This window comes from Micromonospora sp. L5 (assembly GCF_000177655.2).
GTDB classification, from domain to species: Bacteria; Actinomycetota; Actinomycetes; order Mycobacteriales; family Micromonosporaceae; genus Micromonospora; species Micromonospora aurantiaca.
The window spans coordinates 4,837,355-5,068,040 of the sequence record NC_014815.1 but is presented as its reverse complement, the minus strand read 5'-3'; the positions used below and the strand labels follow the sequence as shown (position 1 = coordinate 5,068,040).

General features: G+C 73.8%; 168 protein-coding genes and 1 pseudogene (2 of these 169 cut by a window edge). 94 read left to right on the top strand and 75 right to left on the bottom strand.

The features are described 5' to 3' along the window. Positions 1-150, bottom strand: the 5' end (the start) of a protein-coding gene (locus ML5_RS23355) for a glycosyltransferase (RefSeq protein ID WP_013476420.1). Its footprint begins 1,011 nt before the window's first position; the window shows 150 of its 1,161 coding nt (coding positions 1-150); it begins with the start codon at positions 148-150; its stop codon lies beyond the left edge, outside the window. Positions 151-221: 71 nt separating this feature from the next. Between ML5_RS23355 and ML5_RS23350 the strand changes: the two genes are divergently transcribed. Next, positions 222-1,160 carry a 3-oxoacyl-[acyl-carrier-protein] synthase III C-terminal domain-containing protein gene (locus tag ML5_RS23350; protein ID WP_013476419.1) on the top strand — a complete coding sequence of 313 codons (939 nt, stop codon included), beginning with the start codon at positions 222-224 and terminating at the stop codon, positions 1,158-1,160. A 5-nt stretch (positions 1,161-1,165) separates the two neighbouring features. Continuing rightward, the gene (locus tag ML5_RS23345; protein WP_232236585.1) at positions 1,166-2,134 is read left to right on the top strand and encodes a 2-hydroxy-acid oxidase; all 969 of its coding nucleotides are present in this window, start codon (positions 1,166-1,168) and stop codon (positions 2,132-2,134) included. Here the strand turns inward: ML5_RS23345 and ML5_RS23340 are convergent. From ML5_RS23340 to ML5_RS23315, 6 genes are all read right to left on the bottom strand, one after another. Then, complete coding sequence (locus ML5_RS23340) at positions 2,039-3,064, bottom strand: aminotransferase class I/II-fold pyridoxal phosphate-dependent enzyme (protein WP_236619276.1); 1,026 nt, start codon at positions 3,062-3,064, stop codon at positions 2,039-2,041. The genes ML5_RS23345 and ML5_RS23340 overlap by 96 nt on opposite strands. Further along, entirely contained in the window at positions 3,064-4,338 is a 1,275-nt protein-coding gene (locus ML5_RS23335) for an NAD(P)/FAD-dependent oxidoreductase (RefSeq protein WP_013286862.1), read from the bottom strand. The genes ML5_RS23340 and ML5_RS23335 overlap by 1 nt, the downstream gene beginning before the upstream one ends. Continuing rightward, positions 4,335-6,035 (bottom strand): prenyltransferase/squalene oxidase repeat-containing protein, encoded by a 1,701-nt coding sequence (locus ML5_RS23330; protein WP_013286863.1) that lies wholly within the window; start codon positions 6,033-6,035, stop codon positions 4,335-4,337. The genes ML5_RS23335 and ML5_RS23330 overlap by 4 nt, the downstream gene beginning before the upstream one ends. Next, positions 6,032-7,066, bottom strand: a complete 1,035-nt coding sequence (locus ML5_RS23325; RefSeq protein ID WP_013476416.1) for a UbiA family prenyltransferase — start codon at positions 7,064-7,066, stop codon at positions 6,032-6,034. Before ML5_RS23325 ends, ML5_RS23330 begins: the two co-directional genes overlap by 4 nt. Next, positions 7,063-8,082 carry a polyprenyl synthetase family protein gene (locus ML5_RS23320; protein ID WP_013476415.1) on the bottom strand — a complete coding sequence of 340 codons (1,020 nt, stop codon included), beginning with the start codon at positions 8,080-8,082 and terminating at the stop codon, positions 7,063-7,065. The genes ML5_RS23325 and ML5_RS23320 overlap by 4 nt, the downstream gene beginning before the upstream one ends. A gap of 252 nt (positions 8,083-8,334) precedes the next feature. Beyond that, positions 8,335-9,360 carry a methyltransferase gene (locus ML5_RS23315; protein WP_013476414.1) on the bottom strand — a complete coding sequence of 342 codons (1,026 nt, stop codon included), beginning with the start codon at positions 9,358-9,360 and terminating at the stop codon, positions 8,335-8,337. Positions 9,361-9,521: 161 nt separating this feature from the next. Here ML5_RS23315 and ML5_RS23310 point away from each other — a divergent pair, with 161 nt between their 5' ends. Beyond that, positions 9,522-10,385, top strand: a complete 864-nt coding sequence (locus ML5_RS23310; RefSeq protein WP_013476413.1) for a TauD/TfdA family dioxygenase — start codon at positions 9,522-9,524, stop codon at positions 10,383-10,385. A 7-nt stretch (positions 10,386-10,392) separates the two neighbouring features. On the opposite strand, the gene ML5_RS23305 is transcribed toward ML5_RS23310, so the two are convergent. Further along, complete coding sequence (locus ML5_RS23305) at positions 10,393-11,604, bottom strand: cytochrome P450 (protein ID WP_013286868.1); 1,212 nt, start codon at positions 11,602-11,604, stop codon at positions 10,393-10,395. A gap of 157 nt (positions 11,605-11,761) precedes the next feature. Here ML5_RS23305 and ML5_RS23300 point away from each other — a divergent pair, with 157 nt between their 5' ends. Both ML5_RS23300 and ML5_RS23295 read left to right on the top strand, forming a co-directional pair. Beyond that, positions 11,762-12,925 carry a nucleotide disphospho-sugar-binding domain-containing protein gene (locus ML5_RS23300; RefSeq protein ID WP_013476412.1) on the top strand — a complete coding sequence of 388 codons (1,164 nt, stop codon included), beginning with the start codon at positions 11,762-11,764 and terminating at the stop codon, positions 12,923-12,925. 10 nt (positions 12,926-12,935) lie between these two features. Beyond that, positions 12,936-14,138, top strand: coding sequence for a cytochrome P450 (locus ML5_RS23295; protein WP_013286870.1), 1,203 nt, complete (start codon positions 12,936-12,938; stop codon positions 14,136-14,138). Between the two features lie 4 nt (positions 14,139-14,142). On the opposite strand, the gene ML5_RS23290 is transcribed toward ML5_RS23295, so the two are convergent. Beyond that, positions 14,143-15,552, bottom strand: a complete 1,410-nt coding sequence (locus ML5_RS23290) for a condensation domain-containing protein (protein WP_013476411.1) — start codon at positions 15,550-15,552, stop codon at positions 14,143-14,145. Positions 15,553-15,617: 65 nt separating this feature from the next. On the opposite strand from ML5_RS23290, the gene ML5_RS23285 reads away from it, so the two are divergent. The 3 genes from ML5_RS23285 to ML5_RS23275 all read left to right on the top strand — a co-directional run bounded on the left by ML5_RS23285 (position 15,618) and on the right by ML5_RS23275 (position 17,992). After that, positions 15,618-16,298, top strand: coding sequence for a 4'-phosphopantetheinyl transferase superfamily protein (locus tag ML5_RS23285; protein WP_013476410.1), 681 nt, complete (start codon positions 15,618-15,620; stop codon positions 16,296-16,298). Between the two features lie 86 nt (positions 16,299-16,384). Then, positions 16,385-16,666 carry a phosphopantetheine-binding protein gene (locus ML5_RS23280; protein ID WP_013286873.1) on the top strand — a complete coding sequence of 94 codons (282 nt, stop codon included), beginning with the start codon at positions 16,385-16,387 and terminating at the stop codon, positions 16,664-16,666. A 12-nt stretch (positions 16,667-16,678) separates the two neighbouring features. Beyond that, positions 16,679-17,992, top strand: coding sequence for a glycosyltransferase family 2 protein (locus tag ML5_RS23275; protein ID WP_013476409.1), 1,314 nt, complete (start codon positions 16,679-16,681; stop codon positions 17,990-17,992). Positions 17,993-18,022: 30 nt separating this feature from the next. On the opposite strand, the gene ML5_RS23270 is transcribed toward ML5_RS23275, so the two are convergent. From ML5_RS23270 to ML5_RS23255, 4 genes are all read right to left on the bottom strand, one after another. Beyond that, positions 18,023-19,261, bottom strand: a complete 1,239-nt coding sequence (locus ML5_RS23270; protein WP_013476408.1) for a beta-ketoacyl synthase — start codon at positions 19,259-19,261, stop codon at positions 18,023-18,025. Between the two features lie 65 nt (positions 19,262-19,326). Then, a complete protein-coding gene (locus ML5_RS23265; protein ID WP_013286876.1) occupies positions 19,327-19,587 on the bottom strand; it encodes an acyl carrier protein in 261 nt (86 codons plus the stop codon). A gap of 96 nt (positions 19,588-19,683) precedes the next feature. Continuing rightward, positions 19,684-20,937, bottom strand: coding sequence for a cytochrome P450 (locus tag ML5_RS23260; protein ID WP_013476407.1), 1,254 nt, complete (start codon positions 20,935-20,937; stop codon positions 19,684-19,686). Continuing rightward, a complete protein-coding gene (locus ML5_RS23255) occupies positions 20,928-21,890 on the bottom strand; it encodes a PaaX family transcriptional regulator C-terminal domain-containing protein (protein WP_013476406.1) in 963 nt (320 codons plus the stop codon). The genes ML5_RS23260 and ML5_RS23255 overlap by 10 nt, the downstream gene beginning before the upstream one ends. Before the next feature lie 237 nt (positions 21,891-22,127). Here ML5_RS23255 and ML5_RS23250 point away from each other — a divergent pair, with 237 nt between their 5' ends. The 25 genes from ML5_RS23250 to ML5_RS23130 all read left to right on the top strand — a co-directional run bounded on the left by ML5_RS23250 (position 22,128) and on the right by ML5_RS23130 (position 46,021). Next, positions 22,128-23,495, top strand: a complete 1,368-nt coding sequence (locus ML5_RS23250) for a PHB depolymerase family esterase (RefSeq protein ID WP_013476405.1) — start codon at positions 22,128-22,130, stop codon at positions 23,493-23,495. A 145-nt stretch (positions 23,496-23,640) separates the two neighbouring features. Further along, positions 23,641-24,021 (top strand): helix-turn-helix transcriptional regulator, encoded by a 381-nt coding sequence (locus tag ML5_RS23245; RefSeq protein WP_174361719.1) that lies wholly within the window; start codon positions 23,641-23,643, stop codon positions 24,019-24,021. Next, positions 23,975-24,442, top strand: coding sequence for an SRPBCC domain-containing protein (locus ML5_RS23240; protein ID WP_013476404.1), 468 nt, complete (start codon positions 23,975-23,977; stop codon positions 24,440-24,442). The genes ML5_RS23245 and ML5_RS23240 overlap by 47 nt, the downstream gene beginning before the upstream one ends. Further along, positions 24,435-24,860, top strand: coding sequence for a DUF6069 family protein (locus ML5_RS23235; protein ID WP_013476403.1), 426 nt, complete (start codon positions 24,435-24,437; stop codon positions 24,858-24,860). Before ML5_RS23240 ends, ML5_RS23235 begins: the two co-directional genes overlap by 8 nt. Before the next feature lie 144 nt (positions 24,861-25,004). Next, the gene (locus ML5_RS23230; protein ID WP_013476402.1) at positions 25,005-26,135 is read left to right on the top strand and encodes an ABC transporter permease; all 1,131 of its coding nucleotides are present in this window, start codon (positions 25,005-25,007) and stop codon (positions 26,133-26,135) included. Next, positions 26,132-26,857, top strand: a complete 726-nt coding sequence (locus tag ML5_RS23225) for an ABC transporter ATP-binding protein (protein ID WP_013476401.1) — start codon at positions 26,132-26,134, stop codon at positions 26,855-26,857. The genes ML5_RS23230 and ML5_RS23225 overlap by 4 nt, the downstream gene beginning before the upstream one ends. Positions 26,858-26,919: 62 nt before the next feature. After that, the gene (locus ML5_RS23220; RefSeq protein WP_013286885.1) at positions 26,920-27,504 is read left to right on the top strand and encodes a TetR/AcrR family transcriptional regulator; all 585 of its coding nucleotides are present in this window, start codon (positions 26,920-26,922) and stop codon (positions 27,502-27,504) included. A 478-nt stretch (positions 27,505-27,982) separates the two neighbouring features. Then, positions 27,983-30,010, top strand: a complete 2,028-nt coding sequence (locus ML5_RS23215) for an FAD-dependent oxidoreductase (protein WP_013476400.1) — start codon at positions 27,983-27,985, stop codon at positions 30,008-30,010. A 64-nt stretch (positions 30,011-30,074) separates the two neighbouring features. Continuing rightward, positions 30,075-31,151 (top strand): class I SAM-dependent methyltransferase, encoded by a 1,077-nt coding sequence (locus tag ML5_RS23210; protein ID WP_013476399.1) that lies wholly within the window; start codon positions 30,075-30,077, stop codon positions 31,149-31,151. Further along, the gene (locus tag ML5_RS23205; RefSeq protein ID WP_013286888.1) at positions 31,151-31,462 is read left to right on the top strand and encodes a hypothetical protein; all 312 of its coding nucleotides are present in this window, start codon (positions 31,151-31,153) and stop codon (positions 31,460-31,462) included. The genes ML5_RS23210 and ML5_RS23205 overlap by 1 nt, the downstream gene beginning before the upstream one ends. Then, entirely contained in the window at positions 31,462-31,848 is a 387-nt protein-coding gene (locus ML5_RS23200) for a nuclear transport factor 2 family protein (protein WP_013286889.1), read from the top strand. Before ML5_RS23205 ends, ML5_RS23200 begins: the two co-directional genes overlap by 1 nt. 99 nt (positions 31,849-31,947) lie before the next feature. Next, a complete protein-coding gene (locus ML5_RS23195) occupies positions 31,948-33,060 on the top strand; it encodes an ABC transporter substrate-binding protein (RefSeq protein WP_013286890.1) in 1,113 nt (370 codons plus the stop codon). A 25-nt stretch (positions 33,061-33,085) separates the two neighbouring features. Beyond that, a complete protein-coding gene (locus ML5_RS23190; RefSeq protein ID WP_013476398.1) occupies positions 33,086-33,916 on the top strand; it encodes an ABC transporter ATP-binding protein in 831 nt (276 codons plus the stop codon). 12 nt (positions 33,917-33,928) lie between these two features. Further along, entirely contained in the window at positions 33,929-34,789 is an 861-nt protein-coding gene (locus ML5_RS23185) for an ABC transporter permease (RefSeq protein WP_013286892.1), read from the top strand. Positions 34,790-34,889: 100 nt separating this feature from the next. Next, positions 34,890-35,636 carry an SDR family NAD(P)-dependent oxidoreductase gene (locus tag ML5_RS23180; protein WP_013286893.1) on the top strand — a complete coding sequence of 249 codons (747 nt, stop codon included), beginning with the start codon at positions 34,890-34,892 and terminating at the stop codon, positions 35,634-35,636. Between the two features lie 35 nt (positions 35,637-35,671). Then, positions 35,672-37,036 (top strand): M20/M25/M40 family metallo-hydrolase, encoded by a 1,365-nt coding sequence (locus tag ML5_RS23175; RefSeq protein ID WP_013476397.1) that lies wholly within the window; start codon positions 35,672-35,674, stop codon positions 37,034-37,036. Next, a complete protein-coding gene (locus ML5_RS23170) occupies positions 37,033-37,860 on the top strand; it encodes an alpha/beta fold hydrolase (RefSeq protein WP_013476396.1) in 828 nt (275 codons plus the stop codon). Before ML5_RS23175 ends, ML5_RS23170 begins: the two co-directional genes overlap by 4 nt. Then, positions 37,857-38,321: an Ohr family peroxiredoxin gene (locus ML5_RS23165; RefSeq protein ID WP_013286896.1), complete on the top strand. Its 465-nt coding sequence runs from the start codon at positions 37,857-37,859 to the stop codon at positions 38,319-38,321. The genes ML5_RS23170 and ML5_RS23165 overlap by 4 nt, the downstream gene beginning before the upstream one ends. Next, positions 38,308-39,297 carry an EamA family transporter gene (locus tag ML5_RS23160; RefSeq protein ID WP_013476395.1) on the top strand — a complete coding sequence of 330 codons (990 nt, stop codon included), beginning with the start codon at positions 38,308-38,310 and terminating at the stop codon, positions 39,295-39,297. The genes ML5_RS23165 and ML5_RS23160 overlap by 14 nt, the downstream gene beginning before the upstream one ends. Before the next feature lie 45 nt (positions 39,298-39,342). Beyond that, positions 39,343-40,200: an IclR family transcriptional regulator gene (locus ML5_RS23155; RefSeq protein WP_013286898.1), complete on the top strand. Its 858-nt coding sequence runs from the start codon at positions 39,343-39,345 to the stop codon at positions 40,198-40,200. Then, positions 40,193-41,392 (top strand): CaiB/BaiF CoA-transferase family protein, encoded by a 1,200-nt coding sequence (locus ML5_RS23150; protein WP_013476394.1) that lies wholly within the window; start codon positions 40,193-40,195, stop codon positions 41,390-41,392. The genes ML5_RS23155 and ML5_RS23150 overlap by 8 nt, the downstream gene beginning before the upstream one ends. Before the next feature lie 31 nt (positions 41,393-41,423). Continuing rightward, positions 41,424-42,263, top strand: coding sequence for a cyclase family protein (locus tag ML5_RS23145; RefSeq protein WP_013476393.1), 840 nt, complete (start codon positions 41,424-41,426; stop codon positions 42,261-42,263). Continuing rightward, a complete protein-coding gene (locus tag ML5_RS23140; protein WP_013476392.1) occupies positions 42,256-43,662 on the top strand; it encodes an MmgE/PrpD family protein in 1,407 nt (468 codons plus the stop codon). The genes ML5_RS23145 and ML5_RS23140 overlap by 8 nt, the downstream gene beginning before the upstream one ends. Before the next feature lie 22 nt (positions 43,663-43,684). Then, positions 43,685-45,148 carry a dihydroorotase family protein gene (locus ML5_RS23135; RefSeq protein WP_013476391.1) on the top strand — a complete coding sequence of 488 codons (1,464 nt, stop codon included), beginning with the start codon at positions 43,685-43,687 and terminating at the stop codon, positions 45,146-45,148. A gap of 12 nt (positions 45,149-45,160) precedes the next feature. Beyond that, entirely contained in the window at positions 45,161-46,021 is an 861-nt protein-coding gene (locus ML5_RS23130) for a CoA ester lyase (RefSeq protein ID WP_013476390.1), read from the top strand. Between the two features lie 58 nt (positions 46,022-46,079). Here ML5_RS23130 and ML5_RS23125 read toward each other — a convergent pair whose 3' ends face one another. From ML5_RS23125 to ML5_RS23110, 4 genes are read right to left on the bottom strand one after another with little or no spacing between them, the layout of a single operon-like run. Further along, positions 46,080-46,715: a GntR family transcriptional regulator gene (locus ML5_RS23125; protein ID WP_013286904.1), complete on the bottom strand. Its 636-nt coding sequence runs from the start codon at positions 46,713-46,715 to the stop codon at positions 46,080-46,082. A 29-nt stretch (positions 46,716-46,744) separates the two neighbouring features. Further along, on the bottom strand, positions 46,745-47,494 hold the full coding sequence (locus ML5_RS23120; RefSeq protein WP_013286905.1) for an SDR family NAD(P)-dependent oxidoreductase: 750 nt from the start codon (positions 47,492-47,494) through the stop codon (positions 46,745-46,747). Then, entirely contained in the window at positions 47,491-48,645 is a 1,155-nt protein-coding gene (locus tag ML5_RS23115; protein WP_013476389.1) for a CaiB/BaiF CoA-transferase family protein, read from the bottom strand. Before ML5_RS23115 ends, ML5_RS23120 begins: the two co-directional genes overlap by 4 nt. Beyond that, positions 48,642-49,373 (bottom strand): hydroxymethylglutaryl-CoA lyase, encoded by a 732-nt coding sequence (locus tag ML5_RS23110; protein ID WP_225319489.1) that lies wholly within the window; start codon positions 49,371-49,373, stop codon positions 48,642-48,644. Before ML5_RS23110 ends, ML5_RS23115 begins: the two co-directional genes overlap by 4 nt. Positions 49,374-49,421: 48 nt before the next feature. Between ML5_RS23110 and ML5_RS23105 the strand changes: the two genes are divergently transcribed. From ML5_RS23105 to ML5_RS23070, 8 genes are read left to right on the top strand one after another with little or no spacing between them, the layout of a single operon-like run. Further along, positions 49,422-50,756, top strand: a complete 1,335-nt coding sequence (locus tag ML5_RS23105; RefSeq protein ID WP_013476387.1) for a phenylacetate--CoA ligase family protein — start codon at positions 49,422-49,424, stop codon at positions 50,754-50,756. Then, complete coding sequence (locus ML5_RS23100; protein ID WP_013476386.1) at positions 50,756-51,922, top strand: thiolase family protein; 1,167 nt, start codon at positions 50,756-50,758, stop codon at positions 51,920-51,922. Before ML5_RS23105 ends, ML5_RS23100 begins: the two co-directional genes overlap by 1 nt. Further along, positions 51,919-53,322 (top strand): 3-hydroxyacyl-CoA dehydrogenase NAD-binding domain-containing protein, encoded by a 1,404-nt coding sequence (locus ML5_RS23095; protein WP_013476385.1) that lies wholly within the window; start codon positions 51,919-51,921, stop codon positions 53,320-53,322. The genes ML5_RS23100 and ML5_RS23095 overlap by 4 nt, the downstream gene beginning before the upstream one ends. Next, positions 53,319-54,149 (top strand): SDR family oxidoreductase, encoded by an 831-nt coding sequence (locus tag ML5_RS23090; protein WP_013476384.1) that lies wholly within the window; start codon positions 53,319-53,321, stop codon positions 54,147-54,149. Before ML5_RS23095 ends, ML5_RS23090 begins: the two co-directional genes overlap by 4 nt. Further along, positions 54,146-54,940, top strand: coding sequence for a CoA transferase subunit A (locus tag ML5_RS23085; RefSeq protein WP_013476383.1), 795 nt, complete (start codon positions 54,146-54,148; stop codon positions 54,938-54,940). Before ML5_RS23090 ends, ML5_RS23085 begins: the two co-directional genes overlap by 4 nt. Beyond that, positions 54,937-55,665, top strand: coding sequence for a co-chaperone HscB (locus ML5_RS23080; protein ID WP_013476382.1), 729 nt, complete (start codon positions 54,937-54,939; stop codon positions 55,663-55,665). The genes ML5_RS23085 and ML5_RS23080 overlap by 4 nt, the downstream gene beginning before the upstream one ends. After that, positions 55,662-57,776 carry an acyl-CoA dehydrogenase family protein gene (locus ML5_RS23075; RefSeq protein ID WP_013476381.1) on the top strand — a complete coding sequence of 705 codons (2,115 nt, stop codon included), beginning with the start codon at positions 55,662-55,664 and terminating at the stop codon, positions 57,774-57,776. The genes ML5_RS23080 and ML5_RS23075 overlap by 4 nt, the downstream gene beginning before the upstream one ends. Further along, entirely contained in the window at positions 57,773-58,522 is a 750-nt protein-coding gene (locus tag ML5_RS23070; RefSeq protein WP_013476380.1) for an enoyl-CoA hydratase, read from the top strand. Before ML5_RS23075 ends, ML5_RS23070 begins: the two co-directional genes overlap by 4 nt. 70 nt (positions 58,523-58,592) lie before the next feature. On the opposite strand, the gene ML5_RS23065 is transcribed toward ML5_RS23070, so the two are convergent. The 7 genes from ML5_RS23065 to ML5_RS23035 all read right to left on the bottom strand — a co-directional run bounded on the left by ML5_RS23065 (position 58,593) and on the right by ML5_RS23035 (position 67,165). Then, entirely contained in the window at positions 58,593-59,492 is a 900-nt protein-coding gene (locus ML5_RS23065) for an ROK family protein (RefSeq protein ID WP_013476379.1), read from the bottom strand. A 95-nt stretch (positions 59,493-59,587) separates the two neighbouring features. Beyond that, a complete protein-coding gene (locus tag ML5_RS23060) occupies positions 59,588-61,042 on the bottom strand; it encodes an argininosuccinate lyase (RefSeq protein ID WP_013476378.1) in 1,455 nt (484 codons plus the stop codon). A gap of 41 nt (positions 61,043-61,083) precedes the next feature. Further along, complete coding sequence (locus ML5_RS23055) at positions 61,084-61,905, bottom strand: creatininase family protein (protein ID WP_013476377.1); 822 nt, start codon at positions 61,903-61,905, stop codon at positions 61,084-61,086. Continuing rightward, on the bottom strand, positions 61,893-63,641 hold the full coding sequence (locus ML5_RS23050; protein WP_013476376.1) for an iron ABC transporter permease: 1,749 nt from the start codon (positions 63,639-63,641) through the stop codon (positions 61,893-61,895). The genes ML5_RS23055 and ML5_RS23050 overlap by 13 nt, the downstream gene beginning before the upstream one ends. Continuing rightward, positions 63,638-64,711 (bottom strand): ABC transporter ATP-binding protein, encoded by a 1,074-nt coding sequence (locus ML5_RS23045; RefSeq protein ID WP_013476375.1) that lies wholly within the window; start codon positions 64,709-64,711, stop codon positions 63,638-63,640. Before ML5_RS23045 ends, ML5_RS23050 begins: the two co-directional genes overlap by 4 nt. Before the next feature lie 61 nt (positions 64,712-64,772). Further along, entirely contained in the window at positions 64,773-65,825 is a 1,053-nt protein-coding gene (locus tag ML5_RS23040; RefSeq protein WP_013286936.1) for an extracellular solute-binding protein, read from the bottom strand. Between the two features lie 257 nt (positions 65,826-66,082). Further along, entirely contained in the window at positions 66,083-67,165 is a 1,083-nt protein-coding gene (locus ML5_RS23035; RefSeq protein WP_232236582.1) for an ROK family transcriptional regulator, read from the bottom strand. A 590-nt stretch (positions 67,166-67,755) separates the two neighbouring features. On the opposite strand from ML5_RS23035, the gene ML5_RS23030 reads away from it, so the two are divergent. Beyond that, the gene (locus tag ML5_RS23030) at positions 67,756-70,476 is read left to right on the top strand and encodes a sugar-binding protein (RefSeq protein WP_013286938.1); all 2,721 of its coding nucleotides are present in this window, start codon (positions 67,756-67,758) and stop codon (positions 70,474-70,476) included. A 74-nt stretch (positions 70,477-70,550) separates the two neighbouring features. Here the strand turns inward: ML5_RS23030 and ML5_RS23025 are convergent, their stop codons facing one another. After that, positions 70,551-71,150: a VanZ family protein gene (locus tag ML5_RS23025; RefSeq protein ID WP_013286939.1), complete on the bottom strand. Its 600-nt coding sequence runs from the start codon at positions 71,148-71,150 to the stop codon at positions 70,551-70,553. A 596-nt stretch (positions 71,151-71,746) separates the two neighbouring features. Between ML5_RS23025 and ML5_RS23020 the strand changes: the two genes are divergently transcribed. From ML5_RS23020 to ML5_RS22990, 7 genes are all read left to right on the top strand, one after another. After that, entirely contained in the window at positions 71,747-72,043 is a 297-nt protein-coding gene (locus tag ML5_RS23020) for a DUF1540 domain-containing protein (protein WP_013286940.1), read from the top strand. 153 nt (positions 72,044-72,196) lie between these two features. Next, complete coding sequence (locus ML5_RS23015) at positions 72,197-72,988, top strand: DUF2470 domain-containing protein (RefSeq protein WP_013476374.1); 792 nt, start codon at positions 72,197-72,199, stop codon at positions 72,986-72,988. Positions 72,989-73,153: 165 nt separating this feature from the next. Continuing rightward, positions 73,154-73,537: a helix-turn-helix transcriptional regulator gene (locus ML5_RS23010; protein ID WP_013476373.1), complete on the top strand. Its 384-nt coding sequence runs from the start codon at positions 73,154-73,156 to the stop codon at positions 73,535-73,537. A gap of 93 nt (positions 73,538-73,630) precedes the next feature. Continuing rightward, positions 73,631-74,317: a helix-turn-helix domain-containing protein gene (locus ML5_RS23005; protein WP_013476372.1), complete on the top strand. Its 687-nt coding sequence runs from the start codon at positions 73,631-73,633 to the stop codon at positions 74,315-74,317. A 70-nt stretch (positions 74,318-74,387) separates the two neighbouring features. Further along, entirely contained in the window at positions 74,388-75,473 is a 1,086-nt protein-coding gene (gene arsB / locus ML5_RS23000; RefSeq protein ID WP_013476371.1) for an ACR3 family arsenite efflux transporter, read from the top strand. A 58-nt stretch (positions 75,474-75,531) separates the two neighbouring features. After that, positions 75,532-75,939: an arsenate reductase ArsC gene (locus ML5_RS22995; protein ID WP_013476370.1), complete on the top strand. Its 408-nt coding sequence runs from the start codon at positions 75,532-75,534 to the stop codon at positions 75,937-75,939. A 60-nt stretch (positions 75,940-75,999) separates the two neighbouring features. Next, positions 76,000-76,362, top strand: coding sequence for a helix-turn-helix transcriptional regulator (locus ML5_RS22990; protein WP_013286946.1), 363 nt, complete (start codon positions 76,000-76,002; stop codon positions 76,360-76,362). Positions 76,363-76,424: 62 nt separating this feature from the next. Here the strand turns inward: ML5_RS22990 and ML5_RS22985 are convergent, their stop codons facing one another. After that, positions 76,425-77,732 carry an FAD-binding oxidoreductase gene (locus ML5_RS22985; RefSeq protein ID WP_236619275.1) on the bottom strand — a complete coding sequence of 436 codons (1,308 nt, stop codon included), beginning with the start codon at positions 77,730-77,732 and terminating at the stop codon, positions 76,425-76,427. Between the two features lie 46 nt (positions 77,733-77,778). On the opposite strand from ML5_RS22985, the gene ML5_RS22980 reads away from it, so the two are divergent. Together ML5_RS22980 and ML5_RS22975 are read left to right on the top strand one after the other, a co-directional pair. Continuing rightward, complete coding sequence (locus ML5_RS22980; protein WP_013476368.1) at positions 77,779-79,251, top strand: PLP-dependent aminotransferase family protein; 1,473 nt, start codon at positions 77,779-77,781, stop codon at positions 79,249-79,251. Between the two features lie 29 nt (positions 79,252-79,280). Then, entirely contained in the window at positions 79,281-79,955 is a 675-nt protein-coding gene (locus ML5_RS22975) for a pyridoxamine 5'-phosphate oxidase family protein (protein ID WP_013476367.1), read from the top strand. A gap of 23 nt (positions 79,956-79,978) precedes the next feature. Here ML5_RS22975 and ML5_RS22970 read toward each other — a convergent pair whose 3' ends face one another. Continuing rightward, on the bottom strand, positions 79,979-80,887 hold the full coding sequence (locus tag ML5_RS22970) for a helix-turn-helix domain-containing protein (protein WP_221488056.1): 909 nt from the start codon (positions 80,885-80,887) through the stop codon (positions 79,979-79,981). Positions 80,888-81,202: 315 nt separating this feature from the next. On the opposite strand from ML5_RS22970, the gene ML5_RS22965 reads away from it, so the two are divergent. From ML5_RS22965 to ML5_RS22940, 6 genes are read left to right on the top strand one after another with little or no spacing between them, the layout of a single operon-like run. Next, complete coding sequence (locus ML5_RS22965) at positions 81,203-81,583, top strand: cupin domain-containing protein (protein ID WP_013286951.1); 381 nt, start codon at positions 81,203-81,205, stop codon at positions 81,581-81,583. Beyond that, a complete protein-coding gene (locus tag ML5_RS22960) occupies positions 81,576-82,943 on the top strand; it encodes a class I tRNA ligase family protein (protein ID WP_013476366.1) in 1,368 nt (455 codons plus the stop codon). Before ML5_RS22965 ends, ML5_RS22960 begins: the two co-directional genes overlap by 8 nt. Next, positions 82,936-83,979 carry an FAD-binding oxidoreductase gene (locus ML5_RS22955; RefSeq protein ID WP_013476365.1) on the top strand — a complete coding sequence of 348 codons (1,044 nt, stop codon included), beginning with the start codon at positions 82,936-82,938 and terminating at the stop codon, positions 83,977-83,979. Before ML5_RS22960 ends, ML5_RS22955 begins: the two co-directional genes overlap by 8 nt. Beyond that, positions 83,979-85,238, top strand: coding sequence for a lysine N(6)-hydroxylase/L-ornithine N(5)-oxygenase family protein (locus ML5_RS22950; RefSeq protein ID WP_013476364.1), 1,260 nt, complete (start codon positions 83,979-83,981; stop codon positions 85,236-85,238). The genes ML5_RS22955 and ML5_RS22950 overlap by 1 nt, the downstream gene beginning before the upstream one ends. Continuing rightward, positions 85,229-85,618: a hypothetical protein gene (locus ML5_RS22945; protein WP_013476363.1), complete on the top strand. Its 390-nt coding sequence runs from the start codon at positions 85,229-85,231 to the stop codon at positions 85,616-85,618. The genes ML5_RS22950 and ML5_RS22945 overlap by 10 nt, the downstream gene beginning before the upstream one ends. Next, positions 85,611-86,312 (top strand): LysE family translocator, encoded by a 702-nt coding sequence (locus ML5_RS22940; RefSeq protein WP_013476362.1) that lies wholly within the window; start codon positions 85,611-85,613, stop codon positions 86,310-86,312. Before ML5_RS22945 ends, ML5_RS22940 begins: the two co-directional genes overlap by 8 nt. A gap of 59 nt (positions 86,313-86,371) precedes the next feature. Here the strand turns inward: ML5_RS22940 and ML5_RS22935 are convergent, their stop codons facing one another. Genes ML5_RS22935 through ML5_RS22925 form a run of 3 tightly spaced genes read right to left on the bottom strand, consistent with a single transcriptional unit; the run spans position 86,372 to position 91,438 of the window. Next, positions 86,372-87,895 carry a methyltransferase gene (locus tag ML5_RS22935; RefSeq protein WP_013476361.1) on the bottom strand — a complete coding sequence of 508 codons (1,524 nt, stop codon included), beginning with the start codon at positions 87,893-87,895 and terminating at the stop codon, positions 86,372-86,374. Positions 87,896-87,929: 34 nt separating this feature from the next. Next, the gene (locus ML5_RS22930; protein WP_013476360.1) at positions 87,930-89,720 is read right to left on the bottom strand and encodes an ABC transporter ATP-binding protein; all 1,791 of its coding nucleotides are present in this window, start codon (positions 89,718-89,720) and stop codon (positions 87,930-87,932) included. Continuing rightward, the gene (locus tag ML5_RS22925) at positions 89,717-91,438 is read right to left on the bottom strand and encodes an ABC transporter ATP-binding protein (RefSeq protein WP_013476359.1); all 1,722 of its coding nucleotides are present in this window, start codon (positions 91,436-91,438) and stop codon (positions 89,717-89,719) included. The genes ML5_RS22930 and ML5_RS22925 overlap by 4 nt, the downstream gene beginning before the upstream one ends. Before the next feature lie 170 nt (positions 91,439-91,608). Here ML5_RS22925 and ML5_RS22920 point away from each other — a divergent pair, with 170 nt between their 5' ends. From ML5_RS22920 to ML5_RS33315, 3 genes are all read left to right on the top strand, one after another. Then, the gene (locus ML5_RS22920; RefSeq protein ID WP_013476358.1) at positions 91,609-93,600 is read left to right on the top strand and encodes an acyl-CoA dehydrogenase; all 1,992 of its coding nucleotides are present in this window, start codon (positions 91,609-91,611) and stop codon (positions 93,598-93,600) included. 219 nt (positions 93,601-93,819) lie between these two features. Next, the gene (locus ML5_RS22915) at positions 93,820-95,070 is read left to right on the top strand and encodes a cellulose-binding domain-containing protein (RefSeq protein WP_013476357.1); all 1,251 of its coding nucleotides are present in this window, start codon (positions 93,820-93,822) and stop codon (positions 95,068-95,070) included. Positions 95,071-95,083: 13 nt separating this feature from the next. Further along, the gene (locus ML5_RS33315) at positions 95,084-96,163 is read left to right on the top strand and encodes a cellulose-binding domain-containing protein (RefSeq protein WP_013476356.1); all 1,080 of its coding nucleotides are present in this window, start codon (positions 95,084-95,086) and stop codon (positions 96,161-96,163) included. Here the strand turns inward: ML5_RS33315 and ML5_RS22905 are convergent. Continuing rightward, on the bottom strand, positions 96,105-97,205 hold the full coding sequence (locus tag ML5_RS22905) for a LacI family DNA-binding transcriptional regulator (RefSeq protein WP_013476355.1): 1,101 nt from the start codon (positions 97,203-97,205) through the stop codon (positions 96,105-96,107). The genes ML5_RS33315 and ML5_RS22905 overlap by 59 nt on opposite strands. 505 nt (positions 97,206-97,710) lie before the next feature. On the opposite strand from ML5_RS22905, the gene ML5_RS22900 reads away from it, so the two are divergent. From ML5_RS22900 to ML5_RS22890, 3 genes are all read left to right on the top strand, one after another. Beyond that, positions 97,711-101,040, top strand: coding sequence for a discoidin domain-containing protein (locus ML5_RS22900; protein WP_013476354.1), 3,330 nt, complete (start codon positions 97,711-97,713; stop codon positions 101,038-101,040). 72 nt (positions 101,041-101,112) lie between these two features. Then, positions 101,113-102,636 carry a family 43 glycosylhydrolase gene (locus ML5_RS22895; protein ID WP_013476353.1) on the top strand — a complete coding sequence of 508 codons (1,524 nt, stop codon included), beginning with the start codon at positions 101,113-101,115 and terminating at the stop codon, positions 102,634-102,636. Between the two features lie 16 nt (positions 102,637-102,652). Continuing rightward, entirely contained in the window at positions 102,653-103,693 is a 1,041-nt protein-coding gene (locus ML5_RS22890; protein WP_013286966.1) for a LacI family DNA-binding transcriptional regulator, read from the top strand. 1 nt (position 103,694) lies between these two features. Here ML5_RS22890 and ML5_RS22885 read toward each other — a convergent pair whose 3' ends face one another. From ML5_RS22885 to ML5_RS22860, 6 genes are all read right to left on the bottom strand, one after another. Continuing rightward, entirely contained in the window at positions 103,695-105,617 is a 1,923-nt protein-coding gene (locus ML5_RS22885) for a glycoside hydrolase family 127 protein (RefSeq protein ID WP_236619274.1), read from the bottom strand. Further along, positions 105,614-106,531: a carbohydrate ABC transporter permease gene (locus ML5_RS22880; protein WP_013476351.1), complete on the bottom strand. Its 918-nt coding sequence runs from the start codon at positions 106,529-106,531 to the stop codon at positions 105,614-105,616. Before ML5_RS22880 ends, ML5_RS22885 begins: the two co-directional genes overlap by 4 nt. 3 nt (positions 106,532-106,534) lie before the next feature. After that, positions 106,535-107,452 (bottom strand): carbohydrate ABC transporter permease, encoded by a 918-nt coding sequence (locus ML5_RS22875; protein ID WP_013476350.1) that lies wholly within the window; start codon positions 107,450-107,452, stop codon positions 106,535-106,537. Between the two features lie 27 nt (positions 107,453-107,479). Beyond that, the gene (locus ML5_RS22870) at positions 107,480-108,775 is read right to left on the bottom strand and encodes a sugar ABC transporter substrate-binding protein (RefSeq protein ID WP_013476349.1); all 1,296 of its coding nucleotides are present in this window, start codon (positions 108,773-108,775) and stop codon (positions 107,480-107,482) included. Positions 108,776-108,998: 223 nt separating this feature from the next. Continuing rightward, complete coding sequence (locus ML5_RS22865; protein WP_013476348.1) at positions 108,999-109,817, bottom strand: hypothetical protein; 819 nt, start codon at positions 109,815-109,817, stop codon at positions 108,999-109,001. A 64-nt stretch (positions 109,818-109,881) separates the two neighbouring features. After that, complete coding sequence (locus tag ML5_RS22860) at positions 109,882-110,226, bottom strand: hypothetical protein (RefSeq protein WP_013286972.1); 345 nt, start codon at positions 110,224-110,226, stop codon at positions 109,882-109,884. Between the two features lie 295 nt (positions 110,227-110,521). Between ML5_RS22860 and ML5_RS22855 the strand changes: the two are divergent. The 3 genes and pseudogenes from ML5_RS22855 (at position 110,522) to ML5_RS22845 (ending at position 116,265) form a co-directional block, all read left to right on the top strand. Then, positions 110,522-111,735: pseudogene (locus ML5_RS22855) on the top strand (cellulose binding domain-containing protein). Between the two features lie 289 nt (positions 111,736-112,024). After that, positions 112,025-114,217 (top strand): BTAD domain-containing putative transcriptional regulator, encoded by a 2,193-nt coding sequence (locus ML5_RS22850; RefSeq protein WP_013476346.1) that lies wholly within the window; start codon positions 112,025-112,027, stop codon positions 114,215-114,217. Then, positions 114,214-116,265, top strand: a complete 2,052-nt coding sequence (locus ML5_RS22845; RefSeq protein WP_013476345.1) for a BREX system ATP-binding domain-containing protein — start codon at positions 114,214-114,216, stop codon at positions 116,263-116,265. The genes ML5_RS22850 and ML5_RS22845 overlap by 4 nt, the downstream gene beginning before the upstream one ends. A 28-nt stretch (positions 116,266-116,293) precedes the next feature. Here ML5_RS22845 and ML5_RS22840 read toward each other — a convergent pair whose 3' ends face one another. From ML5_RS22840 to ML5_RS22780, 13 genes are all read right to left on the bottom strand, one after another. Further along, positions 116,294-118,774, bottom strand: coding sequence for a hypothetical protein (locus ML5_RS22840; RefSeq protein WP_013476344.1), 2,481 nt, complete (start codon positions 118,772-118,774; stop codon positions 116,294-116,296). Between the two features lies 1 nt (position 118,775). Next, a complete protein-coding gene (locus tag ML5_RS22835) occupies positions 118,776-119,411 on the bottom strand; it encodes a response regulator transcription factor (protein WP_030268292.1) in 636 nt (211 codons plus the stop codon). Between the two features lie 119 nt (positions 119,412-119,530). Continuing rightward, positions 119,531-119,830, bottom strand: coding sequence for a YbaB/EbfC family nucleoid-associated protein (locus ML5_RS22830; protein WP_369752305.1), 300 nt, complete (start codon positions 119,828-119,830; stop codon positions 119,531-119,533). A gap of 50 nt (positions 119,831-119,880) precedes the next feature. Continuing rightward, on the bottom strand, positions 119,881-123,168 hold the full coding sequence (locus tag ML5_RS22825; RefSeq protein WP_041784253.1) for a right-handed parallel beta-helix repeat-containing protein: 3,288 nt from the start codon (positions 123,166-123,168) through the stop codon (positions 119,881-119,883). Positions 123,169-123,172: 4 nt separating this feature from the next. Then, entirely contained in the window at positions 123,173-126,208 is a 3,036-nt protein-coding gene (locus ML5_RS22820) for a hypothetical protein (RefSeq protein WP_013476341.1), read from the bottom strand. Between the two features lie 7 nt (positions 126,209-126,215). Beyond that, entirely contained in the window at positions 126,216-127,571 is a 1,356-nt protein-coding gene (gene eccB / locus ML5_RS22815; RefSeq protein ID WP_013476340.1) for a type VII secretion protein EccB, read from the bottom strand. 6 nt (positions 127,572-127,577) lie between these two features. Continuing rightward, positions 127,578-128,987 (bottom strand): type VII secretion integral membrane protein EccD, encoded by a 1,410-nt coding sequence (gene eccD / locus ML5_RS22810; protein WP_013286982.1) that lies wholly within the window; start codon positions 128,985-128,987, stop codon positions 127,578-127,580. A 13-nt stretch (positions 128,988-129,000) separates the two neighbouring features. Next, on the bottom strand, positions 129,001-132,960 hold the full coding sequence (eccCa, locus tag ML5_RS22805) for a type VII secretion protein EccCa (RefSeq protein WP_013476339.1): 3,960 nt from the start codon (positions 132,958-132,960) through the stop codon (positions 129,001-129,003). Continuing rightward, positions 132,957-133,355 (bottom strand): hypothetical protein, encoded by a 399-nt coding sequence (locus ML5_RS22800; RefSeq protein WP_013476338.1) that lies wholly within the window; start codon positions 133,353-133,355, stop codon positions 132,957-132,959. Before ML5_RS22800 ends, eccCa begins: the two co-directional genes overlap by 4 nt. 2 nt (positions 133,356-133,357) lie before the next feature. Continuing rightward, positions 133,358-136,735: a hypothetical protein gene (locus ML5_RS22795; protein ID WP_013476337.1), complete on the bottom strand. Its 3,378-nt coding sequence runs from the start codon at positions 136,733-136,735 to the stop codon at positions 133,358-133,360. A 42-nt stretch (positions 136,736-136,777) separates the two neighbouring features. Continuing rightward, positions 136,778-137,626 (bottom strand): hypothetical protein, encoded by an 849-nt coding sequence (locus tag ML5_RS22790; protein ID WP_225319862.1) that lies wholly within the window; start codon positions 137,624-137,626, stop codon positions 136,778-136,780. Positions 137,627-137,749: 123 nt separating this feature from the next. Next, positions 137,750-138,052 carry a WXG100 family type VII secretion target gene (locus tag ML5_RS22785; protein WP_013286988.1) on the bottom strand — a complete coding sequence of 101 codons (303 nt, stop codon included), beginning with the start codon at positions 138,050-138,052 and terminating at the stop codon, positions 137,750-137,752. 37 nt (positions 138,053-138,089) lie between these two features. Then, positions 138,090-138,410 (bottom strand): WXG100 family type VII secretion target, encoded by a 321-nt coding sequence (locus ML5_RS22780; RefSeq protein WP_013286989.1) that lies wholly within the window; start codon positions 138,408-138,410, stop codon positions 138,090-138,092. A 252-nt stretch (positions 138,411-138,662) separates the two neighbouring features. On the opposite strand from ML5_RS22780, the gene ML5_RS22775 reads away from it, so the two are divergent. The 9 genes from ML5_RS22775 (at position 138,663) to ML5_RS22735 (ending at position 164,135) form a co-directional block, all read left to right on the top strand. Next, a complete protein-coding gene (locus tag ML5_RS22775) occupies positions 138,663-139,073 on the top strand; it encodes a YbaB/EbfC family nucleoid-associated protein (RefSeq protein WP_013286990.1) in 411 nt (136 codons plus the stop codon). Beyond that, on the top strand, positions 139,070-139,963 hold the full coding sequence (locus tag ML5_RS22770; protein ID WP_013476336.1) for a WXG100 family type VII secretion target: 894 nt from the start codon (positions 139,070-139,072) through the stop codon (positions 139,961-139,963). The genes ML5_RS22775 and ML5_RS22770 overlap by 4 nt, the downstream gene beginning before the upstream one ends. Before the next feature lie 25 nt (positions 139,964-139,988). After that, on the top strand, positions 139,989-159,935 hold the full coding sequence (locus ML5_RS22765) for a DUF6531 domain-containing protein (RefSeq protein WP_013476335.1): 19,947 nt from the start codon (positions 139,989-139,991) through the stop codon (positions 159,933-159,935). Between the two features lie 78 nt (positions 159,936-160,013). After that, complete coding sequence (locus ML5_RS22760) at positions 160,014-160,337, top strand: YrhB family protein (protein ID WP_013286993.1); 324 nt, start codon at positions 160,014-160,016, stop codon at positions 160,335-160,337. 62 nt (positions 160,338-160,399) lie between these two features. Further along, a complete protein-coding gene (locus tag ML5_RS22755) occupies positions 160,400-160,765 on the top strand; it encodes a type VII secretion system-associated protein (RefSeq protein ID WP_013476334.1) in 366 nt (121 codons plus the stop codon). Beyond that, positions 160,762-161,262 (top strand): type VII secretion system-associated protein, encoded by a 501-nt coding sequence (locus ML5_RS22750; protein WP_013476333.1) that lies wholly within the window; start codon positions 160,762-160,764, stop codon positions 161,260-161,262. The genes ML5_RS22755 and ML5_RS22750 overlap by 4 nt, the downstream gene beginning before the upstream one ends. Beyond that, positions 161,259-162,179, top strand: a complete 921-nt coding sequence (locus ML5_RS22745) for a hypothetical protein (RefSeq protein WP_013476332.1) — start codon at positions 161,259-161,261, stop codon at positions 162,177-162,179. Before ML5_RS22750 ends, ML5_RS22745 begins: the two co-directional genes overlap by 4 nt. A 127-nt stretch (positions 162,180-162,306) precedes the next feature. Next, positions 162,307-163,239 (top strand): hypothetical protein, encoded by a 933-nt coding sequence (locus ML5_RS22740; protein ID WP_013476331.1) that lies wholly within the window; start codon positions 162,307-162,309, stop codon positions 163,237-163,239. Beyond that, on the top strand, positions 163,236-164,135 hold the full coding sequence (locus ML5_RS22735; protein ID WP_013286998.1) for a GlcNAc-transferase family protein: 900 nt from the start codon (positions 163,236-163,238) through the stop codon (positions 164,133-164,135). Before ML5_RS22740 ends, ML5_RS22735 begins: the two co-directional genes overlap by 4 nt. On the opposite strand, the gene ML5_RS22730 is transcribed toward ML5_RS22735, so the two are convergent. Beyond that, positions 164,136-166,133, bottom strand: a complete 1,998-nt coding sequence (locus tag ML5_RS22730; protein WP_013476330.1) for a S8 family serine peptidase — start codon at positions 166,131-166,133, stop codon at positions 164,136-164,138. A 998-nt stretch (positions 166,134-167,131) separates the two neighbouring features. On the opposite strand from ML5_RS22730, the gene ML5_RS22725 reads away from it, so the two are divergent. From ML5_RS22725 to ML5_RS22670, 12 genes are read left to right on the top strand one after another with little or no spacing between them, the layout of a single operon-like run. Further along, complete coding sequence (locus tag ML5_RS22725) at positions 167,132-167,407, top strand: acyl carrier protein (protein WP_013476329.1); 276 nt, start codon at positions 167,132-167,134, stop codon at positions 167,405-167,407. A gap of 3 nt (positions 167,408-167,410) precedes the next feature. After that, a complete protein-coding gene (locus ML5_RS22720) occupies positions 167,411-168,286 on the top strand; it encodes a hypothetical protein (protein WP_013476328.1) in 876 nt (291 codons plus the stop codon). Next, entirely contained in the window at positions 168,283-168,969 is a 687-nt protein-coding gene (locus ML5_RS22715; protein ID WP_013476327.1) for a hypothetical protein, read from the top strand. The genes ML5_RS22720 and ML5_RS22715 overlap by 4 nt, the downstream gene beginning before the upstream one ends. Next, positions 168,957-170,048: an acyl-CoA dehydrogenase family protein gene (locus ML5_RS22710; RefSeq protein ID WP_013476326.1), complete on the top strand. Its 1,092-nt coding sequence runs from the start codon at positions 168,957-168,959 to the stop codon at positions 170,046-170,048. Before ML5_RS22715 ends, ML5_RS22710 begins: the two co-directional genes overlap by 13 nt. Further along, positions 170,045-171,406, top strand: coding sequence for an MATE family efflux transporter (locus ML5_RS22705; RefSeq protein WP_013476325.1), 1,362 nt, complete (start codon positions 170,045-170,047; stop codon positions 171,404-171,406). The genes ML5_RS22710 and ML5_RS22705 overlap by 4 nt, the downstream gene beginning before the upstream one ends. A 10-nt stretch (positions 171,407-171,416) precedes the next feature. Next, positions 171,417-172,955 (top strand): class I adenylate-forming enzyme family protein, encoded by a 1,539-nt coding sequence (locus ML5_RS22700; protein ID WP_013476324.1) that lies wholly within the window; start codon positions 171,417-171,419, stop codon positions 172,953-172,955. Then, on the top strand, positions 172,949-173,890 hold the full coding sequence (locus ML5_RS22695) for a ketoacyl-ACP synthase III family protein (protein ID WP_013287006.1): 942 nt from the start codon (positions 172,949-172,951) through the stop codon (positions 173,888-173,890). The genes ML5_RS22700 and ML5_RS22695 overlap by 7 nt, the downstream gene beginning before the upstream one ends. Beyond that, positions 173,887-175,392: an AMP-binding protein gene (locus ML5_RS22690; protein ID WP_013476323.1), complete on the top strand. Its 1,506-nt coding sequence runs from the start codon at positions 173,887-173,889 to the stop codon at positions 175,390-175,392. The genes ML5_RS22695 and ML5_RS22690 overlap by 4 nt, the downstream gene beginning before the upstream one ends. After that, entirely contained in the window at positions 175,389-176,366 is a 978-nt protein-coding gene (locus ML5_RS22685; RefSeq protein ID WP_013476322.1) for a transglutaminase domain-containing protein, read from the top strand. The genes ML5_RS22690 and ML5_RS22685 overlap by 4 nt, the downstream gene beginning before the upstream one ends. After that, positions 176,353-177,279, top strand: coding sequence for a 3-oxoacyl-[acyl-carrier-protein] synthase III C-terminal domain-containing protein (locus ML5_RS22680; RefSeq protein WP_013476321.1), 927 nt, complete (start codon positions 176,353-176,355; stop codon positions 177,277-177,279). Before ML5_RS22685 ends, ML5_RS22680 begins: the two co-directional genes overlap by 14 nt. Positions 177,280-177,296: 17 nt before the next feature. Further along, positions 177,297-178,538, top strand: a complete 1,242-nt coding sequence (locus tag ML5_RS22675) for an acetyl-CoA carboxylase biotin carboxylase subunit family protein (protein ID WP_013476320.1) — start codon at positions 177,297-177,299, stop codon at positions 178,536-178,538. Beyond that, positions 178,538-179,692 carry a pyridoxal-dependent decarboxylase, exosortase A system-associated gene (locus tag ML5_RS22670; RefSeq protein WP_013476319.1) on the top strand — a complete coding sequence of 385 codons (1,155 nt, stop codon included), beginning with the start codon at positions 178,538-178,540 and terminating at the stop codon, positions 179,690-179,692. The genes ML5_RS22675 and ML5_RS22670 overlap by 1 nt, the downstream gene beginning before the upstream one ends. A 127-nt stretch (positions 179,693-179,819) precedes the next feature. Here ML5_RS22670 and ML5_RS22665 read toward each other — a convergent pair whose 3' ends face one another. The 6 genes from ML5_RS22665 to ML5_RS22640 all read right to left on the bottom strand — a co-directional run bounded on the left by ML5_RS22665 (position 179,820) and on the right by ML5_RS22640 (position 194,385). Further along, positions 179,820-181,853 carry a hypothetical protein gene (locus tag ML5_RS22665; RefSeq protein ID WP_013476318.1) on the bottom strand — a complete coding sequence of 678 codons (2,034 nt, stop codon included), beginning with the start codon at positions 181,851-181,853 and terminating at the stop codon, positions 179,820-179,822. Between the two features lie 165 nt (positions 181,854-182,018). Then, a complete protein-coding gene (locus ML5_RS22660) occupies positions 182,019-186,275 on the bottom strand; it encodes a VCBS repeat-containing protein (protein ID WP_049800119.1) in 4,257 nt (1,418 codons plus the stop codon). Between the two features lie 416 nt (positions 186,276-186,691). Further along, positions 186,692-188,416, bottom strand: coding sequence for a bifunctional 3-(3-hydroxy-phenyl)propionate/3-hydroxycinnamic acid hydroxylase (locus tag ML5_RS22655; RefSeq protein ID WP_236619273.1), 1,725 nt, complete (start codon positions 188,414-188,416; stop codon positions 186,692-186,694). A 121-nt stretch (positions 188,417-188,537) separates the two neighbouring features. Continuing rightward, on the bottom strand, positions 188,538-191,636 hold the full coding sequence (locus tag ML5_RS22650) for a BTAD domain-containing putative transcriptional regulator (protein WP_236619272.1): 3,099 nt from the start codon (positions 191,634-191,636) through the stop codon (positions 188,538-188,540). A 64-nt stretch (positions 191,637-191,700) separates the two neighbouring features. Continuing rightward, positions 191,701-193,635 carry a KedN5 family methylcobalamin-dependent radical SAM C-methyltransferase gene (locus tag ML5_RS22645; protein WP_013476314.1) on the bottom strand — a complete coding sequence of 645 codons (1,935 nt, stop codon included), beginning with the start codon at positions 193,633-193,635 and terminating at the stop codon, positions 191,701-191,703. A 12-nt stretch (positions 193,636-193,647) separates the two neighbouring features. Continuing rightward, the gene (locus tag ML5_RS22640) at positions 193,648-194,385 is read right to left on the bottom strand and encodes a class I SAM-dependent methyltransferase (protein ID WP_013287017.1); all 738 of its coding nucleotides are present in this window, start codon (positions 194,383-194,385) and stop codon (positions 193,648-193,650) included. A gap of 289 nt (positions 194,386-194,674) precedes the next feature. Here ML5_RS22640 and ML5_RS22635 point away from each other — a divergent pair, with 289 nt between their 5' ends. Together ML5_RS22635 and ML5_RS22630 are read left to right on the top strand one after the other, a co-directional pair. Next, entirely contained in the window at positions 194,675-195,040 is a 366-nt protein-coding gene (locus tag ML5_RS22635; RefSeq protein WP_013287018.1) for a VOC family protein, read from the top strand. Positions 195,041-195,068: 28 nt separating this feature from the next. Further along, on the top strand, positions 195,069-195,479 hold the full coding sequence (locus tag ML5_RS22630; RefSeq protein ID WP_013287019.1) for a DUF3224 domain-containing protein: 411 nt from the start codon (positions 195,069-195,071) through the stop codon (positions 195,477-195,479). 64 nt (positions 195,480-195,543) lie between these two features. Here the strand turns inward: ML5_RS22630 and ML5_RS22625 are convergent, their stop codons facing one another. From ML5_RS22625 to fabD, 11 genes are all read right to left on the bottom strand, one after another. Continuing rightward, positions 195,544-197,100 (bottom strand): ABC transporter ATP-binding protein, encoded by a 1,557-nt coding sequence (locus tag ML5_RS22625; protein ID WP_013476313.1) that lies wholly within the window; start codon positions 197,098-197,100, stop codon positions 195,544-195,546. Next, a complete protein-coding gene (locus tag ML5_RS22620; RefSeq protein ID WP_013287021.1) occupies positions 197,097-197,888 on the bottom strand; it encodes an ABC transporter permease in 792 nt (263 codons plus the stop codon). Before ML5_RS22620 ends, ML5_RS22625 begins: the two co-directional genes overlap by 4 nt. After that, positions 197,885-198,841, bottom strand: a complete 957-nt coding sequence (locus ML5_RS22615; protein WP_013287022.1) for an ABC transporter permease — start codon at positions 198,839-198,841, stop codon at positions 197,885-197,887. The genes ML5_RS22620 and ML5_RS22615 overlap by 4 nt, the downstream gene beginning before the upstream one ends. Beyond that, a complete protein-coding gene (locus ML5_RS22610) occupies positions 198,838-200,397 on the bottom strand; it encodes an ABC transporter substrate-binding protein (RefSeq protein WP_013476312.1) in 1,560 nt (519 codons plus the stop codon). The genes ML5_RS22615 and ML5_RS22610 overlap by 4 nt, the downstream gene beginning before the upstream one ends. 104 nt (positions 200,398-200,501) lie before the next feature. Then, a complete protein-coding gene (locus ML5_RS22605) occupies positions 200,502-201,686 on the bottom strand; it encodes an NAD(P)/FAD-dependent oxidoreductase (protein ID WP_013287024.1) in 1,185 nt (394 codons plus the stop codon). Between the two features lie 6 nt (positions 201,687-201,692). Then, on the bottom strand, positions 201,693-202,931 hold the full coding sequence (locus ML5_RS22600) for a beta-ketoacyl synthase N-terminal-like domain-containing protein (protein WP_013476311.1): 1,239 nt from the start codon (positions 202,929-202,931) through the stop codon (positions 201,693-201,695). Further along, positions 202,928-203,158: a phosphopantetheine-binding protein gene (locus tag ML5_RS22595; RefSeq protein WP_013287026.1), complete on the bottom strand. Its 231-nt coding sequence runs from the start codon at positions 203,156-203,158 to the stop codon at positions 202,928-202,930. Before ML5_RS22595 ends, ML5_RS22600 begins: the two co-directional genes overlap by 4 nt. Continuing rightward, on the bottom strand, positions 203,155-204,120 hold the full coding sequence (locus ML5_RS22590; RefSeq protein WP_013476310.1) for a chlorinating enzyme: 966 nt from the start codon (positions 204,118-204,120) through the stop codon (positions 203,155-203,157). The genes ML5_RS22595 and ML5_RS22590 overlap by 4 nt, the downstream gene beginning before the upstream one ends. Before the next feature lies 1 nt (position 204,121). Beyond that, positions 204,122-205,987 (bottom strand): non-ribosomal peptide synthetase, encoded by a 1,866-nt coding sequence (locus tag ML5_RS22585; protein WP_013476309.1) that lies wholly within the window; start codon positions 205,985-205,987, stop codon positions 204,122-204,124. A 3-nt stretch (positions 205,988-205,990) separates the two neighbouring features. Continuing rightward, positions 205,991-206,932 (bottom strand): DUF6039 family protein, encoded by a 942-nt coding sequence (locus ML5_RS22580; RefSeq protein ID WP_013476308.1) that lies wholly within the window; start codon positions 206,930-206,932, stop codon positions 205,991-205,993. 45 nt (positions 206,933-206,977) lie between these two features. Further along, a complete protein-coding gene (gene fabD / locus ML5_RS22575; protein ID WP_225319474.1) occupies positions 206,978-209,227 on the bottom strand; it encodes an ACP S-malonyltransferase in 2,250 nt (749 codons plus the stop codon). Between the two features lie 111 nt (positions 209,228-209,338). On the opposite strand from fabD, the gene ML5_RS22570 reads away from it, so the two are divergent. Both ML5_RS22570 and ML5_RS22565 read left to right on the top strand, forming a co-directional pair. Beyond that, the gene (locus ML5_RS22570) at positions 209,339-215,863 is read left to right on the top strand and encodes a non-ribosomal peptide synthetase (RefSeq protein WP_013476306.1); all 6,525 of its coding nucleotides are present in this window, start codon (positions 209,339-209,341) and stop codon (positions 215,861-215,863) included. Continuing rightward, entirely contained in the window at positions 215,860-216,600 is a 741-nt protein-coding gene (locus ML5_RS22565; protein ID WP_013287032.1) for a thioesterase II family protein, read from the top strand. Before ML5_RS22570 ends, ML5_RS22565 begins: the two co-directional genes overlap by 4 nt. An 86-nt stretch (positions 216,601-216,686) precedes the next feature. Here the strand turns inward: ML5_RS22565 and bioA are convergent, their stop codons facing one another. Further along, a complete protein-coding gene (bioA, locus tag ML5_RS22560) occupies positions 216,687-218,048 on the bottom strand; it encodes an adenosylmethionine--8-amino-7-oxononanoate transaminase (RefSeq protein WP_013287033.1) in 1,362 nt (453 codons plus the stop codon). Between the two features lie 195 nt (positions 218,049-218,243). On the opposite strand from bioA, the gene ML5_RS22555 reads away from it, so the two are divergent. The 3 genes from ML5_RS22555 (at position 218,244) to ML5_RS22545 (ending at position 221,347) form a co-directional block, all read left to right on the top strand. Continuing rightward, positions 218,244-219,482 carry a cytochrome P450 gene (locus ML5_RS22555; RefSeq protein ID WP_013476305.1) on the top strand — a complete coding sequence of 413 codons (1,239 nt, stop codon included), beginning with the start codon at positions 218,244-218,246 and terminating at the stop codon, positions 219,480-219,482. Positions 219,483-219,566: 84 nt separating this feature from the next. Next, positions 219,567-220,550, top strand: coding sequence for a daunorubicin resistance protein DrrA family ABC transporter ATP-binding protein (locus ML5_RS22550; RefSeq protein ID WP_013476304.1), 984 nt, complete (start codon positions 219,567-219,569; stop codon positions 220,548-220,550). Next, on the top strand, positions 220,547-221,347 hold the full coding sequence (locus ML5_RS22545) for an ABC transporter permease (RefSeq protein WP_013476303.1): 801 nt from the start codon (positions 220,547-220,549) through the stop codon (positions 221,345-221,347). Before ML5_RS22550 ends, ML5_RS22545 begins: the two co-directional genes overlap by 4 nt. A 70-nt stretch (positions 221,348-221,417) precedes the next feature. Here ML5_RS22545 and ML5_RS22540 read toward each other — a convergent pair whose 3' ends face one another. The 6 genes from ML5_RS22540 to ML5_RS22515 form a co-directional block, all read right to left on the bottom strand. Further along, positions 221,418-222,674 carry a hypothetical protein gene (locus tag ML5_RS22540; protein ID WP_013476302.1) on the bottom strand — a complete coding sequence of 419 codons (1,257 nt, stop codon included), beginning with the start codon at positions 222,672-222,674 and terminating at the stop codon, positions 221,418-221,420. A gap of 179 nt (positions 222,675-222,853) precedes the next feature. Continuing rightward, positions 222,854-224,047, bottom strand: coding sequence for an alpha/beta fold hydrolase (locus tag ML5_RS22535; RefSeq protein ID WP_013476301.1), 1,194 nt, complete (start codon positions 224,045-224,047; stop codon positions 222,854-222,856). Then, positions 224,044-225,279 (bottom strand): hydroxymethylglutaryl-CoA synthase family protein, encoded by a 1,236-nt coding sequence (locus ML5_RS22530; RefSeq protein ID WP_013476300.1) that lies wholly within the window; start codon positions 225,277-225,279, stop codon positions 224,044-224,046. The genes ML5_RS22535 and ML5_RS22530 overlap by 4 nt, the downstream gene beginning before the upstream one ends. Beyond that, positions 225,276-225,524: an acyl carrier protein gene (locus ML5_RS22525; RefSeq protein WP_013476299.1), complete on the bottom strand. Its 249-nt coding sequence runs from the start codon at positions 225,522-225,524 to the stop codon at positions 225,276-225,278. The genes ML5_RS22530 and ML5_RS22525 overlap by 4 nt, the downstream gene beginning before the upstream one ends. After that, positions 225,521-226,456 carry an LnmK family bifunctional acyltransferase/decarboxylase gene (locus tag ML5_RS22520; RefSeq protein ID WP_013476298.1) on the bottom strand — a complete coding sequence of 312 codons (936 nt, stop codon included), beginning with the start codon at positions 226,454-226,456 and terminating at the stop codon, positions 225,521-225,523. The genes ML5_RS22525 and ML5_RS22520 overlap by 4 nt, the downstream gene beginning before the upstream one ends. Beyond that, positions 226,453-230,686: the 3' end of an SDR family NAD(P)-dependent oxidoreductase gene (locus ML5_RS22515; RefSeq protein WP_013476297.1), read on the bottom strand. 16,064 nt of this gene lie beyond the right edge of the window; the window shows 4,234 of its 20,298 coding nt (coding positions 16,065-20,298); its start codon lies off the right edge, out of view; it ends in the stop codon at positions 226,453-226,455. The genes ML5_RS22520 and ML5_RS22515 overlap by 4 nt, the downstream gene beginning before the upstream one ends.

Below are 230,686 nucleotides of genomic sequence, written 5' to 3'. Positions count from 1 at the left end.
CGTGGCGTCCGGGCCGACCAGCGGACGCAGGTCGCTGCGCGGCCCGACCCAGGCCACCTCGTGCCCGGCCGCCTCCAGTTGCTGGGCGATGGCGACCGGGGCGTGCAGATGGGACTCCACCGGCAGCACGACGAAGAGGAAGCGAGCCACGTCGATATGATCGCACGCGCGTTGACATCCATCGGCGTCACTGATCTGATCCGTGGCGTGACGGTACGCGTATGACGGCGATCGACGCCGTCTCGGTGTTCCTGCCGCAGCGCCGGGTGCCGGTCGAGAGCCTGGCCGCGCCGCTGGGCCTGACCGACATGCAGGTCCGCCTGTTCCGCCGCTTCCACGGCCTGACCGAGGTCCGTCGCGACCCCGGGCTGTCCCTGACCGACCTGCTGCTGCACGCGGCGGCCGGCCTCACCGCGCTTCCCGCGCTACGGCAGCGCGTGCGGTTCGTGGTGTACGGGCGGGCGTTCCCGGTGGTCACCCCCTATCCGGTCAACCCGCTGCACGAGGTGTGCCGCACGCTCGGGCTGGGCCACGCACTCGCGTTCACGCTCACCCAGCAGTCCTGCGCCAGCGCGCTGGCCGCGATCGACGTGGCCGGGCGGCTGCTCGCGTCCGAACCGGACACGCCCGACGGCCCGCCGCTCGCGCTGGTGCTCACCGGGGAGAAGGCGTTCACCCGCGACGCCCAGTTCATCCCCGAGACGTCGGTGTTCAGCGAGGGCTCCTCGGCCTGCCTGCTCAGCGCCGGAGGCGGCCGGGACCGGCTCCTCGCGTACGCCTGCCACCAGCGGGGCGAGTTCGACGTGGCCGGCGGCGAGTCCCCGGCACGGTTCCAGCGGGCGTACCGGCCGGCGCTGGCCGAGGTGATCGGCCGCGCGCTGGACCGGGCCGGGACGGCGCTGTCCGAGCTGCGGCTGGTGCTGCCGCACAACGTCAACCTGATGACCTGGAAGCGGCTGTGCCGGCTGATCGGGCTGCCGCTGGACCGGGTGCTGCTGGACAACGTGACCGAGACCGGGCACGTGTTCTGCGCCGACGCGTTCGTGAACTACCGCACCGCCCAGGAGCGCGACCTGCTCCGGCCGGGTGACCGCTACCTGGTCGCGGCGGTGGGCGCCGGGGACGGCGCGACGTTCGCCGCCATGGTGTTCGAGCACTGACCGGCGTGCGGGAGGCCACCTTGGACGACGGGCTGCGCCTGCTGCGGGCCGCGCGGCACACGGTCACCGGCCCCGCCGCGCTGCTCGGCGATCCCGTGCTGCGCGAGCGCAGCGCCGGCTACCTGGCGGACCTGACCCGGCCGTACGGACTGCAAGTGCCGAACGGTCTGTTCGACGCGCCGTCGGAGGCGCTGGGCCAGTCGTACGGGGAGATGGCCGCCGAGCTGATCCCGGCGCTCGTGCCCCCGGACGAGCCGGTGGACCTGCTGGTGCTGGCGTTCGCCGTGCACGACGTGCTGCCCGGGCGGGCCACCGCGGCGTACCTCAGTCACGTGTGCCCGGGCACGCCGATGTCGTTCGCGCTCTGCGACCAGGGTTCGGCGGCGGCTTTCACCGGGCTGCGGATCGCCCGCGAGTACGGGTGCCGCCGTGCCCTGCTGCTCACCGTCGAGCAGGCGGTCCTGCCGTACGACACGGCGGTGCCCGTACCGGCGCGCCACCGGGCCGTGGCCATGCTCTACGGCACCGCCGCCGACGACACCGCCCGGAGCGGCGGGGCGCGGGTGACAGGGCTGCGCCAGCGCGCCGACGTCGGCCCCGGCGACGTCGCGGCGCTCGCGGCGGCCGAGGTGCGCGAGCTGACGGCCGGGCGTACCGATGTCGCGGTCGTGCTCGGCGCCGACCTCGCGGCCGTGTGGCCCGGCCCCGGCGGCGGCGCGGTGACCACCGGTCCACCGAGGCAGCCGTCCACCGGGGTCTGGTGGGCGCTGCTGGACCGTCTCGCCGGGGACGCGGCGCGGCCCCGGCCGGTGGTGGTGGCCGACTACGAGCCCGGCCTGGGCTACCTGAGCGTGGCCGCGCTGGAGCCGGCGGACCGGTCAGAGCCCGTCGGCGAGCGCGGCGCGGACGAACGCGCACAGCCGCTCGTTCGCCTCCGGGGCGCCGACGGTGATCCGGACCCCGGCGCCTGGTAGCGCCATCACCAGGATGCCCGCCTCCCGGGCCCGCTCGGCGAACGGCACGGCCCGCTCCCCCAGCGGCAGCCACACGAAGTTGGCCTCGCTGGGCGCCACGGTGAGCCCGAGGCCGCGCAGCGCGCCGATCAGGCCGGTACGCGCCGCCACCAGGTCGGTGCACCGCCGGGTCAGTTCGGCACCCACCTCCGGCGTCAGGCTCGCCACCGCCGCCGCCTGGGCGAGCGCGGAGGGGAAGAACACCGCCCCGGTGAGCGCGGCGGCCCGGGTGAGCCGGGGCGGCACCACGGCGTACCCGACGCGCAGCGCGGCGAGCCCGTACGCCTTGGAGAACGTGCGCAGCACGCAGACGTTGTCGTACGCGCGGTACAGGTCCATCCCGTCCGGCGAGCGCGGGTCGGTGACGAACTCGCGGTACGCCTCGTCCACGATCACCGGCACGTTGGCCGGGACGCGGTCGAGGAACGCCTCGACGTCGTCGCGGCGCAGCGCCGTACCGGTCGGGTTGTTGGGGTTGCACAGCAGCACGCACCGGGTCCGGTCGGTGACCGCGTCCGCCATGGCCGGCAGGTCGTGGTCGTACCCGCGCATCGGGACCGGCACGGCGCGGGCGCCGGCGTTGCCGATGATCAGCGGGTAGCCCTCGAACGACAGGGCGGGGTGGACGACGTCCGGGCGTGGTCCGAGGGACTGCACGAGGTGCTGGCACAGTCCGGCCGAGCCGGGGCCGACGAGGATCGCCTCGGGGCCCACGCCGAGCCGCGCCGACAGCGCCGCGACGAGCGCCGACGACGTGCGGTCCGGATAGCGCTGGAGCGTCGCGGCGGCGCCCTCGACCACCCGCCGGATCCCCGGCAGCGGCGGGTAGGGCGTCTCGTTCATGGACAGGTCGGCCGGGGGTTGCGTCCCGACGGCGGTGGCAGGCGTCATCATCGCTCACTTTCCGACGGGACCGGTGGGGACGGGGTGTGCGCGTGCCGGTCGGCCAGCAGCCCCAGTTGGTAGAGCCGGTCGACGGCCGACAGCGGCCGGACGTCGGTGCCGGAGAGGTTGCCGGCGGTGAGCCCGAGCAGCCGGGGGTTGGCGGCGGTACGGCGCATCATCCGCGCGCCGAGCAGCTTCGGCAGCCCGGACACGGCGGTGATCATGCGGGAGGCGTTGTGGCTGACGGTCGCGACGTGGTCGAGCCGGGGCCGCCGGGCCGCCTCGAAGGCCCGCAGCGCCCGGTCCACGGCGGCCGGTTCCGGCGCGCCGCCCTCGGCGGCCAGGCAGGCGGCGAGCGTCTCGGCGTCACCGAGGGAGCTGTTGACGCCCTGCGCCGCCATCGGGTGCACCGCGTGGGCGGCCTCACCGGCGAGCGCGAGCCCCGGTGCGGCCAGGCGCGCGCTGCGCAGCCGGTAGACCGCGAGCAACTGGCGCCGGTGCAGGCTCGCGCGCACGGCCGGTTCCAGCGGGCTGATCGCCGGGACGGCGGCGAGCAGCCGTCCGCACCACGCGTCCAGGTCCACGCGGCCCCGGAACTCGTCCGGTGTGACCTGCACATAGAGGCGGCACCGCCCGCCCGGCAGCGGGTAGACCAGGCAGAGTCCCCGGGCGGTGCGGTAGGCGGACACCTCGTCGGCCACCTCGGCGCTGTCCACGTCGAAGGCGACCAGGCCGTGCGGGTACTCCCGGCGCTCCACGCCGATCCCGGCCGCGCGGCGCAGCGGCGAGGACATGCCGTCGGCCGCGACCACCAGCGACGCCTCGATGTCCCGCTCGGCGCCGTCCGCGACGACCCGGACGCCGTCGATCCGCCCGTCGTGATCGCGCCGGACGCCTGTCACCCGCACACCCCACCGGACCTCCACGCCGGCCGGCAGCCGGTCGGTCAGCACCGCGCGCAGGTCGCCGTAGTCGGCGCAGAGGATCTGCCGGTACGCCCCGGGCAGGCCCGCGTAGTCCAGGCAGAGCAGCGGCTCGCCGTGCGCGTCGCGGATGGCCAGCCGCCCGACCGGGCGCGCGCCGGTGGCCCGCAGGGCGTCCAGCGCGCCCCAGGAGTCGAGGATGCGGACCGTCTCGGGCTGGAGGATCTCGCCCTTGGCGATCGACGCGGGAGCGCGCTGCCGGTCGAGCACGAGCACCCGCAGGCCGAGCGCGCCGAGCGCGTGCGCGCAGGCCAGCCCGGCCGCGCCGGCGCCGGCCACCACCACGTCGGCGGTCATCGGGCCATCGCGCCCGGTGCGGCGCCGGACCGCGTGGCGGCGGCCCGGCGGTACTCGCCGAGCGTCCGCAGCGCGAGCGCCTGGGTGATCACCGCGTTCGGGTACCGCATGTGGTGGCGGATGTAGTTGCACACCCGGGCGGCGGGCCAGGCGCCGTCCGGTCCGGCGGCGGCCACCAGCCAGGCGACGCCCCGGTCCACCGCGTCGGCGGCGTCCGGATCGCCGGTCGCGAGCAGGCCCTGCACCGCCCAGGACGTCTCCTCCACAGTGCCGCCGGTGCCGTCGCCCGGGCCCCACGAGCCGTCGGGCAGCTGGGTGTCGCGCAGCCACCGGGCTGCGCGGCGCACCACCTCGTGCCGGGCGTGCCCGACCCGGGACAGCGCGGCGACCACCACCGCGGTGCCGGAGGTGTGGTCGCGGTACCAGAGGTTCTCGAACGTGCCGTCGGGCGCGGCCCGGGTGAGCAGCCAGGCCGCCGCGCGGGCGATCGCCGGATGGTCGTCCGGATGCCCGGCGTCGTGCAGCGCGAGGATCGCCTGACTGGTGATGGCCGGGCAGGGTCCGTCGTTGGGGAGCCGGGTGTCGCGGACCCACAGGCTCCACGAGCCGCGGCTGTCCTGGCGGCCGACGAGCCACGCCAGTCCCTGGCGCAGCACCGGGTCGGTGCCGGCACCGGGGAGTCCGGCGAGCGCGGAGAGGATCTCGGCCGACTCCAGCGTGACCGGCCAGCCCCGGGCGTTCGAGTAGCTCCACCCGCCCGGCGGCACGTCAAGCACCTCGAACGCCTCCGTCTTGCGGGCGGCGTGGAGGAACTCCCGGGTGGCGTGCAGCCGGGGATCGTCGGCGTAGCCGGCCGCGATCAGCCCGGTCGCCGCGTACCCGGACCGGGTGAGGTCCAGGTTGCTGACCGCGTCCCAGGATCCGTCGGGGCGTACCGCCCGGCGCAGCCAGCCGACGACGGCGCGGGCGATGTCGGGCGCCTCGCCGCTGCGGGCCAGACCGAGCAGGACGAGCGCGGCCGGCCACGGGTCCTCGCTGAGCGCTCCGGTGCGGCCCTCGTGGTCGTGGATGGACCGCAGCAGCCGTACCGCCGCCGGACGGGCGCGGCGCAGCGTGGCCCGGCGCAGCCGGCCCGCGGGCAGCATGTCGGCCTGCATCAGGGCCAGCCCGACGAACGGCGCGGTACGGAACGACAGGCGCTGCCGGCGTACCCGGTCGAACAGGACGATCTCCAGCGGCAGCCGGCGCAGCGGGCCGGCCTCGGCTGTCATCCCGGCCATGGTGAGCAGTTGCCGGCACAGCAGCGAGATCGCCGGATCGGTGATGGTGTCGACGCCGCCGAGCGCGGCCAGCCGGGCGCGGCCAGCCGCAATCGCGTCGGCACTGTCAGCCGGTGCGCTCAGCGCCAGCGCGGCGACCGCCACGGCGGTGGGTACGACGGCGGTGCCGGCGCCCACGACGCCACCCCAGCCGCCGTCGTCGTGCTGCGCGCGGCGCAGCCAGGCGGTTCCGGCGTCGACCAGGTCGGCGCAGCCGGACGGGTCGGCGGCGTGCAGCGCAGCGACAGCCCCCGCGGTGCCGAGCACCGAGGCGGGTGGGTCGTCGCTGAAGGCGCCGTCGGGGCGGCGGCGACGGAACAGCGCCTCGGCGCCAGCGGTGAGGGCCTTCCCGACGGCCTCGGCGGTCACAGCGGTCATGGCGCGTCCTCCAGAGGCAGTCGACTGTGGGTGGCGAGGGTCAGGCCCGCGACCGGCGGGCCGAGTTCGTGCCGGACGCGCATGCCGCGCTGCGCCAGCCAGGTCAGCAGCACCATCGGCAGCGCGAGCGCGAGCTGCACGGCGACGCCGAGGCCGAGCCCGACCGCCGCCGAGGCCAGCACGACCCGCTCGACGACCAGGACCGAGTGGGCGCGCAGCGCCACCAGGACGGGCATCCCGTCGCGGCGCGCCACCAGCGGAGCCAGCGCGGCGACGCCGGTGACCAGGACGACGAGCACAGTGGCCAGGTACGCCATCCGTGTGCCCGGCTCGGCCAGCAGCCCGGCGGTCACGGCGGCGCCGATCGTGACGGCGTAGAGCGCCACCACGGTCCGTACGGCCGCCGGCACGCCCCGCCCCACCGGCAGCGTGCGGTAGCCGCCGGCACGGTCGCCGTCGATGTCGCGCAGCGCGCCGACCAGGTTGGACATGGCGTCGTGCGACCAGAACGCGACGGCGAGCGCGAGCAGCACCGGCACCGCCCAGTCCCGGTCCGGCGCGATCCCGGCGGCGAGCGCGCCGTAGCCGAGCGCGACCGCACCGAGCGCGCCGCGGACCAGGTTGCCGGCGATCCCCCGGGCCTTGAACCACCTGCTGTACGCGACGATGCCGCACGCGGCCAGCAGCGCCGCCACTGTGGTGCCCCATCCGCCGAGTACGGCCAGGACGCCGAGTGCGGCGAAGCAGGCGCTGCCGCACCACAGTGCCGTGCCCGCGCGCAGCCGGCTGGACGGGATCGGCCGGTGCGGCTTGCTGCCGGCGTCGAGGTCCCGGTCGAAGTAGTCGCCGAGATAGTGGCCGCCCAGCCAGCCGGCGGTGGGCGCGGCCCAGGCCGACAGCAGCAGCCACGGATCGTGGCCACCGGCCACTGCGGCGCCGGCCAGGCCGACGAGCCCGACGTACCAGAGGGTGTAGGGCCGCCAGGTCTCCACGTGGGCCCGCAGTGCTCGCACGGCGCCGGCCGTGCTCACGCCATCTCGCTCGTCATCCAGGCCGCGATGCCGGTGAGCACGTCCGCGCTCGCGGACGGGGTGAGCGCTGCCAGCTCGGCGCGGGCCCGCTCGGCGTGCTCCACCATCAGCCGCCGGGCGCCGTCGACAGCGCCCACCTCGCGGAGCAGGGCGGTGACCCACTCGACGTCGCCGGGACCGGCGCCACGGCGGTGCAGCACCGCCAGCAGTTCCACCCGTGCCGCGTCGCTGATCGCGTCGTACGCCAGCAGCAACGGCAGCGTGGGGCGGCCGTTGTTGAGGTCGCTCGTCGCGGGCTTGCCGGTCTGCTCCGGGGTGGACAGGTAGGACAGCAGGTCGTCGCGGATCTGGAACGCGGTGCCGACGTGCTCGCCGTAGCGGGCCAGCGCGGAGGCCACCAGCGGGTCGGCGCCGCCGAGCAACGCGCCGATGTGGCACACGGCGCGGAACAGCGAGCCGGTCTTGAGCCGGATCATCTCCGGGTACCAGCGGGCGCCCGCGTCCAGGTCGCCGACGAGCCGCGCCTCCAGCGCCTGGCCCCGGCACAGGTCCTGGCCCGCCTCGGCGAGCGCGGTGACGGCGGAGACGACCGACGCCGCGGGGACGGCCCGGCCGCTCTCCACCATCGCCTGGAAGGCGTGGAAGATGAGGTGGTCCCCGGCCACGATGGCGCCGGGGATGCTGTACGCGACCGGGACCGCCGGGCGGCCACGGCGCAGCGTGTCGGCGTCGATGATGTCGTCGTGCACGAGCGTCGCGACGTGCAGGTATTCGGTGCCGAGCGCGGCGGCGAGGACGTCCCGTGGTGATCCGCCCACCGCCTCGGCGGCGTGCAGCGTCATCATCGGGCGGAGCATCTTGCCCGCCGGCAGCAGCGCGTAGCGCACGATCGCGTCGAGCTGGTCGGGCGTCTCCGGCCACCGCCGGCCGAGTTCGGCGCGCAGCAGCCGCCCCGATTCGCTGCGGGCCAGGTCGTCGATGAAGGGCGGATATCGCGTGGAGCCAGCAACCGTCATGACGCGTCGACCCTTTCGCCAGGGATCGGCTAGTCGCCACGCGAGACGTTACCGGTAGGTCCTCCCCGGAACAACCATTGATAAACGCGCATGGACATGGGTGGCCGCAAATGTCGCGACAGCATTCTTCAGCACATTGACCGATGCGCAGAGAAATCCGCCGTTTGACCCACGGCCGCCATCTCGATGCATATACGTCAATGTTCGGGCGCACGGGACGGCACCGGACAGGTTCGGCTCCCCCGGGCCCGCTCAGGCGCCGGCGGCGAACTCCATGAGCGTCAGCCCGTCGGTGCCGTGGTAGGTGCGCCGGGGCGCCAGGCCCGCGGCGGCGGCGAGCGCGGCGAACTCGGGCAACCCGCGCTCCCGGCCGCCGACGAGGACCAGCATCCGCAGGTCGTACGGGGACAGGTGCGGCACGTGCGGCACCGTCGGCAGCACCTCGATGACGAGCACCCTGCCGGTGGTCCCGGCCGCCTCGGCGCAGCGCCGCAGGATCGCGGTGGCGTGGGCGTCGCTCCAGTCGGTGAGCGCGCGGGAGACCACGTACACGTCGGCGCCGGGCGGCAGCGGGGCGAAGAAGTCCCCCACCACGGTCTCGGCCCGGTCGGCGAGGCCGCATGCGGCGAACGTCGCGGCGGCGGTGGCCACCGGCTCGTCGCGGTCGACGAGCGTGCCCCGCAGGTGCGGATGGGCGCCCAGCACCTCCCGCAACAGCCCGCCCGCACCCCCGGCCACGTCGACCACGTGCTTCGCCTCGTGCCAGGGGTAGAGCGCCGCGACCTCCGGGGCGGTGAACCGCTGCTGGCTGAGCATCAGCGCGTCGAAGTAGGCCCGGTGGTCCGGGTGGGCGTCGAGGTCGGCCCAGAAGTCGCGCCCGTGCACCTCCCGGTAGCCGGGCCCGCCGGTGCGGATCGCGTGCGGCAGGCCGGTCCAGGCCAGGTCCATCCGCGCGCCGAGCCCGCCGAGGTCCAGGTAGGCGCCGTGGCCGCCGCCGTCGCGGTCGCAGAGCAGCTCGCCGACGTCGGTGAGGCCGAACACGTCCGGCGACACCTCGACGAACACGCCCCGGTGCACGAGGTAGCGCAGCAGGCGGCCCAGCGCGGCGGCGTCCGCGCCGCAGGCGTCGGCCAGCTCACCCAGACCGGTGACGCCCGCGGCGATCCGGTCCGGCACGCGCAGCGTCACCGCCGTGCGGACCGCGAACGGGGTGGCCAGGTCGGTGAGCCGGTCGAGCCGCTCCCCCGCGTCACCCTCGATCTGGGCATCGATCGACACCGGCGCCTCCTCCCGCGTCGCGGGCCGGCACCGCCGCCCCCGCCGGTGCGCATGCTTCCAGGCGTACGGCGGGTGAGTCAACGACGACGGCTGGTGAGGACATTCATGGACGTGGAACAATTCGCGGACCAGCCGAGGCGCGCAGACCGGAGGGATCATCGATGACCACATCCATCGCGGCCGAGGTCCGGCTCGTCTCCGGCGCGCTGGGCGCCGAGGTCCACGGCATCGACCTGAACACGCTCACCGACGAGGGTTTCGCGCTGATCCACGACCTGCTGCTCAAGCACCAGGTGGTCTTCCTCGCCGGTCAGACCGGGCTGACGCCGCAGGCGCACGTCGCGTTCGGCCGTCGCTTCGGCGAGGTGGAGCTGCACCCGTACCTGCCCCGGCTGGACGGGCACCCGGAGATCGTCGTCATCGACTCCGCCGACGGCGGCAAGGTCGACGTCTGGCACACCGACATGACGTTCCACCAGAGCCCGCCGATCGCCTCGGTCCTGCACCTGATCCAGTTGCCCGAGGTCGGCGGCGACACCATGTGGACCAACCAGTACCGGGTCTACGAGGCGCTCTCCGCGCCGATGCGGGACCTGCTCGACGGGCTGACCGCCATCCACGTCATCCGGATCGGCACCGAGTTCACCAGCCGCGCCGAACACCCGGTGGTCCGGGTGCACCCGGAGACCGGGCGCCGCTCGCTGTACGTCAACCGGCTGTTCACCTCGCACATCCCGCAGCTGACCCGCAACGAGAGCGACGCGCTGCTGGAGCACCTGTTCACCTTCTCCGAGAGTCCCCAGTTCACCTGCCGCTACCGGTGGCGGACCGGGGACGTCGCGGTGTGGGACAACCGGGTCACCCAGCACTACGCCGTGAACGACTACGACGGGCTGCGGCGCGGGCAGCGGATCACCGTGCTCGGCGACCACCCGACCGGGAACGAGCCCCGGTGGGAGCACTACGTCCCGGCACCCGGCGAACGCTACTGGCCGGGCCGGGTCAACGCGGTGGAGAGCTACTGACCGCCGGTCACCAGGTGACCGGGAAGGAGGCGATGCCGCCGTTCATCCGGTCGTGCCGCCACGGGATCTCCGCCAGCGGCACGGCCGGAGACAGCGCCGGCATCCGGGTCAGCAGCGCCCCGAGCGACAGCTCCACCTGCATCCGGCCCAGCGCCGTGCCGAGGCAGAAGTGCGGCCCGAAGCCGAAGGTCAGATGCGGCACACCGGGCCGGCGGTCGATGTCGAAGACGTTCGGCTCGGGGAAGAACCGGGGGTCGCGGTTGCCGGCCCACGGGATCGCCATCACGCAGTCGCCGGCCCTCATCCCGACCCCGCCGAGGACCAGGTCCTCGCGGACCACCTGTACCCGGAACATGGCGCTCACCGACGTGTAGCGCAGGATCTCGTCGGTGGCCGCGGCGAGCTTGCCCGGCGCGGCCCGCAGCTTCGCCAGCTGCTCCGGGTGCTGGAACAACGCGCGCAGGCCCGCGCTCGTCGAATTGATCTCCAGCCCGCCGAGCAGCACCCCCATGGCCAGCTCGACCAGTTCGGCGTCGACCAGCTCGTGCGCGCCGCCGCCGCGGACCCAGGCCGAGAGCAGGTCGTCGCCGGGCTCGGCCCGCTTGCGCGCCAGCTGCCCGGCCAGGTAGTCACGCAGCTCGGCCTGCGCGGTCACGGCGGCGGCCGAGCCGTACGCGGTGACCGAGTTCAGCCCCTCGATCCAGGCGTAGAACCGGGGCCGGTCGGCGGCCGGGACGCCGAGCACGTCGCACACCACGAGCACCGGCAGCGGCGCCACCAGTCCGGCCACCACGTCGGCCGGGCGCGGACCGGCCAGCATGGCGTCGACCAGCTCGTCCACCAGCCGCTGCACCCGGGGCCGGAACGTCCCGATGCGCCGGGCGGTGAACGCGCGGCCGGCCACCCGCCGCACCACGGCGTGCGCCGGACCGTCCATGTTCAACTCACGGGGGCCGCCGCCGTCCGGTGTCGCCGTCGCGCCCAGCGGCAGCCGGGAGAAGCGGGGATCGGCCAGGACGGTGCAGCAGTCCTCGTAGCCGAGCACCAGCCAGGCCGCCCGCCCGTCGGGCAGCCGCACCCGGCTGACCGGCTCGGCGACGACCATCTCCAGCAGCTCGGCGGGAAGGTCTCCGGTGAACGGTTCGAACGGATAGGAACGCAGCCCGGAATTGACTGTCACCGGGCCACCGGGCAGCTGATCGCGGTCCACGTCCGACATCGGCTAAGAGTCCAGCATCGGTTAGTCCGGCGTCAATATCCGTCGCATGCGTCCGCGGCCTTCCGCGTACCGGTGCCGATCCCCTAGCATCGGTTCTCCAGGGCTGCCGTTTCGCCGCGCGGATTGGTGGGATTTGACTGCGCCGCTGCGAATTCTGATGTCGACGTGGGGCTGGCGGTCGCATTTCTACAGCCTGGTCCCGCTCGGCTGGGCGTTGCAGGCCGCCGGTCACGAGGTGCGGGTGGCGAGTCACCCGTCGCTGGCCGCCACGATCAGCGCGGCCGGGCTCGCCGCCGTACCGCTGGGCGCGGACGTCGACTTCGCCGAGGCGTTCGCCGGCCGGATCGGCACGGTGGCCCCGCTCGCCGGTTCCGCGCCGGCCGGCGCGGTCGTGCCGGCGATCACCGCCGACGGCGGGGTGGTCCGGTTCGCCGACGCCGTCCTCGACGACCTGGTCTCCTTCGGCCGGTCCTGGCGGCCGGACCTGGTCCTCTGGGAGCCGTTCAACCTGGCCGCGCCGGTGGCCGCCGCCGCGCTGGGCGTGCCGGGCGTGCTGAACCTGTGGGGGCCGGACTCCTCGACCACACTGCGCCTGGACCCGGATCAGGTGGTCGGGCCGCTGGCCGCCCGGTTCGGGTTGCGCGCCGCCGACGTGCCGCTGGACGGCGTCCTGACGCTCGATCCGGTGCCGCCGCCCATGCAGGTGCCGACGGCGCGCCCCGGCCGTCCGGTGCGGTTCGTGCCGTACAACGGTCCGGCCGTGGTGCCGGACTGGCTGCGCCGCCCGGCGGGCCGGCCCCGGGTGTGCGTCACGGCGGGCACCATGATGGCCGCCGCCGGGTTGCACGACCGGTTCGACCTGGGCGGGGTGATCCGGGCGGTGGCCGGGCTCGACGTGGAGGTCGTCGTGGTGGTCGAACCGCGTCAGCACGAGGGGCTGGGCCCGCTGCCGGCCCGGGTCCGCCTGGTCGACGGGCCGCTGGCCGTACGGCTGGTGCTGCCGACCTGCGCCGCGCTCGTGCAGCAGGGCGGGGCCGGCACCACCATGACCGCGCTCGCCTACGGCGTGCCGCAGCTCGTCCTGCCGCAGGTCAGTGACCAGCACTTCAACGCGGAACGGCTGGCCGCCACCGGCGCCGGCACCTCGCTGACGGGTGAGCAGGCCACCGCCGACGCGGTCCGGGAACTCGTCGGCGAACTGGTCGGTGACGGGCCCCGGCGACGGGCCGCGACGTCGATGCGTGACCGGGTCCACGCCATGCCCGCCCCCGCGGATCTGGTGCCGGCGCTTGCCGCCCTGGCCCGGGGCGGCCCGATCTGAGGAGTCGCAGATGACGCAGGAGCCACCGGCCATCCCGTACCCGCTCGCGCCGGCTCCGACGATCTACCACCCGTCGCCGGACTACACCCGGATGCGGGAGACGTGCCCGGTGGCCCGGGTCGAGCTGCCCGACGGGGCGTGCGCGTACCTGGCCACCCGGCACGCCGACGTGCGCCGGGTCTTCACCGACCAGCGGTTCAGCCGGGCCGCCGCGGCCGGCCCGAACCGCCCGACCCGGGAACTCGGCTCACTCGCCGAGGACTCGCTGATCGGGATGGATCCGCCCCGGCACACCACGATGCGCCGGGCCGTCTCGCACGCGTTCACCGTCCGCCGGGTGGAGGAGCTGCGCCCGCGGGTCGCGGCGCTCGTCGACCGGATGATCGACGAGCTGGAGGCCGCGGGTCCGCCGGCCGACCTGATCACGCACCTCTCCGGTCCCCTGCCGATCTCCGTGATCAGCACGCTGTTCGGCATCCCGGAGCGGGACCGGGAGCGGGTACGCCAGTGGTCGGACGCTCTCGTCGGCGACTGGGACGCCGATCCGGACGCGCCCCGGGCCGCGCTGGAGGCGTTCCGCGAGCTGATCGACGAGCGGCGCCGCGAGCCCGGCGACGACCTGATGAGTGCGCTCATCTCGGTCTGGGACGACCATGACGACCTGACCGAACGGGAGCTGGTGTCGGTCACCGCCGGGATCTTCGTGGGCGGGCACGAGACCACCACCAACCAGCTCAACCTGTTCCTGCTGGTCCTGGCCCGCCATCCGGAGCAGCTGGCCGGGCTGCGCGGCGACGATCCGGTGGCGGTGGCCCGGGCGGTCGAGGAGCTGTCCCGCTTCATCCAGCTCGGCGACAACGGGGTGTTGCTGCCCCGGGTCACGACCGAGGAGGTGGAGCTGGGCGGCGTACGCCTGCCGGCCGGCGCCGCGGTGCTGCCGGCGATCGCGTCGGCCAACCGGGACGCCACTGTGTTCCCGGGCGCGGACACGCTCGACCTGACCCGCGTGCACAATCCGCACCTGGCGTTCGGCGCCGGTCCGCACCACTGCCTGGGCGCGGCGCTGGCGCGGATGGAGTTGCAGGAGGCGCTGGGCGCGCTGCTGCGGCGGCTGCCAGGGCTGCGGCTCGCTGTCGACGAGGCGGAGCTGCGGTTCCGGCCCGGGCTGGTGGTGCGCAGCCTGGAGTCGCTGCCGGTGACCTGGGACCGGTGACCGGTCAGCCGCCCGCCGACCCGGGGACGACCCGGGTCGGCGCGGCGGGATCGAGCGCCGCCTCCACCGCCACCTCCTCCACGCCGCGCAGCAGCCGTTCCGCCTGCTCCTCGGTGAAGCAGCCGAAGTCGAAGATGACCTGGAGGTGAACCGTCTCCGGCTGGTCCTCGACGGTGATGAAGACCTGCTCGGGCAGGTGGTCCAGCGGGCCGTCCCAGACCAGGAACGTCTCGTCGGCCCGGCGGCGGATCCGCTCGGCGGTCACCGGGTCGTCGTGCAGCCCGCCGTCGGCCGCCTGCCGGGTGGTCACCCGCCGGTCGTTGATCCGGCAGCTGATCCGGGCCGGGTACCCGCGTTCGGCATCCAGCCGGTCCGAGACCTCGGCGAGCTGCGCCGGGTCGTAGTAGGCGTACTTCCCGGCGGAGACCGCGGCCCGGCGGGCGCGCGCCACCACCTCGTCCACAGTGGTGTCCGCGGTGTCGACGCGCAGCACGCCGTTCTGGCTGAGCGGAGCGATGGCCTCGGCGAAGCCCGGCCGGAACCGGTTGCCGACGATGAGCTTCGCGGTGAGCGGGCTGACGCCGGTGGCCCGGCCGATCGCGACCGCGATGACCGCGAGCAGCACACGCGAGGTGTCCGTGCGGGTCCGCGCCGCGATGGCCCGCACCGCCAGGTACGCGGCAGGCGAGCTGAACCGGCCGTGCCAGTACCGGTGGCCCCGGCGCCCACCGGCCTTCGGCTCACCGAACGTCAGCGGCGGGACGTCCCGCAGATGCTCGGCCCAGTGGCGCACGGCCCGGTCACTGAGCCGGCGCAGCGGCGGCGTCTCCTCCCGCCGCCCCAGGTCGAGGATCTGCACGGTACGCGGGTCGGCGACCCGGCGGACCGGCCGGCCGGCCAGGCCGAGGTCGGCCAGGATCAGGGACGTGGCGGTGCCGTCCACCACGAGGTGGTCGATCGTCAGCACCCGGTGCACCAGCGCGCCGCGGTGCCGGATCACCGCCATCCTCACCGACCAGTCCCGGTAGAGGTCGTAGTGGCTCAGCAGGCGGGCGTGGCCCAGGTCGTAGGCGAACGCGGCCACGTCGGCCGGGTCCGCGTCGTCGGGTACGTCCACCACGTCCAGGACCGTCTCGCCGCTCGCCGACACGACCTGGCACGGACCGCCGTCGTCGCCGGCGCCGAGCCGCATCCGCAGCGCCGGGTGCCGGGCCATCAGCGCGGCGAACTCGGCCGCCACCTGCTCGATCGTGACACCCGCGGGCATCGGGTGGGCGCCGCTGACGTTGTGCGTCCAGCCGGTCTCCCGCATGTCCTGCATGATGGCCTTCTGCCCCCAGGTCAGGGGCGCGGTGCCGGCGCCCGGCCCGGCGAACGCCACGGGAACCTGGGCCTGGACCGTCTGCGCGAACACCCGCTCATCAGAGCAACGCACATCGGTGTGTGTCAACGTGACGGCGCACGGTTACGCTGCCGTCCATGCGGGACGCCGTCCGGGTCTGGATCGTCCCGGTGGCGGTGCCGGCGGACGAGCTGGCCCGGTACCGGGCGGTGCTCGACGCGGACGAGCGGGACCGGGCCGCGCGGCTCGGCGCCGGGGCGCTGCGGGACCGGTTCACAGTGGCGCACGGCGCGCTGCGCGTCCTGGCCGGGCGGGCTGCCTGCGCGCCACCGGCGGCCCTGACCTGGCGCCGCGGCCGGTACGGCAAACCGGCGCTGACCGGCCCGTGGAGCGGCCTGCACACGAGCCTGTCGTACTCCGGCGACCTGGTGGCGGTCGCGCTCAGCGAGGGCCGCCCGGTCGGGGTGGACATCCAGCACGTCGCGCCGGGCGGTGACCCGGTTTCGGCGTCCGCGCGCTTCTTCGACCCGCGGGAGGCTCGGCACGTCGCCGCCGGACCGGACCCGGCCGGCCGGGCGCTGCGGTTCACCCGGCTGTGGGCGCGCAAGGAGGCGGCGGTCAAGGCGGCCGGGGGCCGGCTGTGGCCCAACCTCGCCGTGCCGGTGCACCGGGCCGACGTGGTCGAGTGCGTCGAGCCGGCCGGCCCGCACCGGCTCGCCGACCTGCGCACACCCGCCGGGTACGCGGTGGCGGTCGCGCTCGCCGGCGACCGGCGGTACGCCGTCGAGTGCCACACCGGCCTCGGTCACGATCGGTGACGATCGCCGTACCCGTTGACACCCGCCGATGTCCCCTGCTCTGATGACTCCATGCCGACGCGCATGATCGACTCGCGGGACGCCCGGTGCTAGAACACGACGCGCCGGCCGACGCGCCGCCCCGTGACCAGGTCGTCGACCGCCTGACCGTCCTGCTGACCCGCATGCTCCGGCCGGACACGCCGGTCACCGAGCAGACCCAGCTGATGGACGACCTCGGCCTCAGCTCCTCGCTCGGCCTGGAGCTGCTGCTGTCGCTGGAGGACGAGCTGGAGATCCAGATCGACGTCGAGGAACTCGACGAGGATCGGATGGCCACGCTCGGCGACCTGGCCGACTACATCACCGCCAACTCCACCCCGCGCTGAGCAGGCCGAGACGTGGACCGGCCCGGCCTGAGCGTGGTGGTGCCCGCGCACGAGAACGGCTCCGCACTCGACGCGACGCTGCGGTCGCTGACCCGGCAGACGCTGCCGCCCGGCGACTTCGAGGTGATCGTCGGCGACGACGGCTCGGCCGTGGCGCTCGGCCCGGTGGTGGACGCCTACCGGGACCGGCTGCGGATCGACTACGTCCGCAGCGAGCGGAACCGCGGCCGCAGCGCCAACCGCAACGCGGCGGCGGCCCGGGCCCGCGCGGACACGCTGATGTTCCTCGACGCCGACACGGTGGCGCATCCCGGGCTGCTGGAGCGGCACCGCGACTTCCACGCCGGTCGTGCCGGCCGGCCCGGGGTGCTGCTCGGGCAGCGGTACGACCTGGACTGGGCCGGCGCGGACGCGCTGCGCCGGGGCGAACCGGTCGCCCCGGCGATGCTCGACGCCGAGCGTGGCGACCCGCGGCTGGAGGACATCGCCCTCCCGCAGCGGACGGACGACTTCCCGAGCGCGCCCTGGGTGCTGGGCCTGACCCACAACGCCTCGGTGGACCACGAGTCGTTCCGGCGGGTCGGCGGCTTCGACGAGGCGATGGTCAAGTGGGGCTTCGAGGACCTCGACTTCTTCTACCGGGTGTTCCACCTGCACGGCGCGCCGCCGGAGCTGTTCCGGCTGGACGTCGACGCGCTCTCCTACCACCTGCCGCACTTCCGCAAGACGTCGAACGGGCTCGCCTCGATGGACAACATGAAGTACCTGCTGCGCAAGCACCTGCGCTACGACGTCGAGGTGCTGTACGGGCTCAACACGTTCGGCCGGCACCTGGGCCGGATCCGGCTCTACGGCCAGGCCATCGAGGCGTATCGGGCCGGTGGGCTGGGCCGGCCGGACGTCCTGCCCGCGTCGCTGCGCGAGGAGCTGACGGCGAGCGCGGCGCTGATCGTCGGCAACGGCGTGTCCACGCTGGACCTGGGCGCCGGGTCGCACACGTTCGACCACGACGCGCCGGTCGGCGAGACGAACTCCCACCTGCTCGGCACCGTGCTCCAGCAGTTCAAGGCCGGCGCGCTGGACCTGATCGTCAACGTCGACATGTGGCGGTGCCTGCTGCCCGAGGACCTGCCCGCGTTCCTCACCCGGGGGCTGCTCAAGGCCGACCGGATCGAACTGGTCGCCACCCGGACCGGCCCGGACCAGCGCGCCCTGCTTCCGGTGCCGCTGGTCGCCGACCTCGACTACGTGGCCGACATGCTGCGCCCGCACTTCACCGTCGCCGTCGCCGCGTACGACACCGCCACGGTGATCACGCTCCGCTGAGGTACCCGGCCGGGCAAGGGGCCGCGCCGCTCAGGCGGGCCGGGCCAGGACGAGGCTGACGTTGTGCCCGCCGAAGCCGAACGAGTTGGACAGCACCGCGTCCACCGCCGTGGCGCGTGCCCGCCCGCGGATGTGGTCGACCTCGCCGTCGCGCTCCGGGTCGTCCAGATTGTGCGTGGGCGGCAGCAGGCCGCGACGCAGCGCCTCGACCGCGACGGCCGCCTCGATCACGCCGGAGACGCCGAGCATGTGCCCGGTCACGCCCTTGGTCGAACTCAGCGGCGGCGGGGCGGCGCCGTACACCTCGGCGAGCGCGGCCAGCTCGGCGGCGTCCCCGGCCCGGGTGCTGGTGCCGTGCGCGTTGACGTACCCGATGTCGCCGGGCACCAGCCCTGAGTCGCGGACGGCCATCCGCATGCACCGGGCCGCGCCCGCGCCGTCGGGGCGCGGCGTGGTCGGGTGGTGGGCGTCGTTCGTGGCGCCCCAGCCGAGCACGTCGGCGTGCCGGTGGGCGCCGCGCGCGGCGGCGTGCGCGGCGCGTTCCAGGACGAACACCCCGGCGCCCTCGCCGAGGACGAGCCCGTTGCGGCGGCGGTCGAAGGGGCGGCTCGCGGCGGCCGGGTCGGCCCAGCCGCGGGCCAGCGCGCGGGCGTTGCCGAACGCGTCGGCGAACGTCGGGAACAGCGGCGCCTCGGCGCATCCGGCGAGCACCACGTCCGCCTCGCCGGCGCGCAGGATGCGCAGCGCCTCCCCGATCGACTGCGCCCCGGCCGCACACGCCGTGCCGATCGACGAGGTGTAGCCGTGGATGCCGAACTTGATCGCGATGCGGGCCGCGCCCATGTTCGGCAGTGTCCCGGGCAGCATGTACGGGCTGACCCCGAACCGGCCCCGCCCGGCGCGGGCGAGCACCTGTTCCTCCAGCGTGGACAGACCGCCGACGCCGGAGACGACGACCGCCACCCGGTACGGATCGACGTCCTGGCCGATCCGCAGTCCGGCGTCGGCGAGCGCGTCCTCGGCGGCACGCAGCACCATCACGATCGACCGGTCCACGACGCGTGACTCCGGGCCGGGCAGCACGCTCGCCGGGTCGATCGCCGGGGCGAACGCGGCGACGTCGACGACGCCGTGCAGCGGATGGCCGGCCGGGGGCCGGGTGAGCCCGGACCGGCCGTCGCAGACCGCGTCGAACACCTCGGCGGCGGTCGCGCCGACCGGGCTGACCAGTCCGATCCCGGTGACGGTGACCGGTTCGCGCACGCTCACCGGAACCGCTGCGCCGACGTGGGCGCCGGGACGCCGCGCGGCCGGGTGCCGTGCCCCGACATCGGTCAGTGCGCCGAGGCCGGTGCGATGCGTGCCGCCACCGTCCGGCTGAACTCGCCGACGGTCATCATGGCGAGATCCTCCGCCTCGTCGTCGTCGAAGGCGACCCCGAACCGGTCCTCCACACGTACCGCCAGCTCGGCCAGGCCGAGGGAGTCCACGTCGAGCCCGGCGGGACCGAAGACGGTGTCGTCGTCGACGTCGGAGACGTCGTACTTCATCTCGGTGAGTGCGGCGAGGAGGAACGCGCGGATCTCGTCGGTCATGCCCGGTGTTTCCCTTCCACGGTGTCCTGGCGGCGCACTCGACCTGCTCGACGGAACCTGTGAGGCGCGGAGCGGACACTCCGCATAGCATCGACCTTACTCGATCGGATTGGTTTGGCAAGATATCCGGTCGGTCAGCCGTACCGGAAGCCGGTCGTACCCGCGCAGCATCAGCGCGCGGCGCGGCCCGGGTTCGGCGGCCAGCGCCGGGAAGCGGTCCAGCAGGCGGGGCAGGACCAGCCGTCCCTCGGTCCGGGCCAGCGTCGCCCCGAAGCAGTAGTGCGGCCCGGCGCTGAACGCCAGGTGCCGGTTGTCCGTGCGGGACGGGTCGAACCGGTCCGGGTCGGGGAAGCGGCGCGGATCCCGGTTCGCGGCACCGGTCAGCACCACCACCGTCCGGCCCGCCGCCACCGGCAGGCCGGCGACCTCGGTGTCCTCGGCGGCGTACCGGACCGCGAAGTGCACAGGCGGCTCGTACCGCAGGATCTCCTCGACGTACGACGCGGCCAGCGACGGATCGGCGCGCAGCGCGTCCCGCGCGTCCGGCCGCTCGGTGAGCAGCACCAGCCCGTTGCCGAGCAGGTTCGCGGTGGTCCGGAACCCGGCGTTGTACATGATGATCAGGTTGGCCAGCAGCTCGTCGGCGCTCAGCCGGCCGGGCTCGTCGTCCAGGCCGCGCAGCAGCGCCGAGACGAAGTCGTCGCGCGGCGCCGCCCGGCGCGCGGCGACCAGGTCGGTGAAGTACGCGGTCAGCTCCGCCGCCGCCACGTTGGCGGCCCGGACCTCGCGCATGGACCGGCGGCCGATCTCCAGCACCGCGTCGAACGCGCGGACCCGGGACGGGAACCACTCCCGGTCCGCCTCCGGCACGCCCAGCAGCTCGCCGATGATGTCACTGGGCAGCCGGAGCGCGAAGCGGGCCATGAAGTCGACCGGCCGGCCGTCCGCGCCCTCGGCGGCGAGCCCGTCGAGCAGGCCGTCGGCGATGCGCCCGATGGCCGGCTCCAGCGCGGCGACCCGGCGCGGGGTGAGGGCCTGGGAGAACAGGTGCCGGACCCGCAGGTGGTCGCCCTCGGCGGCGTTGAGCATCGACGACTGGAGGATCCGGATGACCTGGTGCTCGCGCCAGCGCACCCCGGCCCGGTCCAGGTAGTCGGCGCCGAGCACCCGGAAGACGGGGTCGCGCAGCACCTTGTTGACCGCGTCATATCCGTGCACGACGAGCGCGTGCGGGTCGGCGGGCCGCAGCGCGACCGCCTCTCCCGCCTCGTGCAGCCGGGCGTAGAACGGGTACGGGTCGCGCCGTACCTCGTCGCCGAGCAGCTCGTCGAGGGAGATGGTCACGCGCATGGCCGCTCCTCGCGTACGCCCGCGAGCATGTCGGCGGTGGTGTGCGCCCGGATGCCGGGCGGCACCGGGTCGGCGAACCGGGCGACGACCGCCCGGACGTGGGCTTCGGCGGCCCCGGCCAGGCCGTCGTAGACGGCCGCGAACAGGTCCCGGGCCGCCCGGCGCGGCCATCCGGCGGGCAGCAGTTCCAGTGGCAGCCGCGGGTCGAGCGTGGGAAACCGCCGGTACGTGTCCATCACCTCGGTACGCGCCCGCACGGCGGCGGCGCCGTCGACGGAGCCGAGCCGCGACACCAGCGGCGTCCACCGCCGTAGGAACGCCTCATAGTGCCCGCTGATCGCGTCGACGTCCCAGGCGTCCACGGGGGCGCGCTGGCCGATCGCGTCCAGCGCGTCCTGCCGTCCCCGGAACACCGTGACCGCACCGAGGGCGAGCTGGGCCAGCCGGGCGCACGCGGGCCCGGCCAGCTCGTACGGCGAGATCCACAGCCCGTCGTAGAGCGGCGCGAAGCCGAGCCAGCGCAGCTGGCCGCGCAGGGCCCGGCGCTGCGTGCCGTGGTCCTGCGGCAGCGAGAAGGCGACGATCGTCCAGCATCCGTCCCACGCCTGCGTCTCGGCGGTGGAGGCGGTGATCCAGTTCCCGCCGGCGGACAGGTCGGCGGCGGCGGCGCGGCTGAGCCGGTAGAAGCTGTTGCGGCCCTGCCGGCTGCCCTCCAGCACACCGCGGCGGGCCAGCCGGCTGATCGCGGTACGCGCGCCGGCGCTGGTCACGCCGGCCTCGCCGAGCAGCGCGACGATCGCCGCGGACGGCAGCGCGGCGCGGGTACGCAGCGTGTAGTCGGTCAGGAGCGTCACCGCGACGCTCTGCGGCGAGGTGCCGGCCTGCCGCCGGGGCAGCCGCGGCGCCGGTCCCTCGTCCGGGTAGATCTCCTCGATGTCGAACGGGCTTGCCACACGCGCTCCGGGCTCGGCTCAGGGACGGTGCACCGACTGTAGACGAACGCCGCCGCAGCTCATCGGAGCATGTCGATTGACACTTCGCCGTCCGGCCGGAACACTATGTGCCACACGACGGAGCCGGGCCGGGCGAACCACGTCAGTGGGTGAGGCGCGACACCGCGGCGGCCCGGGTCGCCGGCGCGGGGCGCATCCGCCCGACCCCGCCCGCACAGGGCGATCGAAGGAGTCTCCGTGAGAATCAGAGCCAAGATGGTGGTGGCCCTGGCCGCGTCGCTGGCGGCGGCCGGCCTGGTGATCCCCGCCGTCCAACCCGCGTACGCGGCGTCGCTGACCGAGGTGACCAGCTTCGGCGACAACCCCGGCCGGATGCGCATGCACGTCTACGTCCCGGACGCCCGCCCGGCCCGGCCGGCCACTGTGGTGGCCATGCACGGCTGCGGCGGTTCCGGCCCCGGCTTCTACTCCGGCAGCGAGTTCGCCGGCCTGGCCGACCGGTACGGCTTCATCGTCATCTACCCCAGCGCGACCCAGCAGGCCGGCTTCGGCAACTGCTTCGACACCTGGTCCGACGCGGCCAAGCGGCGCGGCGGCGGCAGCGACCCGGTGTCACTCATCTCGATGGTCCGCTACGTCCAGCAGCAGTACGGCGCAGACCCGGACCGGGTCTACGCCACCGGCAGCTCGTCCGGCGGCATGATGACCAACCACATGCTGGCGCTCTACCCGGACGTCTTCAAGGCCGGCGCGGCGTTCATGGGCGTGCCGTTCAACTGCTTCGCCGGCGCCGCCGACTATCCGCCCGGATCCAGCCAGTGCACCGGCGGGAACATGGACCGCACCCCGCAGCAGTGGGGTGACGCGGTCCGCCAGGCGTACCCCGGCTACACCGGTCCCCGTCCCCGGGTGCAGTTGTGGCACGGCACCAACGACACGCTGGTGCCGTACTCGCTGCTCCAGGAGACGATCGAGCAGTGGACGAACGTGTTCGGCCTCAGCCAGACGCCCACGTCCACCGACACGCCGCAGTCCGGCTGGAACCGGCGGCGCTACGCCGACGGCACCGGCACCGTGCAGGTCGAGGCGTACAGCATCCAGGGCGCCGGGCACAGCCTGCCCTCGGCCGGCATGGCCGCGGCCGCGGTGGCGTTCTTCGGCCTGACCACCACGCCGGGCCCGACCACGCCCCCGCCGGGCCCGACCACGCCTCCGCCCGGCCCGACCACACCTCCGCCGGGCCCGACCACGCCTCCGCCCGGCCCGACCACGCCCCCGCCCGGCACCGGCGCCTGCTCGGTGAGCATCGAGCTGAACGCCTGGAACAACGGGCTGACCGAGAACATCACCATCAGCAACACCGGTTCGGCCGCGGTGAACGGCTGGTCGCTGACGTTCACGCTGCCCGGCGGCCAGACCATCACCTCGGGCTGGAACGCCTCCTACTCCCCCGCCTCGGGTCAGGTGACCGCGCGCAACCTCGCGTACAACGCGGTCATCCCGGCTCGCGGCTCGACCACCATCGGCTTCCAGGCCACGCACACCGGCAACACCGCCCGGCCCGGCTCGTTCAGCCTCAACGGCGCACCCTGCACGCTCGCCTGACCGGCACCGCACACTCCGGCGTTTCTTCCCACGGCGCCGGGGACGGCCCCGCGACCCGAGAGGTCGCGGGGCCGTTTCACGCGTACGCCACGCCCACCTCGGCATAACGTTGAACCAAATGGTTCAGTGTCGTACGGTGAACCTCGTGGTTCAGCAAGAGACGCTCGACCGGGTTTTCGCCAGCCTGGCCGACCCCACCCGACGCGACATCCTGATCCGGCTCGGCGCGGGCCCGGCCACCATCAGCGAGCTCACCGAGCCCACCGGGATGAGCCTCACCGGCATGCGCAAGCACGTCCGGGCGCTGGAGGACGCGGGCCTCGTGGTGACGCGCAAGGTCGGCCGGTCCCGGCAGTGCCGGCTCAGCGAGGCGCCGCTGGACTCGGCCATGGCCTGGATCGCCTTCTACCGACGTCTCTGGGCCCGTCGCCTCGACGGCCTCGACGCCTACCTCACACTCACCACGGAGGACCGCGACCATGACGCTCCACATGCGAGTGACACGACACCTTCCGGGCACCCCTGACGAGGTGTTCGACGCCTACACTGACGCCGGCAAACAGAAGATCTGGTTCGGCATCCTCGACGAGCAGCCCGGCATCGTGGAGATCGACGTCGACCTGCGGGTCGGCGGGAAGCAGACCGCCGTCTGGGGCCCCTCCCCCGACATGCTGTTCCGCGAGACGCAGACGTTCCTGGAGATCGACCGCCCGCACCGGCTGGTCACCGAGTCGACTGGTACCGGCCCGGACGGCACGACCATGACCACGCGCATCGAGGTCACCTTCGAGGCGAAGGACGGCGGCACGCTGATGACCGTGGTGCAGAGCGGCTTCCCGACCCCGCAGCTGCGCGACTTCTTCGTCGGCGAGGTCTGGACCGGGGCGTTCGCCCGCATCGAGGCGTACCTGATCCGAGAGCACGCAGAGGAGACCTCCCGTGGCTGACCTGTCCCGCACCGCCGTCGTCGCGCTCGCCACCGCCGTCGCGGTGGTCGTCAACCTGATCGTGTACGCGATCGGCCGGGCGGCCGGCGGCAGCTTCCTGTTCACCGCCGACGGCCGGCGGGTCGAGGTCGACGCGGTGACCGTCGCGGGCTTCAGCGCGCTGCCGCTGGCGCTCGGGCTCACCGCCGTCGCCCTGCTGGCGTCCCGGTTCGCCTGGGTGGTCCGGGCGGCGCTGATCATCGGCCCGGCGCTCGCGGTACTCACGATCGCCACCATGACGCTGCCCGCGGACCTGGACACCACCAGCAAGATCACGCTCGCGGCGTGCCACCTCACGCTCGCCCCGATCATCGTCGTCGCGGTGACCGCCCTCGGCCGGCGCGCGCGCCGCGCCACCGCGGGCCCGGTCGCCGCCTGACGCCGGGCACGGGGCGCCGCCCGCCGGACCGGCCCGCGCCGTCACGGAGTGTGGTCGGGTAGACAGCCGCCGCCGGCCCTTTTTGCCGACACCGTGTTGTTAACATGACGACATGGTGTCGACAAGTTTGAGAGGTGGCGGCTGATGTTCCTGGCCATTCGTGAGCTGGGGTTCGCGCGGCTGCGATTCGCCCTGATGGGGGCCGTGATCGCGCTGATCTCGGTGCTGATGGTGATGCTGTCCGGCCTGTCCGTCGGGCTGGTCCGGGACGGCGTCTCCGGCCTGCAGAACCTGCCGGTCACCTCGTTCGCCTTCGCCCACGGCGTGCAGCACGACTCGGCGTTCTCGCGCAGCGTGGTGGACGCCTCGGCGGTGGACACCTGGCGCGACCAGCCGGGCGTGGCCGAGGCGACCCCGTTCGGCAACACGCTCGTCAACGGGCGGACCGACGGTGGCACCGAGGTCGACCTCGCGCTGTTCGGCGTCGAGACCGGCTCGTTCCTGTCCCCCGCCGTCAGCGAGGGCGACCGGCTCGGCCCGGCGGACGGGATCGTGGTGAGCCCCACCGCCATCGACGCGGGCCTGCGCGTCGGCGACACCGTGACTGTGGACCGGCTGGGCACGCGGCTGCGCGTCGTCGGCGTCACCGAGCAGCAGGACACCTTCGGCCACGTCGACGTGGCGTACGTGCCGCTGGCGACGTGGCAGGCGGTCAAGTCCGGCACCCCGGCCGGCGCGCAGGTGCCGGCGCAGGCGACCCAGGAGATCACCGCCGTCGCGGTCCGCGCGACCGGCGGCGGCTCGGTGGACCTGGCCGCGGGCGACAAGGCCGCGGGCACAGAGAGCCTGACGCTCGACGAGTCGTACGGCGCCTCGCCCGGCTACACCGCCGAGACGACCACGCTCCAGTTGATCCAGGGCTTCCTCTACGCCATCTCGGCGCTCGTGGCCGGCGCGTTCTTCGCGGTCTGGGCGATCCAGCGCAAGCAGGAGGTCGCCGTGCTGCGGGCGCTGGGCGCCTCGACCGGCTGGGTGCTGCGCGACGCGCTCACCCAGGCACTGATCCTGCTGGCCCTCGCCATCGCCGTCGGCATGGGGATCGGCCTCGGCCTCGGCGCGCTGATCTCCGGCGGCAACGTTCCGTTCGCGCTGCATCCGCAGAGCATCGCCGCCGCCGCGGCCGGCCTGCTCGTGCTCGGCCTGGTCGGCGCGGCAGCCGCCGTCGTACGCCTCACCTCCATCGACCCGGCGACCGCCCTGGGAGGCAACCGATGAGCAGCCGGACCACACCGTCCCCCTCGACGCCGGGCACCGCTGGAGCCGGCCTCGGCCTGGTCATGCGCGGCGTCCACCTGCGGCACGGCGACGGCGCGGAGACCGTGCACGCGCTGGACGACGTCGACCTGACCGTCGCGCCCGGTGAGCTGGCCGCGATCGTCGGACCGTCCGGCGCGGGCAAATCCAGCCTGCTCGCCGTGGCCGGCGGGCTGGCCCGCCCCGATCAGGGCACCGTCACGGTGGCCGGGCACGACATGACCGTGTCCAGCCGCCGGGCGCGCACCGAGCTGCGCCGCCGGCACGTGGGGTTCGTGTTCCAGTCGGGCAACCTGCTGCCCGCGCTGACCGCCGCCGACCAGCTGCGCCTGCCGCTGCGGCTGGGCGGGCGACGGGAACGGTCCGGACGCGACCCGCTGGAGATGCTCGCGCACGTCGGCCTGGCCGGTAAGGCCGACCGCCGGCCGCACCAGCTCTCCGGCGGCGAGCGCCAGCGCGTCGGCATCGCCCGGGCGCTGATGACCGAGCCGTCGGTGCTGCTGGTGGACGAGCCGACGGCGGCGCTGGACCGGGCCCGCAGCCACGACATCGTCCAGCTGCTCGCCCAGGAGGCGCGGGAGCGCTCGGTGGCCGTCGTGATGGTCACTCACGATCACGACGTGCTGCAATACTGTGACACCATCTACGAGATGATCGACGGCAAGCTCGCCACGAGCAGCTGACCGCGACGAGCAGGGAGCGACGCGGACCGGACACGGGCGGCGGGAGACACGGGGAGGTCGCTGTGCCGAAGATCCAAGCCTCTACCGTCGCGGAACACCGGGCCGCGCAGCGGGCGGCGTTGCTCGACGCCGCCCGCGCCCTGCTCTCCGAGCACCCGGAGCAGATCCCGAGCCTGGCCGACGTGGCCCGGCACGCCGGGCTGGCCCGCTCCAGCGCGTACTCGTACTTCAAGTCCCGCACCGACATGTTCGACGTGCTGGTCGCCGACACGTTCCCCCGGTGGTCGGCCTTCGTCGAGAAGCAGATGGCCGAGGCCCGCACGCCGGGGGCGAGGATCCTGGCGTACGTCGAGGCCAACCTGCAACTGGTTGCCCGGGGCGACCACGCGCTGGCCCGGGCACTGGCGTCGGCGGGCAACAGCGAGGTGCTGGCGACCTCCAGCCGGCTGCTGCACGACAGCCTCGAGGCGCCGTTGCGCGCCGCGCTCACCGAACACGGGGCGAGCGATCCGGACCGGATGGCGGAGCTCGTCCAGTCGGTCGTCTACGCCCTGAGCCGCATGATCGAGAACGGTCTCGGCCTTCCGGCGGCCAGGGGCCTCGCCCGCGAGCTGCTCACGCCGTACCTGCGCCCGGACGCCGGCTGACCACCCGCCCCTGAGATCCGGCGGCGTCCGGGCACCACCACACCTGCTGAACAACGACGGCCCGGGTCGTCGCCGGCAGCCGCACCACGCGTGCGCGCACGGGCGACGACCCGGGCCGACGCATGTCCGGACCCGGCACCCGGGGACGCGCCGGCGCTGCCGGCGGGCGTCCGCCGACGCGGGCCGGAGCGGCCGTCCGAACGATCGGCACGGGCCTCCGACCGGCGATGGGCGGCCGGCACCGTCGTCCGAGCAGGAGGAACCGAACGATCGACCGCCGCATCGACGGTCGTCATCGGTCAGCGTTCCGCCTAGTGGAACAGCAGCTCAGAGGCGGTACGGGGAACTAAGTTACTGATCAGTAGCCCGTTGACGGCATGTGAACCCGGCCCTACCGTTCCACTCAATCGAACGGCGTACGGTTCATCCGAACGCTCTCGGCCTCGCCGAGTGCGGCCCGAAACAGGAAGTCCGAGGCATGCCTGACGACAAGCTTCTCGCTCTTCTCTCCCCCACCCGGCTCGGGCGTCTCACACTGCGGAACCGGGTCTTCGTCCCCGGCCACACCACCAACTTCGGACTGAACAATGTGCCCACCCGCCGCCACGTCGCGTACCACGCGGAGCGGGCGCGCGGCGGCGCCGGCCTGATCATCACCGAGGCGATCCGTGTGCACCCCACGAGCGCGGGCCGCAGCATCAGCCTCGGCAGCTTCGACGACTCGTCGATCCCGGCGTACGCGGCGGTGACCGAGGCCGTGCACGAGCACGGGGCCCGCATGTTCGCCCAGATCATGCACGCCGGACGGCAGGCCAACGGCGACGCGACGCGTACCGCCGCCTGGTCCTCGTCGCCGGTGCCGTGGGCGGCCGGCTCGCACGTGCCGCACGCGATGGGACGCCGGGACATCGCGGTCGTCGTCGAGGCGTTCGCCGCCGCCGCGCGACGGATGCGCGAGGCCGGCTTCGACGGCCTGGAGGTGCACGCCGGCCACGGCCACCTGCTCCAGCAGTTCCTCTCGCCGCACACGAACACCCGCGACGACGCATACGGCGGCAGCCTCGACAACCGGATGCGCCTGACCCGCGAGGTGCTGACCGCGGTTCTCGCCGCCGCACCCGAGCTGCCCGTCGGGCTGCGGGTCAGCGCCGACGAGTTCCTGCCCGGCGGCCTCGACCCGGCCGCGGTGCTGGAGATCGTCGGGAAGCTGCGCGCCGAGTTCCCCCTCGCCTACGTGCACGTGAGCCACTCCGCCTACCACGGCAGCTGGTCGCTCGCGACGCAGATGGCGGACATGAGCTTCGGTCACGCCCCGTTCCGGCACCACGCGGCGCTGTTCAAGCAGGAGTTCCCGGACCTGCCGGTGCTCGCGGTGTGCCGGCTGGACAGCCTGCCGGAGGCGGCCGAACTCGTCGCCGCCGGCGAGGCCGACCTGGTCGGCCTGGCCCGCCCGCACATCGCCGACCCGCACCTGGTCCGCAAGGCCGAGCAGGGCCGCCAGCACGAGGTACGCGCCTGCCTGGCCTGCAACCAGGGCTGCATCGGCCGGCTGGAGACCAGCCTGCCCATCTCCTGCGTGGTGAACCCGGAGGTCGGCGCCGAGCGGGAGTGGGCCGACGCCTGGCCGGAGCTGCCCGGACCGTCCGGCGCGCGGGACGTCCTGGTCGTCGGCGGCGGTCCGGCCGGCCTGGAGGCGGCGCTCTCCGCGCACCGGGCCGGGCACCGGGTGACAGTTGTCGAGGCACGCGACCGGCTCGGCGGGCAGGTCGAGGTGGCCGCGCGCGTACCCGGCCGGGAGCGGCTCGGTCTGCTCACCCGCGACCTGGCCCGCGACGTGGCTGCCGCCGGCATCCCGGTCCGGCTCGGCCACCGCGCCGGCGTCGAGGACGTGCTGTCCGGCGGCTACCAGGACGTCGTCCTCGCCACCGGCTCCCGGCCCGCCCGCCGCGACCTGCCCGGCGGCCCGCCGGTGGTCGACATCTGGCAGGCCGTCGACCACCTGGCCGACCCCGGCTACCGGCCGGACGGCGCCGTCGTCGTGCTCGACGACGAGGGCACCTGGTCGGCGGCGTCGGTGGCGGAGGCGTTCGCCCGGCGGGGCGCCCGCGTCCACCTCGTCTCCCCCACCGCCACGGTGAGCGCCAAGATCACCACGTACTCCCGGCTGGCGCTGCTCAAGCGCTTCGCGGACCTGGGGATCGCGGTCCACCCGATGCGGACCGCCCGTGCGGCGGGCGCCGGCGCGGTGGCGCTCGGCGGCCCGCTCGCCGGCGGCGAGACGATCGTCGAAGGCGTCACCACAGTCGTCGACGGCGGCTCGGCGCAGGCCGCGGACGAGTTGTACCGGCAGCTCGACGCGCTGCCCGACGGCCCCCGCGTCCACGTCGTCGGCGACGCGAACGCTCCCCGCACCGCCTTCGAGGCCGTCTACGAGGGACGCATGGCCGGCGCGTTCCTCGGCGCCTTCGACACCGCGGCCGCCGAACGCGTGCGGTACGCCCACTGACCCGTCCACCCCGGTCGCGGTGCACCGCGGGCCGGACCTCCCCCACCTGCAGAGGAGACAAGGCATGTTCGATGTCGAGGAGCGCCTCACCCTGGATGAGCGTTCCGCCGTGGACTTCGTCCTCGGCCTGCGCAAGCGCTGGGCGGACACCGTCTACCCGGCGCTGCGCGAGGAGTACGGCGCCACCGGGGCGTCGGCCACCACCGTCGCCGACGCCGGTCAGGTGCTGCGCGGTCTCCCGCTCTACCCGTGGTTCAGCCACCTGGAGCGGGTGCAGCAGAAGATGCTGTGGAAGGCCGCCGGCGACGCGGTGCTCAGCCGCCGCGAGGAGCTGACCGGCCAGCTCACCTCGCTGCCCGAGCAGCCGAAGGGCTCGCTGGAGCTGAACCCCGACCTGGAACTGCCCGACTGGTACACCGACTACGACATCCACATCCAGCCCGGCAGCTTCTTCTCCGACGACATGTCGGCCTACGTGTACGAGTTCGGCGCGCGCATCGTCATGCTGCGCGACAACGACGGCTACAAGTTCCACACGCTGTTCGCCCAGACCGCGCTGCCCGAGCTGCCCGCGGCGACCCGGATCGTCGACATCGGGTGCGGTTTCGGCAAGAGCACCCGCCCGCTGCCCGCCAAGTACCCGACCGCGCAGGTGATCGGCGTGGACCTGGCCGCGCCCGGTCTGCGCCTGGCCCACGCCGAGGCCGAGGCGACCGGAGTCGCGATCGACTACCGGCAGGCCGACGGCCGGGCCACCGGCATCGAGGCGGACAGCTGCGACGTGGTCACCGGCACGATGGTGCTGCACGAGATGCCCGCCACCGCGATCCGGGAGACGATCGTGGAGGCCGCGCGCCTGCTCAAGCCGGGCGGATCGCTGCGCTTCCTGGAGTTCATGCTCACCGGCGACCCGCTGCGCGACGCCACCGTCTACGAGCACGCCGAGCGCAACAACGAGCCGTTCTTCCACGACCTGTTCGGCTCGGACCTGATCGAGGTCTGCACCGAGGCCGGTCTGACCGACGTGTCGTGGACCCCGTTCGACGAGCGCCGCAACGGCGTCCAGCCGCAGGGCTGGGGCGACCGTCCCGAGTGGCACTTCCCCTGGGCCGTACTGGCCGCGACCAAGCCGGAGGCGTGATGAGCACCGAGTTCGACTACTTCGGGGACCCCAAGGTCGGCAAGCTGCTCGACCTGGTGCTGCAGCTCTCCACCGAGCTGCACGTGACCCGCCAGCGGGTACGCGTCGTCGAGGCGCTGCTGACCCGCTCCGGCGCGCTCACCGCGGGCGCCGTCGACGGCTTCGTCTCCACCGAGGAGGAGCAGAAGGTCCTCGACCGCGAGCGGGACGAGCTGCTGGCCCGCCTCATGCGCATCCTCACCGAGCACGGCCCCGCGGAGCACCCGCTGCGGGACCAGTGGGAGGCGGCGCTGAGCGAGAAGACCGGCTGATGAGCACACCGGACGCGCCCGGCCTGATCGACAGCTACCTGCAGCTGTGCGAGGACCGCGAACTCGACGAAGCGGGGCGCTTTCTCGCGGAGCGGGCGCGGTTGGTCTTCCCGGGCGGCCGGGAGTACTCGTCGCTGCGGGAGATGGCGGCCGCGTCGACCGGAACCTACCGGTGGGTGCGCAAGCACCGGGACCGCTACCTGGTGGGTGAGGCCGACGGGCGGGTCACCGTGACCTCGCTCGGGCGGCTGTACGGGGAATGGCTCGACGGCACTCCGTTTGAGGACATCCGCTACGCGGACGTCTTCGTGCTCGACGGCGGACTGATCGTCGAGCAGCACGTCTACAACGATCTGGCACTGGTCGCGCAGCAGCGCGACGCCTGACGGACAACGGTCGCGCAGCAGCGCGACGCCTGATTCCCCCACCTCCGCCGCTCCGGCGGCGGAGGTGGTCTCCCCCGACTCATGACGAGGTGTGTGCATATGAAACGAAAGTGGGCTCTGCTCCCGGCGGCGCTGGCCGCCGCGCTGGTCCTGTCCGCGTGCGGCGGCGGCTCCGACGACGACGGCGCCGGCGGCGAGGGCAAGGAGGCGAAGCTGACCATGGCCATCGCCTCGGCCGTGATCGGCCCGAAGGAGGAGGTGGCCGTCTACGCGGTCGCCAAGGAACTCGGCTACTTCGCCGAGGAGAAGCTGACCGTCGAGACGATCAACGCCGACGGCTCGGTCGCCGCCCTCCAGGCGGTCGCGTCCGGCAGCGGCGACATCACCCCCGCCGACGCCGGCTCGGCGCTCGGCGCGGCGGAGAAGAACGTGCCGATCAAGGCGATCGGCGGCCTGGTGCAGAACTGGCCGTGGGTGATGGCTGTGAAGCCGGACTCTCCGCTCACCGGCGGCGCCGACCTGCGCGGCAAGAAGATCGGCGTGATCAGCCTGGCCTCCGGCTCGGCCCCGTACGCCCGCGCCTACGTCAAGGCCGCCGGCCTGGACCCGACCAAGGACGTCGAGCTTCTGCCGGTGGGCGTGGGCGCGCAGGCCGCCGCCGCGCTCAACGACGGCAAGGTCGACATGCTGGCGCTCTACACCCAGGCGTACGCGGTCATCGAGAACGCCGGTACCGAGCTGAAGTACCTGACCAACCCGGACGTGTTCTCCGGCATCCGGTCGCTGACCTTCAGCGTCGGCGCCCGTGACTTCGACGCCAAGAAGGACTCGTACGAGCGGTTCCTGCGCGCGGCGTACAAGGCGATGCTCTTCTCGGCGAAGAACCCCGAGGCCGCCATGAAGATCGGCTACAAGGTCTTCCCGCAGATCCTCGCCGGCAAGTCCGCCGACGAGCGCCTCAAGGCGGACACCGAGAGCCTGACCGCCTGGCTGAAGACGGCCACCCCGGCCAGCGGCGACCCGGAGCAGTTCGGCGACTGGGGCGCGATCAGCGACGAGGAGTGGGCGAAGACCCAGGCGTACACCAAGGAGGCCGGGCAGATCACCGGCGAGGTCGACCTCAAGAAGCTGTGGGATCCGAGCCTGCTCTCCGGCGCCAACAACTTCGACAAGGCCGCGGTGCTGAGCAAGGCCGCGAACTACACCGCCTAGGCAGCGGACAGCGGAAGGGATTTCGATGGCCATCAAGGCGACGGCCCGCCGGGCGCAGACGCAGGCTCCGGCATCGGTGTCGGAAGACTCCTGGATCGAGATCGACGGGCTGGACAAGGAGTACCGGCCCCGGAAGTCGACACCGACCCAGGCGTTGAGCGACATCAACCTGACGGTACGTCGCGGCGAGTTCATCTCGGTCGTGGGACCGTCCGGGTGCGGCAAGACCACTTTGCTGAAGATCCTCGCCGGGCTCAGCCCGAAGACCGGCGGCGCGGTACGGATCGCCGGGCGGGACGTGACGAAGCCCCTTCCCGAGGTCGGGATGGTGTTCCAGGCACCGACGCTGCTGCCGTGGCGCACCATCTTCGACAACGTGATGGTGCCGGCGGAGATCCAGAAGCTGGATCCCCGCCGGCACCGGGAACGCGCCCAGCAACTGCTCGAGATGGTCGGTCTCAACGGCTTCGAGCAGAAGTATCCGCACGAGCTCAGCGGCGGCATGCAGCAGCGGGCCGGCATCTGCCGGGCGCTGGTGCACGACCCGGCGGTACTGCTGATGGACGAGCCGTTCGGCGCGCTCGACGCGATGACCCGCGAGTACATGAACGTGGAGCTGCTGCGCATCTGGCAGGAGAGCAACCAGACGATCGTGCTGGTCACGCACTCCATCCCGGAGGCGGTCTTCCTCTCCGACCGGGTGGTCGTGCTCAGCCCCCGGCCGGGCCGGATCGCGGAGGTCATGGACATCGACCTGGAGCGGCCGCGTGACCTCGGCGTCATGTCGTCCGACCGGGCCGGGGTCTACGTGGAGCGGATCCGCCGACACTTCAACGCCGCCGGCGTTATCGACTGACGAGGGACAGCCATGGCAACAAGCAACCTGGTCCGCGAGCCGGCCCAGCCACCGGCGCCGTCCGCCCGGCCCGCCAAGCCCGCCCGGCGCAAGTTCGACCTCCGCGAGAAGCCCCAGCTCTGGCTGGTCCCGACGGTCTTCGTCGTGGTCGTGCTGGCCTGGGAGTACGGCGTCCAGCTCATCGGCGTCGACGAGTACGTCCTGCCGCTGCCGTCGAGCGTGGTCGAGTCGCTGTGGCAGCAGCTCGGCGACGACCAGTTCTGGGGTCACTTCTGGGTGACCACCCAGGAGGCGCTGCTCGGGTTCGTGATCGGTGTCGGGGCCGCGCTGGTCCTCGGCACGTTCATCTCCCAGATCAAGATCGTCGAAGCCACCCTGATGCCGTACATCGTGGCCTTCCAGACCGTCCCGAAGGTCGCCCTGGCCCCGCTGTTCGTGGTCTGGTTCGGTTTCGGCCTGACCAGCAAGGTGGTCATGGCCGCGGTGATCTCGTTCTTCCCGATGCTCGTCAACGTCATCGAGGGCCTGCGGGCGGCCGACGCCGACAAGATCCAGATGCTGACGGTGTTCGGCGCGAGCAAGACCCAGATCTTCCGGATGGTCCGGCTGCCCAGCGCGCTGCCGTTCATCTTCGCCGGCCTGGACATCGGCATCGTCTTCGCCATCCTCGGCGCGGTCGTGGGCGAGTTCATCGGCGCCAAGGAGGGCCTGGGCTACCTGCTGCTGCAGACCAACTACAACTTCGACATCGCCGGCATGTTCGCCGTCCTGGTGGTGCTGTCGGTGATGGGTCTGGTGGCGCACTTCGTGATCCGGCTGCTGCAGAAGCGGCTGGCCTTCTGGGCCGAGGACACGAAGGTGATCGGCGCGTGACGACAGCTGACGGGACCGTCGTCACGCGTGCGGAGCACCGGCCGGGCGTGGTTCACGCCCGCCCGGCCGGTGGCCAGACCGGAAAGGCAGGACACGAGACATGAACACCGACCCGAACCGGTTCGACGGACGGGTGGCAGTGGTGACCGGGGCGGCCCGCGGCATCGGCGCCCGGATCGCCACGACGCTGGCACAGCGCGGCGCGACGGTGGCGCAGGCCGACCTGCTCGACGACTGGGCGGAGGCCGAGCTGACCGGCGGCGCGCACACCCGGCACCGGGTGGACGTCCGGTCGGCCGCCTCCTGCACGCAGCTGGTGGCCGAGGTCCTGGACGCCCACGGCCGCCTGGACCTGCTCGTCAACAACGCCGGGATCGTCCGGCGCGGACCGGCGGCGACGATGTCCGAGGAGGACTTCACCACCGTCCTGGACGTCAACCTGACCGGCACGTTCCGGATGAGCCAGGCCGCGTACCCGGCGCTGCGGCGCAGCGGCGGCGCGGTGGTGAACATCGGCTCCACGAACGGGCACGTCGCGGTGCTGAACACGCTCGGGTACTGCGTCAGCAAGGCCGGCGTGATGCACATGGCACGCGTGCTGGCGCTGGAGTGGGCGCCGGACCGGATCCGGGTCAACGCCGTCGGACCCACCATCGTGCCCACCGACATGACCTCCGACGTCCGCGGCGACGAGGCGTACCTGGCCGACAAGATGGCGTCGATCCCGCTGGGCCGGATGGCGCAGCCGCAGGACGTCGCCAACGCGGTCGCCTACCTGCTCAGTGACGCCGCCGCCATGACCACCGGGCAGACGATCTTCGTCGACGGCGGCGTCACCATCCACTGACTTCCCCCTCCCCGACCCCTTCTGTGAGGACCACCATGCCCAAACCGGATACCGCGGCCGCGCTTGCGGCCGTCGACGCGCACTTCGACGAGTTCGTCGAGGAGCTCCAGCAGCTGTGCCGCATCCGCAGCCGCCGCCAAGAGCCGGAGCAGATGGAGGCCACCGCCGAGTTCATCGCCGGGTCGGTCCGCCGCTGGGGCGGCGAAGCCGAGATCATCCCGTGGGAGCAGTCGTACCCGTACGTGCTGGCCGAGGTGCCGGGCGAGGGCGACAAGGCGCTGCTGCACTTCACCCACTACGACGTGGAGGTCGAGCCGGCCGGTGACGACGCCGACTGGATCAGCCCGCCGTACGCGGCGGAGATCCACGACGGCCGGTTGTACGCCCGGGGCGTGGCCGACGACAAGGGCGTCGTCATGTCCCGCATCCACGCGGCGGCGGCCTGGAAGCTGGCCGGGCTGACCCCGCCGGTGACCAACCGGATCATCTTCGAGGGCAAGAAGTGGCTGCACAGCCCGGGTCTCGGCTCGTTCGTCGAGGCGCACGCCGACCGGCTCGCCAGCGACGCGGCGCTGTGGGAGAACTCCTGGCTCGACGGCGAGGACCGGCTGCTGCTCAAGCTCGCCGAGAAGGGCGTGCTCTACCTGCGCCTCACCGCGCAGACCCTGCCGCGCGACCTCACCAGCCAGAACACCGCGCTGCTGCCGGCTGCCACGGCCCGGCTGGCCGCCGCCCTGGCGCAGTTGCAGCGGCCCGACGGCACCGTGACGATCCCCGGTTTCGCCGACGACGCCCGGCCGCCGACCGACGAGGAGCGGGCGCTGCTGGAGAAGGTGGCGTTCGACGGGGACTTCCTGCGCAAGCGGGCCCAGGTCGACCGGTTCACCGGTGACCTGGACGACCAGGGCGCCGCGGTCGCCATCCGTACCGTGCCGACGCTCACCGTCGCCGGTTTCGCCGGCGGCGACATGCGCGACGACGTGACGCTCGGCATCCCGTCGACCGCCTCGGCGAAGCTGGAGATCCGGCTGGTGCCGGGCCAGGACCCGGACCGGGTGCTCGGCTGCATCCGCGACCACCTGGCCGCGACCGGCTTCGGTGACCTGCGCATCGAGGTGATGGCGACCAGCCGGCCCAACCTCACCGACCACCGCGACCCGTTCGTCGCGCTGGTCGCCGACGCGGCCCGCCGGGTGTACGGGACCGAGCCGGTGATCGAGCCGTACACGCAGTGGATCGGCAACCAGGGCGTGATCGCCGACCGGCCGATCGTCGGCGTCGGCGTGTCCCGCGCCGACTCCGGTGTGGACGGCCCGAACGAGAACATCCGGCTGGACGACTACAAGGCCGGCATCAAGCACGTCATCGAGGTCATGGCGGCGCTGGCGGTGGCCGAGTGACCCGGGCCCGCGGCGTGGCCCGCCGCGCCTACGTCGACGTGCCGTGGGGTCAGGTGCACTACCGGCACGGCGGCGACGCCGACGCCCCGGTGCTGCTGATCCTGCACCAGTCCCCGCTCTCCTCGGCCACCTACGACGCGGTGATCGAGCCGCTGGCCCGCCGCGGCCTGCGGGTGATCGCCCCGGACACGCCGGGGTTCGGCATGTCCGACGCGCCACCGCGCCCGTGGTCCATCCCGGAGTACGCGGCCGGGGTGTGGCAGTTCGCCGACGCCCTCGGGCTGTCCCGGGTACACCTGCTCGGGCAGCACACCGGCGCGATCGTCGGCGCGGAGGCGCTGATGTCGGCGCCGGAGCGGGTGCACCGGCTGATTCTCCAGGGCATCCCGCTCTACGACGAGCAGGAGCGGGCGGAGAAGAAGCGGTCGTACGCGCCCGGCTACGTGCCGGACCGCGACGGCGGGCACCTGAAGGTGATCTGGGACCGGGTGTACGGCCTGTACCCGCGCCTGACCCCGGAGGAGGCGGACCGGCAGGTCACCGAGTACCTGCTGACCGGACCGGACTACGCGACCGCGTACCGGGCGGTGTTCGACCACCACGTCGACACCGCCGCCCTGGACGCGCTGCCCATCGTGCTGCTGCACGGCGCCGACGACCTGCTGGACCGGATGACGCCGCAGGTGCGGGCCGCGCTGCCCGGCGCCGAGCTGGTCACCATCCCCGGCGGCACCGACTTCGTGGCCGACGAGCAGCCGGAGGCGTTCGCCGACGCGGTCGCCGCGCGGGTGCACGCCGACCTCGGGCGGGAGGTGGCGGCATGAGCGCCGGCACCCCGGTGACCGAGGCGAAGGTCGTACCGGCGAACACTGTCTACACCGCCACAGTCGAGGTCTCCGGCGGTCGCGGCGGCAGCGCCCGGTCGCTGACCGGGTCGCTGCGGGTCGACCTGACCCGCCCCGCCCAGCGGGGTCCGGACGCGCCTGGCACCGACCCGGAGGAGCTGTTTGCGGCCGGCTACGCGGCCTGCTTCGACAGCGCGCTCGCGGTCGCCGCCCGGCAGGCCGGCGTGCGGCCCGGTCCGACGACCGTCACCGCCTCGGTCTCCCTCGGGCAGACCGACGACGGCCGGTACGCGATCGCCGTGGTGCTGGACGTGTCCGCGCCGCAGTGCCCGCAGGCCGACCTGGAGCGCGCGGTGGAGCTGGCCGACCGGATGTGTCCCTACTCGAACGCCCTGCGGGGCAATACCGCGGTGGCGATCCGGGTCGATGGCCACCGCTGACCTGACCCGGCCCGCAGCGGTCCGCCACCCGGCGGATCCGCAGCGGCCCGCCGGCCCGATGGCCCTGGCCGTCGGGCTCGGCGCGGTCTACCTGATCTGGGGCTCGACCTACCTGGGCAACCGGGTGGCCCTGGACAGCATCCCGCCGCTGGTCGCCACCTCGGCCCGGTTCCTGGCCGCCGCGCTGCTGCTGTTCGCGGTGGCGGCGCTGCGCCGGGGACCGGCCGGGCTGCTGCTGCCCCGGCGGCAGTGGGGCGGGGTGGGCGCCAGCGGGCTGCTGATGGTCGGTGCGGGCAGCGCGCTGCTCGCCCTGGGCCAGCAGTACGTGCCGACCGGGCTGACGTCGCTGGTGGTGGCCGGCATGCCGCTGTGGGTGCTGGTGTTGCGGCTGGTGGTCGGTCCGCGGCCGTCGGCGCTGGCGGCGGTGGGCGTACTGGGCGGGGTGGCCGGGCTGGCGCTGCTGTTCTCGGTGCCGACGAAGGGATGGCACCTCGGCGGGATGCTGCTGCTGGTGGTCTCCACGATGGTCTGGGCGCTGGGCTCGACGCTGTCGCAGCGGCTGCACATGCCGGCCGACCATCTGGTCGGCACCGGCTGGCAGATGCTCGTCGGCGGCGTCGCGGTGGCGGTGGCGAGCGTGGTCAGCGGTGAGCTGGGACGGTTCGACCCGGCCGGCGTGACCGGCCGGTCCTGGCTGGCGTGGACCTACCTGATGCTGGTGTGCACAGTGGTCGGCTTCAGCGTCTACACGTGGTTGCTGCGCAACGCGCCGATCCAGCTCGCGTCCACCTACGCGTACGTCAACCCGGTGGTGGCGGTCCTGCTCGGCATGATGGTGCTGGATGAATCGTTGTCCGGACGACAGGTGCTCGCCGGTGCCGTGGTGCTCGCCTCGGTGGCGCTCGTCATCGCGCGGGAGCGACCCCGGCAGGCCGACGGCTTCCCGCCCGGGAAGACCCCCGTCGCACCCGCCTGACGCCCGGCGACCCCACGCACGTACGTCGACAGTGGAGGAACAGAGATGATCACGACAGCGGTCGTCGAGAGCACCGCCGGCCGGACCCGTTCCGGTCTGGGCCGCGCCCTCGACATCGTCAACATCATCGCCGAACGGGCACCGGAGACCCTCGGCGTGTCGACGATCGCGCGGGAACTGGGTCTGCCGAAGGCGGTCGCGCACCGCATCCTCAAGGAGCTGGTGGCCGACAACTTCCTCACCTTCAACGAGGAGACCAAGCGGTACCGGCTCGGCACCGGCGCGCTCGCGGTGGGCCTGGCTGCGCTGCGCGCGCTGGACGTGCCGGACATCGCGCGCCGCTACCTGGTCCGGCTGGTGCGCGACACCGGCGAGACCGCCACGCTGTCGGTGCGGCAGGGCTGGTCACGCGTCTACATCGACCAGGTGCTGTCGCCGCACGAGGTCCGGATGTCGGTTTCCCTGGGCACCAGCCACGCGCTGCACTCCGGGTCGTCGTCGAAGGCGATCCTGGCGGCGCTGCCGGACGCGGAGGTCGACGACTACCTCGGCCACCACCCGCTGGACGCGGTCACCCCGGCCACCATCACCTCCACCGCCAAGCTGCGGGCCGACCTGGCCCGGATCCGGCGTCAGGGGTACGCGGTGAGCATGGGCGAGCGGCAGAACGGCGCGGGAAGTGTGGCCGCGGCGGTGCGCTACGCGACCGGGCAGGTGTTCGGCTCGATCTCGCTGTGCGGGCCGCAGAACCGGTTCACCCCGGAGGTGTGCGCCGCGCACGGGGCGCTGGTCGCCGCGGCGGCGGCGGAGATCTCCGCCGAACTGGGTTTCCGGCCGCCGGCGCAGCGTGTCGCCGGGCGGACGGGTCAGGAACAGAACTGGGGAGGTGGAACAGGTGAGTGACGGACCGCTGACGGGCCTGCGGGTGCTTGACGTCTCGACGATCCTCGCCGGGCCGCTGTGCTGTCAGATCCTCGGCGACTACGGCGCCGACGTGATCAAGATCGAGCACCCGACCATGGGTGACAGCATGCGCGGCCACGGCAAGGCCAAGGACGGCCATCCCCTGTGGTGGAAGGAGATCTCCCGCAACAAGCGGCTGGTCGGGCTGAACCTGTCCGCGCCGGAGGGCGCGGCGCTGCTGCTGCGGCTGGCCGAGCGGGCCGACGTGCTGGTGGAGAACTTCCGGCCGGGCACGCTGGAGCGCTGGGGTGTCGGCCCGGAGGAGCTGCACCGGGTCAACCCCGGTCTGGTGATCGCCCGGATCACCGGCTTCGGGCAGTCCGGCCCGTACGCCTCCCGCGCCGGGTTCGGCACGCTGGCCGAGGCGATGAGCGGGTTCGCCCACCTGACCGGCACCGCGGACGGCCCGCCCACGCTGCCCGCGTTCGGGCTGGCCGACAGCATCTGCGGCATCGCCACCTCGTCGGCGGTGATGATGGCGCTGTGGCACCGGGAGCGCTCCGGCGGCCGGGGCCAGGTCGTCGACATGAGCCTGCTGGAGCCGATCATGACCGCTGTCGGTCCCGGCCCCACCGTCTACGACCAGCTCGGCGTGGTGGAGCAGCGGCAGGGCAACCGCTCGACGAACAACGCGCCGCGCAACACGTACCAGACCAAGGACGGGTCGTGGGTGGCCATCTCCACCAGCGCCCAGGCCATCGCCGAGCGGGTGCTGCGGCTGGTGGGCCACCCCGAGGTGATCGACGAGCCGTGGTTCCGTACCGGCGTCGGGCGGGTGGCGCACGCGGACCTGCTCGACGAGTACGTGGGGTCGTGGATCGCCGAGCGGACCCGCGACGAGGTGGCCGCGGCGTTCGCCGAGGCCGGTGCCGCTGTCGCCCCGGTCTACAGCGCCAAGGACATCGTCGAGGACCCGCACGTCCGGGCCACCGAGATGATCACCACGGTCGACGATCCCGACCTCGGCCCGATGCGGATGCACAACGTCATGTGGCGGATGTCGGAGACGCCGGGCCGGATCCGGTTCACCGGACGCTCCCCCGGCGCCGACACCGACGCCCTGCTCGTCGAGGAACTCGGCTGCGACCCGGCCGAGATCGCCGACCTGAAAGCCCGTGGCGTCGTCGCCTGACGACGCCGACAGCCGAAACGCGAGGAACCCCGTGGGCACCACAGCCAGAACCGCCGACCGCCTGCTCGACGCCGTGCAGGCCGGTGTCACGATCTACGACCTGGGCCGGCGGCTGACCGTCGGCATGCCGCAGTCACCGAACCACCCGGCGTTCGGGCTCACCCTGCCGCGCCGCCACGGCGACATGGTGCGCGCCGACGGCGGCTCCGCCGCCAACGACCTGCTGGTGATGGGCACGCACGTCGGCACGCACGTCGACGCGCTCGCGCACGTCTCCCAGGACGGCCGGCTGCACGGCGGCGCCGACGCCGCCGACGCGCAGGTCGGCGGCCGGTTCGACGAGCTGGGCGTGCACACCGTCGCGCCGATGGTCCGCCGGGGCGTGCTGCTGGACGTGCCCGCCGCGCTGGGCGTGGAGGCCTGCGAGCCCGGCTACGAGATCACCCCCGCCGACCTGGACGCCGCGGTGTCCCGGCAGGGCACGCCGGTGGGCCCGGGTGACGTCGTGCTCATCCGCAGCGGGTGGGGCCGGCTGTTCGACCACGAGGACCGCGGCGTGTACGTCGGAAAGGACTCCGGCGTGCCGGGGGTCGGCGCGGACGGCGCGACGTGGCTGGCGCAGCGGCAGGTGCACGCCGCCGGCGCGGACACCATCGCCTTCGAGTGCCTGCCGCCGGGCAAGGGCCACAGCTCGCTGCCGGCCCACCGGATCCTGCTGGTCGAGCACGGCGTCTACCTGATCGAGACGATGGCGCTGGAGGAACTGGCCCGCGACGAGGTGCACGAGTTCACATTCGTCATGGCGCCGCTGCCGCTGTACGGCGCCACCGGCTCCCCGGTGCGCCCGCTGGCGGTGATCAGCCGTGGCTGAGCCGACCCTGGGCCGCCACCTGGCCACCTTCGCCGCCGACACCGCCGCCGAGACGCTGCCCGACGAGGTCGTCGCGAGCGTCCGGGCCCGCGTCCTGGACGTGCTCGGCCTCTGCGTGGCGGCCCGGCCGCTGCCGACCAGCCAGGCGGCCCTCGCCTACGTCGAGGAGCAGGGCGGCCGTGGCCAGGCCACTGTCGTCGGCCTGGACGAGAAGGCGCCGGCCGCGCTGGCCGCGTTCGCCAACGGCGTGCTGGCGCACTCGCTCGACTACGACGACACGCACCTGCCGTCGGTGCTGCACCCGAGCGCGTCGGTGGTGCCGGCCGCGCTGGCCGCCGCCGAGGCGTCCGGGGCGTCCGGGCGGGAGACGGTCGCGGCCATCGCCGTCGGCCTGGAGGTGTGCGTCCGGCTCGGCATGGCCGGTTACGACCCGGCCGCCGGCAACTCCGTCTTCTTCGAGCACGGGCAGCACGCCACCTCGATCTGCGGCACGCTCGGCGGCGCGGTGGCGGCGGCCCGGCTGCTGAAGCTGGACGCCGACGGCGCGCTCGACGCGCTCGGCGTGTCCGCCTCGATGGCCGCCGGTCTGATCGAGTCCAACCGCAACGGCGGCACCGTCAAGCGGATCCACTGCGGCTGGGCGGCGCACGCGGCGGTGAGCGCCGCGCAGCTGGCCCGGCACGGCGTGACCGGCCCGCCGACGGTGCTGGAGGGACGCTTCGGCTTCTTCCAGGCGTTCCTGCGCGGCGAGTTCGACGGCGACGAGATCGTCCGCGGGCTCGGCACCGACTGGGCGGTGCCGGGCATCTTCTTCAAGCCGTATCCGGCGAACCACTTCACCCACGCCGCCATCGACGCGGCGATCGCGTTGCGCGAGCGCGGGTTGCCGCTGGACGAGATCGAGTCGATCACGCTCGGCGTGCCGACGCCGACGGTGCGCACCATCGGCCAGCCCATCGAGCGCAAGCGGGCGCCGCAGACCGGCTACGAGGCGCAGTTCAGCGGCCCGTACGCGGTGGTCGCCGGCCTGATCGGCGGCGGCGGTCTCGGCGTGGACCTCGCCGACTTCACCGACGCCCTGGCGCACGACCCGCAGCGGCGGGCGCTGATGGCGCTGGTCGACGTGGTGGGCGACGAGCGGTGCGACGCGATCTTCCCGCACCAGTTCCCGGCCGTGCTGCGGGTGGTCACCCGCGACGGGCGGGAGTGGGTGCAGGAGGTGCTCGCCAACCGGGGCGGGCCGCAGCGTCCGCTCAGCGACGCCGAACTGGCGGTCAAGTTCCGCACCAACGCCGCCGCCCTGCCGGAGGCGACCGCCGACCGCATCACCGAGGAGGTCCACCGGCTGGACCGGGCCCCCGACGTCCACGGCCTGATGGGCCTGATCAACCGCCGCTGAACCGAGCACGAGGAGCAACACCATGAGCACCTACGACCTGCTGCTGACGAACGTCCGCGTGGTCCGGCACGACCGGCCCGAACCCGAGCTGATGGACATCGGCGTCACCGACGGACGGATCAGCCGCGTCGCCCCGCAGATCGACCGGGCGGAGGCCGCCCAGGTCGTCGACGGCGGCGGCCGGCTCGCCTTCCCCGGCGTGGTGGACGCGCACCAGCACTGGGGCATCTACAACCCGCTGAGCGAGGACGCCGTCTCGGAGAGCCGCGCCTCGGTGCAGGGCGGCGTCACCACGGCGCTGAACTACATGCGCACCGGGCAGTACTACCTCAACCGGGGCGGCCGGTACGCCGACTTCTTCCCCGAGGTGCTGTCCGCGACCGAGGGCCGCTCCTACATCGACTACGGCTTCCACCTGGCGCCGATGTCGCGGGAGCACATCGGCGAGGTGCCGTCCCTGGTCGAGGAGCACGGCGTCACCTCGTTCAAGATCTTCATGTTCTACGGCAGCCACGGCCTGCACGGCCGGTCCACCGACCAGAACTCGTTCCTGATGATCCCGGAGGGCGAGCGGTACGACTACGCCCACTTCGAGTTCGTGATGCGGGGCGTCCAGGCGGCCCGGGAGCGTTTCCCCGAGCTGGCCGACGAGATCTCGCTGTCGCTGCACTGCGAGACCGCCGAGATCATGAGCGCGTACACCAAGCAGGTCGAGCAGGACGGCACGCTGCGCGGGCTGGAGGCGTACCACGCCTCGCGGCCGCCGCACTCCGAGGGACTGGCCGTGTCGATCGCGTCGTACCTGGCGCACGAGACCGGTCTGCCGAAGATCAACCTGCTGCACCTGACCTCGGAGAAGGCTGTCGACGCGGCGCTGCGGATGGCGCGGGCGTTCCCGCACATCGACTTCCGCCGCGAGGTGACCATCGGCCACCTGGTCGCCGACATCGACACCGCGCACGGCCTGGGCGGCAAGGTCAACCCGCCGCTGCGCCCGCGCGCCGACGTCGAGGCGCTCTGGGGGTACGTCCTGGACGGCAAGATCGACTGGGTGGTCAGCGACCACGCCTGCTGCAAGGACGAGGTCAAGTTCGGTGAGCCGCGCGACGACATCTTCGTCGCCAAGTCCGGCTTCGGCGGCGCCGAGTACCTGCTGCCCGGCCTGGTCACCGAGGGCAACCGGCGTGGCCTGTCGTACCAGCGGGTGGCGGAGCTGACCTCGTGGAACCCGGCCCAGCGCTTCGGCCTGCGCAACAAGGGCGCGCTGCTGCAGGGGTACGACGCCGACATCTGCCTGGTCGACCCGGACTCGACCTGGACGGTGCACGCCGAGGACTCCGAGTCGACGCAGGAGTACACGCCGTTCGAGGGCTTCGAGCTGACCGCACGGGTCACCGACACCTTCGTCCGCGGGCAGCACGTGCTCGTCGACGGCAAGGTGACCGGCGAGCCGGCCGGCCGCTACCTCGCCCGCCCGCAGCGGTAGGGGGAACGACTGATGGCGGCGGTGGCGCGCAGTTACCTGTACGTGCCGGGCGACCGGGCGGACCTGCTGGACAAGGCGGCCGGGCGCGGCGCGGACGCGCTCGTGCTCGACCTGGAGGACGCGGTCACGCCGGCCCGCAAGGCGCAGGCCCGGGAGACGGTCGCCGGGTACCTGGGCGCCGCCGCGGCGGCCGGCCCCGAGCTGTGGGTGCGGATCAACAGCGACCAGGTCGAGGCGGACGTCGAGGTGCTCTCCCCCGCCGCGGCCGGGGTCTGGGTACCGAAGGCCGAGCCGGACCTGCTCGCCGAGGTCGACGCGGCGCTGACCCGGGTGCAGCGGCGGCTCGGCCCGGACGCCCCGGCGTTCCGGGTGGTGGCGCTGATCGAGACCGCCCGGGGCGTGCTCACCGCGCCGCAGGTGGCCGCCGCAGCGCGGGTGCTGCGGCTCGGCCTCGGCGAGGCGGACCTCGCCGGTGAGCTGGGGTTGCAGCCCGGGCCGGAGCGGGCGGAGTTCGCGCCGATCCGCTCCCAGGTCGTGGTCGCGTCGGCGGCGGCCGGCATCACCCCGCCGGTGGGACCGGTGGAGACGACGCTGCGCGACCCGGAGCGGCTGAAGCAGACCACCCGGGCGCTGCTGCGGCAGGGCTTCCGGGCGCGCAGCGCCATCCACCCCGGGCAGATCGCGACGGTCAACGAGGTGTTCACCCCCACCGAGGCCGAGGTGGCCTCGGCGCGGGCCGTGCTGGAGGCGCTGGAGCGGGCCGAACGCGGCGGCTCCGGGGTGGCCACCGACGCCGGCGGGCGGCTGCTGGACCGGGCGGTGGTACGGGCCGCCGCCGAGGTGGTACGCCGCGCCGAGGCATCCGCCGGGTGACACGTGACGCCGGGCCGGGGACCGTCGACGGGTACGACGTGTCCCGGCCCGGCGTGGGTCAGGGCGTGCCGAGCGTGGCGCGGGCGGCCAGGATGTGCGCCCGCATCACCGAGCCGGCCCAGGCCCGGTCGCGCGCCTCGAACGCGTCGATCAGCTCCCGGTGGTGCGACATGCTGCGCGCCATCGCCGCCTCGTCGTACCGGCGGAACGTGCGGTTCACCAGCGGCGTCTGCACCACCGCCCCGAGCAGCGCGCTCAACCGGCGGTTCCGCCCGGCGCCCAGGATGATCTCGTGGAACTGCGCGTTGCAGACCGCGATCCGGTCCGCCCGGTCCCGCCGCTGACCGGCCGCGTAGCCCTCCATCTCGGCGCACAGCTCGCGCAGCCGGGCGATCTCCTCCGGCGTGATCCGGGTCGCGGCCAGCTCGGCGCCGTACCCCTCCAGCAGGGCGCGCAGCTCGAAGATCTCCTCCAGGTCCTGCTCGCGCCAGGCCGGGACGGTGGCGCCCCGGTTGGCCTCCCAGTCCACCAGGCCCTCGGCGTGCAGCCGGCGCAGCGCCTCCCGTACCGGGGTGCGGCTCACCCCCACCGCGGCGGCGAGATCCTCCTCGGAGAGCTTCTTCCCCGGCTCGTACGCCCCACCGAGGATGCGCGTCTTGATCGACTCGTACGCCGACTGCGTGGCCCGGCCCATGCGTCCCCCTCTGTTCACCGATGGTGAACCTACATCGACGCGGTGGAACCGCCGTTGACGGCGTACTCCGAGCCGGTCACCTGCCGGGACCGGTCCCCGGCCAGGAAGAGCACCACCTCGGCGACGTCCTCCGGCTCGTTCATCCGGCCCAGCGGCAGCCGGCGCAGCTCGTGCACGACGTGGTCGGCGGCGGCGGAGACGTCGATGCCGAGCCGGAGCGCGACCGACTCCAGGTAGGCGTCCATGGTCGCGGTCCGGGTCGGGCCGGGCGCGACGGTGTTCACCCGTACGCCCCGGGAGCCGTACTCCAGGGCCAGGCCCTTGGCGAGGCTGAGCAGCGCGGCCTTGCTGACCGCGTAGTCGAGCATGTGCGGCTTGGGGTGCCGCGCCGCCTCGGAGCCGATGGTGACCACGCTGCCGCCGCCCCGCTCGACCATGAGCGGCACGAGCGCGCGGCACAGGCGCACGCAGGACATCACGTTCACGTCCCAGGTGCGCTGCCAGGCGGCGTCGTCGATGTCGGTGAACGCGTCCCGGTACGGCGCGAGCGCCACGTTGTTGACGAGCACGTCCGCGCCGCCGTACCGGCTGGTCACCTCCCGCACGACGGCGGCGACGCCGGCCGGGGTGCCCAGGTCGGCGGTCACCGGGACGCCCACGCACGCGGAGACGTCCAGATCGGCGGAGACCACCTCGGCGCCCTCGTCGGCCAGCCGGCGGGCCACGGCGAGCCCGATCCCCGATCCGGCGCCGGTGACGACGGCGACCCTGCCCCTCATCCGCTTCTCCCCTCGGTACCGCCGGCGAGCACCTCGTCGGTGTGCTCGCCGAGCGTCGGTGCGAGCCGGCCGGCCGGCAACGGCGAGCCCGACATGACGATCGGCGAGGCGACGCTGCGCAGCCGCCCGGCCACCGGATGCTCGACGATCGACACCAGGCCGGACCCGGCCTCTTCCTCCTCGCGGAGGATCTCCTCATAGCCGGCCAGCGGCGCGCACGGCACGTCGATCGCGGACAGCTCCGCCAGCCACTCGGCCGTGGTACGCCCGAGCAGCACCTCGGCGACCACCCGGTAGAGCCCGTCGGCGTTGGCGATCCGCTTGCCGACGGTGTCGTAGTCGGGGTGGCGCAGCAGGTCGGCGCGCCCGACCAGGGTGAGGAACCGCTCCCACTGCCGGCCGGTGTAGATCAGCACGCACAGGTGCCCGTCGGCGGTGGCGTACGGACGGCGGTTCGGCGCGGCGGTACGCGGGTAGAGCGGCGGCCCGGTGGGCGGGTCGAACGTCCAGCCGTCGAGCTGTTCGAGCAGGCCGAAGGCGACCATCGTGTCGTACATCGGCACCTCGACGCGCTGCCCCTCGCCGGTGGCGTCGCGGTGCCGCAGCGCGGCGAGCACGGCGGTGGACGCGGTGAGCCCGGTGATCTTGTCGGCGAGCGGCGTGACGACGTACCCGGGCTGGTCCTGGTTGACGCTCTGGAGCCGGGCGATGCCGGAGGCGCCCTGGATCACGTCGTCGTAGGCGGGCCGGTCGGCGTGCCGGCCGGTGCCCCGGAAGCCCGGGATCGCGCAGTAGACGATCGCCGGGTGCAGCGCGCGTACGTCGTCGTAGGTGAGCGCGAGCCGGGCCGCGGCGGCCGGGCGCATGTTGTGCACCAGCACGTCCACCGTCGGCACCAGCCGGTCGAACGCGGCCCGGTCGGCGGGCGCCTTGAGGTCCAGCAGGACGCTCTTCTTGCCCCGGTTCATGTTGAGGAACACCGCCGCCATGCCGGGGGTGCGGGCGGCGCCGAGCTGGCGGGCGATGTCGCCGCCCGGCGGCTCCACCTTGATCACCTCGGCGCCCAGGTCGGCCAGCATCAGCGTGCAGTACGGGCCTGAGAACGTGCTGGTCAGGTCCAGCACCCGCAGTCCGGTCAGCGGCCCGGTCACGGGAAGCCACCGGCCCGGCTCAGCATGCCCGGCAGCTCGGCGCCGAACACCTCGCCCAGCCACCTGGCGTTCCCGATCGCCGCCTCCTGCGACACCCCGGTGGCTGTCCCGGAGCGTTCCAACGCGTACACCACGTCCTCGGTGGCCACGTTGCCGGTGGCGGCCGGCGCGAACGGGCAGCCGCCGATGCCGCCGACGCTGGCGTCGATCGCCCGCGCCCCGGCCCCGACGGCGGCCAGGACGTTCGCCAGGCCCAGGTTGCGGGTGTTGTGGAAGTGCCCGCGCAGGCTCGCCCCGATGCGCTCGCGTACGGCGGTGAACAGGCGCTCCACCTGGGACGGCACGGCCACGCCGATGGTGTCGGCGAGCGCCACCTCGTCGGGCGCCACCGATGCCAGGTCGTCGACGACGCGCAGCACGCGCTCCGGCGGCGTCTCCCCCTCGAACGGGCAGCCGAACGCGGCACCGACCGTGACCGACGCGCGCAGCCCCTGCTCGCGGGCGCGGGGCAGCAGCCGCCGTACCTGCGCCACCGCCTCGGCGGTGGTCGTGCCCTGGTTGCGCCGGCAGAACGTGTCGGTGGCGACGACCACGAAGTTGACCTCGGTGACACCGGCGGCGACGGCCCGGTCCAGGCCGCGGCCGTTCATCACCAGGCCGATCGAGGCCAGGCCCGGCTCGTCGCGGACCAGTGCCGCCAGCGCGTCGGCGTCGGCGAGCTTCGGCACCCTCGCCGGGTTGACGAAGCTCGTCGGCGGGCTGCGCCGGAGCCCGCGATGACCGGGCCGTTCTCCGAGCGCCACTGGCACGAGGCCGAGACGTGGCCGCGCGAGCGGCTGGCCGCGTACCAGCTCACCCGCCTGAAGGCGCAACTGTCCTACGTGTACGCCGCCAGCGACTTCTACCGCACCCGGTGGGACGCGCTCGGCTTCCACCCGGGCGACGTCCGGGAACTGGCCGACCTGCGCCGCCTGCCGCTGGTCGGCAAGGCCGACTACGTGGCCGACCTGGCCGCCCACCCGCCGTGGGGCAGCGCCGTCGCCGCGCCGGTCGCGGACCGCCGCCGCGTGCACTTCTCCTCCGGCACCACCTCGAACCCGACCCCGGTGCTGTGGACCGCGCACGACCTGGACCGCTGGGCCGACCTGTACGCGCGGGCCGCGTACAGCCAGGGCGTCCGGGACACCGACGTGTACCAGTGCCTGTTCAGCTACGCCTGGTTCGTCGGCGGGCTCGGCGCGACAGCCGGCTACCAGCGCATCGGCGTGACGCTGCTGCCCGCCGGGTCCGGCGACACCCAGCGACAGATCGACACGATCTTCCGGTACGGCACCACAGCCGTCGGCGGCACGCCGTCGTTCATGCTGCACCTGGCCGAGACCGCGGAACGCGCCGGCACACCGCTGCGCGACTCACCGGTGCGGCGGATCCAGGTCGGCGGCGAACCCGGCGCCGGGGTGCCGGCCACCCGCGCGCACATCGAGCAGCGCTGGGGCGCCAAGTGCTTCGACGGGTACGGCAGCCTGGAGTTCCAGCCGATCGCCTGGGAGTGCGAGGAACAGGCCGGCGGCCACCTGGCCGAGGACTTCGCGTACGCCGAGGTGCTCGACCCGTACACCCACGAGCCGGTGCCCGACGGCGCACCCGGCCTGCTGGTGCTCACCCACCTGGACAAGCGGGCGAGCCCGCTGGTGCGGTGGGCCACCGGCGACGTGGTGGTCCGCGACAGCACCGCCTGCCCGTGCGGGCGCACGCTCGCCCGGCTGCCGGGCGGCGTCGTCGGCCGGGCCGACGACATGCTCGTGGTACGCGGGGTGAACCTGTTCCCGTCCGCCGTCGAGCAGGTCGTCCGGGCCACGCCCGGCGCCTGCGGCGAATACCTCATCGTCCTCGACGACGACGTCACCGACCCGGCGACCGGCTACCTCACCGGCATCAAGCTGCGCGTCGAGGTGACCGGCGACGGCCAGCGGGTGGCCCGCGAGCTGGCGCACGCCGTGCGCGCCGAGCTGACGGTGCGCGCGGTGGTGGAGACCGTCCCCGAGGGCACGCTGCCGCGCAGCACCCACAAGAGCAAGCGCGTCGTACGCGCCGACCGGAAGGTTCCGTGATGGACAGGCAAGCGTTCCTGGTCGGCGCCGTGCGTACCCCGCACGGCCGGTACGGCGGCGCGCTGCGCGACGTGCGGGTGGTGCGTCTGGGCGGGCTCGCCGGTGCCGAGGCGCTGGAGCGGGCCGGGGTGCCCGCCGAGGCGGTGGACGAGACGGTGGTCGCCAACTGCCGCCAGGCGGGCAACGGCCCGAACCCGGGACGGCAGATCTCGCTGGCGGCGGGCGTGCCGGTGCCGACGCCCGCGCAGACCATCAACATGGCCTGCGCCTCCGGCCTCAAGGCGGTGCAGCTCGCGCACCGGTCGGTGCGGTCCGGCGAGGCCGACGTGGCACTGGCGGTGGCCGCGGAGAGCATGAGCACGATGCCGTACCTGGCGCCGTACACGCTGCGCTGGGACGGTGTGCGCCGCGGCGACGTCCTGCTCCAGGACGGCTGGCGCGACGGCGGCACCGACCCGATCTGCGGCCTGAGCATGGGCGAGACCGCGGAGAAGGTCGCCCGCGAGTTCGGCGTGTCCCGCGCCGACCAGGACGCCTGGTCGGCGCGCAGCCACCAGCGGCTGGCCCGGGCCTGGGAGTCCGGCGCGATGGCGCAGGAGATCCTGCCGCTGGACGAGCTGGACCGCGACGAGACGGTACGCCCCGACACCACACCGGAACGGCTCGCCCGGCTGCGCCCGTCGTTCACCGACGGCGGCACGGTCACCGCGGGCAACGCCAGCCAGATGGCCGACGGCGCCGCCGCTGTCGTGGTGGCCGGCGGCGAGGCGGTACGGCGGTACGGGCTGACCCCGCTGGGCCGGATCGTCGGGTTCGCGGCCGTCGGCGTGGACCCGACGATGATGGGCGTCGGACCGGCCGAGGCCATTCCGCTGGCCCTGCACCGGGCCGGGCTGACCGTCGCCGACGTCGACCTGTTCGAGATCAACGAGGCGTTCGGCGCGCAGATCGTGCAGAACGTGCGCGCGCTGGGCCTGGACGAGGAGCGGGTGAACGTCAACGGCGGCGGGATCGCCCTCGGCCACCCGACCGGACAGAGCGGCGCCCGGCTGATCGTCTCGCTGCTGCACGAGCTGGCCCGCCGCGACGGCCGGTACGGCGTGGCGAGCCTCTGCGTCGGCGGCGGACAGGGCATCGCCGCCGTGATCGAGCGGGTGACCCGGTGATCGCCGTCGTGGTCGGCCTCGGGCCGATGGGCCGGGGCATCGCGCAGGTCCTCGCCGGGGCGGGGCACACCGTACGGGTCGTCGACGCCACCGCCGAGCTGGGCCGTGCCGGCCTGGAGCGGATCCGCGCCGACGGTGCCACCGGCGACCTCGGCGCCGCCGCCGACGTCGAGACCGCGCTCGCCGGCGCGGACGTGCTGATCGAGGCGATCGTGGAGGACATGGCCGCCAAGCGCGACCTGCTCGCCCGGGTCGCCGCCGCGGGCGGGCCGGACCTGCTCGTCGCCTCCAACACCTCGTCGCTGAGCGTCAACGAGATGGGCCGCGCGTTCGGCGCCCCGGAACGCCTGCTCGGGCTGCACTTCTTCAACCCGCCCACCCGGATGCGCCTGGTGGAGGTGATCGTCGGCGCGGCCACCGGCGAGGCGACGGTCCGGCGGGCGCTGGCGCTCGTGGAGTCGCTCGGCAAGACCGCTGTGGTGTGCCGGGACTCGCCGAACTTCATCGTCAACCGGGTCTGCCGGCCGCTGTACTACGAGGCGCAACTCCTCCTCGCGCAGGGCGTCGAGGCGGCGGTGGTGGACGCGGTCGCCCGGGGCGCGCTCGGGCACCCGATGGGTCCGCTGCAACTGCTCGACTTCACCGGGCTGCACACCCACCTGGCCTCGTCGGAGACCGCGCTGCGCGAGTTCGGCGACCCCCGCTACCGGCCCATCCCCCAGGTGCGTGGCCTGGTCCGGGCCGGTCTGACCGGCAAGGCCGCCGGCCGCGGCTTCTACGACTACGCCACCGAGCCGCCGCGCGACGCCAACGCCCGGGTGGTCCGGCGGCCCGGGGCGCCGAACGGTCCGGCGGCCCGCGTGGTGAGCCTCGGCGCGCCGACCCCGCAGCGGGTGGCGGAGCTGGCCCGGCTGGCGGCCCGGCAGAACGTGGTGCTGGACAGCTCCGACGCCGGCTGGGCCGAGGTGCTGCCCGCCGACGTCGGCTGGATCCGGCTGCACCGGCGCGCCGACGACGCCGTGTTCGCCGAGGTCGTCGAGGACCCGGTCGCGGGCGTCGCCGTCCCCGGCTTCGTCAACCGGCTGCTGGATCACCTCGGCGCGTCGTCGGTGCGGGTGCCGGCGCTGCCCGGCCTGGTCGGCGATCGGCTCGCCCACTGTCTGGTGAACGAGGCGGCCACTGTGGTCGAGGAGGGCACCGCCACCGCGGACGACGTGGACGTGGCGTTGCGCCTGGCGATGAACCATCCGCGCGGGCCGTTCGAGACGCTGCGGGCCGCCGGGGCGGGGACCGTGTACGAGGCCCTGCGGTCGATGGCCGACGCGTTCGGCGACCCCCGCTACCGGCCGGCGCAACTGCTGCGGCGGCAGGCGATCGGTGAGGCTAGGGCCGCCCGGTGACGCGGGGGGACGACACCGGCGTGGCCGTGCTGCGCGCGGGTGTGCTCGCCGGGCGGCACGCGGTGGTCACCGGCGCCGGCAGCGGCATCGGCCGGGCGGTCGCGATACGCCTGGCCGAGCTGGGCGCCCACGTCACCGGGCTGGGCCGGCACGCCGACACGCTCGCCGCCACCGGCGAGGCGATCACCGGCGAGGCGGCCACCGGGGGCGGCCGCTACACGTACGCGGTCTGCGACGTCCGCGACCACGACCGCGCCGCAGCCACCCTCGCCGAGGCAGGCGACGCGCACGGCATCGACCTGCTGGTGAACAACGCCGGCGGGCAGTTCTTCGCCCCGGCCACGCGGATCTCGGCGCGCGGCTGGGCCGCAGTCGTCGACCTGAACCTCACCAGTGTCTTCCACCTCACCACCGCCGCGTACCCGTACCTGCGGCGCACCCGCGGCGCGGTGGCGAACATGTCGCTGTCAGGGGTGGAACGCGGCGGGCAGGGCATGGCGCACGCCGTCGCGGCCCGCGCCGGCGTGCTCGGGCTGACCCGCACGCTGGCCCTGGAGTGGGCCGCCGACGGCATCCGGCTCAACTGCCTCGGACCGGGCACGGTGCTCACCGCCGCGCTCGACGCCGAGGCCGACCGGCACGTCCGGGACAACCTGGTGGACCGGGCCACGCCGCTGCGCCGCCCGACCCGCGCCGAGGAGGTCGCCGAGCTGGTGGCGTTCCTGGCCGGCCCGGCCGCCGCCATGATGACCGGCCAGCTCATCCAGCTCGACGGCGGCGCACACCTGGGACCGGGGCTGCACATGCTGGCGGAGGCGTACCGGTGAGCCGCGCCCTCGCCGACGTCGTGGCCGAGCACGTACGCCCCGGCCGACGGATCTACCTGGGCAACTTCGGCGCGCAACTGTTCGCCGTGGGCCACGAGATGATCCGGCAGCGGATCCGGGACGTGGACGTGGTGATCGCCTCCGGCGGGCTGCTGATGGACCAGTTGCTCGGCGCCGGGGTGCTGCGGTCGGCCACGTACGGCCACTGCTGGAGCCCGGTCGGCCCGGCGCCCGCCTGGAACTTCCGGCGCGCCGCGCAGGACGGCGACACCCGCGTCACGCTGCACGAGCTGAGCCTCGGGCTGCTCACCGCAGCGCTCACCGCGGGCGCCTGGCGGGTGCCGTTCATGCCGGTGCCGGACCTGCCCGGCACCGGCTACCTGGACGAGGACTGGAGCCGGGGGCGGCTGTCCTCGGTCGACTCGGCGTTCGGGCCGGCCCGGGTGGTCCGCGCCGAGCGGCCCGACGTGGCGTTCGTCCACGTGGACCTGGCCGACGCCGACGGCAACGGGGTGATCCGCGGCCCGCTCGGTGAGGTGCTCGTGGCCGCCCAGGCGGCCCGGCGCACCGTGCTCGTCGCCGAGCAGGTCACCGACGCCGAGACGGTACGCGCCACCGGGATCAGCATTCCCGGGCTGCTCGTCGACGCGGTGGTCGAGTCACCCGGCGCGGTGCACCCCGACGGCGCGGTCGGCCGGTACCCGCGTGACGTCGAGGCGTACCAACGGTATGCCCGCCGCTCGGCCACCGCCGACGGCTTCCGGCGGTGGCTGGCCGAGGAGGTGCTGTGACCACAGCGGACTTCCTGGTCCGGGCGGCGCGGGAGTTCCGGCGCGGCGGCTGGGTGTTCACCGGCTTCCACTGGCCGGTGCTCGCCGGCCACTGCGCGTACGCGCTGCCCGGCGAACCGTTCAGCCAGGTCTTCGAGGCCGGCGCCAGCGCGCACCGGCCCGGCGCGGACGTGCCGACCAGCACCACCGACTACCCGGCGTACGCCGGCGGGTTCGGCTGGCTGGGCGGCACCGCCGACGTGCTCCTGGCGATGGGCCACCGGTTCGACCGGGTGGTGCTCGACGCCGGCAACGTCGACCTGCGCGGCCGGATCAACTCGTCGTACCTGGGCCCCCGGGAGCGGCCCACGGTGCGGCTGCCCGGCGGCGGGGGCGCCGCCGACATCGCGGCGGCGGCACGGGAACTGGTGCTGCTGCACGGCGCACGGGATCCACGCCGGATCGTGTGCGCGGTCGAGCACGTGACCGCCGCGCCCGCCCCGGACGCGCTGGTGCGGCTGCACACCCGGTGGGGCGTGGTGCGGCTCGGCGCCGATCCGCGGCTGGAGGAGGTCACCGCGGACGGCGAGGTGCTGCGTGCCCACCTGGCCGCGCTCGGCGTACCCGTCGACGGCGCGGCGCCCCGGCCGCCGGTCACCGCGGCCGAACGCGCCGCGGCCGTCGGCGTGCTGCGGCGCGCCGCCGTACGGGGCTACTCAGTGGCGAAGGGAACGGACAGAGGATGACTGACGACGATCTCGATGAGCTGCGCCGGCAGGTACGGAAGCTGGTCGGTGAGTGGCGTGACGGCGACCGGTTCCGGCCGGTGTGCGACGCGTGGCTGCGCTCGTACGACACGGAGTTCAGCCGCGCGCTGGCGGACCGGGGCTGGATCGGCCTGACCTGGCCGCGCGAGTACGGCGGGCAGGCCCGCTCGAACCGGGCCCGGCTGGTGGTCACCGAGGAACTGTTGCGCGCCGGGGCGCCGGTGGCCGCGCACTGGATCGCGGACCGGCAGATCGGCCCGGCCGTCCTGCGGTACGGCTCCCCCGCGCTGCGCGAGCGGTACCTGCCGGCGATCGCCGCCGGTGCGGTGACGTTCTGCCTCGGCATGAGCGAGACCGAGTCCGGCAGCGACCTCGCCTCGGTGCGCACCACCGCCCGCCCGGACGGCGACGGCTGGCGGCTCACCGGCGGCAAGATCTGGACCAGTCACGCCCACCGGTCCACGCACGCGTACGTGCTGTGCCGCACCGGCACCGGCGGCGACCGGCACGAGGGCCTGACCGAGCTGATCGTGGACATGTCCGCGCCCGGCGTCACCGTCCGGCCGATCGTCGACCTGCGCGGCGAGCACCACTTCAACGAGGTCGTCTTCGACGACGTGCGGGTGCCCGGCGACCACGTGCTGGGCACCGCCGGCAACGGCTGGACGCAGGTCACCGAGCAGTTGTCCTTCGAGCGCGGCGGGATGGAGCGGGTGCTCAGCACGTACCCGCTGCTGGCCGCCACCGTCGACGCGTGCGCCGCGCGGCGGGACGCGGACGCCCCGCTGGGCGAGGCGCTGGCCCGGCTGGCCGGGCTGCGCGGCCTGGCCTGGCGCATCGCCGGTGAGCTGGACGCCGGGCAGGCCCCGGTGCACGCCGCGGCGGTGCTGAAGGACCTGGGCACCGAGTTCGAGGCCGACGTCAACGAGATCGCGCGTACCGTGCTCGACGTCGAGCCCGACCCCGACGGCGACGGACCGGCCGGGCTGCTCGCCCAGGGGCTGCTGGCCGCGCCGGGTTTCTCGATCCGCGGCGGCACCACCGAGGTGCTGCGCACCATCATCGCCAAGGGCGCCGCCCGCGCGCCCCGGCGCGGCGGCGACGAGCTGCGGGAGCTGACCGACGACGTGCTCGGCGGTCACGGCGGCGACCCGGACGGCCTGCCCACGCTCTGGTCCACAGTGCACGGGCTGGGCTGGACCGGGGTGTCGGTGCCGGAGGACGCGGGCGGCTCGGGCGGCACGCTCGCCGACCTGGCCGCGCTCGTGCGCGGGCTGGGTCGCCACGGTGTCTCCCTGCCGCTGGCCGGGACCGTGCTGGCCGCCCGGCAGCTCGCCGCCGCCGGTCGCGGCCTGCCCGAGGGCGTCGCCACCGTGGTCGCCGACGACGGGCTCGCGGTGGCCGGCGGGCGGCTGCGCGGCACGGCTGCCCGCGTGCCGTGGGCCGCCGCCGCGCGGACACTGCTGGTGTACGCGGGCGACGAGGCGTTCGTGGTGCCCGCCGACCACCCCGGCGTGCGGGTCACGCCCGGCCGCAACCTGGCCGCCGAGCCGCGCGACGACGTCGTGTTCGACGTGCCGGTCACCGGCGACACGCGGCTCACCGGCGTCGCGCCCGCCGGGGCGGTACGCGCCGAGGCGGCGTTGCTGACCGCCGCCGCGCTCACCGGCGCGCTGGAGACGGCTGTGGAGCACACCCGGCAGCACGTGACCACACGGGAGCAGTTCGGCCGGCCGCTGCTGGCGTTCCAGGCGGTCGGGCAGACCCTGGCCCGGATGACCGCGCACACGCTGCTCGCCGGCACCGCGCTGGACGCCGCGCTGGCCGGGCCGGACCCGCTGCGGGTCGCCGCCGCGCGGGTGCTCACCGGCCGGGCCGCGACGATCGTGGCGCGCGGCGCGCACCAGCTGCACGGGGCGATGGGCGTCACCCGTGAGCACCCGCTGCACCTGTCCACCCGCAGGCTCTGGTCCTGGCGGGACGAGAACGGCACCCAGCAGTTCTGGGCCGCCACGCTCGGCGCGGCGCTGGTGCCGCGCGGCAGCGCGGGCGTCTGGTCCTGGCTGACCGATCAGGAGGCTGAGTCATGAGCAAAGTGGAACTGCACAACGCGGACGGGCGCTGGACGCTCACGCTGAACGACCCGGACCGGCGCAACGCCATCGACGCGGAGATGCGCGACGCGCTCGGCGACGCGATCGCCGAAGTGGCGGCCGACCGGCACGCCCGCACGCTCGTGGTCACCGGCGCGGGCACGGCGTTCTGCGCCGGCGCCGACCTGCCCGCCATGTTCGGCGAGCCCGGCCGGAGCGTCGCGGAGATCCGCGCCGACCTGCACCGCGTCTACGACAGCTTCCTGCGGGTACGGGCGCTGCCGATCCCGACGATCGCCGCGGTGCAGGGACCGGCGGTGGGCGCCGGGCTGAACCTGGCGCTCGCGTGCGACACCCGGATCGTCGGGCCGAAGGCGAAGCTGATCGCCTCGTTCACGAAGCTCGGCCTGCACCCCGGCGGGGGCTGCACCTGGTTCCTCACCCGGGCGCTCGGCCCGGAACGCGCCCTGCAACTGCTGCTCGACGGCGGGAGCGTGGACGGCCCCGAGGCGGTACGCGTCGGGCTCGCCGCGACGCTCGCCGACAACCCGCTGGCGGCCGCGCACGAGCGCGCCGAACGGTGGGCGGCGCTGGACCCGGCGCTGGCCCGGGACATCAAGACATCGGTACGCACCGCGGAGACGGCCGGTTTCGCCGCCGCGCTGGAGTTCGAGTCGTGGGCCCAGGCGTCCTCCGCGACCGGGCCGGCGATCCAGGAGGCGGTGGCCGCGTTCCGCAGGTGACCCGTCCGCCGCGGGACCGGGCGGGGCGCCGCTGTGCGCCCCGCCCGGCGGCGTCACGCCGCCGCTCCGGTCAGACCACGGCGGGCTGTGCCTCGGTGGCCATGACGAGCGCGCCGAGCAGCGCGGCGTCCTGCGCGAAGTCCGACAGCACGATCTCCGGCGGGTACGGCAGCGTGTGGGTGAGCCGCTCGGTCAGCAGCTCCCGCACCAGGTCGTTGCCGGCGACGCTGCCGACCAGCACGATCCGCTGCGGGTCGAGCAGCAGGCAGCACGTGACCAGCTGGCGGGCCAGTTCGTCGACGCGCAGGCGGAGCTGCTCCCGTACCGGGCCGGGCTGCTCCGCTGCCGCGCACAGGCCGGCCGCCCGGCCGTCCACGCCGAGGCGCTGCGCCAGCTCGTCCAGGGCCCGGCCGGAGAACGTCGCCTCCAGCATCGGTTCCAGGCGGGGCGGCCAGCTGAGGTCGGTCAGTCCGTAGGCGATCTCGCCGGCCGCGCCGTGGCGGCCCGGCAGCACCTCGCCGTTGACCGTCACCGCGGCGGCCACCCCGGTCCCGAGCCCGACAACGAGCCCCGGATCGGCGTCGCGCAGGGCCCCGAGCCGCAGCTCGGCGTAGGCCGCCGCCTTCAGGTCGTTCGTCACCCGCACGTGCGCGAGGTTCAGGTGGGCGCGGACCGCCTCGGCCAGCCGCAACTGTTCCCAGCCGGGGACGTTCGGCGCCAGTTCGATGCCGTCGTCGTGGACGACGCCGGGCGAGGCGATGCCGGCCGCGACGATCGTGCCGCCGGTCTGCTCGGCGAGTTCGCACGCCCGGTCCAGCGCCCGGGTGAGGGCCTGCTGCGCGCCCCGCTCGGCGATCGTGGGCAGGCGCTCGGAGACGAGCAGCCTGCCGTCGGTGTCGCCCACGCCGATCGCCATCTTGGTGCCGCCGAAGTCGATGCCGAGCAGGCGCGGATTTGCCGGTCGTTCCATGGTGATGTCAGATCGCCCTTCGGGCCGTCGGTCCAGATCACGTGGTCGCCGCGACACGACGTCCGCGACCACGGCCAGCTGCGGCTGCCGCCCCGTCACAGGCCTACCCTCGCCGCGACCGCCTCGGCGAGAGCCGCGTCGGCACGGGTCAGCCGCTCGCGCAACGCCTGCGCCCGCTCCTGCACCGCGTCGAGCATTGTAGACAGTCGTCCGACCTGGTCCCGGACGGCCGCCTCGCCGGGACCGTCGGCCTGGGCGCGGCGCAGCACGAGTTCCGGGCGGACCGCGGCGGCCAGCAGGTCCCGTACCGCGGCGTCGCCGAGCGCCAGACCGAGGTCGGCGGCGGTGGACCGGACCAGGTCCTCGGTCCAGGTCGCCGGGGCGCCGCCGCGGACCAGCCGGCCGAGCAGCGAGTGGGCGCCGCGGAACGGCACGCCGTGGCGGGCCAGCGCGTCGGCTGCCGCGGTGGTGGTGGCGCCGGAGGCGACGATCTCCTCGCCGGACGGCGGGCGCTGCGGGTCCAGCTTCTCGATCAGGCCACCGAGCAGCGAGAAGAACCGGTACGCCCGGTCGTCGCCGTCCCAGAGCCGGGACTGCACGTCGGTGGTGGCGTTGTTCGAGTCCTCCCACCAGGCGGCGCCGACGTTGTTGAGCACGCTCGCCGCGTCGGCAGCGGCGGCGCCGGCCATCGAGACGAGGTGTTCCAGCACCACCGGGTTGCGCTTCTGCGGCATGATGCTGCTGCCCTGGGTGAACTCGCCGGGCGTGACCACCCAGCCCCAGCTCAGCCAGTCCATCAGGGTGCGGGCCAGCCGGGCGCCGGTGGCGAGCGCCTGCGCGTTGAGCGTGGCGACCCGGACCAGGTGGTCGGCGCCGGCCACCGCCTCGTACGAGTTGACGATGAGCTGGTCGAAGCCGAGCAGGTCGGCCAGGCGGCGGGGCGAGATGTCCAGGTCGGTGCCGGCGAAGGCGCAGGAGCCCAGCGGCGAGCGGTTCATCTCGTCCAGCAGGCCGGCGTACGCGGCGGCCTCGCCGGCGAGCGCCTCGGCGTAGCCGGCGAAGACGTGCCCGATGCTGGTCGGCTGGGCCGGGCGGCGGTGCGTGTAGCCGGTGATCACCACGTCGGCGTGCCGGTCCGCGCGGTCCAGCACGGTACGGCCGGTCGCCAGCAGCGCGTCGAGCACCTGGAGCAGCTGGTCGCGCAGCACCATCCGGAAGACGCCGGCGTCGAGGTCGTTGCGGCTGCGCGCGAGCTGCACGCTCAGCTGCGACACCTCGATGCCGGCCGCGGCGGCGAGGCGCTTCTCCAGCGTGTAGTAGACGTCCTCGACGCTGCCGTCGTACTCCAGTTCCTCCGGCCGGTCCCCGGCGAGGGCGACCAGGCCGCGCAGCATCGTCGCGGCGGCGTCGTCGGAGATCAGCCCCTGCTCGGCGAGCATGACGACGTGGGCCTTGCTGGCCGTGACCATCGCCGGGTAGAGGTGGGCGACGTGGTGGTCGAACACGACGCGGAGGTGGTGCTGTTGGTAGACGGTCAGTGACGGGCTCATGGAGGCCTCCCGAGGTGGTGCGTGGTCCTGGGGCGTAACTGTCATCCGGCCGGCTGGTCCGGCCGGTCGGCGCCGGGCGGTCCCGGCAGCGGCGCGGCGAGCCACGCCCCGACCAGCTCGCGCAGGCGGGTGCCGGCGGTGGCGCGGATCCGGCCGCCGGCCTCCTCGCCTGCCAGCGAGACGTGGCCCGACCAGCCCTGCCAGGGGTCGGGGCGCGACTCCACCAGCACGTACGGGTACGGGGTGGGCAGCTTCGGCTTGGGCGGCAGGTCCGGCGCCGCGTCCAGGCGTACCGCGGCCGGGTCGAAGCCGAGCACGGCGGAACTCTCGTACGCGCCGCCGTGCCCCCGGGCCGGCAGCTCACCGAACATCTCGGTGGTCTCGTCCGGGCCGACCAGCTGGAACCAGTTCACCAGCATCATGCTGGCCCGGTGCCGCCCGGACACCCACTCCATCGCCGCGCGGACGGTGGACATGTTGGCGTCGTGCCCGTTGACCACGAGCACCCGGGTGAAGCCCGCCTCGACGATGCCGGCGAGCACGTCGGCGAGGTAGCCGACGGCGATCTCCGGCCGCAGCGCCACAGTGCCCGGCCACGGCCGGGTCTGGCCCGGGCAGGCGGCGTACGGCGTGGCCGGGAACAGCACCGCCCGGGCGGACCCGGTGGCCAGTTCCCCGGCGAAGCCCTCGGCCAGGATCAGGTCGGTACCGATCGGCAGGTGCGGACCGTGCCACTCGACCGCGCCGACCGGCAGCACCGCCAGGTCGGCCGCCTCGGTCACGGCGGCGAACGCGTGCCCGGGTACCCGGGTGACCGGAAGCAGCCCTCCCCCGGTCCGCCACCGCTCGATCAGTTCGTCCACTGCTCGGCCCTCCGGGTCGCGGTGCGGCTGCTCTCCAGCCGTCCGGAGAACCACATCACCACGAAGATGAGCAGCACCTGGAGCATGCCGTAGGCGGCCGCGGTGCCCAGCTCGAAGCTGTACATGCGGTTGTTGATGGCGACCGAGATCGGGACCGTCGACGAGGTGTAGATGAGCACCGAGGCGACGAACTCGCCGACGCCGTGCACGAACGCCAGCAGCGCGCCGGCCAGCACACCGGGCAGCATCAGCCGCACGGTGATCGTGTAGAACGCGCGCAGCCAGGAGGCGCCCAGGTTACGCGCGGCGTCCTCCAGCGACGGGTCGATCAGGGCCAGCGTCGCGGAGCTGGACCGGAACACGATCGGCAGGAACCGCACGAAGTAGGCCAGCGGCAGGATCCAGAACGTGCCGACCAGCACCTGCCCGAAGCTGAACGCGTTGCCGGTGCTGAACGCCGAGATCAGGTTGATCGCCACGACCGTGCCGGGCAGTGCCCAGGCGATCATCACGGCCACGTCGAGCAGGCCGCGCCCGACGAACTTCAGCCGCCGCACCGCGTACGCGATCAGCACGCCGATCACCACGCAGCCCACGACCGCGATGAGGCTCATCTGCACCGAGTTGAGGATCGGCTGGAACGCCTTGGGGTCGGTGAAGATGGTGACGAAGTTCTCGAATGTGTACGTCGGCGGCAGCACCTCGGTGGTCCAGGACCGGTCCTCGGAGAACGCGACGAGCGCGATCGCGCCGACCGGGGCGAGCAGGACCAGCGTGGCCAGCACCGAGGCGAGCGGCGCGAGCCAGCGGCCGACCGGGTTGGTGATCTCCCGCCGGACCGCCGAGACGCCCTTGGACTGCGACTGGTAGTTGCGCCGCCCCTCGTACCAGCGCATGCCCAGCAGGAAGATGATCGAGACGATGCCGAGCACTGAGGCGTACGCCGAGGCCATCGGCAGGTCGCCGTTGGTGCGGTTGATGTAGATCTGCATCGTCATGGTCTGACTGACGTTGAACAGCAGTGGCGCGGTGTAGGACGCCAGCGACGTCATGAAGACCAGCAGCGACGCCGAGATCAGCGCCGGGGTGAGCATCGGCAGCAGGACGGTGCGCCACACGCGTACCCGGCCCGCGCCGAGGTTGTACGCCGCCTCCTCGACCGACGGGTCCATCCCGGCCAGCGCCGCGGAGGCGGCCAGGAAGAAGAACGGGTACATGGTGAACGTGTGCACCACCAGCACACCGGCGATCCCGTCGAAGGCCAGGACCGGCTTCTCGGTGCCGAGCAGCGCCTGAAGGCCGCGCGGCACGATGCCGATGTTGCTGTAGAGCAGCTGGAAGGACACGGCGCCGATCAGCGGCGGCAGGGCCGCCGGCACCAGGATGAACGCCTCGATGAGCCGCCGGCCGCGGAAGTGGAACCGCTTGAGCAGGAACGCCATCGCCACGCCGACGACGCCGCAGAGCAGCACGCTCGCGGCCGAGATGAACAGCGAGGTGAACAGCGACTCGCGGGCCACCCCGGAGGAGGAGAGGAACTGGAGGTAGTTGTCGGTGCCGTTGGCGCTGACGCTCTCCCGGAAGGTGGCGAACATCGGCTGGACGACGAAGCCCCACAGCACCAGGACCAGCGGCAGCACCAGCAGGTAGGGGAACCATCGGGAGTTCGCCCCGCCGGCCAGGCGCCGGCCGAGGGCCGCCGCCCAGCCGGGGGCGGTCGGGGTCGCAGCGGTCACGGCTTGACCACCCAGAGCCGCTCGGGTGCGAGCCGCAGGCCCACGACGTCGCCGAGCTGGATGCCGGCGGGCGCGTCGACCAGTGCGGCCATCACCTCGTCACCGTCGACGTCGACTGTGACGTGGGTGGCCATGCCGGTGAACTCGACGTGGCTGACCCGGCCGCGCATGGCCGCGGTGTCGTCGTCGCCGCCGACCGCGATGTGCTCGGGGCGGGCGGAGACCAGTGCGGTGTCGCCCTCGGTGAGCCCGTGTCCGGCGGGAGCGCCTACCTCGATCGTGGCGCCACCGGGCAGGCGTACCTGGACGCGCTGCTCCGCCGCGCCGGTCACCGGCAGGCTCAGCACGTTGCTGCGTCCGATGAACCGGGCCACGAACGCGTTCGCGGGCTGGTAGTAGACCTCGTGCGGGGTGCCGACCTGCTGGACCCGGCCGGACTCCATGACGGCGATCCGGTCCGACATCGCCATCGCCTCGGCCTGGTCGTGCGTGACGTAGATCGAGGTGGTGCCGCTCTCCCGCTGGATGCGCCGGATCTCGGCACGGGTCTCCTCGCGCAGCTTCGCGTCGAGGTTCGACAGCGGTTCGTCGAGCAGCATGGTGCGGGGACGGATCACCAGTGCCCGCGCCAGCGCGACGCGCTGCTGCTGGCCGCCGGAGAGCGCGTCGATGCGCCGGTCGCCGTAGCCGACGAGGTGCACCTGTTCGAGCGCCTCGGTGACCCGCCGGGCCTGCTCGGCGCGGGAGACGCGGCGGACCTTGAGCCCGTACGCCACGTTCTGCGCCACTGTCATGTGCGGGAACAGCGCGTAGTTCTGGAACACCATGCCGGTGTCCCGCTTGTTCGGCGTCCAGTGGGTGACGTCGTCGTCGCCGAAGTGGATGTGACCGGACGTCGGGAAGTAGAAGCCGGCCACCATGCGCAGCGTCGTCGTCTTGCCGCAGCCGCTCGGCCCGAGCAGCGTGAAGAACTCGCCGGCTCCGATGGTGACGGTGACGTCATCGACCGCCGCGGAGTCGCTCGACTTGGCGAAGCGCTTACTGACCGCCGTCAGTCGGACATCGATCATTTCGTGGGTCCTTCCAGGACGAAGCCGGGCCGTGCCGGAGCACGGCCCGGTTCCGAGCGTCTTAGCCCTTGCCCTTGATCTGGGCGTTCCAGTGGGTGATCCAGGCGGTCTCGTTCTTGCCGATCACGTTCCAGTCGACGTTCATCGGCTTGAGGTCGAGCTTGGTCAGCCACTCGGGCTTCTCGGCGATGTCGACAGCGGGGATCTGGAAGTAGTCCTTGGCCAGGCTGGCCCGCAGCGAGTCGTCGAACAGGAACTCGAGGAACTTCTTCGCGCCCTCGCTGTTGCCGCCCTTGACCGCGGCCACGCCGTCGACGAGCACCGGCGCGCCGGAGGCCGGCATGACGTAGCCGAACGGCATCTTCTCGTTGGCCTGGAGCAGGATGTCCTGGAGGTTCCAGGCGCTCACCACGCCCTGCTCACGCGACATCTTCAGGTAGAGGTCGCTGGGGTTGGCCGCGTACTCGACGGTGTTGGCGTCGAGCTTGCGCAGCCAGTCGTAGCCGGGCTGCGGGTTGGACCCGTCGGCCGTGAAGCGCTGGATCATCGAGGCGTAGATCGAGCGCATGGTGCCGGAGGCGGCCACGTCCCGGATGATGATCTTGTCTTTCCACTTCGGGTCGACCAGGTCGTCCCAGTCCTTCGGCGCGGTCTCCGGGGTCAGCGCCTTGTTGTTGTACATGATGACCTCGGGCAGCAGGATCTCGCCGAACCAGCGGCCCTCGGCGTCCTTGTACCGCGCGTCGATCTTCGAGGCGAACGACGGCTGCCAGGACTCCAGCAGGCCCTCGGACGCGCCGGCGGCGAGGCCCTGCTGGGTGCCGCCCCACCAGACCGACGCCTGCGGGTTGGCCTTCTCGGCGCGGACCCGCTCCAGCACCTCCTGGGCGCCCATGTTGAGCACCTCGACCTTGCCCTTGTACTCGGGGTTCTTGGTCGTGAACTGCTCGACGACGTAGTCGGTGACCGACTTGTCGCGGGCACTGTAGATGACGACCTTCTCGGCCGACGCGGAGCCGGAGGAGCCGGTGTCCTTGTCGTCGTCGCTGCTGCCGCACGCGCTGACGGCCAGCAGCGCGCTGAACGCGACGGCCAGGGCCAAACGACGTTTCATTGGTACCTCCATTTTGCGGGGGAACTATCGGGAGCGGGGAAAGACGGTGTGCGATCCCGACCCGGGGCGCCGGCGGGTTCGCCGGTTCCCCGGGACGGGGTCGAAGGTCCGCGGATCGCGCCCGGACCGGGGCGCGCCGCATCGCGCCGCGACCGGTCGTCCGGGATACGGACGCGGTCGCCGCGACGGTGACGGTGACGGTGGGGTGGGTGTCGGGGTCGGGGTCGGGGGCGTCGGGGGCCGGGGTCAGGTGGTGGTCAGGGAAGCGAGGGTCGGGGCACCGCGGCCGAGAGCGCGTAGCTGATCGCTCCGTGCAGCACTGCCTGGTCGCCGAGGGTGGCCCGGCGTACCTCGGTGGGAGCCGGGGTCCGGGCGGAGACGAGGGTCTGCAGCTGGTCGAGGGCCGCGTCGTCGAGTTCCGCCGCGGCGCCGCTGAGCAGCACCAGCCCCGGATCGACGACGCAGGCGCAGGAGAGGATGAGCCCGGCCCAGGCGCCGAGGACCTCGTCGAGGTACTCGCGGGCGGGCGCCGAGGTCGCGGCGAGCCCGCTCAGCTCCCGTACCGGTGACTCGGGCCGGCGGCCCGGGTTGAGCGCGACGACCCGCTCCGCGATGGCGTTGACCGACCACCGGGCCTCGAACTCGCCGACGCCGCTGTAGCGGCGCTCGGTCGCGCCGCCCAGCGGCAGGAAGCCGACCTCGCCGGCGGCTCCGCTGGCGCCGCGGCGGACCTTGCCGTCGAGCACGAGGCCGGCGCCGATGCCGTCGGCCACGTGGATCAGCAGCAGGTTCGCCACGTCCGCGCCGGCGCCGGCCACGCACTCACCGGCGGCCATGAGGTTGACGTCGTTGTCGACGACCACGGGTACGCCGAGCCGCCGTTGCACGGATTCGCCGATCGGCCACGCCTCGACCAGTCCGACCGACGGCGCGAGGCGTACCGCACCGTTGCTGGACACGCCGGGCACCGCGATGGCGACGCCGCGGAGCGAGGGCAGGTTGTCGCCGACCAGGTCGAGGACGAACTCGCAGACGGTCTCCACCACGTTCGCGCCGAGCCGCGCGACGCGGTGCGCGATGACCGCGCCCTCACTGTCGGCGATCTCGCAGCTGATCCGCGGCGGCTCCAGCGACACCGCCGCGACGAGCTCGGCGCGGGGGTTGAACTCGAGCATCTCCCGGGGCCGGCCGGTGGTGGGCGCGCCGGGACCGCGTTCGATGAGGTAACCCTCGGCGACGAGTTCCCGCACGAGCGCGGTCACGGTCGCCGCCGAGAGGCCGGTCATCTCGGCCAGGTCCACGCGGGACAGCCGCCGGGCCTGCCGGGCGGCCAAGATCACCGAGAGACGCTTGATCTCACGGGACCGCTCACGGCTGACCGGACTGGTCGGGGCTTTGTCAGACACACTTTCTTCCTAGTGAGAAAAAATTCTGGCGTCAAGTAACGAGATGATCTCGGTCCGCCGACCAGGGAAAATTCTGCGGCCGACAAGCCGGTCGCGCCGGGGCCAGCCCGACATGTCGCGCAAAACCGAGCCCTGTGGTCCACATTGGGGTGCCAAACCTGGACAAAGACTGCCCGCACGTCACGGCCGACCTCCGGGTGATCGCCCTGAGCAGGGGCGATCGTTTATTCGGATAAGAAAGAAAGTCGTCCGGAGCTATTGACGACGCCTTCGCAAGATCCCTAGGTTACGGCCCGAAGGCCTTCCGGTGGACCGACGTCGCCACCGTGCGTACCGCTCACGCCGTGACGGTGCGCGAGCACCACCATCCCGTTATCGAGCACCACGACCCCCGAGGACCTCACGGTCCTCTGTGGACAGCTGTCTGCAACACGGCCCGGCACGAGCCACCGTGTCAGCCGGCCCGTGCCGGGCCGACCGTCCCCAGCCGCAGCACTCTCGCTTCGAGACGAAGAGGTATGCCCATGAGATGGCGCACCAGCGCGGCGATCGCCATGTGCGGTCTGCTGTCGTTGGGCCTGGCCACTCCGGCCCAGGCCAACCCCCAGCAAGCATCACCGAAGCCCCAGGCCAAGAAGTCCGACAAGCCGGTCGACCTGGACATCATGTTCATCGGCGCCCACCCGGACGACGAGGCCGGCCAGCTCGGCATGCTCGGATACTGGAACGAGTATCACGGCATGAAGGCCGGCGTCATCACCACCACCCGCGGCGAGGGCGGCGGCAACGCCACCGGTCTCGAGGAGGGCCCGGAGCTCGGCATCCTGCGGGAGGCCGAGGAGCGCAAGGCCGTCGGCTGGGCCGGCGTCGAGCACATCTACAACCTGGACGCGCTGGACTTCTGGTACACCGCCAGCGCTCCCCTGACCGAGGAGGTCTGGGGCCACCAGGAGACGCTGTCCCGGATCGTGCGGGTCCTGCGGACCACCAAGCCCGAGGTCATCCTCACGATGAACCCCTCGGCCACGCAGGGCAACCACGGCAACCACCAGAAGGCGGCCATGCTGGCCGTGGAGGCCTTCTACGCGGCTGCCGACCCGAAGGCGTTCCCGGAGCAGATCAAGAAGGAGGGCCTCCAGCCCTGGCGGGCCTCCCGCATCTTCCAGACCGGCGGCAGCGGCACCACCGGCACCAACGGCCCCGCCTGCGAGACCACCTTCACGCCGGCCGAGGCCAGCAACGTCGTCTTCGGCACCTGGCAGGGCTACGAGTCGGCGCGCCACGACGGCAACCGGTGGAACACGGTCCAGACCTGGGCCCGCCGGGAGTACGTGTCGCAGGGCTGGGGCAACAGCTCCTTCCCGACGACCGACCCCGACGCCATCGGCTGCAACCGGCTGACGCTGATCGACACCCGCACCCCGTACCCGGACCCGAACGTGGGCGCCGGCACCGGTGCGCTCCAGGGCGCCACCCTGCGCGCCCAGGGCGGCCTGCCGCTGGGCACCGAGGTCCACGTGCGTCCGCGCACCTGGGAGGCCGTCGCGGGCCAGCCCATCAAGGTGGACACCGTCCTGTACGCCGAGAAGGCCGTCCCGGGGGCCAAGGTCACCCTGAACGTGCCGGCCGGCTGGACGGTCACCGGCAACGGCAACGTGGGCACGCTGACCCCGCGCAAGGAGGTCGTGAAGACCTTCACGGTCACCCCGCCCGCGCAGGTCGAGGTGGGCACCCGCTTCAAGATCGACGCCACGCTGACCAGCAAGAAGGACGGCAGCGGCACCAGCAGCGCCCGGGTTCAGGGCACCGCGCCGGTGCGCGGCACCCTGGAGCCGCTGGAGGAGATCGCCGACTTCCGCGCGTGGACCGTGCGGAACAAGACCCAGCAGCTCGACGCGCTCATCGAGTCCCTGCTGAACATCCCCAGCGGCGGCACCCGCAGCGTCAAGGTCAACCTGACCAACCACGGCACCCGGGTCGAGTCCGGCGCGGTCAAGCTGAACGTCCCCGCCGGTTTCTCGGTGGCCGAGCAGCAGGTGCCGTACAGCGGGCTCCGGCCGGGCGCCAGCACCTCGGTGACGTTCACAGTCACCAACACCGACACGTCGCTGCCGACGGCCAACCGGGCGCCGGACAACGGCGCCTACCGGGTGCAGATCGAGACCAGCTACACCGGCGGCAGCGCAAACGAGCCCGGTGCGTTCAACCTGGTCCCGGTCACCACGATCCCGAAGGCCGCCAGCGCGCCGACCGTCGACGGACACGCCCACGACAACGAGTACACCGGCGAGGTCATCGACATCTCCACCCGCTGGGAGGGCACCGCCGCCCCGGCGTCGGACATCTCCGGCACCGCCCAGCTGACCCACACCGACGACGCCCTGTACGCCGTCTTCACCATCACCGACGACGTGCTCGGCACCGTCCTGCCGCCGGAGGACTGCAAGCGTCCGCGGCGTAACGACAACATCGAGTTCGGCATCGACCCGCGCGGCAACTCGGCGAACACCTCCACGGTGTTCAACATGGCGCTCTTCCCGGCCACGAAGGACCCGGCCAACGGGAACCCGCCGTGCTTCGCCCGGGAGCGGGACAACCACCAGGGCGGCCCGGAGACCGCGCCTGGCGTGGAGATCGCCTCCGTGGTGACCAGCAGCCCCTACACGGGTTACCGGATCGAGGTCAAGATCCCGTTCAGCGTGCTGCCGGACGCCGTCGACCCGAACCGCATGGGCCTGAACATCCTGGTCAACGACTCGGACACGCAGGACCTGTCCGCGCAGACCCGGGTCGGCTGGTCGACCTGGAGCGGCGTACGGGCCGACCCGTGGCGCTGGGGCAACGCGACGCTGCCGGCCCTGGCGGCGAAGCCGTCGGCGCCGAAGGCGCCGATCATGCCGGACACCGCGGCGCAGAGCGTGGACTCGCCGCAGACCCTCCTGCAGTCCGTCTCGGACGGGGTGGCGCCGGGCGGTTACGCCAAGCTGCCGGACGGCACCGTGAAGATCAAGAAGGTCACCCGCACCGCGAGCAAGGTGTCCGTCCAGCTCCAGGTGAAGAAGGCGGGCACCGCCCGCGCCTTCCTCTGGGACGGCACCCGGGTCGTGGCGGAGACCACCGCCGCTCTGCGCAAGGACGGCACGCTCGTCCTGCCGCTGAGCGGGTCGCTCCCGGCCGGCACCTCGCTGCTCGTCTCGTACGAGCACGGCGGCGCCACCACCGCTCTGGCGAAGAAGATCTGCTGAGCGGACGTTGATCGCGTCGACCTGACGCACACGATGGGCCGGGCCGGCAGGCCCGGCCCATCGTGCCGTCCGCGTCACCCGGGCCGTGCCCCGCTCAGCGGGCCGGTGCCGGGACCGGTGGTGGCGGGTGACACCTCAGCCGGCCGGCGCCACCAGCGGCGCGACGCCAGCGCGGCCAGCCCGGCGCCGGCGGTGTTGAGCAGGACGTCGTCCACGGAGGAGACGCGGTCCAGCCGCAGGACGTACTGCGCGACCTCGACCAGGACCGAGCAGCCGGCCGCGAGCGCCAGGATCCGCGGCACCGACGCCAGCGCCGCGAACCGCAGCGGGCCGAGGAACCCGAGCGCCGCGAACACCAGCAGGTTGCCGACGATCTGGACCGTCACCGTCAGCGGCCCGCTCGCGAGGACGGTGAGCAGGTCCCGAAGCGGCACCAGGCTCACCCGGCCGGGAACCACGCCGGCCCCGTCCCCCGGCAGCATGATCATCCAGACCCACGGCACGGTCCCGTAGACGATGCCCACCTCGGCCAGCGACCTCCGCCACGCCGGCCCCGCCCCGCCGCGCCGTCGGGCCAGGACCCACACCGCGAGCGCAGCCGCCGGCAACGCGGCCACGGTGAGGAGCACGACCCCGTTGATCGTGCCGAACCAGCCGTGCCACCCCTCGATCACGCCGCCTCCACCCGTCCCGCCCCGGATCCGCCGCACCCGCACCGGGCCCGTGCGGTCCGCTCAGGGTGCCACGCCCGCGCCGACAGGTGACCCCGGCCCGGACATCGCGTATGCGGAGCCCGCGCTTCCTGCCACCGGATTCGCATTCCGCCGCCCGGCCGGTCCCGAATCCCTGCCGATCCGCTGATTTCCCGGCCGGCATTTCGGCGCGACCCGAAGGGCGCGGCCGTTCCGTCCTCACCGGCGTTCCGCGCTCGCCCATTCCACCACCGAGGCGCAGCCTCCGTCCGGGGCGACAGTGGCGTTCCCGCAGATGAACCTGGTCGGACGGGCGGAAATTGCACGCCGGCATTCGCCGTACCGGTGGGTGAAGAAAGACTCGCCTAACCAAGGTTAGCCTTATCTTCGTCGTTCGGTATTCGGCGTGGAAACGGCTCCTTCCGGCCGCCAACCCCGCATTCCGTTGTTAAGGTGAGCATGATCCTCACTGACGGCCGACGGGTTTGAGGACCGGCCGCACGGCAAATACCAGATGGCATTCGAGCACCACGAGGCCGGCCGTTCGCTTCCGCCGGCCCGCATGACTTGGAGGCACCATGAAGACCCTGTTGCAGTCTCCGCCGGTACGTGAATGCGCCGCCACCGCGTGCAGCTTCAACGACAACGGCTGCCACGCTCCCGCGATCACCGTGGCGGCGTCCGCCGACGCGGCCTCCTGCGCGACGTTCGTCGAGTCGTCGCTCAGCGGCGGGATCGCGGAGGTCACCGGCGCGGTGGGCGCGTGCGCGCGGGCCGAGTGCGTGTTCAACACCAACCTGGCCTGCACCGCCGAGTCGATCACCGTCGGTCCGGGCGCCACTGTCAGCGACTGCCTCACCTACCAGCCCGCCTGACGAAACCGGACACCACGCTCGTACGGGTCACGACGGTCACCGTCGTGACCCGTACGGCATGTGCGGCACCCGACCCGCCATTGCAGAGGTAAGCCTTACCTACTACCGTCTGACCTGGGCCGACTTCACCCCTTCCCGGCCGAGGAGACAGACATGGCGTTGCACCCCGCCGGGCGTCCGGCCCCGCCGGCCGGCGTCGTCCCGGTCGCAGGGTCGTCGGCGGGCGGTACGGGCACCTCCTCCACGCCCCGCGACGCCGTCGCCGCCCGGTGCGTGCTGACCGCTGCCTCCTCGCTGCGGCTCACGCTCGGCGACACCACCGCCGACCTCCTCTCCGCCCACGCCGTCCTCCCCGACGGCACGATCGTCCTGGCGGTCGACGCGATGAGCCGCACCGGCGGCCTGCTGGTCGCCGCGCGCGGCCACAGCGGCGCGGTACGCCTCGACGTGACCCACCTCGCCCCGGTCGCCGTGCGCTCCCGGGTGCGGTCCCGGCTGCGGATCCTCGGCACGGCCCGCCGGTTCGACCCGGCCGTCCTCGACGCCTGCGACCCGGCCACCGTGATGTCGCTGCTCGACCTGCCCCCGGTGGCGCTGTGGGCCGTCGAGCCGGACGAGGTCGTCCTCGACCGGGCCGCCGATCCCGTCGCGGTGGACCTCGGCGCGTACCGCGCGGCCCGGCCGGATCCGATCGCCGTCGACGAGGCCGCCCACCTCGCGCACCTGACGCGCTGCCACCGCGACGTCCTCGACCGGCTCGGCACGCTCGTCGACCCCACAGTCACAGCCGGTTCGGCGCGCGTCGTCCCGGTCGCGCTCGACGCCGAGGGCATCGTGCTGCGGGCGGAGCGGCCGGACGGTCACGCCGACACCCGGTTGTCCTTCGCCCGCCCGGTCACCGCCGGTTCCGGCCTGGCCGAGGCGCTGCGCACACTGCTCGCCTAGCCTGCCGCGCCGATCGTGGAAGCCGGACGACAGCGGCGACGACGACGGGGCCCGCCCGGTGGAGGGATGCGCGTCCGGCGAGCCTCACTTCCTCCGGACACCCTGGCCTGGCAACTGCCTGATCGGCGACTTGCACGCTGATTAGACAGATGTCAACCTAGGGACATGTCGAAGCAGCAGGCGCCGATCCCACTCGTCGACCTCAGCGCCGACGCGCCGTGCTGCCCCCCGCTGGCGCAGCGCCGGGTTCCCGCCGAGACGGCCGCGGTGCTCGCGCCCGCGTTCAAGGCCCTCGGCGATCCGGTACGGCTGCAGCTGATGTCGATGATCGCCTCCGCCGAAGGCGGCGAGGTGTGCGTGTGCGACCTGACGCCGGCGTTCGACCTGACCGGGCCGACGATCTCCCACCATCTCAAGACGTTGCGCGAGGCGGGCCTGGTGGACGCCGAGCGGCGGGGCACCTGGGTCTACTACCGCGCGCGGCCGCAGATCCTGCGCCGGCTCGCCGGCCTGCTGTCGATCGAGCCGACCGCCGCGGCGCAGCGGTAGGCCGCCGTACCGCACGGCGCCCTGGGCTTCCGCACAGCGATCCGGCCGATGCCGACTTGACGGCTCCGAGGTTACTCAGCAACAATTGAGTCAATGGAAACTGAGCTTGCTTCTCTGCCCGAGCGCGCCCGGATCCACGCCGCGCTGGGCGACCCGGCCCGCCTGGCCATCGTGGACGCGCTCACCCTGGGCGACGCCTCCCCCGGGGAGATCGCCCACGCCCTCGACATGCCGACGAACCTGGTCGCCCACCACGTCAAGGTCCTCACCGACGCGGGCCTCGTCGTCCGGGGCCGGTCGGAGGGCGATCGGCGGCGCACCTACCTGCGACTCCAGCCGGCCGCCCTCTCCGCTCTCGCGCCGCCACCGCTGGCGGGTGTGCATCGGGTCGTCTTCGTATGCACCCACAACTCCGCCCGCTCGCAGCTGGCCGCGGCGCTGTGGAAGCGACGCACCGACGGCGACGCCGCGTCCGCCGGCACCAGACCGGCGCCGCGGGTCCATCCCCGCGCGGTCGCAGTGGCCCACCGCCACGCCCTCGACCTCGACCCGACCGGCACCGCACACGTCGACGACGTCGTCCGAGACGACGACCTGATCGTCGCCGTCTGCGACAACGCCCACGAGGAGCTCACCGGGCCGATCCGCCCCCGCCTGCACTGGTCCGTGCCGGACCCGGTCCGCGTCGACACCGACGAGGCGTTCGAGGCGGCCTACGCCGACCTCGCCGACCGCGTCGACCGCCTCGCCCCCGCCGCCACGTCGGGAGACACCCGATGACCGGCACCGGCGCCCGCATCCACCAGGGGGTAGGGGTACGCGCCGGCACCGACAACCCACGGGAGTGCCGATGAGCACCGCCACCAGAGCCGACCACGCCCCACCGGTGGTCGCACGCCTGTCGCGCCTCGACCGGTTCCTGCCGGTCTGGATCGGCCTGGCCATGGTCGCCGGTCTGCTGCTCGGCCGGATCGTTCCCGGCCTGGACGACGCTCTCGGCGCCGTCGAGGTCGGTGGCATCTCCCTGCCCATCGCTCTCGGCCTGCTGATCATGATGTATCCGGTACTGGCCAAGGTCCGCTACGACCGCCTCGACACCGTCACCGGTGACCGGCGTCTCCTGGTCTCGTCGCTGGTCCTCAACTGGATCGTCGGTCCCGCCGTCATGTTCGCCCTGGCCTGGGTGTTCCTGGCCGACCAGCCGGAGTACCGCACCGGTCTGATCATCGTCGGCCTGGCCCGCTGCATCGCGATGGTCATCATCTGGAACGACCTGGCCTGCGGCGACCGGGAGGCGGCGGCGGTCCTCGTCGCCGTCAACTCGGTGTTCCAGGTCCTCGCCTTCGGCCTGCTCGGCTGGTTCTACCTGTCGGTGCTGCCGGGCTGGCTGGGCCTGGACGGCGCCGCGCTGGAGGTCTCCGGCTGGGACATCGCCGGCAACGTGCTCGTCTTCCTCGGCATCCCACTGCTCGCCGGCTACCTCTCCCGCCGCGTCGGCGAACGCGCCAAGGGTCGCGACTGGTACGAGCAGCGGTTCCTGCCCAGGGTCGGACCCGTCGCCCTGTACGGACTGCTGTTCACCATCGTCGTGCTGTTCGCCCTGCAGGGCGAGGCCATCACCGGCCGGCCGGTCGACGTGGCCCGCATCGCTCTGCCGCTGCTGGCCTACTTCGCCCTCATGTGGGCCGGCTCCTACCTGCTCGGCCGGGCCATCGGCCTGAACTACGAACGCACCACCACCCTGGCGTTCACCGCGGCGGGCAACAACTTCGAACTGGCCATCGCGGTCGCGATCGGCACCTTCGGGATCGCCTCCGGCCAGGCCCTGGCCGGCGTCGTCGGCCCGCTGATCGAGGTCCCGGTCCTCGTCGGCCTGGTCTACGTGTCGCTGTGGGCCCGCGCCCGCCTGTTCCCCACGCCGGGAGCCCGGCCATGAGATGCCTCGACTGCGCCGCGGCACGCCGCGCGGCGACCACCGGAATCATGGAGACCCGATGAGCGACAAGCCCAGCGTCCTGTTCGTCTGCGTGCACAACGCCGGCCGTTCCCAGATGGCCGCCGGCTGGCTGCGCCACCTCGCCGGCGACACCGTCGAGGTCCGCTCCGCCGGCAGCGCACCCGCCGAGACCGTCAACCCCGCCGCCGTACAGGCCATGGCCGAGGTCGGCATCGACATCACCGACCAGACCCCCAGGCTCCTCCGGTACGAGACGGCGGAGTCCTCGGACGTCATCGTCACCATGGGCTGCGGTGACGCCTGCCCCGTCTTCCCCGGCAAGCGGTACGAGGACTGGAAGCTCGAAGACCCTGCGGGCAAGGGCCTCGACGCGGTACGCCCCATCCGGGACGAGATCCGCACCCGGGTGGAACGACTGCTCGCCGAACTGCACCGCACCGCCTGACCGGATGATCCGGTCCTGGTTGCCCGGGCAGGTGGCCGCCATTGGTGCAACGATGCAAGCGTGGGAACTGCGAAAACTGCCACCCCTGCCATCTCGCCACTTGCCGGCGAGCCGATCAAGCGTGCCGATGCCGAGCGGCTCGCGGGAGTCCTGAAGGCGTTCGCCGACCCGGCCCGGCTGCGCCTGCTCAGCCTGATCCAGTCCGCTCCGGAGGGCGAGGCGTCAGTCAGCGACCTCACCGCGCCGCTCGGTCTCTCCCAGCCGACCGTCAGCCATCACCTCCGGATCCTCACCGAGGCCGGCCTGCTCGAGCGGGAGAAGCGGGGTGTGTGGGCGTACTACCGCCTGGTGCCGTCCGCGATCTCGGCGATCGCCGAGTCGTTGACCCCGCCTCGTAAACGGCCGACGAAGAAGGTCCGCTGAGCAGGGGACTGCCGGGCTGCCGCGCGCACCCCCCCGGCCTGACCGGGTCGCGCCCCGGGGCGTCAGCCGGCCACCGGGAAGTTGGACCGGACGAGGCCGTCCGGGTCGTGGCGGCGCTTGACCGCCCGGAGCCGGGTCAGGACGGCGGGGGTGAACGCGTCGGCCACCGTCTCGTCCGGGTTGAGGAAGGTCACCGGCTTGCGCCCGCTGACCGGCAGGGCGGCGGCCAGGGCCCGCTGCCGCGCCGTGACCGCCGCCGGGTCGGTGGCGACGCCGAACAGGTAGAGCGCGTACGGCTCGGTGAGCGGGCCGTGCGGGCTGTCGGAGTACCGGGCGAGGGCGCCGCCCAGGTGCCGGAGCTGGACGCTGAGCAGCGGGGCGATCGGGTCGGCCAGCAGCGCCCCGGCCGCGTCGTCGTCGAGGCGGGTCAGCAGTTCGGCGCGGGAGATGCCGGGGCTGGGGGCGGTGGGTTCAGCCGTGATGCCGCCGAGCTCGGTGACCGGCATGATCCGCCTGCTGTCGGAGATCGGCGCGGGCAACCGGTCCAGCGGTGCGAGCAGGTCCCGCGCCCCGGTCCCGTCGCCGAGATAGGTGACGTCGAGGGCCACCATCGGGTCGGCGCCGGGGAGGTGCAGCAGGTCCATCCAGAGGGTCAGCTCCTCGGGCGCGGTGGCGGTGATCCGCCGGAACGCCCGCAGCACGTCCGGCGCGTGCGCCGCCGCCCACATCATGCGTCCGCCGTACAGCTCCGGCGCGGGGTGCAGCGCGATTTCGAGCGCGGTGACGATCGCGAAGTCTCCGCCACCGCCGCGCAGCGCCCAGAACAGGTCGGGGTCGGTCTCGGCGGTGACGCGCCGGTGCCGCGCCTCGGCGTCCACGACGTCGAACGCGGTGACCGCGTCGGACACCCAGCCGTACGCGCGGCCGAACCAGCTCAGCCCGCCGCCGAGCGCCACCCCGGTCACGCTGACCACGGGGGAGCTGCCGGGCAGCCCGGTGAGCCCGTACGGCGCGGCGGCGGCCTGGAGCCGGCCGGACGGCACACCCGCGCCGACCCGGGCCCGGCGGGCGGCCGGGTCGATCTCCACGGTGTCCAGGCGGCCGGTCCGCAGCAGGATCGCGCCGTCGGCGCGGCCGGTGGCACCGTGCCCGTTGGGCTGCACGGCGATGCTCAGTCCGGCCGGGCGGGCGTACCGGACGAGCGCGGCGACGTCGTCCGCGTCGGCGGCCTCGACCACCGCCGCCGGTGACTGCGCGACGGCCAGGTTCCAGGCCCGGCCGGCCACCTCGAACCCTTCGTCCCCCGGCAGCAGGACCCGGCCCCGGACGGTGGAGCGCAGCGGGTGCGGGGCGTTCATGATCGTGTCCATGAGCCCACACTAGGGTCGGAAAAGACCCGGACTAGGGTGCATTCGCATGACGGATTCGTGGGCCAATCCGGCGCGACGGCTCGGCAGCGACCTGCATCTGGAACTGTCCGGCGCCGGCGGCCGCCGGTCCGCGCTCATCCGCGCGCTGCGCGACGCCGTCCGGGACGGGAGACTGGCCGCCGGCACCCTCCTGCCGCCGTACCGGTCCCTCGCCGCCGACCTCGGCCTGGCCCGCAACACCGTCGCCGCCGCGTACGCCGAACTGGTGGCCGAGGGATGGCTGGTCGCCCGGCAGGGCTCCGGTACGCGGGTGGCGCCGCGCGCCGAGCCCGCCCGGGTCGCCCGCGTCCCGAGGCAGACGCCCGCGCGTCCGGCCCCGGCCGTGCACCACCTGCGGCAGGGGCAGCCGGATGCCGCCTCCTTCCCGCGCGCCGCGTGGCTGGCGTCCACGCGCCGCGCCCTGACCGCCGCGCCGAACGAGGCGTTCGGGCCGGGCGACCCGCGGGGCCGCCCGGAGCTGCGCCGGGCACTGGCCGGGTACCTGGCGCGGGCGCGGGGTGTCCGCACCACCCCGGACCGGATCGTGGTGTGTTCGGGTGTCGCGCACGCGCTGCGCCTGCTCTTCGGTGGCCGGGTTCTGCGCGGCCCGCTGGCGGTGGAGTCCTACGGCCTCGCGTTCCACCGCGCGGTCCTGGCGGCGGCAGGCGTCCGTACCGTCCCGCTCACGCTCGACGCGGACGGCGCCCGCACCGGGGAGCTGACCGACCTCGCCGGGGTACGGGCGGCGCTGCTCACGCCCGCGCACCAGTTCCCCACCGGCGGGCCGTTGCATCCCCGGCGGCGCCTCGCCGCGCTGGGGTGGGCGGAGGGCCGGGACGGACTGGTGCTGGAGGACGACTACGACGGCGAGTTCCGGTACGACCGGGATCCGGTCGGCGCGGTGCAGGGCCTGGCCCCGGAGCGCGTGGTCTACCTGGGCTCGGTGAGCAAGAGCCTCTCCCCCGCGCTGCGTCTGGGCTGGATGGTGCTGCCCGAACGGCTCGTCGGCCCGGTGCTGGACGCCAAGGGTGAGCGGGAGGCGTGGGCGGGCGTGACGGACCAGCTCACCCTCGCCGACTTCCTCGACTCCGGCCGGTACGACCGGCACGTGCGCCGGATGCGGCAGCGGTACCGCGCCCGCCGCGACCGTCTCGTCGCCGCGCTCGCCGCCCGCGCCCCGCACGTCACGCCGACCGGCGTCGCCGCCGGGCTGCACGCCGTGCTGCGCCTGCCCGCGGGCACCGAGCGCCAGGTGGTCGAGGCCGCCGCCGCTCAGTCGATCGCGCTCGACGGGCTGGCCGGTTTCCGCCACCCGGACGCCACCATGCCCGCCCTCGACGGCCTCGTGGTCGGCTACGCCACGCCGCCCGAGCACGCGTACGCCGCCGCGCTGGAGGCGCTGTGCCGGATCCTTCCCCCGGACCCGCTCCCCCACCGGTCCGGCGGGCCGGCCCTTGAGGACCGCGGCCCGACCCGGTAGAAACGGCGGGGCCGACAGGAGAATCAGCCATGACCGATACCGACGGGCGGTTGTCCGCGACGCCGCGTACGACACTGCGCCGGATGAAGGAGAAGGGGCACCGCGACCGCGCCGCCCTGTTCGACGTGCTCCGGGCCGCCTTCGTCTGCCACCTGGGCGTGCTGGTCGACGGCGGCCCGATGGTGGTGCCGACCGTCTACGGCTTCGACGACCGGCACCTCTACCTGCACGGCTCGGTGGCCAGCCGGAGCCTCACCACCGACGCCGAGGTCTGCGTCACGGTCACAGTGGTCGACGGCCTGGTCCTGGCGCGCTCGGTGTTCGAGCACGGGATCAACTACCGCAGCGCGATGGTCTACGGCCGGCCCCGGTGGGTGACCGACGCCGAGGAGAAGGTGTACGGCCTGCGGCTGCTGACCGAGCACGTGGCCCCCGGCCAGTGGGACCACGCCCGCCGCCCGAACCGGCGGGAGCTGGCGGCCACCGCGCTGCTGGCGCTTCCGCTGGCCGAGGCGTCGGTCAAGACGCGCAGCGGCCCGCCGGACGACGGCGACGGCCCGGACGCCGCCCTCGGGCTCTGGGCCGGCGAGCTTCCGCTGGTCGCGCGCTGGCAGCAGCCGGTGACCGACCCGGCGCTGCCGCCGGCGACGCCGGTGCCGGCGCACGTCGCCGCGCGCGACGGCACCCGCGCCGACCAGGGCTGACCGGCCGGGCGGCCCCGGTCCGCCTACCGGAGCTGGCGGGCCACCTCCGCCAGCGGCAGCCGGGGCTGGACGGCCGCGCGGGCGGCCACCACAGCCAGCGCCCGGGGCACGCCGGCGCAGTGCGCGATGATCTCCCGCACCGCCGCGCGCTCGGCGGTGAGGCGACGCTCGCCGAGGCGGGCGGCCAGCAGGTCCCACGCCTCGCCGGCGGCCAGCTCGTCGACCACGACCGGGCACGCGGCCTCGCCGACGACCAGGCCGGTGAGGCGGTCCCGGCTGGTCACGACCACCATGCAGCCGGGTACGCCGGGCAGCAGCGGCCGTACCTGGTCGGCGTCGCGGGCGTCGTCGAGCACGATGAGCATCCGGCGTCCGGCGAGCGCGCTGCGGTAGAGCCCGGTGCGCGCCGCCGGCCCGCAGGGCACACCACCGGGTACGTCGAGCGCCTCGATCAGACCGCCGAGCGCCTCGGCCGGCGCCACCGCCGCCCTTCCCGGGTCGCTGCCGCCGAGCTGGACGTGCAGCACCCCGTCGGCGAACCGGGCGGCCGACCGGTGCGCCCAGCGCAGCGCCAGCGCCGTCTTGCCGATGCCGGACCGGCCGGACAGGACGCACACGACGACGCTCGACATCCGCCGCGGTCCCCCGTCGAGCAGCCGGTCGAGTTGCCGCAGTTGTGCGGAACGGCCGGTGAAGCCGGGAATCTCCAGCGGTAGTTGCATGGGGCGGATCCGGGCCGCGGACGCCGGGTGGGCGGGCAGGCCGAGGACCTCACGGAGCAGCCGGACGGTCGCGGGCCGCGGACGGGTCACCCGCGACGACTCCAGGTTGCGGATGCTCCGGACGCTCAGTCCGGTGCGGGCGGCCAACTCCTCCTGTGTCAGGTTGGCCAGTCGCCGCGCGGTAGCGATTTCATGACCCAACGTATCCATGTAGCCGATCACAGCGTCGTCTCCGTACCGGTTCTGGTGGATTCATGCCGGTAGACCACCGAAGCCGAGGCCGCTGAGCGGGCAGTCAGCAGCGACATTGCCGGTGATCTGCCGGTGAAGCTCCTGTTGGCCAGACGAGGTTAAGTCCACAGTGGGTCCGACGCTATCGACCGGAGTCGAATCGACGGTCGACGAGACGGGCCCTTCCCGGCATCGGTGCAGCGTCGCAGAAGCAGCACTTCCGGTCACTCTCCGCAAACCTCAGACCCGTCCGGCGCGGGCCCGGCGGGCAGCGCGCCGACCAGGAGGACGAACATGCGAAGGTACGTCAGCGACACCGCCGAACTCACCGACGAGTACGGCATCCGGATCGGCCGCTGGACGCAGTACCGCGATCTCGGCCCGTTGCCGTTCGACGCCATGTGGTGCGTGATCCCGCCCGGTGGCAGCAGCAGCGAGGACGTCCACCCCGAGGTCGAGTTCGCCGTGGTGACCCGCGGCACGGCCATCTACGAGGCGGGCGGCGAGAAGGTCGAGGTGCCGACCGGTGGCGTGATCCTGCTCGAACCCGAGCAGAGCCACGTCATCCACAACCCCTCGCCGGAGCAGCCGCTCACCATCCTCAGCATCTACTGGATGCCCCGGCCCGACGACGCGGCGCAGGCCGGCGCGGACGACGGAGCCGGCCGTGACTGACGGGGCGGCCACGTCCTCCGGCGTGGTGCTGGTGGTGACGCCGCCACCGACGCCGAACGGGCCGCTGCACCTCGGGCACCTCAGCGGCCCGTACGTCGCCGGGGACGTCGCGGCCCGCGCGCTGCGTGCCGCCGGCCGGCGGGTGGTGACCCAGTGCGGGCTGGACGCGCACCAGAACTACGTGCCCGCCCGGGCGGAGGCGCTGGGCGAGACCCCGGCGGACACCGCCGCCCGGTACGGGTCGTCGATCCACGCCGCGCTGCGCGCCGCCCGCATCCGGTACGACGTCATGGCCGACCCGCTGGCCGACGAGGGCTACCGCCGGGCGGTCGCGAGCCTGCTCACCGAACTGCTGGAGGCGAAGGTGGTGGAGGTCGCCCCGGTGTCGCTGCGCGCGTGCGCGGCCTGCGGGCGGACCCTGCACCACGTCCGGGTCGCCGGGCGCTGCCCGGCCTGCGGCGCCGGCGCGAACGGCGGCACCTGCGAGGGCTGCGGCGGGTTCTGCACCGCCGCGAACCTGGCCGGCGCGCGGTCGACCTGCTGCGACGCCGCACCCGAGCCGGTCACCCGCACGGTCCCGGTGCTGCGGCTCGACGAGCACCGGGAGCGGCTCGCCGAGTTCTGGTCCCGTGCGGTGCTGCCGCCCCGGTTACGGCGCCTCGTCGCGTCGTACCTCGACGGCGGGCTGCCGGAGGTGCCGCTGGCGTACCCGACGGACTGGGGCATCGAGTGGGACGACGGCCTGCGCATCGACGTCTGGGCGGAGATGGCCCTGGCCAACCTGGTGCTGCCCGCCCGCCACCTGCGGCCGGACGCGGACACGCTGGCCGGGTACCTGGACGCGTGGCGGGACGTGGACGAGCAGTGGATCTTCCTCGGGGTCGACAACGCGTTCTACTACGCGCTGCTCATCCCGGCCCTGCACCTGGCCGCCGGGCTGCCCGACCGGCCGACCGGGCTGGTCGTCAACGAGTTCTACCGGCTCACCGGCGCCAAGTTCTCCACCAGCCGCGAGCACGCGATCTGGGCGCACGAGTTCCTGGCCACCGAGGACCCGGCTGTGGTACGGGCGTTCCTGAGCTGGGACCGGCCGGACAGCTACGAGTCGGACTTCCGCCCGGAGGCGTACGAGGCGTTCGCCGCCCGGTACGCCGCGACCCTGGCCGGCACCACCGCCGGCCTGGACGGCGTGCTGGCCGACACCGAACTGACGCGCGGCGAGCAGGCGCTGCGCCTGGAGCACTTCGACCCCGCCACCGCGGTACGGGCGGCGCTGGCCGCGTACCCCGGTGCGCCGGAGCGGACGGCCCGCCTGCTCGGCGTCGTCGGCGGCGCGGAACCGGCGGGTTCGGATGGGTGAGCCGCGCGTGCTCGTCGTCGGCGCGGGCATCAGCGGCGTCCTGCTCGCCCGGCGGCTGCGGGACGCGGGCGCCGACGCGGTCCTGATCGGCCCGCACGGCGGCGGCGCGGCCGGGCGGCCCGCCGACGCGACGGCCGCGTCCGGCGGACTGGTGCGTGCCTTCGAGCCCGACCCGGCCGCCCGGTCCCTCGCCGCCGCGAGCCTCGCCGAACTGCTGGCCGATCCGTCCCTCGCGACAGCGGCCGGGTGGCGGCGGACCGGCTCGCTCTACCTGCTCGACTCCGCGGCGGCGGCCGGCGTGGACGGCGCCGAGGTGCTGACCCGGGACGAGGTCGCCCACCGGTTCGGTTTCGCCGGGCTCCCGGACGGCACGGTGGGGATCTGGGAGGACCGGGCCGGCTACCTGGACCCGGACCGGCTGCGCCGGACCGTCCTGCGTGGCCTCGGCCGGACCGAGACCACACCGGTGGCCCGCCTCGACGACCGCGTGGTCGAGCTGCGCGACGGCCGCCGGCTCACCGGCGACCTCGTCGTCGTGGCCGCCGGGGCCTGGACCCCGCGTCTGCTGGGCGCCGCCGGGCTGCCGACCTCGCTGCGCACCAAGCACATCCAGTACGCCCACCACGTCACCGGCCGCGCCGAGCTGCCGTGCTTCGTGGACGAGACCAGCGGCCTCTACGGCCGGCCGGCCGGTCCGGGGCGGGTGCTGCTCGGGCTGCCCAGCGACAGGTGGGACGTCGACCCGCCCTCCCCCGAGCCGGACGCCGCACTGGCGGCACGGGTCCTGACCGTGGCGGCACGGAGGCTGCCCGGCCTGGACCCGCGACCGGCCGGCCCGCCGGTGAGCGCCACCGACTGCTACAGCGAACCCGCCGGGCTGGCCCTGCGCCACGTGGCCGGCGCGGTGCACACCTTCACCGGCGGCAGCGGCGGCGCCGCCAAGACCGTCCTGGCCGCCAGCCGGCTCGCCGCCACCGCCCTGCTGAACACCCGAACCGCGATCCCTGTCCCCCACGGCCAGACAGAGGCAGACTGATGACGCAGACCTTTCACACAGTGGGAATCGGCGCCGGGCCGGCGAACCTGAGCCTCGCGGCGATGTACGACACCCTCGCGCCGCACGACATTGCGCTGTTCGAGGCCCGCGACCGGCCGGGCTGGCACGACGGGATGCTGCACAGCGGCGTCCGCATGCAGACCGGCTGGGTCAAGGACCTGGTCTCGCTCTACGACCCGACCCACCCGCTGTCGTTCCTCAACTACCTGGTCACCACCGGCCGGGTGTACGCCCTGCTGGGCGCCGGGTTCGACACCATCCCCCGGATCGAGTACCAGCAGTACCTGGTGTGGGCGGCGGGCCGGCTGCCGCGCATCACGTACGGCACCCGCGTCGACCGGGTCGAGTTCGACGGCGCGCTGGTCAGCCGCAGCGGCGGTGCGGAGGTCGCCCGCTCCCGGCACCTGGTGCTCGGCAGCGGGACCGTCCCCTTCGTACCGGAGTTCCTGGACGCCCTCGACCCGCGCCACCTGTTCGTCGCCGACGAGCTGCACCAGCGCCTCACCACGGTGCCGGACGAGCCGGACCTGCCGTGGATCGTGATCGGCAGCGGCCAGACCAGCGCGGAGTGCGTCGCGGCGCTGCTCGCCCGCGGGTGCCGCGACATCAGGTGGATCGGGCGGCGGTCGTGGTTCGCCCCGCTGGAGGACTCGCCGTCGGCGAACGACCTGTACCGGCCCGCCTACCAGGAGGCGTTCCTCACCCTGTCCCGGGACGTGCGGGAACGGCTCGTCTCCGGTCAGATCCTGACCAGCGACGGCATCTCCCCGGGCACGTTGCGCGGCGTCTACCAGCACAACTACGAGGAGCGGCTGCGCACCGGCCGGTTCCCGGTGACGATCATGCCGAGCCGTACCGTGACCGGCGCCCGGCAGCTCGACGGGGAGGTCGAGCTGGAGTGCCTGACGGCCGGCAGCGGCGAGGAACGGCACCGGGCGGTGAACCTCGTCGTCGCGGCGGGACGCCGGCAGGCGCCGCTGCCCTTCGACCCGGAGCTGACCGCGCTGATCGACCTGGACGAGCGCGGTGAGCCGGTCATCGAGTCGGACTACTCGATCCGGTGGAAGCACGCCGACGACCACAAGATCTTCGTGCTGAACCGGGGGCGGTACGTCCAGGGGCTCGTCGACTCCAACCTGAGCATCCTGCCGATCCGCAGCGCGATGATCCTCAACTCGATCGCCGGCCGCACGGTCTGCCGGTTCCGCGACGACTACCTGAGCACCCGATGGGCGTGAGCGCGATGACATCGTTCGACTACGACGACCGGATCTTCGTCTCCGTCGACCACGCCGGTGACGCCGACCCGTTGCGGGGGCACTACCACCAGCGCGGCGATCTGGTCTGGGCGGAGATCTCCGGCGGCCCGGTACGGCACGGCCGGCTCGCCGGCACCTGCGACGCGCAGGGCGTGGTGCGTTTCGCGTACGTGGAGGTGCTCACCGACGGCAGCATCGTGGTCGGCGAGTGCGAGTCGCGGCCCGAGCGGCTGCCGGACGGCCGGATCCGGCTGCGCGAGCGGTGGCGCCGGCACGGGCCGCGCCGCGACAGCGGCGTCTCCGTGATCGAGGAGGCCGTCCCGGCCCGCGTCGAGGCGAGGGAGGAGCAGCGTGTCTGACATCCAGATCGTCAGCTTCGTCGCGGCGAGCCTGCTCATCATCATCGTGCCGGGCGTCGACTTCGCCCTGGTCACCCGGCAGACCGTGCGGTACGGGCGGCGGGCCGGGTTCGTGGTGCTGGCCGGGCTGTTCGCCGCCGCCCTGGTGCACGCCTCGCTCGCCACGGCCGGCCTGTCCGCCCTGCTGGTGTCCTCGCCGACGCTCTACACGGTGCTGCGGGTCGCCGGCGCGCTGTACCTGCTCTACCTGGGCGGCACCATCCTCTGGGCCACCCGGCCACGACGCGCGGCGGCCCCGGCCGCGCAGCCGGTCACAGTGGGCGCGGGCGGCCCCGGGCCGGACGTGGACACCGGCCCGGTCGCCGCGCCGGAGACGGTGGCCGCCGACGAGCCGCACGTGGCCCGGCGCTCGTTCGTCATGGGCGTCACCAGCCAGCTGCTGAACGTCAAGGTGGTCGTCTTCTACGTCTCGTTCGTGCCGCAGTTCGTCAAGCCCGGCGACGGCGCTGCGGCCCGTACGGCGGTGCTGGCCGCCACGTTCATCGGCCTCGCCGTGCTCTGGTGGGCCTGCTACATCCTGCTCATCGACCGGTTGCAGCCCTGGCTGACCCGGCCGTCGGTGCTGCTGGTGATCGAACGGCTGACCGGGCTGATCCTGATCGTCCTGGCGGTACGGATCGCGCTGAGCCACTGAAGCACGCCACGGCACCCGCCGGCCCGGCCGTCCAGCCGGTCCGGCGGGCGCTCGTGATGTCAGGCGTTGCGCGGGCGGTGGGCGACGGTGAGGACGTGGGTGGTCGGCCAGTCCAGCGGCCGGCCGTCCAGGTCGGTCAGGGACGCGACGGGCGCGATCCGGTTGTCGATCACCCAGTCGTTGCGGACCGGCGCCGACGCGGGGCCGATCTCGAAACCGGCCTCGGTGAGCAGCTCCGTCCAGTCGGCGAAGCTCAGGCCGCAGAACTGCTCCCTGGTCTCCGACAGCCAGTTGTCCGTGTAGTCCTTGCGGGTCAGGTAGTCCATCGCCGCGCCCAGGCCGAGACGTACCGCGCCGTCGGCCAGCGGCTCGTACGCGAAGCCGAACGCGAAGTCCACCGCGAACTGGTCCAGCCGGGCCCGCGTCGACAGTCCGGAGACGTACCGCCGGACCTCGGCCGAGGTCAGGTCGGCGAGATCCCGGCGCGGCGAGGCCGGGTTGTCCCCGTCGTCGCTGGTCAGCCGCAGGATCACCGGCCGGTCCGGCTCGTCCGGCCCGCACACGTCGCTGTTGAGCCAGACGCCGCCGGGCACCGTGTGGTCGTGGATGCGGCGGGCGAACTGGAGCAGCGACTCCCGCTGCCGCCCGTACGACCAGATCTCGTGGGTCAGCGCGAAGGTGAGCGTGGTGTCCACCGACCGGTCCTTGAACACCGCGCCGCCGAGGACGTTGCGGTGGAAGAAGTACACGTTGGCGTTGCGGAACACGCCCTGCGCCTTCTTGTGCAGGCACTCCTGGTAGAGGTGACGGGCCACCTCCACACCGATCAGGTCGCTCTCGCGCAGCGCGGCCTCCCGGTCGGCCAGCTCCAGGACGGCGCCCGCGCCGCAGCCGATGTCCACGATGCGTCCGGGCTGCACGTACCGGCGCACCGAGTCCCACTTGCGTTGGGCGGCCGAGGCGAACGCCTCCACGTAGGTGCGGTAGTCGCGGGTCACGGTGAGGCCGCCCTCGTCGCCGACGAGCGGGTCGTTCACCACCGACCGGATCGCCTCGACCAGGCGGTAGCGCTCGAACACGTCGATCGTCGCCGGGTGGGTGAGCGTCCGCCAGCTCTCGTCGCCGGCGGCCAGGCGCAGCAGCACGTCCCACGGCCGTTCCGGCGTCCCGGGCAGGTCCGGATCGGCCTCGACCAGCGCGATCCCGAAGCCGAGCCGCTCGTACAGCTTGGCGACCTCCGGGGTGGAGCAGGCCACCACCGTGTCGGCGGGCGTGAGTTCGAGCCCGGTGGCCACCGCGATGCTCTTGAGCGTGACCTCGGCGAACGCGTCGGTGTACGCGGTGTCGAAGATCGGCACGGCCAGCGAGCGCAGCCCGCTGAGCACGCTGAACCGCTCGATCGCGGCCTCCCGCCTGTGGTACGCGACGGGGTTGCGCCTGGTGTTCTCGTGGTTGGCCGACGTCACCGCCCAGACCACTGTGGCCTCGTCGCCGGCGAGCCGGCGCAGGTAGTCGGCCTGGAACCGGGTCAGCAGGTGGTGCCGCCCCGGGAACAGCACGAAGCGGGTCGGCAGGTCGGTCATGGTCACCTCGCCTGGGCGGTGCAGCGGTCGGTGATCATACCGGGACGCGCCAGGAACGCCAGAGATGGCCGTACCGGCCGTCGGCGGCCAGCAGCTCCTCGTGCGTGCCCTGCTCCACGACCCGGCCGTGGTCGAGCACGACGATCCGGTCCGCGCCGACCGCCTGGCTGAGCCGGTGCGCCACGATCAGCGTGGTCCGCCCCTGGGTGGCCGCGAGGGCCGCCCGGTCCAGGTCGCGGGCTCCGGCGCTGCCGGCCTCGGCTGTCGCCTCGTCCAGCACGGCGACGGCCGGCGCGGTGAGCACCAGCCGGGCCAGGGCCACCTGCTGGGCCTGGGCGGCGGTGAGCCGGTGGCCGCCCTCGCCCACCGGCGTCGCCAGCCCGTCCGGCAGGGCACGCAGCCAGGTGGTGGCGCCGACCCGTTCCAGCGCGTCGAGCAGCTCGGCGTCGGTCGCGTCCGGTGCGGCCAGGCGCAGGTCCTCGGCGAGCGGCCCGGCGAAGACGTGCACCTCCTGGCTGACCAGTGCGACGTCGCGCCGGGACGTGGCCTCGCCCGTCCCGGTCAGCGGCGCGCCGTCGAGGCGTACCGATCCGTCGGTGGGCGCGATGATCCCGGCGGCGATGCCGGCGAGCGTGCTCTTGCCGGCGCCGCTGGCGCCGACCAGCGCGACCCGCTCCCCCGGTGCCAGGCGCAGTTCGACGTCGGCGAGCACCAGCGGCCCGTCGTCGTAGTGGTGCCGGCGCACCGTGACGTCCAGCGCGGCCGGGCCGCGCGGGTGGCCCGGCGCTGTGGTCGGGGCGGTTGTGGCGGGCGGTGCGGTGTCGGGCAGGTCTGCCACGCCGACCAGCCGGGCGAGGCTCGCGCCGGCCTGCAGCACCGAGTCGGACTCCAGCAGCAGCAGGCCGATCGGGTTGAACAGGCGGTGGAAGTAGAGCGCGGCGGTGGTCGCCGCGCCGACGGTTACCAGGTCGTCGCGGACCAGGAAGAACCCGGCCACGAGCACAGCGGCCAGGCCGAGGAACTCCGACCTGTTGATCCGCAGCCCGAAGCGGGTGTGCAGGTTGAAGATCTCCAGCGACAGGTCGCGCGCCACGCCGGACCGCTCGGCGATGGCCGCCACGTGCGCGTCCTCGGTCCGGTACGCGCGCACCGTCGCCGCGCCGCGCAGCGCGCCGGCCATCGCCTGCGTCCGCTCGCCGGTGGCGACCCGCTCGCGGGCGTAGTAGGGCGCGGAGCGCCGCAGGTACCAGCGCAGCGCCAGCGCGTACGCGGGCGCGGCGACCAGCCCGGCGAGGCCGAGCCGCCAGTCCAGCGCGACCAGCCCGAACACGGTGAGCACCACCGACAGCAGCGCGCCGACGAACGCCGGGCCGCTCACCGCGATCACGTTCGTCACCACCGCCACGTCGTCGCCGACGCGGGCCAGCAGGTCGCCGGTGCCGACCCGCTCCAGCGTCGCGGACGGCAGGTGCAACGCGCGGTCGAGGACGCGCTCGCGCAGCCGGGCCAGCACCGTCTCGCCGAGCCGGGACGCGAGCGCGGCGCCGAGCGCCGTGAGCAGGCCGGTGAACACGGCGGCGCCGGCGATCACCGCCACCCGGCCGGCGATCCGGGAGACCGGGGCGTCGGCGATGACGTCGTCGACCAGGCGGCCGAGTACCCAGGGCGCGACCAGGCCACCCGCGGCGGCGACGACGAGCACGGTCGCCGCGGCGGCGCTGAGGCTGGGCCGGGCGCGGAACTGGGCGCCGAGCGTCGTCCAGGTCTGCCGGGCGGACGCGACAGGCAGCAACGTCCGGCCGGGGGTACGCGGGTCAGCGGTCACCGCAGTGTCTCCTCGCGGTAGCGGGCGTCGGAGGCCAGCAGGTGCTCGTGCGGTCCCTCGGCGGCCACCCGGCCGTCGGCGATCACCACCACCCGGTCGGTGATCCGCAGCAGGGCCGGGCTGCTGGTGATCAGCAGGGTGCCCCGGGGCCCCACCCGGCGCGTTTCGGCCAGTCCGTCGGCGAGCTGCGCCTCGGTGGCGGCGTCGACAGCGGTGGTGGGATCGTGCAGCACCAGCACGGGCGGGTCGGCGTGCAGCGCCCGGGCCAGCCCGAGCCGCTGGCGCTGGCCGCCGGAGAGGTTCGCGCCCCGCTCGACGAGCCGGTGGTCGAGGCCGCCGGGGTGTGCGTCCACGACGTCCTGGGCCGCGGCCGCCCGGACGGCGGCGTGCAGCCGCGCCTGGTCGGCCGGGGCGCCGGCGGCGAGGTTGGCCGCCACCGTGCCCTCGAAGAGCGTCACGTCGTGCGGCTCGACGAGCACGGTGCCGCGCAGCGCGTCGACGTGCAGGTCGTCGGCGGGCACGCCGTCGACACGCACGGTGCCCCGGCACGCGTCCGGCGACACCCGCCCGGACAGCAGCGCCACCAGCGCTTCGGCGTCGGCCGGGTCGTACGCGAGCACGCCCACCACCTCGCCGGGGCCGACGCGCAGGTTCACCCCGTCCAGTCCGGCGTGCCCGACGTCGTCGAGGGCCAGCCGCGGCCCGTCCGGGTGGGCCGGCGCCGACGCGTCGCCGGGCCGGGTCAGCGGCTCGGCGCCGAGCACGCGCGCCACCCGGGCGGCGGAGGCGCGGGCCATCGCGAACAGTTGCACGCACCAGCCCATGGTCTGCACCGGCTCGGCCACGAACTGCGCGAGTCCGACCACTGTGACCAGCTCGCCGATGGTGAGCCGGCCGCGCAGGGCGAGCCAGCCGGCCACTCCGGCGACCGCCGCAAGGAACAGGCCGTTGGCGGCGGTGGTGAGCCCGAGGTGCAGTCCCTTGGTGTTGGCGGCGCGCAGCGTCACCGCGAGCGCGTTGCGGCTGGCGGCGGCGTACCGGCCGGCGGCGTGGTGCTGGGCGCCGATGCCGCGCAGCACGCGCAGGCCGGAGACGAGGTCCACGGCGAGCGCCGTGGTCTCCGCGAGGGCCTCCTGCTGGGAGGTGCTTCGCCGGGACAGCAGCGGCGCCATCCGTTGCAGCACGAGGACCAGCACCGGTACGCCGACGAGCACGCCGAGCCCGAGGGGGATGTCGATGACCAGCAGCGCGGTCGCCGCGACGGTCAGCGCGGTCACCGCGGCGACACCGAATCCGGCGACCCGCACCACGAGCGCGGAGAGTTCGGCGTCGGAGGCGGCGACCGAGAGCAGTTCGCCGTCGCGCAGGCCGGAACGGTGTCCGCGCGGGTCGAGCGCGCGCTCGGCGATCTCCACCCGCAGCAGGTGCGCCTCCCGCTCCACCGCCGCGAACGCCTGGCGGGCGCCGTTGCGGTAGGCGAACGCGAGCACGGCGAACAGGGCCGCGAGGCCGGCGACCGAGTACGCGAGCGCCCACGGGTCGCCGGTCACCACGGCGCGGTCGATGATGACGCCGATCGCCACCGGCACGAGCGCCTCGGCGACCTGGTGCAGGCCGAGCAGCGTGACGCCGATCAGCACCGGCCGTCGCTGGCGGCGCAACGCCTGACGCAGCACGTACCGGGCCGTGACGGCGCCGCCGGCGGGATGCGGGGACACGAGGGGTTGCCTCCAGTGCTCGAAGTGAGGACAGCCTAACCTCAGCCTCCGGGGTGGCCGAGGCGGGTGGCACGGCTCACCACGGCCTCCGCCAGCGGGGCACGGTGACCGCCGGTAATGTTGATCAGGCCGAGAGTGCACCCATATGTCCGCTGCCCCGAGGAGCGACCATGCTCGATCACGCGTCCGGCCGAATCGACATCGCCCGCCTTCAGGAGACGCTCGACGGACCGTGGGCCGAGGTTCGCCAGGCCCACCGCAAACACCTCGACGAACGCTTCCTCCCGGTCTACGGCGAGACCGGCGACCAGGCGCGCGAGCGGATCACGCGGCTGCTCGGCGAACTCCCGGTCGAGCTGGGCATCGCCGCTGGCTTCCCGGCCGAGTACGGCGGCCGGTCCGACGTGGGCGCCTCGATCGTCGCCACCGAGATGCTGGCGCAGGTCGACCTGTCACTCATGGTGAAGGCCGGCGTGCAGTGGGGCCTGTTCGGCGGCGCGGTCGCGGCGCTCGGCACGAAGCGGCACCACGACGCCTACCTGCGGGACATCGTCGAGGGCCGGATCTTCGGCTGCTTCGCGATGACCGAGACCGGCCACGGCTCGGACGTGCAGCAGCTGCGCACCACCTGCGTGTACGACCCGCAGACGCAGACCTTCGACCTGCACACGCCGCACGAGGCGGCACGCAAGGACTACATCGGCAACGCGGCCCGGGACGGGCGGATGGCTGTGGTCTTCGCCCAGCTGATCAGCGGTGGGCGCCGGCACGGGGTGCACGCGTGGCTGGTGCCGATCCGCGACGAGCACGGCAACCCGATGCCCGGCGTGACCATCGGCGACGCCGGGCCCAAGGCCGGCCTGCTCGGCGTCGACAACGGGCGGCTCAGCTTCGACCACGTGCGGGTGCCGCGGGACATGCTGCTGGACCGGTACGCGCAGGTGGCCGAGGACGGGACGTACTCCAGCGCGATCGAGAACGACTCCCGCCGGTTCTTCACCATGCTCGGCACGCTGGTGCGGGGCCGGGTCAGCGTGGGCGGCGCCGCATCGGCGGCCACCAAGGCGGCGCTGGCGATCGCGGTGCGCTACGGCGACATCCGCCGTCAGTTCAGTGACGCCGAGGGTGACCGCGAGGTGCTGCTCAACGACTACCTGGCCCACCAGCGCAAGCTGCTGCCCGCGCTGGCCACCACGTACGCGCTGCACTTCGCCCAGACCGAGCTGGTCGCCGCGCTCGACGAGATCCAGGGCGGCGACGGGCCGATCGACGAGCACCGGCAGCGGGAGCTGGAGTCCCGTGCCGCCGGGCTCAAGGCGGCGCAGACCTGGCACGCCACACGCACCATCCAGGCGTGCCGGGAGGCGTGCGGCGGCGCCGGCTACCTGTCCGAGAACCGGCTGCCCAGCCTCAAGGCCGACACCGACGTGTTCACCACGTTCGAGGGCGACAACACGGTCCTGCTCCAGCTGGTCGCCAAGGGGCTGCTGACCGGCTACCGGGACGAGTTCGGCTCGCTGGACGGCTGGGGGCGCGCCTCGTTCGTCGCCGAGCAGGTACGCGAGATGGTGCTGGAACGCACCGCCGCGCGGGCGCTCATCGCGCGGCTGGTCGGCGCCGTGCCGGGCCGGGACGACGAGGTCGCCGTCACCGACCGGGGCTGGCAGCTCAAGGTGTTCGAGGACCGCGAGGAGCACCTGCTCGACAGCGCGGTCCGCCGCCTGCGCGGTGGCGCCTCCACCAAGAAGGACCGTCCGTTCGACATCTTCAACGACGTGCAGGACCACGTCCTCGCCGTCGCCGCCGCGCACGTCGACCGGGTGACCCTGGAGGCGTTCGTCGCCGGTATCGACGCGACAACCGACCCGGCGGTCAAGGAGCTGCTGTCCCGGGTCTGCGACCTGTACGCGCTGAGCGTCATCGAGGCGAACAAGGGCTGGCTGCTGGAGCACGGCCGGCTCACCCCGGCACGGTCCAAGGCGATCACCGGCGTGGTGAACGGGCTGCTCAAGGAGCTGCGCCCGTACATGCGCACGCTCGTGGACGGTTTCGCCATCCCGGATGCGTGGCTGCACGCCGCGATCCTGCGGGAGGAGCCCGCACGGCAGGAGACGATGGCCGCCCACGACGCTGCCACCGACCCGCGGTCCGCGCCGGCCTGACCGCCCCGCGGCGCTGATCCGCCGTGCCGCCGGATGTGCCCCTGCCGGGGCCGTCCGGCGGTTGCGCGCTGTCCGCCTGCCACGTGGGCCGGTCCTTGACGAAAACCTTTTCGGGCTCCATGGTGGTCGAGAAAGCAATAGATGCTAATCGATTTCACCTAGGACGGCGCGACGGCTGTTCCCGGGCCGCCGCCCCGACCGAGAGGAGAGGAGAGGTCCGTGACATCAGCGAGAGGTGGCGCGCGGCTGGCGGTCGTCCTGGCCGCCACCCTGACCACTGTGGCCGGCGCGGCGCTCGTGGTCACCGGGGCGCAGGCGGCGGCGCCCGGATGCCGGGTCGACTACCGGGTGACCAGCCAGTGGCCGGGCGGATTCGGCGCCGACGTGACGATCACCAACCTCGGCGACCCGGTCACCGGCTGGACGCTGGCCTGGTCGTACGCGGCCGGACAGACGGTGACGCAGGCGTGGAACGCGAGCGTCAGCCAGAGCGGCACCCGGGTCACCGCGACGAACGCCTCCTACAACGGCTCCCTGGGCACCGGCGCCGCGGCCTCGTTCGGCTTCAACGGCGCGTTCACCGGCACCAACCCGGCGCCCACGTCGTTCACCCTGAACGGAACGGCCTGCACCGGGGCGCCGACCACACCCGCTCCCACGACGCCCGCGCCGACCACACCGGCGCCCACCCCCACCTCCGGCCCCACCACGCCGCCCCCCGGCTCCGGCTGGAACCCGCCGTCGAACCTGGCCGGACCGCTCAACCAGGTCTGGCAGCACGTGGAGCAGACCTACAACAACGGCAACCTGTACGGCTTCCGCAACTACGGCTGGGACCAGTTGTTCGCGAACCGGGGCTACATCAACTACTGCGTCCGATGGGACTCGTCGGCCACCGTGACGGCGGCGCAACGTGACCAGATCCAGGCCGCGCTGGCCCGCCAGTACAAGAAGTGGATGAACGTCCTGGCCGGCCACAACGGCTTCCCCTACACGGACGTACCGGTGAAGGTGGTCGGCTGGGCGGTGCGGGACCGCAACCAGTTGCAGTGGTCCGACAACTCGGTCGACATCTACGTCAACGACATCCGGGAGAACGCGCCGCAGTGCAGCGAGCCGTGCGGCCGGTTCTTCAACCAGAACGGCCAGTACCCGAACTGCCCGGGTGGCGCCGGCCGCCACTACGACCACTCGCTCTGGCTGACCGACGGGTTCGGCGGCGGCGCGGGCGGCGACTGGGGGCAACGGATCGGCCGGGAGTACTTCATGTCCAACCTCGGCAGCGACAACATCCACATCCTGCTGCACGAGATCGGGCACACCTACGGCCTCGACGACTTCTACGACTGGGACCCGCTGCCGGGCCAGGGCTTCGTCATGAAGGCCGGCAGCGCCGCCTCGATCACCGATTTCGACGCCTGGATGCTGCGCGACTGGTGGCGGCACCTCAAGAGCCGCTACGGCTACTGACGGGGGGTGCCCGATGCGTGCAAACCCGTTCCGTCTCGCGGCGGCGACGCTCGCCGTGATCCTGGCCGGCGCCGTCGTGGCGACCGGCGGCGCCGGCCACGCGGCCGCCGCGGGCTGCCGGATCGCGTACGCGGTCAGCTCCCAGTGGCCGGGCGGCTTCGGCGCGAACGTGCAGGTCACCAACCTGGGCGACCCGATCAGCGGCTGGACGCTGCGCTGGTCGTTCACGGCCGGGCAGACAGTCACCCAGGCATGGAACGCGACGGTGGCGCAGAGCGGCGCCGCTGTCACCGCGACGAACGTCAGCTACAACGGCGGCCTCGGCACCGGGGCGTCCGCGTCGTTCGGCTTCAACGGGTCCTGGAACGGCTCCGCCAACCCGGCCCCGAGCGCGTTCACCCTCAACGGCGTCGCCTGCACCGGCGGTACGCCGCCGACGTCGGTACCGCCGGCCCCGACCGCCACGCCGGCACCGACCGGGACCGCGCCGCCGCCCGGCGGCACACCGCCGCCGGGCACCGTGCGCGTCTACTGGCTCAAGCCCTCCGACGTCGCGTACGACCAGCGGTGGCCGGACGGCATCGCCGCCGTGATGCGCGAGGCCCAGCGGTACTACCGGCAGGAGCTGGGCCGGACGTTCACACTGAACAACCCGGTGGTGGAGGTGGTCGACGGCGACCACGTCAAGTCCTGGTACGAGAACACCCCGAACGGCTCCGACCGGTACTGGTGGTCGGTGTTCAACATGCAGCAGGAGCTGATGCGCAAGCTGAGCCTGCGCGCACCGGACAACCGCTGGATCAACGTGGGTGAGATCAGCGCCGAGGGTCCGGGCGCCGGGGGTGGCGGCGGTGGCGGCTGGGTGATCCTCTGCCAGCACGACGCCGACGGCGCGGCGGGCGTGAACGGCCCGATGAACCGCTGGTACGGCGGCATGGTGCACGAACTCGGCCACGCGCTCGGGTTGCCGGACTCGACGTCGACGGACGGCACCCCGATGTCGGCCTCGTTCTACGACTATCCGCACACGCACTTCAGCCAGGCACAGAAGAACCAGATCCTCGCCGGCCCGTACGGCGCCTTCCTGTCCTGACGCCCTCCGCCGGCCCGTCCCCGAGCGGGGGCGGGCCGGTGGAGTCCCGGACCACCAGGCGGCCGGGGTGCCGGATGACGCCGCGCGACGGGTTGCCGTCCAGCGCCGCGAACAGGTACTTGACCGCCGTGGCGCCGAGTTGTTCCAGGTTCAGGTCCACTGTGGTCAGCGGCGGACGGCAGTCGGTGGCGAAGACCTCCCAGTTGTCGTACCCGACCACCGCCACGTCCTGCGGCGTACGGCGGCCGAGGTCGCGCAGCGCCTCGACCACCCCGGTGGCGATCTGGTCGTTGCCGCAGAAGACGGCGTCCGTGTCCGGCGAGGCGTTGATCACCATGGCCGCCGCCTGCCGGCCCCAGCGCTGCGACCAGTCGCCGTAGCGGGGACCGCCGCCGACCAGCGGCAGACCCGCCTCGCGCAGCACCGCCTCCAGGCCGACCACCCGGTCGCGGGCGGCCCGGTAGGTCTGCGGGCCGGTGATGTGGGCGATGCGGCGGCGGCCCAGCGACACCAGGTGCTCGGCCGCGAGCCGACCGCCGCCCTCGTCGTCGGCGAGGACGGACAGGTCGTCCGGGTCGTCCGACTCGCCGTAGACGTAGACCGCCGGGACGGGCAGGTCGCGGCTCAGCGACGGCCGGATGTCGTTGGAGTCGCCGAGGATGACGAAACCGTCGACCTGACGTGACAGCAGCGTCCGGATGTGGTGCTGGCGGCGGATGACGTCGCCGCGGGCGTCGCACAGCAGCACGCACATCCGCTCGTTGCCCAGGGCGTTCTCCACTCCCCTGAGGACGGGGAAGGCGAACCGCTCGCCGAGCGTCTCGGTCAGCAGCCCGATGGTGTGGGAGCGTCCGGAGATGAGCCCCCGGGCCAGCCCGTTCGGCTGGAAGGAGAGCTGCTCGGCGGCCTGCTGCACCCGCCGGCGGGTGGCCGGTGCCACCTCCTCACGGGCGTTGAGCGCCTTGGACGCGGTGGCCACCGACACGCCGGCCAGCTTCGCCACATCCATCAGAGTCACCGACTGCGAACGTCGTCTACGCACCGAGATCCCCTTCGGGCCGGGGCTGGATCACCGAGGCAGCCACCGAGGCGTACCGACTATACCCGACCCCGCGGCCGATTTCTGAAAAGGATTTCGAGCACCGCGCCTGTGCCGGCCACCACCGGCGCGTACCGCCGGCCCGCCCGCCGACACCTCTCGCCCGAAAGCTTTTCGGACGATCGGCGCCCCGGCCGGCACCCCGTCGGCCGCACACCGAACGGCTCCCGGGCTGCGCAGAGGATTGACAGCCTCCGATGCGATGGTATGTTGCTGAAAAGGTTTTCGGCTCAGGTCGGCGGGGCAGCCGGCCGGCCGGGCGAGGCAGTCGCCGACGACCGGGCGTCGACGACCGGGGGCCGTTCCACCCGCCGCGCACGCGGGTCACGACGGCCGCCCGAAACCGGTACGAGGTGTCACCCCGACCGCCGCCCCGCCGCGGTACCGGCGGTCCGGCCTGTCGCGGTGCAGTTCTCATCCCGACAACGAAAGGTCTCGGTGAGCACCCATGAACACATGGGATCCTCCCGGAAGTCCACACCTCGATCGGGCCGGGCCGGAGGTGCGCACGTCGCCACCCCCGGCCGTCCGCCGGTTCCGGCGGGTCACCGGAGCGGCGCTCGCGCTGGTGGTCGTCGGCGCGCTCACCCCGGTGGCCGCGAGCCCCGCACAGGCCGCTCAGACCATCGGCTATCCCACCTTCGGCGGCCCGGCGGTCCCGCAGCCGCCGGTCGGGTACACCACCGGCAACATGATGCAGTCGATCTACGACGCGGAGAAGGCGGGCACCGACTTCTGGATCGACCGGCTGCTGTCGCGCTCCGGCGGCGGCGATCCGTCCGACGCCGACGGCGGGATCCTGATGACCCGCGGGCGGGCCCTGTTCATGAAACAGCACAACCCGGCGGTGATCGGCTTCGGCGGCCGGGTGGCGTACTGGGAGAGCATCAGCGACGCCGCCGCGTACTCGATCGCGCTGGGCCCGGGGACGTTCACCGAGCAGAGCAGCCAGCGCTGGCAGGCGCCCAGCCACTGGAGGAGCGTGTACGCCGGGGGCTCGGTGCAGGCCACAGTCACCAAGTTCATCACCGACAACAACGTCGCGGTCACCAACCTGTCGATCAGGAACAGCGGCGGCGCTCCTGTCACACTCACCCTGCGGGCCACCTCGCCGTACGCGTCGTCCGGCAGCGGCAACGAGCTGACCGGGTCGACCGGGGTGAAGAACGGCCTCACCACGCTCGCCACCAGGCTGGCCGGTGACGGCTTCACCGCGTCCGGCGGCGCGCTGACCCGGACGGTCACCGTCGCCGCCGGCGCCACGCTGCAGACAAAGGTGGTCATGGGGTTCACCGCCCGGGAGATCCCGCAGTCGTCGACCGACTACCTGAGCTACCGCGACGCCACCCCGGACGCCGCGTTCGCCACCCACGTCCGTGCCTACCACAGGTGGTGGGCCGAGAACGTCCCCTACATCGACGTGCCGGAACCGGCGATCAAGAAGAACATCTACTACCGCTGGTGGCTGATGCGCTTCAACCACCTCGACGCCGACATCCCCGGGCAGACCTTCCAGTTCCCGACGTCGGTGGAGGGCGCGCTGGGCTACAACAACGCCATCGCGTTGACCCAGCCGATGCACATCGACGACCTGAAGTACCTGCGCGACCCGAAGTACGCCTACGGCGACTGGCTCTCGGTCGGTCAGGTGTCCAAGGGCGGACGCTTCCTGGACAACCCCGGCGACCCGGAGAACTGGTCCAACAGCTACACCCAGTACATCGCCGAGGCGGCCTGGCGCAGCTACCAGCTCCACGGCGGCCAGCCCGGCATCGCGGCGAGCCTCGCCCGCTACGCCGAAGGCGACGTCAAGGGCCAGCTCGCCCACTACGACCGCGACGGCAACGGCATCATCGAGTACGACTGGGGCGCGCTGACCGGCAACGACGCCGACGCCGTCTCGTTCCACTGGCGCCCCGGCAACCTGGACCGGGCCGAGGGCGCGTACCAGTACAGCGGCGCGCTGGCCGCCGCGCAGGCGTACGAGGCGGTCGGCAACTCGGCCAAGGCCGCCGAGATGCGGGCCCTGGCCGCCCGGATCCGCAACGCGATCGTCACGGTGCTCTGGAACCCGGCCGACAACCTGCTGGAACACCGGCACGTGGCGACGAACGCCCACGTGCCGTGGAAGGAGATCAACAACTACTACCCGTACGCGGTCGGCCTGATGCCCGCCACCGATCAGTACAAGCAGGCGCTGCGCCTCCTCGCCGACCCGGCGGAGTACCCGATCTTCCCGTTCTACACCGCCAACCAGCGGGACAAGGCCGCCGCGGCGGCCGCCGGCTCGCCCGGCAGCAACAACTTCTCCACCATCAACTCCACAGTGCAGTTCCGGCTGCTCTCCTCGGTCCTGCGCACCTACCCCAACCAGTGGGTCGGCCCGGAGGACTACAAGAAGCTGCTCTACTGGAACGTCTGGGCCCAGTACGTCAACGGCGACACCCGCTGGCCCGACGCCAACGAGTTCTGGGCCGACTGGAACCCGGGCGGCAAGCGCATCGACTACCGCTCCTGGATCCACCACAACATCCTCGGCAGCAGCAACTGGACGGTCGTCGAGGACGTGGCCGGTCTGCGGCCGCGCAACGACAACCGGGTCGAGTTGTCGCCGATCGCCATCGGCTGGCCGAACTTCACAGTCAACAACATCCGCTACCGCAACAGCGACCTGACGATCGTCTGGGACGACCCGGGCGACGGGGTGACCCGGTACCCGGGCGTCCCCGAGGGGTACTCGATCTACGTCAACGGGAACCGGGCCGTCACCGTCGACAAGCTCGTGCCGCTGGTCTTCGACCCGTCCAGCGGATCGGTCAGCTTCCCCGGCGCCACCGCCGGTGTCACCTTCAGCACGCCGGTGCCCGGCATGCGGGCCCCCAACCAGGTGGTCCACAGTGACGCCGGCACGGTGGACCTGCTCGCCAAGGCGGGGGTGGACCTGAGCGCGAACCTGCCCGACCTCGCCGACGGCGCGAGAGTGACGGCCTCGACCACCGCGAGCGGCACCAGCGCCGGCGCCGCGATCGACGGCTACCCGACGAACGAGCCGTTCTGGGGCGCCGGCGGGTCCGCCGCCCAGGACTGGTACGAGATCGACTTCGGCTCGCCGAAGACCGTCGACGAGCTGCGCCTGTACGTCAAGGACAGCCGCCCGGCCGGCGCCACCTACCGGCCGCCGGCGTCGTACCAGGTCCAGTACCACGACGGCAGCGCCTGGGTGAACGTCGGCGCACAGGTCGGCACGCCGGCGGCACCCCAGGGCAACTACAACAACGTCCGCTTCGCCGCGGTTGCCGCCCAGCGGATCCGGGTGGTGCTGACGCACGCTGGCGGCGCGCGGTCCGGCCTGACCGAGGTGCAGGCCTACCACCGCGGCGGGTCCACGCCACCGGCCTCCACCTCGTACGAGGCGGAGGCGAGCGGCAACACCCTGACCGGGCAGGCCGCGGTGCGCTCCTCGACCGGCGCCTCCGGCGGCGCGCTCGTCGGCTACGTCGGCAACGGCACCGCGAACACGCTGCGGTTCACGAACGTCACGGCGAACGCCGCCGGACCGCGCACGGTCACCGTCTCCTACGCCTCGGCCGAGGCCAGGTCGACACAGATCAGCGTCAACGGAGGCGCCCCGGTCACTGTCGCCACCCCGGGCACCGGCGGCTGGGACACCGTCGGCACGGTCAGCGTCACGCTCCCGCTCGACGCGGGCACGAACACCCTCACCTTCGGCAACACCGCGGGCTGGGCGCCGGACCTCGACCGCATCCAGGTCAGCTGAGCCGCGGCGGTGGGAGGCCCCGCCACCCACCGCCGCGCGTCCGCCCCGTCACCACACCGAAAGGACCTCCCCATGGACCCGTCCCGGCACCCCCGCCGGCGTACCGGTGGGGCCGCCGTCGCGATCCTGCTGCTGGCCGCGCTCCTGCCCCTGCTCCCCGGCAGCCCCGCCCAGGCCGTCAGCGCCTTCGGCACCACAGTCGTCAACCAGGCGAACGGAAACTGTGTCGAGGTGCCCGGCGGCGCCGCCACGAACGCGCTGCAGCTCGTCCAGGCCGGCTGCGGCGCGGGCGCCCGGCAGACCTTCACCGTCACGCCGGTGGCCGGCACGACCGACCGCTACACGATCACCACACTCACCCCCGGCAGCTGTCTCGACATCTACGGCGCGTCCACCGCCGACAACGCCGCCGTCATCCAGTACACCTGCCACGGCGGCACCAACCAGCAGTTCCGCCTGGTGGCCAACGGCGCCGCCGGCACCGTGAACCTGGCCGCCGTCTCCAGCGGGAAGTGCATCGCTCCGGTCAACGACGGCGGCGCGGCCGGCACCGCGCTGGTCCAGTTGCCCTGCACCAGCGCCGCCAGCCGGACGTGGCGGCTCACCGGCTACCCGGGCGGCGGGCCGAACCCCGGCCCCAACACGTACGCCAACCCGATCAAGGTGAACGGACCCGACCCGTGGTTGAAGTACCACGACGGCTACTACTACCTGGCGACCACGACCTGGAACAACACCGTCACGATGCGGCGGTCCCGGACGCTGGACGGGCTGGCCGGCGCGGCCGACACCGTGCTGTTCACCCTCACCCGCCCCAACGGCGCGGGCACCATGTGGGCCCCCGAGTTCCACCTGCTCGACGGCCCGAACGGCAGGCGCTGGTACCTGTACTACGTCGCCGGCCGCCAGCCGTTCGACCTGGGCAGCCAGCGCATCCACGTGCTGGAGAGCGCCGGCACCGACCCGATGGGGCCGTACACGTTCAAGGCCGACCTGCTGGATCCCACCGCCGACAACACCTGGGAGCTGGACCCCAGCATCATGCAGCTCAACGGCAAGCTGTACCTGCTGGGCACGTACTACAACGGCGCACAGCCCAACTTCATCCGCGAGCTGAGCAACCCGTGGACCGCCGCCGGCACGCGGCGCCTGCTGTCCACCCCCACCTACGGCTGGGAGACGTCCGGGGGCGCCGTGAACGAGGGCGCCGAGGTCCTGCAACGCAACGGCCGGACGTTCATCATCTTCTCGGCCAGCCACTGCAGCACACCGGACTACAAGCTCGGGATGCTGACCTGGAACGGCGGCGATCCGCTCAACTCGTCGTCGTGGGTCAAGTCCCCGCAGCCGGTCTTCCAGCGCAGCGACGCCAACCGCGTCTTCGGCCCCGGCCACAACGGCTTCTTCACGTCGCCGGACGGCACCGAGGACTGGATCGTCTACCACGCGAACAGCTCGGCATCCGGCGGCTGCGACATGAACCGCAGCACCCGGGCGCAGAAGTTCACCTGGAACGCCGACGGCACACCGAACTTCGGCACTCCGGCAGCCACCGGGGTGCGGCTCCCCGCCCCCTCCGGCGAGCCGGCCGGCTGACACCTCGCCCGAGTCGATGAGGACGCCGGAGGACACACCCGTGCCGAGGCACTCGATCATGCGCGACGTCGCGCGGCTGGCGGGGGTGTCGAACCAGACGGTCTCCCGGGTGCTCAACGCGCACCCGCACGTCCGGGACGACACCCGCCGCCGGGTGCTGGCGGCGGTGCGGGCGCTGGACTACCGCCGCAACCCGGCGGCCCGCGCGCTGGTCACCCGCCGCTCCGGGACGCTCGGCATCATCGCGTACGAGAGCGCCCTGTACGGCCCGACCTCCATGCTGTACGCGATCGAGGGCGCGGCCCGGTCCGCCGGCTACTTCCTGAGCGTGGCGGGACTGCGCGACCTGGACCGCCGGTCGGTGCTGGACGCGGTGGACTGGCTGCGCGCGCAGTCGGTCGAGGGCATCATCGCGATCGCCCCGAAGCCGGTGGTGGCCGCCGCGCTGGCCCAGGTGTCCGACGGCCTGGCGGTCGTCGGCGTGGGCGGCGGGCACGACGAGGCGGTGCCGAACGTCCAGATCGACAACGCCGCGGGCGCCCGGCTGGCCACCCGGCACCTGCTCGACCTCGGACATGCCACGGTGCATCACGTGGCCGGCCCGGCCGACTGGCCGGAGGCGACCGAGCGGACCGACGGGTGGCGAGCCGGCCTGCACGCCACCGGCCGGCCGTCGCCGTACGCCGTGCCGGGTGCCTGGACCGCCCGGGCCGGCTACACGCAGGGCCGGCGACTGGCCCGGGATCCGTCGGTGACGGCGGTCTTCTGCGCCAGCGACCAGATCGCCCTGGGGGTGCTCCGCGCTCTGCACGAGGCGGGCCGGCGGGTGCCGGACGAGGTCAGCGTGGTGGGCTTCGACGACATGCCCGACGCGGGCTACTTCCTGCCCCCGCTGACCACCGTGCGGCAGGACTTCGCCGAACTCGGCCGGCGCAGCCTGGACCTGCTGCTGGCCCAGCTCGACGCGGGCGGGGACCGATCGGCGCCCGGACGCGTGCTCCTGACGCCCGAACTCGTCGTGCGGGACAGCACGGCGGCGCCCCCGGCGGCGCGCTGAGTCAGCCGGCCGGCAGCCAGACCCGCATGGTGGACGGCCCCCGCTTGGCCCAGGAGTGGTATGCCACGAGCGGGACCTCGACCGGTTCCGTCACCGCCTCGGCCGGCGGTACGGCCGTACCACGGTAGGGCCAGTCGTGGTCGGGCCAGTCGAGCCGCCGACAGCGCACCGACACCCGGTCGCCGGCGCTCCGGGGCGGCCGGGTCGTGTCGACGTGCAGCCCTTGCAGGTCCGCCCCCGGCGGCACGTCCACCGACTCGACCGCGAGCACCAGCGGCCCGCGTTCCACCGCCACGCATCCACGGACCGCGTCGATGCGGGGGTCCGGGTACGTGAACCGGGGCTGCACCGGCAGGCTCAGCACGACCTCGTCCCCGCTCCGCCACGTCCGGCGCTCGGTGACGTAGCCCGGATGCGCGGTGCGGGTCCGGCCGCCGACGGTCAGCGTCGCACCCCGCCCCGCCCAGTCCGGCACCCGCAACGACAGGGTCCAGGGCCGCTCGTCGTCGCTGTCGATCCGTACCCGGACCATGCCGTCCTCCGGATAGCCCGTGGTGACCGTCAGGTGCCGCTCGCCCCCGTCCGGGGTGCGGTGGGCGACGGTCGCCGGCACGTACTGGTGGATCTGGAGGCCCTCGTCGTCGGTGGTCGCCACGTACGCGCCGAGGCCGGCCAGGGTGCGCGCGACGTTCGTCGGGCAGCACGACACCTCGAACCAGGGCGCCCGCTGGGCCGCCTCGGCGCGGATGCTCGGCCGGTCGTCGTCGGGGCGGGCGCCGAGTTCCCGGCGGTGCAGCGTGTTGGTGTAGAAGAACGCCCGGCCGTCGGCCGCCGGGGACGCCGCGACCACGTTGAACAGGGTCCGCTCGATGAGATCGGCACAGCCGGGGTCGCCGGAGGCGAGCAGCAGCCGCCAGGCCAGCATCACCGAGCCCACCGCCGCGCACGTCTCGGAGTAGGCGCGGTCGGGCGGCAGCACCCAGTCGGCGCCGAACGCCTCGTCCTGGTGCCGGGAACCCTGCCCGCCGGTGAGGTAGGTCCGCCGGGCCACAGCGGTACGCCACTGGTGGCGTACCGCCTTCATCAGCCCCGGGTCGTCCCGCTCGACGGCGACGTCGACCGCCCCGCAGGCCAGGTAGTTCGCGCGGACCGCGTGTCCCCGCAGCACCGTCGCCTCGCGTACCGGCGTCTCGTCCTGGAAGTACTCGCGTCCCCACTCCACGTCCCCCAGCCGGCCGTGGCCGCGCCGGTCGAGGAAGAGCGCCGCCTGGGCCAGGTAGCGGTCGTCGCCGGTCGTGCGGGCGAACTCGACGAGCGCGGTCTCGATCTCCGGGTGCCCGCACAGCCCGTCGAGCCCGTCCGGCCCGAACGTGTCGCAGATGTTGTCGGCGACCCGCCGGGCGACCGCCACCAGTCCGTCGTCGGCGTGCGGACGGGTCCGGGCCCGGGCGACGGCCGCCTGGAGCAGGTGGCCGGCGCAGTAGAGCTCGTGCCCGTGCCCGAGGTCGGACCAGCGCGGTGGTTGCCCCCGGTGCCCGAACCGCGTGTTGAGGTAGCCGTCGCCGTCCTGCGCCCGCGCCACCCGGCTGACGACGCGGCCGAAGACCGACTCCAGCCGCGGGTCGCCGCTGCGCCCGATCTCCCACGCCATCGCCTCGAGGTACTTGTAGACCTCCGAGTCGGAGAACTCGCGCCCCCGGCGCCCGCCGGCCGGCCCGCCGGAGGCGACCAGGTCGAAGTTGCGGATCCAGCCCTCCCGCTCCAGCCAGTGCCCGATGTGCCCCAGGCTCGCGTCCGCGTTGACGGACTGCCGGTCCGCCCAGAATCCGCCGGTGATGCGTACCTCACCGAGCCCGAGCGGCCGGAACCGGCCGCGCGTCGGCAGGACGGGTGCGGCGGCGGGCACGCTACGAGCCATGGTCATCCCTTCACCGCGCCGGACATGAAGCCGCGCACGTAGTGTCGTTGGAGCAGCAGGAACAGCACGACGCACGGCAGGGCGAGCACGACGACACCCGCTTCGGTCGCGCCGTAGTCGACGACGCCCTGGGTCTGGCCGCGAAGGTTGGCCACCGCGAGCGGCAGGGTCATCCGCTCGGAGTCGTTGATGAGGATCAGCGGCGCCATGAAGTCGTTCCACGAGGCGAGGAACGCGAACAGTCCGACGGTGATCAGGCCGGGCTTGACGGCCGGGATGAGCACCCGGCGCAGCGCGCCGAACGACGAGCACCCGTCGACCATCGCCGCCTCGTCGAGTTCACGCGGCACCGCCTCGAAGGAGATCCGCATCAGGAACGTGGAGAACGGGAGCTGGAACATGGTGAGCACCAGGGCGACGCCGACGAGCGAGTTCTGCAACCCGACCCGGTTGAGCAGGACGTAGAGCGGGATGAGCAGGGTCGCGTACGGCACCATCAGGATGGCGAGGGTGAGCAGGAACAGCGCGTTGCGCCCGGGGAAGCGGAACCGTGCGAACGCGTAGCCGCCCAGGAGGGAGACGGACAGGGTGAGCACGACCGTCAGGAGCGACACCAGCGCCGAGTTGGCGAGATAGCGCCCCACGCCCGCCTGATATCCGGCCAGGGTCGCGTAGTTGCCGAACCCCCAGCCCTGCGTCTGGCCGGTCCCGGCTTGCGGGGACACCGACGCGACAGCCGTCCAGACCAGCGGGAAGAGGAAGATCAGCGCCATCCCTCCGGTGAACACCCAGTACGGCGTGCGCAGCGCCACGCCGGCGACGGTGAGACCGTCCGGCCTGCGCGCGGCGGCCGGCGCCGGGGCAGGACGCCGGGGCGTTCCGTCCACAGGGGTCCGGGCGGAACGGGAGTCGACGGCCATGGTTCAGCGCTCCTCGGGCCGGAAGGCGCGCAGTTGCAGCGCGTTGAGCAGGACCAGGGCCACCAGGACGACGACCGACAGCGCGGCGGCGACGCCGAGGTCGTTCTGGCCCTGGAACGCGATCATGTAGATCAGCTGCACGACGGTGACGGTGCTGTTGTCCGGGCCGCCCTTCGTGAGGATGTAGAACTGTTCGAACGCGAGCAGGGAACCGGTCACGCAGAGCACCGTCGTCAGCGCCAGCGTCGGGCGCAGCAGCGGCAGGGTCACCCGCCGGAACGTCTGCCAGCGGCTCGCGCCGTCCGCGCGCGCGGCCTCGAAGACGTCCGCCGGGATGCTCTGGAGGCCGACGAGCATGAGCACCATGTAGAAGCCGGCGTAGCGCCAGACGACGAGGAAGACGGTCGACAGGAGCGCCGCGTTCGGTGAGCCGAGGAACGTGACGTCCAGCCGGCGCATCACCGGCGCGAACGGGCTGGCGTACGGCGAGTAGATCACGTAGAACAGCAGGGACGCAGAGGCCAGCCCGAGGGCGCCGGGGACGAGGAACGACGCGCGCAGCAGGTTGTTCCACCGGCTCGACTCCTGTACGAGCAGTGCCAGCCCCAGCCCGAGCGCGATCAGCAGCACCGTCGCGAGCAGTGTGTACTTGACGGTGAAGACGACCGAGTCGCTGAAGAAGCGGTGGCTCACCGCCCGGGTGACGTTGTCGGGCGCGTTCAGTCCCTGGTCGCCGGCCAGCAACGGCCACCTCGACGCCGCCATCTTGAGCACCAGCAGCAGGGGAACGGCGAACAGCGCTGCGACGAAGGCCGCTGTGGGTGCGGCGAACAGCCAGCCGAGCAGCGCCTGCCGGCGTCCGGAACGGAAGCGGCGGCGGGCCGTCGCGCGGCGCGGATCCGGTGGTGCGGTGACCTCCATGGCAGCTCCTCGCTCCCCCGCCGCGGCCTACTGCTTCAGGACGGCGGTGATCTGGTCGTTCTGCTTCTGGATGTCGCCGCCGCCCTGGAGGACCTGGCCGCGGACCAGGGCGAGCCACGGGCTGCCCGGGGCGTTGAAGGCCTGCTGGAAGTTCAGGGCGACCGGGGTGTCGCCCTTGCCGGCCACCTCGTTGACGATGACCAGGCGGGGATCCCGCGCGGCGTACCTGTTGTCCGCCAGGTCGGAGCGCGACACCACGTCCTTGTTCTTCGCCAGCACCTCCACCTGGGCCTGCTCCGACATCAACCAGTTGAGGAAGTTCCAGGCCTGCCCGGACTTCCGGGAGTCCTTCGACACGCCGATGCCGTCGCCTCCGACGAATGTCGACGCACCGCCGTCGGGGCCGGGGATGCCGGCCACCCCGACGTCGAACGGCGTCGAGGAGAGCAGCGTCGCCGGATAGAACATCAGGCCCACCTTGCCCTCGGTGAAGGCCGCGGTCCAGGTCGGACCGGTCTCCCCCGCCGAGGACGGCAGGACCGCGCCGGAGCGCCACAGGTCCGCCCAGGTGCGGTAGACCTTCTCCGCGGTGTCTCCGGCGAGTTCGGAGGTGGTGCCGTCCGGGCCGAGCACCTCGCCGCCCGCCGCCCAGATCGACGGGAACCAGGTGAAGGCCAGGCAGCCGCCGCAGTTGAGGCCGGTGGCGGTGCCGTAGACACCGTCCCTCCCGATGGCCTGGACGGCCTTGGCGGCCGTGGCGTACTCGGCGAGGGTCGCCGGCGCCCGGTCCGGGTCGAGCCCGGCCTCCCGGAACAGCTTCTTGTTCCAGAACAGCATCGACAGGTCGAGCACGAACGGCAGCACGTGCTTCCGGCCGTCACGCGTACCGGCGGCGAGGTGGCCCTTGTTGACCGAGTCCTTGAAGTCGAGGCCGTCGATGTTGGCGCCGAGGTCCTGGAACAGTCCCTGGCTCACCCAGTTCGGCACGTACACGATGTCCGCGGCGAACAGGTCCGGCAGGCTGCCGGAGCCGGCCGCCGCGCCCACCTTCGCGACGTAGTCGTCGTTGGGGACGACGGTCAGCGCGACCTTGTTCCGGTGGCTGGCGTTGTACGCCTCGACCAGCAGCTTCGCCTGCTTCTCGAGCGGCGCCCGGGTCCACAGCGTCAGCTTGCTGCCGTCGTCGAGCCCGTTCGGGCCGGCCTGGGCCAGTGCCCCGTCGTCGCCGCCGTCGTCGCCGCAGGCCGCCGCGCCGAGAACCAGCACGGCCGCCGTGAGCCCGGCCAGCCACCGCCGTCCGCGTCGGCTCGGTGTGATCGTCATGTCGGCCTCCCGTTCTCTGAGGGAGCCGGAGCCGGCTCCACGGCTGAAGCGGTAAGCGGTTGCCGATGCCGGCCCTCGGGCTCAGCCCGGCGAGGTGGGCCGAGAATTCTCCGAAAACCTTTTCGGAGAATTCTCGGCGTCCACTTAGGCAAGTGTCAATACCTCGATCCGGAGGGCGGCGTGGAGCGCCTCGCCGCACCGGCACCCCCGGCCGGCCACCGGGTCAGCTCACCCGCGCCCGGCGCCGCCGACGATCACGGCCCCGGTCAGGCTCCGGGGGGCCGGCGCGGGTCGCGGCGACGGGCCGGGCGTTGCGGCGGGTCACCGTGGGCGGCGAGCGACGCGGCGTACGCCGGCCAGGGGCGGTCACCGCGTACCCCGCCCGGATCCCGTACGCGCACAGCGCGCCGACCACGAGGGGTCCGGCGATCCACAGCGCCGCACCCGCCCAGCCGATGCCGACCGAGCCACCGACGGTCGCAACGGTCACGAGCACGCCGGGCATCGCCACGAAGCCGCCGGTCAGGTAGCGCCACCACCGTCCACCGGCGCCTCGCCGCATCGCCCACGGCACGACCGCCGCTGCCCCGGCCACCAGCGCGAGCGGGACGTAGTACAGGCCGATCTCGCCGGACGCGCAGGCGAACAGCGCAAGCGCCGCCGCGCCGGCGAACCGTGCCGCGCCGCGGGCCCGGCCCCGCAGCACGAGCGGCGCGGCCACGAGGAGCGCCGGCAGCAGCGTGAGCAACGCGATGCCGGGGCCGAACCGCCGGACGACGCCCTGTTCGCCGGAGCCCGCGCCGAGCGGGTCCACCGGCACCGCGGACGGCAGCAGGAAGCTCACGCACACGGCGATCAGCACACCGGCGGCCACCGCGACCACTGACAGCGTCCGGGCGGCCCGCTCCGCGCCGTCCCGGACCGGCAGGCCCAGTTCCTCCCGCGCCTGGCCCGCCACCGCGCTCGGTGCGCCGAGACCGGCGAGGATCTCGGCGGTGTCGCGCCCGCTGTCCAGCGCGTCGGCGATGTGCGCGCAAGACATGTGGCGCGAGGGGTCCGCGGCACGCCGCGCTCGGCGTACCGCGGACCGGCGTCGCGGGGGTCGGTCAGAGCGTTTTGTACGAGCCGAAGGTGCCGCGCGTCGTCCAGCCCCGGAACAGGCCGAGCCCGTACCCGTGCCCGCTGCAGTCGGCGGACTGGTAGCCGATGACGTTCTGGAAGCCGCCGCTCCAGCCGAGCAGCCAGTCGGCGTCGGCCGGGAACGGGCGGCACAGGTCGTCCGGCGCGGCCTGCCGGGCGACCACGGCGAGCGGATCGCTGGAGTAGAAGACCAGGCCCGTGTCGGGGTTCGGAATCGTGGCCGGCTCGGCGGCGGCGGGCGCGGCGAACAGCGGGACGGTCAGGGCCGCGGCGGCGAGACCGGCGGCGATTCGCATGGTGGACGTGCGCATTCTGTCCTCCAGGGACGGTGGGCGGCCAAGAGGGGGCGGCGGTTTCCCACCCCGTCAGGAGCGATGCGCATCGATGCCAACGGTGCCGCAGGAAGGTTGAGTTGTCAACCAAATCGGTGTCAGGCATCGACCAACGTGTATTGACACATTTTGTTACGGCGGTGATAGTAACTGCAAAAGCTCCCGCCGGTCCCTCCGCGGGGACGCATCGCGGCGGCGCCACACCGACGTGGCCGACCCACCGCCACCACCACCATCCAGGGAGCGCCGTCACGACGTGTCCCCTGGAGGGCGCATGAGAAGACGATCGAAGATCTACGCGGGGCTGGCGGCCGCCCTCGTCCCGCTCGCCTCCGTGGTCGTGGCGCTCGGCGCGACACCCGCGGGTGCCGCGATCGGCGGCTCGGGGCCCTACCCCGCCGACTACGAGACCTCGTCGAGCCTGCCCAACCACACCATCTTCCGGCCCCAGACGCTCCCGTCCGAGCGCCTTCCCGTCCTGGTCTGGGGCAACGGCGGCTGCTCGGCGAACGGCCTGTCGCAGGGCAACTTCCTGCGCGAGATCGCCTCCCACGGCTTCCTCGCCATCGCCAACGGCGCACCGAACGGCTCCGGCTCCACGAACGCCCAGATGCTCACCCAGTCCATCGACTGGGCCGTGGCGGAGAACTCCCGGCCGGGCAGCAGGTACTACAACCGGATCGACATCACGAAGATCGCCGTGGCCGGGTTCTCCTGCGGTGGCCTGGAGGCGTACGCCGTCTCGAACGACCCGCGCGTCACCACCACCGGCATTTTCAGCAGCGGCCTGCTCAACGACGCCGACGACTACCAGCTGCGGCGACTGACCAAGCCGATCGCGTACTTCGTCGGCGGGCCGAGCGACATCGCGTACCCGAACGCGATGGACGACTGGGGCAAGCTGCCGGCCGGGCTGCCCGCCTTCATGGGCAACCTGAACGTCGGGCACGGCGGCACGTACGACCAGCCCAACGGCGGCGAGTTCGGCCGGGTCGCGGTGCTCTACCTCAAGTGGCGCCTGAAGGGCGACGTCGGCGCCGGCGCGAACTTCGTCGGCCCGGACTGCGGTCTGTGCCGCAGCCAGTGGAGCGTCCAGCAGAAGAACCTGACGCTGGACGGCCCGCCGCCCACCACGCCCCCGCCCACGACCCCGCCACCCACCACGCCGCCGCCCACCACGCCCCCGCCGGGTGGGGCCTCCTGCACAGCCGTCTACGCCGTCCAGGACCAGTGGAACGGTGGCTTCGTCGCCAACGTGACCGTGACCGCCGGGAGCACCGCGCTGACCGGCTGGCGCGTGACACTCACCCTGCCGGGCGGCGCCGCGATCAGCTCGTTGTGGAACGGCGTGCCCAGCGGCACCAGCGGCACCGTCACCGTGGCCAACCAGAGCTACAACGGACGGCTGGGCGCGGGCCAGAGCACCACCTTCGGATTCCAGGCACCGGGACCGGCGGCGGCGCCACCGCCACCTGCGCCGGTAGCTGAACCACCTCGGGCAGGGCCGGCGCCGGACCCCGGCCCCGCCCGAGGTGAGTATCGTCTCGCCGGACGCCCGGCCGCCCGCCGGTCCGTCGTGGACGGTTCGGGCCCACCCTCGGGAAGACTGCCTGCTAGCGCTACCGGCGGCAGCCGGAGATGAACGCGACGTGCACCGGAAAGCCCTGCGCCGTAAGCCTTTCCGCCATCCACACGAAGTTGACATGGTAGATGGTTGGGCTAGGGTTCCGCCGAACGGTTGTCACCGAGGCAGGTATCCGGTCACCACGAGGACGGCATGACGGCACAGTGCAGTGGCTTCGACATCCGCTTGCTGGGCAATCTCCGGATCACGTACGCCGGGCGGGAACTGCCACTGCGCTCGGCTCAGCGCCGGGCCGTCTTCAGCGCGCTGGCGCTCACCCCGGAGCGGGGCCTGTCCCGGGACGAGCTGATCACCGCCGTCTGGGGTGACCACCCGCCGGCCAGCGCGACCGGCAACCTCTACACGTACGTCTCCGCCCTGCGCCGGATGCTCGAACCGGACCGTGACAGGTGGTCCTCCGGCCGGGTGCTCACCTCCGAGGGCGGCAGCTACCGGCTGCACCTCGACGCCGACGCCGTCGACGTGCACCGCTTCGAGCGGTTGCGCGAACGCAGCCGCGCGCCCCGCGCCACCGGGGACACCGCCGGCGAACTGGCCGCCCTGGACGCCGCGCTCGCGCAGTGGCGGGGCGACGAGGCGCTCGTCGGCGTACCGGGACCACGGGCCGCCGGCCACCGGATCCGGCTGGGCGAGCTGTACCTGACGACAGTGGAACGGCAGGCCGAGCTGATGCTGGGCCTCGGACGCGGAGCCGAGGTCGTCGACCGCCTGCTCGCGCTCGTCGACCGCCACCCGGCCCGGGAGAGCCTGTACGCGGTGGCGATGCGCGCGCTCGCCGCGCAGGGGCGTACCGCCGAGGCGCTCGCGCTCTACGCCACGCTACGGGACCGGCTGGTCGAGGAGTCGGGCACCGAACCCGCCGCCGCCGTCCGGCAGATCCACGAACAGCTGTCGGCCGGCACCGCGGCCCCGGCACGTGGCCCCGGCCCGGTCCCGCGGCGGCACCCCGGCTTCCGGGGCCGTTCCGCCGCGCTGGCCCGGCTGCGGTCGGCGGTCACCGGCCTGGCGGGCGGACGCGGCGGCAGCGTCTGGATCAGCGGCGAGGCGGGCATCGGGAAGTCGGCGCTGCTGGCCGAGGGGCTGAGCGGCGCGGCCCCGCTCGGCGTCCAGGTCGGCTGGGCCGTCGGCGACGAGCTGGCGTACCGGATGCCGTTGAGCATCGTGCTGGAGTGCCTCTCCCTGGGCAACGACGCGGACGGCCTGCCCGCCTCGCTGCACGCCTGCACGGCCGGGGAACCGCCGACCATGACCGTGATCGACACGGTGCAGCGGTTCGTGGTGGCGCGGTGCGCCGAACGGCCGCTGCTGCTGGTCCTGGACGACCTCCAGTGGGCCGACGACATGTCGCTGCTGGTCTGGCACGCGCTGCACAAGCTCACCACGCGGCTGCCGCTGCTGCTCGTCTCGGCCGCCCGCCCGGTTCCGGCCGGATACGAGGTGCGGCTCCTGCGCCGGGTGCTGCCCCGCGACGGCACCACGCTCGTCGAACTCGGTCCGCTCGACGACGACACCGCGACCGCGCTCGTACGCGACTGGTTTCGTCCGCCCGGCCCGGACCCCGGCACCACCCGCTCGTTCGTCGCGGCGGCCGCCGGGAACCCGTACTACCTTCGTCATCTCGTCCTCGCCGACCGCGACGGCCGGACCGCCGACACGCCCGGACCCGAGCTGACCGACGCGGTCTCCCGGCACCTGCAACCGCTCGCCGACGACACCCGCCAGTTGCTGCGGGCGATCGCGTTCCTCGGCAACAACTACCTGGTCGCCGACCTGGCCGCGGTCACCGGCAAGTCGGCGCCGGAACTCGTGCCCGCGGTGGAGGAGGCGCTGGCCGCCGGGGTCCTCGTCGAGGACGGGCGTCGCCTGCGGTTCCGGCATCCGGTCCTGCGCCGGGTCCTGCGCGGCGCGATCCCGACTGCGCTGCGGGTGCTGATGCACAGGCAGTTCGCCCAGCGGCTCGCCGAAGCAGGTGGCGACCTCGGCCGGGTCGCGGGCCAGTTGCTGGCCGGCCCGGTGCCGGTCGACGCCTGGGTGCAGGACTGGCTGACCACGCACGCCGCGCAACTGGGCGCCGTCGCCCCCGCGCCCGCGATCGCGGTGCTGCGGCACGCCGTTGCCTCGCCCGGCCTCTCCGCGCCGTCCCGCGAGCTGCTCACCGCGGAACTGGCCCGGGTGCTGCACCGCTGCGGGCTGCCCGCGGGCGCCGAGGCGAGCTGGGTGTCGGCGCACACCGGGGACGCCGCGACGCGCGCCGAGATGAGCCGGATCGCCGGCCCGGGCGGGCCGTCCCCGAGCGTCGGACCGGCGGTCGTCGGGCACCGGTGAGGAGACTGCGCGTCACCGTTCTGGGGCCGGTACGCGCCTGGAACGGCGAGGTCGAGATCGACCTCGGACCGGCCCGGCGGCGGGCCCTGTTCGCGATGCTGGCCGCGAACGTCAACCGCCCGGTCACCCGCGCCGAGCTGATCCGGGCGCTGTGGGGCGACTCGGCGCCGAGCGCCGCGGCGGGCAACATCTACACCTACGTCTCCGGCCTGCGGCGCAGCCTGGGCCCGGCCGGGGGGATGCTGCGCTCCGGCCGCGCCGGGTACACGTTGCGCCTCGACCCGGGCGCGCTGGACGCCGACCGGTTCGAGGCGCTGTGCGAGGCCGCAGTGGCACCGGCCGCGGCCGGGCGGCCCGCACCGGCCGTCGCGCTGCTCGACGAGGCGCTCGCGCTGTGGCAGGGCGAGCCGTACGCGAACGTCACCGGACTCTTCGCCGACCTCGACCGGCACCGCCTGACCGAGATGCGGATCGCCGCGGCCGAGCGGCGGGCCCGGCTGGTCCTGACGGGCGGCGGCGACGACGCGCTCATCGCCGACCTGACCGCACTGGTCCGCGACCACCCGCTGCACGAGCCGTTCCACGAGCTGCTGATGTGTGCGCTGCACCGGGCCGGCCGGGGCACCGAGGCGCTCGACGTCTTCCACGCGGCGCGCCGGGTGCTGGTGGACGAACTCGGGGTCGAGCCCGGCCCGGCGCTGCGCGAGTTGCAGAGCCGGATCCTCGCCGAGCCGGCGGCGGCCCCTCCGGCCGTACCGGTGACGCCGGTAGCGGAGGTGCCGGCAGCGGTGGCCGCGCCGCCCGTACCGCGGCGGGGCCGGCTGGTCGGACGCGACGCCGAGCTGGCGCTGCTGCGCGACCTGCTGGACGCGGTGGGCGAGGGCCGCAGCGCGATCGTGTGGATCGAGGGTGAGCCGGGCATCGGCAAGTCCGCGCTGCTCGACGCGGCGCTGCACGAGGCGCGTGCGCGGGGCCACCGGGTCGCGCGCGGCAGCGCCGAGGAACTCAGCAGCCGCATCCCTCTGCACGTGATGCGCCGGGCGCTGCGCCTGGAGGACGCGCCGCACGACGACCCGGCGGCGGCTGTCGACCGGGTGCTCGACCACGTCCGCCGGCTGACCGCCGAGGGCCCGCTGGTCCTGGCCGTCGACCATCTCCAGTGGGCCGACGAGGTGAGCCTGCTCGCCTGGGAGCGGCTGGCCGCGCTGACCCGGTGGCTGCCGCTGCTGCTCGTCGCGACCGCCCGGCCCGAGCCCGGCCGCCGCGACCTGGCCCGGCTGCGGCGCGGCGTGAGCACCCGCGCCGGGCACCTGATCCGGCTCACTCCCCTGCCCCCGTCGGACATCGAGCAGATCTTCGGCCGGACCGTCGGCGTGCCGCCCGGCGCCACGCTGCGGTCGCTGGCGCCGCTGGCCGCCGGCAACCCGCTGTACGCCCGGGAACTGGTCACCGGCCTCGTGGCGGAGGACGGCGTACGGGTGGTCGACGGGCTCGCCGAGGTCGACGCGCGGGCCGACGACATGCCGCGCTCGCTTCTGGACACCGTGCGGGCCAGCCTCGACCACCTCTCCCCCGGCGCCCGGGAGGCGCTGCGCTACGCCGCCCTGCTCGGCGACGAGTTCGCCGTCACGGAGGTCGCGGCGGTCACCGGGCGGACCCCGTTCGACCTGATGGCCGACCTGGAGGAGGCGGTCGCCGCCGACGTCCTCGTGGACGCGGGCAGCGAGCTGGCGTTCCGGCAACCGGTGCTGCGGCGGGCCCTCGCCGGCAGCATCCCCGCCGCGCTACGGCCGACGCTGCACCGGCACGCGGCGCAGGCGCTCGCGGACAACGGCGGCCCCGTCACCCGGGTCGCCGACCACCTGCTCGCCGGGCCGCCCGAAGTGGACGAGTGGCTGGTGGGCTGGCTGGTCGCGCACGACGCCGAGCTGTCCCGGCAGGCCCCGGAGGCGGCCCGCGAGCTGGTACGCCGCGCCCTGGCGAGCCACCGGCTGCCGCCGGCGCAACGGGCGACGCTCGCCGCCCTCCTCGACGGTCTCGACCGGTAGCGCCTCGGCGCTCGGCCGGTACAGCGCCTCAGCGCAGCCCGGGAACGCCCGTGAACCGGCGTGCGGCGGCCGCCGGGACCGGCGTACCCGGGCCGGTGCGGCGCACGAGGTGCTGGCGCAGGGCGGCCAGGGCGAGGGCGTCGAAGCGTACCCGCCCGTCCACGGGCGGCTCCTCCACCGCCAGTTCCCGCAACAGCAGCCGGGCGGGTGCACCGGCCTCGGGCTCCTGCACCTGGAGCACCGTGAACGCCGTACCGGGGAGGAACAGCACCCGGGCGGGCACGCCGTCGCCGGTCTCGAACGCCGCCGTGCGCCGCGCGGTCGCCGACCAGATCAGCACCTCGACCGTGCCCGGCAGGTCGGCGGGCGGCTCGGCGAGGGCGTTGGTGAACCCCCAGTCGGTGAGCACCCGCCGCTGCGCGATCCGGCGCAGGTCCGCCGTGGTCAGCCCGGCGCCTGCGTACGCGACGCCGCGGTGCACGGGCAGCCGGCGTACGCCCGCTGACACGCACCTGGCGAACGGCACGTGTCCGCCCGGCTCGGCGGACCGCAGCGCCTGGTCGAGGCCGTCGCCCGCGGCCGAGAGGTAGAGGCGGACGGCTGTCGCGTACTCCACCGCGTCGGCGCCGCCGGCGAGCGCCGGATGCGCGGCGAGCACGTCCGCCACGTCGGCGGAGACCGCGGCGATCTCGCGGCGGAACGCGCGCCGGAACCAGGTCCGCTCCTCGTCCAGGTCGGGGCCGGGGCGTACGCCCCGCGCGTCGTCGCCGGGGGTGCGCTGGAAGCGGACGGGCGCCGGTGCGGGGCGGTGCACCGGCAGCGTCATCGTCGGGCTGGTCGCCCAGCCCGCGCCGCCGTCGAGCACCGGCCCGGCCACGTCGGGCGCCGCCGCCTCCGGTCCGTTCGCGTCCGGCCCGATGCCGTCGAGCCCGGCGACGCCCGGCCCGGCCCCGGGAAGCCCGGCCGCCTCCGACCCGACAACGCTCAGCCCGGCCCCGGGAAGCCCCGCCGCGTCCGGCCCGGCACCGTGAGGCCCGGTCGCTTCTGCCCCCGGGCCGGGAAGCCCGGAGCCGTCCGGCAGGGTCGTTTCCGGCAGGGCGGCGGGACCGGCGACTGCGGGAACAGCCACGGCCACCTCGCTGGCCGACGGCGCGGGCGGGCCGGCCACGGCGACGGGCACCGGCTCCGGGACGGGCGCCGGCACCGACGGCGCGGGGAGCAGGTCGGCGGCGTGACCCGTCGTGTGCCGGTACGTCCCGGCCTCGATCCCGCGCGCCGAGAGCCCTGGGCGTCCCGGCGCCACGAGCGAGGACGGCTGCACCGCCGCGCGCCTGCGGGTCGCCGGGTCCAGCCGCGCGGCCAGGTCACCGGCCAGTTCCCGGTGGCGGTCGGCAGCGGCCGGCGCCGGGTCGTCCACGACCAGGCGGACCCGGTTCGGGTCCATCGGCACCGCGCGGATCCGGTCGGCGTGGCGGGGCGGCTCCGGGGCGCGCAGCCAGAGGCCGGACGGGATCACCTCGACCACCGCGTCGTGGGCGTACTGGTAGACGCGCGGGCCGACCGGCTCGCCGAGTTCCGGCGGCGCGCGGTGACGCAGGATGCGCGGCGTCACCGCCTTCGCCCCCAGCGTCTCCCGGGGCCGGTAGGCCAGCTCCTCGGCGAAGACCTGCCAGCCGGGCCGCCCGTCGGCGTCGACTGTGAACATGGCCGGGCCGTCGGGCCGGCCGCTGGGCACGCCGGTGAAGACGCGCACCGGGCTGCGCAGCAGGTCGGCCAGCGCCTGCCCGAACTGCTCGCCGTCGGGCAGCGCGACCGGGCCGTACTGGACGAAGCGGGCGTGCTCGCGCCCCTCCGGCGCCAGGCCGCGCCAGAACCGGGCGATGTCGTCCAGGCGCAGCGGCGCCGTCCCGGGGCAGCCCACCAGGACCGGCATGGCGTCCGGCAGGCACGGCATCGTCGAGGTGAGGTGGCTTCCGTGTACGGCGACGGCGGCCTCGTCGCGGCTCTCCCGGAGCCAGACGCCGCCGGGCAGCGGCTCGGCGGCGCAGGTCGAGCTGATCGTCAGGTGGTCGACGGCGGCGCCGTCCCAGGCCGGTACGGGATAGCGCTTCGACTGCCAGACCGGCGTGTGGCCGCGCCGGTAGCAGACCCAGCCGCCGAGATCGGTGGCGTGCACGAACAGCAGTCCCGCCGCACCCGGGATCATCCGTCCGAACGGGGCGATCACCGGCCGGCCCAGCCGGTCGGAGAGCCACTGGCCGGCGAGCGCCCCGGTCTCCGGGCGGGCGCCGCAGACCACCAGCCGGATGCCCCGGCGCAGGCGTTGCCGGCGCAGTTCGGTCGCGACCGTGTCCCAGATGTCGAACGGCAGTTCGTGTTGCAGGTCCAGGATCACGATGTCGTTGTCGGGATCCCGGTCCACCGACAGCGCGACCGTACGGGCCTCCGTGCTGATCCGCTCGCTGGCGTGCAGCACCAGGGCGTTGCCGACGGTGTGGCGCGTGATCACCTCAGATCATGCCGGAGCGCAGGGCGTAGGCCACCGCGTGCGAGCGGTTGCGCAGCTTCAGCCGGTGGTTGAGGCCGTAGATGACGTTCTTCACAGTGCGTTCGGAGTAGCGCAGCTCGTCGGCGATCTCGTTGGTGTCGAAGCCCTCGGCCATCAGCCGCAGCACGTCGATCTCGCGCGCGGTCAGGCCGGAGGCGTTGAGCCCGTTGGGGTTGAGCACGTCGCGCTGGAGCCGTTCGATGTGCTTGAGCAGCTCGCCCACCAGGTTCGGGGGCAGCACGCCGCCGCCGGAGGCGGCCGCCCGGACGCTGTGCACGAGGCGTTCGGCGGTGACCGCCACGCGCGGCAGGACCGCCACCACCCGGCACTCCACAGCGGTCAGCAGCTCCTGCTCGCTGACCTCGGTCGTGATCAGGACGACCGGGGCGCCGATCTCGGTCGCCGCGAGGCGCAGCATGGCGATCACGTCGGTGGTGAGCCGCTCCGCGGCGACGACGAGCACCTGCGCCCGCGTCCGGTCCGCGCTGTCCAGCAGCGTGATGTCGGAGCGCGACCGGAGGTGGGCGGTCAGGCCGGTGTGGGTCAGCGGGTCGGGCGCGTGCACAAAGACGGCAACTTGCTCCACAGCCATCTCCATCACTGTCAGTAGGGGCTGACAGTCTCATGGAGAGTCCTTCAGGAAATCTCCACACTCTCTTTCCCGATGGCGTCGAGCCGTGAAGATCTGCCCATAACCGCTGGTCAGACTTTTTTCAGTCAGTGAAGATTGATTTCGACGGGGCCCATCTTCTCCGTCGCGAGCTTCCCGGCGTTCGCGGCGGCGGCCTGGATCGCCTCCATGATCGCCGTCTGCAACGACGCTGCGTCACGCTGCTCGTACACCCGTGGGTCGACCCGGACGGCCTGGACCTTGCCCAGGCCGCTGGCCATGACCACCACAGTGGCGTCCTGGGAGCGGCCGGTGACGATCGCCCGCTCCAGCTCCGACTGCGCGTTGCGCATCTGGTCCTCCAGGCGCTGCGCGTTCTCCATGAACTCCTGGAACGAGGGTGGGATCGGCGTGGACTCGGGCTGCATGCCGGGCCTTTCTGTGTGTGGGCGGGTGGTCAGCCGACGGCGGCCAGGCCGCCGAGCCGCTCGCCGGCCGCCGGGCCGGGCGCGGCCAGGTCGGCGAGCGCGAGGGTACGGGAGCCGGTGCGCCGGGTCAGCGCGAGCGAGAACTGGTGGGCGGCGTGGACTGTGCGCTCGGGCAGCCGGCCGGCCATCTGCGTCAGCGCGGCCCGGACGTCGTCGGGCACCTCATGACCCCGCCGCACCAGGTGCCGCAGCACGACGGTGGCCAGCTCGTCGGTGCTGAACTCGGGCACCGACCACTGCTGGCCGAACACCTCGTTCACCGCCGGCACCGCGGTCCGCAGGCTCGCCAAGGCCGCCTCCTCGCCGGTCAGCACCACCACCGGATCGCCGAGCCGGGAACGCATCCGGCTCACGAGCGCCTCGGCGATCTCCGGCGCGACGCCGGAGGAGTCGTCGACGTAGTCGAGCTGGAGCACACCCCCGGCCGCGTCGTCGAGGACCGCGTCCACCAGGCTCCCGGCCTGGCCGGGCCACTGCGGCGCCAGTTCCCGGCTCGTGCTCACCCGCACCAGCTGGCCGACCGGCACCAGGCCCAGCTCCGACAGGCATGCCGCGTACAGCCGGGCGTACTCGCTGCGGCCGCTCCCGGCCCGGCCGCCGAGCAGCACGTTGCCGGTGCGGCCGGGGCCGCGCCGGCGGTTGCGTCCCTCGCAGAGCTGCAACAGCGTCTGCCCGGCCGCCTCCTTGACGCGCTGCCCGCCGACCAGGCCGCAGATCCGCTTCCAGCTGCGGGCCGCGTTGATCGCGCCGGTCGGGTCGGTCGCCGCGTCGGGCTGCTCGCCCTGCTCGACCGGCAGGTCCTCCAGCAGCGCCAGCTCGGGTTCGACGTCGGCGGCGGTGAGCCGGTTGAGTTCGCTGTCCTTCGTGGGCGGCGTGGTCGCCAGGCGCGACGCCTGGTTGTTGATCAGCGCCTCGAACAGCTTGCGGGCCACCCGGCCGTTGCCGAACGTCGCGTTCTTCGGCACCCGGGTGAAGTACGCGGTGAGCGCGTCCACCGCGTCGTCGGTCAGCTCGTAGTAGTGCTTGCTGACCAGGTTCGAGGTGATGGTGACGAGCTCCTCGACGGAGTAGTTCGGGAACTCGACGGTACGGGTGAAGCGGGACGCCATACCGGGGTTGGAGGCGAGGAACTGCTCCATCAGCTCGGAGTAGCCCGCGACGATCACCACCAGCTCGTCGCGGTGGTCCTCCATCATCTTCATCAGGGCGTCGATGGCCTCCTGGCCGAAGTCCGGCCCGGAGCCGCCCGAGCCGCTGGACAGCGTGTACGCCTCGTCGATGAAGAGCACGCCGCCGAGCGCCTTGGTGACCAGCTCGGTGGTCTTGATCGCGGTGGAGCCGATGTACTGGCCCACCAGGTCGGCCCGGGCCGCCTCGACCATGTGGCCCTTGGACAGGATGCCCAGCTCCTTGAGCACCGAGCCGTACAGGCGGGCCACTGTGGTCTTACCGGTGCCGGGCGGCCCGGCGAAGACCAGGTGCCGGCTCATCGGCGGCATCGGCAGGCCCATCTGGAGCCGGACCTGCGACATCTTGATCAGGTTGATCAGCGCGGTGACCTCCTGCTTCACCCCGCGCAGACCGATCAGCCCGTTCAACTCGCGAAGCGGCTCGCTCAGCTCGTCCGCGCCGCTCTCCGCCGCCGTACCCTCGTCGCCGGCCACCGGGGCCGGCGCGGCGGACGGCGGACCGGCGGGCGCCGGGGTGGCCTGCGGGCGGCCCACGGTCAGCACCTCGGTCGTCACCGTGGCGCCGGGCCCGCGGCGGACGTCCTCGCCGCCGCTGTCACGCACCACGCACCGGGTCAGCGCCACCGGCTCCACGGTGTCCACGCCGATGCCGGCCCCGCCGCTGCCCAGCACCTCCCCGTCGCTCACCGACCCGCGGGAGCCCGCCTCGAAGACGATCCCGTCGGCCCGGGCGTCGCGCACCCGGGTCTGCGTGACGGTCGCCGACCCGGTGACCCGCAGGCCGTCGCGGGCCGCGCCGACGATCTCGCTGTCGCCGAGCTGGAGCGTCCCCTCGGCCAGCACGCCCGCACCCCGCAGCAGGGACGCGCGCAGCGTCAGGTCGGCGCCGGCGCCCACCCGGACGCAGGCCACGCCGGTTCCGGTGAGGCGGGCCTCGTGCACGACGCCCCGCGCGGGGCCGGTCAGCGCGAGCGCTGTCGCCTCGCCCGCGTCCACCACCAGGTCGGTGCCCTCCAGCGAGGCGCCGTCCTGGACCAGCACCCCGCCGCCCGTGGTGATCTCGGCGCGCAGCCGCTGGAGCACGACAGCCGACTCACCGGTGAGCACGGCGACGTTGTCGCGCGTGCCCCGCACGGTCAGCCCGAGGAAGCGGGGCGAGCCGCCGGTGACGGCGACCCCGACCGGCGCGTCCTGGACCGTGCAGTCGGTGAAGGTCGGGCGGCCGCCGCCGAGCACCTGCACGGCGGTGTGCCCGGCACCGCCGAACGTGCAGTTGCGGAACGACGGCGACGCGCCCTCGGCGATGTGCGCCGACTGCACCGCGGCGCCGGTGAACGTCGAGTCGCTGATCTGCACGTCGCCTTCGCCGCGCACGAAGACGTCCACGTTGCCGCTGCCGGTGACGGCCAGGCCGCGGATGCGCGCCCAGGCGCGCTGCTCGACCACCAGGGCGGGCTTGCCGGCCCCGGTGATCTCGCACTGCTCGATCGTGAGCCGGGCGTCGCCGCCGGCACACACGCTGTTCGCGCCGGCCGTGCGCAGGCGGCAGCGGCGCAGCGTCAGGGCGCTCTGCTCCCCCACCACGACGCTGCTCGTGGCGACGTCGTGGACGTCGGTGTCCTCGATCGTGCTCGACCCGGCCGACATCACCACCACGCCCGCGCCCGCCGAGCTGGTCACGTCGCAGCCACGCAGCGCGACGGTGCCCTGCATCCGGGCCAGCAGCGTCACCCAGGAGGCGCCGCTGACCCGGCAGTCGTCGAGCGCCACCTCGCCCGCGTACACGTCTACCGCCGCCAGCGTCGTGTCGGCGCTGCTGAGCGTGATGCCGCGCAGCTGGGCGCCCTCACCGCGGACGACGAGGACGCTGCCCTCCTCCACGTGCACCTCGACGGTGCCGGGCCGGGCCGCGCTGATCGTCACCCGGTCACCGACCACGAGCTTCTCGACGTACCGGCCGGGGTGGACGTCGATAGTGGCGCCGGGCTCGGCCCGGGACAGCGCGGAGCCGATCGTCGGATAGGAGCCCGGCTTCCGGTCGCCCACCACAAGAACCTGCCGACTCACCGCGTCATCCCTTCCGGTCCAGCCCGGGCAGCACCCGCAGGCGCCCGCGGGCCGCCGCGCCGATGCGTACCCGGGGCTCGGCCGTGGCCCAGCGGTCCACGCTGCGCCGCAGCGACGTGATCGCCAGCTCGTCGAGCGACACCCGGTTGGAGTCGACCCGGCCGGTGTCGTCGATCTCGTTGGCGCCGATCTCCCGCAGCAGGACCGCGCCGCGCTCACCCTCGGCGGGCCGGCGCAGGTCCAGCACCTTGAAGTTCGTACCGGGCAGGAACAGCACCCGGTCCTCGACGTGCTCGTCCCCCTCCGGCTCCAGCAGGCTGGTCCGGCGGGCGGTCATCGACCAGATCAGCACGTCGGTGTCGCCGTCCTCGGACGCGCACGGCTGGGTCAGCGCGTTGACGAAGCTCCAGTCGGTCACCAGCCGCCGGTCCTGGTAGAGCGCCCACTCCCCGGCGGTCGGCGACAGCCGGTAGACGGTGGTGCCCCGGAACGACGGCATCCGGGAGACACCGGCCACCACGCAACGCGCGAACGGCACGTGCGGCCCCTTGCGGCCGGAGCGCAGACCCGCGTCGACACCCGGTCCGCGACCGGCCAGATAGAGCCGCAGCGCTACCGAGTCGGCGAGCACGTCCTCGGTGGACACGCCCGAGCCCTGCATGCCCGGGTGCTCGGACATGATCCGGGACACCGAGCTGGCCATCACGTCGAACTCGCGGCTGAGCGTGCGGCGCAGCCATGCGCGCTCGTCGGCGAGCCCCTTCTTCTCCGACAGCAGCGCGCCCGCGCCGGCCGACGGCACCGGCTGCACCCGCGCCTCGGCGGCCACCTCCGACGGTTCGGCGTTCTCCGACGGCGTGGCGGCGTTCGACGGCTCGGCCTGTCCGTCGGGCTCGGCGGTCCGCGCGGGCGCGGCCACGTGCGACGGACCGGCTCCGGCGGGCGGGGCGGGCGGCAGGTCGACCGCGACGGCAGGCAGCGACGGCAGAGCCGCGACCGGCGCCGCCGGCCCGGCCGCCACCGGCGGCGTCGCGAGCGCCTGGCCGAAACCGGCGGGCATGGTCGGCGGCGCCGGCTCGCCGAAGCCCGCCGGCATGGTGGGCGGCGCGGGGTACGTGTCGTGTCCGGCGTCCTCGACGGGTGCCGCCGAGGGCCCGCTCCCGGAGTCGGCGGCGACCACCGGTCCGTCGGCGGCGCCAGGCCCGGCAGGTGCGGCGGGCGTGACCGGCTCACCGGCGGCGATCGGCGGCGTGGGTGCGGACACCACCACGGGCACCACCGGCGGTGCTGTCGGCAGTGGCACAGCAGGTGGAGGCGGCAGCTCGGACACGACCGGCGGCGCAGGCGGTGCGGGCAGCTCGGAGACGAGCGGCACGGCGGGCGGTTCCGGCAGCTCCGCCACGACCGGCGGCGCAGGCGGCTCGGAGACGACCGGAGGCGCTGCCGGGAGCGGCACCGCGGGCGGAGCCGGGAGCGCGGACACGAGCGGCACCGCGGGCGGAGCCGGCAACTCGGACGCGAGCGGCGCGACCGGGGGCGGCGGCAGTGCGGGCGCGACCGGAAGGGGCACCGCGGGCGGTGCGGCCGGCTGTTCCCGGCCGGCGGGAAGGGGCGGGACCGGTGCGGGAACGGCGACCACCACACTGTCCGCCGCGGGCGGTGCGACAGGCGCGGGCGGGGCGACATCCACGTACGCGGGCACCGGCACGGTCGCGCCCACCGCCCGCATCTCGGTCTCCAGGTCGATGACCACCTCGGCCCGGCTGGCCGGTTTCGCGCCGGGCACCAGCACCGACGCGGGCATCAGCGCGCGGCTCGTACCGGCCATGCCGTCGACGCGTGCGGCCAGGTCGAGCGCCAGCTCCCGCATCCGGTGGGCGGTGGAGTGGACGGTGTCGTCGAAGACGAGCGTGCCGCTGCCCGCGTCGAGCATCGCGGACCGGACCTGCTCGGCGTTCTTCGGCTCGGCGGTGGAGCGTACCCAGAGGCCGGTCTGCACCACCTCGACCACCGCGCCGGGGGCGAACCAGTAGACCCGGGGCGCGACCTCCTCGGCGCCGGCCAGCGGCGGACGGTGGCTGAGCACAGTGGGGCGGCGGGCCCGCGAGTTGGGGTGCGCCCGGGGCGTGTAGGACAGTTCGAGCGCGTACGGCGCCCAGCCGAACGCCCCGTCCGGCAGCACGGTACGGATCTCGTACCGGTGCGGGCTGCCGATCGGTACGCCGGTGTAGCAGGTGACGTCGGTGTTCAGCAGGTCGGCGAGCGCCTGGCCGAACGCCTCGCCCTCGGGGATCCGGACCTCGCCGAACTGCACGAAGCGCACCCGCTGGCGGTTCTCCTCGTCGAGTCCGCGCCAGAAGCGCACCACGTCGTCGAGCGACAGCGGCGGCGTGCCGGGGCAGCCCAGCAGCACGGTCATCGTCTCCGCCTGGCAGGGCACGTACGCGGTGAGCCGCTGCCGTTGCGGGTCGACCACCTGCGGGTCGCGGTTGCTGTGGATCCAGACCCCGGCCGGGATCGGCTCGATCTCGGCGGTGGCGCTGGACGGCCGGGTGTCGATCGCGGCCCGGTCCCATCGCGGCGTCGGGTAGCGCTTGGCGTCCCAGGCGGGCGGACGGCCGGGCCGGAACCGCACCCAGCCGCTGCCCGGTGCGGAGTGGACGAACAGCGTTCCGGCGGAGCCGCGTACCAGGTCGCCGTCCGGGGCGATGACGGTGCGGTTGAGGCGTTCGGAGAGCCACTGACCGGCCATCGCCGCGGAGTTGCCGTGCCGGCCGCAGGCGATGAGCCGGATGCCGCGGCGGCGGCGCGGCAGCACCCCGGCCATCGCCTCCCACGCGCTGATCGGCATGCCGTCGCCGAGGTCGAGCACGACGACGTCGTTCTCCGCGTCCTCGATCACGGACAGCGCCAGCGACTGGGCCTCGGGACTGATGGCGTCCTCGGCGTGCACCACGAGGGCGTTGCCGACGGTGTGCTGGACGACGCCCTCGGGACGGTCCTTGCCGCCGCCGAACAGGTCCCGGATCCGGGTTGCCATGATCGACCTACCCCACTTCTGCGGCCGCGAGGGCCCTCATGCCCAGCGCCGGGCCCTGGGGCACCAGCGCGAGCAGCTCTCTCGGGAAGGGAACGCTCACGACCCGGTCGAGCTTCAGCGCCCGTACCGCGTCCTGGTCGCCGATCGGGTACGCCTTTCCGTCGTCCGCGATGTACGTGGGCAGGGGTTGCGCCGCACCGGGGCCGACCGGCGCCGGGAGCACCGCCATGCCGCTGCCGGGCGCCAGGAGCACCGTCGTGCGGCCGTCGGGGCGGACGCCGGAGCGGGCCAGCGGGACGAGCACCGCGGTGCTGTCGAACCGCGTCCCGTCCACCGCGCTCTGGCGCAGGCACAGCGCGTACGGGCCGGGTTCCTGCGGGGTGAGGCCGGTCAGGTCGGGCAGCCGCGTGAGCAGCGACCGGTCGGCCGACATCCGGGCCGCGGCGAGGTCGGCGGCGCTCAACTCCACCGGCTCCTCCCCGGAGGTGGCGGTGGCCAGCAGGAACTCGGTACGGCTCAGCGGCGCGAGGCCGTCGCGGCGCAGCACCAGCAGTTGCTCCGCGCCGGTGTCGGGCCGCTGCCGGAACAGCGTGCCGATCGGATACGAGCGGCCGCCGACCCGACCGGAGCGGCCCTCGCCGGGGATCTCGGCCGGCGCCAGGTCCGGTCCGTCGGGCAGGAAGTCGAGCCAGTCCTGCGGGGCGGGCACCTTGCGGGTGGTGGTGGCGCCGAGCGCGGCGAGCACCGCCGGGTCGGCCACCCGGTGCCTGCGGCCGGCGGTCACCAGGTAGGTGGGTCCGTCGGCGGCACGGACGACGGCGAAGCGGTCGGTCGGCAGCGGGACGGCCTCGGCGCGCGGGTCGAGGTTGAGGCCGAGGCGGTCGCCGGGTTCGTCGGCGACGGAGCCGGGCAGGCAGGCCAGCCACGGGCCGGCGACCATCGACCCGGTGGCGACCGACTGCGGGGCGCCGTCGATGCCGATCGACGGTCCGCGCGGAACGTCCTTGATCGACTCCTTGGAGATCAGCTTCACGGTTGCGCCGCTGCCCTGGATCAGCATGGCCGAGGTCAGGTTCGGCGTCGGGCGCAGCACGCCGTCGAGGTAGACGTACCGGTTGCCGCTCTCCTTCTCCACCAGGATCACACCGCTCTTGGTGTACGCCTTGCTGCCGCCCGGGACGATCCAGCCGTAGACGGCGAACCCGGCCACGACCAGGACGCTGATGAGCACGCCGAAGGCCAGGCCGGTGACGGCGCGCTGCCCGGGAATCTCCGCCGTGGACGGGTCGCCCTGCACCAGGGCGGAACTCAACCGGCCCATCATGAACTGGTGGGCGTGGACGTGGTCGCGCTGGGTCTGCACCGCCGGCTACCCGAAGAGTCCGCGGGCCCAGGCGTAGAGCCCCAGCACCTGGGCGAGCACCGGCAGCACGACCAGGCCGGTCGCGACGTCCAGCCCGCCGGCGGTGTACTCCCAGAACGGCAGCATGCGCCGCGGCCACGGCCGCAGCGCGGCCGTCACCAGCGGCACCAGAAGGGCGACGAGCCCGCCGAGCAGGACGTACCGGCCGGTCGGGGCGAGCTTGTCGGAGAACATCAGGGCCACCATGAGGTAGCCGACGGTACCGGCCGCCACCAGGGCGACCCGCTGCCAGAACCCGAAGAAGGTACGCGAGCGCAACAGGATTGCACTCGATGTCACCAGCACGAGTGTCCACCCGGACCAGCCCGGCACCCGCATGGTGTGGTGCATCAGCACCGGCAGGACCAGGGCGGACGCGGTCATGCAGGCGGTCAGGTAGGTGTCCGCCTCGTCCGCGCGCGACTTGACCAGGTCGGAGTCCTCCGGCTCGATGTCGTACGACATGTCGGCGCCGGTCTTGGGCAGCTGCGGTCCGCGCAGCCGGGCCAGCTTCACCGCCGCCCGGGGCGCGATCACGATCAGCACCAGGATCACCGACACGGCCACCGCGGAGACCTGCGGCGCGGTGAGCGCGAAGCCGTCACCGGCCAGCAGCACGAGCACCACCATCGCGGCGGTCAGCGCGACGATCAGCAGCGGGGCGAACGGCATGACCGGCGTGACCGTACGCTGCGCGATCAGTAGGAACGCGGTCACCGCGACGACCGCGACGGCGGCGGCCAGCCCGGCGGCGGCGGTCCAGGCCACGCCGTCCGGGTCGCCGTCGACGGCGCTGGACGCGGCGACGGCCGCGAAGAACGCCGCGCCGCCGCCGAACAGCAGCGGGAACGCGCCGTCGGTCTGCTGGCGGGCGCTGACGATCGCCGCGGTGAACAGCCCGGCCGCGAGCACCGCGCCGGCGATCACCTGGGGCAGCACCGGCCCCCGGTCCACGAGTACGGCGGCGATCAGGCCCATCGCCACCAGGGAGAGGACGAGGAACAGCACCCGGCGGTACTCCGGCTGCCACCTGTCGGCCCGCCGGTTGACCACAGTGGCGACGCCCTCGGCCAGGTCGTCGAAGTCGAGTTCGGGCAGCGGGTCCTGTGCCGGGCGCAGGTGCAGTTCCTCGCCCTCCAGCCAGTCCAGGCTCTCCGGCGTGCCGGACAGCTCGAACGGCGGCTGGCCGAGGCGTTGCAGCACCCACGACTCGTCGGGCACCTCGCCGTCGGGCACCCGGGCCACGTCGGTGGTGTGCCGCACCAGCAGCGGCATCAGGTTCGCCACCGGCATCCGGGCCGGCACGGCCAGATCGGCCCGGCGGGCCGGCCCGATCACCGTGATCCGGCACAGTTGGTCGTTCAGCGCTGCGGTCACCAGCGAGCCTCTCTCATCGGGCCGTGTCCGACACGAAACCGGTCTGCATCAGGCGTACGCCGCGCCGGGTGACGAGCTGGGCGCGCCCGGGCGGCAGTTGACGGGGCTTCGCCTCGCCGAGGAACTTGCCCTCCTCCTTGGGGTAGGAGAAGAGCGTCGCGGGCGTGCCCAGCTCCCACATCCGCCGGATCACCGGGTCCATCATGGCCCGCATCGCGCCGGAGGTGCTCCGCGCGACGATCACGTGCAGGCCGATGTAGGCGCCCTGGGCCAGCAGCGGCAGGAGCGGGTCGAGCGTCGAGCCCATCCCGGTGCTCTTGGTCATCAGGTCGTAGTCGTCGACGATGACGAACAGCTCCGGCCCCTCCCACCAGTCGCGCTTGCGCATCCGCTCGGACGAGACGTCCGCCCCGGGCATCCGCCGGTTCATCGAGACCGACGCCTGGCCGGCCAGCTCGTGCATCTTGTCACCGGTGAACGCGAAGCCCACCTGGTACGCGGCGCCGATCGCGGTGTCCAGGTCTCGGCGCGAGTCGCCGAGCACGACCTTCGCCCGCTCCGGCGGGTAGTGCTGCTGGATGGACCGCAGCACGAGCCGCAGCAGGTTGGTCTTGCCGGTCTCGCTGTCACCGAGGACCAGCATGTGCGGGGTGGTCATGAAGTCGTGCCAGACCGGGGCGAGACGCTGCTCGTCCTGGCCGATGACGAACTTGAAGTCGGACTCGGGCGGCGGCAGCGTCTCGACCATCAGGTGCGCCGGAAGCATCCGTACCGGCGGGGCGGCCGGGCCGGGCCAGAACGTGCCGATCTCCTCGACCACCGACTTGGTGGCCTCGGCCAGGTCGCCCACCTCGGAGCTGCCGTCCATCCGGGGCAGCGCGGCCAGGAAGTGCAGCGCCCCCGCGGTGAGGCCGCGGCCGACCTGGTTGGGCACGGTGGCCGCCTTGCGGGAGCCGTGCTCGGACTCCATCGCGTCGCCGAGCCGCAGCTCCAGCTTCGTGCCGAGCAGGTCCCGCATCCAGGTACGCAGCTCCGACCAGCGGGTCGCGGTGACGATCACGTGCACGCCGAAGGACAGGCCCCGCGAGGCGAGTTCCTGGAATTTCTGCTCCAGTTCCTGGAAGTCCTGCTTCATCGTGTACCAGCCGTCGATGACCAGGAAGACGTGCCCGAAGCCGTCCTCGATCACCCCGTCGGCGACCTTGGCCAGGTAGCTGGTCATGGAGTCGAGGCCGTGCCGCGCGAACTCGGCCTCGCGCCTCTCCATGACCTGGAGGACCTCCTCGACCGTCCGGACGACGCGGTCGCGTTCCATCCGGGTCGCGATCGAGCCGACGTGCGGCAGGCCGGCGATCGAGGCGAGACCACCGCCGCCGAAGTCGAGGCCGTAGAACTGCACCTCGCGCGGCGTGTTCGCCAGCGACAGCGCCAGGATCAGGCTGCGCAGCAGCGTCGACTTGCCGCTCTGCGGGGCGCCCGCGATGCCGACGTGGCCGTCCGCGCCGTTCAGGTCGACCACCAGCAGCTCGCGCAGCTGCTCGGCGGGCCGGTCCACCACGCCCACCGGCACCCGCAGGCCGCCCTGGACGGCCGGGTCGTCGATGGTCATGCCACGTACCGGGTCGGGCAGCACACTCGGCATGAGCGAGTCCAGGCTGGGCGCGCTGGACAGCGGCGGCAGCCAGACCTGGCGGGCCGGTGGGCCCGAGCCGGCGAGCCGGTCCAGCAGCACCTCGACCAGGCTCGGCCCGTTCGCGTCGGCGGCGGGCTCCTCGACCTGCTCGGCCGGGCGCTCCGGCCCGGGGTCGTGGCGCACCGCGACCTGCCGAGTGGTGAACGGCACCACGTCCGCGGTGGGCTCGTCCCCGGCGTCCGCGACGCCGCCGCGGCGTCCACTTCCGGTGTACGCGCCGGAGACGTACGCCGCCTTGAAGCGCACCAGGTTCGTGGTGTCCACCTTCAGGTAGCCGTTGCCGGGCTCGGGCGGCAGCTCGTACGCCGCGCCCACGCCGATCACCGACCGCGACTCCATGGAGGAGAACGTGCGCAGCGCCAGCCGGTACGACAGGTGTCCCTCGACCCGGTTGATCCGCCCCTCGTCCAGGCGCTGGGAGGCGAGCAGCAGGTGCACGCCGAGCGACCGGCCGAGCCGGCCGATGGACACGAACAGGTCCATGAACTCACTCTTGCTGGACAGCAGCTCGCTGAACTCGTCCACGATGATCAGCAGCACCGGGAAGGGCACGAGCTGGGCACCGTTGCCGCGCGCCTTCTCGTAGTCGAACAGCGAGGCGTAACCGCTCGCGCGCAGCATCTCCTGCCGCCGGGTCATCTCGCCGTTCAGCGCGTCCTGCATCCGGTCGACCAGCGGCAGCTCGTCGGCCAGGTTGGTGATCACCGCCGAGGTGTGCGGCAGCTTGTCCATGCCGAGGAAGGTGGCGCCGCCCTTGAAGTCGACCAGCACCAGGTTGAGGATCTCCGAGCTGTGCGTCGCGGCCAGGCCGCAGACGAGGGTACGCAGCAGCTCCGACTTGCCCGAGCCGGTGGCGCCGATGAGCAGGCCGTGCGGCCCCATGCCGCCCTGCGCGGACTCCTTCAGGTCCAGCTCGATGACCTCGCCCTCCTCGGTGACGCCGATCGGCACCATGAGGCGGTTGCGTTGCGGTGTGCGGGTACGCCACAGGGCCTGCACGTCGAAGGTCATGGCGTCGCGGATGCCGAGCAGCGTGGTCAGTTCGAAGCTGGTGTCCAGCGGCTCGTCGGAGACCTCCAGCGTGCCGCTGGTCCGCTTCGGCGCGATGATGCGGGCGAGCGCCTCGCACTGGGTCTGGTCCAGGCCGTCCCGCTTGGCCGAGCCGGTCGTGGCGCCGGCCGGGAACTCCACGACGTCGTCGGTGACTGTCAGCCGCAGCACCTTGGGGCCGCCGGGCATCGCGCCGGTCAGGTCGAGCAGCACCACGTTGCGGATGCCCGCGCCGAGCAGGCGGGAGCTGTCCGGCAGGTCCACCAGATGCGCGACGATGACCAGGAACGGCTCGCTGGTGGTCGGCCTGACGGCCCGGTCGTGGTCGCCCCGGTCGGTGATCTCCGGGCCGAGCATGTCCATCAGCGCGTCGTGGCTGCCGGCGAACATCCGGACCGGACCCGCCGCGTCGTACGCGGTGGGGTGCGCGTTGTGCGGCAGCCACTTGACCCACTCCCACGGGCCCCGGTGCACCTCGGCGGCGAGCACCGCGATCCGCAGCTCGTCCGGGGCGTGGAACGTGGCGAGCTGCGCCACCATGGCGCGGGCCAGGTCGATCGCCGGGTCGATCGCGCCCTCGAACTCGACGCTGGTGAAGCTCGGCAGGCCGACGGAGGTGGGGATGCCGGACACCGTCCGGTACGCCTCGGAGAACCGCCGCAGCGAGATCGACGACAGCGGTTCGAGGTCCTCGATCGGCTTGGTGGACGGCGGGTTGAACTTCAGCATCGCGGTCTGCCGGCCGAGACCGATCCGGACCCGGCCGAAGTCGTCGTGGCTGGGCCGGCGCTCCCACAGCCGGCTGCCCATCGCGATCGACCACAGCCAGCCCGGCTGCGGGTTGTTCCACAGCACGTGGCGGCGCTGCTGGTCGGCCGCCTCGCGGGCCTGCTTGCGCAACTGCCCGATGTAGCGGAGGAAGTCGCGCCGCTCGCCGCGCATCTTGCGCTTGCGCTCGGCGGCCGCCCGGCCGATCTGCATGACGCCCATGAGCAGCATGCCGCCGGCCATCGCGCCGCCCATCACGTACATCACGGGGGTGCGGTTGTAGAGGCCGAACATGGCGAGCATCGCGCCCATGCCGAGGCCCATCGGCACGACCATCGCGAACGAGCGGAAGTCGAGCGGGGCCTCCTCCGCCATCAGCGGCGGCTCCTGGAGCTCGATCGAGCCTTCCGGCGCCTCCGGACCGGGCGCGCGGGGCGGGCGCTTGACGGTGACCGTACTCATCCGATCGTCCCCGCGTCGGCGCCGTCGCCGCCCCAGACGGTGCGCTCCTGGCGCAGCAGCTTCACCGCGTAGCGGTCGTTGCGGTAGCGCTCGGCCACCTTGACGTCGTCGTCCTCCTCGGCCTGGCGCTTCTTCTCCTTCTCCGCCCGCTCCTCCTCGTCCCTGCGGCGTCGCTCCTGCTCGGCCCAGAACGCGTCGGCGCGGGCGGCCGCCGCCTTCTCCTCCTCGGCCAGCGACGTCGTGAACTCGGCGTCGCTGACGCCGGGCTCGCCGCACCGGCGCATCTTCTCCAGGTCGGCGCTGAAGAAGTCGAACGTGCCACCGGCCGGCCGGGGCGCCTTCGCAGGCGTGACCCGCCGCCACACGGCGCGCGGGGGCTGCGGTGTCTCCGACATGGTCACCCTTCCCTGCCGTCGTCCGCTGACGTACCGGTCAGCCAGTCCGCGTCGCTGAGGTCGTCCCAGTCCGTCGTGTCGTCCGGGTCGTCGTCCGGCCGGACCAGCGGAACGTGGTCGTCGGCGGCCGGCCGGGCGCGGTCACCGCCCCAGACGGCGTCGTCCTCGCGCAGGCCGGCGGCGGGCTCCCGGTCGGCGCCGGGCTCGCGGTCGTCGTCGCGATCGGAGCGACCCCGGACCGTACCGGCGCGGGCCGGGTCGTCGGGGTCCGCGCCGGGCGTCGCGCGGCCGGAGGGCTGCGGGCCGGGACCGGCGAGTCCGGCCACGGCGGCGGCGCCGGCCAGGCCGAGCGCGCCGGGGACGGCGACGGCAACCTCACCGTCGGCCACGGCAGCGGCGACGCCGGCCTTCCGGTGCGTCCCCTCCGGACTGCCGCCTCCCGGCGAGACCGACGGGTTCGACTGCGCGGTCGGGTTCGGCTGCCCGGACGGGTTCGGCGTGGCCGTCTGGGCGGGTGGGTTCGGCACCGGGCCGGGCTGGGCGGGCAGGCTCGGCTGCCCTGGCTGGCCGACGATCACCGGAGCCGCCACGACACCGCCGACCGCCGGCGGCACGTCGGCCGGAGGCGGCGCGACGGCCGGAGGCGGCGCGACGGCCGCGGGCGGCTCGGCCTGCGGCTGCGGTTCCGCCGCCGGGGACAGGTCGACCACAGTCGGCACCTCCACCGCCGTCGGCGGTGCGATCACCTCGGGTACGGGTGCACCCGGCGACGTACCGCCGGTGCCGGACACGGGCGCTGCCGGAACGTCCGGCGCGGCCGGTTCCTCGACGGCGGCCTCCGGCACACCCGGATCCGGACCGGCCGGCGGACCGTCCGGACCCGCTTGCGCGCCCGGCACACCGGTGACCGGCACGGAACCGTCGAGGTCCGCCGTGCCGCCCCCCGGCCCCGGCTGCGGGCCGGACACGTCGGCGACCGGCGCGGATCCGTCAAGGCCTGCGCCACCGGCCGTCGTGCCGTCGCCCGCCTCCGGCGCGAAGTCACCCGGTCCGGCCGGGGTCCAGTCGGTCTCGTCGGGCCGGATCAGGCCGGACGCGTCGGGCGCGGCCCGGGGCGTGGTCCCGGCGGGTGCGTTGCCGCCCGGCGGGCCGGCCACCGGCGGCACCACACCCGCGATCGGCGGCGTCGCACCGGCGATCAGCGGCGCGGAGGGAGGCGGCTCCACCAGCCCGGTGCCGCCCGCACCTGCGCCCGCGGGCGCCTGCGGTCCTGCGGCGTCGAGGGTCGACGGGCGCCAGTCGTCGATGTCCGCCTCGATCAGCCCGGAGGCGTCGGGTGCGTCCGGCACGCCCCCGCCGGGCGTGCCCGCACCGGCGCCCGGCGCGCCCGGCGCGCCGGGCATCATCGGCATGGCGGCTCCGGGCGGCGCCGCCGCGACCGGAGAGTCGACGCCGACGCCCGGGGCCACGGGCGGGCCGGCGGGGATCTGCGGACCGTCGACGCCGAGCCCGTCGCCACCGGGCGGCGCACCGGCCGACCCGTCCGGCACGCCCGCGTCCACGCCCACCGGTCCCCAGGTCTCGGGGTCGCCGCTGACGAGTCCCCGGGCGTCGGGCGACTCGGCCCCCGCGGGGTTGTTGGCTCCGCCCGCGGGCCCCGGCATGCCGGGCACGGCCGGCATCGGGGCACCCAGCCCGGCGCCGCCGGACGAGGCGCCGGCCGGTGCGCCGGGAACCTGCACACCGTCGAACCCGGGTGACCGCCAGTCCGCCTCGTCGCCCTCCACCAGGCCCTTGGCGTCCGGCGCCTCGGGGACACCGGAGCCGCCACCGGCACCGGCACCGGGCGCGCCCGCGCCGGGCATGCCCGGCATCATCGGCGACTGGAAGCCACCGCCACCGGGCACGGCGCCACCGGGGGCGGCCGGGATGTCCACACCGCCGACGGCGCCGGGGGCGAAGTCGTCGCTGTTGCCGAGCAGCCCGTTCGCGTCCGGCTTCTCCGGCAGTCCGGGGCTGCCGCCCGCGCCGGGGCCGGCGCCGCCGGGCGGGCCGAATCCCGGGATGCTCGGCGCGGTGAACCCGCCGCCCGGTCTGCCGATGCCGGTTCCCGTGCCCGTGCCCGCCCCGGGCTTCGGGCCGCCCACCTCACCCGGCCCGGAGAACGACGGCGGCTTGACCGAGCCGGCGCCGCCCGCCCCGCCACCGAGGTTGGCCGAGCCGGGCGGCTTGACGCCCGGCGGTACGACACCGGAACCGAGCCCGCCAGGCAGGCCGCCCCCACCCGGTACGCCGACGCCCGGGAAGCCGACGCCCCCCGGGCCGTTGATGCCCGGCGCGTCGAATCCGGGCAGCCCGCTGCCGCCGCCGGGGGTGGGACCGCCGATCTCGCCGGGGCCGGAGAACGACGGCGGGGTGACGCCGCCCGGCCCCTGGCCGGAGCCCGGACCACCGATGCCGGCCAGGTTCGGGGGCGTGATGGTGGGCACTGTGATGTTCGGCGGCGTGGTGAACCCCGGCGTGGTGATGCCGCCGACGGGTGGCGGGGTGAACCCCGGCGGGGTCAGTGTCGGCGGGGGTGTGAGGTTCGGCGTCGTGAGGTTCGGCGTCGTGAAGTTCGGCATCGTTGGCGTGGTGATGCTGGGCGTCGGCATGGTGATGCCGGACGTCCCCGCCTTGTCGGTGGTCATCTTGTACTGCTCGGCGACCGTGTGGACGACATCGGCCATCTGCTGGGCCATCGGCTTCTCGTACTCGGTGCCGCTGATCGGCACCGGACCGCTGCCGCTGCCGACGCCGTTCTGGGAGGCGATCGTCGCCCAGGCGCCGTCCAGGTAGGAGATCGTCTGCTGGGCCCAGGAGAGGTGGTTGGCGGCGTCGTAGAGCTGCGACGGCAGCGACGTGACGTTGGTCGAGGAGTTGATGCTGTTGGCCGCCGTGGTGGAGTCCGGAACCGCGCCGCCGGCGAGGTGCTCGGCCTGCTTGCCGAGCAGGTCGGCGTAGAAGTTCATCTTGTCCCGGAACCCGTTGGCCGCCGGACCCTTCCACGCCTTGTCGTCGCCGACCATCGAGGCGACGGCGGTGCGGATGGTCTGTTCGAGCCAGATCAGCAGGTCCTGCGTCGCCTGGAAGGCCCGGGCGGCCTCTACCACCGACCCCACGTTGACGCGGCCGGCCGCGTACTTCAGGCCCTCCTCGCTGAACACCGCGGCGCCGCCGTTGACCGAGGCCATGAGCTTGCGCCAGCCCCGGGTCTCGGTCGCCCAGGTCCGGTAGTCGTACAGGTCGCCGACGGGGATCACCTTCGGGGGGAAGGTTCCTTCCGGCTCCGCCGGGTCGTTCCACCCGTCGAGCTTGGTGTCGCCGAGACCGTTTCCCATGCCCCGTCCCTCTTCGCGAACTGCCGGACCTGTCCGCCCGCGTCAGTTGCCGTCGGTCTTGATGATCTTCTGGCCGTAGGTGCTCAGGTTGTCCAGGCCCTTGAAGGAGTCACCCATGATCTCGCCGAGCTTGTCGGTGGTCAGCGCGTTGAGTTCTTCGAGGTTCCGGTAGTCCGCGGCCATCTTCAGCAGGGCGGTCTGCACCGCGAGGAGAGCGGTGTTCATGTTGACGAGCATGTCCTTCATGTCGCCCTTGACGCCGCCGTCCTGGGCCGTCGCCCCGACGACCGCCTGCCGCAGCACCTCGGCCCGGGCGAAGGCACCGGGACGCGGGTCGATCGCGCCCACCTGGTCAGCCGTGGTGAGCAGGATGTTCCCGGCGCCGGTGATCTTGCCCAGGATCTCCTTGGCGAACCACTCCAGCGCGGCGGTGTTCACCGCGACCCCGCTGGTCGAGGCGGTGTCACCCTTGAACGTCGGGTTGATTCCCGGCGGGGTGAAGCCCGAGTTCGTCGGGGTCTTGTCCTCGTCGATCCAGTCGGACTTGTCGGTGAACGCGGGCGGCGTCACGTTCGACGGGTCGGTGATCTTGTCCTTGTACGTCTTGACGAGGTTCCGCCAGCCGTCGGTGTCGAGGATGTTCTTGTCGTACCACTCGCGGGCCTCGATCCACTCCGGATGCTCGGCGCGGACCTCGTCCTTCCACCGCTCGTAGTTCACCCCGGTGCGGTTGTTCTGGTGCTTGTTGTAGAAGGCCATCCAGGAGTCGTACGCCGCCTGGGTGGTGCCCTCCGGCTTTCCGATGGCGGCGTCGCCCATGCCGTAGGCGTTCATCGCGCTGATGGCTTTGTCGTTGGGGTATCCCCAGTCAATGCGGGCCAAGGAGCTCACTCCACTCGGGTGTCGACGGCGGAACGCTGGCACAGACCCCAGCGGCCCGGGTCGTCTAGCTCACCGGGCCGGGGACGGACGACGCCGGCCGCCACGCCGCGTCCGCGGCGGCCGTCCGGCGGTTCAGCCGCCGCGGACGTCGTTCCAGATCATGGCGTGACGCTGCTCGGTGGTGCCGTAGTTGTCCGAGATCTGCAGCAGCGTCATGCGGGCCTGCTCCAGGTAGCCGACCATCGAGTCGGCCGCCTGGTTCCAGGCCAGCTTCGAGACCTTGTACTGCTCCTGGGCGGCACCGGTCCACTGGGCGAGGCTGGCCTCGACAGTGCGCTCCATCTCCTCCAGCGACGACTGGATCTGGCCGTTGATGCGGTTCATGTCGGTCAGCACGGCGTCTGCCTGCACGAAGTCGAAGGTGTAGTTGGACACGTCAGTCCTCTCGGGAGATCGGGGGTCGGGGTACGGCTCAGATGCCCGGCAGGGCGGCGCCGAAGGAGTTGGCCACGCTCGACGCCTCGTCCTCGGCCGTCTGGTAGCCCTTGGTGGTCACGCCCATGACCTCGAGCATGTTCAGCAGCTCGTTGATCACCCGCTGGAACGCGTTCTCCCAGTTGTCCATCGCCTGGTTGAAGCCCTGCGACGCCTGGCCGGTCCAGGAGGAGATCAGGATGGCCATCTGCCCGTTCACGGCCCGCAGCTGGCCGGTGAAGGCGGTGGCCTTGTCGGAGAACTCCTGGGCAGCCCGCTGCATACCCTCTTCGGTGGTACTGACGGTCGGCATCGTCACGGCCGGACTCCTCATGTCAGGGAAAGGTGGCAGGGAAGAGTGTTGATCCGCGGCCGCGCCCCGCGGCAACCCGGTCGCGCCACCATGTCCGAACGTCACCCAACATTGCACGGCAGCGCCCCCGCAACCGCCGCCACCGGCCGACAGCCCGGGAAGAGTGGTTGCACTTTCATGCACTGATCCCCGGCCGGAGTTCCGGCGCGACAGTCGTGGCGTCTTCACTGGACCGCGACGTCGAGGGAGTGGTCCGTCGTGAACTACAGCGAGCGCATCGAAGGCCTGTTCCAGGAGTACGAACGGCAGCGCACCAGCCTCGCCGAGATGCAGGCCCGGATGAGCGCGCTCTCGGCCACCGCGACGTCACCGCGCCGCGAGGTGAGCGTCACCGTCGGCCAGAACGGCGTGCTGACCGACATCCAGTTCCCCTCCGGCGCCCACAAGCGGCTCACCACCGCCGACCTGACGCGGCTCATCATGGACACCTACGCCGACGCCAAGGAACAGGTGATGAACCAGGCGGCCGACGTGCTCGCGCCGATGCTGCCGGACGGCCTCGACGCCCACAAGCTGGTCCGGGGCCAGGCCGGGGCCGACGCGTTCCTGCCCAAGGAACCCCGCATGGTGACGAGCGTGCGGGAACTCCTGACCCGGGGGCCCGAATGATCAGCAACAATCCCGGCGGGCGGCTGTGGGTCGACCCGGACGGCGTGGAGGGGCTCGGCAAGGCGTACGAGTCGCACGTGCAGCTCTACGAGTCCTACCTCTCCCAGCTGACCGCCCTGCGCGCCCGGTACGCCGACGCCTGGGGCGACGACGACATGGGCGAGCAGTTCTCGACCAAGTTCCTCCAGGGCCTGGACAACCTCGAAGCGATCATCGGCGGCGTCAAGGGCACCCTGCACTACACCGCCCAGGGCCTCAAGGAGAGCGGCCGGGCGTACCGGGAGGCGGACGAGGCCGCCCTGGACGTCAGCCGGAAGATGGCCAAGGACTTCGACGGCCTGGACGGACCCCCGTACGCGAGGCGGGCGGTGGCGGGCCCGGTGCTGGAGCCCACGGCGGAGGGTGAGCCGCGCCGGCCCCATCTGCTGTCCCGCCGCCTGGCGGTCGGCGAGCCGGCCGGCGAGCCGGTCGCCGAGCGGGCCAGGCTCCTCCCGCAGCAGCAGGGCACGCCGCTGCTGCCGCTGGAGCCCGCCGAGGCGCTGACCCCGCTCACCGCCGCCACTCCGGCCATCTCGTCCTACTTCGTGCGGCCGGAGTACGCGACCGCGCACGTCGGCGGCCGGCCGCTGCCCGAGGGGTACCGGCTGATCGCGCTCAACCCGTTCGAGGACGGCAGCACCCGGGTGGACGCGAACCTCTACGACTCGATCACCCCGCTGACCGGCACACCCGTCACCACGCCGGACGGCAGGGCGATCGATCCCGGACAGGGCCGGTTCTTCGTCGTCAAGGAGAACCCCTCGGTGGACCCCACCGCGCCCGGCTACCAGCCGCTGTACCTGAGCTACGCGCCCGACGGCACGCCCACCCCGATCATCCCCGGCGCCTGAGCCACCCACCCGCGCCCGGTAGGACATGCCCGACTTCCACATCCCCAACGACCCGCAGTGGCAGTGGGCGTACGACCTGATCCTCGTCGCCGTCGGCGAGGAGTACCCGAAGGCCGACCCCGCCGCCCTGCGGGCCATGGGCGACGAGCTGTACGCGCTCAGCAGCACCATCCTCAACGGGATGGGCGCGACCGCCAACCTCGGCTACGGGCTGGCCGGGAGCCTGTCCGGCCCGGCGATGGACGCGTTCCAGCAGTACCGGGTCGGTATCACCAAGAACGTGCCGGCCGGCGGCAACATCGCGCTGGCACTGGGCGGCTCGGCCTACAACTTCGCGCTGGACTCGGAGAACACCCAGTACAACATCGTCATCGCGGCCTTCACCCAGGTCGTGGAGATCGCCATCGCGCTGGCCTCCGGCTTCGGCGCGGCGGCGGTGCCCGCCCTGATCAAGATCGGTCAGGAGATCGTCGGGGCGCTGATCAGCCTCTTCCGCCAGCGCCTGCGCAACATGCTGATGCGGCTGGCCTGGGAGGCGTTCCAGGAGGGCCTGGAGGAACTCTGGCAGAGCGCCGCCGCCCAGGTCACGCAGATCATCGAGGGCAACCGCAAGTCCCTGGACTACAAGGACCTGGCGATGGCGTTCGCCGGAGGCGCGTTCATCGGCGCGGGCGTCAGCGGCGTGCAGATGATCGGCGGCAAGTTCTTCCCGAAGATCAACAACAGTGTCCTGTCGCGGGAAGGGCTGTCGGCACTCGCCGAGACGCTGTTCGAGGGCCTGTTCACCATGATGGTCGGTGGCGGCGGCTTCAACCCGTGGGCCACCATGACGTCGTCGATGATCGGCGGAATGGCCCACCACTACGCCACAGTGGTCGGCCAGAGCTACGGCCCGGGCGCCGGTGCCGGTGCGCCACCGCCGACGATCGAGACGAAGAACCTCACGACCACCGCTCCCACGCCTCCGCCCACGGCCGTGGACGGACCACCCGTGCCCCCACCCGTCGGCTCCTCCGCCGGCCCGGGCAGTCAGGGCGGCGGCCCGGGTCCGCAGCCCTCGGGCGGCCCGGTCGCCGGAGGCGGTGCCGGTCAGGGGTCCGGCCCGGGCGACGCCGGGGGTCAGGGGCCGGCCCATCAGGGCTCCGGCGACCAGGGTCCGGGCAACCAGGGCACCGGTCAGGGCAGCGCCGGAAGCACCGCTCCGGGCAGCCAGCCTCCCGGGGGCCAGACCGCGGGCGGCCAAACTGCGGGTGGCCAAACTGCGGGTGCTCAGACCCCGGGCGGTCAGACCTCCGGGGGCCAAAGCGCTGGCGGTCAGACCGCAGGCGGCCAAACTGCGGGCGGTCAGACCCCGGACACTCAGACTCCGGGCGGCCAAACCGCGGGAGATCAGACCGCGGGAGGTCAGACCGCGGGCGGTCCGACCGCGGATGGTCAGACCGCCGGTGGTCAGGTCCGCGACGGGTCGCAAGCGGGCGTATCGAACGGCAGCGCGAGCCCCGACGGCGTCGGAGGTCAGACCCCGAGCGGGCCCGGCACGGCCGGTCCGGGCGCCGGCGCCGACCCGCGTGGGGTCGGCGGTGTCGCCACGGGGCCGGGCCCGGCCGCAGGCGGCGAGGCCACGGCACCGCGCGCCGACTCGACGGGTACGCCGGGCGGCAGCCCGGCGAGCACCGGCACCGGTACGCCCACGACCGGCACCCCGGCAGCGGGCGCCGACGTCGCCGCGCCCTATGGCGGCGGACTTCCCGGTTTCGACACTCCGACGTCGAGCGGCGGAACAGCCGGTGCCGACACCCCGGCACCCGTGACCTCGCCCGCCACCACTGCCGGCCCGGTGGCCGTCCCGGCCGACCCCGCACCGTCCACCGCCACACCGAGCGCAGGCACACCGGCAACCACCACGCCAGGCACAGCCACGCCGAGCACCGGCACCGCGAGCACCACCGCACCGCCGACCACCACCGCATCGAGCACCGGCACCCCGTCTGCGAGCACGCCGTCGACCAGCCCACCGACCAGCGCGCCGAGCACCGGCACGTCGACCACGAGCACCCCGGCCGCCGGTACGCCGTCGTCGAGTTCGACGACCAGCGGCCAGCCGACCGCTCCCCCACGCGACGTCGTCGGCGCCGCGCCCCCACCACCGATGGCGCCCGTCGACGGCATCTCGGTCGACGGCCCGGCCGTGGTGGCCTCCCCGACCACCGATCCGGGTGTCGGCACGCCATCCACAGGGGAGCAGGCGGTCGCGGTACCAGGCCCGAGCACCGACGCCTCACCGAACGACGTCCACTCGGACGCCTCGGTGGACGCCACCGCCGACACGGTGGCGGAACACGCCACGGACACGAGCGCCGTCGACACCGCACCGACGCCGGACGGACCGACGGCAGGACAGGGCGACACCGCCGAACCGACGCCGGACGGGTCGCGAAGCGTGCAAGCGCCGCCGCTCACCGTCGCGGACCCTGCCGCGCCCACCCGGGCCGAGCGGAGCCCGCAGTTCCGGCAGGCCAAGGCGAGCGCGGAACCGAAGCGGCTGCGCACCGAGCGGTACGTGCCCTGGAAGGACACCGTCGTCCCCGGCACGCACCTGCTGCGCGGCGAGATCACGACTATCGACTTCACCACCCGGGAGTTAACCGCCGACGGCAGGGACTACCGGTCGTTCGACGTACACCTGGATCTGGTCTCGAAGAACGACCAGATGTCCCCCCGGGAGTTGCGGGACTTCGCGGAGACGGTGCAGCGCACAGTCGACGAGATGGTCAACGGCCGGTACACGCTGCCCGACGGCCGGCTGCTGCACATCGACCTGGTCGTCGACACGCCTCCGTGGCGCGACGGTATGACCCGCGACTGGCAGGCGGATCCGCGCCGCAACCCGCCGGTCGAGGTGACCTCGGAGACCGGGGTGAGCACCGACCAGCACCTGTGGAACACCGGGGACCGTCTCTCGGTGATGGTGCACGAGGTGATGCACTACCTCGGGGCCAAGGAGGGTCACCAGGCCCCCGAGCACCTGTTCACCACAGTCGACCGTCCCGGGGTGATGGGCGTCGACGTCGGCGCCCTGCCGACGTCGTCGGAGCAGGCCGCGACCTCGACCGGGCCGGTCGACTATCTCACCGCGCAGGATCTGGCGACGATCCACGACGCCGCGCTGACCGCCGGCCCGGTGCGCGACCTGCCGGTGCCGCAGACGGCGCACGACCAGACGCCGGACCCGCGTCCGAATCCGCAGATCCCGTCCCGCGCCCCGGCCCCGCCACCGCCGCCGCCACCACCGCCCGGCATGACGGGCATGCCGCCACCACCGCCACCGCCACCCGGTATGCCGGGCATGCTCCCACCGCCACCACCGCCGGGCATGCCGCCACCACCCGGCATGCCGCCACCGCCGTCGGCCGGTCCCACGACTCAGGCCGTCGACCTGACCCCGACGGACCTCTCACCCGCCACGCTGCGGCACCGTGACCCGAGGCCCTCGCCCACCCCCGTCGGCCAGAGGCTGAACGAGAAGTACGGCGTCGTGCACGTCGTGGACCAGGGGTCGCCCGGCGTGGGACACCAGGCCGCGACGGTCGCGATGCTCGACGGGCTGGCCGCCACCGGCTACCGGGGCACGGTCGTGCTGACCTATCCCGGCAACAAGACGCCCTTCTACGCCGAGCAGCTCGGCCGGCAGGAGGAGTTCGAGACACCGGCGGGCTCGTACGACCTGTTCCACCGGGAGTGGACCGGCCACCGCGGTGGGATGGACGTCGTCATGCGACCGCAGGGGCCGCCCGGCACCAATGAGAAAGCCTGGAAGACGACGGACTGGCCCGGCGCGCCAGGGGCCAAGGCGTGGCAGGTGGACCGGCAGAAGGGTTTCCGCGAGAAGAAGATCCGCGAGCAGGGCAACACCCAGAGCCTGCGCATGGACGAGCTCGCCGCCCGCCTGCTCCCCGAGGGCGACGTGCTGACGGTGCTGCCGGCTGTCGACGTACCGAAGAACGACGACGGCTCGGAGTGGACCGCGGAGCAGAAGCGGGAGTGGTTCCAGCAGGCGTGGGCCGGTCCGCTGCGCGACGCCGCCCGTGGCAGGGACCACGACGTCGTCACGCTCCAGCCGTTCCTGTGGGACCAGTTCCCCCGGCAGGTCCGCAGCACCACCGGGACGGTCGAGGCGGAACTCGACGAGACTTCGACCGGGGTGCCGTCCTACCGTCGCCCGCCGCCCTCCACCCGGCCGGCCGCCCGGGACGTCATCACCGCCACCGGGATCCCCGGGGCCGACGACCTCGCGGCAGTGGTCGACGACGACGCCACCGACGTGGTGCTCGTCTACTACGGCGACACGCCTGACACTCCCCCGCACCAGGAGGTCGTCGATCGGCTGGCCGCCGCCGCCCGGCCCGGCCGGAAGACCGTCGTCCTGGTGCTCGGCGACAGCGAGCGCGGCTTCACCACGAGCAACGCCGACGTCCACGTCGCGGCACTGCCCCGTGTCACACCGGAGCAGATGGCCGGTCTCCGCGACCGCGCCACGCTCGTGGTCACCGAGGGCGCGAACACGTGGCAGGAGGCGCTCGCGGAGGGCAGGCCCACGCTCTCCGTGACCGGCTCCGAGGGTGACACCAGGCCGTGGCGCAACGAGCCGGCGTCGGTCCGGAACGACGACGCCGCCCGGGGCGGCCATGACCGGCTCGTGGTGGCGTCGGAGTACCTGCGGAACGGCGGCGACCCCGCCACGGTGCGGGACTTCGTCCAGGACGACGACGGCGGTGTCCGCACGTACTTCGACGGGTGGCGGGACGCGCTCGGCCAGACCGGCTCCGACCAGGTCGACCAGGCCCTCGCCACGGTCACCGGCCTGCCGCTGGACCCGGACGCCCGCCCGCGCACCGACGCCGCGCCCGGCGCTCCCCCGGCCGACAACACCCTGCGCGTCCCGGGAGTCCTGCCGGACCGGTTCCCCACGCCCAAGACCCGCGACGAGATCGCCCAGGCCCGCGCCGAGCAGCACGACACCGCGCCACGGCGGATCGCGAACACCAGCGCGTATGACGTCATCGACCGTGGGCTCCATCCCGACACCCGCGTGCCCGACGTGGTCGCCCGCTCGTACGAGCAGGCCGGCCTGACCGTTCCGGCGGGCGACCGGCCCCGCCTGCGCCTCGACGCGGTGGACAACCGCATCGCGTACGACCATCGGGTGCTGGACCTCGGCGACCGCAACGTGCAGGACTTCACGGTCAAGGTCTTCCTGGACGCCCGGGACGACGCGGCGGCGGATGCCCGGCCGGACGTGGAGACCCGGGTACGCGACGCGGTCGACGCGATCTACAACCAGGGCTTCCGGATCGGCGGCGATCAGCTCAACGTCACAGTGGAGTTCGTGACCCGGCCGAGCGAGGCACACGCCGTCGTGGCGCTGCACGGCTCTCCGTCACCGACCACCCAGACCACCTGGTCGACGCACTCCTCCGACCTCGACCTCGCGCACGAGATCGGGCACTTCCTCGGTCTGCGCGACGAGTACTCGGTGGCGGACCGCGCCCTGGACGGCACCTTCGTCCAGGGCGACAACTCGCTGATGGCGACCACCACGCGGCAGCCCGGCAACGATCCGCGGTTGCTGGCGCGCAACGTCCACCGGATCGCCGGTCAGCAGCGCGACGTGCTCTCACCCGACCGTGGCGGGTTGCCGCCCCGGACGGCGCCGGTCCGGTTCGAGCCGGTACGGGTGCCCGGCGGCCGCAACGCACGGTTCGACGAGCTGACCCGGCACACCCGCGACGTCGGTCCGGGCAACTACCGGAAGGAGACGGCCGACCTCAAGGACGACGGCGCGCCCATCGGGTTCGTCGTCAACTCGATGCTGCCCGCCGATGACGTCGACCAGATCCCCGAGGTGGTCCGCGCCGTCACCGAGGGACTCGCCCCGGGCACCACAGTCGCGTTCGTCTTCGGCGTCAACACCACAGCCGAGGTGCCCGACCTCGCCTTCCGGGACGCGGTCGCCCGGGCCGCCCGGCTCGCCGAGAGCCTCGACGTGCCGGTGGCGGTCAACGGCTACGCGGTCGGGACGAAGAACGGGAAGTTCCCGTACGGCCGGACCCGCAACCAGGTGCTCCGCGACCCCGACACGGTCGCCGCGATCCAGGGCCTCGCGCAGGGCGGTCCGGACGGCGAGGCCCGGCGCTACCCGTACGTGTCGATCCAGGACTTCGACAGGGGCGCCCGGACGACGGCCGACGGCACCCACGTGTTCGACCGCATCGACAGCCGGACCCGCTTCGACCCGGACGCGACCGGACCGCAGGACGAGCCACCGGCCCGGCCCATGATGATCTCCGGCGGATACCGCGTCGGCGACACCGAGGAGCTGATCCGGCGTACCCGGGAACGGCTGGAACGACGCGCACGCGACCACCGGGCGAGGATCGCCGGCCTCCCCGCGGGCAGCGAACGCACGACCGAGCAGCAGAAGCTGGCCGCCGTGCACAACGGCCTCGCCAAGCTCGACACGCAGGCCGGGCGGGACGCCTTCGTCCGGGACTTCACCACCGCCGTGGACGAGGACATGCGCTCCCGGGACCGGCAGGCCACGGTCCACCCGATGCTGCCGTACTCGCCGGAGCCGAACCTGTTCGTCGACGGCCTGCTCACCCTGGGCCGGCCCGAGGTCCGGTTCGGCGACGCGGGCGCGGAGTTCCTCCTGCTGGCCGAGAGCCTGCACCGGGCGTACGGCGAGGAGCTCGCCGTCGCCCACGGCGCGGCGACGCCGGCCGGCCTGCCGGCGGACGTCCTCACCGTCGACGTCCAGGTCGACTCGCAGAACAACAGGCATCCCGACCGCGACCTGGCCTTCATGACGGACTTCGTGGGCGCCGCCACGCCCACCGACCTGTCCCGGCTCGCGGCCGACTTCGCCGTCGGCAACTTCCTGCCGCAGTCGCACGCCGTGCCGACGAACGTCAACCGGCAGCTGTTCTACACCGAGGGCACCGGCTTCAAGGAGTACCGGGCCGAACTGCGCAGGCCGGACCTCGCCGCCCCGAAGCCGTTCGCCGCACCCACCGACGTGGTGCCCGGCCCGTCGTGGACGTGGCAGCAGACGCTCACGCCGCAGCAGCTGCGGCAGCTCGGCGCGCAACCACACAACAGGTACGTCACCGCCGTCTCGCTGCCGGCGCCGGACACCACCACGGCGCCGGACGTCCCACCCGAGTTCGACCCCGACCTGGACCCGGCACGGCCGGCCAGGACCGTGGGCCTGCCGGACAGCCAGCGCCTCGCCGCCGCGCACCTCGTCGCGACGTCGAACGACTCCGGGACCATCCAGCAGGAGTTCGCCGCCGCCACCGCCGTCGCCGACCGTGGCGGGCTCGGCCGGCAGTCCGGCTCCCTCTACGACGCGATCGCCGCCGCGCTGCCCGACGGTGACGCCGACGCCCTGCGGATGAGCACGCTGCACGCCGGCCGGGACACGATGAGTCTCGACGAGGCCGCGGCGATGCGGCAGCGCAACCCGTACGACAACGGCCACTTCGTCCGGGCCGTACTAGCCCCCGACCCCGGGGGGCAACGCCGCGACACGCCGGTCGACGACGCCGAACGGCAGCGCATCGCCAACGCGCACGACGTGGTCGAGTTCGCCGCCGCCCGCGGCACCCAGGTGCACCTCGTCGTGTACGACGACCCGGCCGGGCCGCCGCGGGACTACCCGGTGGTCGGCGCCCGGCCGCGTGGACGGCTGGAGCTGCTCCGCACGATCGACCCGTCGGGTCACGTCACCTACGCACGCCATGTGCCACCTCCGTCGGCCCCGGCGAACGACAGCGACAGCGACAGTGACAGCGATTCCGGCGGCTTCGACCTGTTCGGCGACGACGACGGCTACGGAGGCTTCGACGGCGGCTTCGACGACGACAGAAGCGACGACAGCGACGACGGGCTCGCCACGTCCACGCCGGCCGGCGACCCGGCCACCCGGTCGGCCGCCGACGACACCTCCACCGCAGAAGAGACCGCCGCAGAAGAGACCACCGCCGCGGAGGACACCGCGGGCGGGACGTCGTCGGCCACCGAGACCACCGCGCCGCTGCCGTCGCCCGACGCGGTACGCCGGGGCCTGCCCTCCTACCTGCGGGACAGCCGCACCCTCGGCCTCGCCGAACAGTTGCGCGCCACCGAGAACGCGGCGCTCGGCGCGGCGCTGCGGACCCTCGACCCCGGCCTGTCCGACGACGTGGTCGCCGCCGTGGAGGCGGACAGCCGCGACGACGTGGACCAGTTCCTCGGCGAGGGCCGCCCGTACCCGGTCACGATCGACGGGCGGCCGGCCGAGCTGCGGGTCACCGCCGTCCTCGACTGGGACGCGCTCACAGTGGACCGGGCCCACGACGACCCGCGCAAGGTCTCCGCCAAGAACCGGGAGAACCTCACCCACACGCTGCGCCACAACCGGGACCGGCGGGTCGAGCCGAAGGTGACAGTCACCGCGATGCCCGGTGTCGTCGTCGGCGTCGGCGGCTCGGTGCCGACGGCGCCCACCACCGAGCACTCCGCCGCCCACAAGGACACCTACACGTCCACCACCACTGTCAAGGTCACCGGGCTGACCGAGGTGACGGTGCCGATCCGGTTCGTCGCAAGGCTCGTGCGGCCCGGCCGTCCCGCCGTCGACCCGGTCGAGACCTCCGGCAGCGTCGCTCTCGCCGTACACACGGGGTTGCGGACGGCAGACGCGACAGCGCCGGCCGCCGCGGACCGTGCGCTCGGCGCGCCCGTGCCGGCCCGGTTCGGGGTGGAGAGCGTACGCAGCCGGCCGGCCGATCCGGGCGCCACGTTCTTCGACCAGGTGGAGGCGATCCTCGCCGAGGACGGCATGGCCGACCTCGTGCGGATCGGCGCGCCCGGCCGCCCGGTGATGCAGAAGCTGCTCAGCGACGCGACGTTCTCCGGCAGCCTGCCGGCGATGGTGGTCACCGACCCGGCGAACGTCCACGACGGCTGGGTCCGGTCGGGTTCGCTGCCGCGCGCCGCGCGCAGCGGCTGGCGGCGTTTCTTCCCGGGCCGCGCCCGGCAGGTCGAGGTACGCCTGGTCGCCCGGCACGTCGAGGAGGTGGAGCGGGTCGACGGGCTCACGCACGTCGACACGTCCGCGCTCGCCGCCGAGAGCACGAGCGCCGCCGCCACCAAGCGGCAGTGGGGGCTGTGGGGCCTCGCCGGCGCCGGAGTGGACGCCGCGCCGCTGAGCCTGGTCGTCGGGCCGCGGGTCGGCGGCGGCCGGGAGCGTGGCGCCACCCGGACGATCACCGAGCGGACCGGCGGCAAGCAGACGGTGACCGGCACTGCGCCGGCCGTCCGGTACCGGGTCGAGTACGGCGTCCAGGTGCGCGTCCTGGGCCGCGCGCCGCGGATGTTGTCCGGTTCCGTCGACGCGCTCCAGTGGACCACCGGCGACCGGCTGCCCGGCACCGCCCTCGACCCGGACGGCCGGGAGTGGCGCGGACGGCGCGGCACCGACCGGACCCACTTCGCACCGGCGCGCATCGAGCGGGGTGAGTCGTTCGGCGGCGCGTACCTGACCCGGGTCGGCGACCGGAGCCTGTACGAGACGGTCGCCGACGCGGTGCGGTCGGTGCCCGGTCACGACCGGTTCCGCCTGGCCACCCGCGACGAGACGCTGCGGCACTTCGGCGACGCGCAGCTCGCCGACGGGCTGACCCCCGAGCTTCAGGCGGCACTGACCCGGGCCACCGACCTGCGCACGCAGCTCTCCCCCGACCAGCTGCGCCACCTGGCGGACCGGATCGTCGGCCCGGGGTTGAAGATCCCGCTGATCCGTACCGGCACGTTCCACGACCACGTCACGGTGGTGACGATCAAGGGCAGCCTCGGCGAGGTGTCCGACGGCGACCTGCTCGACCACGACAAGATCGGCACCGCCGCCAAGCGGACCGCCAGGTCCACAGTCACCAGCGCCCGCGACGACAGCCGGTCGGCCGAGCTGAGCCTGGAGCCACGCATCCTGGGTCCGCTCGGTCAGGCCGCCTCGACGCTGCTCGGCGGACCGCGCGCCGCGGTCACCTGGGGCACCACCGACGAGAGCGCCGTCACCGGCGGGCAGTCCACCGAGAGCGACCACGGGCCGGCGCTCGACGACGAGGGCAAGCCCACCGGGGTACGGCTGCGCGAGTTCGCCGCCACCCTCGACCTCACCGTCACCACCACGTCCACGGTGCGGGTCAACCAGGCGGGCCGGCAGCTGTCGTTCGGGGCGTACGGCCGGGACGTGCCGACCGTCGTAGCCGCATCAGAGCAGCGCCCCCGCACGCACCGCCTCGACGTGCGCATGCTCGTCCCGGAGTCGCGGGTCTCCCGGCAACGGCCCGGCGCGGAGCCCAGCCCGGTCCCCCGCGACGTGGAGACCATGGCGTACCCGCCGCCGCTGAGCCGGATGACCGGCGGGCCGCACGACCTCGACGGACGCCGGGTGGAGTCGTTCGTCGGCGCCGACCGGTTGCAGGACGCGGTGGTCGAGACGCTGCGCGAGGCGAGCCGGGACGACGTCTACGCGGTCGAGGACGGCCGGATTTCCACTGTGGTCGCCGACGAGCTGTCGCCCGAGCGCCTCACCGGTGACGCCGAGCTGTTCAGCCGCCCGCTGGCGCTGAGCAACCTGTGGCACGGCCGCCGTGCCGCCGATGCCCGCGCCGACGTGCGGGTACGGCTGCGCCCGACCAACCCGGCGGTGCTCGACGGCGCCGAGTTCGCGCGCGTCAAGCGGACCTTCGCCAGCGGCACCGCCCGCAAGACCACTCACGCGCGCGCGGTCGAGCTGAGCGTCTCCGGCACCGGCGTCGCGTCGGTCAGCGGGCCGGTCGCCGACCACGGCGGCAGCACCGGCCGGCCCGGCGGCGCTGTCATTCTGTCCGTCACACCGTGGCGGCGGGCGTGGGGCCGGATCAGCGAGCGCAGCGCCTCCGGGGTCTCCAAGCTGCGTCTCGGCGGCGGCCGGGCCGAACGCGAGCTGCTGGTGCGGGTGGACGTCGAGGCCGAGGTGGTCGCCGAGGCCCGGCACGACAGCAACCTGCGTCCGCTGGGCCGCTGGCCCGGCACACCGGCCCGGCGGGCCGGCCGGCGGCTCACCCTGCCCGGCGCTGTCGTCATGCGGATGACCCCGGCGGAGCTGAAACGACTCCAGGACCGCGACCGCGCCCGCCGGCACGGCACCGCCGACGTACGGCTGCACCTGCGGCACGCCGAGAACGCCGAGACGCTCCGCGCCGAGCAGCGCGAGCAGCTCGCCCGGATGACGCGCGAACAGGCCACGGAACTCAGGAACCTGCTGCGGCGGCAGCACACCGACCTGCGTGACGTGCAGGCCTACGTGGACCGGGTCCGGCGGGACCGCCGCATCAGCCCGGCGGGCCGGCAGCTCGCCGACGACTACCTGGCCGATCTCCAGGAACGCCACCGGCGCGAACGCGAGGATCTGGCCACGGCGCACGAGGCGGCCACGGACGCGCTGCGGACGGCGCAAGAGCGGGAGCGGGCCGAGCAGGCCGAACAGCAACAGCGGGAACGCGACCTGGTACGCGAGGCACAGCAGCGGCAGAACGAGGACGCCGCGGGCCCCGGCGCACCGGCCCACGCGGCACAACCGGAGTTCCGGGCCGGACCGGAACGGTCCCTCGGCATCGGCGGCGTCACCACCCACATCGACCTCACCGATCGCATCCCGCACCTGCGGCGTGCCCTGGCGCGGGAGTCGAGCGAGGAACTCGCCCAGGCGATCCTGCCGTCCACCCGGAACCGCGGCCCGGACGACCCGATCCGAGGGCTCGGCAGCACCGGTTTCCTCGGCGCCGCCCACCTGCACCTGGCCGACGCGCTCAACGGCGGCCGGAGCGAGACGGTACGGCTGGAGCGGCGTTTCCGGGGCGCCACGTACGACGTCACGCTCACCGCCGAGCCGGTGGGCGAGCCGAGCTTCACCGGCATCGACCTGGTCGACGAACTGTCCGTCACCGACCGCGCGGTCGTCGGCGAGGCGCAGACCCGCACCACGTCGCGGACGGCGGCGCAGGTCACGTTGACCGGACGTGCGCAGGGCACCGAGACCGACCGGGTCCAGGACGACGCCACCCGCACCGCCGGACACGGCCCGGCCTCCGGCACCGTCGCCGCCGGTCTCACCGGCACCGCCGCCCTCGGCAACCAGGCCACCAAGGCGATCGAGCGCACCGGCCGCACGTACGAGCAGTCGCTGACCGTGTCCGGCCCGGTGCCCACGTACCGCGGGGCGGTCCGCCTGACCGTCACCGTCACCGGGCGCGGGCTGCCCGAGGGCGGCGTGTCGGTCCACGCGGTCCACGACGTCACCACGTACTCGGCGACCGAGGGCAGGAAACTGGCCGTGTCCGGCCCGGTCACACCGGTCGCCGCCGGGCAGACCACCGACGAGGGCCGACGGCGATGGCGCGAGGAGGCCGGCTTCGACCGGCTGCCCGAGCCGGGTCGGTTCGCCGTCGAGGACGTCCTGGTCGACCTGCCTGGCCTGCACGATGCGGCCCGGCAGGCGCTCGTCGCCTCCGGCGCCGCACCCGGCAGGGACGTCGATGCGGCGCTGCGCGACACACTGACCGTGAGCCGGATCAAGGCGTTGCCGGCGATGCTGACCGGCGCGTACCCGCTGCCGATGCCGGCCGGGCTGGGCCGCGACCTGTTCCTCGACGCCCGGCTGGTGGCCCGCCCGAAGCTCCTGCGCGCGGACGCCACGGTGAAGATCGGCGGCTCGGCGAAACGCGCCGCGGACACCGAGTACGAGCAGACCGCCGGACGTTCGTTCGCGCTGAAGACGGCCGGGCCGCTCGTCGTCGGCGGCGTCGGCCATCCGGGCGGCGCGAGCCGGGTGGGCGAGCGGCAGGACTTCGCCGCCGTCAACGCGGCCACACTCGTCGAGCAGCAGCTCTACCGGACCGACCCGGGCGCCCAGGTGAAGGACGAGGGCAAGGTCTCGGTCAGCACGACCGGCAAGCCGGCCCGGCGCACCGACCCGGACGACAAGCTCACCGCCGCGGTCGAGTACGACGTCGAGTTCCGTTTCGTCGCGCGTTCCCGCGACGCCGCGGGCCGGCACCGGGCCGGCACGGAGGTCCGGGTGCCCGGCGGTTTCGTGGTCCGGCTGGACGAGGCGGCGGCCCGGGACGTCATCGGCCGGGACCTCTCCCCCGGTCTGCGCGCTTCCGCGCTCGCCGTCGCCGACGCGGCGAAGAAGCTGTCGGCCGCGGCGGCCCGCCTGGACGGCCTGGCCTCCCGGACGGACGCGGACGCCGACGCCGTCGCCGAGGCCGAGCAGTCCGTGACGGAGGCCGAGAACGCCTGGTGGGACGCCTACCGTGCGCACGAGGCCGAGGTGGCCCCGCCACCACCGGCACCCGCCCCGCCGGTGGACGTGCCCGCCGCCGAGGTGGCCACGCCCACCGCGCAGGCCCCTGTGGTCGGCGACCCGGTCGACGTCACCACCGGCCGGGTCCTCTACACCGAGATCGACGCCCGGCTCCCGGGGCTCACCCTGGAACGGACCCACCGCTCCGACTACCGGTGGGGCCGCTGCTTCGGCCCGACCTGGGCCTCCACGCTGGACCAGCGCGTCGTCACCGACGACACGTACGCGCGGTTCCTGGCCGCCGACGGCTCGATCCACACGTACCGGATGCCGGCCGAGGGCGACGAGGCGCTGCCGGTCGCCGGCCCCGGCGGGCCGCTGCGCCGGCTGGCCGGCGGCGGCTGGCTGCTCACCGAGCCGGGCCGGTCGCTGCTGTTCGCGCCGGCCGACGCCCACGGCGACTCCTGGCTCACCGACGTGGTCACCGACCGCACCGGGTGGCGGATCGAACGCTCCGCAGACGGCACGCCCGGCCTGCTGCTCTCCGCGTCCGGCCTGGTCGTGGTGCCGCACCTGACCGGCGGCCTGGTCGTCGGCGCACACGTCCGCGCCGCCGACGGCACCGTCCACCTCCCCTCCTTCGGCTACGACGACAGGCGGCGCCTGGTCGAGGTCCGCAACTCCTCCGGCCACGAGACGCGGCTGCGCTACGACGACGCGGGCCGGCTCGTGCGCTGGCAGGACCGCAACGGCGAGTGGTTCGGATACGACTACGACGAGGCGGGCCGCTGCGTCCGGGCCGGCGGCGGCGGTGACGTCCTGCGCTACTCCCTGCGGTACGACGACGGCGTCACGCACGTGACGAACTCGCTGGGCGAGGTGACCCGGTACGAGTTCGACGAGCGCCACCTGGTCACCGCGATCGTCGACCCACTGGGCGCGACGGTCCGGCAGGAGTGGGACACGGCGCACCGGCTGCTGTCGCGCACCGACCCGCTCGGTCGCGTCACCCGCTTCGACCACGAGGCGCGCACGCTCACCCTCCCGGACGGCTCGACCCACCCGGTCCCGCCGCGCCCGCCCGCGCCCGCGGACGACATCGAGTTCGACGCGCTCGGACGGGTCCGGGCGACCCGGGCCCCGGACGGCGCGGTCACGACGTACGGCTGGACCGCCGAGGGGGATCTCGCGTGGCGGGTCCGCCCGGACGGCTCCACGCAACGGTGGTTCTACGACGGTGAAGGGAATCTGGTGGACGTCATCGACGCATCAGGAAGGGCGGTGAGCTTCGAGTACGGCCCCTTCGATCTACCCACGGCACGGGTGGATCAGGCGGGGAACCGCACCGAGTTCACGTACGACACGGAACTACGGCTCATCGGGGTGACGAATCCGGCGGGCCGGACGTGGCACTACGAGTACGACGCGGCCGGCCGCCTGTGCGGGCAGACCGACTTCGACGGCCGTACCCAGCGCTACGAGCACGACGAGGCGGGCCGGCTGGTCGCGCACACCGACGCCGCCGGCACCGTCACCCGCTACCGCTGGGACGCGCGGGGCCGGGTCGTGGAACGCCGGGTCGGCGACGCCGTCACCCGCGTCGAGTACGACGCCGACGGCCACGTGGCGGCAGTGCTCAGCCCGGACGCGCAGGTGCGGTTCACCCGCGACGCCGAGGGCCGGGTGCTGTCCGAGACGATCAACGGCCGGACCGTGCGCACCTCGTACACCGCCTCCGGCACGGTCGAGGCGCGCACCACGCCGTCGGGCCGGTCGAGCCGCTGGACGTTCGACGCCGACGGCCGCCCGGAGAGCCTGACCGCCGGGGAGCACCTGCTCGGCTTCACCCACGACGACGCCGGCCGGGAGATCGGCCGGACCGTCGGCGGCCTGGTCACGCTGCGGCAGACCTTCGACGCGGCCGGGCGGCTCACCGGGCAGCACATCGCCGACGCCGCCGAGCGCCACTACACCTACGACGCCGCCGACCGCGTCACCGCGATCGCCGACTCGCTCGCCGGCGACCTGACGTTCACCGCCGACGACACCGGCCGCATCCGGGCCGTCGACGGGGACAACCCACAGCGGTACGACTACGACGAGGCCGGCAACCTGGTCGGCGCCGGTGGCGGGCGCTGGGAGTTCACCGGCACCATGCTCGTGCGCTCCGACGACGCGACGTTCTCCTACGACGCGAAGGGCCGCCTCACCAGCCGGGTCGACGACGCGGGCGCGTGGCGCTTCGAGTGGGACGCCGAGGACCGGATGGTCCTGGCCGTCACGCCCGGCGGTGACCGCTGGCGCTACCGCTACGACGGCTTCGGCCGGCGTATCGCCAAGCAGCGTCTCGGCGACGGCGACCGGGTGCTGGAGGAGGTGTCGTTCGCCTGGTCCGGTGACCTGATGCTGGAGCAGACGCACCGCGACGCCGCCGGCGCCACCACCACGACCACGTGGGACTACCGGCCGGACGCGGCGGTGCCGGTCGCGCAGACCGACGACGGCACGCTCCGCGCGGTGATCACCGACACCATCGGCACCCCGACCCACCTGGTCGAGCCGGGCGGCGGGCTGCGCTGGTGGTCGCGGGGCGACCTGTGGGGACGCGGCGCGGACCGGACCGCGACGCCGCTGGCCTTCCCCGGCCAGTACGTCGACGCCGAGACCGGCCTGCACTACAACCGGTTCCGCTACTACGACCCGGCCACCGGCCGGTACGTCAGCCCCGATCCGCTGGGCCTGTCCGGCGGCCCGAACCCGACCGCGTACGTCAGCAACCCGCTGACCGTGGCCGACCCGCTGGGCCTGACCAGTTGCACGCCCGCCCCGACGACGCCGCACCCGCTGGCCGCTGTGGAGCCGGCGCTCGCCGCGCCCTCCGACCAGACGCCCAGCAGCCTGCCCACGAACGCGGCACCACCGCCGCCGAGCGCGCTCTACGGCATGCCGACCTGGGTGCGGGAGGCCAGGCGCAACCCGGACGGCACCGTCACCTACGAGTACGTGGAGCGCGACACCCCGTCGCCGCCGCCGCTGAGCACACCGGTCGGACAGGTCACCGCGCAGGCCCAGGCCTGGTTCGACACTGTCGGTTTCGCCTCGCAGACGACGCTGGCCGACACGTCCTCGACGGCGTACCAGAGCTACCAGAGCATCCGTTCCGACCTGTACGCGAGCACCGGGCACCGCCCGCGTACCGGGCCGCGCAGCAACCGGGACGGTCACTTCAACGAGCCGATGGTCGGCAACCGCCCGTACAACAACGCGGAGGGGACCGGCCTCGGCGACCGGATCGGCGCGGAGGCAGACGGCGGTCGCCGGACCGCCGGCCAGATCGCGAACTACCTCCGTGGGTTCACGGCGCTGGACTCCATCACCAGCGCCGCCGGCCGGGAGTTCGCCACCGTGGTCACATTCGCGGAGCAGGCCCGTGGCTACGCCCAGGAGCGCCACGAGGCGGCGAACGCGCTCCAGGAGATCCACTCACTGGCGAGGAGCGAACGCGCACAGCACTACTGGGAGAACGTCGGTCACTGGTACGGCCCCGCCCGTCGTGGCTACGCCAGCGAGGAGGACTACGTTCCGCCGTCGCAGCGGCCCCGGCCCGATCAGCTGATCACCGGTACACGCAGGCCGCAGCGGACCACGACGCACGCGTTCGCCGTCGACGGCGAGCCGAGCGGCAGCCGTGACCGCAGCGACCGGTCGCGCAGCCCGCGGGACCGGAGCCGCCCCAGCGGCAGCAGCCACCGGCGAGGCCGTCGCCAGGAGTACGGCTTCCAGGGGCAGCAGACCGGCCCGGTCAGCATCGGCACCGCCTCTGCCGCGACGCAGGCGGACACCACGACGCCGCTGGCCGAGCAGCTGGCAGCGGCGCAGGGCGACCCGCAGGCACAGAACCGGATCCTCGACACCTTCCGGGACGCGCTGTCCCGGGACGTCCCGTTGAGCAACGGGTCGACGTTGCAGATCATGGCGGCGAACTCGCACGGCGGCACGGCCAACACCGCCGCCGACCTCGAGACGCTCAACGACGCGGACCGGCGGCACCTGCGGCAGATCCACCAGTCCCGCGACGCCGGCAACCAGAACGACTGCATCACGCTCACGATGGCGGTCGACAGCTACAAGCAGTCCGGGCTGATCACCCAGATCCCGTCGCAGACGCAGCCGAGGGAGCTGAGCGACCTCCAGAAGCAGTACCCGGGGCGCACCACCGAGGAGGTCGGCACCCTCCAGGGGCTGGTGGACGCGCTCGGCGCCATGCCGAACGGCACCAACGGCATCGTCGGCTTCCGCACGGGCGGTCCCGGCACCGTCGGCCACGTGGTGAACGTGTCGAAGGACTCGCGGGGCCGGGTGACGTTCGAGGACTCGCAGGTGCCCGGTCTGGCGACGCTGCCGCAGATCGGACCGGACGGCTCCGTCGTCCTGATCCGGACCAGCGACCCGGTGCCCGGCCCGTCCAGCGACGTCGACATGGCCTCCGTCCGCGACGCCGACAGCGACGTCGACATGGCCTCGGTCCGCGACGCCGACAGCGACGTCGACATGGCCTCGGTCCGCGACGCCGACAGCGACGTCGACATGGCCTCGGTCCGCGACAGCGACTCCGACGTGGACATGACGGACTTCTCGCCGACCACCGAGACGTTCGCCGGGGTGGCGCCCGAAGCGGTGGCGAAGACCACCGCGGAGACGCCGACCGTGGGTGACCCGATCGACGTCACCACCGGCCGGATGATCCTCACCCACACCGACGCCGTGATGCCGGGGCTCACGCTGGAGCGGACCTACCGCTCCGACTACCGGTGGGGCCGGTCGTTCGGCCGGGCCTGGGCCTCCACGCTCGACCAGCGGATCATCGTCGACGGCGAGCAGGTCCGGTACCTGGCCGCCGACGGCTCGCTGCTCACCTACCCGCTACCGGCGGAGGGTGAGGTGGCGCAACCGGAGACCGGCCGGACGCTGCCGCTGCGCCGGCTGGTCGGCGGCGGGTGGCTGCTGACCGATCCGACGTCCGGCCGCAGCCTGCTGTTCGCCGCGGCGTCGCGCACCGAGTCGCTGCTCACCGACGTCACCGACGGCGGCGTCCGCTGGACGATCCACCGCGACCGCCGGGGTACGCCGACGCAGCTGCTGTCGTCCACCGGCGCCACCATCGCGTTCACCTCGTCCGCCGGACTGGTCACGATGGTCTCGCTGCCCAACGCGGCGGGTGACCTGATGGCGGCGTCGCAGTTCGGCTACGACGCCGACCTCAACCTGATCGAGGTGACGAACTCCTCGGGCGACCCCGAGCGCTTCACGTACGCCGACGGGCGGCTGGTGCGCTGGGAGGACCGCAACGGCGAGTGGTACACGTACACCTACGACGAGGCCGGCCGGTGCGTCGCCACCGACGGCAAGGGCGGCTACCTGCGCTACCGGTTCGACTACCAGCCGGGCCGTACGGTGGTGACCGACTCGCTCGGCGCGGTGCGCGTATACGAGCTCAACGACCGCTTCCAGGTGGTCGCGGAGACCGACGCGCTCGGCGCGACCACGCGTAACGTCTGGGACGAGGCGTACCGCCTGCGGTCCACGACCGACCCGCTGGGCCGCACCACCGCGAGCGAGTACGACGCGTACGGGCGGCTGGTCGCGGTCACCCGGCCGGACGGCAGCCGGTCCGTCACCACGTACGACGAACTCGGTCGCGCGGTGTCCTGGACCGACTTCGACGGCAGCACCCGCAACCGCCAGTTCGGCCCGGACGGCCTGCTGATCGCCGAGGTGGACGCCTCCGGTGAGGTGGTCCGGTACGAGCAGCCGGCCGCCGACGGCCGGGGCACGACCACCCACGTCGGACCGACCGCCGTCGTGCACGACACGGCCCGGCAGATCACCGCGGTGAGCACCGGGCAGGGCGAGACGGAGTACACCTACGACGCGCTCGGCCGCCTGTTCAGCATCCAGGACGACACCGGTCTCACCGAGTTCGGCTGGACGCTGGAGGGTGACCTGGCCTGGCGGGAGAACCCGGACGGTTCGGTCGAGGAGTTCCTCTACGACGGCGAGGGCAACCTGGTCGAGTGGGTCGACGCCACGGGCCGCCGGACGATCCGCGAGTACGGCGCGTTCGACCTGGTCACGGCCGAGATCGACGACGAGGGCAACCGCACCGAGTACGCGTACGACACCGAGCTGCGGCTGGTGCGTGTCACCGACCCGGCGGGTGCGACGTGGAGCTACACGTACGACCCGAACGGGCGGTTGGTGTCCGAGACCGACTTCGACGGCCGCACCCAGCGGTACGTCTACGACGCCGCCGGGCAGCTCGTCGAGCGCACCGACGCGGCCGGCGAGGTCACGCACTACACGTACGACCTGCTCGGCCGGGTGGTGGAACGGCGCACCGGCGAGTCGGTGACGCGCATCGCGTACGACGCTGCGGGCCGGGTCGTCCCCGCCGAGGACGGCGGCTCGCAGGCCCGGCTGGAGCACGACGCCGCCGGCCGGGTGGCGAACGGCGCCACAGTGTCCACCTCGTCCGGCGGTTCCCTGCCGGAACCGCACACCGCTCCAGTACCCCGGCGGTGACCCGCCGCCCGCCCCGGCCGTCACGGCGGCCGGGGCGGGCATCCCGTCAGACGAACCACGACAGAGAAGGACTACCCGATGAACGCCGACGACGCCCGCACCCGGGCGCAGACCGCGCTGCGCCGGCTGGAGAACCCGGAGCAGCCGCTGACGCTGCTCGCCCCGGACGCACCGGCCGAGTACGAGTGGTGCTGGGTGTACCCGTTCAACACGGTCCGGGCCACCGAGACCGGCGACATCATGGACACGCTCGCGGTGGGTCCGCTGGTCGTGCCGAAGAACGGCGCCGAGCCGTGGGTGGCGCCGTCCGGCCCGCCGCTGGAGCGCTGGCTCAACGAGTACGCCGCGCGGGAGGGACTGCCTCCGGTGCCGGTCCCGGCCGCACCGGACCCGTTCGCCTGAGCCGGACGGACGGCCCGCCGTGACCGTACCGTCGCGGCGGGCCGCCGCCACCTGGAGGAACCATGACCCACGGCGCCGAGCCGCTCGACGTGCTGCTGCACCGGATGATGCGCGGCGACGCCGCGATCGAGCAGGTCCAGTCCGCGCTGCGCGCCTCTCCGCTCGACCTCGCGATGAACGGCGACGGCCGTCCCCTCGTCGTCCGCTCCTTCGACGACCTGCCGTGCGTGGTCGTGGCCACCTCGGCCGACGAGCGCGCCCGCACCTTCGCGCCCGGGTGGCGCCGGGTCGAGGCGGCCGAGCTGGCCGAGCTGCTTCCGGACGGCATCGACGTCCTGGTCGACCCGAACGGCCCCGAGCCGGTACGGCTGGCCGCCGCGATCGTCTGGCACGCCCTCCGGTTCGCCGACGAGGACACGGACGGATGAGCGACGACGAGTTCCTGTTCCTGCTCGACCCGCAGTGGCCGGCAGGCGAGGACGACGAACCGCCGTTCGAGGCGGTCGTCGGGGTGTGGCAGGTCGGCGCGGACGGCGAGGTGGGCGAGTTCCGGCGCAACCCGGACTACCGCCCGCACTTCCCGGACTCCCCCACCGACCCGGTCGACGCGCTGCTGCGCCTGGTCGCGGCCGGTGCGGCGCAGCCGGCTCACCTGCGGTCGGTGCTGCGCGCGTCCCCCCTGCACCTGGCCGTGAACGGCGACGGGCGGCCGCTCGTCGTCAGCGCCCCCGGCGACGAGCGGTGCGTGGTGGTCGCCACCGGCGAACCCCACCGGGAGCCGGTGCCGGCGCCCGGGTGGCGGCTGCTGGACCTGGCGGAACTGGCCGGGGCGGCCGGTGACGGTGACGTGCTCGTCAACCCGGGCGGCCCGGCGCCCGCCCGGCTGGCCGCCGCCTTCCTGCACGAGACGGCGGCGACGCGATGAGCACCGGTCTGCTGCACCTGCTCTGCCTGCGTGCCGCGGGCCGGATCCCGGACGGCGACCTCGCCGGCCTGCGTGGCCTGCTCGTCCACGGCGACCACGGCGCCTGCGCCGCACGGCTGCTTGGCGCGTTCCCGCAGTCAGCGGCGGAGATCGCGGTGCTCACCGCGCTGCTGCCCCCGGAGACGCCGCTGCTGCCCGAACCGGCTGCGGACGAGAACGTGGACGCCGAACCGACGGCCCTGTTCGTCCCGTTCCCGCCGGCCGACCTGCCGCTGTACGCGACGGCCGCGCCGCCGGTGGTGGACGAGACAGCCGGTGGCACCGTGGACGACCTCGACCGGGCCCTGCTCGACGTGCTGGACCCGGCGCGCACCGCCGGGGTGTGGCGCTGCTGGCGGATCACCCGAGGGCCGGACGGCACCGTCGACGCCGTGCGGGTCTACCTGGTCGAGGCGACGGCGCCCGACGACGAACTGCCCGCGATCGCCGACCGGGGACAGCAGGCCCTCGCCGACGCCGGGCACGCCGCGCCGGTCGAGGTGTACGGGCCCGACCTGCCGCTGCCCGCGTACCAGTGGGCGGCCCGGTCCCGGTCCGCGCTGATCTGGGCTCCTCAGCCGCCCGGCGAGGTGCACCTGGCCGCCGACGGGGACGCCCGGCTCCCGGTCGACGACGACGAGATCGCGGCGTTCGTCACCCACCTGCGGTCGGCGCCCGCCCTGACCGCGCACCTGTGCACCGACGGCACCTGGGTCTGGCCGGCCGACGTGGCCGACCGGCTGCTCGACGAGGGCGCGCTGACCGACGAGGGTCTGCTACGGCACCTGCGGCGGTGCCGGGCCGACCCGCCCGCGCCCGCCGACGCGGTCGCCGTCCACCGGGCGTTCGCCGCCCTGGTACGCGCGAGGGCGCTCTGACCGGGTGCACGAACGCCTCGGGTCGCGGTGTCCTTCGGGCACGAGCCCCGGCACTGCGCGGCGCTCCCGTCGGCCGCCGTGGTCGAATGCGCCGACGCCCGCCGACGAGGACGCGAGGAGGCCGGGAATGACGGACCAGGACGAGCTGCACATCGCGCTGCTGCACCTCGGTGGCCGGGTGCCGGACGCGATGCTCGCCGAGGCGCGGCTGCGGCTCGCCGACACCGGCACGGTGTCTCTCCCGGAGCCGCCCGGACCGGTCGACCTGCCGTTCACGTTCGCGTCGGCCGTACCGAATCCGCGTGTCTTCGGTGGCCGGGTGCCGCCACTGGCCGACCTCACCGGCCGCGACGGCCTGATGGACGACACCGACCGGGTCGCGGTCGCGGCGGCCCGGCAGCAGCCCGGCGCGGTGGCGCTGTGGCGCGGATGGCGGATCGCCCCGGAGTGGGCGGCCTCGGTGATCCCGCCCGCGCCGGTCTACGTGCTGGAGACGAACGGGCCGCAGGCCGCGACGGCGGCGACAGTGATGCGGGAACTCGCCGGGGCCGGGATCTCGGCCCCGCTGGTCGAGGTGTACCGCCCCGGCGACAAGCTCCCGCCGTACGCGGCCGCGGCCCGCCGGTCCGGCGCGCTGCTCTGGGCCGGCCGGGACACCGAACCGCTGCGGATCGCCCGCGTCTTCGACGAGGTGGACGACGACGGTGCTCGCTTCGCGCCGGACCGGGAGCGGCTGTCCGGCACCGACCTCGAACGGGCGGCGGCGTACCTCGACGCGGGCACGCCGGTGCTCGCCACCACCGCACGCGGGCCCGACGTGGTGGAGCCCGGACGCGGCCGGGTCGTGCCGATGACCTACCGCACCGACGGGCGCTGGCTCTGGCCCGAGTCCGTCGCCTACTACCTCCAGGCGTACGGGCTGGCGCCGGAGCCGGACCTCCTGGCCCACATCCGGTCACGTGGTGACCGGCTCCCGGTCACCGACCCCGCCGACGAGCACCGCGCGCTGGCGCTGCTGTTCCAGTCGTACGCCCTCGTCCCGGCGGAGGCGGACGCGTGACGATCTTCGTGGCGGTCGCGTCGTACCGGGACCGGGAACTGGTGCCGACGGTGCTGGACTGCCTGGCCAAGGCGGCGCACCCGGAGGACGTCCGCATCGGGGTGTGCTGGCAGCACCTCGGCGACGAGGACATCTCCGCCATCCGGGACCTGCCGCAGGTGGACGTGCAGGAGTACGACGCCCGGGACAGCCGCGGCGCCTGCTGGGCCCGGGACAAGACGTTCCAGCAATACCGCGGCGAGGACTGGCTGTTGCAGGTGGACAGCCACACCCGGTTCGCGCCGGGCTGGGACGTGCGGATGATCCGGATGGCGCGGGAGACGGGTGCGGCGAAGCCGGTCCTGACCGCGTACCCGGCGAGCTACGAGCCCGATCAGGAGTTCACCGGCGCGGGCGCGCCCGCCGAGATCGTCGTCAGCGACTGGACGACGTTCGGCGTACCGGTCTTCGGTCAGCGCCTGATCGAGGGGGCCGCGCCCGGCGTACCGCCCAAGCCGGCGCTGTTCCTGGCCGCCGGGTTCCTCTTCGCGCCCGGCTCGTTCGTCGCCGAGGTGCCCTACGACCCGGGCATCTACTTCCACGGCGAGGAGATCACCCTGGCCCTGCGCGCCTACACGTGGGGCTACGACCTGTTCCACCCCACCGAGGTGCTGACCTGGCACTACTACATCCGGCAGGACCGGCCGCGGCACTGGAGCGACCACGTCGAGCAGGACTGGTCCCGCTACGAGGAGCTGAGCCGTCGCCGGGTGCTCTACATGCTGCACACCCCGCCGGTCGACCGGCTCGGCATCGGGCCGGTACGCACCCTGGAGCAGTTCGTGGCGCACACCGGCTGCAACTTCACCCGGCGCACCTGGACCGACATGCTGGCCCAGGAACTCGTGCTGCTCTGATCAGCTGCCCCGCGCCGGCTCCCCGGCGCCGCTCGACCAGCGGGTCTCGGCGATGGCGGTGGCGAGCCGGTCCAGTTCCGGATGCTGCTGCGCGTACGACGTGACGTGTTCGGCCAGCTCGTGCTGGGACTGCCACCGGACCTTCCCGGCGCGCACCAGCGCCCGGTCCAGCGCGAGCGGGTCGCCGCGCAGGTGACGCCGGACGTCGACCAGGACGCCGGTGAGCGACTGCTCCTGCTCGTCGGTGCCGGGCAGCGCCGTCACCATCGCCGGCAGCGCTGCCACCGTCTCGTCGTCCATGCCCGGCACCAGGCCGATGAGCGCCTTCTCGCGCGCCTCCGGCCGGGTCTCCGCCAGGTACGCCATGCCCGCCTCGTCGGCGGCCAGGTGCCGCAGCGCGGGGTCGCGGCTCAGCTCCGCGACCGCCGCCGTCACGTCCGGCCCGGCGACGGCCGGATCGGTCGGGGGCGGGGCGGCGACGACCGGATCGGTCCGCGTCGCGGCGGCGTCCGCCGTGACGGTGGGGACGGACGGGGCTGCCGTCCCGGTCCCGGCGGGTGCCGCCTCCGGCCGCCCGGCACCCGTCCGCGCCGACCTGCGGGCGCGCAGGCCCAGCAGGAGGGCGGCGAGCGCCGCCGGCCCGGCGAGCGCCAGCAACGCCGCCCGGCGGCCGATCCCGGTGGAGCCGGACGCCTGCGCGGCCGCCTGTGCCCGGGGCGCCTCCTCGGGCAGCACGGCGGTGACGGAGGCGGTCAGGTCGATCTCCGGCGCGACGCCGCCGGTGGTCTTCGCGGTCTTCAGCACCCGGTTGCGGACCTGCGCCGGGTCGAGATCCGGGTACGCCGACCGGATCAGCGCCGCCTGCCCCGCCACGTACGCGACGGCGAGGTGGGTGCCGGCGCCGTTCACCGGTCGCGCGCCGGTGATGCCGAGGCTGGTCACGTCGATGCCGGGTGCGACCACGTCCACGCCGCCGGACCGGTAGCTGTCGGCCGTACCCCCGTCCGGCCCGATCCCGCCGACGCGCAGCACCGCGTCGTTCAGTGGCACGTCCGGGTCCGGTGGCGCCGACTCAGCGGCGGCGCCCACCACGACCACCACGCCGTCGTCGACCGCCTCGTTGACGGCGGACACCACCTCGGCCTGGCCGAGGTCCACCTGCGGCCCAAGCGCGACGACGGAGGCGCCGGAGCCGACCGCCGCCCGGATGCCCGCCACGCTCGCCGCGGTCGAGGCACCGGGTGTCCGGCCGGCTACCCGGACCGGCATGACCGCCGCGTCCGGCGCGATGCCGGCCACCGCCGACCCCTGCACCGGCTGCGCCACGATCAGCGCGGCCATCGCCGTACCGGTGCCGAGACAGTCGGTGTCACCGCGAGCGCCGCCGGTCGCCCGGTCGACACCCGTCGTCACCCGGCCGGCGAGCGGGGGCAGGCCGCCGGCGACGCCGGAGTCGACGACGGCCACGAGCTGGTCCCGGCCCCGGCTGTGCGGCCACGCCTGGTCGGCGGCGACGCGCGGACCCGCCCACTGTGACCGGGCGCGCGACGTCGCGGCGGTGCGGCACCCCTTCGGCGGGCGGACGGCCGCGTCGCCGTCGGCGGCGGGCTGCCGTCCGGCCGGCGTGGACGCGCCGGGCGCCGGCTTCGCGGCCGGCGGGACACCCCGGCGGACCTCGCTGCCGTACGCGTCCCACGGCAGCACCAGCACCCAGCCGGCCCGGAGCCGGGAACCGTCGGTGAGGGTGGTGCCGTCCGGCTGGATCCGCCCGGCGTTGAGCGCGAACAGCTCGGCCGCCCGCGCGCCGTCGCCCAGGAACCGCTCCGCGATCTCGGTGAGGTTCTCCGGCTCGCCCTGGTGGGCCGCCTCGACCGTGTAGTACTTGACGTGGTCGCCCTCGGCGCGGGCGGCCGGCGCGAGCGGCGTCAGCGCGAGCACCGCCGACGCGACGACGGCGGCGAGCGCGGCCCGGGCGGCTGCCGGTGCGGTCCGGGTCATCCGCGACCACCTCGGCTGCCGGCGCCGGTCACGGGTGTGGTCCCGGACGTTGCGTGGTGCCGCGAACGCCGGGCGTCCGAACCATCCGTCATCGATCCACTCTTGAACCCGGTCGAGAAGACTGTCCTTACCAGACGGGCAGGCTAGCATCGCGGATCTCCGATGCACGAAGGGCCGCCGGAGGGTCCGGACGCGGCATCACCGCGACCCGCTTCGGCGAACGCCGGCGAGAGGCGGCCGCCTCGGGTGCCGCGCCGTTGTGGAATTCCCACCGCGACACATTCTCGTAAACGCGTGATGACGCGTGATCGGAAGGCGGTCAATTCGGTTTCCGACAGCCGGACCGAAGAGACCACTCCGAATCATCCTTTCGATGCCGGCGATTCGCCGAGAACTCATCCGCAAGCGGAGTGACAGCCGCCGGACAGCCGCCGGAAGGACGGTTGGCGAGTTGCGTCACACGGCATCACTGCGGGAAACGACTGTCGGCTACCGGGTAGCGCCACACGCCCTCATGGAGTAATCGCCACGAGCACGCGCCGGCCGGGCGGAGACATCCCGCGACCACCCGTCCGGCCCGGGTGAGCGGCGCCTCCGGCCCGGTCCGACCCGGCAAGGTGGACAGATAGCGCGGATCCGGGTACGGACGGCCAGGTCCGACATCGCCGATCCGGACCGGGTCGGCCGGGAACACCGGAAAGGCGAGCCGGCCGCGTCCGCACGAATCGCCGCGGTGCCGCATTTCCGACTGACACGCTCAGTCGTACTGCCGTCACCCGCCGAGTCGGAAAAGCATTGACACCCCCGATCGCGGTTCGGCAAAGTTCCTTCCGCCGACCGCAACCGGAGGACACTTTCCGGCGGCTTATCGCGATCCCCGAAATCCTTTCCGCACCGATCACCATCGCCGGCGGACAACCGTGCGCCCACCCGGGCGATTCCCAGCCCGCTCGCGGGCCGGTTCCGGCCGCCTCCGACCCGAACGAAGGAGCATTTCCGTGCCCATCCAGGAATCCGAGCTCATCGACACCGTCAAGCGCGTGCTCGCCGACGTGACGCACGACGACGCCGTCCTCGACATGGATCTCGACACCCAGCTCCGCGAGGACCTCGGGATCGACTCGATGACGTCGTTGACGTTCCTCATGGCGCTGGAGGACGCGGTCGACGGGTTCTTCGTGGACGCGACGACGCTGGAGGCCGAGCACTTCCAGACCATCGGCAGCATCTACGAGTACGTCCGGACGCAGCTGAGCACCGCGAAGATCGCCTGACCGATGACCGGCCTCTACGTACAGGCGGCGCACCACGCGGTGCTGCCCACCCGTGACGACCGGCACCCACCCCGGCCGCGCTTCGTCGAGTACCAGGCGGACCTGCACCGGATGGCCGGCGTGGTCCTCGACGAGGCCACACTCACCCGGGGCGACCAGTACACCTTCGTCGACCTGGCCGACGCGCTGGCCGACCGCACCGGACCCGGTCTCTTCCGCGACCTCGGTGTGCTCGTCACCAGCTACTGGACGCCGGAGTTCGACCCGGACGTGTCCGCGTTCGGCCCGTACCTGCACCACCGGCACCGCCTCGACTGCACCTCGTTCGACCTGGTCGACCAGGGCAGCATCTCCCCGGCGCTCGCGTTGCTGGTGCTCTGCGACTTCCTGCGGGCCGGTCCGGCGGACCACGACGGCCTGCTGCTCAGCGTCGAGCAGACCACAGTCCCGGCCCCGGTGGGCGCCCACTTCCCCGGCCCGAGCCGGTCCACCGCCGGGGCAGTGCGGATCGGCCGCCGCCCGGCCGGAACGGAGATCCTGACCGTCACGGCGCTCGGCGAGCCGGCGGTGCTGGGCGACGACGGGGACCTGTCCCGCCTGGTCGCGCGCTGGTGCGCGGAGTACGACGTGGACCCGGCGGAGCTGACCGTGCGGGTCAACCGGGCCACGTTCCTCTACCGGCGGTGGGCCTACGCGTACGGGCCGGACTCCTGGCCGTGCCGGGTCGAGTTCCTGCCGCCGGAGCGCACCTGCACCGGGCTGTTCCGCTGGCTCGGCGCCGAGTCCACCACCCCGGCCGGCGGTTACGTCGCCTACGTCGAGGAGGACGTGGAGAGCCTGTCCGCCGCCGTGGTGCTGACCCGGGCGGTGACGCCGTGACGAACGTGCTGCGACTGCCCACCCGGCCCGCCGGGCCCGCCGCCGACCCGGTCGCGGTCCGGTTCACAGTCGGCGCCGCCGCTGCCCGGGCCCGCGAGACCGGCGCGCTGCCGGCCGGATCCGGCCAGGCCGCCGGGTACGCCGGGCTGGTGCTCGCCGACCGCGACGCGGCGCCGGTGGAGGCGTTCGACCTCACCACGGGCGCCGTCCTCGGGGCGGAACGGCTCACCGTCGTACCCCATGAGCTGCTGACCCGCGCGGGCCTGGTGGTGCTGCGGTACCGGGCGGCCGGCGGACCGGCCGACGCACCGGCCCTGCGGCTGTTCCGGCAGGCCCTCGCCGACGCCGAGCGGGATGCGCTCGGCGAGGCGGTCCGCTGGTGCCGGCGGTTCCTCGCCGGCCGGCGTTCGGCCGGTCAGCGGCTCAGTGCCCACCCGGTGGTGGCCCACCAGATGGCCGGGCTGGTGGCCCGGGCCGCCGCCCTGCGCCAGGCCGACGCGGCCGCCGCGCTCGCCGAACCGGCGGGCCGGGCCTGGTGGGTCCGGGAGGTCGACGGGCTGGCCCACGACCTGATCCGGATGGCCGGCGGCCGGTCCGTCCTCGCCGGGCAGATGGCGCAGATGCGCACCGCCCTGCTCTACGCCAACCGGATCTACCTGGACGGTGCCCCGTGTTCCGACTGAATCCCGACCGCTTCGCCGCCCGTTACGGGCCGGAGTGGCTGGCCGCGGCCACCTGGTACCGCGAGAACTCGCCAGCCGTGCCGGACGATCCCGACCTGGTGCTGCGGCACCTCGACCACCCGGCGGTCGCGCAGAAGATCGAGGCCGAGTTCGCGGCGGACACCCGCCGGCGGGCCGCGATGTTCGAGGCGCTCAGCTACGGCAGCGCGAGTTTCCTGCTCACCACCCCGGGCCCGTCGCTGTCCGGTGTGCTGCTGGACGCGCTGGGCACACCGCGGCAGCGGGCCTGGTTCCGGGAGCTGGTGTCCACCACCCGGTGCCGCACGTTCTTCGCGGTCACCGAGCCCGGACGCGGCTCCGACGCCGCCCACCTGGACACCACGCTGCGCGACGGCCGACTGACCGGCGAGAAGCTGCTGTTCGGCAACGGGGCGGTGGCGCCCGTCGGCACCGTCCTCGCGCGCACCGGCGACGGTCCGCTGGACCTGGTGGCGGTGCTGATGACGCCGGAGCTGATCGAGTCCGGCGCGGTACGACGACGCGTGCTCCCGATGTTCGCCCTGCCCGGCGCGCAACTGTCCGAGCTGCGCGTCGACGGACTGCGGGTGCCGCCGGAGGCGGTGCTCGGCAGCCACCTGAAGGCCACCGAGCGCGGCATGATGGGCATGCTCAAGACGTTCCACCGCTTCCGGCCCGGGGTGGCGGCGATGGCTCTCGGCCACGCCCAGGCCCTCGTCGACTACGTCCGGGACCACGTCGGCGCCGCCCGCCCGGAGCTGGACCGGTTCGACCAGATGCTGGAGCGGTCGCGCGAGCTGAACGCCGCCGCCGCCCGCGAGGTCGACGAGGAGCCGCTGCGCGGCGCGCTGGTGTCGCTGGCGAAGCAGCGGGCCACTGCGGCGGCCGAGGAGGTGGCCGCGGTCCTCGCCCGGGAGCTGCCGGTGGCGGCGCTCGTCGACCACCCGTGGCTCGCCCGGTCCCTGACCGACGTGGTCGCGTACGAGTTCATGGAGGGCACCACGCCCATCCAGCTCGCCAACGTGCACGCCGGCTATCTGCGCCGGGAGGTGCCGGTATGACAGCCGTCGACCAGTCGCGCCCGGCCGGGGACAGCGCCGCGCCGCCGGTGCTCGGGCCGGTGCTGGCGATCGCGCTGCCGGTGCTGCTCGCGTCGCTGGCGAGCCTGGTGGCGCCGCTGCTGAACACCGCCGTGATCGGCCGGCACGATCCGGCCTACCTGTACCCGCTGGCGCTGGTGCTGCCGATGATCCTGCTGCAGAACTCGGTGAACGAGAGTCTGCGTGTCGCGTCGGTGGCGTTCGCCGCCCAGGCGTCGGGCAGCGGCGACCTCGACACGTACGCGCGGCGGCAGCGGACCGTGCTCGTGCTCGGCGTGGCGGTCAACCTCGGCGTGGCGCTGCTGTTCCTGGTGGCGCACCCGCTCTTCCTCGACCTGTACGCGGTGCCCGCCGGTTCGCGCACCCTGGTGTACGCGTTCGTCCAGCTCAACACGCTCACCGGCGCGGTGCTGGCGGTGAGCGTGGCGCTGATGTCGAGCCTCTACGGGCTGCGGCAGGTACGCGCGGTGACCGTCGGCACGCTGGTGAGCCTCGGCTCCGGAGTGGTGCTCACCGCCGCGCTCGTCGGCTGGCTCGGCGTGTTCGCCCTGCCGGCGGCCACCGCCACCACCGCGACCGCCACAGCGGTCTGGGCGTCCCGCCGCCTGGCCCTCTGCGGGGTGCGGCCCTGGGCCCGGATCGGGCTGCGCGCACCGGTCCGCCGGTCCTGGCGGGAGGTCTGCCGGATCAGCGTGCCGGTGAGCCTGGGCTACCTGCTGCTGTTCGGCAGCGGGCTGGTGCTGACCCGGATCCTCGCCGGCTACTCCCCGCTGACAGTGGCCGGGTACGGCGTGGCGTACCGGGTGCAGAACCTCGTGCTGCTGCCGGCCATCGCACTCGGTGTGGGCGCCGGCATCACCGTCAACCGGCTCGCCGCGCAGCGCCGGGGCGGGCGGGTCGGACCGTCGGTCGTCGCCGCGGTCGGGCTGTCGGCGGCGGTGTTCGCGGTCGTGGCCGCCCTGGTCTGGCTGCTCCGCGGGCCCGGGACCGGGCTGCTCACCGGCGATCCGGCGGTGGCCCGGGCCGCCGCCGACTACCTCGGCTACCTGGCGCCGGCCTATCTGGTCGCCGGTCCGCTGCTCACCCTGTCGATCTTCCTGGAGGAGACCGGGAACGGGGTCCGGGCGCTGGTCGTGAACGCCACGCTCACAGTCGTCCAGCTCGCCCTGGCCGCCGGGCTGGCCCGCGCCGGGCATCCGGTGTCCCACGTCTACCTCGCGCTGGCCGTGGCCCACCTGCCGGCCGTCGGCTTCGTCGTCCACGAACTGCTCCGCGCCCGCCGCCTCGGTGGGCAGGTCAGCGCCATTCCCACGAGCTGAAGGAAACACGATGCACCGAACCCTGTACGACGTCCTCACGGCCACAGTGGACAGCCATCCCGACAAGCTCGCCCTGATCGCGGGACCGCACCGGCTGACCTACCGCGACCTGGCGGCACGCGTGGCCGGCCTGGCCGGCCGCCTCCAGGCCGACGGCGTGCGCCCCGGCGACCGGGTGGTGATCTGCGCCGGGAACCGGGTCGAGACGGTGACCGCCTTCTGGGCGGCGCTGGCCGCCGGCGGGGTGGCCGTGGTGGTCGGCCACGAGCAGCGACCCGAACGGGTACGCCACGTGCTGGCCGACTGCGCCGCCACCGTCCTGCTCGCGCTGGAGCCGATGGCGCGCTCCCTGACCGGCCTGGGCCTGCCGGCGTCGGTCCGGGCGGTGCTGCCGGTCGGCGCCGAGGACACCCGCTTCGCCGGTACGCCGGCACCCGTCGACGTGATCAGCGAGGATCTGGCCGCGCTGGTCTACACGTCCGGCTCCACCGGCGACGCCAAGGGCGTGATGCTCAGCCACGCGAACATGCTGACCGCGCTGGACTCGCTCAACGAGTACCTGCGCAACGGCCCGGAGGACGTGTTCCTCTGCGCCCTGCCGCTCGCCTTCGACTACGGGCTCTACCAGATGATCATGGCGTTCTCGCAGGGCGCGACGCTGGTCCTGGAGCGGGACATGAGCCTGCCGTTGCAGGTCGTCAAGGACATCGCCCGCTACCGCTGCACAGTCGTGCCCGGCGTGCCGGTGCTGTTCGAGCTGGTCGAGCAGTTCAGCCGCTTCGGCATGCCGGACGTGAGCAGCGTCCGCTGCCTGACCAACACCGGCGCCGCGCTGCTGCCCCGGCACATCGCCGCGATCCGCCGGCTGTTCCCCGGCGCGGACATCTACTCGATGTACGGCGTCACCGAGTGCAAGCGCTGCACCTACCTTCCGCCGGAGCTGCTCGACGCCAAGCCGGGCAGCGTCGGGCAGGCCATCCCGAACACCCAGATCCTGGTGGTCGACGAGCAGGACCGGCCCTGCCCGCCGTACCAGGTGGGGCAGCTCGTGGTGCGCGGCGGCACGGTGATGCAGGGCTACTGGGGACTGCCGGACGAGACCGCCCGCAAGATCCGTGAGCACCCGGTACGCGGCGGCCGCTGCCTCTACACCGGCGACTACGGCTACCTCGACGAGGACGGTCACTTCTTCTTCAAGGGCCGGATCGACGAGGTGATCAAGGTCCGGGGGCGCAAACTGATCCCCCGCGACGTCGAGGAGGTCCTGCGGTCCGCGCCGGGCGTCGCCGAGGCGAGCGTGGTCTGCACCGCCCTCGACGACGGCGACCACGACATCGCCGCCTTCGTCGCCGCCGACCCGGCCGCCGTCGACGCGTCCGCGCTGCGTGCGGCCTGCCGGTCCGGCCTGGAGACCTGGCAGCGGCCCACCCGGTACGAGGTGCTCGCCACGCTGCCGCGCAACAGCAACGGCAAGGTGGACAAGCCCGAGCTGCTGCGCCGGTACCCGGTGCCCACTGCGGCCCTGGCACCGGCCGGTGCGCCGTGCTGAACCTGACCGCCGTGCAGGCCGTCGTGCCGGACGACCGGCCCAGCCTCTTCGCCCTCGCCGGCCGGTACGACATGCCGCGCGCCGAGCTGGCCGTGTTCCACCGGATCTACGGCCTCGACCGGGTACCGGTGTGGTCCGGCGACACCGCCGCCCTGGTCGAGGAGACGGTGGCGAACCTGCTCAAGGAGTCGGGTGTGGACTCCGGCCGGGTCCGCTGGCTGGTGCACGCCCACACCGGCACCCACCAGGACGTGGTGGGCCGCGCCGGCCTGGCCCGGATCTGCCGCCGGCTCGGGCTGGACCGGGCGCAGTCGTTCGGCATGACCACCAACAACTGCGCGTCGACGGTGTCCGCCATGCGGGTGGTCGACCGGCTGCTGGCCCGGGGGTCGGCCACCGACGTGGCGATCGTGGTGACAGCCGACGTCGCGTTCACCCCGATCATGCAGGTGATCCCGAACAGCTCGGTCACCGGCGACGCCGGGGTCGCCTGCCTGTTCAGCCGCCGCGACGCCGGTCACCGCGTCCTGGCCGCCCGGATCGACACGTACGGCCGGCACGCCGCCTGCCAGTGGCAGGACGAGGCGGCCAACGCCGAGTTCGAGGCCGAGTACCCGGCGCGGCTCGCCGACGTGATGCGCCGTGCGCTCGACGACGCCGGGCTGACCTGGCCGGACATCCGCATGGTGCTGCCGCACAACGTCAACACGTTCTCCTGGAAGCAGGTCGCGGCGCGCGCCGGCATTCCGTTCGAGTCGGTCTACCTGGACCAGGTGCCGCACACGGCGCACTGCTTCGGCGCCGACATCTTCCTCAACCTCGCCGCCGCCGACCGCGCGGGCCTGCTGCGGCCCGGTGACCGGCTGATGCTCGCCACGGTCGGGCTCGGCGCGGTCTTCGCCGCCGTGGTGCTGGAATACGGGAGTCACACATGACCATCGGATACCGCGCCGAGCTGCGCGACCGGCTGCTGGCCGCCGCCCGGCGGCACCCGGAGCGTACGGCGCTCTGGGTCGACGACCGCGCGTACACGTACCGGGAGCTGTTCGCCCGCGCCGACACCCTGGCCGGCCGGCTCGACGAGCGGGACGAGCCGTTCTGCCTGGTGTACTGCGGCCGGAACCTGACCCGGTACGTCGCGATCCTGGCGAGCCTGCTGGCCGGCAAGGCGTTCGTGCCGATGTGCCCCACATCGCCGCCCGCCTACTGCGAGAAGGTGCTCAAACGGCTCGACGGACAGGTGGTCGCGGTCCTGGACAGCGGTGACCCGGACCAGGACGACCGGCTGCGGACGATGATGGCGCCGCCGGCGCCGGTGCTCGACCACGGCCCCGGGCCGCGGTGGGAGGGCGAGCCCCGGCGGCCGCAGGGCGGCGCGTACCTGATGTTCACCTCCGGCAGCACCGGGGTGCCCAAGGCCGTCCTGGTCACACTGGACAACCTCACCGCGTACCTGGACGGCGCGATCGAGCTGTTCGGCCCGACCTGCGAGGACCGGTTCGCCCAGGTCAACAACTTCACGTTCGACCTGTCGGTGCACGACATCGCGCTGCCGTGGACCGTCGGCGCGGCCGTGTACGCGCTGCCCGAACAGGCCGTCTACAAGCTCCCCGCGCTGGTACGGGAGCACGCGCTGACGTTCTGGCTGTCCGTGCCCACCACCGGCGTCAGCCTGCTCGACCTCGGCCTGCTCCGGCCCGGCGCGCTGCCCAGCCTGCGCCGGACGCTGTTCTGCGGGGAACCGCTGCCCCGGCGGCTCGCGCAGGCGTGGCACGCCGCCAACCCGGACGGGGAACTGTTCAACGTGTACGGGCCGACCGAGTGCACGATCGCGGTGACCTCCTTCGGCTGGCGGCCGGACCAGGACCTGCCGGACGTCGTGCCGATCGGATGGCCGTACCCCCGGCAGGAGGTCCGCGTCGTCGGCGCCGACCTGGCCGGGGTGGCCGCCGGGCAGACCGGCGAGTTGCTGCTGCGTGGCAGCCAGCTCGTCCCGGGCTACCACGGCGACCCGGAGCAGACCGCGGCCCGGTTCGTCGAGCTGCCGGACGCGCCCGGACGCTGGTACCGCACCGGCGACCTGGTCGCCCACGACCCGCGCTGGGGGCTGGTGTTCAAGGGCCGCCGCGACGACCAGATGCAGGTCCGCGGGCACCGGGTGGAACGGCTCGAGGTGGAGACCCTGCTGCGGCAGGTGCTCGGCACCGAGGCCGTGGCGGTGGTCGGCTGGCCGATGGCGCCGGGCGGCCTCGTCCAGGGGCTCGTCGCGTTCGTCGCGGACACCGCGACGCCGGTGCCCGAGATGCGCCGCCGGATCAGCCGGGAACTGCCCGAACACCTGTGGCCGAGCCGCATCCACGTCGGTCCGCTGCCGCAGAACCGCAGCCTCAAGGTGGACTACCCGCAGCTGCGGCGCCGGCTCGAGGAGGAATCGTGACCGCCGCCGTGCGGACACCGGCCGCCGGGCTGGACCGGATGCTCGCCACCTACCGCCGGCACACCCCGATGACCGAACCCGGACCGCACGCCGAGGCGCTGCGCCGGCTGCCGGCCGACGTGCCGGCCCTCGTGGAGGTCATCGGCGGCCTCTTCGCCCACTACGAGCTGGACCCGCCCGCGGCCGGCTGGAAGCCCGGACCGGACCGGCTCGCCGAGATCGACCTGCGCACCACCCGGCGGATGCTCGACCGGGTGCTCGCCCTCGACCCGGCGCCGCTGACCCGGGCCCGGCCGCTGCACCGCCGCTGGCTGGGCGTCTGCCGGGACGCGAGCCTGCTGCTCTGCGCCGTGCTGCGGGAGCAGGGGGTGCCGGCCCGGCTGCGGTACGGCACCGCCCACCACCTGTACGTGCCCTACCGGCCGATGCACGACCACGTGGTGGTCGAGTACTGGTCGGCCGGCGAGGGCCGGTGGCGGTACGCCGACGGCCGGATGTACCGGACCGCCCGGGACACCTTCCAACTGCCCGACCACTACCGGGACGACGTTCCGGAGTCGGTGTTCCTCACCGGCGCCCGCGCCTGGCGCCGGGCCCAGGAGGGCGAGCGTGCGGCGCTGCGCCTCAGCGGCCTGATGCTGAACGCCGACGCCGGCCGCTGGCAGGCCCGCAACCTGTTCCTGTACGACCTGGCCGCCCTCGCCGGCTGGGAACCGCTGATGTGGGACGCCTGGGGCTACATCCGCCGGGCCCGCCCGCAGTCCCGCCCACGCGGGTTCCTCCAGTACCGCAAGCTCGGCCGGCTCGCCGCGCTCGACGACCGCGATCCGGAGCAGTGGCGCGAGCTGCTGCGCCGTTACCGGGCCACCCGCCTGGTCCGGGTGCCGGCCCGGGTGCTGTCGTGCAGCCCGGTCAACGGCCGCCGCGTCGTCGCCGCGCCGCCCGCCCGGAGGACACCCGATGATCGCGATTGACGCGGTGGTACGCGTGGAACCGGAACGACGGCTGTCGGTCACCGACGACCACGCGCTGCTCGGCCTCACCTCGGCCCGCGCCCGGGTGTACGGCCGGCTCTACGGCTACGACCGGATCCCGGTGGCCGCCGCCGGGCAGGAGTTCCCGATGCTGCTGGACGCCGTCCGGCGGCTGCTCGACGAGGCGCGCGTGACACCGGACCGCGTGGCGGTGGTGGTGCACGCGCACACCGGCCCGTACATCGGACCGGTGGGCGCCGGCCTGCCCCGGCTGGTCGCCCGGCAGCTCGGCGGCGACGCGCTGTGCTTCGGCACCCAGTCCAACAAGTGCGTCTCCAGCATCAGCGCGCTGGACCTGATGGACCGGCTGCTCGCGGGGCGGCCCGGCGACGCCGTCGGCGTCCTGCTGATCGGCGAGACCGCCGACAGCCCGGATCTGCGGGTGCTGGACACCGGCATCGCCGGGGACGTGGCGTGCGCGGTGCTGCTGCGCCGGAACGGGCCCCGCGACCGGGTGCTCGCCCACGCGGTCGCCACGCACGGCCAGTACGCCGGCGGCATCTACACCGAGCCCGGCGCGCCGAGCCGCCAGGAGTACGAACGCCGCTTCCAGGAGCATCTCGGCGACGTGGTCGACCGGACGCTGCGGCGGGCCGGACGCCGTCCCGACGAGCTGACAGTCCTGTTGCCGCACAACGTCAACGTCAACGTGTGGCGGGCGGCGGCCGGTGTGATCGGCGTACCGGCCGATCGGATCGTGCTCGACAACGTGCCCCGGTACGGCCACTGCTTCGGCGCCGACATCTTCCTGAACCTGGACACCGTCCGGCCCCGGCTGCGCCCGGGTGACCTGGCCCTGATGGCGTCCGTCGGGGTCGGCGGCACGTTCGGCGCCGTCCTGCTCGAACACTGACCCGCGAGGAGAGTCGCGTGAAGAAGCTGTACGTCATCCTCATCAACGACAACGTGATCCGATCCGGCCTGGCCGACCTGGGCCGGCTCGCGGACGCGGAACTCTGGCTGGTCTCCAGCCCGCACTACGCGCGCCGGCTCACCGACGAGCAGCGCGCCGCGTACGCCCGGATCGTCGTGCCCGACGACATGGAGACGACCGACCTGGTGGCGTTGCTGGACCGGGAGCTGCCCCGCCCCCGGCCGGAGCAGCTCCGGTTCCTCACCAACGACGAGTCCTGCGAGCTGATCTGCGCGCGACTCGCCGAGCACCTCGGCACGGCCGGCTGGCCGGCCGCGCGCCTGCTGCCGTTCGTGGACAAGATGGCCAGCAAGGCCGCGCTCGCCGGCAGCGGGCTGCGGCTGCCGCGGCACCTGCGCTTCGACCGGGACCGGCACGCCGCCGACCCGCGCGGCTACTGCGAGCGGATCGCCGCGGAGATCGGCTTCCCGATGGTGGTCAAGCCGGTCGACAGGTACGCCAGCATGGACGTGCGGCGGCTGGACGGGCCGGCGGCGTTGCGCGCCTGGGCGAGCTGGGCGTCCTCGCCGAAGGACCGCAACAGCTACGAGGTGGACGAGTTCGTCTCCGGCACGCTCTACAACTTCGACGCGCTGGTGCAGGACGGCCGGGTGGTGTGGAGCAACGTGTGCGCCAACCTCAACCCCTGCATGGAGTTCGCCGCCGGACGGTCGCTCGGCGTGTGGACGCTGCCCGCCGACGACCCGACGGCCGTGCGGGTGTCCGGGTTCGGCCACCGGGCGCTCGCCGCGCTGCGGCCACCGGACGGCGGCGTACACATGGAGGTGTTCGGCACGCCCGACGGCGAGCTGGTCTTCCTGGAGGTCGCGGCCCGGCCGCCGGGCGGCGAGATGCGCGCCGTCTACATGCGCACCCACGGCGTCGACATCGACCTCGCGCACTACCTGCTGCGGGCCGGCGAGCCGTACGACGTGCGGGCCCGGCCTACCGGCGAGCTGGGGGCCTGGGTGATCACCCCTCGTCACGCCGGCCGGGTCAGCGCCGTCGACCTGCCCGCGCTGCGCAGCGAGCACACCGTGCAGGTGCACGTGTCGGTCGGCGAGACCGTCGCGCGCGCCAGCGCGCACATCGTCGAGCCGCCCTCCGCCGTGTTCATGGTCTACGGCGCCGACCGGGCCGCCTTCGGCCACGACATGGACCTGCTGCGTGACCTCACCCTCTACCGCGTGGAGCCCTGATGGACCTGAACCTCGCCGCCGACATCGCCGGCCGCACGCCCTTCTACCTGTACGACTTCGCCGCCGTCCGCCACCGGGTCGCCGAGCTGCGGGCGGCCCTGCCCGACGGTGTGCTGCTGCACTACGCGATCAAGGCCAACCCGATGCCGGCCCTGGTGCAGCGCCTCGCGCCGCTCGTCGACGGACTCGACGTGGCCAGCCACGGTGAGCTGCTGACCGCGCTCGGCACCGCCGTCGACCGGGAGCAGATCAGTTTCGCCGGGCCGGGCAAGCGCGACCCGGAGCTGGCCGCCGCGATCGCCGCCGGCGTGGTGGTCAACGTCGAGTCCGGCGACGAGCTGGCCCGGCTGCGCCGGATCGAGACGGCGGTCGGGCGGTCCGTCCGGTTCGCGCTGCGGGTCAACCCGGACTTCCAGCTCTCCGGTTCCGGGATGACGATGGGCGGCGGTGCGACCCAGTTCGGCATCGACGCCGAGGCGGTCGGCGAGGTGCTGCGCGGGCCGGGCCGGCGCGGACTGTGCGGGCTGCACATCTTCGCCGGGTCGCAGAACCTGCGCCTGGACGCGCTGACCACAGGGGTCAGCCAGACGTTCGAGCTGGCCGACCGGCTGGTACGCGAGCACCGGCTGGACCTCGCGCACGTCAACATCGGCGGCGGGCTCGGCATCCCGTACTTCCCCCGCGACGAGGCGCTGGACCTGGCCGCGTACGGCCGGCACCTGGCCGTGGAGGTGGAGCAGTGGCGCCGCCGCCACCCGGACACCGCTGTCGTGCTGGAGCTGGGGCGGTACCTGGTCGGCGAGGCGGGCGTCTTCGTCAGCCGGGTGGTGGAGCGCAAGCACTCGCGCGGCGAGACGTTCCTGGTGGTCGACGGCGGCATGCACCACCACCTCGCCGCCTCCGGCAACTTCGGCCAGGTGGTACGCCGCAACTACCCGGTGTCCGCTGTGACCGCGAAGCCGGCCGACGAGCGGGAGACGGTCACAGTGGTCGGACCGCTCTGCACGCCGCTGGACACGCTCGGCCGGCGGGTGGAGCTGCCCCGGTGCGAGGTCGGCGACCTGGTGGTGGTGCACCAGTCCGGGGCGTACGGGCCGACCGCCAGCCCGGTGCACTTCCTCGGCCATCCGGCGCCGGTCGAGGTGCTGCTCTGAGTGGGCACGGCGCTGCGCCGCACCGCGACGGCCGGCACACCCGCCAGAGCGTCCTAGGACATTGGTGTGCCGGCTGCCGCGGGAGGCCGGGCTGTGGGTAGGCGTCTTCAGACCGGCCGGACGCAGCTCACGGGCAGGGTCCGCCCGCGCAGACGTCGATCACCTTGCCGGTGAGCAGGAACACCGCCTTCTGCCGCTGCGCGCCGGGCTGGGCGCGCGGGAACTCGTGCGAGTCCTCGCCGTACTCCGGTCCGGCGGGGGCCAGATTGGTCGGCGGCGGCGCGTACGCGGCGCCGCTGTTCCAGACCACCATGGCCGAGCCGGCGTACGGGTACCTGCGGATCGGCGCGATGCCCCAGAACGGCCGCACGTCCGGTGACCAGCCGTCGGCCAGCGCCGGAGTGTGCAGGCGGGCGCCGATGGTGCGCGCCTGGACCTCCGCCGCGGCGGTCGAGACCTGCTGGTCGGCGAAGGCCACGTGCATCAGCACCCGGTGCGCCGGGGTACGCGGCAGCGGCCGGTCGGTCATGTGCTGGGCGTACCCGTTGGCCTCGGACCGGTCCCACAGCATCTGGAGCAGACCGAAGATGAGCTGCTGGTCGATCCGGTCCGGGTAGTAGCCGTCCATCACGGACTGGAACGGGGCGAAGTCGACGCTGCGTTGCAGCAGCGTCGAGTAGTTCATCGCGGGCACGCCGAGCACCGAGCGGGTCCAGTCCTGGGCGACGGCGGTGAGCGCACCGCCGTTGATGCCGCCCTGGCTGTTGCCGTCGTAGTGCAGCCCGCCGGCCACGTCGATCAGCGGCCGCCCGGCGGCGTCGCGGAACGCCGGGTGGGCGGCGAACCCGCTGCGGTGGATCATCGTCCGGCCCAGGAACAGGAAGTTCAGGAAGCTCTGCTGGAGCCGGTCGGCCACCGCGGGGAAGGCGCTGAGGTCGGTGAAGGCGCCCGCCACGTACGGGACGTCGGCGGCGGCCATGCCGATCCAGCTCGTGGCGCAGAAGGTGAAGTCGTACGTCTGCGACATGGTCTTGACGTTGCCGGCGTTGACCTCGGTCGGCCGGCCGAGCAGGCCGTGGCCGTAGAGCGAGAGGTGGGCCGGCTTCGCGGCGGACGCGCTGCGCGGGATGTTGCAGACGAAGTCGGCCGCCACCGTCGTGCCGGACGGTGTGGGCAGCGCGTCCGGCGCCGGCGGGGTGCCGTCGCCGCCGGGCGGCCCGTAGTGCAGCCGGGAGCCCGGTCCGCCGTCACCGGTCAAATAGGACGGTACGGCGACGGTGCCGGTCACCTGCCGGGCGATCAGCGGATCCTGCTCCGGCGTGTAGTCGGTGACCTGGTTGACTGTGAACGAGGGCGCGCGGCGGCCGAGCGCGGCGAACGCGCCGTCCCGGACCGCGAGCATCCGCCCGGTGAGGCCCTGCCGGCTGGCCACTGTGAAGTCCCAGGCCAGGTACAGGCTGTGCCGCTTGACACCGGCCCGGCTCAGGTCGGCGAGGATCCGCCTCATCTGCGGCGCGCGCGGGTCACGCCGGTCCAGGCCGGCGCCGGACACGTACGCGCGGAACGCCTTCGGCGCCGGGATCAGCGCGCCGTCGCCGTCGCGCATGCCGCGCAGGCCGACGACGTACCTCGTGCCCTCGGTCAGCGCGACCGCCGGCCGGATGATCAGCGCCTGCCGGTCCGGGTTGCCGGCGGCGTGCGCGTCCAGTTCCGCCCAGTAGGGCGTGCGCCTGCCGGTGCGGGCGTCGAGCAGCACGATCGGCGCGTCCGGCGCCAGCGAGCGGCCCACGTCGGTGACCGGCGCGATCCGCGTCCGCTCGGCGTCGAGGCCGGGTACGCGCGCCAGAATCGGCGATCCGGGGCTGAACCCGTCCTGCCGGTTCCACTCCGCCGGGTCGATCGGCACGCCGAGCACGTTGGCGGGCATCGCGGAGGCCGCGAACCGGACCCGCTTGCCGGTCGGGGTGCTGCGGTCCGGGACGGTGAAGTAGTCGTTGGGGAACGGCAGCAGGCAGGCCGCCGGGTCGATCGGGTCGCAGGACCGCTGCCCGGCCGGTGCGGGAGGCGCGGACGGCGCCGCGGCGGCGCCGGAACCGAGCAACACGGCCGATGCGGTCACCAACGCGGACACGGCGAGACGGAGCCGTCTGGGGGTGGGCACGCGTGTCTCCTTCGACAGCGGACGGTGGTGTTCTTCCTACGCCCGTGACCGGATCTCGGCAAGGGTCCACGCATCGACAGGGTCGCGAAGCACTACGTGGTGTGACGGGCGCGGCCTCCCGCCGTCCGCCTCTTCCCGGTGGCGGACGGCGGGAGGGGCGCCGGGCTAGCCGACGACCACGACGCGGCCCTGGTTCAGCGGTTGCAGGTGCGCCGGGTCGAGATCGTCCGGTGCGCCCCGGCCGCTGTCGTAGACGACGCGCCCTCCGTCGCTCTCCCAGATCCTGATCCGGAACCGGTCCACGTCACGTCCGTCCGGAGCGTCGGCGACAGTGAGCTGGTACGCGTACCCCGGCCGGCCGTTCACGGTGCCCTCACCCTGGTACCGGCCCACCGGCCCGGCGACGGTCAGGCGCTCGTGTGTCGTACCGGCGAACGTGAACTCGCGTCCCGGCAGCCGGAAGGTGGTCGCGCCGAACGGCGTGGGTGAACCCTTCACCAGGCCCGCGACGAAGGCGAACTCCCCCGGCCCGGTGGCGGCCACGTCGGCGCTGAGGGCGCCCGCCGGTGAGACGATCGCGCCCGCGCCGGCCACCGTCACGTCCGACGGGTCGTAGACCACGATCCGTACCGTCTGCTGCCCGGTTCCGCCGTCGTCGCCGGTCACCGTGAGGCGCGCGACGTGCACGCCGGGCCGGAGATCGCCGGTGGCGACGCAGCCGCCCTCGTTGCGGTCCTCGCTGACCGCACCGGGCGTGGCCGGGGCCGGACCCCCGCCGTCCCAGTCGACCGCGCAGCGGTGGGTGTCCGGCACGCCCGGGTCGGTGAACGTGGCCCGCACGGTGACCGGACCGGCCACCCGCACCTCCTCGTCGAGCGCGATCGGGCTCACCTCGATCGGCCGGTTCGCCACGGTGACTGTCACCGTGTCGGTGGCGGTGCCGTGGCGGGCGTCGGTGGCGGTCAGTTCCAGCCGGTACGTGCCGGCCCGGTCGGCGCGGAACGACGGCGTGCGGGCCGGACCCTCCAGCCGCAGGCCGCCGCCGAGGCCGCCACCCTCCGGCTGGGCGAGCACCGTCCAGGACAGGGTCACCGGATCGCCGTCCGGGTCGGTGGTCCGGGTCGCGTCGAGGGTGACGGTGTCGCCCTCGACGGCGGTCCGGTCCGGCCCGGCGTCGGCTGTGGGCGGGCCACCGGCCGGCAGGACCCGGCCCACAGTCACCTCGGTACGCGCGGTGGCCCGCAGGCCGTCGGCGTCGGTGGCGGTGACCGTGAGGACGTGCCGTCCCTCGCTGAGCTGCCCCGGCGTACGGGTGGCGCCGGTGCCGAGGTCACCGTCACGGTCGGAGGTCCAGCGCACCGCCGACCCGTCCAGGTCGCCCTGTTCCGGGTCGGTGACGGACGCGGCGAGCGTGACCGTCTGCCCGGTGGCGAAGAACGTGCCGCCCATCGGAGCGGTGATCCGTACCGCCGGGTTCTTGCCGGCGACAGTGAGCGGACCGCTCGTCGCGTCGGCGGTGTGCACACCGTCGGTGACCCGTACCCGCAGCCGGCCGGTGGCCGCGCCGCCGGTGCCCGCGAGCTGCGCGGCGTCCAGCGTGTACGACGTCCCGGTTAGCCCGGTGGCCAGCACCCGCCAGTCGTCGGCGCCGTCCGGGCTGTACAGGACGCTCGCGGTGACCGGGCCGCCGTCGGCGTCGCCGGCGCTCCAGCCCACAGTGACCGGCCCGGTGGCCGGCACCGACGCGGGCGGCGCCTCGCCCGCCAGCGCCACGACGGGCGGGTTCGCCGACACCGGGAGGGTGGCGAGGTCCCGCCCGGCGCGGGTGTCCACGAGCGTCACCCGGCGGGTGCCGGGGGCGAAGTCGACGACCTCGTGGAAGGGACGAGTCGCGGCGTGCTCGGTGGCCGCCGGGGTGAACGGATGCTCGGCGAGCGTCGCCCCGGCGGCGTCGAGCAGCCGCAGCGCGTACGGGCCGGGCGTGGTGGCCGGGCGCTGGGTGGTGCGGGTCAGGCGCTGCCCGGTGAGGGTGGCGGTGCCGTCGCCGACGGCGCCGGACAGCGCCAGCAGGTCACCCGTCGCGCCCTGCTGGGCGGGCGGGTTCTGGACGCGGTTGCGCCACAGCCGCCACAGGTCGTCGGAGACCCAGGTGTTGCGGCAGTAGCTCATCAGGTCGGCGACCGGCGGGCTGGTGTCCGGCGCCCAGACGATCCGGCGCGGAGCGCCGACCGAGGCGTCACCGATGTCGTAGCCGGCGAAGCCGGGATTCGCCGGGTCCGGCCCGCCGATGGTGCCGCGCGGGTACGGGTAGGACCGGGGCCCGGTCTCGTCGCCGGGATTGTCCGTGCACTCCACGTGCCCGGCGCCGAGCAGGTGCCCCAGCTCGTGCAGGATGGTCGTGGGGTTGTGCGCTCCGCCGACCGCCACCCATCCGGGGATGTTCTCGGCGATGCCGCCCATCCGGTCCCGGTTCACCATGACCAGGTGGTAGACGCCGGGCTCCCGCGTCCCTGCCGTCGCCTGCCGGTAGCGGTCGAGCACCGAACGCGCGTCCTGCGCGTCGAGGAAGAAGCTGTCGTCACCGATCCAGAAGAACGGGTGGTCGTCGCGGTAGTCGGCGCGGGTGACCTCCAGCCGGCTCGTCGGCAGCGTGCGCCGCAGCAGCGACTCGGCCCGGTCCAGGTCGGACTCGGGAGGCAGCACTGTCTGTCCGTCGCGCTGGTAGCCGAACCGGATCAGCTTGACGCGTACCGGTTGGGACGCCTGGAAGCGCACCGTGCGCTCGGTCACGTTGTCCAGGTGGTCGGGCTCGGTGACCCGGCGGTCCGGGTTGATCTCGACCCGCAGCCTGACCTGGCCCTCGCTCGTCCACTGGGTGGGCAGCTCGAACAGGAACCCGCCGCCCAGTTGTCCGCGTCGCACCGTCCGGTCGGGCACCAGCAGGCGGCCCGGGTTCGCCGGGGCGAGCGGCGGGCCGAGCGACGTGCCGTCGGCCCGGAACCCGTGCAGGGCCGCGGTCACCGCGGGCGTCTGCGCGTCGGTGCCGACGTACGCCCGGACGACGGTGCGGCGGTCGGCGACCAGGTCGACGGAGTTGCCCAGGTCCTGGATGACCTGGGTGACCTCCAGCCCGCCGGCGGTCAGGTTCGGTCCGGGCGCGGTGCAGGTGTTCAGGTAGACGCGCAGGGTGTTGTCGACCTCGTCCAGGACGGCCACGTCGAGGGACTGGTTGTTGTCGAACCGCCCCACGGCCGCCTGCACCGGCCGGCTGCCCGCCGCGAGGACGGCCGGGGTGCCGAACGTGCCGTCGCCACGGCCCGGGAAGACGTAGACCGCCCGGCTGGCGTAGCCGACCACCACCAGGTCCGGACGGCCGTCCCGGTTGACGTCGGCGACGTCCACGTCGTGCGGACCCTCCCGCCCCGGGGTCAGCGGCCCCAGGTCCAGCGACGGCAGCTCCCGGGGCGCCGGCGGGAAGCCGCCGGACGGTGGGTCGCGGTAGTCGCTCCACAACCGGATGCGGTCCTCGCCGGGGATCGCGACGGCCGCGTCGAGCCGCCCGTCGAGGTCGAAGTCGGCGATCGCGGGCTTCCACGCCTCGCCGATCCCTTCGACCCGGGGCGCGGGGCTGTTAGCGCCGTCGCGGATCACCGACACCGTGCCCTGTGTGCGGCTGCTGACCAGGAGATCGGGCACGCCGTTGCCGGTCAGGTCGCCGGCGGCGAGGAAGTCCGGCTGGACGTACGTCGGCTGGTCACCGAGGAGGAACCTCTGGTCGAAGCTGCCGCCGTTGAGGTTGCGGAACACCCGCACCCGGTCGTCGTCCCGGTCGGTCCGGTCCTCCGGGTCGAGGGCCGCCAGGTCGGGCAGCAGATCACGGTCGAAGTCGGCCACCGCGACGTCCGCCACGCTGCGGCCGGCCAGCACGCGCCCTCCCGGCCCGAAGCCCGGGTCTCCACCGGCGGCGCCGAACCAGACACCCACCCCGTCGGTGGTCGCGACGGCGTAGTCCGGTTTGGCGTCCCGGTTGAAGTAGCCGACGGTGACGGCGCGCGGCGTGCCCGGCGCCGGATAGACCTCCGGCGGGGCGCCGGGCCCCACCGACGTGCGGAACGTCCCGTTACCGACGGCGATGAGCTGGTGCACGTCGCCGTCACCGCTCGCCGAGGCGACGAGCAGGTCGTCGAAGCCGTTCTGGTTGGTGTCGACCGCCTCGACGTCACGGGGAGCGGCCACACCGGCGACCGCCGGCATGGCCGTGAACCCGAACGTCTCGCAGCCGGCGACGAGGCCCGCTCCCGGCGGGCCGGCGACCCGGACCGGTGCCGCGGCGCCCGGCACTGTCGCCCCGGGCCCCAGCAGGACCACCGCCAGAGCGGCCGCCACCGCGCCGGTCCACCGGCCTGATCTTCGTGAACGCATCACTGCCACCTTTCCGCGCGCACGACCGTCCGGCGCGAGGCCGGACGGCGGCGCACGATCGTCGTAGGAGAGTGGGAAGTCTCGATCGGGTCGACCGGGAGACGGCCGGCTCGGGCCGGGTGCCGCACGCGGGGCACCGCCGGTCCGGTACGAGTCTCGTCCCCGGGGGACGTCCGGCTACAGGGTCGGCGGTCCAGGGCGGCGCAACGGCGTGCCGGATCTTTCTGCCCGCGCGCAAGACAACCCCCTGCCCGTCCGGCCACATCGGGCGGCCGAGTCGGGAAGACGATTGCGCGCGGCGGTGGACGCCGAGCCGGCTCGGCACCGCCGGCCGGCGGACCGCCACGGCCGGGGCCGCACGTCGGCACGCCGCGACGGCGGGCGTGGGAGATCGGCCCGGCTGCCGACGAGGGCGGTCACGACGACGAGGGCACTGCCGGCGCCGTCGCGAGTCCCGGGCTGGCCGCCCGGTTCCGGCCGCCGTCCGGCGGCGCACCGAGGGCGGCCGACAGGTCCCGTGCGGCCTGCTCGATCCCGCCGGCCGTCGCCAGCGCGAACACGAACCGGTCCGGCCGCAGCACCACCAGGTCGGCGCCGTGCCGCCGCAGCCACCCGCCGAGCACCCCGTCGGCGTCCACGACGTCGATCCGGTCCGGACGGCCGTCCGCGGACGACTCCGGCGGGCCGGCGAGCGGGTCCGGCAGGCCGGCGAGCGGCGTGCCGGACGGGTGGACCGCGACGAACCGCACCGGCAACCCCTGCCACCACGCGCCGGGCGGGTCGTCCACACCGGCGCGACCCAGCACGACGAAGCCGTCGCCGAGCGCCTCGTCGAGCAGGCGCTCACCGGGCGCACCCGGGATGAGGACCCGCGGCTGGGGGAACATGGTCCCGACCACGCCGTCCCGCCGCCCGCCGGCCATCAGGCCCCGCCGGTACGCCGGCACCGGCTTGAACTCGAAGCGCTCCACGAACCGCCGTACCCGGGGAACCGTCTGGACCGCCCGCAGCGCGGTGTCACGCAGCCAGGCGGAGATCCGGTTGCGGGCCAGGAAGACGCGTCCCAGCCGGACGCTCGTCTGTGCCATCTCCACCGTGTGCGGACGCCGCTCGGTCTCGTACGTGTCGAGCACCGCGGGATCGGCGGCACCGGACAGCACCAGCGACAGCTTCCACGACAGGTTCGCCGCGTCGCGCAGCCCGCTGCACAGGCCCTGGCCCATGAACGGGGGCATCTGGTGGGCCGCGTCGCCGAGCAGGAACACCCGTCCCTCCCGCCACCGCTGCGCGACGAGGTGGTGGAAGGTGTAGACGACCGCCCGGGTGACGGCGAACCGGTCCGGGTCGACGTACGGCGAGACGAGCGCGGCGACGGTCTCCGGCCGCTGCACCTCGTCCTCGGTCTCGCCCGGGCGCAGCATGAACTCCATCCGGTAGCTGCCGGCCGCGCCGGGAGAGACGAACGCCGGGCGCCGCCAGTCGCACACGAACGTGGTGTCGGCCACCCGCACGGCGTCGGGCGGCACGTCGCCGGAGACCGCGAGCCACGGCTCGGCGTAGCTCGCCCCGGACAGCGGGATCCGGACGGCGGCGCGGGTGGCGCTGCGGGCGCCGTCACAGCCGAGCACGTACCGGGCGCGGACCGCCCGCCGCTGCCCGGTGACCACGTCGGACAGGAGCACCGTCACGCCGTCCTCGTCCTGGGTCAGGCCGACCAGCTCGGTGCCGAGCGCGAGCCGGACGTGCGGGAAGCGGTCCAGCCCGGCGCGCAGCGTCCGTTCCAGTCGCGGCTGGTCGAAGAAGCGCAGCGGCGCGTGCCCGTACCCGAAGTCCGTCTCGGACAGCTTCATCCGGGCGAAGACCCGGCCCGCGCCGTTGACGTACTCGACCAGCGGCGGCGCGATCGTCTCGTCGCGTACCTCGTCGAGCAGCCCGGCCTGCTGGTAGATGCGCAGCGCCTCGTCGTCACAGGAGAAGGCCCGCGGCTGACCGTGCGGCGTGGCGCTGCGCTCCACGACCAGCGTGGTGACCCCGCGGGCGCCGAGCAGGTTAGCGGTGAGCGCACCCACCGGCCCGCAGCCGACGACGGCGACCTCGACCTCCTGGACCTCCTGGTGAGCCGGCGGCTGAGCTGATCCCATGGTGGTGCCCCTTCGGAACATGGTCCCGGACGGCTCCGGCCGTCCTACCCGACACCGACCAGGGCACCAGCCGGGCGTGGAACGGCTGTGGAAAGTGTGTGGAGGCGGGATTCCACGCCGGTCAGAAGACGGCGAACCGGGGCAGCAGCAGCCCGGCGCCCTGTTCGGCGGCGATCCGCGCGCCGAGGTCCCACTCCGCGCGGTCGCGCCGGGCCGCGCCGCGGATCCGGTGCAACTCCGCGACGAAGACGCGCTCGCCCACCCGGTCCGCCACTGCCAGCGCCTCCTCGGCCAGTGTCGCCGCGGTGTCCGGACGGCCGCCGGTCAGGTACGCCTCGGCCATCGCGCAGAGCGTGATGGTTCGGGTGGACCGCAGTCCGGGACGGTAGAACTCCTCGGCGGCGGCGCGCATCGCGTCGAGCCGGCCGTGGTCGCCGCCGCGCGCGGCGGCCCACTCCAGGAAGTACGCGCCGGTCGCGGTCATGTGCGGCAGGCCGGTGGCGCGGCCGATGTCCCGGCACCGTCGCCCCGCCGCGTCGGCCGCGGCGACGTCGTGCTCCTGCATCGCCAGCCAGGCGGCGTAGAGCGCCGCGTTGGCCCGGCCGTACGGGTCGTCGAGGTCCTCGGCGAGGGCCTCGGCGGCGGCGATGTCGGCCCGCGCGCCGGCCGGGTCGCCGCGCATCGAGCGCACGAGCGCCCGGAAGTTGTGGCAGGCCAGCACCGGACGGCGGCCCACCTCGCGGCGCAGCAGCGCCCGGTCGACGGTACGCAGCCGCTCGATCCCGGCGGTGAGCCGCCGCTCGCTCTCGGCCTGCCGGCCGGTGAAGTAGGCGACCGCGCCCAGCAGGTACTCACCTGCGACGGCGGTCAGCCCGCTGCCGTCGTCGGGCGCCCGTACGAGCCGCCCGGCGAGGTCGGCGCAGATCGCGAACTCGGCCCGGTTGGCGGCGAGTTCGCCGAGCGCCCAGAGCGCGTGGCGGATGTCGGCGTCCGGCCCGACGAGCGTCAGCAGCTCTCGGGCGCGGGCGCAGACCCGGTCGACCGCGTCGCTGCCGACGCCCACCGTCATCTGGAGCAGGGACGCGCGGTGCAACTGGACGGTCAGCTCGGTGGCCGCCGCGTCGGGCGAGACCCGCGCAGCCGGGGCCAGCCGGAGCGCGGCGCGTTCGAGGTGGCCGAGCGCGTCCTCGTAGGCGACCCGGCGGGTGGCGTCGTCGGCGGCGCGCAGCGACCACCGCAGGTGGTCCTCGCCGTGGCCCAGACCGACCGCCTCCCCGTAGTGGTGGGCCAGCTCGGCCGGCGCGGTGCCGGCCGTCCGCTCGTACGCGGTGGCCAGCCGGGCGTGCAGCGCGGCCCGGCGCGGCGGGACCAGCTCGGCGTAGGTGACCTCGGCGATCAGCGGGTGGCGGAACGCGAGCGCGCCCGGCCCGGTCTCGACCACCAGCGCGGCCGGATAGGCCGGGGCGAGGTCCTCGGCGACGGTCTCGGCGGTGCTGTCCAGTGCCGCCGCCAGCACCGCCAGGTCCAGGTCGTGCCCGGCCACGCTGAGCAGGTCGAGGCAGCGCCGGGCGGGGCCGGGCAGTCCGGCGAGCCGCAGCCGCACGGTGTCCCGGATGCTCGGCGGCAGCTCCGCTGCGGCGCCCGGATCGGTCCGGGAACGCAGCAGCTCGGTGAGGAAGAACGGATTCCCGCCGGTCCGGGTGACGAGCCGGGTCACCACCGGCTCCGGCGGCGCCACGCCGGTGCGGCCCCGGACCAGGTCGGCGACCGCCGCGGCGTCCAGCCCGCCGAGCCGGACCTGACCGAAGCCGCCCCCGCGCGCCAGCTCGGCGACCGTCGCCACCAGGGCCGGGTCGTCGCCGTACGGCCGCAGCGTGGCGACCACCAGCGCCCGGGACGCGGGCAGGGCGGTGGCGAGGAACCGCAGCAACAGCAGCGAGTCCGGGTCGGCGGCGTGCAGGTCGTCGAGGACGACGAGCAGGCCGCGCTCCCGGGCCGCCGCGTGCACCAGTTCCGACACCGCCTCGTACACCTGGAACCGGGCCGTGGGGTCGAGACCGCGACCGTCGGCCGGTCCGCTCGGCGCGCCGGCGGCGAACCCGTCCAGGCGGCTCGCCGAGCCGGTGGCGCGGGTCTGCGGCATCGCCACCAGCGCGCGTACCACCTGGCTCCACAGCCAGAACGGCGGCGCCTGCCCGACGTCCGGACAGCGGCCCCAGACCACCGGGACGCCGGTCGCGGCGGCGCGGGCGCCGAGCGCCGCGGCGAGGCTGGTCTTGCCGATGCCGGCCTCCCCCACCAGCGTCAGCACCCGCCCGCTCTGCCCGGTGGCCGCGTCCAGCGTGTCCCGCAGCCGCTCCAGTTCCGCGTCCCGGCCCACGAGCGGTCCGCCGTCCCGCTCCGGCACCGCCCCGGCGGTCGCCGGGCCGCCGGTGTCCGCGGGACTGCTCCGATCAGGCGGTACGGCCTGCTCCAGGATCAGCCGGTGCACCGCGCGGGTCTGCTCACCGGGGTCGATCCCGTACTCGCCGGCCAGGATCCGGCGGCCCTCGTCGAAGACGGCGAGCGCCTCGGTCTGCCGCCCCGAGCGGTACAGGGCCAGCATCAGCTGCGCCCGGGCGCCCTCGCGCAGCGGGTGCGCCGAGACGAACCGGCGCAGTTCCGGCAGCAGCGTCGCGTGCCGGCCCGCGGCGACGGCGGCTGTCAGCCGCCCCTCCTCGGCGCTCAGCCGCAGCTCGGCCAGCCGGGCCGCCTCCGGACGCACCGCGGCCAGGTCGGCCACGCCCGCCAGCGGCTCGCCGCGCCACAACGCCAGCGCCTCGGTGTACGTCCGCTCGGCGGCCGCCGCCTGCCCGGCCGCGAGCGCGTCCGCAGCCCGGTCCACCAGGCCGGCGAACCGGATCGCGTCCACCGCGTCGGCGTCGACCCGCAGTTCGTACCCCCCGGGGTGGCTGCGCAGGACGCGCGCCGGCTCGCGGTGGGACCGGTGGGGTTCCACGGCCCGGCGCAGCCCGGCGACGTACGTGCGCAGCGTCGTCCGGGCGCTGGCCGGCGGTCGTGCGTCCCAGAGCGCGTCGACCAGCCAGTCGGCGGCGACGAACCGGTTCGGCCGCAGCAGGAACAGAGCCAGCAGCGCCTGCTGCTTCGGCCCGCCGAGGGGCACCACCCGCCCGTGCCGGACGACCTCCGGCGGACCCAGCACCCGGAACTGCACAGTCACCTCGACGACGACCCCATCGGGCCGAGTATGGCAGCGCCGGTCCACTCCGGACACCGGCGATCGGTCAGGGGACTGTGAGCGGGGTGCCTGCTCTGCGCACCTCCCCCATGAAGTGCAGGATCTCCTCGTGGTTCGTCGACATGACCGCGGTCATGGCGCCGGTGCGGTAGTAGATGTCGACGCGGATCGGTTCCGGCTCCAGCGAGACCGGCTCGTCGGCGCGCATCCGCGCGAGGACGCCCGGCACGTCGTAGGCCAGGGTCACGTCCGGGCGGTGGAAGTACTCGACGCCGCCGATCTCGACGACGGCGAGTCCGTCCGGCTCGCAGACCGGCTGGGTCAGCAGGTCGTAGCGGTACACCTCGTCGAGGAACGGGCGGACGTCGGCCGCGAGCTGCCGCGAGACCACCTCCTGCCACCACAGCTCCAGCGCCCGCCGCCCGTCCGCCTCGGTGAAGAGGTAGCCGATGGCGGCCGCGTACGCCGGCGCGCCGCCGCCGTGACCCCGCATCGCGGCCTCCCGCAACGGGATCGCCTCCCGCGCCGTGGTGGTGTCCGCCCAGTCGGCGAGGCTGTTGAGGACCCGGGACTGCTCCCACCCGGCGAGCCGCCGCAGCGGCAGCCAGCAGTGACGCAGGACCGCGTTCTCGGCCATCACCCGGGCCCAGAACAGGAACCGCTGCATCACCGCGTTGTCCGCGAAGGTCATGGTGCGGTGGGCGAGCACGTACTCGAAGTCGTCGTTGTCGCCGCGCAGCGCGACGATGCCGTACAACTCCTTGTTCTCCGCGTACTCGGTGTTCGGCAACAGCATGATCGGGTAGACGGCGATCCGGGACACGTGCTGGGCGAGTTCGTCGTACCCCGCCAGGAACGACTCGACGGTGTCGCCCGGCGCGCCCCAGATCAGCTCGGCATAGCAGTCCAGCCCTTCCCGGTTGAGCCACCGCACCAGGTCACGCCAGTCGTTGACCTTCATGTTCCGCCGGCGCATCAGGGTCAGGGCGTCCGGGTTGAGCGACTGGAGGGCCAGGGTGAATGAGCTGCGCAGCCCCGCCTCCTTCATCCGCCGCACGATCTCGTAGAACACCTTCGACTTGTTCTTGGCCCACGAACTCTCGAAGGCCAGCGGGAAGCCGTGCCGCCGCTTGATGTCGATGAGGTCGTCGACGAGTTCCAGGTCGATCGGCAGCATGCCGAAGTTGGCGTCGCAGGCGACCACTGTGTGCACGCCGCACCGGGCGAACAGTTCCAGCTCGGCGCGCAGCCGTTCCCGGGAGAACGCGCGTACCCGCTGGCCGACAGCGCCGCCCCAGTAGCAGAACGAGCACTTGTACGGGCAGCCGCGGTTGGTCTCGAACAGCGCGACGTCGTAGCGGAACCGGCCGTCGGCGTCGAGCAGTTCGACGGCTCCGGTGAGGAACGGCGACGGGATGATGTCGAGATCCTCGATCCGGGGCCGGTCCGGGTTGGTGACCACGCTGCCGTCGGCGCGGTGCCAGGAGATGCCCTGCACGTCGCCGAGGGCGTCGGGGGCCACGCCGGCCAGCCGGGCGCGGAGCAGGTCGAGGAAGGTCAGCTCGCCCTCGCCGTTGACCACCACGTCGATCTCCGGGTAGAGCCGGAACACGCGTTCGGCCTGCGCGCTGACGTGGGTGCCGCCGAAGATGACCCATCCCTGCGGGTTGAGCTGCTTGTAGGTGGCGGCGAGTGCCCCGAACGCGCGCTGGCTCCAGCCGAAGACGGAGAACCCGATCACGTCGGGCAGCGGGCCGGCGAACAGCCGGGCGGCCATCTCCCCGTGCGTCACCCGCCCCCGGAAGTTGCAGATCTCCACCGACACCTGGTCGTTCAGCTCGGCGTCGCCGGACACCATCGCCTTGAGGTACGCCGAGGCGAGCGGCAGCGACTCCAGCGGCATGTCCCAGACGCCCTGCTGCACCAGGACCACCCGAAGGCGCCGGCCCGCACCGCCGGCGCTCGTCTGGCTGTGCTCCACCGATCCGCCGCTCTACTTGCGGTAGACGGTGATGTGCCGCTCGTCGGAGTCGCGCAGTGGTCGTCCGTCCCAGTGACCCCAGCGCGACTCCATGGTGAGCCCGCCGAGGCGGGCCATCAGGTCCATCTCCGACGGCATGACGGTGCGGATGCGCATCGGGAAGAACCGGATGCCGTCGGGCCGCAGGACCGCGAACTGGATCGACGAGCACTGGGAGATCCGCTCGCGCCGGGTGAACGTCATCACGACGTGGTCCTTCTCCACCCGTACGGTCTGGGTGCGCTGGTTGCGGTCGTACCGCGCCGGGTCGGGGATCGACGTCTGGATCACGAACCGCCCGCCCGGCTCCAGGACGTCGGCGACCTTCTGGAAGCAGCGGATCTGCTCCTCCTGGTCGGTGATGAACGGCAGCGTGTCGAAGACCGCGTACGCCAGCGAGAACTTGTACGGCAGCGTGAAGTCGGTGAAGTCCTGCACGTGCACGTGCACCAGTTCGCCGCCGGGTTTGTCGCGCAGCTGCGTCAGCATCCCCTCCGACGCGTCGATGCCGTGCACCTCGATGCCCCTGCGGGCCAGCGGGACGGCGACCCGGCCGGTGCCGACGCCGAGTTCGAGCACGGGCCCGCCGCCGGCGTTCTCGGCGAGCCACTCGATCGTCTCCTCGGTGTCACCCGGGTCGCCGGCCCATCCCGTCCCGTCGAAGACGTCGGCGACGGCGTCCCCGTAGGTGAAGATCTCGAAGCCTTCCACCGTGTTCTCCTCCACGCCGGTGATTGGGGTACCGGCGAATCGTGGCGGACGAGTGCGCCTGACGCTGCGCTGTTGTGAGCACGAAGTGAGGGCAACTCGATTGGTGTATCGGTGGCGCCGCCGACGGTTCAGCCGGTATGCTGCCGAACCTTCGGGGCCTGCTGTCCATTCGCAACCGTCTAATGAGCAGGCCGGTCGCGACACACCCGGCGACCGTGGCGTGGACGACGGCGGATTGCTAGGCTCGGGCCACGCTTTCGATCGGACGACAAATCTCCAGGAGACATGAATGGCTGTCGGTCGCTTGGCGGCGGTAACACTGGATTGTTCCGAAATCGCCCCGCTGGTGGCCTTCTACCGGGAAGCGGCCGGCCTCGAGCCGGTGCACGAGTCGGAGTCCGGCGCGTTCCTCAGCAACGGTGACGGCGTCGCCGTGGCGTTGCAGCGGGTGGAGAACTACCGGCGTCCGGAGTGGCCCGGGCAGACGGTTCCCCAGCAACTGCACCTCGACCTGGCCGTCGACGACATCGAGACGGCCGAGACCGAGCTGCTGCGCCTGGGTGCGACGAAGCCCGCCGACCAGCCCGGCGACGCGAAGTGGCGGGTCTTCCTCGACCCGGCCGGTCACCCGTTCTGCGCCTCGGTCTGGGACTGAAAGAGAACCACGGAAGGAATGAGACAAGGTGAGCACCGCGACTGCTTCATTTACGCTCGACTCCTGGGACGAAGACGAGTGGCAGGAGACCCCCGACGGCATGAAATTCTCGCGGGCCTCGGTCACCAAGACGTATTCCGGTGAACTCGAGGGCACCAGCCGCGCGCAGTTCCTGTTCGCCTATGGCAAGGGCGGCGCCGGATACGTCGGTCACGAAGTGATCGAGGTGTCGATCGGCGGTTCCAAGGGCAGTTTCATGCTCCAGCACCAGGCCGTCGGGTTGATGAGCGACGAGGAGGGCGGCGCCGAGTGGCACATCGTGCCGGGGACCGGCACCGAGGGGCTCGCCGGCATCCAGGGCACCGCCACCATGCGCAAGCTGGAGGACGGCAGCCACACCTTCACGCTGAACTACGAACTCCTCGACGAGCTCGTCTGACGCGCTGAGATCGAGGCGGAGGGCCGCTACCGGGAAGCCGGTAGCGGCCCTCCGCCTCGGGCTGTCACGGCACGTCCGCCACCGCCGTGACGGGCCGCGCGGCGTCCAGCAGCATCCTGCTCGCCTCGTGGCGCGGGTTGCCGAACACCTGCTCGACGGTGCCCTCCTCGACGATCCGCCCGCCGCTGAGCACGGCGAGCCGGTCCGCGTTGCGGGCGATCACACCGAGGTCGTGCGTCACGATGAGCACCGCCAGGCCCAGGGTCCGCCGCAGCGAGTCGAGCAGGGCCAGGACCGAGGCCGCCACCTGGGCGTCGAGGTTCGACGTGATCTCGTCGCAGACGAGCACGTCGGCCCCGGCGGCGAGCGCGCGGGCGATCGCGACGCGTTGCCGCTGCCCGCCGGACAGCTCCCGCGGCAGCCGCGACGCCAGCTCCCCCGGCAGGCCGACGAGCCCCATCAGCCGGCGGGTCTCCGCCGCCACCGCCTCGGCCGTCATCCCACCGGCCAGGCGGACCACCCGGCCGATCGCCGCGCCCACCGGCCGCCGCGGGTTCAGCGACCCGCCGGAGTCCTGCGGGATGAGCTGCATGCGGCGTCGCTGGTGCACCGGCCGGCGCCCGAGCGTCGGCTCCAGGACCTCGCCCGACAGCGTCACCCGGCCCGAGCTGGGGCGCAGCGTCCCGACGACGGCCCGGGCGAGCGTCGTCTTGCCGCAGCCCGACGTGCCGAGCAGGGCCAGCGCCTCGCCGGCGCGCAACCGCAGGGACACGTCGTCCAGGACGACCCGCCCCCCGCGCGGCACGGTCAGCCCGGACACGGTCAGGACCTCCGCCCCCCGCACCGGCGTGGCGGCGCGGCGGCGCATCTCGGCCGGCAGGTCCGGCACCGCGGCGAGCAGGTCCCGGGTGTACGCGGCGGCCGGGCGGGCGAGCACCTGCGCTGTCGGTCCCTCCTCGACCACGACGCCGCCCCGCAGCACGATCAGGCGATCGGTCATCCGGGCGGCCGCGGCGAGGTCGTGGGTGACGAACACGACCGCCAGCCCGCGGTCGGCGGAGAGCCGGTCCAGCTGGTCGAGCACCTGCTTGCGCACCAGCCCGTCCAGGCCCGTCGTCGGCTCGTCCAGCACCAGGCCGCGCGGGTCACCGGCCAGCAGCCGGGCCAGCGCCAGGCGTTGCTGCTGGCCGCCCGAGAGCTGGTGCGGGTACCGGCGCAGGAAGGCCCGGTCGCCCGGCAGGCCCACCTCGACCAGCCCTCGGCTCACGGCCGCGTCGGACCGGTCCGCGGCCAGTTCCCGGATCTGCGCCCGGACCCGCAGCGTCGGGCTCAGCGCCGACGGCGGGTCCTGCGGAAGGTACGCCAGCACCCGCCGCCGGACCCGGCGTACCTCGGCGCCGGAGGCCGTCAGCACGTCGTGCCCGTCGACCACGACCGTGCCCCCGGCCACCCGCAGTCCGCGCCGTACCGCGCCGACGAGGGCCATCGCCAGTGTCGTCTTGCCCGCCCCGGACTCGCCCACGACGGCGACCCGCTCACCCTCGGCGACGCGCAACGACAGGTTCTCCAGGACGGCCCGGCCGGCGGTGTCCTCGACCCGCAGCCCACTGATCTCGATCATCGCAGCACCCGCCCGACGATCCGGTCGATGCCGAGGTTCGCGGCGACGGTGAGCACACCGAGCAGGATCGCCGGCACCGCGACACCCCACGGGGTGAGCTGGATGCCCTCGACGTTCTGGCTGATCATGGCCCCCCAGTTCGGGCCGCTGGAGCCGAAGCCGAGGAACGCCGCCGCCGCCGTCAGCGTGACCGCGATGGCGAGGCGGGTGCCGAAGTCGGCGAGCACCGGCCGGACGATGTTCGGCAGGATCTCCCGGACGATCACCGACAGGTGCGAGTCGCCGCCGGCGTAGGCGGCCACCACGTACCCGTCCTCGACCGCGCGGAGCGTCTCGGCCCTGGTGACCCGGGAGACGAACGGCGTGCCGGTCAGCACCACCACGATGATCATCGTGGTGGCGCTGTACCCCCAGCCGTGCAGCAGCACCAGCAGGATCAGCACCGGCGGCAGGCCCAGCAGCAGGTAGTCCAGCCGGGACACCACGGCGTCGGTGATCCCGGCGAAGTAGCCGCCGACCAGGCCCAGCACCAGGCCGAGCACGGTGGCCAGGATCGTCGCCACCACCGGCACGGCCACCAGCGGCCGGCCACCGGCCAGCACCCGGTCCAGCACGTCCCGTCCGGCGCTGTCGGTGCCCAGCGGGCTGCCGGCCGTCGGGGCGCTGTAGGGCAACCCGACGATCCGCTCCGGCTCGCCGGCGAACAACGGGCCGAACAGCGCCACGCCCAGCACCAACAGCACCACGGCCACGGCCGTCCCGGCGAGCAGCCACCGCGCGGCCCTCATCGGGCGGCCACCCGCAGCCGGGGGTCGACCGCGAGGACGAGCAGGTCGGCCACGATGAACGAGACGAGGATGATCGCGGCGAGGAGCAGCCCGACCCCCTCCAGGACGGCGGTGTCGTGGTTGCGGACCGCCGCCACGAGCGTCTGCGACAGGCCCGGGTAGTTGAAGACCACCTCGACCACCGTGGTGCCGCCGAACAGCCCGGACAGCAGCCACGCGAACGTCTGCGCGCACGGCGGCGCCGCCGCGGGCAGCAGGTGCCGCGCCACGACCACCCGCTCGGGCAGCCCGGCCAGCCGGGCCGCCTCGACGTGGGGCATCGCGTCCGCGTCGATGACAGTCGCCCGCACGATCCGGCTCGCCCACGCCGCGCCGAACAGCGTCAGCGCGACCACCGGCAGCACCAGGATCTCCGGCCGGTCCAGCGGTCCGCCGCCCAGCGGCGGCAGCGAGATCGCCGGCAGCAGCGGCCACAGGTCGGCGAACACCAGCACGAGCAGGCCGGCGGTGACGAACTGCGGGATCGACACCGCCACCACCGCGACGGCCGACACCGCCCGGTCCACCCGGCCGCCCGGCCGCAGCCCGGTGAGCAGCCCCAGTCCCATCGCCAGCGGCACCGTCACCGCCGCGGTGAGCCCGACCAGGAGGCCGGTGGCGGCCAGCGGCTCGGCCACGACGTCCACCACCGGCCGGTGCATCGAGGTGCTGGTGCCCAGGTCGAGGCGCAGCGCCGCGGTCCCCCACTCGACGAACCGCACCGGCCAGGGCCGGTCGACGCCGAGTTCGGCCCGGCGCTGCGCGACCTCCTCGATGGTGGCGTCGGGCCCGAGTGACGCCGACGCGGCGTCACCCGGGAGCACCTCCGAGCCGGCGAAGAGCACCACCGCCACCGCGAACAGCGTGGCCACCGTCGCCAGCAGCCGTCGGGCCAGGAACCCGAGCGCGGTCACGCCGGCCCGGTCGCCCGGTCGAACAGCTGGACCGACTGCATCGTGCGGACCCCGCTGATCCCCTTACGGGCGGCGTCCAGCTGCTCCTGGAAGCCCCACAGCAGATCGCCGCCCTCCTTGTAGAACTCCTCCTGCAACGCCTTGAACGCCTCGGCGCGGGCGTTGTCGTCGACAGTCGCCTGGGCCTTGGCCAGCCGCGCCTGGTAGGCCGCCGACGTGCCGGTGACGTTGAACGGCGCCTTGCCGTGGGTCACCGCCGACAGGTGCACGGCGGCCGGCCGGTTGACGTAGTAGAACGCCTGGAACGGGTGCGTGGCCAGCGTCATGAGGTCGGCGTAGTAGGCGTCGGGCGAGATCTCCTGGAGGGTCAGCTCGACGCCCGCCTCCTTGAGCTGCTGGGCCATCAGCCGGCTGGCGTTGAGCATGCCGGGGACGATCTCGCCGGTCCGCAGCGTCAGCTTCGTGATCCCGGCCTCGGCGAACAGCCGCTTCGCCTGCTCCAGGTCACGGGCGCGCGCCGGCAGGTCGGCGTAGCCGGGCAGGCTCTTGCCGACCACGTCGTCGGCCGTCGAGCCGAGCCCGAGCAGCGCGTTGTCGACGAGCGCCTGCCGGTCCACGGCGAGCCGGACCGCCTGGCGGACCCGGACGTCGTCGAACGGCGCGAGCTTCTGGTTCATCGCGAACGACAGCGCGTTGGCGTTCGCCGGACCGCCGCGTACGACGGTGAGCTCGCTGTTCGCCGCCTCGGTCTTCGCGCCGGTGGAGCTGATGCTGACGGCGTAGTCGACCTGTCCCGCCTTCAGCGCCGACAGCCGGGCGCCGGCGTCGAGGATGCCGACGATCTGGAGTTCGGCGACGCTCGGCTTGCCACCCCAGTACTGCTCGTTGGCGACCAGCCGGGTCGTGGTGCCGTTGCGCTCGGCCAGCCGGTACGGGCCCGAGCCGATCGGCTTGCTGAACTCGGTCATGCCGGCCGGGAAGACCGGCGAGAAGACGACGAGGACGGCTTCCTTGAAGTCACCGCGGGGGGTCAGCAGCGGGACGGTGACGGTGCGGTCGTTGACGGCTGTCACCTTGGCGAGGTCGACGTTGGCGTAGACGGAGGCCCGGTTGCTGGGCTTGGCGCCGAGCGTACGGATGCTGTGCACCACGTCGGCCGCGGTGACCGGCTTGCCGTCGTGGAACGTCACCCCGGAGCGCAGGTTGATCGTCCACACGCTGCCGTCGGCGTTCGGCTGCACCGACTCGGCGAGCTGGTACTTGTACTCGCCGTTGTCGAGCACCATCAGCGAGTCGTACACGTGCCGCATGACGATGAGGGTCGCGCCGATGCTGGTCAGCAGCGGGTTGCCGGCTTCGGCGTCGGTGACCGCGTTCGGCGCGCCCACCTTCAGCACCGCCAGCGACCCCCCGCCGGCCGCCGCCGGCGACGGCTGCTCGTCGTCGTCGCCGCAGGCCGACAGCAGCGGCACGCCGGCCACCGCGGCGCCCGCGACGAGCCCCATCCGGAGCAGCGCGCGGCGATTGAAGGGCGAGTCGTAAGGGGTGGGCGACATGGTTCCTCCACAAAGGTCGTGCCGGTGAGGTCGGATCGCAAGACGTCTGCGGATCTGACGGTCGCCGATCACCGGCACGGGTGTCTGCTCAATAGGGCGCGGTGTCAGGGGGCCGTCGGGGCGGACATCAGCGCCATCAGTTCCGGTGTGTACAGCTCCCGCAGCGGCACGATCCCGGCCACCGCGTCGAAGTAGCGGGTGGTCAGTTCGGGGCTGCTGCCGACGGCGCGCAGCAGCGCGCGGCGCTTGTCCCGGGCCTCGGCCTGGGCCACCAGCAGGGTCGCCTGGTAGTTCTCCATCAGCCGCTGCTCGCGTTCCCGGTCGTAGTCGGCCAGCGCGGCGTCGAGCCGTGTCCGGTCGGCCAGGTGCTCGCCCACCGACTCGGCGAGCAGATCGGCCTGCATGAACGCGTCGGAGATGCCGCGCGCGGTCAGCGAGTCCTTGTGGTGGCCGGCGTCGCCGACGAGCGCCCAGCCCGGGCCGTGCGCGCGGCGGAAGAAGTTCTGCTGGTCACCCGTGCCGTGCACGCCGCCGATCTGCCGGCCGCGCTCCATCTGCTCGTACAGCCGCGGCGCGTTGGTCCGCACGTTGTCGAGGTAGGCCGCGCGCGCGTCGTGCCGGACCTCGTCGAAGCGCTGCTGCGGGTAGTAGGCGGCGATGAGCACCGCGCCGTCGTTCGTCGGCACCGCTGACACCCAGCCGGTGTCGCCCTCGTACATCTCGAAGTGTGTCTTCGGCCCGTCCCAGAACGCGTAGTACGCGCAGGTCAGCGGCGGGTGGGACGTCGTCGTGGGCGCGCCGGTGAGCCCGGCGACGGTGGAGCGCATCCCGTCGGCGCCGACGACCAGCGCGGCCCGCTCGTCGCCGCGGTCGGTGCGCACCCCGACGACCCGGTCGTCCTCCCACAGCAGGCCGGTGACCCGGCAGTCGTCGCGGAACTCGGCGCCGGCGTCGACAGCGGCGCCGGCCAGCAGCGGGTCCAGGATCGAGCGGCGGGGCGCGTACGCCGCGCGGATGCCGTCGATGCCGCTGCAGCAGCCCTCGACGCGCACGTCACCCAGCTCGTAGACGACGTGGTCCAGCGGCGGGCAGCCGGTGGCCCGAAGCGCGTCCAGCAGACCCCAGCGGGCCAGCCGCGCGACGCCCGGCTGCTGGATGTACAGCGTGGAGAGCTTGTCGGCCGGGAAGGCGCTGCGGTCCAGCAGCAGCACCCGGTGGCCCTGGCGGGCCAGGAGCATGGCGGTCGGCGCGCCCGCGCAGCGGGCCCCGACGACGACGACGTCGTACATGATCGTTCAACCTCCATCGACGGTACGGGCGAGGACCACGGCCGTGTTGATGCCCCCGAAGCCGAAGCCGGTGGACAGCGCGTACCGCAGCCGGGCGGGCTCGGGCCCGGCGCCGGCGAACCGGATCCGGGCATCGATCGGTCGGGCCAGGTTCGGGTTGGGGTGCACGAAGCCGCCGGTGAGCTGCGCGACGGTGGCGACGGCCTCGACCACCCCGGCCGAGCCGAGGCAGTGACCGGTCAGCGCCTTGGTGGCGTTCACCCACGGCCGGCCGGCGGCGGCGCCGAGCACGTCGTGCAGCGACGCGAGTTCCGTCTCGTCGCCCAGCCGGGAACCGGTGGCGTGGGCGTTGACGTAGTCCACCTCGTGCGGGGCCAGCCCCGCGGCGGCCAGGGCGGCCCGGATCACGCGGGCCTGCCCGGCCGCGTCGGGGTCGGCGAGCCGGTTGGCGTCCAGGCCGAGGGCGTACCCGGCCACCGTCGCCAGGACCGCCGCGCCGCGCCGGGCCGCGGCGGCCGGGTGTTCCAGCACCAGCGCCGCGGCGGCCTCGCCGGGGACGAAGCCGCGCCGGTCGTGGTCGAACGGCCGGCAGGCGGCGGCCGGGTCGCCACCCGGCTCGGCGAGCGCGCCGAGCACCGCGAAACCCCGGTGGTGCATCGGTGTCAGCTCGGTGACCGCGCCGACCAGGACGCAGCAGTCCACCGCGCCGGCGGCGACCAGCCGGGCGGCGTGCACGATGCCGACGTTGCCGCTGGCCGAGGCCCCGCCGACGGTGAAACCCTCGCCGGTGGCGGACAGCACCTCGCTGAGCGTCCCGACGTGGTCGGTGTCCTGGACGTGCAGGGCGAACCGCGCCGGCAGGTACGCCGGCCGTTCCTGCCAGGTCCGGTACAGCTCGTGCGTGTACCGCGCGGTCAGGTTGTGCCCGGCCACCACGATCCCGACCCGGTCGCCGGGGATCCGGGCGCCGGGCAGGCCGGCCCCGGTCCACGCCTGGAGCGCCGCCGCGACGGCGGCCCGCACCGGCTGCGGCGCGCGCGCCGCGGCCCGGACCGCCCGGCGGCGCAGCGGCTCGGGCACGCCGGCCACCGCGTCGTCGAACGACCACCCGGTGATCGGCGCGGCCAGGCCGTCAGCGGTGCCGACGACACCGCTGCGGCCCGCCCGCAGCGCCGTGGTGAACGACGGGACGTCCGCACCGATCGCGCAGACGATCCCGGTGCCGGTCACCGCGACCGTGCTCACATGTGCGTCCGCAGCAGCTCGACGATCCGGTCGAGGTCGTTGACGTCGCGGAACTCGGAGATCGGCACCACGATGCCGAGCCGCTCCATGGCCAGCGTCACGACCTCGGCCCGGTCGATGCTCGTGCAGCCGAGGTCGCTCAGCGTGCGCCCGGCGGTGACGCTCGCCGGGTCGACGTCCGGGACGACCTCGACGAGGCTCGCCTTCACGACCTCGAAGACGGTCATGCCGGTGACACCCGCGCCCCGGAGCGGTCCCGCCGGGTGAACCGGTGGCCGCGCGTGGTCTCGGTCGCCATCCGGTTGTGCGGGTTGCCGTTGTGTCCCGCGACGAGCACCGAGCCCCAGCGGTCCAGCGACACGGCGCCGCCGTACTCCTCGATGACGTCGGTGTCCGGGTAGACGTCCACCGACACCGGCACGTACCGGCCGGCGAAGCCGAGCCGCATCTCCTCGGTGCGTCCCGCGTGCGGCAGCGACGCGTGCATCAGCGTCGACCAGAACATGATCGCCTCGCCGGGCCGCATCACCATCGACACCGCCTTGGACTCGTCGGGCTTCCAGTCCGGGTCGATCTGCAGCTCGCGGTAGTCGTAGCCGAAGAACCCGCGGCGTACGCCGTCCTTGTCGGTGCTGTTGATGGAGGCCGGGTCGTAGTGCATGCGCTTGGTCTCGTCGTAGAACATCGTCCGGTGGGTGCCCGGGATGAACTGGAGGCACCCGGTCTCCTCGTTGGCCTCGGTGAAGGCCGTCCAGACGGTGATCGTGCCGCCGAAGTCCTTCGCGTCGCCGGGCCAGAGGATCTGCGGCTTGCCGGAGGCGTTGGCGAACGTGTCGGCCTGGTGCCAGTCGGTGCCCTCGTCGCCCGGGTACTTGGGGAAGAACTCCGACCGCCAGCACTGCACGTCCGGGCCGAGCACGCTGACGACGCGGTCGACGATCCGCGGGTGGCAGATGTGGTCGGCCAGGAACTCGTTGTCCAGGTGCCGGTCGTAGTTGGAGATGTTGGTGTTCCCGGAGAGCGCGGCCTCGTCCTGGTAGACCGCGTGCGAGCGGTCCAGCAGGCGCAGCCGTTCCCGCCGCCACCGCCGCTGCATCTCCTCGACCTCGTACACCGGGAACGGGCCGAAGTACCCGTTGCGGTGGAAGTCGGCCAGCTCCTCGTCGGTGAGCGTGTAGTCGTCCTCCATGTCATCCTCCTACCTGTTGCAGGGAATGGTGGCGTCGGGACGCGTCCACCACCTCGGCGAGGCACCCGACCGTGGGCTCCTCCATCTCGGCGCCGGTCAGCGCGATGCCGAACCGGTCGTTCACCATGGCCACGATCCGGGTCAGGGCCAGCGACGTGGCGCCCAGGTCGAACAGGTCGCCGTCCACCGGCACGTCGCGCCGCAGCACCTCGTCGGCGATGGCCTTCACCCCGGACACCGCGTCGTCGCCGGCCGGCTCGGCCTGCTCGGCCGGCTCGGCCAGGCGGTCCAGGACCGCCACGTCGGCTTTGCCCTGCACGGTGAGCGGGATGTCGGCGACCACGTGGAAGCGGGACGGCCGCAGGTAGCCGGGCAGGTCCGCCACGGTCACGGCGAGGTCCGCCTCGGTGAGCGCGGACGGGTCCGCGCCGGGCGGGGGCGCGACGTAGGCGACCAGGCGTACGTCGCCCTCGCCGAAGTCCTGGGCGGTCACCAGCGCGGTGCCGACGCCGGGGTGTGCCAGGACCGCCGCCTCCACCTCGCCCGGCTCGATCCGGTAGCCGCGGACCTTCAACTGCCTGTCGACCCGGCCGAGGTAGACCAGGTCGCCGTCGGTCCGCACGGCCCGGTCCCCGGAGCGGTACCAGCGTTCACCGCCGGACTCGGCGAAGCGTTCGGCGGTCAGCTCCGGCTGGTGCAGGTAGCCCCGCGCCAGCCCGGCGCCCGCCACGTACAGCTCCCCCGGCGTGCCGTCCGGCACCGGCGCACCGGTCTCGTCGCGCAGCTCGATCCGTACGCCGGGCAGGGGCCGGCCGATCGGGCTCACCGACGGCCGGTCGAGGTCCGCCGCAACGATCCGGCGGGCGGTAGCGTGCACGGTCACCTCGGTGATGCCGTACATGTTGACCAGTTCCGGCCGGTCGTCGCCGCGCCGGGCGATCCACGGCGCCAGCATCGCGACGTCGAGCCGCTCGCCGCCGAACACCACCAGGCGCAGGTCGTCCGGGCCCTCGTCGGCCAGGTAGGCGGCGGCGAGCTGGCGGAACGCCGAGGGGGTCTGGTTGAGCACCGTGACCTGTTCGCGCCGCACCAGGTCCAGCATCAGCGCCGGGGTCCGGGCGACGCGCCCCGGTACGACGACGAGCCGGCCGCCGGACAGCAGCGCCCCCCACAGCTCCCAGACGGAGAAGTCGAAGCCGATCGAGTGGAACAGCGTCCACGTGTCGTCGCCGCCGAAGCCGAAGCGCTCCGCGCCGTGCTCGAGCAGCGCCACGACGCTGCGGTGCGACACCTCCACGCCCTTCGGCGCCCCGGTGGAGCCCGACGTGTGGATGACGTACGCGGGGTCGTCCGGCCCGGCCTCACCGGCGGGCTCCCGTACCGCGTCCGCGCCGACCGCCCGGTCCGCCGGGCCGGCACCGGCCGCGGCCTCGGCGGCCGTGCCCTCGCCGTCCTCGTCGTCGGTGTCGTCGTCGTCCTCGCTGTCGTCGGCCCACAGCACCGGACCCGACCACTCCGCGAGCGAGTCGGCGGTACGGGTCACCGCCACCGTCACCGGAACCCGGCTGCCGGCCAGCACGGCCGCGACCCGCGCGGCCGGATGCTCGGCGTCCACCGGCACGTAGGCGCCGCCCGCCTTCACCACCGCCAGGACGCACACGACCAGGTCGACCGAGCGGTCCACGCACACCCCGACGTGGACGCCGGGGCCGACCCCGTACCCGCGCAGCCGCTCGGCCAGCTCACCGGACAGGCGGTCCAGCTCGCTGTAGGACAGCCGGTGGTCGCCGCAGGTCACCGCGATCCGGTGCGGCTGTTCCGCCGCCCGCCGGGAGAAGATCGTGTGCAGGCAGTCAGTCACGGGCATCGGTCACCGCTCCGTCTTGGTGGCGTACATGCCCCAGTGCTGGGGCGTGAGCGACAGGTCGGACAGGCTGGACTGGACGAACATCCGTTCCCAGCCGCCGCCGCCCTTCTCCTCCGGGATCCACTGGCGGGTGAACACCTCGCGGGTGGCCGGGTCGCTCATCGCGCGGACGCCCATCAGCGTGTAGTACGAGCTGAGCGACTTCAGGTGGATGAAGTGGTGGATGCGGTCGGACCGGCCGAACGCCTCCTCGTACAGGTAGATGGTGGCGTGGCCGGCGAGCGCCCGGTTCCAGCTCTCGCACAGCGCCCGGGCGAACGCGCGCCCCTCGGCCCGGAACTCGTAGCGCAGCTCGCCGGTGCGGTGCATGAGGATGCCGCAGGTGGCGGAGTTGAGCTGGTCCTCGACCGGCACGTCGGTCTGGAGCTGCGCGGTGGGTACGGTGAACGTGGCGGCGCCCTCGGTGGTCCGCACCGAGTCCGGCGTCTCGTCCGACGTGCCGTACATGCCGAAGGCCGACGGGATGAGCACCGTCTCGTGCAGGTCGCCGTCGAGGAACATCCGGTCCCACGTGCCGCCGCCGCGCGCGGGGTCGATGCGCTGGCGCATGATGATGTCCCGCCAGCCGGCGTCGCGGCTGCCCATCTCGATCAGCGTCTCGTACGCGTGCAGCGACTTCAGGTGCATCAGCCAGTGGAGGCGGTCCTTCGTGCCGAAGGTCTCCTCGTAGACGAACACCGTGATGATGCCGGCGTAGTTGGTGTTGAGGTACTCCGACAGCTCCCGGGCGAACTGCCGGGCCTCGGAGCGGAACTCGGCACGCAACTGACCGACCCGTTCGACGATCACGCCGGCGTTGCCCGAGTGCAGGATCGCGGCCCGGTCGATCGAGGTCTGGGCCTGGGCGGTCGGCAACACGAACGGCGGACTCGATGTGGTGGTCATCGGAGACTCCTTCGCTTCGGCTGGTTCGGTGGGCGCCCGGACACGCTAGTCAGCATCGGACCAGCGGCTCTGCTCACTAATGGCCACCGGCGGACAGTGCCGGCGCAGGACGTCGGCCGCCCCGCGCATCAGCAGTTCGGCTATGACGTCGACGTGCCGCAGCCGCCAGTCGGCCAGTTCGGTGCCGCGCACGTACCTGTTGAAGGCGCCCATCGCCGGTCCGGTGTGGACCTGGAAGTTCGCCCGTTCGGTGGTGTCGCCGCGCAGCGCCACCTCCGTGGCGTGGGCGAAGTACCACTTGAACGCCAGTGCCATCCGCCGTCGCGGGCCGGCGCGCTCCACCTCCGCGGCCCGGCCGGTGTCCCGGTAGTGCCGCTCGGTCTCCCGCCACACCTGCGCGAACGGCCGGCGGAAGGTGGTCCGTTCCACGGCGTCGCGGATCGCGGCGGGCACCTCGTCCCAGGTGTCGTAGCGGTGGTAGAGCTGGAGCAGCTGGGTGGCCCGCGCCGCGAACATCGTGCCGCGGCGCAGCACCTGCACGCGGGAGCCGAACTCGAACGTGTCACCGGCCGGCGCGTACGCCGTGTCCTGGATCCCGGCGCCTGCCAGCAGGTCCTTGACCTCGGGTGACGTCCCGGCCTCGGGCGTGGCCTGGTTGATCGACCCGGTGACCACGAAGTCGGCGCCGAGCACGAACGCCGCGGCGACCGCCTCCGGGGTGCCCAGGCCGCCCGCGGCGCCGACCCGGATCCGTTCGTGGTAGCGGTGCCGGAGCATCTCCGCGTCGCGCAGCAGGGCGAGGTCCGGCACGAGGCTGAACGGGGACCGCGCGTCGGTGTGCCCGGCCGAGTCGGCCTCGGCGCACAGGTCGCCGCTCACCGGCAGCCGCGCCGCCGCGGCTGCCTCCCCGGCGGACAGCGCGCCCTCGGCCACGAGAGCGGCGAGCATCGCCGGCGGCGGCGGGGCCAGGAACGCGGCCGCGACCTCGGGCCGGGACACCTTCGCCACGACGTGCCGGACGGCGACCGGGGTGCCGTCGGCGCTCAGGTGCGCGCCGGCGAAGCGGAACCGCACCAGGGCCGCGGTGACCCCTGTGTACCCGGCCGCCTCGACGTAGCGGACGTCGTGCCGGACGTACAGCTCCGCCAGCGCCGACTCCAGCGCCGGGTTGTCCGGCATCGCCAGCAGGTTCATGCCGAAGCGGCCCGGACCGGGATCCGCCGTGAGCGAGCGCAGGACCGCCTCGACCTCGTCGCGGTCGAAGCCGCCCGCGCCGAAGAAGCCGAGCAGGCCCGCCTTGCCCAGGCGGGCGACCATCGCCACCGAGCTGATCCCGCGGTACATCGAGCCGGCGAGGTAGGACCACGTGACGCCGTAGTCGGCGCGGAACCGCTGACAGCCGAGCGCAGCCGGTCCCGGATCGCCGCCGTCCGGCACGGCCGGCGCCGCCGCGAGCACCGGACGGAACAGGTCCGTCAGCACACGGCCCGGACCCAGCTCGCGCACCGTGCGCACGCCGCGGCCGACCAGATACGCCATGGTCTCGCGCCACCGCACCGGGCGACGCAGCTGCACGGCGAGCAGGTCGGGCAGCAGCAGCGGGTCGTGCGGCCGGGCGGTCACGTTGGAGATCACCGGCACCCGCGGCGGCGCGAAGCGGACCTGCGACAGCACATCGGCGAACTCGCCCGCCGCGGCGCGCATGTACCGCGAGTGGAACGCGGCGGCCACCGGAAGCGGGACGCATCGGCCCAGACCGGCGCCGGTGACCGCCCGCGCCGCCGCCGACAGCGACTCGCGCGGGCCGGAGAGCGTCACCTGGCCGTCGGCGTTGTCGTTGGCCACGTCCACGTCGTCGACACCGGCGTCGGCGAGTACCCCGGGCAGCCGGTCCAGCCGTTCACCGAGGACGGCGAGCATGCCGCCGCCGGCCGCCCGGGCCATGATCTCGCCGCGGCGGCACACCAGGCGCAGCGCCTCCTCGAAGTCCAGGCAGCCGGCCGCGAACAGCGCCGCGTACTCGCCGAGGCTGTGCCCGGCGAGGTAGTCCGGCGGCGGCTCCTCGTCGCGTGCCGCCAGGTAGGCCAGCGCGCCGACGACGAACAGCGCCGGCTGGGCGTACCGGGTGTCGCCGAGCAGGTCGTCGTCCCGGCACAGCCGGGTCACCGGTACGCCGATGATCCGGTCGGCGGCGGCGCACTCGTCCGGGAAGCGGTCGAACAGGTCACCGCCCATGCCCCGGCGCTGCGCGCCCTGCCCCGGGAACACCCAGGCGGACTTCGGTCGTAAGGACACGACTTGGACTGTCCGGCCCGCCGGACGGACGTGCTGCCCAGAGTTGAGCAGCACGTCCGGTCCGGCGCCGCTTAGGTTGCGGCGAACGCCGGCCTTCGGAGCGGGGAGCGCATGAACGAGCAGACCGCCATCCCGGACCGCGTGGAGATCGTCCTGGACGTCCTGTCGGGCGTGCTGCCGGCCGGGGTCACAGCGGACGCCGACACGGCCCTGGGCGACCTGGGACTCGGTTCCCTCGCCGCCGCGCGGCTGCTGCTGGAGGTCGGCGCCGCGTTCGGCACCGAGCTGCCGACCGACGCGCTGCGCCGCTGCGCCACCGCCCGGGAGCTGGCCGAGCTGGCCGCCCACGCCGCGCCCGCCGGCGCGGGGCTGCGTCCCGACGTACGCCCCGAGCCCGGGCGGCGGCACGAACCGTTCCCGCTCACCCCGCTCCAGGAGGGGTACCTGCTGGCCAAGGCGACCGGTCTGCCCGGCTGCCACCTCTACCGCGAGTACGACCTCCCCGACCTGGACGTGGACCGCCTGCGTACGGCGTGGGGGCGGCTCGTCGGGCACCACGAGGCGCTGCGGCTCGTGCTGACCCCCGACGGGCGCCAGCGGGTGGCCGAGCGGCCGCCGGACTGGACCATGCCGGTCGGCGACGACGCCGAGGACGTACGCCGGCGCCTCTCCCACCACTCCTACGGCCCGGCCGACGAGCCGTTGTGGACGGTCGAGGTGTCCCGGGCCCCGGACGGCGGCGGCGTGCTGCACCTCAGCGTCGACGCGGCGATCGTCGACGGCGCCGGGCTGGAGCTGCTCGTCGGGCAGCTCCGGGCGCTCCACGACGACCCCGGGCGCGAGCTGCCCGCCCCCGGCGCCGGCCTGCGGGATCTCGGCGTGGCCCTCGCCGCCCACCGCGACGGCGACGGGTACCGCGCCGGCCTGGAGTACTGGGCCGACGCGCTGCGCGACCTGCCGCCCGGACCCGCCCTGCCCACCTCCGGCGTGGAGCCCGGCCCGGTGCGGGTGCCGTACACGGCGGCGCTGACGCGACGCGAGTGGGCCGCGGTGACCGCGTACGCGGGCGATCTCGGCGTCTCACCGACCGCTGTGGTGCTCACCGCCTTCACCGAGGCACTGCGGCGGGCCGGCGCCGACGCGGCGTTCTCGCTCGTGCTGACCACGAACAGCCGGCTCTGGCTGCCCGCCGAGGCGGCGGGTGTGCCCGGGCCGTTCACCTCGACCACCGTGTTCGTCGCCGAGGCGACGACCGGGCGGCCGTTCGCCGAGGCCGCCCGGGCGGTCCACGACCGGCTGCGCCGCGACCTCGAGCACGCCGACGTGCCCGGTGTGGCCGCGCTCCGTGAGCTGCGGTCCCGCCGGCTGCCGGTCCCGGCGCAGCTGCCGGTGGTGTTCACCAGCCTGCTCGACGTGGGCGGGACCGGCGCCGACGGCCGGTACGCGGTCAGCCAGACCACTGGCGTCACGCTCGACGCGCAGATCGGCGAGCGCGACGGCGAACTGCGCGTGCGGTGGGACGTCGCGGAGGACGCCTTCGGCCCGGGCGTGGTCGCCGCGACCTTCGCCTGGTTCGTCAACACGCTGCGCTGGCTGCGGCCCGTCCCCGACGACGCCGGCCGGCCCCTGAACGACCTCCAGCAGGCGTACTTCGTGGCCCGGACCACGGGCGGCACCGGCCCGTGGAGCGGCTGCCAGGTGGTGCACGCCTTCGCCGTCGACCGGCTCGACCTGCCCCGGCTGGAGGCGGCCTGGCTGGGTCTGCTCGCCGCGCACGAGCCGCTGCGGACCGTCGTCACCCCGGACGGACGGCTCGTCACCTGCGACGACGTGCCGGACCGGTGGCACATCCCGGTGACCGTGCCGGACGCACCGGGCGGCGTGCCGTCGCCCGACGCGGTGCAGCGGGACATGGTGGGCCGGGCCTTCCCGCTCGGCCGGCTCCCCCAGGGTGAGCTGCGCGTCCAGGTGGACGAGGCAGGCGGCGCCACCGTGCACGTGGCGCTGGACCTGCTGGTGGCCGACGGCCGCAGCATCCACCTGCTGCTGCGCGAGCTGATGCGCCGCTACGCCGAGCCGGGCACGCCGGTGGCCGGGCCGCCCCGCGCACCGCAGGCGGCACCGGACCCGCACGCCCGCCGGTACTGGCAGGACCGCCTGGCCGACCTTCCGCCCGGCCCGCCGGTCGAGGCGCGCACCGGGCCACGGCGGCGGCGTACCGCCCGGGTGCCGGGCTGGACGCGGATCCGGCGGCTGGCCCGGGAACGCGGCCTCGCCCTCGACGCGCTGCTCATGGCCGCGCTCACCACAGCGATCGGCACCTGCCACCGCGACCGCTTCGCGGTGCCGCTGGTGCGCTGGACGTCCCGGTCCGAGCCGTTCCGGCCCGCCGAACTGACCGCGCTGAGCTGGCTGGCCGCCGGCGAACCGGGCGAGGGCCTGCTCGACCTCGCCGGGCGCTACGACCGGCAGATCACCGCCGACGCGGCGGCGGACGGCGCCTCCGGCCTGGCCGAGCTGCGGCGGCTGGTGCTGCGGCGGATGCGCGACGGCGGCGCCGGGTACCCGGTCGTGTGCACCGGGCTGCTCGAACTCGGCGACGTGCCGCTGCCGGACGGCGTGACAGCCGGCCCGTGGCTGACGTGCACGCCCGACGTGGCGCTGGACTGCATCGCGATCGACGAGGGCGACGACACGCTGCGGCTGTTCTGGGACGCCACCGAGGGTGCGATCGGCGACGACGACCTGGACCGGATCTTCGACGCGTACCGGTCGGCGCTGGCCGAACTGGCCGACCTCAGCGACGTCGTGTACGGGTGGAACGACACCGCCGTCGAGTTCCCGCACGCCGGGCCGGTGCACCTGCTGTTCGAGGCCCAGGCCCGGACCCGGCCCGAGGCGGTGGCCGTACGCGGGCGCGACGGGACCACGTCCTTCGGTGAGCTGAACGCGGTGGCGAACCGGATCGCGGTCCGGCTGCGCGCCGCGGGCGTCGGCGCCGGGTCCGTGGTCGGGATCAGCGTCGCCCGGGGGCCGCTCATGGTCGCCGCCGTGTACGGCGTGCTCAAGGCCGGTGGCGCCTACCTGCCGGTGGAGCCGTCGCTGCCGCCGGCGCGCGCCGCGCTGATGCTCGCCGACGCGGGCGCGGTCGCGCTCGTCACGACGAGCGACCTGGACCTGCCGGCGCCGGGACGGCCGGACGGGGTCGCCGTGGTCCACGCCGACCGGGTGGGTTCCGCAGCGGTGCCGGATCCGGAGCCGTGCACCGGCGAGGACGACCTCGCGTACGTCATCTTCACCTCGGGCAGCACCGGCCGGCCCAAGGGGGTCGCGGTCACCCACCGGGCCGTGCACAACCTCCTGCACTGGGCGCGCCGGACGTTCCGCTTCGGACCGGAGGACACCGGGCTGTGTGTGACGTCGCTCGGCTTCGACCTGTCCGTGTTCGACATCCTCGGGCTGCTCGGCTACGGCGCCTCGATCTACGTGGCCGACTCCGAGCAGCAGAAGGACCCGGCGCTGCTGCTGGACGTCCTGCTGCGGGAGCCGGTCACGTTCTGGAACTCCGCGCCGACCACCCTGGCGCACGTCGTACCGCTGACCGCCGCGCACCGCGGCCGGCCCGGCACGACCGACCTGCGGCTGGTGTTCCTCAGCGGTGACCACACGCCGCTGTCCCTGCCCGACGAGCTGCGGGCCTGTTTCACCGCCGCCGAGATCGTCAACCTCGGCGGGGCGACCGAGGCCACCGTGTGGTCGAACTGGTACCGCGTCGGGACCGTCGAGCCCGGGTGGCGCAGCATCCCCTACGGCCGGCCGATCGACAACGCCCGCTACTACGTCCTGGACGACGACCGGCGCCCGTGCCGGCCCGGCGTCGAGGGCGACCTCTACATCGCCGGGGAGGTGCTCAGCGCCGGTTACCACAACCGGCCGGACCTCACCGAGGACCGGTTCGTGCCGTGCCCGTTCGGGCCGCCCGGCGACCGGATGTACCGCACCGGCGACCGGGCGGCGTTCCTGCCGGACGGCAACCTGACCTTCCTGGGCCGGGCCGACCACCAGGTGAAGATCCGCGGGTTCCGGGTCGAACTCGGCGAGATCGAGCACCGGCTGCGCGGCCATCCGGGCGTCAAGGACGCGGTGGTGGTGGCCCGTGAGGAGGGCGGCGAACGCAAGCTGGTGGCGTACCTGCTGTCCTCCGGTGGCGCCGCACCGGCCGTCCGCGACCTGCGGGCCTTCGCCGCCGAGACGCTGCCCGACTACATGGTGCCGAGCCATCTGGCCGTGCTGGAGCAGTTCCCCGCCACCGACAACGGCAAGCTGGACCGCGCCCGGCTGCCGTGGCCGCTGCCGCCGGTCACGTCGCCGGTCGGGCCGCCGGACCCGCCGGGACCGGCGGACGCTCCGCACGAGCCCGGTGTCCGTCAGGTGCTCACGGAACTGTTCGGCGAACTGCTCGGCGAGACCGTCGACCCCGCGGCCGACCTGTGGGACCAGGGCGCCACGTCGTTCACCATGGTCCAGGTCTCGGCCCGGCTGCACGAGCGTCTCGGCACGCGGGTGCCGGTGGCGGCGCTGCTGGAGAACCCGACGATCGACGGCATCGCCGCGCACCTGTCGCCCGGCACGCCCGCGCCCGTACCCGCGGACCCGTCCCCGGCCGTCGCGCCGCCTCCGCGGACGGTCGACGTGCTCTCCCCCACCGAACGGTCCGCCTTCGCCGCGGCCCGACTCGACCTGCGCGACGACGGCGAGGCCGTGCCGCTGCCCGGGGAACGCCCCGCGCCACGGCGGTACCGGCGGCGGGCCTCGCGCCGCGACTTCCTCGACCGGCCCGTGCCGCTGTCCACTGTGGCGGACCTGCTGAGCCTGCTGCGTCCACTGTCCGACGGCGACCGGACGCGGCGGCTGTACCCGTCGGCCGGCGACACCTACGGCGTGCAGGTCTACGTCCACGTGCCCGGCGACCGGGTCACCGGGCTGCCGGCCGGCGTCTACTACCACCACCCCGACGAACACACGCTGCGCCGCATCGGCGACGGATCAGCCCTGGACCGCACCGCGCACTTCGTCTACAACCGGCCGGTGTACGACCGGGCGGCGTTCCAGCTCCTCCTCGTCGGGCAGGCGCGGGCGATCCGCCCGCTCTACGGCGACGACGCCGACCGGTACCTCGCGCTGGAGGCCGGCTACCTCGGCCAGGTGCTGATGGGCGCCCAGGCCGACCACGGGCTGGGGCTGTGCCCGGTCGGCGCGGTCGCCGAGGCACCGGTCCGCGCCGCGTTGCGGCTGGACGACGGCCACGTGTTCCAGCAGGCGTTCCTGTGCGGTCCGGTGACGCGCGACGACGAGGCCGAGACGCCCGGCACCCCCGCCGCCGGTCCGCCGTCCGTCGCCGGGCCGCGCGAGATCGCCGTGGTCGGGGTGGCCGGCCGCTACCCCGGCGCGGACGACGTCGGTACGCTCTGGCGCAACCTCGACGCCGGCCACTGCGCGATCACGCCGCCCCCGCCCGGGCGGGGATCCGGACCGGCCGGCGGCTACCTGTCCGGCCTGGAGACGTTCGACAGCATGGCCTTCGGGATCGCGCCGGCCGAGGCCGCCGTCCTCGACCCGCAGGTACGCGTACTGCTCGAAGTGGTGTGGGCGTGCCTGGAGGACGCCGGCCACACCCCGGCGTCCCTCGGCCGGGTCGGTGTCTTCGTCGGTGTGATGTGGCACGACCACCGCCTCGCCGGCACCGACCGGTGGCGCGACGGCGACCCGGCCCGGATCTCCGGCACCGGCTCCGAGATCGCCAACCGGATCTCCCACACCTTCGACTTCCGCGGCCCGAGTGTCGCCGTGGACACCTCCTGTTCCTCGGCGCTCACCGCCCTGCGCCAGGCGGCCGAGAGCCTCGACCGGGGCGACTGCGACGCGGCTGTGGTCGGCGCGGTCAACCTGCTGGCGCACCCGTACCACGTGGCGGTGCTGCGCGGGCTGGGCCTGGTCGCCGAGACGCCGCACCCGGCACTGGACGCCGCCGCCGCCGGCTGGTCGCCCGGCGAGGGCGCCGGCGCCCTGCTGCTGCGCCGGCTCGGCGACGCGCGCCGGGACCGCGACCGCGTCGACGCCGTGGTGGAGAGCACCTGGGTGGGGCACAGCGGCGCGACGAGCCGCTTCGGCACGCCCGACGCGGCCACCCTCGCCGGGTCGCTCGCCGAGGCGGTGAGCCGGGCCGGGCTCACCGCCGCCGACATCGGATACGTCGAGTGCGCGGCCTCCGGCGCCGCCCTGTCCGACGCCGCCGAGATCGAGGCCGTGGGCCGGTTCCTGGCCGCCGCCGCGCCCGGTCCCGAGGGGGTACGCGTGCCGATCGGCACCCTCAAGCCGAACCTGGGCCACGCGGAGGCCGCATCCGGGCTCGCGCAGTTGACCAAGGTGCTCCTCCAGCTGCGGCACCGCCGGCTCGTACCGACCCTGCTGGCGGAGACGCCCCACCCGCTCGTCGACCTCGACGCGCTGCCGGTGCGGTTCGTGCGCCGGCCCGAGCCGTGGACCGGCGTCCCGCTGCGCGCGCTCGTCACCGCGGTCGGCGCCACCGGCACTGTGGGGCACGTGGTGCTGCGGTCCGACGAGGAGGAACGATGAGCAACCAGTGGATCAAGGGCCCGGCCGACCGGGACGCTCCGATGCTGCTGTACTGCGTCCCGCACGCCGGGGGCGGCGGCTCGTTCTTCCGGCCGTGGCGCGCCGCGCTGGAGCCGTACCTGGGCGTCTGCCCGGTCGTGCTGCCCGGCCGGGAGTCCCGCCTGCGGGAGCCGCCGTACACCAGCATCGACCACCTCGTGCCCCCGCTGGCCGCCGCGATCAGCGCGCACGCGGACCGCCCGTACGCGTTGTTCGGCCACAGCATGGGCGCGGTGGTCGCCTACGAGACCGCCCGGCGGCTGTCCGCCGGTCCGGGCGGCGGCCCGGCACGGCTGTTCGTCTCCGGCCGGCGCGCGCCGCACCTGCCCGCCCGCCGGCCGGACCGGCACACGCTCGGCGCGGACGAGTTCCTGCCCGCGGTCGCGGCGCTCGGTGGCACGCCGGACGAGGTGCTGCGCCGGCACGACCTGATGGCGTTGTTCCTGCCGGGGCTGCGCGCCGACTTCGCGGTCAACGAGACGTACCGGCAGTTGCCCGGCCCGCCGCTGCGCTGTCCCGTGTCGGCGTTCACCGGGGACGCCGACCCGGAGGTCGACGTGGTGGAGATGCGTTCCTGGGCCGACGTCACGTCGGCCGGCTTCAGCCTGCGCGTGTTCAGCGGCGGGCACTTCTACCTGGCCGGCCCGCCCGCCGAGCTGGCCGAGGCGCTGCTGGCCGATCTCGCCGTGCGGTCCTGAGGCGGTCCGGAGGCGGTCCTGAGGGCGGTCCGGAGACGACGGAACGGGACGGGCCTCTCGCCCGTCCCGTTCCCGTTTCTCCGCGCTCAGGCCGGCAGTGAGGCCACGACCTCCTGCGTCGCCTGGAGCAGGATCCGCGCCATCGTGCGCAGTTCCTCCTCGGTCATCACCAGCGGCGGCACGATCACGATGGTGTCGCTCGGCGCCGAGTGGATGATCATGCCGAGTTCCCGGCACCGCTCGGTGATGCGCGTCGCGACGCCCAGCTCCATCGGGAACGGCTCGCGCGTCTCCACGTCGGCCACCAGCTCGACGGCGGCCAGCAGGCCGCACTGCCGGACGTCGCCGACGTGCGCCACGCTGCGGAACTTGTCCAGTTCCTCGGCCAGGACCACGGCCTGCGCCTGGCCGTGCCGGATCAGGTCGTCCTTCTCGAACAGGTCCAGGCTCGCCAGCGCCACGGCGACGGCGAGCGGGTTGCCGGAGAACGTGTGCCCGGACAGCAGCATCTTGCCGTCACCGCGGAACGCGTCGAACACCTCCGCCGACGCCATCGTCGCCGTCAACGGCATGTACCCACCGGTCAGGCCCTTGCCGACGCAGAGGATGTCGGGCGACACGCCGTCGGCCTGGCAGGCGAACATCGGGCCGGTACGGCCGAAGCCCACACCCAGCTCGTCGGCGATGAGCAGGACGCCGTAGCGGCGGGCGATCTCGGCGACCCGGGCCAGGTGACCGTCGCGCGCCACGATCATGCCGCTGACGTTCTGCACGCGCGGCTCCACGAGCACGGCGGCGACCTCGTCGCCCTCGCGCTCCAGCACCTCCTCCAGCGTATCCGCGCAGGCCAGGTTGCAGTTGTTGTTGCACAACCCGCAGCGGTACGCGTACGGCTGGGCGAACGAGCTGGTCTCGCGCAGCAGCGGCTGGTAGAAGTTCTTCAGGATCGTCATCTGGCCCACCGACAGCGCGCCGATGGTGTCGCCGTGGAAGGCCCCGCCCATGGACACGAACTTGTTGCGCTGCGGCGATCCCTTGAAGACCCAGTAGGAGTACGCCATCTTCATCGCCGTCTCCACGGCGCTGGAGCCGGACTCCAGGAACAGCACCTTGTCGATGCCCTCCGGGGCGAGCCGGACCAGCCGGTCGGCGAGTTCCGCGGCGCCCGGGTGGGTCATCCCGTAGAGCGTGGTGTGCGCGATCTTCGCCGCCTGCGCGGCCAGCGCCTCGTTCAGTTCCCGACGTTGGTGGCCGTGGATGTTCACGCCCAGCGAGGAGCCCGCGTCGAGATAGCGGTTGCCGTCGCTGTCGACCAGGTAGACACCCTCGCCGTGGGTGATCACCAGGGGCTTGGCGTTGAGGTAGGCGTCGGTGGGGGTGTACGGGTGCCACACGCGCTGCTGGTCCAGCGTGCGCAGGCGTTCGGTCTCCGTGGTTTCGAGGTCCATGCGTCGGCGCTCCGTCATCGAAGGGAACCAGGACAACAGCACGCAGTCCACCGGAAGAGGGCCGGTGACGTCTGCGCAGTAGTGCGCAGGGTGGCCGGTGCTCAACTCTGAGCAGAGGTGTCGCCAAGGCCCGGAAATGCTCATCCGGAGCCGGCGCCGACCGGTGCGGCCGAACGCTGGAGAGGGGACGCCGACGTGACGACCTCCGAACAACCGGACCTGATGTCGCCCGCCGCACGGGAGACGGCCTACGACACCTACGCCGCCCTCCGCGACGCCAACCCGGTCTCCCGGGTCCGGATGCCCACCGGCCAGGACGTCTGGCTGGTCACCGGCTACGACGAGTGCACCAGCTTCCTCACCGACTACCACCGGTTCAAGACCAGCCCGACAGTGATGCCCGAGGGCATGGAGGCGCCGGCGCTGCCCGAGGCGGTGGTACGGCTGCTCGGCGGCAGCATGGGCAGCGTCGACCCGCCCGAGCACACCCGCCAGCGCCGGCTGGTGCAGCAGGCGTTCACGCCGCAGTACGTCGAACGGCTGCGCCCCGGCGTCCAGCAGATCACCGACCAGCTCGTCGACGGGCTGCTCGAACGCGAGGGGCGGACCTTCGACCTGGTCGAGGACTTCGCGGTGCCGCTGCCGCTCACCGTCATGTCCGACATGCTGGGCATCCCCCGCGCCGACCGGGACCGGTTCCGGCTCTGGTCCGAGCTGCTGCTGTCGCTGGACCCGACCTCCGCGCAGTCCGCGCCGCAGGGCATGGACCCGGCCCAGGTGATGGCGGAGATCGAGGAGTTCGTGCGCTACCTGGACGCGCTGATCCAGCGCAAGCGCGCCGAGCCCGGCGACGACCTGATCTCCGGGATGGCCCTGGCCGAGGCCGACGGCGAGCGGATGAGCGACGACGAGTTGCTGAAGATGGTGGCGCTGCTCGTGGTCGGCGGCCTCGGCACCACGCAGCACCTGATCGGCAACATGGTCCTGGCGCTGTTCCGCAACCCCGACCAGTTGCGGCTGCTGCGCGACAAGCCCGAGCTGGCGCCGGGCGCCGTCGAGGAGATGCTGCGCTACCACGGCCCGATCGAGATCAGCTTCCCGCGGTTCGCCGCCGAGGACACCGAGATCGGCGGCGTGCCGATCAGCCGCGGCGAGATGGTGATCGGCGTCCTCGCGGCCGCCGACCGCGATCCGGGCCGCTACTCGGAGCCGGACCGGCTCGACATCGAGCGGACCGCGAACCGGCACCTCGCCTTCGGCCGGGGCGCCCACATGTGCCTGGGCGCGCCGCTGGCCCGCGTCGAGGGGCAGGTCGCCATCACCACGCTGCTCGCCCGGATGCCCGACCTGCGCCCGGCGGAGCGCCTCGACGAGACGCCCTGGCGGCCCGGGCTCACGCTGCGCGGGCTGACCGCGCTCACGGTCGAGTTCTGACCGGGCCGGCGCGACCGGCTCCCACTGCGGTTCGGCCGGCCGGCCGGTGAGCATCCCGACCGAACCGCAGAGGGAGGAGACGACGTGGCGAACGCCATCGTCGCTGACGGGCTACGCAGACAGTTCGACAAGGTGACCGCGCTGGACGGCCTGGACCTGGTGGTGCCGGAGGGCACCATCACCGGGATCCTCGGGCCGAACGGCGCGGGCAAGAGCACCGCCGTCCGGCTGCTCACCACACTGCTCGCCCCGACCGGCGGCCGGGCCGAGGTGGCCGGGTTCGACGTGGTCACCCAGGCCGCCGAGGTACGCCGGGTGATCAGCCTGTCCGGGCAGCACGCCGCCGTCGACGAGAACCTCTCCGGGTTCGAGAACCTGGAGATGCTGGGCCGGCTGCTGCACCTGGGCTCCCGGCAGAGCCGGCAGCGTGCCGACGAGCTGCTGCAACGCTTCGACCTCGTGGACGCCGCGGGCCGCCGGGCGAAGGAGTACTCCGGCGGCATGCGGCGGCGCCTCGACCTGGCCGCCGCGCTGATCCGTACGCCGCGGGTGCTGTTCCTGGACGAGCCGACCACCGGCCTGGACACCCGGAGCCGGACGGCGCTGTGGGACACCATCGGTGAGCTGGTCTCCGGCGGCATGACGCTGCTGCTGACCACCCAGTACCTCGAGGAGGCCGACCGGCTGGCCGACCAGATCGTGGTGATCGACCACGGCCGGGTGGTCGCCGGCGGCACGCCGGACGAGCTGAAGCGGCGGGTCTCCGGCACCAGCCTGGAGATCACGGTCGGGCCGGACGCCGACCTGACCGCCGCACAGGCGGTGCTCACCTCGCTCGGCACCGGACCGGCCAGCGTGGACGAGGCCGCCGGCCGGATCTCCGTGCCGGCCGGCGACGGCGTGGACACGCTCCTGGCCGGCGCGCGGCTGCTGCGCCAGGCCGGCATCCCGGTCCGGGACGCCGCGCTGCGCACGGCGACGCTGGACGACGTCTTCCTCGCCCTCACCGGCCCCGGCCGGCGGACCGGCGACGAGCCCGCCAAGGAGACCGTGGAGGAGAAGCAGTGAACGCCGTCGTACTGGCCTTCGGTGAGGGCGTCGTCGTCGCGAAGCGCAACCTGCGGATGATCCTGCGCGTACCGGAGATGCTGCTCAACGCGGCCATCGCGCCGGCGATGATGACGTTGCTGTTCGGCTTCATCGTCGGCGGCGCGATCGACGCGCAGGGGGTGCCGTACCGCGAGTACCTGCTCGGCGGCATCTTCGTGCAGGCGGTCCTCTTCGGCGCCGTCAACACCGGCACCGCGATCGCCGCCGACCTGCGCAACGGCATCGTCGACCGGCTGATGTCGATGCCCATCTCCCGGTCCGCGGTGCTCGTCGGCCGCACCACGAGCGACCTGGTGAACAGCGGAGTGGTCATCACCGTCACCGCGCTGCTCGGCCTGGTCGTCGGGTGGCGCAGCCGCACGTCGGTGCCCGAGGCGGCGCTGGGGTTCCTGATCCTGCTGGCGTTCGCGTACGCGCTGTCGTGGCTGATGGCCGTGGTGGGGCTGGCGTCCCGGGCGCCGGAGGCGGTCAGCAGCACCGGCTTCACCATCGCCATCCCGCTGGGCTTCCTCTCCAACGCCTACGTGCCGATCGACTCCATGCCGGGCGTCCTGCAACCGGTCGCCGAGTGGAACCCGGTCTCGGCGATCGTCCAGGCGGTCCGGGTCCAGTTCGGCAACGTCGACCCGTCCACCGCGCCGGACGTCTGGCCACTGCAGCACCCGGTCGCCGCCTCCGCGCTGTGGATCGGTGCTCTGCTGGCCCTGTCGATCCCCCTGGCGATCGCCCAGTTCCGCAGGTCCGCCGGGCGCTGAGACGCCCGCTTCCCGCCGGACGACGACTCCGCCCCGTGCCATCGGGCGGAGTCGTCGTCCGTGGGAGGGCCTACTCCACCAGGACGCGGTCCGGCGCGCGGCGGCGCAGCCGGCTGGAGCGTCGCAGCGACCGCAGCCACATCAGGGTGCCGCCGCCGTCGAGCAGGAACGACAGCATCGCCAGCGCGAGCACGTCGGCCCAGGTGAACTGGCCGGTCATCTCGTCGCCGCGGAAGAAGGCGACGACCCGGACCAGGTAGAACCACAGCAGCGGGATGGTCGCGGTGAACAGGACGGCCAGGGCCACGACGCGGCCCAGGACCCAGACGACCGCGTAGATCCGGATGGTGCGCATCTCGCCGCGCCCGACCCCGGACTGGTCGATGAGCCGGCGGCGCAGCACCCGCCGGACGAGGTTGCGCAGGTAGGCGCCGGTGTCGGCCATCAGGCTCCGGGTGTCCAGCGCGGTCGTGATCAGGTAGTAGAAGTCGGTACGCAGGAACAGGAACGTCTGCCAGAGCAGCCGGATGAACGACGTGAACAGCACGCCGGCCACCACCAGCCGCACCGGCTCCGGCAGCCCGAGGACGCCGACGTCGTTCAGCCACAGCGTGATGAACAGCAGCGCCGCGCCGATCACGTCGACGAGCGGCCCGACCAGCACCGCGACGAAGCGCTCCCGCTTGGACGCCATCCACATGCCGGACAGGTCGGTCTGCGCGACGATGGCGTACATCTGGTTGCCGACAGTCATGCGGGCCGACGTGCCGGCGGCGCGCGCCCCCACGACGTGGGCCAGCTCGTGCAGCCACACGCCGATCACCGCGATGCCCAGGACGACCAGCAGGTAGGCCCAGAAGTGGGAGTGGAACATGAGGCTGGACGGCCCGGGCACCAGCCCGGGCCGGTCGACGGCCATCGCGACCGCGACTCCGACGACCACTCCGCAGACGGCGAGCACGGGCCGGCTCAGCAGGCGCCGCGCGGCCTGCGGGGACAGCCACTCCAGGTGTCCGGGGCGTGGCGGCCGGGCCGGTTCGGCGTCCGGTGGCGGGTCGTGCGCGCCGGCCGGGGCGAGGAACCCCTCGTCGGCCAGCGCCTGGAGGAACGCGTCGGCGTCCGGTGACGCCTCGTGCGTCGCCTCGAAGCGGCGGACGGCCTCACCGACTGTGGCGCCGTCGCGCAGCCACTCCAGCAGGTCGAGGCCCTCGGCCGGGATGGACAGGTAGACCTGACGACTGTCGTCACCGATCACGGCGAAGTCACCGTCTCTGCGGGCGGTGTACGGCCGGACCAGGACCGGTGCGTCGAGGGCGAACTCGGTCACTGTGGGACCTCTCCTCTGACGGTGCGGGACTGGGCGCAGGGGCGGGGGTCCGGCAGCCGGACCCCCGCCCCCGTGTCACCGGGTTCAGTTCAGCGCGGGCGCGCACGGGGCGACGGTGCTGGCCTTGATGGACTCCAGCTTGCGCACCGGGAGCGACTTCTTGGGCGCGGTCTCCTTGGTCATGGGAACACCTCCTCTCCACCTCTCGTCGGGACGGGGGGCACCCGCCGGCCGGCTTCGGCGGGAGATCGTGTGCCGAGGGCGTCGTCGCCGGCGACGAATCGCGCGGCGAGGTCGACGAGGCTCTCCTCGGCGTGGAACAGCGACAGGTGGTCGCCGTGCTCGGCGACGTGCAGGACGGACCCGGCGATCCGGGCGGCCACGGCCCGCGACCCGGCGGGGTGCGCCGTGTGGTCGTCCTCGCTGGTGACGACGAGCGTGCGCGTGGTCAGCCCGGCGAGGTACGGGCGCAGGTCCGTGCCCATGATCGCGCCGTTGAGCCGGCAGTACCGGCGCAGCAGTTCCGGCGTCGCGTACGGGTACGTGACCAGGTGCGCCAGCCGTGGCGGGGCGACGCCGAGCATGGTGTTGGTGAGCACCGCGTGCACCGCCGCGGCCTGCTGCGGGCTGCGGGCGGCCATCGCCATCAGGGCCTGCAGGTTCTGCTGGTGGTCGGTCTTCGGGCTCTCGTCGCCGAGGTCGAAGTCGCCGTGCCAGAGGCTCAGCGACGACACCCGCTCCGGCGCCCGCGCGGCCGCGACGACCGCGAGCACCGCGCCGCCGCACAGGCCGATCAGGTGCGCGCGGCGCAGCCCGAACCGGTCCAGCACCGCGAGGAGGTCGTCGGCCTGGGCCACCACGCCGGTGTCGGCGGAGAATCCGTCCACGTCCGCGAACAGGCCCCGCGTCTCGGGGACGAGCACGTGGAAGTCGCGGGACAGCCGGCCGGCCCAGCCCTCGACGAGCCGGGCGGGCATCCCGCACGCGGACACCATCAGCACCGGCGGCCGGTCCGGGTCGCCGACGGCGTACGTGGGCAGCACCACCCCGTCGCCGGTACGCACGTCGGTGCGCCGGAAGCGGCAGGTGAAGTCCTGTTCGCGCGCCTCGGCGACCACGCGCGGCTCGTCCGCCGGCGGCGGTGCCGGGTTCGCGTCGAGGTCCAGCAGGTCGCTCACCACCCGCTCGAAGGGGCCGAGGCCGGCGGCGTCGGTCACCGGCGCCGGCGCAGGCACGTCCAGCCGGTCGCACAGCCGGGCCAGCGCGGCCGCGGTGGCCGGGTCGGCGCACCGCACCCGTACCGGTGGCGGCAGCACCCGCAGCAGCGGACCCGCCGCCAGCAGCGCGGCGGCCAGATCCCGCCCCGGCGTCACGCGCCCGCTCCGATCCACTCGTAGCTGCGGTGGTAGGCGCGGACGCCGGTGCAGGCGAGCAGTGTGCGCGCACCGGCCACCCGGTCCAGCACCTCGGCGTACCGCCCCGGGTCGATCCGCTTGTCCGCCACCGGCACCAGGCAGTCGGCGTTGTCGGCGAGGATCCGCTTGTACTCGTCGAACGTCAGCTCGCACCGGCCGGCGAGGTGCTCGCCGATGCGCATCCGGCCGACCTCGGCGGTGGACCGCGCGTCGACCAGGCCGGAGTAGAACTCGGCGGCGCAGCCGGAGCCGTACGAGTACATCCCGACCCGGACCGGTTCGTCGGGCCGCAGATGGTCGATCAGGCTGGCCAGGGCCAGGTAGACCGAGCCGGAGCAGAGGTTGCCGACCAGCCGCGGGTACTCCAGCCCGGGCGCGACGCGGCGGGCGAAGTCCGCGTCGGCGTCCGGCATCCGGTGCTCGCGGGCGAGCTTGCGGTGCGCCGCGCGGACGATGCCGGCAAACGGCGTGTGCATGGCCAGCCCGCCGAAGGTGGTGGCGAAGTCGACGTCCGCCACCTTCTCCGCGTAGTGGGCGTAGGCGTTCGTCAGGCAGTCCAGGTAGGCGAACAGCGAGCGGTCCGCGTCGGCGACGTCGAACGTCGGGCCCGGCCGGGCCGAGTCGAACGTCTCGTAGCTGTGCGTCCCGAACGCCCCGAGGTCCACGTCCAGCACCCGCGGGTCGTCGCCGAGCAGCACCGCCGCGGCGCCGGTGCCCATGGCCGGCTCGGTGTACGAGGCGTTCTCGTTCACCAGTGACACGTCGGTGGCGATCACCAGCGCCTTGGCGCCCGGCGACAGGCCGGCGGCGAGGTAGCCGCAGGCGAGCTGGAGCGCCCCGGTCGCGGCGTAGCAGGCCTGCTTCACCTCCAGCATCCGGCAGCGGCGGCTCAGCCCGAGGTGCCGGTGCACGTACGAGGCGATCGACTTGCTCAGGTCCAGGCCGGACTCGCTGGAGGTCACCAGCAGTTCGATCCGGTCGCGGTCGGCCTCGTCCATCGCGTCGAGGATCGGCTTGGCGGCGTTCACCGCGTGCGTGACCGGATCCTCGAACGGCAGCGCGACCGACTTCGCGGTCATCATCAGGTTGCCCAGGCGGGTCGCGTCCAGACCGCGCCCCTCGAACAGGACCGGCACCGCGACGGAGGCCACCCCGCAGTACACGTTCAGGGCCTCGATGCCCACGTTCATGCCGTCACCTCGCAGAGGTACGCGACCAGGTGGTCGATGTCGGGCAGGTCACTGAAGCTGCCGAGCGGCTCGTCGACGCCGAGCCGCTCCCGGAGGGCCAGGATGATCTCGACCCGGTCGATCGAGTCGGCGCCCAGGTCGCGCAGGTGCGCGCCGCCCGGGATCCGGTCGCCGGGGACCGCCGGCAGGATCTCGGTGATCACCTCGTGGACCACCCGCCGGACCGCCTCGTCGTTCGCGCTCACGTCGTCGCCTCCGTCCGGGTCTGCGCAAGGGCCACCGCGAGCGGCCGTCCGGTGTCGCGGTCGGCGAGCACCACCCGGACCGTCTCGTCGGCGCCGGTCACGTCGCCGCCCGGCCGCCGGGACACCCGCACCCGCAGCACGGCGCCCACGTCGGCGTTGCCGAGGTAGCTCATCCGCTGGTCCAGCACGATCCGCCGCAGGAAACCGGCGTCGGTGCCGCCGCGGTGCCGCCACAGCCGCAGCGACGCCCAGTCCACGATGGAGAAGTAGGACGCGAAGTAGAGCAGGCCCACGCCGTTGAGGTCACGGCTCGGGTCGACCGGGTAATCCAGCGCCAGCCGGTCCAGCGGGTCGGGCGGGTCGGGCTCGGCGCCGAGGGCGCGCAGTTCGGCGTACGCGCGCCGGGGCGAGTGCCGCGCGGGCAGCACGGGCAGGTGCGCGTGGCGGAACCCGGGCGGGGACGCGCTGCGCAGGTCGCCGTTGCCGCCCGACGGGCCCCGGACCACCCAGCGGTTGAAGTTCTGCGCGTACAGGCATGCCGGGTCGGGGTGGGCGTAGAACTCGTCCGGGTCGACGACGCGTCCCGGCCGGTCGCCGCGCCGGATCTCGTGCAGCGTCAGCACCGACTCGCTGCCGGAGGCGAAGGACCGCGAGTCCACCCGCAGCACGTCGCCGAAGGTCATGCCGCGCACGTGCAGGTCGGCGCCGCCGCGCAGGTGGATGTAGTGGAACGCCAGGTAGGTCGGCATCCCGTCGGCGTCGCGGGCGGTGTAGACGTTGGTGTCGCAGAGCGCGCTGACGGTGTCCCAGGTCCAGTCGCCGACCTGGCCGACGAACAGCGACCCCGGCCCGCACATGCCGGGCCGCACCACTGTCGTCCGCGTCGTCGCGTCGGGACCGAGCAGTTCCAGCTCGGGAGTCAGGACGGTCACGACCCCTCCCCTCCGGCGCCGCGCAGGAAGTCGGTCAGGATCCGGTTGCACTCCTGCGGGCTGGTCAGATACGGGAAGTGGCCGGCGTCGGCGATCTCCTCGTAGCGGGCGCCCCGGATGCCCTGGTGCAGCAGCCGCGCCGTCTCCGACGGGATGACCGTGTCGTGCCGGCCCTGCACCACGAGCGCCGGCAGGTCCAGCTCGCCGAGCCGGTCGCGGAGGTCCGGCCGGGCCGCGAACACGTCGAGGTAGCGCAGCCCCGTCTGGGGGTCCATGCTCTCGCAGCGCAGCAGCAGCGCCTCCACGGCGGCCCGCTCGTGCCGCAGCCGGTCGGCGCCGGACCCCTCGATCGTGCGGTCGAGGTCCTGGGCCGCCACCACGGCCAGCCGGTTGATCTCACCGACCCGGTTGCCGATCTTGTAGGAGCTGCCGAGCAGGATCAGCGAGGCGGTGTCCTCGGGGTGGTTGAGGGCGAACGTGAGCGCGACCAGCCCGCCGAACGACGCGCCGGCGACGTGGACCGGCCCGTCGACCCCGATCTCCCGCAGCACCCGCAGTTGGAGGGCGGCGATCCCGTCGAGGGTGAGGTCGGCCGAGGCGGTGCTCGCCCCGACGCCGGGGTGGTGGACGCTGATCACCCGGTACCGCCCGGCCAGCGCCTCGAACTGCCGCGCGAAGACGCCGGCGCCGATGTTGAACGGGTGGGCGAGCAGCAGCGGCGGGCCGTCGCCGGCGGTGAAGACCTCCACCTGGGCGCCGGCCACCGGCACCACCCGCCGGCGTACGGCCGGCTGGTGTTCCCGCAGCACGGTGCCGTTGTCGTCGGCCGGGGCCTGGTCGCGCAGCGCCTGCCGGACGTCCTCGGGCACCCGGTCGGCGGGCTGGTAGACCGCCCGGGCCGCCTCCCCCGCCGTGCGGATCCCGCCGGTGACCAGTTCGGGAACCTCGCCCGGTGCGGCGGCGAGCGCGGCGACGGCGGCCACCACCGCCTCGGCGTCGTCGGGCCCGAAGCCGACCGGCACGGCGAGCCGGACGGTGCCGGCGAGCGGCCCGCCGACGGCCAGGTGCGGGCCGCCCCGGACGCCGGCGCCGGTGTAGAGCCAGGCCAGCCCGGACATCGTGGGGTGTTCCTGACCGGCCAGTCCGGGCATCCGGGCGAGGTCGAGCAGGACACAGTGGGCGCCGTCGACGTCCACGACCGGCAGGCCGGCCGCCCGCAGGCCGTCGCGGAGCACCGCGACGGCGGCGACGCGCCGCCGGACCAGTTCCGTGACGCCGTCGCGGTCCGCAAGCGCTGCCCGCAGCGTCATCCGGGTGGCCCGGTCCACCTCGGCGCCGCGCCGCGCCACGTGCTCGCGCAGCCGCGCCGCCAGCTCCGGGTCGCGGGTGGCGACCAGCCCGCCGGCGGTGACGCCGAAGTCCTTGGACAGGCTGAGCGTCGCCGTGTCGGCGACGGCGAGCATGTCCCGCACCCCGGTCCAGGGATCCCCGCCGGGGCCGGCGAGCTGGACGGCGTTGTCGACGACGCGGCTGGCGTCCAGGACGAGCGGCACCCCGTGTGCGGCGGTGACGCGGCGCAGCTCCCGGAGGGCGGCGGGTTCGACGGGTACGCCACCGGCGGCGTTGCTGGCCGCCTCCACCACCACGAACGACACCGATCCGGGGGCCCGGCGGGTCAGCTCCGCCGCGAACGCCTCGATCGTCTCCGGGTCGAGCCGGCCGATTCCGACGGCCACCGGTTCGTAGCCGAGGTCGGCGAGCGTGGACAGCCAGGTCGGGAAGGCCGCGGCGTGCAGCACGACACCGCGCGGGCCGGGGTGGCAGCGGCAGAGCAGTTCCTCGGCCGTCCGTCCCGACCGGGTCGGCACCACCTCGGGCATGGGCAGCCAGTCGTGCGCGGTGAGCTCGGGCGGGGCGGGCCGCTCGGCGAGCAGCCGCGTCCGGGCCGCGACGAACCCGTCCGCCCGCTCCGCCCAGGAGTCGGTGAGCAGGTCGAAGGGGACCAGCTCGGTCGGCAGGGCCAGCGCGTTGTACCCGTGCGCGGCCAGCAGGTCGGCACGTCCCGGCCGCAGCGCCGGGTCCGGCGGCGGTCCCGCGTCCGCCGGCGGCACGGCGGCGACCGACGGCAGGGCGCTCTCCGGCGGCGCGGTGGCGCGCGGCGGCGTCGCGGCGGCGTCCGACGACGGCGCGGGACCGGCGGGGGCGCCGTCCACGAGGTCCGGGTTGGCGATCATCAGGATGATGTCGGTGACCGACGTACGGTCACCGGTCGCCGGCTGGCACAGGTAGATCGGCGTGTTCTCGGGCCGGAACTTGTTCTTGAACTGGAAGTTGCCGGGCCCGAACACGCCCACCGAGTGCAGCTCCGCCAGCGCGTCGGCCACCGCCGGGTCGGCGTTCGGCGAATCGGTGATGGCGACGCCGAAGCTCGCCCCGAAGCTGAACGACGTGCATCCCTCGGCGGCGGTCAGCTCGATGATCCGGACGATCGCCCACTCCAGACCGCCGGCGGGCATCTCGTCGGCGTAGAACTCCAGGTCGAGCAGGTATCCCCGCTCGGACGGGATCCGGGTCACGATGACCGCATTGACGAGGACGTCGTCCACCCGGGTGAGGAAGACCCGGTGCCGGGGGTCGAGCGTGCCGCCGCCGATCTCCTCGCGGACCACGCCGACGTACGGGTTCACCATCTGCTTGCGCCGGCCCCAGGAGTCGATCAGGCCGACGATCTGCCGGTCGGTCTCCGGCGACGCGCCGGCCCGGTACTCCTCGATCCGGCAGTCACCGGCGCGCTCGAACCGGTGCAGGAGGCTGCGCAGCCGCTGCATCCGGCCGCCCCGTACGGTGAACGAGGCCAGGTCCGTCAGGCGCTGCACCGCCCCGAACGGGGTCGCGGTGACCGGTTCCCCGGCGACCTCGGTCAGGTGGGCCAGGGACAGGAAGTTGGGCCGCAGGCCGTGGCGCCGCGCCCAGGCGATCCACTCCGCGACGAGGTCGTGGAAGTGGTCGTGGTGCCCGACGAAGCTCCAGGCGAACACGTCGTCGCCGCGGACCGAGAAGTTGACGTAGCCGGCCCGCGCCGAGTCGACGAACGCGTACGGCGCGATGTCCCGTCCGGCCAGCCCGCCCTCCTTGGCGTGGCGGCGGTCGAGGTCGGCCAGGAGGTCACGCAGCGCCGGGCGGCCGGGCAGGGTCCGCTTGCGGACGACTACCGGCTCGCCGTCGACCTCGGCGCCGCTCTCGATCGTCCGGCCGGTGGCCCGCGGACCGGTGCCCGTCTCGGTCCGGACGCCGGTCCCGGCGGACCGCCCGGCCAGGAACGCGGTGAGGTCGGGCATCGTGGGGTGGTCGAACAGCAGGGTCTTGGGCAGCGCGCCGTAGCGCTGTTCCAGGGCGCCGACGACCCGCAGCATGTCGAACGAGGTGAGGCCGCTGTCGGCGAACGTCCGGCCGGGCTCGACGGCACGCTCCAGCACCCCGGTCACGATCTCCTCGACGCCGTCTCCGGCCGGTGTGACCGGGCGTGGTGCCTGCGTACCGGCGGCCACGAGCGCCGCCACCGCCTCGACCGTGTCGTGCTCGTACAGGTCGGCGGCGGTGATCTCCACGTCGAACGTCGCCACCACCAGCCGGGCCAGCTCCATCCGGAAGATCGAGTCGAGGCCGAGGTCGGCGAACGCCCGGTCGGCGGTGATCTCCGTACGGTCGGCGCCGAGCACCCGCGCCACACAGTCCCGTACCGCCTCGGCCACCTCCGCGGGGGCGGGCCCCTGGGCGACGGCGGCGGCCGGCCGTTCGGCACGGCCCGGCTGGTCGACGGGGGCGTGCGGTTCGACGGGGCTCGGCCGCTCGGGGGCGGCCGGCCGCTCGGGGGCGGCCGGTAGCGCGGCGGCGGGTGGCGCGGCAGCGGCGGGACCGGCTCCGGCCGGGTGGGTGGCCGGTCGGGCCGGGCGGGCGAGCACGCCCACCGGGGCCGCGCCGTTCGACGCGGGTCCGCCGTTCACCGCTCCCGCGTCGGCGACCGTGCGCCGGCCCGCGCCGTTCCTGCGCAACGCCGACGGATCACGCAGCACGATCCGGTCGGCGGCGGTGCGCCGGACCGGGGCGGGCGGCTCCGCCGGAACACGCGGGGCGGACAGCTCGGCCGGGGCGGGCCGGGAGGGTGCGGCGGTGCGCGCCGGGCCCTCGTCGAACCAGAACGGCCGGGCGTCCAGCGGCGGGGCGGGGACG

Coding starts and splice junctions, on each gene's coding strand:
- ML5_RS22620 (WP_013287021.1), bottom strand. CDS start 197,888: ATGAGGGCCGCGCGGTGGCTGCTCGCCGGGACGGCCGTGGCCGTGGTG.
- ML5_RS23065 (WP_013476379.1), bottom strand. CDS start 59,492: ATGGAACGACCGGCAAATCCGCGCCTGCTCGGCATCGACTTCGGCGGC.
- ML5_RS22945 (WP_013476363.1), top strand. CDS start 85,229: ATGGGCGTGAGCGCGATGACATCGTTCGACTACGACGACCGGATCTTC.
- ML5_RS22625 (WP_013476313.1), bottom strand. CDS start 197,100: ATGATCGAGATCAGTGGGCTGCGGGTCGAGGACACCGCCGGCCGGGCC.
- arsB (WP_013476371.1), top strand. CDS start 74,388: ATGAGCACCGCCACCAGAGCCGACCACGCCCCACCGGTGGTCGCACGC.
- ML5_RS22580 (WP_013476308.1), bottom strand. CDS start 206,932: ATGACCACCACATCGAGTCCGCCGTTCGTGTTGCCGACCGCCCAGGCC.
- ML5_RS23130 (WP_013476390.1), top strand. CDS start 45,161: ATGGCGGCGGTGGCGCGCAGTTACCTGTACGTGCCGGGCGACCGGGCG.
- ML5_RS22690 (WP_013476323.1), top strand. CDS start 173,887: ATGACCATCGGATACCGCGCCGAGCTGCGCGACCGGCTGCTGGCCGCC.
- ML5_RS22585 (WP_013476309.1), bottom strand. CDS start 205,987: ATGCCCGTGACTGACTGCCTGCACACGATCTTCTCCCGGCGGGCGGCG.
- ML5_RS22800 (WP_013476338.1), bottom strand. CDS start 133,355: ATGTCGGAGACACCGCAGCCCCCGCGCGCCGTGTGGCGGCGGGTCACG.
- ML5_RS23210 (WP_013476399.1), top strand. CDS start 30,075: ATGTTCGATGTCGAGGAGCGCCTCACCCTGGATGAGCGTTCCGCCGTG.
- ML5_RS23030 (WP_013286938.1), top strand. CDS start 67,756: ATGAGATGGCGCACCAGCGCGGCGATCGCCATGTGCGGTCTGCTGTCG.
- ML5_RS23285 (WP_013476410.1), top strand. CDS start 15,618: ATGCGGGACGCCGTCCGGGTCTGGATCGTCCCGGTGGCGGTGCCGGCG.
- ML5_RS22795 (WP_013476337.1), bottom strand. CDS start 136,735: ATGGGAAACGGTCTCGGCGACACCAAGCTCGACGGGTGGAACGACCCG.
- ML5_RS22570 (WP_013476306.1), top strand. CDS start 209,339: ATGAACGAGCAGACCGCCATCCCGGACCGCGTGGAGATCGTCCTGGAC.
- ML5_RS23075 (WP_013476381.1), top strand. CDS start 55,662: ATGACTGACGACGATCTCGATGAGCTGCGCCGGCAGGTACGGAAGCTG.
- ML5_RS22865 (WP_013476348.1), bottom strand. CDS start 109,817: ATGTCTTGCGCGCACATCGCCGACGCGCTGGACAGCGGGCGCGACACC.
- ML5_RS22965 (WP_013286951.1), top strand. CDS start 81,203: ATGCGAAGGTACGTCAGCGACACCGCCGAACTCACCGACGAGTACGGC.
- ML5_RS23215 (WP_013476400.1), top strand. CDS start 27,983: ATGCCTGACGACAAGCTTCTCGCTCTTCTCTCCCCCACCCGGCTCGGG.
- ML5_RS23335 (WP_013286862.1), bottom strand. CDS start 4,338: ATGACCGCCGACGTGGTGGTGGCCGGCGCCGGCGCGGCCGGGCTGGCC.
- ML5_RS23135 (WP_013476391.1), top strand. CDS start 43,685: ATGAGCACCTACGACCTGCTGCTGACGAACGTCCGCGTGGTCCGGCAC.
- ML5_RS22995 (WP_013476370.1), top strand. CDS start 75,532: ATGAGCGACAAGCCCAGCGTCCTGTTCGTCTGCGTGCACAACGCCGGC.
- ML5_RS22655 (WP_236619273.1), bottom strand. CDS start 188,416: ATGGGATCAGCTCAGCCGCCGGCTCACCAGGAGGTCCAGGAGGTCGAG.
- ML5_RS22975 (WP_013476367.1), top strand. CDS start 79,281: ATGACCGATACCGACGGGCGGTTGTCCGCGACGCCGCGTACGACACTG.
- ML5_RS22860 (WP_013286972.1), bottom strand. CDS start 110,226: ATGCGCACGTCCACCATGCGAATCGCCGCCGGTCTCGCCGCCGCGGCC.
- ML5_RS23180 (WP_013286893.1), top strand. CDS start 34,890: ATGAACACCGACCCGAACCGGTTCGACGGACGGGTGGCAGTGGTGACC.
- ML5_RS23125 (WP_013286904.1), bottom strand. CDS start 46,715: ATGGGCCGGGCCACGCAGTCGGCGTACGAGTCGATCAAGACGCGCATC.
- ML5_RS22730 (WP_013476330.1), bottom strand. CDS start 166,133: ATGACCCGGACCGCACCGGCAGCCGCCCGGGCCGCGCTCGCCGCCGTC.
- ML5_RS23190 (WP_013476398.1), top strand. CDS start 33,086: ATGGCCATCAAGGCGACGGCCCGCCGGGCGCAGACGCAGGCTCCGGCA.
- ML5_RS23200 (WP_013286889.1), top strand. CDS start 31,462: ATGAGCACACCGGACGCGCCCGGCCTGATCGACAGCTACCTGCAGCTG.
- ML5_RS22955 (WP_013476365.1), top strand. CDS start 82,936: ATGGGTGAGCCGCGCGTGCTCGTCGTCGGCGCGGGCATCAGCGGCGTC.
- ML5_RS23205 (WP_013286888.1), top strand. CDS start 31,151: ATGAGCACCGAGTTCGACTACTTCGGGGACCCCAAGGTCGGCAAGCTG.
- ML5_RS22895 (WP_013476353.1), top strand. CDS start 101,113: ATGGACCCGTCCCGGCACCCCCGCCGGCGTACCGGTGGGGCCGCCGTC.
- ML5_RS23015 (WP_013476374.1), top strand. CDS start 72,197: ATGGCGTTGCACCCCGCCGGGCGTCCGGCCCCGCCGGCCGGCGTCGTC.
- ML5_RS23045 (WP_013476375.1), bottom strand. CDS start 64,711: ATGATCGATGTCCGACTGACGGCGGTCAGTAAGCGCTTCGCCAAGTCG.
- ML5_RS22565 (WP_013287032.1), top strand. CDS start 215,860: ATGAGCAACCAGTGGATCAAGGGCCCGGCCGACCGGGACGCTCCGATG.
- ML5_RS23330 (WP_013286863.1), bottom strand. CDS start 6,035: ATGACCGCTGTGACCGCCGAGGCCGTCGGGAAGGCCCTCACCGCTGGC.
- ML5_RS23230 (WP_013476402.1), top strand. CDS start 25,005: ATGTTCCTGGCCATTCGTGAGCTGGGGTTCGCGCGGCTGCGATTCGCC.
- ML5_RS23265 (WP_013286876.1), bottom strand. CDS start 19,587: ATGACCGACGAGATCCGCGCGTTCCTCCTCGCCGCACTCACCGAGATG.
- ML5_RS23155 (WP_013286898.1), top strand. CDS start 39,343: ATGATCACGACAGCGGTCGTCGAGAGCACCGCCGGCCGGACCCGTTCC.
- bioA (WP_013287033.1), bottom strand. CDS start 218,048: ATGGACCTCGAAACCACGGAGACCGAACGCCTGCGCACGCTGGACCAG.
- ML5_RS22660 (WP_049800119.1), bottom strand. CDS start 186,275: ATGCGTTCACGAAGATCAGGCCGGTGGACCGGCGCGGTGGCGGCCGCT.
- ML5_RS23120 (WP_013286905.1), bottom strand. CDS start 47,494: ATGAGGGGCAGGGTCGCCGTCGTCACCGGCGCCGGATCGGGGATCGGG.
- ML5_RS22760 (WP_013286993.1), top strand. CDS start 160,014: ATGAACGCCGACGACGCCCGCACCCGGGCGCAGACCGCGCTGCGCCGG.
- ML5_RS23040 (WP_013286936.1), bottom strand. CDS start 65,825: ATGAAACGTCGTTTGGCCCTGGCCGTCGCGTTCAGCGCGCTGCTGGCC.
- ML5_RS22670 (WP_013476319.1), top strand. CDS start 178,538: ATGGACCTGAACCTCGCCGCCGACATCGCCGGCCGCACGCCCTTCTAC.
- ML5_RS23165 (WP_013286896.1), top strand. CDS start 37,857: ATGAGCGCCGGCACCCCGGTGACCGAGGCGAAGGTCGTACCGGCGAAC.
- ML5_RS23160 (WP_013476395.1), top strand. CDS start 38,308: ATGGCCACCGCTGACCTGACCCGGCCCGCAGCGGTCCGCCACCCGGCG.
- ML5_RS22765 (WP_013476335.1), top strand. CDS start 139,989: ATGCCCGACTTCCACATCCCCAACGACCCGCAGTGGCAGTGGGCGTAC.
- ML5_RS22700 (WP_013476324.1), top strand. CDS start 171,417: ATGCACCGAACCCTGTACGACGTCCTCACGGCCACAGTGGACAGCCAT.
- ML5_RS22820 (WP_013476341.1), bottom strand. CDS start 126,208: ATGGCAACCCGGATCCGGGACCTGTTCGGCGGCGGCAAGGACCGTCCC.
- ML5_RS22595 (WP_013287026.1), bottom strand. CDS start 203,158: ATGACCGTCTTCGAGGTCGTGAAGGCGAGCCTCGTCGAGGTCGTCCCG.
- ML5_RS23240 (WP_013476404.1), top strand. CDS start 23,975: ATGACGCTCCACATGCGAGTGACACGACACCTTCCGGGCACCCCTGAC.
- ML5_RS22900 (WP_013476354.1), top strand. CDS start 97,711: ATGAACACATGGGATCCTCCCGGAAGTCCACACCTCGATCGGGCCGGG.
- eccCa (WP_013476339.1), bottom strand. CDS start 132,960: ATGAGTACGGTCACCGTCAAGCGCCCGCCCCGCGCGCCCGGTCCGGAG.
- ML5_RS22835 (WP_030268292.1), bottom strand. CDS start 119,411: ATGGAGATGGCTGTGGAGCAAGTTGCCGTCTTTGTGCACGCGCCCGAC.
- ML5_RS23070 (WP_013476380.1), top strand. CDS start 57,773: ATGAGCAAAGTGGAACTGCACAACGCGGACGGGCGCTGGACGCTCACG.
- ML5_RS22755 (WP_013476334.1), top strand. CDS start 160,400: ATGACCCACGGCGCCGAGCCGCTCGACGTGCTGCTGCACCGGATGATG.
- ML5_RS23320 (WP_013476415.1), bottom strand. CDS start 8,082: ATGACGGTTGCTGGCTCCACGCGATATCCGCCCTTCATCGACGACCTG.
- ML5_RS23005 (WP_013476372.1), top strand. CDS start 73,631: ATGGAAACTGAGCTTGCTTCTCTGCCCGAGCGCGCCCGGATCCACGCC.
- ML5_RS22985 (WP_236619275.1), bottom strand. CDS start 77,732: ATGGACACGATCATGAACGCCCCGCACCCGCTGCGCTCCACCGTCCGG.
- ML5_RS23300 (WP_013476412.1), top strand. CDS start 11,762: ATGTCGACGTGGGGCTGGCGGTCGCATTTCTACAGCCTGGTCCCGCTC.
- ML5_RS33315 (WP_013476356.1), top strand. CDS start 95,084: ATGCGTGCAAACCCGTTCCGTCTCGCGGCGGCGACGCTCGCCGTGATC.
- ML5_RS22590 (WP_013476310.1), bottom strand. CDS start 204,120: ATGGAGGACGACTACACGCTCACCGACGAGGAGCTGGCCGACTTCCAC.
- ML5_RS22750 (WP_013476333.1), top strand. CDS start 160,762: ATGAGCGACGACGAGTTCCTGTTCCTGCTCGACCCGCAGTGGCCGGCA.
- ML5_RS23010 (WP_013476373.1), top strand. CDS start 73,154: ATGTCGAAGCAGCAGGCGCCGATCCCACTCGTCGACCTCAGCGCCGAC.
- ML5_RS22850 (WP_013476346.1), top strand. CDS start 112,025: ATGACGGCACAGTGCAGTGGCTTCGACATCCGCTTGCTGGGCAATCTC.
- ML5_RS23295 (WP_013286870.1), top strand. CDS start 12,936: ATGACGCAGGAGCCACCGGCCATCCCGTACCCGCTCGCGCCGGCTCCG.
- ML5_RS23185 (WP_013286892.1), top strand. CDS start 33,929: ATGGCAACAAGCAACCTGGTCCGCGAGCCGGCCCAGCCACCGGCGCCG.
- ML5_RS22720 (WP_013476328.1), top strand. CDS start 167,411: ATGACCGGCCTCTACGTACAGGCGGCGCACCACGCGGTGCTGCCCACC.
- ML5_RS23100 (WP_013476386.1), top strand. CDS start 50,756: ATGGACAGGCAAGCGTTCCTGGTCGGCGCCGTGCGTACCCCGCACGGC.
- ML5_RS22980 (WP_013476368.1), top strand. CDS start 77,779: ATGACGGATTCGTGGGCCAATCCGGCGCGACGGCTCGGCAGCGACCTG.
- ML5_RS23020 (WP_013286940.1), top strand. CDS start 71,747: ATGAAGACCCTGTTGCAGTCTCCGCCGGTACGTGAATGCGCCGCCACC.
- ML5_RS22635 (WP_013287018.1), top strand. CDS start 194,675: ATGGCTGTCGGTCGCTTGGCGGCGGTAACACTGGATTGTTCCGAAATC.
- ML5_RS22740 (WP_013476331.1), top strand. CDS start 162,307: ATGACGGACCAGGACGAGCTGCACATCGCGCTGCTGCACCTCGGTGGC.
- ML5_RS22705 (WP_013476325.1), top strand. CDS start 170,045: ATGACAGCCGTCGACCAGTCGCGCCCGGCCGGGGACAGCGCCGCGCCG.
- ML5_RS23225 (WP_013476401.1), top strand. CDS start 26,132: ATGAGCAGCCGGACCACACCGTCCCCCTCGACGCCGGGCACCGCTGGA.
- ML5_RS23060 (WP_013476378.1), bottom strand. CDS start 61,042: ATGAGCCCGTCACTGACCGTCTACCAACAGCACCACCTCCGCGTCGTG.
- ML5_RS22605 (WP_013287024.1), bottom strand. CDS start 201,686: ATGTACGACGTCGTCGTCGTCGGGGCCCGCTGCGCGGGCGCGCCGACC.
- ML5_RS22885 (WP_236619274.1), bottom strand. CDS start 105,617: ATGACCATGGCTCGTAGCGTGCCCGCCGCCGCACCCGTCCTGCCGACG.
- ML5_RS22610 (WP_013476312.1), bottom strand. CDS start 200,397: ATGTCGCCCACCCCTTACGACTCGCCCTTCAATCGCCGCGCGCTGCTC.
- ML5_RS23340 (WP_236619276.1), bottom strand. CDS start 3,064: ATGACGCCTGCCACCGCCGTCGGGACGCAACCCCCGGCCGACCTGTCC.
- ML5_RS22880 (WP_013476351.1), bottom strand. CDS start 106,531: ATGGCCGTCGACTCCCGTTCCGCCCGGACCCCTGTGGACGGAACGCCC.
- ML5_RS22890 (WP_013286966.1), top strand. CDS start 102,653: ATGAGGACGCCGGAGGACACACCCGTGCCGAGGCACTCGATCATGCGC.
- ML5_RS22530 (WP_013476300.1), bottom strand. CDS start 225,279: ATGAACGTGGGCATCGAGGCCCTGAACGTGTACTGCGGGGTGGCCTCC.
- ML5_RS23260 (WP_013476407.1), bottom strand. CDS start 20,937: ATGCGCGTGACCATCTCCCTCGACGAGCTGCTCGGCGACGAGGTACGG.
- ML5_RS22950 (WP_013476364.1), top strand. CDS start 83,979: ATGACGCAGACCTTTCACACAGTGGGAATCGGCGCCGGGCCGGCGAAC.
- ML5_RS22935 (WP_013476361.1), bottom strand. CDS start 87,895: ATGACCGACCTGCCGACCCGCTTCGTGCTGTTCCCGGGGCGGCACCAC.
- ML5_RS22875 (WP_013476350.1), bottom strand. CDS start 107,452: ATGGAGGTCACCGCACCACCGGATCCGCGCCGCGCGACGGCCCGCCGC.
- ML5_RS23305 (WP_013286868.1), bottom strand. CDS start 11,604: ATGTCGGACGTGGACCGCGATCAGCTGCCCGGTGGCCCGGTGACAGTC.
- ML5_RS22770 (WP_013476336.1), top strand. CDS start 139,070: ATGATCAGCAACAATCCCGGCGGGCGGCTGTGGGTCGACCCGGACGGC.
- ML5_RS23350 (WP_013476419.1), top strand. CDS start 222: ATGACGGCGATCGACGCCGTCTCGGTGTTCCTGCCGCAGCGCCGGGTG.
- ML5_RS23175 (WP_013476397.1), top strand. CDS start 35,672: ATGCCCAAACCGGATACCGCGGCCGCGCTTGCGGCCGTCGACGCGCAC.
- ML5_RS22745 (WP_013476332.1), top strand. CDS start 161,259: ATGAGCACCGGTCTGCTGCACCTGCTCTGCCTGCGTGCCGCGGGCCGG.
- ML5_RS23105 (WP_013476387.1), top strand. CDS start 49,422: ATGACCGGGCCGTTCTCCGAGCGCCACTGGCACGAGGCCGAGACGTGG.
- ML5_RS22870 (WP_013476349.1), bottom strand. CDS start 108,775: ATGACGATCACACCGAGCCGACGCGGACGGCGGTGGCTGGCCGGGCTC.
- ML5_RS22970 (WP_221488056.1), bottom strand. CDS start 80,887: ATGGATACGTTGGGTCATGAAATCGCTACCGCGCGGCGACTGGCCAAC.
- ML5_RS22680 (WP_013476321.1), top strand. CDS start 176,353: ATGATCGCGATTGACGCGGTGGTACGCGTGGAACCGGAACGACGGCTG.
- ML5_RS23310 (WP_013476413.1), top strand. CDS start 9,522: ATGACCACATCCATCGCGGCCGAGGTCCGGCTCGTCTCCGGCGCGCTG.
- ML5_RS22920 (WP_013476358.1), top strand. CDS start 91,609: ATGCTCGATCACGCGTCCGGCCGAATCGACATCGCCCGCCTTCAGGAG.
- ML5_RS23195 (WP_013286890.1), top strand. CDS start 31,948: ATGAAACGAAAGTGGGCTCTGCTCCCGGCGGCGCTGGCCGCCGCGCTG.